At 68.3% G+C, this 224,448-nt stretch carries 213 protein-coding genes, 4 tRNA genes and 8 pseudogenes (2 of these 225 cut by a window edge); 136 read left to right on the top strand and 89 right to left on the bottom strand.

The annotated features are described in order from the left end of the window. Positions 1 to 414: the 3' portion of a FadR/GntR family transcriptional regulator gene (locus RSP45_RS07965; protein WP_415393918.1), read on the top strand. Its footprint begins 288 nt before the window's first position; only the last 414 of its 702 coding nucleotides appear in the window; the start codon falls outside the window, past its left edge; its stop codon occupies positions 412 to 414. 26 nt (positions 415 to 440) lie between these two features. Here the strand turns inward: RSP45_RS07965 and RSP45_RS07960 are convergent, their stop codons facing one another. Next, positions 441 to 800, bottom strand: coding sequence for a hypothetical protein (locus RSP45_RS07960; protein ID WP_415393917.1), 360 nt, complete (start codon positions 798 to 800; stop codon positions 441 to 443). Positions 801 to 994: 194 nt separating this feature from the next. Between RSP45_RS07960 and RSP45_RS07955 the strand changes: the two genes are divergently transcribed. Then, positions 995 to 1,864 carry a glycosyltransferase gene (locus tag RSP45_RS07955; RefSeq protein ID WP_415393916.1) on the top strand — a complete coding sequence of 290 codons (870 nt, stop codon included), beginning with the start codon at positions 995 to 997 and terminating at the stop codon, positions 1,862 to 1,864. Between the two features lie 276 nt (positions 1,865 to 2,140). On the opposite strand, the gene RSP45_RS07950 is transcribed toward RSP45_RS07955, so the two are convergent. From RSP45_RS07950 to RSP45_RS07930, 5 genes and pseudogenes are all read right to left on the bottom strand, one after another. Further along, complete coding sequence (locus tag RSP45_RS07950; RefSeq protein WP_415393915.1) at positions 2,141 to 3,940, bottom strand: glycosyltransferase family 2 protein; 1,800 nt, start codon at positions 3,938 to 3,940, stop codon at positions 2,141 to 2,143. A 65-nt stretch (positions 3,941 to 4,005) separates the two neighbouring features. Further along, positions 4,006 to 4,818: a glycosyltransferase family 2 protein gene (locus tag RSP45_RS07945; RefSeq protein ID WP_415393914.1), complete on the bottom strand. Its 813-nt coding sequence runs from the start codon at positions 4,816 to 4,818 to the stop codon at positions 4,006 to 4,008. Between the two features lie 171 nt (positions 4,819 to 4,989). Continuing rightward, complete coding sequence (locus RSP45_RS07940; protein ID WP_415393913.1) at positions 4,990 to 5,808, bottom strand: hypothetical protein; 819 nt, start codon at positions 5,806 to 5,808, stop codon at positions 4,990 to 4,992. A gap of 95 nt (positions 5,809 to 5,903) precedes the next feature. Next, complete coding sequence (locus tag RSP45_RS07935; RefSeq protein WP_415393912.1) at positions 5,904 to 6,698, bottom strand: glycosyltransferase family 2 protein; 795 nt, start codon at positions 6,696 to 6,698, stop codon at positions 5,904 to 5,906. A 106-nt stretch (positions 6,699 to 6,804) separates the two neighbouring features. After that, a pseudogene (locus RSP45_RS07930) lies at positions 6,805 to 6,936 on the bottom strand (glycosyltransferase family 2 protein); the annotation flags it as partial. 132 nt (positions 6,937 to 7,068) lie between these two features. On the opposite strand from RSP45_RS07930, the gene RSP45_RS07925 reads away from it, so the two are divergent. Next, on the top strand, positions 7,069 to 8,235 hold the full coding sequence (locus RSP45_RS07925) for a nucleotide sugar dehydrogenase (protein ID WP_415393911.1): 1,167 nt from the start codon (positions 7,069 to 7,071) through the stop codon (positions 8,233 to 8,235). Beyond that, entirely contained in the window at positions 8,235 to 9,242 is a 1,008-nt protein-coding gene (locus tag RSP45_RS07920; protein ID WP_415393910.1) for an NAD-dependent epimerase/dehydratase family protein, read from the top strand. The genes RSP45_RS07925 and RSP45_RS07920 overlap by 1 nt, the downstream gene beginning before the upstream one ends. Before the next feature lie 133 nt (positions 9,243 to 9,375). Here RSP45_RS07920 and modC read toward each other — a convergent pair whose 3' ends face one another. Genes modC through RSP45_RS07895 form a run of 5 tightly spaced genes read right to left on the bottom strand, consistent with a single transcriptional unit; the run spans position 9,376 to position 13,279 of the window. Then, the gene (gene modC, locus RSP45_RS07915; RefSeq protein ID WP_415393909.1) at positions 9,376 to 10,461 is read right to left on the bottom strand and encodes a molybdenum ABC transporter ATP-binding protein; all 1,086 of its coding nucleotides are present in this window, start codon (positions 10,459 to 10,461) and stop codon (positions 9,376 to 9,378) included. Beyond that, positions 10,458 to 11,156: a molybdate ABC transporter permease subunit gene (gene modB, locus RSP45_RS07910; protein ID WP_073061470.1), complete on the bottom strand. Its 699-nt coding sequence runs from the start codon at positions 11,154 to 11,156 to the stop codon at positions 10,458 to 10,460. The genes modC and modB overlap by 4 nt, the downstream gene beginning before the upstream one ends. Further along, a complete protein-coding gene (gene modA, locus RSP45_RS07905; RefSeq protein WP_415393908.1) occupies positions 11,156 to 11,932 on the bottom strand; it encodes a molybdate ABC transporter substrate-binding protein in 777 nt (258 codons plus the stop codon). The genes modB and modA overlap by 1 nt, the downstream gene beginning before the upstream one ends. A gap of 52 nt (positions 11,933 to 11,984) precedes the next feature. After that, positions 11,985 to 12,365 carry a winged helix-turn-helix domain-containing protein gene (locus RSP45_RS07900; RefSeq protein ID WP_073061463.1) on the bottom strand — a complete coding sequence of 127 codons (381 nt, stop codon included), beginning with the start codon at positions 12,363 to 12,365 and terminating at the stop codon, positions 11,985 to 11,987. A gap of 56 nt (positions 12,366 to 12,421) precedes the next feature. Beyond that, a complete protein-coding gene (locus RSP45_RS07895) occupies positions 12,422 to 13,279 on the bottom strand; it encodes a VOC family protein (protein ID WP_415394022.1) in 858 nt (285 codons plus the stop codon). A gap of 183 nt (positions 13,280 to 13,462) precedes the next feature. Between RSP45_RS07895 and RSP45_RS07890 the strand changes: the two genes are divergently transcribed. From RSP45_RS07890 to ptsP, 4 genes are all read left to right on the top strand, one after another. Next, a complete protein-coding gene (locus RSP45_RS07890; protein WP_415393907.1) occupies positions 13,463 to 14,785 on the top strand; it encodes a 3-deoxy-D-manno-octulosonic acid transferase in 1,323 nt (440 codons plus the stop codon). Further along, positions 14,782 to 15,234 (top strand): DUF1178 family protein, encoded by a 453-nt coding sequence (locus RSP45_RS07885; RefSeq protein ID WP_415393906.1) that lies wholly within the window; start codon positions 14,782 to 14,784, stop codon positions 15,232 to 15,234. The genes RSP45_RS07890 and RSP45_RS07885 overlap by 4 nt, the downstream gene beginning before the upstream one ends. A gap of 155 nt (positions 15,235 to 15,389) precedes the next feature. Beyond that, the gene (locus RSP45_RS07880; RefSeq protein WP_073061451.1) at positions 15,390 to 16,646 is read left to right on the top strand and encodes an aspartate kinase; all 1,257 of its coding nucleotides are present in this window, start codon (positions 15,390 to 15,392) and stop codon (positions 16,644 to 16,646) included. 55 nt (positions 16,647 to 16,701) lie between these two features. After that, positions 16,702 to 18,939: a phosphoenolpyruvate--protein phosphotransferase gene (gene ptsP, locus RSP45_RS07875; RefSeq protein WP_415393905.1), complete on the top strand. Its 2,238-nt coding sequence runs from the start codon at positions 16,702 to 16,704 to the stop codon at positions 18,937 to 18,939. On the opposite strand, the gene RSP45_RS07870 is transcribed toward ptsP, so the two are convergent. After that, positions 18,936 to 19,904, bottom strand: coding sequence for a zinc ABC transporter substrate-binding protein (locus RSP45_RS07870; protein WP_415393904.1), 969 nt, complete (start codon positions 19,902 to 19,904; stop codon positions 18,936 to 18,938). The genes ptsP and RSP45_RS07870 overlap by 4 nt on opposite strands. Positions 19,905 to 19,996: 92 nt before the next feature. Between RSP45_RS07870 and RSP45_RS07865 the strand changes: the two genes are divergently transcribed. The 5 genes from RSP45_RS07865 (at position 19,997) to adh (ending at position 24,758) form a co-directional block, all read left to right on the top strand. Then, positions 19,997 to 20,449 carry a Fur family transcriptional regulator gene (locus tag RSP45_RS07865; RefSeq protein ID WP_073061444.1) on the top strand — a complete coding sequence of 151 codons (453 nt, stop codon included), beginning with the start codon at positions 19,997 to 19,999 and terminating at the stop codon, positions 20,447 to 20,449. Next, the gene (locus RSP45_RS07860; RefSeq protein ID WP_415393903.1) at positions 20,446 to 21,210 is read left to right on the top strand and encodes a metal ABC transporter ATP-binding protein; all 765 of its coding nucleotides are present in this window, start codon (positions 20,446 to 20,448) and stop codon (positions 21,208 to 21,210) included. Before RSP45_RS07865 ends, RSP45_RS07860 begins: the two co-directional genes overlap by 4 nt. Continuing rightward, on the top strand, positions 21,210 to 22,007 hold the full coding sequence (locus RSP45_RS07855) for a metal ABC transporter permease (RefSeq protein WP_415393902.1): 798 nt from the start codon (positions 21,210 to 21,212) through the stop codon (positions 22,005 to 22,007). Before RSP45_RS07860 ends, RSP45_RS07855 begins: the two co-directional genes overlap by 1 nt. A 125-nt stretch (positions 22,008 to 22,132) precedes the next feature. Next, positions 22,133 to 23,113, top strand: a complete 981-nt coding sequence (locus tag RSP45_RS07850; RefSeq protein ID WP_415393901.1) for a GAF domain-containing protein — start codon at positions 22,133 to 22,135, stop codon at positions 23,111 to 23,113. Between the two features lie 118 nt (positions 23,114 to 23,231). Then, a complete protein-coding gene (gene adh, locus RSP45_RS07845; protein WP_415393900.1) occupies positions 23,232 to 24,758 on the top strand; it encodes an aldehyde dehydrogenase in 1,527 nt (508 codons plus the stop codon). Positions 24,759 to 24,800: 42 nt separating this feature from the next. On the opposite strand, the gene RSP45_RS07840 is transcribed toward adh, so the two are convergent. From RSP45_RS07840 to RSP45_RS07830, 3 genes are all read right to left on the bottom strand, one after another. Next, positions 24,801 to 25,571, bottom strand: coding sequence for a Crp/Fnr family transcriptional regulator (locus RSP45_RS07840; RefSeq protein WP_415393899.1), 771 nt, complete (start codon positions 25,569 to 25,571; stop codon positions 24,801 to 24,803). Positions 25,572 to 25,734: 163 nt separating this feature from the next. Next, the gene (locus RSP45_RS07835) at positions 25,735 to 26,553 is read right to left on the bottom strand and encodes a sensor histidine kinase (RefSeq protein ID WP_415393898.1); all 819 of its coding nucleotides are present in this window, start codon (positions 26,551 to 26,553) and stop codon (positions 25,735 to 25,737) included. A gap of 79 nt (positions 26,554 to 26,632) precedes the next feature. Further along, positions 26,633 to 27,070, bottom strand: a complete 438-nt coding sequence (locus RSP45_RS07830; RefSeq protein ID WP_415393897.1) for a c-type cytochrome — start codon at positions 27,068 to 27,070, stop codon at positions 26,633 to 26,635. Between the two features lie 117 nt (positions 27,071 to 27,187). On the opposite strand from RSP45_RS07830, the gene RSP45_RS07825 reads away from it, so the two are divergent. Next, the gene (locus RSP45_RS07825; protein WP_415393896.1) at positions 27,188 to 27,667 is read left to right on the top strand and encodes a DUF411 domain-containing protein; all 480 of its coding nucleotides are present in this window, start codon (positions 27,188 to 27,190) and stop codon (positions 27,665 to 27,667) included. Between the two features lie 4 nt (positions 27,668 to 27,671). Here RSP45_RS07825 and RSP45_RS07820 read toward each other — a convergent pair whose 3' ends face one another. From RSP45_RS07820 to RSP45_RS07800, 5 genes and pseudogenes are all read right to left on the bottom strand, one after another. Beyond that, complete coding sequence (locus RSP45_RS07820) at positions 27,672 to 28,319, bottom strand: aminotransferase class IV family protein (protein WP_415393895.1); 648 nt, start codon at positions 28,317 to 28,319, stop codon at positions 27,672 to 27,674. Continuing rightward, positions 28,271 to 29,401, bottom strand: a complete 1,131-nt coding sequence (locus tag RSP45_RS07815; RefSeq protein WP_415393894.1) for an aminodeoxychorismate synthase component I — start codon at positions 29,399 to 29,401, stop codon at positions 28,271 to 28,273. The genes RSP45_RS07820 and RSP45_RS07815 overlap by 49 nt, the downstream gene beginning before the upstream one ends. A gap of 97 nt (positions 29,402 to 29,498) precedes the next feature. Continuing rightward, positions 29,499 to 30,040, bottom strand: a pseudogene (locus RSP45_RS07810) (AAA family ATPase). 166 nt (positions 30,041 to 30,206) lie between these two features. Then, positions 30,207 to 30,283, bottom strand: a tRNA-Arg gene (locus tag RSP45_RS07805). A 96-nt stretch (positions 30,284 to 30,379) separates the two neighbouring features. After that, the gene (locus RSP45_RS07800) at positions 30,380 to 31,780 is read right to left on the bottom strand and encodes a sensor histidine kinase (RefSeq protein WP_415393893.1); all 1,401 of its coding nucleotides are present in this window, start codon (positions 31,778 to 31,780) and stop codon (positions 30,380 to 30,382) included. A gap of 262 nt (positions 31,781 to 32,042) precedes the next feature. Between RSP45_RS07800 and rpmH the strand changes: the two genes are divergently transcribed. From rpmH to ttcA, 4 genes are read left to right on the top strand one after another with little or no spacing between them, the layout of a single operon-like run. Then, positions 32,043 to 32,177 carry a 50S ribosomal protein L34 gene (gene rpmH, locus RSP45_RS07795; RefSeq protein ID WP_073061402.1) on the top strand — a complete coding sequence of 45 codons (135 nt, stop codon included), beginning with the start codon at positions 32,043 to 32,045 and terminating at the stop codon, positions 32,175 to 32,177. After that, the gene (gene rnpA / locus RSP45_RS07790) at positions 32,174 to 32,668 is read left to right on the top strand and encodes a ribonuclease P protein component (protein ID WP_415394021.1); all 495 of its coding nucleotides are present in this window, start codon (positions 32,174 to 32,176) and stop codon (positions 32,666 to 32,668) included. Before rpmH ends, rnpA begins: the two co-directional genes overlap by 4 nt. After that, entirely contained in the window at positions 32,665 to 32,904 is a 240-nt protein-coding gene (gene yidD, locus RSP45_RS07785) for a membrane protein insertion efficiency factor YidD (protein WP_303729170.1), read from the top strand. Before rnpA ends, yidD begins: the two co-directional genes overlap by 4 nt. A 31-nt stretch (positions 32,905 to 32,935) precedes the next feature. Beyond that, positions 32,936 to 33,832, top strand: coding sequence for a tRNA 2-thiocytidine(32) synthetase TtcA (gene ttcA, locus RSP45_RS07780; RefSeq protein ID WP_415393892.1), 897 nt, complete (start codon positions 32,936 to 32,938; stop codon positions 33,830 to 33,832). On the opposite strand, the gene RSP45_RS07775 is transcribed toward ttcA, so the two are convergent. Genes RSP45_RS07775 through RSP45_RS07765 form a run of 3 tightly spaced genes read right to left on the bottom strand, consistent with a single transcriptional unit; the run spans position 33,829 to position 35,680 of the window. Then, positions 33,829 to 34,701 (bottom strand): carbon-nitrogen hydrolase family protein, encoded by an 873-nt coding sequence (locus tag RSP45_RS07775; protein WP_415393891.1) that lies wholly within the window; start codon positions 34,699 to 34,701, stop codon positions 33,829 to 33,831. The genes ttcA and RSP45_RS07775 overlap by 4 nt on opposite strands. Beyond that, on the bottom strand, positions 34,698 to 35,279 hold the full coding sequence (locus tag RSP45_RS07770) for a GNAT family N-acetyltransferase (protein ID WP_415393890.1): 582 nt from the start codon (positions 35,277 to 35,279) through the stop codon (positions 34,698 to 34,700). The genes RSP45_RS07775 and RSP45_RS07770 overlap by 4 nt, the downstream gene beginning before the upstream one ends. Next, positions 35,276 to 35,680 carry a ketosteroid isomerase-related protein gene (locus RSP45_RS07765; RefSeq protein ID WP_415393889.1) on the bottom strand — a complete coding sequence of 135 codons (405 nt, stop codon included), beginning with the start codon at positions 35,678 to 35,680 and terminating at the stop codon, positions 35,276 to 35,278. Before RSP45_RS07765 ends, RSP45_RS07770 begins: the two co-directional genes overlap by 4 nt. 136 nt (positions 35,681 to 35,816) lie before the next feature. On the opposite strand from RSP45_RS07765, the gene RSP45_RS07760 reads away from it, so the two are divergent. Beyond that, complete coding sequence (locus RSP45_RS07760) at positions 35,817 to 37,181, top strand: phosphomannomutase (RefSeq protein WP_415394020.1); 1,365 nt, start codon at positions 35,817 to 35,819, stop codon at positions 37,179 to 37,181. 5 nt (positions 37,182 to 37,186) lie between these two features. On the opposite strand, the gene RSP45_RS07755 is transcribed toward RSP45_RS07760, so the two are convergent. Together RSP45_RS07755 and RSP45_RS07750 are read right to left on the bottom strand one after the other, a co-directional pair. Further along, positions 37,187 to 37,861: an ABC transporter ATP-binding protein gene (locus RSP45_RS07755; RefSeq protein WP_415393888.1), complete on the bottom strand. Its 675-nt coding sequence runs from the start codon at positions 37,859 to 37,861 to the stop codon at positions 37,187 to 37,189. Between the two features lie 4 nt (positions 37,862 to 37,865). Then, positions 37,866 to 39,173 (bottom strand): capsule biosynthesis protein, encoded by a 1,308-nt coding sequence (locus RSP45_RS07750; RefSeq protein WP_415393887.1) that lies wholly within the window; start codon positions 39,171 to 39,173, stop codon positions 37,866 to 37,868. A gap of 215 nt (positions 39,174 to 39,388) precedes the next feature. Here RSP45_RS07750 and RSP45_RS07745 point away from each other — a divergent pair, with 215 nt between their 5' ends. Further along, positions 39,389 to 40,147 (top strand): ABC transporter permease, encoded by a 759-nt coding sequence (locus RSP45_RS07745; protein ID WP_415393886.1) that lies wholly within the window; start codon positions 39,389 to 39,391, stop codon positions 40,145 to 40,147. Here RSP45_RS07745 and yihA read toward each other — a convergent pair. The 5 genes from yihA to RSP45_RS07720 form a co-directional block, all read right to left on the bottom strand. Further along, positions 40,144 to 40,800, bottom strand: a complete 657-nt coding sequence (gene yihA / locus RSP45_RS07740) for a ribosome biogenesis GTP-binding protein YihA/YsxC (protein WP_415393885.1) — start codon at positions 40,798 to 40,800, stop codon at positions 40,144 to 40,146. The genes RSP45_RS07745 and yihA overlap by 4 nt on opposite strands. Continuing rightward, positions 40,797 to 41,555, bottom strand: coding sequence for an MOSC domain-containing protein (locus tag RSP45_RS07735; protein ID WP_415393884.1), 759 nt, complete (start codon positions 41,553 to 41,555; stop codon positions 40,797 to 40,799). Before RSP45_RS07735 ends, yihA begins: the two co-directional genes overlap by 4 nt. A 10-nt stretch (positions 41,556 to 41,565) precedes the next feature. Then, positions 41,566 to 43,452, bottom strand: a complete 1,887-nt coding sequence (yidC, locus tag RSP45_RS07730; protein ID WP_415393883.1) for a membrane protein insertase YidC — start codon at positions 43,450 to 43,452, stop codon at positions 41,566 to 41,568. Between the two features lie 159 nt (positions 43,453 to 43,611). Further along, positions 43,612 to 44,589, bottom strand: a complete 978-nt coding sequence (locus tag RSP45_RS07725; RefSeq protein ID WP_415393882.1) for a 1-phosphofructokinase family hexose kinase — start codon at positions 44,587 to 44,589, stop codon at positions 43,612 to 43,614. A gap of 1 nt (position 44,590) precedes the next feature. Beyond that, positions 44,591 to 44,998 carry a metallopeptidase family protein gene (locus RSP45_RS07720; RefSeq protein ID WP_073061369.1) on the bottom strand — a complete coding sequence of 136 codons (408 nt, stop codon included), beginning with the start codon at positions 44,996 to 44,998 and terminating at the stop codon, positions 44,591 to 44,593. A gap of 84 nt (positions 44,999 to 45,082) precedes the next feature. Between RSP45_RS07720 and gltX the strand changes: the two genes are divergently transcribed. From gltX to bfr, 4 genes are all read left to right on the top strand, one after another. Then, a complete protein-coding gene (gene gltX / locus RSP45_RS07715; RefSeq protein WP_415393881.1) occupies positions 45,083 to 46,405 on the top strand; it encodes a glutamate--tRNA ligase in 1,323 nt (440 codons plus the stop codon). Positions 46,406 to 46,595: 190 nt separating this feature from the next. Beyond that, positions 46,596 to 46,769: a hemin uptake protein HemP gene (hemP, locus tag RSP45_RS07710; protein ID WP_415393880.1), complete on the top strand. Its 174-nt coding sequence runs from the start codon at positions 46,596 to 46,598 to the stop codon at positions 46,767 to 46,769. Between the two features lie 95 nt (positions 46,770 to 46,864). Then, a complete protein-coding gene (locus RSP45_RS07705; RefSeq protein WP_415393879.1) occupies positions 46,865 to 47,119 on the top strand; it encodes a bacterioferritin-associated ferredoxin in 255 nt (84 codons plus the stop codon). Between the two features lie 31 nt (positions 47,120 to 47,150). After that, positions 47,151 to 47,636, top strand: coding sequence for a bacterioferritin (gene bfr, locus RSP45_RS07700; protein WP_415393878.1), 486 nt, complete (start codon positions 47,151 to 47,153; stop codon positions 47,634 to 47,636). 49 nt (positions 47,637 to 47,685) lie between these two features. On the opposite strand, the gene RSP45_RS07695 is transcribed toward bfr, so the two are convergent. The 3 genes from RSP45_RS07695 to RSP45_RS07685 form a co-directional block, all read right to left on the bottom strand. Beyond that, positions 47,686 to 48,636, bottom strand: coding sequence for a glycosyltransferase family 2 protein (locus tag RSP45_RS07695; protein ID WP_415393877.1), 951 nt, complete (start codon positions 48,634 to 48,636; stop codon positions 47,686 to 47,688). Positions 48,637 to 48,741: 105 nt separating this feature from the next. Then, a complete protein-coding gene (locus RSP45_RS07690; RefSeq protein ID WP_415393876.1) occupies positions 48,742 to 49,425 on the bottom strand; it encodes an outer membrane protein in 684 nt (227 codons plus the stop codon). A 298-nt stretch (positions 49,426 to 49,723) separates the two neighbouring features. Further along, positions 49,724 to 49,800, bottom strand: a tRNA-Met gene (locus RSP45_RS07685). 208 nt (positions 49,801 to 50,008) lie between these two features. On the opposite strand from RSP45_RS07685, the gene RSP45_RS07680 reads away from it, so the two are divergent. Both RSP45_RS07680 and RSP45_RS07675 read left to right on the top strand, forming a co-directional pair. Beyond that, on the top strand, positions 50,009 to 50,950 hold the full coding sequence (locus RSP45_RS07680) for a DnaJ C-terminal domain-containing protein (RefSeq protein WP_415393875.1): 942 nt from the start codon (positions 50,009 to 50,011) through the stop codon (positions 50,948 to 50,950). After that, positions 50,947 to 51,303: a hypothetical protein gene (locus tag RSP45_RS07675; RefSeq protein WP_415393874.1), complete on the top strand. Its 357-nt coding sequence runs from the start codon at positions 50,947 to 50,949 to the stop codon at positions 51,301 to 51,303. The genes RSP45_RS07680 and RSP45_RS07675 overlap by 4 nt, the downstream gene beginning before the upstream one ends. 4 nt (positions 51,304 to 51,307) lie before the next feature. On the opposite strand, the gene rlmJ is transcribed toward RSP45_RS07675, so the two are convergent. Then, positions 51,308 to 52,084 (bottom strand): 23S rRNA (adenine(2030)-N(6))-methyltransferase RlmJ, encoded by a 777-nt coding sequence (gene rlmJ / locus RSP45_RS07670; protein WP_415393873.1) that lies wholly within the window; start codon positions 52,082 to 52,084, stop codon positions 51,308 to 51,310. A 483-nt stretch (positions 52,085 to 52,567) separates the two neighbouring features. Between rlmJ and RSP45_RS07665 the strand changes: the two genes are divergently transcribed. From RSP45_RS07665 to recN, 21 genes are all read left to right on the top strand, one after another. Continuing rightward, positions 52,568 to 53,662, top strand: a complete 1,095-nt coding sequence (locus RSP45_RS07665) for a P-loop NTPase (protein ID WP_415393872.1) — start codon at positions 52,568 to 52,570, stop codon at positions 53,660 to 53,662. 670 nt (positions 53,663 to 54,332) lie between these two features. After that, positions 54,333 to 54,839 (top strand): division/cell wall cluster transcriptional repressor MraZ, encoded by a 507-nt coding sequence (gene mraZ / locus RSP45_RS07660; RefSeq protein ID WP_073062039.1) that lies wholly within the window; start codon positions 54,333 to 54,335, stop codon positions 54,837 to 54,839. After that, on the top strand, positions 54,839 to 55,801 hold the full coding sequence (gene rsmH, locus RSP45_RS07655) for a 16S rRNA (cytosine(1402)-N(4))-methyltransferase RsmH (protein ID WP_415393871.1): 963 nt from the start codon (positions 54,839 to 54,841) through the stop codon (positions 55,799 to 55,801). Before mraZ ends, rsmH begins: the two co-directional genes overlap by 1 nt. Continuing rightward, positions 55,801 to 56,223 carry a cell division protein FtsL gene (locus RSP45_RS07650; protein ID WP_234951948.1) on the top strand — a complete coding sequence of 141 codons (423 nt, stop codon included), beginning with the start codon at positions 55,801 to 55,803 and terminating at the stop codon, positions 56,221 to 56,223. The genes rsmH and RSP45_RS07650 overlap by 1 nt, the downstream gene beginning before the upstream one ends. 5 nt (positions 56,224 to 56,228) lie before the next feature. Then, entirely contained in the window at positions 56,229 to 58,031 is a 1,803-nt protein-coding gene (locus RSP45_RS07645) for a peptidoglycan D,D-transpeptidase FtsI family protein (RefSeq protein ID WP_415393870.1), read from the top strand. Between the two features lie 13 nt (positions 58,032 to 58,044). After that, positions 58,045 to 59,532, top strand: coding sequence for a UDP-N-acetylmuramoyl-L-alanyl-D-glutamate--2,6-diaminopimelate ligase (locus tag RSP45_RS07640; protein ID WP_415393869.1), 1,488 nt, complete (start codon positions 58,045 to 58,047; stop codon positions 59,530 to 59,532). Further along, entirely contained in the window at positions 59,529 to 60,911 is a 1,383-nt protein-coding gene (locus RSP45_RS07635) for a UDP-N-acetylmuramoyl-tripeptide--D-alanyl-D-alanine ligase (RefSeq protein WP_415393868.1), read from the top strand. The genes RSP45_RS07640 and RSP45_RS07635 overlap by 4 nt, the downstream gene beginning before the upstream one ends. Before the next feature lie 5 nt (positions 60,912 to 60,916). After that, positions 60,917 to 61,996, top strand: coding sequence for a phospho-N-acetylmuramoyl-pentapeptide-transferase (gene mraY / locus RSP45_RS07630; protein ID WP_073061171.1), 1,080 nt, complete (start codon positions 60,917 to 60,919; stop codon positions 61,994 to 61,996). 132 nt (positions 61,997 to 62,128) lie between these two features. Further along, positions 62,129 to 63,550 carry a UDP-N-acetylmuramoyl-L-alanine--D-glutamate ligase gene (gene murD, locus RSP45_RS07625; RefSeq protein ID WP_415393867.1) on the top strand — a complete coding sequence of 474 codons (1,422 nt, stop codon included), beginning with the start codon at positions 62,129 to 62,131 and terminating at the stop codon, positions 63,548 to 63,550. Positions 63,551 to 63,827: 277 nt separating this feature from the next. Then, positions 63,828 to 64,994 carry a putative peptidoglycan glycosyltransferase FtsW gene (locus RSP45_RS07620; RefSeq protein ID WP_073061164.1) on the top strand — a complete coding sequence of 389 codons (1,167 nt, stop codon included), beginning with the start codon at positions 63,828 to 63,830 and terminating at the stop codon, positions 64,992 to 64,994. After that, a complete protein-coding gene (gene murG, locus RSP45_RS07615; protein ID WP_415393866.1) occupies positions 64,991 to 66,100 on the top strand; it encodes an undecaprenyldiphospho-muramoylpentapeptide beta-N-acetylglucosaminyltransferase in 1,110 nt (369 codons plus the stop codon). The genes RSP45_RS07620 and murG overlap by 4 nt, the downstream gene beginning before the upstream one ends. Next, entirely contained in the window at positions 66,097 to 67,521 is a 1,425-nt protein-coding gene (gene murC, locus RSP45_RS07610; RefSeq protein ID WP_415393865.1) for a UDP-N-acetylmuramate--L-alanine ligase, read from the top strand. Before murG ends, murC begins: the two co-directional genes overlap by 4 nt. After that, the gene (locus RSP45_RS07605) at positions 67,521 to 67,799 is read left to right on the top strand and encodes a hypothetical protein (RefSeq protein ID WP_415393864.1); all 279 of its coding nucleotides are present in this window, start codon (positions 67,521 to 67,523) and stop codon (positions 67,797 to 67,799) included. The genes murC and RSP45_RS07605 overlap by 1 nt, the downstream gene beginning before the upstream one ends. Before the next feature lie 128 nt (positions 67,800 to 67,927). Continuing rightward, a complete protein-coding gene (murB, locus tag RSP45_RS07600) occupies positions 67,928 to 68,857 on the top strand; it encodes a UDP-N-acetylmuramate dehydrogenase (RefSeq protein WP_415393863.1) in 930 nt (309 codons plus the stop codon). 159 nt (positions 68,858 to 69,016) lie between these two features. Then, positions 69,017 to 69,949, top strand: coding sequence for a D-alanine--D-alanine ligase (locus RSP45_RS07595; protein ID WP_415393862.1), 933 nt, complete (start codon positions 69,017 to 69,019; stop codon positions 69,947 to 69,949). Continuing rightward, a complete protein-coding gene (locus tag RSP45_RS07590) occupies positions 69,937 to 70,965 on the top strand; it encodes a cell division protein FtsQ/DivIB (protein ID WP_415393861.1) in 1,029 nt (342 codons plus the stop codon). Before RSP45_RS07595 ends, RSP45_RS07590 begins: the two co-directional genes overlap by 13 nt. A gap of 33 nt (positions 70,966 to 70,998) precedes the next feature. Further along, entirely contained in the window at positions 70,999 to 72,339 is a 1,341-nt protein-coding gene (ftsA, locus tag RSP45_RS07585) for a cell division protein FtsA (protein WP_415393860.1), read from the top strand. 200 nt (positions 72,340 to 72,539) lie between these two features. Further along, positions 72,540 to 74,171, top strand: coding sequence for a cell division protein FtsZ (ftsZ, locus tag RSP45_RS07580; RefSeq protein ID WP_415393859.1), 1,632 nt, complete (start codon positions 72,540 to 72,542; stop codon positions 74,169 to 74,171). A 239-nt stretch (positions 74,172 to 74,410) separates the two neighbouring features. Beyond that, positions 74,411 to 75,385 (top strand): UDP-3-O-acyl-N-acetylglucosamine deacetylase, encoded by a 975-nt coding sequence (lpxC, locus tag RSP45_RS07575; RefSeq protein ID WP_073061079.1) that lies wholly within the window; start codon positions 74,411 to 74,413, stop codon positions 75,383 to 75,385. Between the two features lie 155 nt (positions 75,386 to 75,540). Then, the gene (locus tag RSP45_RS07570; RefSeq protein ID WP_303729150.1) at positions 75,541 to 76,389 is read left to right on the top strand and encodes an outer membrane protein assembly factor BamD; all 849 of its coding nucleotides are present in this window, start codon (positions 75,541 to 75,543) and stop codon (positions 76,387 to 76,389) included. 34 nt (positions 76,390 to 76,423) lie between these two features. Continuing rightward, positions 76,424 to 78,091 (top strand): DNA repair protein RecN, encoded by a 1,668-nt coding sequence (recN, locus tag RSP45_RS07565; RefSeq protein ID WP_415393858.1) that lies wholly within the window; start codon positions 76,424 to 76,426, stop codon positions 78,089 to 78,091. 21 nt (positions 78,092 to 78,112) lie between these two features. Here the strand turns inward: recN and RSP45_RS07560 are convergent, their stop codons facing one another. The 6 genes from RSP45_RS07560 to RSP45_RS07535 form a co-directional block, all read right to left on the bottom strand. Beyond that, positions 78,113 to 78,646, bottom strand: coding sequence for a hypothetical protein (locus tag RSP45_RS07560; protein WP_415393857.1), 534 nt, complete (start codon positions 78,644 to 78,646; stop codon positions 78,113 to 78,115). Between the two features lie 53 nt (positions 78,647 to 78,699). Beyond that, the gene (mmsB, locus tag RSP45_RS07555; protein WP_415393856.1) at positions 78,700 to 79,584 is read right to left on the bottom strand and encodes a 3-hydroxyisobutyrate dehydrogenase; all 885 of its coding nucleotides are present in this window, start codon (positions 79,582 to 79,584) and stop codon (positions 78,700 to 78,702) included. Between the two features lie 2 nt (positions 79,585 to 79,586). Next, positions 79,587 to 80,588, bottom strand: coding sequence for an enoyl-CoA hydratase/isomerase family protein (locus RSP45_RS07550; RefSeq protein ID WP_415393855.1), 1,002 nt, complete (start codon positions 80,586 to 80,588; stop codon positions 79,587 to 79,589). Next, on the bottom strand, positions 80,588 to 81,733 hold the full coding sequence (locus RSP45_RS07545; RefSeq protein ID WP_415393854.1) for an acyl-CoA dehydrogenase family protein: 1,146 nt from the start codon (positions 81,731 to 81,733) through the stop codon (positions 80,588 to 80,590). The genes RSP45_RS07550 and RSP45_RS07545 overlap by 1 nt, the downstream gene beginning before the upstream one ends. Before the next feature lie 85 nt (positions 81,734 to 81,818). Beyond that, the gene (locus tag RSP45_RS07540; RefSeq protein ID WP_415393853.1) at positions 81,819 to 83,087 is read right to left on the bottom strand and encodes a SulP family inorganic anion transporter; all 1,269 of its coding nucleotides are present in this window, start codon (positions 83,085 to 83,087) and stop codon (positions 81,819 to 81,821) included. Between the two features lie 71 nt (positions 83,088 to 83,158). Beyond that, positions 83,159 to 84,658, bottom strand: coding sequence for a CoA-acylating methylmalonate-semialdehyde dehydrogenase (locus RSP45_RS07535; protein ID WP_415393852.1), 1,500 nt, complete (start codon positions 84,656 to 84,658; stop codon positions 83,159 to 83,161). A 104-nt stretch (positions 84,659 to 84,762) separates the two neighbouring features. Between RSP45_RS07535 and RSP45_RS07530 the strand changes: the two genes are divergently transcribed. The 4 genes from RSP45_RS07530 to RSP45_RS07515 all read left to right on the top strand — a co-directional run bounded on the left by RSP45_RS07530 (position 84,763) and on the right by RSP45_RS07515 (position 87,696). Then, positions 84,763 to 85,671 carry a LysR family transcriptional regulator gene (locus tag RSP45_RS07530; RefSeq protein WP_415393851.1) on the top strand — a complete coding sequence of 303 codons (909 nt, stop codon included), beginning with the start codon at positions 84,763 to 84,765 and terminating at the stop codon, positions 85,669 to 85,671. A gap of 57 nt (positions 85,672 to 85,728) precedes the next feature. Beyond that, on the top strand, positions 85,729 to 86,169 hold the full coding sequence (locus RSP45_RS07525) for a CBS domain-containing protein (protein WP_415393850.1): 441 nt from the start codon (positions 85,729 to 85,731) through the stop codon (positions 86,167 to 86,169). 85 nt (positions 86,170 to 86,254) lie between these two features. Beyond that, positions 86,255 to 86,770 (top strand): pantetheine-phosphate adenylyltransferase, encoded by a 516-nt coding sequence (coaD, locus tag RSP45_RS07520; RefSeq protein WP_415393849.1) that lies wholly within the window; start codon positions 86,255 to 86,257, stop codon positions 86,768 to 86,770. Then, positions 86,767 to 87,696 (top strand): DUF2189 domain-containing protein, encoded by a 930-nt coding sequence (locus RSP45_RS07515; RefSeq protein ID WP_415393848.1) that lies wholly within the window; start codon positions 86,767 to 86,769, stop codon positions 87,694 to 87,696. The genes coaD and RSP45_RS07515 overlap by 4 nt, the downstream gene beginning before the upstream one ends. A gap of 62 nt (positions 87,697 to 87,758) precedes the next feature. Here the strand turns inward: RSP45_RS07515 and RSP45_RS07510 are convergent, their stop codons facing one another. The 7 genes from RSP45_RS07510 to pyrC form a co-directional block, all read right to left on the bottom strand. Next, positions 87,759 to 88,256 carry a bactofilin family protein gene (locus tag RSP45_RS07510; protein ID WP_415393847.1) on the bottom strand — a complete coding sequence of 166 codons (498 nt, stop codon included), beginning with the start codon at positions 88,254 to 88,256 and terminating at the stop codon, positions 87,759 to 87,761. Then, on the bottom strand, positions 88,246 to 89,418 hold the full coding sequence (locus RSP45_RS07505) for a DUF5930 domain-containing protein (RefSeq protein WP_415393846.1): 1,173 nt from the start codon (positions 89,416 to 89,418) through the stop codon (positions 88,246 to 88,248). The genes RSP45_RS07510 and RSP45_RS07505 overlap by 11 nt, the downstream gene beginning before the upstream one ends. A 249-nt stretch (positions 89,419 to 89,667) precedes the next feature. After that, positions 89,668 to 91,065, bottom strand: coding sequence for a helix-turn-helix domain-containing protein (locus RSP45_RS07500; RefSeq protein ID WP_303728788.1), 1,398 nt, complete (start codon positions 91,063 to 91,065; stop codon positions 89,668 to 89,670). A gap of 214 nt (positions 91,066 to 91,279) precedes the next feature. Next, positions 91,280 to 91,636, bottom strand: coding sequence for a DMT family protein (locus tag RSP45_RS07495; protein WP_415393845.1), 357 nt, complete (start codon positions 91,634 to 91,636; stop codon positions 91,280 to 91,282). Then, positions 91,627 to 93,120, bottom strand: a complete 1,494-nt coding sequence (locus RSP45_RS07490) for a replicative DNA helicase (protein WP_073061031.1) — start codon at positions 93,118 to 93,120, stop codon at positions 91,627 to 91,629. Before RSP45_RS07490 ends, RSP45_RS07495 begins: the two co-directional genes overlap by 10 nt. A 262-nt stretch (positions 93,121 to 93,382) precedes the next feature. Continuing rightward, complete coding sequence (locus RSP45_RS07485) at positions 93,383 to 94,051, bottom strand: orotate phosphoribosyltransferase (RefSeq protein ID WP_303728785.1); 669 nt, start codon at positions 94,049 to 94,051, stop codon at positions 93,383 to 93,385. Then, on the bottom strand, positions 94,048 to 95,091 hold the full coding sequence (pyrC, locus tag RSP45_RS07480) for a dihydroorotase (RefSeq protein WP_415393844.1): 1,044 nt from the start codon (positions 95,089 to 95,091) through the stop codon (positions 94,048 to 94,050). Before pyrC ends, RSP45_RS07485 begins: the two co-directional genes overlap by 4 nt. Before the next feature lie 161 nt (positions 95,092 to 95,252). Between pyrC and RSP45_RS07475 the strand changes: the two genes are divergently transcribed. After that, complete coding sequence (locus RSP45_RS07475; RefSeq protein ID WP_303728783.1) at positions 95,253 to 95,561, top strand: antibiotic ABC transporter; 309 nt, start codon at positions 95,253 to 95,255, stop codon at positions 95,559 to 95,561. Between the two features lie 65 nt (positions 95,562 to 95,626). Here the strand turns inward: RSP45_RS07475 and gap are convergent, their stop codons facing one another. The 6 genes from gap to RSP45_RS07445 all read right to left on the bottom strand — a co-directional run bounded on the left by gap (position 95,627) and on the right by RSP45_RS07445 (position 102,215). Further along, entirely contained in the window at positions 95,627 to 96,628 is a 1,002-nt protein-coding gene (gene gap, locus RSP45_RS07470) for a type I glyceraldehyde-3-phosphate dehydrogenase (protein ID WP_415393843.1), read from the bottom strand. 614 nt (positions 96,629 to 97,242) lie between these two features. Continuing rightward, positions 97,243 to 97,386 carry a hypothetical protein gene (locus RSP45_RS07465; RefSeq protein WP_303728781.1) on the bottom strand — a complete coding sequence of 48 codons (144 nt, stop codon included), beginning with the start codon at positions 97,384 to 97,386 and terminating at the stop codon, positions 97,243 to 97,245. 457 nt (positions 97,387 to 97,843) lie between these two features. Next, positions 97,844 to 98,896, bottom strand: coding sequence for a FliG C-terminal domain-containing protein (locus RSP45_RS07460; protein WP_415393842.1), 1,053 nt, complete (start codon positions 98,894 to 98,896; stop codon positions 97,844 to 97,846). Between the two features lie 67 nt (positions 98,897 to 98,963). Beyond that, a complete protein-coding gene (gene purB, locus RSP45_RS07455; RefSeq protein WP_415393841.1) occupies positions 98,964 to 100,271 on the bottom strand; it encodes an adenylosuccinate lyase in 1,308 nt (435 codons plus the stop codon). Between the two features lie 150 nt (positions 100,272 to 100,421). Next, on the bottom strand, positions 100,422 to 101,831 hold the full coding sequence (glnA, locus tag RSP45_RS07450; RefSeq protein ID WP_415393840.1) for a type I glutamate--ammonia ligase: 1,410 nt from the start codon (positions 101,829 to 101,831) through the stop codon (positions 100,422 to 100,424). A 45-nt stretch (positions 101,832 to 101,876) separates the two neighbouring features. Next, complete coding sequence (locus RSP45_RS07445; protein ID WP_073061003.1) at positions 101,877 to 102,215, bottom strand: P-II family nitrogen regulator; 339 nt, start codon at positions 102,213 to 102,215, stop codon at positions 101,877 to 101,879. 120 nt (positions 102,216 to 102,335) lie between these two features. On the opposite strand from RSP45_RS07445, the gene RSP45_RS07440 reads away from it, so the two are divergent. From RSP45_RS07440 to tig, 3 genes are all read left to right on the top strand, one after another. Continuing rightward, a complete protein-coding gene (locus tag RSP45_RS07440; protein WP_415393839.1) occupies positions 102,336 to 103,928 on the top strand; it encodes an NAD(P)H-hydrate dehydratase in 1,593 nt (530 codons plus the stop codon). A 144-nt stretch (positions 103,929 to 104,072) separates the two neighbouring features. Next, positions 104,073 to 104,157, top strand: a tRNA-Leu gene (locus tag RSP45_RS07435). A 22-nt stretch (positions 104,158 to 104,179) separates the two neighbouring features. Further along, positions 104,180 to 105,514: a trigger factor gene (tig, locus tag RSP45_RS07430; protein WP_415393838.1), complete on the top strand. Its 1,335-nt coding sequence runs from the start codon at positions 104,180 to 104,182 to the stop codon at positions 105,512 to 105,514. A gap of 49 nt (positions 105,515 to 105,563) precedes the next feature. On the opposite strand, the gene RSP45_RS07425 is transcribed toward tig, so the two are convergent. The 5 genes from RSP45_RS07425 to rpsF all read right to left on the bottom strand — a co-directional run bounded on the left by RSP45_RS07425 (position 105,564) and on the right by rpsF (position 108,920). Then, entirely contained in the window at positions 105,564 to 106,622 is a 1,059-nt protein-coding gene (locus RSP45_RS07425) for a YihY/virulence factor BrkB family protein (protein ID WP_415393837.1), read from the bottom strand. 16 nt (positions 106,623 to 106,638) lie between these two features. Continuing rightward, positions 106,639 to 107,442: a hypothetical protein gene (locus RSP45_RS07420; protein WP_415393836.1), complete on the bottom strand. Its 804-nt coding sequence runs from the start codon at positions 107,440 to 107,442 to the stop codon at positions 106,639 to 106,641. A 165-nt stretch (positions 107,443 to 107,607) separates the two neighbouring features. Then, complete coding sequence (gene rplI / locus RSP45_RS07415) at positions 107,608 to 108,198, bottom strand: 50S ribosomal protein L9 (RefSeq protein WP_073060985.1); 591 nt, start codon at positions 108,196 to 108,198, stop codon at positions 107,608 to 107,610. Between the two features lie 11 nt (positions 108,199 to 108,209). Beyond that, entirely contained in the window at positions 108,210 to 108,437 is a 228-nt protein-coding gene (gene rpsR, locus RSP45_RS07410) for a 30S ribosomal protein S18 (RefSeq protein WP_073060981.1), read from the bottom strand. A 15-nt stretch (positions 108,438 to 108,452) separates the two neighbouring features. After that, entirely contained in the window at positions 108,453 to 108,920 is a 468-nt protein-coding gene (gene rpsF, locus RSP45_RS07405) for a 30S ribosomal protein S6 (protein WP_415394019.1), read from the bottom strand. A gap of 230 nt (positions 108,921 to 109,150) precedes the next feature. On the opposite strand from rpsF, the gene RSP45_RS07400 reads away from it, so the two are divergent. Then, on the top strand, positions 109,151 to 109,789 hold the full coding sequence (locus RSP45_RS07400; protein WP_415393835.1) for a YceI family protein: 639 nt from the start codon (positions 109,151 to 109,153) through the stop codon (positions 109,787 to 109,789). A 234-nt stretch (positions 109,790 to 110,023) separates the two neighbouring features. Here RSP45_RS07400 and RSP45_RS07395 read toward each other — a convergent pair whose 3' ends face one another. Beyond that, positions 110,024 to 111,157, bottom strand: coding sequence for a cytochrome-c peroxidase (locus RSP45_RS07395; RefSeq protein WP_415393834.1), 1,134 nt, complete (start codon positions 111,155 to 111,157; stop codon positions 110,024 to 110,026). A gap of 131 nt (positions 111,158 to 111,288) precedes the next feature. On the opposite strand from RSP45_RS07395, the gene prfA reads away from it, so the two are divergent. The 3 genes from prfA to RSP45_RS07380 all read left to right on the top strand — a co-directional run bounded on the left by prfA (position 111,289) and on the right by RSP45_RS07380 (position 114,282). Continuing rightward, positions 111,289 to 112,344: a peptide chain release factor 1 gene (prfA, locus tag RSP45_RS07390; protein WP_415393833.1), complete on the top strand. Its 1,056-nt coding sequence runs from the start codon at positions 111,289 to 111,291 to the stop codon at positions 112,342 to 112,344. Further along, positions 112,341 to 113,174 carry a peptide chain release factor N(5)-glutamine methyltransferase gene (gene prmC / locus RSP45_RS07385; protein ID WP_415393832.1) on the top strand — a complete coding sequence of 278 codons (834 nt, stop codon included), beginning with the start codon at positions 112,341 to 112,343 and terminating at the stop codon, positions 113,172 to 113,174. The genes prfA and prmC overlap by 4 nt, the downstream gene beginning before the upstream one ends. A 235-nt stretch (positions 113,175 to 113,409) precedes the next feature. After that, positions 113,410 to 114,282 (top strand): DUF4167 domain-containing protein, encoded by an 873-nt coding sequence (locus RSP45_RS07380; protein WP_415393831.1) that lies wholly within the window; start codon positions 113,410 to 113,412, stop codon positions 114,280 to 114,282. A gap of 209 nt (positions 114,283 to 114,491) precedes the next feature. Here RSP45_RS07380 and rsmA read toward each other — a convergent pair whose 3' ends face one another. The 6 genes from rsmA to lptF form a co-directional block, all read right to left on the bottom strand. Next, positions 114,492 to 115,364: a 16S rRNA (adenine(1518)-N(6)/adenine(1519)-N(6))-dimethyltransferase RsmA gene (rsmA, locus tag RSP45_RS07375; RefSeq protein ID WP_415393830.1), complete on the bottom strand. Its 873-nt coding sequence runs from the start codon at positions 115,362 to 115,364 to the stop codon at positions 114,492 to 114,494. Positions 115,365 to 115,428: 64 nt separating this feature from the next. Next, a complete protein-coding gene (gene pdxA, locus RSP45_RS07370) occupies positions 115,429 to 116,421 on the bottom strand; it encodes a 4-hydroxythreonine-4-phosphate dehydrogenase PdxA (protein WP_415393829.1) in 993 nt (330 codons plus the stop codon). After that, positions 116,418 to 117,767, bottom strand: coding sequence for a peptidylprolyl isomerase (locus tag RSP45_RS07365; RefSeq protein ID WP_415393828.1), 1,350 nt, complete (start codon positions 117,765 to 117,767; stop codon positions 116,418 to 116,420). Before RSP45_RS07365 ends, pdxA begins: the two co-directional genes overlap by 4 nt. A gap of 28 nt (positions 117,768 to 117,795) precedes the next feature. Beyond that, positions 117,796 to 120,198: an LPS-assembly protein LptD gene (locus RSP45_RS07360; RefSeq protein ID WP_415393827.1), complete on the bottom strand. Its 2,403-nt coding sequence runs from the start codon at positions 120,196 to 120,198 to the stop codon at positions 117,796 to 117,798. Then, a complete protein-coding gene (lptG, locus tag RSP45_RS07355; protein WP_073062016.1) occupies positions 120,195 to 121,319 on the bottom strand; it encodes an LPS export ABC transporter permease LptG in 1,125 nt (374 codons plus the stop codon). Before lptG ends, RSP45_RS07360 begins: the two co-directional genes overlap by 4 nt. After that, positions 121,316 to 122,482: an LPS export ABC transporter permease LptF gene (lptF, locus tag RSP45_RS07350; protein ID WP_415393826.1), complete on the bottom strand. Its 1,167-nt coding sequence runs from the start codon at positions 122,480 to 122,482 to the stop codon at positions 121,316 to 121,318. Before lptF ends, lptG begins: the two co-directional genes overlap by 4 nt. A 144-nt stretch (positions 122,483 to 122,626) precedes the next feature. Between lptF and RSP45_RS07345 the strand changes: the two genes are divergently transcribed. Further along, positions 122,627 to 124,234 (top strand): leucyl aminopeptidase, encoded by a 1,608-nt coding sequence (locus tag RSP45_RS07345; RefSeq protein ID WP_415394018.1) that lies wholly within the window; start codon positions 122,627 to 122,629, stop codon positions 124,232 to 124,234. 13 nt (positions 124,235 to 124,247) lie between these two features. Further along, positions 124,248 to 124,703 carry a DNA polymerase III subunit chi gene (locus tag RSP45_RS07340; RefSeq protein ID WP_415393825.1) on the top strand — a complete coding sequence of 152 codons (456 nt, stop codon included), beginning with the start codon at positions 124,248 to 124,250 and terminating at the stop codon, positions 124,701 to 124,703. Positions 124,704 to 124,932: 229 nt separating this feature from the next. Here the strand turns inward: RSP45_RS07340 and RSP45_RS07335 are convergent, their stop codons facing one another. Beyond that, positions 124,933 to 125,508, bottom strand: a complete 576-nt coding sequence (locus RSP45_RS07335; protein WP_073060943.1) for a TIGR02281 family clan AA aspartic protease — start codon at positions 125,506 to 125,508, stop codon at positions 124,933 to 124,935. A gap of 180 nt (positions 125,509 to 125,688) precedes the next feature. On the opposite strand from RSP45_RS07335, the pseudogene tatA reads away from it, so the two are divergent. The 7 genes and pseudogenes from tatA to RSP45_RS07300 form a co-directional block, all read left to right on the top strand. After that, positions 125,689 to 125,844 (top strand): annotated as a pseudogene (tatA, locus tag RSP45_RS07330) (twin-arginine translocase TatA/TatE family subunit); the annotation flags it as partial. 220 nt (positions 125,845 to 126,064) lie between these two features. Then, positions 126,065 to 126,610 (top strand): Sec-independent protein translocase protein TatB, encoded by a 546-nt coding sequence (gene tatB, locus RSP45_RS07325; RefSeq protein WP_415393824.1) that lies wholly within the window; start codon positions 126,065 to 126,067, stop codon positions 126,608 to 126,610. 3 nt (positions 126,611 to 126,613) lie between these two features. Further along, a complete protein-coding gene (gene tatC, locus RSP45_RS07320) occupies positions 126,614 to 127,462 on the top strand; it encodes a twin-arginine translocase subunit TatC (protein ID WP_415393823.1) in 849 nt (282 codons plus the stop codon). Continuing rightward, a complete protein-coding gene (locus RSP45_RS07315) occupies positions 127,455 to 128,294 on the top strand; it encodes an ATP-binding protein (RefSeq protein ID WP_415394017.1) in 840 nt (279 codons plus the stop codon). Before tatC ends, RSP45_RS07315 begins: the two co-directional genes overlap by 8 nt. Before the next feature lie 67 nt (positions 128,295 to 128,361). Beyond that, positions 128,362 to 129,474: a FliM/FliN family flagellar motor switch protein gene (locus tag RSP45_RS07310; RefSeq protein ID WP_415393822.1), complete on the top strand. Its 1,113-nt coding sequence runs from the start codon at positions 128,362 to 128,364 to the stop codon at positions 129,472 to 129,474. Between the two features lie 310 nt (positions 129,475 to 129,784). Next, a pseudogene (locus RSP45_RS07305) lies at positions 129,785 to 130,039 on the top strand (hypothetical protein); the annotation flags it as partial. Next, positions 129,966 to 130,127, top strand: a pseudogene (locus RSP45_RS07300) (hypothetical protein); the annotation flags it as partial. The pseudogenes RSP45_RS07305 and RSP45_RS07300, both read left to right, overlap by 74 nt. Positions 130,128 to 130,552: 425 nt before the next feature. Here the strand turns inward: RSP45_RS07300 and dprA are convergent. Both dprA and tldD read right to left on the bottom strand, forming a co-directional pair. Further along, on the bottom strand, positions 130,553 to 131,986 hold the full coding sequence (gene dprA, locus RSP45_RS07295; protein WP_415393821.1) for a DNA-processing protein DprA: 1,434 nt from the start codon (positions 131,984 to 131,986) through the stop codon (positions 130,553 to 130,555). Between the two features lie 138 nt (positions 131,987 to 132,124). Further along, the gene (gene tldD, locus RSP45_RS07290; RefSeq protein WP_415393820.1) at positions 132,125 to 133,543 is read right to left on the bottom strand and encodes a metalloprotease TldD; all 1,419 of its coding nucleotides are present in this window, start codon (positions 133,541 to 133,543) and stop codon (positions 132,125 to 132,127) included. A gap of 203 nt (positions 133,544 to 133,746) precedes the next feature. On the opposite strand from tldD, the gene coxB reads away from it, so the two are divergent. The 11 genes from coxB to RSP45_RS07235 all read left to right on the top strand — a co-directional run bounded on the left by coxB (position 133,747) and on the right by RSP45_RS07235 (position 143,296). Continuing rightward, positions 133,747 to 134,625, top strand: a complete 879-nt coding sequence (gene coxB / locus RSP45_RS07285; protein ID WP_415394016.1) for a cytochrome c oxidase subunit II — start codon at positions 133,747 to 133,749, stop codon at positions 134,623 to 134,625. A 6-nt stretch (positions 134,626 to 134,631) separates the two neighbouring features. Continuing rightward, entirely contained in the window at positions 134,632 to 135,567 is a 936-nt protein-coding gene (gene cyoE / locus RSP45_RS07280) for a heme o synthase (RefSeq protein ID WP_415393819.1), read from the top strand. Continuing rightward, positions 135,567 to 135,845 carry a hypothetical protein gene (locus tag RSP45_RS07275; RefSeq protein ID WP_415393818.1) on the top strand — a complete coding sequence of 93 codons (279 nt, stop codon included), beginning with the start codon at positions 135,567 to 135,569 and terminating at the stop codon, positions 135,843 to 135,845. The genes cyoE and RSP45_RS07275 overlap by 1 nt, the downstream gene beginning before the upstream one ends. Then, positions 135,842 to 136,429, top strand: a complete 588-nt coding sequence (locus RSP45_RS07270) for a cytochrome c oxidase assembly protein (RefSeq protein WP_415393817.1) — start codon at positions 135,842 to 135,844, stop codon at positions 136,427 to 136,429. The genes RSP45_RS07275 and RSP45_RS07270 overlap by 4 nt, the downstream gene beginning before the upstream one ends. A 22-nt stretch (positions 136,430 to 136,451) precedes the next feature. Then, complete coding sequence (locus RSP45_RS07265) at positions 136,452 to 137,270, top strand: cytochrome c oxidase subunit 3 (RefSeq protein WP_415393816.1); 819 nt, start codon at positions 136,452 to 136,454, stop codon at positions 137,268 to 137,270. Positions 137,271 to 137,361: 91 nt separating this feature from the next. Beyond that, a complete protein-coding gene (locus tag RSP45_RS07260) occupies positions 137,362 to 138,036 on the top strand; it encodes an SURF1 family protein (protein ID WP_415393815.1) in 675 nt (224 codons plus the stop codon). 10 nt (positions 138,037 to 138,046) lie between these two features. Then, the gene (gene thrC, locus RSP45_RS07255) at positions 138,047 to 139,435 is read left to right on the top strand and encodes a threonine synthase (RefSeq protein WP_415393814.1); all 1,389 of its coding nucleotides are present in this window, start codon (positions 138,047 to 138,049) and stop codon (positions 139,433 to 139,435) included. A 53-nt stretch (positions 139,436 to 139,488) separates the two neighbouring features. After that, the gene (locus RSP45_RS07250) at positions 139,489 to 140,697 is read left to right on the top strand and encodes a M16 family metallopeptidase (RefSeq protein WP_415394015.1); all 1,209 of its coding nucleotides are present in this window, start codon (positions 139,489 to 139,491) and stop codon (positions 140,695 to 140,697) included. Further along, a complete protein-coding gene (locus RSP45_RS07245; protein WP_073060894.1) occupies positions 140,697 to 141,278 on the top strand; it encodes a GNAT family N-acetyltransferase in 582 nt (193 codons plus the stop codon). Before RSP45_RS07250 ends, RSP45_RS07245 begins: the two co-directional genes overlap by 1 nt. 114 nt (positions 141,279 to 141,392) lie before the next feature. Further along, on the top strand, positions 141,393 to 142,790 hold the full coding sequence (locus tag RSP45_RS07240) for an FAD-binding oxidoreductase (RefSeq protein ID WP_415394014.1): 1,398 nt from the start codon (positions 141,393 to 141,395) through the stop codon (positions 142,788 to 142,790). 62 nt (positions 142,791 to 142,852) lie between these two features. Next, positions 142,853 to 143,296 (top strand): PACE efflux transporter, encoded by a 444-nt coding sequence (locus RSP45_RS07235; protein WP_415393813.1) that lies wholly within the window; start codon positions 142,853 to 142,855, stop codon positions 143,294 to 143,296. A 15-nt stretch (positions 143,297 to 143,311) separates the two neighbouring features. Here RSP45_RS07235 and RSP45_RS07230 read toward each other — a convergent pair whose 3' ends face one another. Both RSP45_RS07230 and RSP45_RS07225 read right to left on the bottom strand, forming a co-directional pair. Next, complete coding sequence (locus tag RSP45_RS07230; RefSeq protein WP_415393812.1) at positions 143,312 to 143,737, bottom strand: META domain-containing protein; 426 nt, start codon at positions 143,735 to 143,737, stop codon at positions 143,312 to 143,314. 151 nt (positions 143,738 to 143,888) lie between these two features. Continuing rightward, positions 143,889 to 145,520 carry an acyl-CoA dehydrogenase family protein gene (locus RSP45_RS07225; protein WP_415393811.1) on the bottom strand — a complete coding sequence of 544 codons (1,632 nt, stop codon included), beginning with the start codon at positions 145,518 to 145,520 and terminating at the stop codon, positions 143,889 to 143,891. Positions 145,521 to 145,791: 271 nt separating this feature from the next. On the opposite strand from RSP45_RS07225, the gene dapE reads away from it, so the two are divergent. The 3 genes from dapE to RSP45_RS07210 are packed head-to-tail and all read left to right on the top strand — an operon-like array spanning position 145,792 to position 147,844. Then, on the top strand, positions 145,792 to 146,931 hold the full coding sequence (gene dapE, locus RSP45_RS07220) for a succinyl-diaminopimelate desuccinylase (protein ID WP_415393810.1): 1,140 nt from the start codon (positions 145,792 to 145,794) through the stop codon (positions 146,929 to 146,931). After that, positions 146,928 to 147,341, top strand: a complete 414-nt coding sequence (locus RSP45_RS07215) for a GNAT family N-acetyltransferase (RefSeq protein WP_415393809.1) — start codon at positions 146,928 to 146,930, stop codon at positions 147,339 to 147,341. The genes dapE and RSP45_RS07215 overlap by 4 nt, the downstream gene beginning before the upstream one ends. Continuing rightward, complete coding sequence (locus tag RSP45_RS07210) at positions 147,338 to 147,844, top strand: hypothetical protein (RefSeq protein ID WP_415393808.1); 507 nt, start codon at positions 147,338 to 147,340, stop codon at positions 147,842 to 147,844. The genes RSP45_RS07215 and RSP45_RS07210 overlap by 4 nt, the downstream gene beginning before the upstream one ends. A 103-nt stretch (positions 147,845 to 147,947) precedes the next feature. Here the strand turns inward: RSP45_RS07210 and RSP45_RS07205 are convergent, their stop codons facing one another. Further along, positions 147,948 to 149,981: an OmpA family protein gene (locus RSP45_RS07205; RefSeq protein WP_415393807.1), complete on the bottom strand. Its 2,034-nt coding sequence runs from the start codon at positions 149,979 to 149,981 to the stop codon at positions 147,948 to 147,950. A 248-nt stretch (positions 149,982 to 150,229) separates the two neighbouring features. Here RSP45_RS07205 and infA point away from each other — a divergent pair, with 248 nt between their 5' ends. The 5 genes from infA (at position 150,230) to RSP45_RS07180 (ending at position 152,466) form a co-directional block, all read left to right on the top strand. Continuing rightward, on the top strand, positions 150,230 to 150,448 hold the full coding sequence (gene infA, locus RSP45_RS07200) for a translation initiation factor IF-1 (protein ID WP_022707441.1): 219 nt from the start codon (positions 150,230 to 150,232) through the stop codon (positions 150,446 to 150,448). Positions 150,449 to 150,455: 7 nt separating this feature from the next. Next, the gene (locus tag RSP45_RS07195; RefSeq protein ID WP_415393806.1) at positions 150,456 to 151,058 is read left to right on the top strand and encodes a Maf family protein; all 603 of its coding nucleotides are present in this window, start codon (positions 150,456 to 150,458) and stop codon (positions 151,056 to 151,058) included. Continuing rightward, positions 151,055 to 152,131, top strand: coding sequence for a ribonuclease E/G (locus RSP45_RS07190; RefSeq protein ID WP_415393805.1), 1,077 nt, complete (start codon positions 151,055 to 151,057; stop codon positions 152,129 to 152,131). Before RSP45_RS07195 ends, RSP45_RS07190 begins: the two co-directional genes overlap by 4 nt. Beyond that, entirely contained in the window at positions 152,128 to 152,313 is a 186-nt protein-coding gene (locus tag RSP45_RS07185) for a DNA gyrase inhibitor YacG (protein ID WP_415393804.1), read from the top strand. Before RSP45_RS07190 ends, RSP45_RS07185 begins: the two co-directional genes overlap by 4 nt. 77 nt (positions 152,314 to 152,390) lie before the next feature. Further along, positions 152,391 to 152,466 (top strand) — tRNA-Phe (locus RSP45_RS07180). 211 nt (positions 152,467 to 152,677) lie between these two features. On the opposite strand, the gene RSP45_RS07175 is transcribed toward RSP45_RS07180, so the two are convergent. Then, positions 152,678 to 153,739, bottom strand: coding sequence for a linear amide C-N hydrolase (locus RSP45_RS07175; protein WP_415393803.1), 1,062 nt, complete (start codon positions 153,737 to 153,739; stop codon positions 152,678 to 152,680). A gap of 162 nt (positions 153,740 to 153,901) precedes the next feature. On the opposite strand from RSP45_RS07175, the gene RSP45_RS07170 reads away from it, so the two are divergent. Continuing rightward, positions 153,902 to 154,678, top strand: a complete 777-nt coding sequence (locus RSP45_RS07170; RefSeq protein ID WP_415393802.1) for a hypothetical protein — start codon at positions 153,902 to 153,904, stop codon at positions 154,676 to 154,678. Between the two features lie 203 nt (positions 154,679 to 154,881). Here the strand turns inward: RSP45_RS07170 and ubiV are convergent, their stop codons facing one another. The 3 genes from ubiV to ubiT are packed head-to-tail and all read right to left on the bottom strand — an operon-like array spanning position 154,882 to position 157,308. Then, positions 154,882 to 155,778, bottom strand: coding sequence for a ubiquinone anaerobic biosynthesis protein UbiV (gene ubiV, locus RSP45_RS07165; RefSeq protein ID WP_415393801.1), 897 nt, complete (start codon positions 155,776 to 155,778; stop codon positions 154,882 to 154,884). Positions 155,779 to 155,782: 4 nt separating this feature from the next. Continuing rightward, positions 155,783 to 156,760: a ubiquinone anaerobic biosynthesis protein UbiU gene (gene ubiU / locus RSP45_RS07160; protein WP_415394013.1), complete on the bottom strand. Its 978-nt coding sequence runs from the start codon at positions 156,758 to 156,760 to the stop codon at positions 155,783 to 155,785. Then, positions 156,760 to 157,308: a ubiquinone anaerobic biosynthesis accessory factor UbiT gene (gene ubiT / locus RSP45_RS07155; protein ID WP_415393800.1), complete on the bottom strand. Its 549-nt coding sequence runs from the start codon at positions 157,306 to 157,308 to the stop codon at positions 156,760 to 156,762. The genes ubiU and ubiT overlap by 1 nt, the downstream gene beginning before the upstream one ends. Before the next feature lie 121 nt (positions 157,309 to 157,429). Here ubiT and RSP45_RS07150 point away from each other — a divergent pair, with 121 nt between their 5' ends. The 7 genes from RSP45_RS07150 (at position 157,430) to RSP45_RS07120 (ending at position 163,557) form a co-directional block, all read left to right on the top strand. Then, the gene (locus tag RSP45_RS07150; protein ID WP_415393799.1) at positions 157,430 to 158,998 is read left to right on the top strand and encodes a UbiD family decarboxylase; all 1,569 of its coding nucleotides are present in this window, start codon (positions 157,430 to 157,432) and stop codon (positions 158,996 to 158,998) included. Beyond that, a complete protein-coding gene (locus RSP45_RS07145; RefSeq protein WP_415393798.1) occupies positions 158,995 to 159,567 on the top strand; it encodes a UbiX family flavin prenyltransferase in 573 nt (190 codons plus the stop codon). The genes RSP45_RS07150 and RSP45_RS07145 overlap by 4 nt, the downstream gene beginning before the upstream one ends. A gap of 181 nt (positions 159,568 to 159,748) precedes the next feature. Then, complete coding sequence (locus RSP45_RS07140; RefSeq protein ID WP_415393797.1) at positions 159,749 to 160,627, top strand: MBL fold metallo-hydrolase; 879 nt, start codon at positions 159,749 to 159,751, stop codon at positions 160,625 to 160,627. 28 nt (positions 160,628 to 160,655) lie between these two features. Beyond that, entirely contained in the window at positions 160,656 to 160,862 is a 207-nt protein-coding gene (locus RSP45_RS07135) for a DUF2892 domain-containing protein (protein ID WP_415393796.1), read from the top strand. Next, positions 160,859 to 161,284, top strand: a complete 426-nt coding sequence (locus tag RSP45_RS07130) for a YeeE/YedE family protein (protein WP_415393795.1) — start codon at positions 160,859 to 160,861, stop codon at positions 161,282 to 161,284. Before RSP45_RS07135 ends, RSP45_RS07130 begins: the two co-directional genes overlap by 4 nt. 1 nt (position 161,285) lies before the next feature. Then, positions 161,286 to 161,729 (top strand): DUF6691 family protein, encoded by a 444-nt coding sequence (locus tag RSP45_RS07125; RefSeq protein ID WP_415393794.1) that lies wholly within the window; start codon positions 161,286 to 161,288, stop codon positions 161,727 to 161,729. A 91-nt stretch (positions 161,730 to 161,820) separates the two neighbouring features. After that, complete coding sequence (locus RSP45_RS07120) at positions 161,821 to 163,557, top strand: SulP family inorganic anion transporter (RefSeq protein WP_415394012.1); 1,737 nt, start codon at positions 161,821 to 161,823, stop codon at positions 163,555 to 163,557. On the opposite strand, the gene RSP45_RS07115 is transcribed toward RSP45_RS07120, so the two are convergent. After that, positions 163,530 to 163,868: an ArsR/SmtB family transcription factor gene (locus tag RSP45_RS07115; RefSeq protein ID WP_415393793.1), complete on the bottom strand. Its 339-nt coding sequence runs from the start codon at positions 163,866 to 163,868 to the stop codon at positions 163,530 to 163,532. The two genes, RSP45_RS07120 and RSP45_RS07115, sit on opposite strands and share 28 nt — an antisense overlap. A gap of 96 nt (positions 163,869 to 163,964) precedes the next feature. Next, complete coding sequence (locus tag RSP45_RS07110) at positions 163,965 to 165,797, bottom strand: PHA/PHB synthase family protein (protein ID WP_415393792.1); 1,833 nt, start codon at positions 165,795 to 165,797, stop codon at positions 163,965 to 163,967. Between the two features lie 558 nt (positions 165,798 to 166,355). Between RSP45_RS07110 and RSP45_RS07105 the strand changes: the two genes are divergently transcribed. The 8 genes from RSP45_RS07105 (at position 166,356) to pdeM (ending at position 175,548) form a co-directional block, all read left to right on the top strand. Beyond that, complete coding sequence (locus tag RSP45_RS07105; protein WP_415393791.1) at positions 166,356 to 166,547, top strand: tautomerase family protein; 192 nt, start codon at positions 166,356 to 166,358, stop codon at positions 166,545 to 166,547. A 130-nt stretch (positions 166,548 to 166,677) separates the two neighbouring features. Beyond that, positions 166,678 to 167,787, top strand: coding sequence for a helix-turn-helix transcriptional regulator (locus tag RSP45_RS07100; protein ID WP_415393790.1), 1,110 nt, complete (start codon positions 166,678 to 166,680; stop codon positions 167,785 to 167,787). A 107-nt stretch (positions 167,788 to 167,894) separates the two neighbouring features. Then, on the top strand, positions 167,895 to 168,548 hold the full coding sequence (locus RSP45_RS07095; RefSeq protein WP_415393789.1) for a transferrin-binding protein-like solute binding protein: 654 nt from the start codon (positions 167,895 to 167,897) through the stop codon (positions 168,546 to 168,548). A 7-nt stretch (positions 168,549 to 168,555) separates the two neighbouring features. Further along, positions 168,556 to 169,611 (top strand): hypothetical protein, encoded by a 1,056-nt coding sequence (locus RSP45_RS07090; RefSeq protein WP_415393788.1) that lies wholly within the window; start codon positions 168,556 to 168,558, stop codon positions 169,609 to 169,611. A gap of 178 nt (positions 169,612 to 169,789) precedes the next feature. Beyond that, positions 169,790 to 170,779: a ligase-associated DNA damage response exonuclease gene (locus tag RSP45_RS07085; protein WP_415394011.1), complete on the top strand. Its 990-nt coding sequence runs from the start codon at positions 169,790 to 169,792 to the stop codon at positions 170,777 to 170,779. Further along, on the top strand, positions 170,776 to 172,329 hold the full coding sequence (locus tag RSP45_RS07080) for a cisplatin damage response ATP-dependent DNA ligase (RefSeq protein ID WP_415393787.1): 1,554 nt from the start codon (positions 170,776 to 170,778) through the stop codon (positions 172,327 to 172,329). Before RSP45_RS07085 ends, RSP45_RS07080 begins: the two co-directional genes overlap by 4 nt. Beyond that, complete coding sequence (locus RSP45_RS07075; RefSeq protein ID WP_415393786.1) at positions 172,326 to 174,722, top strand: ligase-associated DNA damage response DEXH box helicase; 2,397 nt, start codon at positions 172,326 to 172,328, stop codon at positions 174,720 to 174,722. The genes RSP45_RS07080 and RSP45_RS07075 overlap by 4 nt, the downstream gene beginning before the upstream one ends. Before the next feature lie 145 nt (positions 174,723 to 174,867). Continuing rightward, positions 174,868 to 175,548, top strand: a complete 681-nt coding sequence (gene pdeM / locus RSP45_RS07070) for a ligase-associated DNA damage response endonuclease PdeM (protein ID WP_415393785.1) — start codon at positions 174,868 to 174,870, stop codon at positions 175,546 to 175,548. 15 nt (positions 175,549 to 175,563) lie between these two features. Here pdeM and RSP45_RS07065 read toward each other — a convergent pair whose 3' ends face one another. Further along, on the bottom strand, positions 175,564 to 176,001 hold the full coding sequence (locus RSP45_RS07065) for a MerR family transcriptional regulator (protein WP_415393784.1): 438 nt from the start codon (positions 175,999 to 176,001) through the stop codon (positions 175,564 to 175,566). Between the two features lie 85 nt (positions 176,002 to 176,086). Between RSP45_RS07065 and RSP45_RS07060 the strand changes: the two genes are divergently transcribed. Beyond that, the gene (locus RSP45_RS07060) at positions 176,087 to 178,231 is read left to right on the top strand and encodes a heavy metal translocating P-type ATPase (RefSeq protein WP_415393783.1); all 2,145 of its coding nucleotides are present in this window, start codon (positions 176,087 to 176,089) and stop codon (positions 178,229 to 178,231) included. 66 nt (positions 178,232 to 178,297) lie between these two features. On the opposite strand, the gene RSP45_RS07055 is transcribed toward RSP45_RS07060, so the two are convergent. Next, a complete protein-coding gene (locus RSP45_RS07055; protein ID WP_415393782.1) occupies positions 178,298 to 178,882 on the bottom strand; it encodes a TetR/AcrR family transcriptional regulator in 585 nt (194 codons plus the stop codon). Between the two features lie 78 nt (positions 178,883 to 178,960). Here RSP45_RS07055 and RSP45_RS07050 point away from each other — a divergent pair, with 78 nt between their 5' ends. The 5 genes from RSP45_RS07050 to gltB all read left to right on the top strand — a co-directional run bounded on the left by RSP45_RS07050 (position 178,961) and on the right by gltB (position 188,433). Further along, positions 178,961 to 180,460: an MFS transporter gene (locus RSP45_RS07050; protein WP_415393781.1), complete on the top strand. Its 1,500-nt coding sequence runs from the start codon at positions 178,961 to 178,963 to the stop codon at positions 180,458 to 180,460. Between the two features lie 84 nt (positions 180,461 to 180,544). After that, on the top strand, positions 180,545 to 181,189 hold the full coding sequence (locus RSP45_RS07045) for an AMP-binding protein (RefSeq protein WP_415393780.1): 645 nt from the start codon (positions 180,545 to 180,547) through the stop codon (positions 181,187 to 181,189). A gap of 552 nt (positions 181,190 to 181,741) precedes the next feature. Beyond that, positions 181,742 to 181,906 (top strand): hypothetical protein, encoded by a 165-nt coding sequence (locus RSP45_RS07040; RefSeq protein ID WP_415393779.1) that lies wholly within the window; start codon positions 181,742 to 181,744, stop codon positions 181,904 to 181,906. 546 nt (positions 181,907 to 182,452) lie between these two features. Beyond that, positions 182,453 to 183,883 (top strand): NAD(P)-dependent oxidoreductase, encoded by a 1,431-nt coding sequence (locus tag RSP45_RS07035; RefSeq protein ID WP_415393778.1) that lies wholly within the window; start codon positions 182,453 to 182,455, stop codon positions 183,881 to 183,883. Positions 183,884 to 183,903: 20 nt separating this feature from the next. After that, on the top strand, positions 183,904 to 188,433 hold the full coding sequence (gene gltB, locus RSP45_RS07030) for a glutamate synthase large subunit (protein ID WP_415393777.1): 4,530 nt from the start codon (positions 183,904 to 183,906) through the stop codon (positions 188,431 to 188,433). A 38-nt stretch (positions 188,434 to 188,471) separates the two neighbouring features. Here the strand turns inward: gltB and RSP45_RS07025 are convergent, their stop codons facing one another. Further along, a complete protein-coding gene (locus RSP45_RS07025; RefSeq protein ID WP_415393776.1) occupies positions 188,472 to 189,782 on the bottom strand; it encodes an ammonium transporter in 1,311 nt (436 codons plus the stop codon). Positions 189,783 to 190,151: 369 nt separating this feature from the next. Continuing rightward, a pseudogene (locus RSP45_RS07020) lies at positions 190,152 to 190,540 on the bottom strand (DDE-type integrase/transposase/recombinase); the annotation flags it as partial. Between RSP45_RS07020 and RSP45_RS07015 the strand changes: the two are divergent. Both RSP45_RS07015 and istB read left to right on the top strand, forming a co-directional pair. Further along, positions 190,530 to 190,727, top strand: a pseudogene (locus tag RSP45_RS07015) (IS21 family transposase); the annotation flags it as partial. The pseudogenes RSP45_RS07020 and RSP45_RS07015 sit on opposite strands and share 11 nt — an antisense overlap. Then, positions 190,724 to 191,479 carry an IS21-like element ISPve1 family helper ATPase IstB gene (gene istB, locus RSP45_RS07010; RefSeq protein ID WP_415393775.1) on the top strand — a complete coding sequence of 252 codons (756 nt, stop codon included), beginning with the start codon at positions 190,724 to 190,726 and terminating at the stop codon, positions 191,477 to 191,479. The pseudogene RSP45_RS07015 and the gene istB, both read left to right, overlap by 4 nt. A gap of 62 nt (positions 191,480 to 191,541) precedes the next feature. Here istB and RSP45_RS07005 read toward each other — a convergent pair whose 3' ends face one another. Beyond that, positions 191,542 to 191,763, bottom strand: a complete 222-nt coding sequence (locus RSP45_RS07005; RefSeq protein ID WP_415393774.1) for a hypothetical protein — start codon at positions 191,761 to 191,763, stop codon at positions 191,542 to 191,544. Between the two features lie 101 nt (positions 191,764 to 191,864). Here RSP45_RS07005 and dctP point away from each other — a divergent pair, with 101 nt between their 5' ends. The 3 genes from dctP (at position 191,865) to RSP45_RS06990 (ending at position 194,792) form a co-directional block, all read left to right on the top strand. Next, complete coding sequence (gene dctP, locus RSP45_RS07000) at positions 191,865 to 192,917, top strand: TRAP transporter substrate-binding protein DctP (protein ID WP_303730097.1); 1,053 nt, start codon at positions 191,865 to 191,867, stop codon at positions 192,915 to 192,917. Positions 192,918 to 193,017: 100 nt separating this feature from the next. Next, entirely contained in the window at positions 193,018 to 193,473 is a 456-nt protein-coding gene (locus tag RSP45_RS06995) for a TRAP transporter small permease subunit (RefSeq protein ID WP_415393773.1), read from the top strand. Then, positions 193,473 to 194,792 carry a TRAP transporter large permease gene (locus tag RSP45_RS06990; protein ID WP_303730099.1) on the top strand — a complete coding sequence of 440 codons (1,320 nt, stop codon included), beginning with the start codon at positions 193,473 to 193,475 and terminating at the stop codon, positions 194,790 to 194,792. The genes RSP45_RS06995 and RSP45_RS06990 overlap by 1 nt, the downstream gene beginning before the upstream one ends. A 157-nt stretch (positions 194,793 to 194,949) precedes the next feature. Here RSP45_RS06990 and tnpC read toward each other — a convergent pair whose 3' ends face one another. The 3 genes from tnpC to tnpA are packed head-to-tail and all read right to left on the bottom strand — an operon-like array spanning position 194,950 to position 197,248. Beyond that, the gene (tnpC, locus tag RSP45_RS06985) at positions 194,950 to 196,449 is read right to left on the bottom strand and encodes an IS66 family transposase (RefSeq protein WP_028711025.1); all 1,500 of its coding nucleotides are present in this window, start codon (positions 196,447 to 196,449) and stop codon (positions 194,950 to 194,952) included. Positions 196,450 to 196,508: 59 nt separating this feature from the next. Continuing rightward, on the bottom strand, positions 196,509 to 196,856 hold the full coding sequence (tnpB, locus tag RSP45_RS06980) for an IS66 family insertion sequence element accessory protein TnpB (RefSeq protein ID WP_415393772.1): 348 nt from the start codon (positions 196,854 to 196,856) through the stop codon (positions 196,509 to 196,511). Beyond that, positions 196,853 to 197,248, bottom strand: coding sequence for an IS66-like element accessory protein TnpA (tnpA, locus tag RSP45_RS06975; protein WP_028711023.1), 396 nt, complete (start codon positions 197,246 to 197,248; stop codon positions 196,853 to 196,855). Before tnpA ends, tnpB begins: the two co-directional genes overlap by 4 nt. Positions 197,249 to 197,291: 43 nt before the next feature. Between tnpA and RSP45_RS06970 the strand changes: the two are divergent. The 20 genes and pseudogenes from RSP45_RS06970 to RSP45_RS06875 form a co-directional block, all read left to right on the top strand. After that, a pseudogene (locus RSP45_RS06970) lies at positions 197,292 to 197,461 on the top strand (arsenical resistance protein ArsH); the annotation flags it as partial. Positions 197,462 to 197,625: 164 nt separating this feature from the next. Continuing rightward, on the top strand, positions 197,626 to 198,741 hold the full coding sequence (locus tag RSP45_RS06965; RefSeq protein WP_415393771.1) for an MraY family glycosyltransferase: 1,116 nt from the start codon (positions 197,626 to 197,628) through the stop codon (positions 198,739 to 198,741). Between the two features lie 21 nt (positions 198,742 to 198,762). Continuing rightward, a complete protein-coding gene (locus RSP45_RS06960) occupies positions 198,763 to 199,224 on the top strand; it encodes a low molecular weight phosphotyrosine protein phosphatase (RefSeq protein ID WP_415393770.1) in 462 nt (153 codons plus the stop codon). Next, positions 199,221 to 201,431: a polysaccharide biosynthesis tyrosine autokinase gene (locus RSP45_RS06955; protein ID WP_415393769.1), complete on the top strand. Its 2,211-nt coding sequence runs from the start codon at positions 199,221 to 199,223 to the stop codon at positions 201,429 to 201,431. Before RSP45_RS06960 ends, RSP45_RS06955 begins: the two co-directional genes overlap by 4 nt. Next, positions 201,428 to 202,585: a glycosyltransferase family 4 protein gene (locus RSP45_RS06950; protein WP_415393768.1), complete on the top strand. Its 1,158-nt coding sequence runs from the start codon at positions 201,428 to 201,430 to the stop codon at positions 202,583 to 202,585. Before RSP45_RS06955 ends, RSP45_RS06950 begins: the two co-directional genes overlap by 4 nt. Beyond that, a complete protein-coding gene (locus RSP45_RS06945; protein ID WP_415393767.1) occupies positions 202,582 to 203,592 on the top strand; it encodes a GDP-mannose 4,6-dehydratase in 1,011 nt (336 codons plus the stop codon). The genes RSP45_RS06950 and RSP45_RS06945 overlap by 4 nt, the downstream gene beginning before the upstream one ends. Positions 203,593 to 203,662: 70 nt before the next feature. After that, positions 203,663 to 204,940 carry a Vi polysaccharide biosynthesis UDP-N-acetylglucosamine C-6 dehydrogenase TviB gene (tviB, locus tag RSP45_RS06940; RefSeq protein ID WP_415393766.1) on the top strand — a complete coding sequence of 426 codons (1,278 nt, stop codon included), beginning with the start codon at positions 203,663 to 203,665 and terminating at the stop codon, positions 204,938 to 204,940. 8 nt (positions 204,941 to 204,948) lie between these two features. After that, complete coding sequence (locus RSP45_RS06935; protein WP_415393765.1) at positions 204,949 to 205,488, top strand: GNAT family N-acetyltransferase; 540 nt, start codon at positions 204,949 to 204,951, stop codon at positions 205,486 to 205,488. Continuing rightward, the gene (locus tag RSP45_RS06930; RefSeq protein ID WP_415393764.1) at positions 205,485 to 205,910 is read left to right on the top strand and encodes a sugar 3,4-ketoisomerase; all 426 of its coding nucleotides are present in this window, start codon (positions 205,485 to 205,487) and stop codon (positions 205,908 to 205,910) included. The genes RSP45_RS06935 and RSP45_RS06930 overlap by 4 nt, the downstream gene beginning before the upstream one ends. Continuing rightward, positions 205,907 to 206,992: a DegT/DnrJ/EryC1/StrS family aminotransferase gene (locus RSP45_RS06925; RefSeq protein ID WP_415393763.1), complete on the top strand. Its 1,086-nt coding sequence runs from the start codon at positions 205,907 to 205,909 to the stop codon at positions 206,990 to 206,992. The genes RSP45_RS06930 and RSP45_RS06925 overlap by 4 nt, the downstream gene beginning before the upstream one ends. Continuing rightward, positions 206,989 to 207,894, top strand: coding sequence for a hypothetical protein (locus tag RSP45_RS06920; RefSeq protein WP_415393762.1), 906 nt, complete (start codon positions 206,989 to 206,991; stop codon positions 207,892 to 207,894). Before RSP45_RS06925 ends, RSP45_RS06920 begins: the two co-directional genes overlap by 4 nt. Before the next feature lie 29 nt (positions 207,895 to 207,923). Continuing rightward, positions 207,924 to 209,393: an O-antigen translocase gene (locus RSP45_RS06915; RefSeq protein WP_415393761.1), complete on the top strand. Its 1,470-nt coding sequence runs from the start codon at positions 207,924 to 207,926 to the stop codon at positions 209,391 to 209,393. Beyond that, on the top strand, positions 209,390 to 209,776 hold the full coding sequence (locus tag RSP45_RS06910) for a hypothetical protein (protein ID WP_415393760.1): 387 nt from the start codon (positions 209,390 to 209,392) through the stop codon (positions 209,774 to 209,776). Before RSP45_RS06915 ends, RSP45_RS06910 begins: the two co-directional genes overlap by 4 nt. After that, positions 209,755 to 210,789, top strand: a complete 1,035-nt coding sequence (locus RSP45_RS06905) for a glycosyltransferase (protein WP_415393759.1) — start codon at positions 209,755 to 209,757, stop codon at positions 210,787 to 210,789. The genes RSP45_RS06910 and RSP45_RS06905 overlap by 22 nt, the downstream gene beginning before the upstream one ends. After that, the gene (locus tag RSP45_RS06900; protein ID WP_415393758.1) at positions 210,786 to 211,934 is read left to right on the top strand and encodes a glycosyltransferase; all 1,149 of its coding nucleotides are present in this window, start codon (positions 210,786 to 210,788) and stop codon (positions 211,932 to 211,934) included. The genes RSP45_RS06905 and RSP45_RS06900 overlap by 4 nt, the downstream gene beginning before the upstream one ends. Positions 211,935 to 212,019: 85 nt before the next feature. Beyond that, positions 212,020 to 213,183 (top strand): glycosyltransferase, encoded by a 1,164-nt coding sequence (locus RSP45_RS06895; protein WP_415393757.1) that lies wholly within the window; start codon positions 212,020 to 212,022, stop codon positions 213,181 to 213,183. Next, positions 213,171 to 215,156, top strand: a complete 1,986-nt coding sequence (asnB, locus tag RSP45_RS06890) for an asparagine synthase (glutamine-hydrolyzing) (protein ID WP_415393756.1) — start codon at positions 213,171 to 213,173, stop codon at positions 215,154 to 215,156. The genes RSP45_RS06895 and asnB overlap by 13 nt, the downstream gene beginning before the upstream one ends. After that, a complete protein-coding gene (locus RSP45_RS06885; RefSeq protein ID WP_415393755.1) occupies positions 215,153 to 216,214 on the top strand; it encodes a glycosyltransferase family 4 protein in 1,062 nt (353 codons plus the stop codon). The genes asnB and RSP45_RS06885 overlap by 4 nt, the downstream gene beginning before the upstream one ends. After that, a complete protein-coding gene (locus tag RSP45_RS06880; protein WP_415393754.1) occupies positions 216,211 to 217,260 on the top strand; it encodes an EpsG family protein in 1,050 nt (349 codons plus the stop codon). The genes RSP45_RS06885 and RSP45_RS06880 overlap by 4 nt, the downstream gene beginning before the upstream one ends. Before the next feature lie 224 nt (positions 217,261 to 217,484). After that, positions 217,485 to 217,700 carry a hypothetical protein gene (locus RSP45_RS06875; protein ID WP_415393753.1) on the top strand — a complete coding sequence of 72 codons (216 nt, stop codon included), beginning with the start codon at positions 217,485 to 217,487 and terminating at the stop codon, positions 217,698 to 217,700. A gap of 203 nt (positions 217,701 to 217,903) precedes the next feature. On the opposite strand, the gene RSP45_RS06870 is transcribed toward RSP45_RS06875, so the two are convergent. Beyond that, positions 217,904 to 220,060, bottom strand: a complete 2,157-nt coding sequence (locus RSP45_RS06870) for a YjbH domain-containing protein (RefSeq protein WP_415393752.1) — start codon at positions 220,058 to 220,060, stop codon at positions 217,904 to 217,906. Positions 220,061 to 220,090: 30 nt separating this feature from the next. Here RSP45_RS06870 and RSP45_RS06865 point away from each other — a divergent pair, with 30 nt between their 5' ends. Beyond that, positions 220,091 to 220,489, top strand: coding sequence for a hypothetical protein (locus tag RSP45_RS06865; protein WP_415393751.1), 399 nt, complete (start codon positions 220,091 to 220,093; stop codon positions 220,487 to 220,489). A 162-nt stretch (positions 220,490 to 220,651) separates the two neighbouring features. Here RSP45_RS06865 and RSP45_RS06860 read toward each other — a convergent pair whose 3' ends face one another. Genes RSP45_RS06860 through RSP45_RS06850 form a run of 3 tightly spaced genes read right to left on the bottom strand, consistent with a single transcriptional unit; the run spans position 220,652 to position 223,945 of the window. Beyond that, the gene (locus RSP45_RS06860) at positions 220,652 to 222,076 is read right to left on the bottom strand and encodes a DUF5681 domain-containing protein (RefSeq protein WP_415393750.1); all 1,425 of its coding nucleotides are present in this window, start codon (positions 222,074 to 222,076) and stop codon (positions 220,652 to 220,654) included. Further along, positions 222,073 to 223,437, bottom strand: a complete 1,365-nt coding sequence (locus RSP45_RS06855) for a site-specific DNA-methyltransferase (protein WP_415393749.1) — start codon at positions 223,435 to 223,437, stop codon at positions 222,073 to 222,075. Before RSP45_RS06855 ends, RSP45_RS06860 begins: the two co-directional genes overlap by 4 nt. Next, the gene (locus tag RSP45_RS06850) at positions 223,412 to 223,945 is read right to left on the bottom strand and encodes a hypothetical protein (RefSeq protein WP_415393748.1); all 534 of its coding nucleotides are present in this window, start codon (positions 223,943 to 223,945) and stop codon (positions 223,412 to 223,414) included. The genes RSP45_RS06855 and RSP45_RS06850 overlap by 26 nt, the downstream gene beginning before the upstream one ends. A gap of 305 nt (positions 223,946 to 224,250) precedes the next feature. Between RSP45_RS06850 and RSP45_RS06845 the strand changes: the two genes are divergently transcribed. Beyond that, positions 224,251 to 224,448: the start of a DUF2924 domain-containing protein gene (locus RSP45_RS06845; protein ID WP_415393747.1), read on the top strand. 390 nt of this gene lie beyond the right edge of the window; 198 of the gene's 588 nt are visible here — the first part of the coding sequence; it begins with the start codon at positions 224,251 to 224,253; the stop codon falls past the right edge of the window.

Genomic DNA, 224,448 nt, shown 5'->3' with positions numbered 1-224,448 from the left:
CTGACGATCGAGCCTGCGGCGGCCGCGCTTGCGGCCGAGCGCCACGACCTTGCGCTGCTGGACGGGATCGCCTCGGCGATGGGGATCATGCGCTATGCCGCCTCGCGCCAGGCGCATCGCGAGGATGCGGATTTCCAGTTCCACATGGCGGTCGCGGCGGCCTCGGGGAACGGCTATTTCTCGACCGCGGTCGCGGCGCTGCGCGAGCATATCGCCGCCGGGGTCCGGTTCCACAACAGCTCGCCCCGGCGCGAGGTCGAGGACACCGGCCGCGACATGGAAGAGCACGAGCAGATCTTCCAGGCGATTCGCGACCGCGAGCCCGAGCGTGCGCGCGAGGCGATGCAGGCCCATCTGCTGAGCCTGCGCGACCGCATGTTCGAGCGCCGCCGCAGCGACCTGCACACGGTATGAGGGGCCGCCCGGACCGCCGGACCGGCTCAGCCGTCCTGTTCAATCCCCTGCGCCGACAGGGCGCAATGGACTGCCGGGACGGCATCGGGCGCCGGATCGCAGCTGTCGTCGGCCGCCAGCGGCTCGATGATCGCGCCGGTTTCCGGCAGGGTCACCCGCCAGCGGTGGATGTGCGATCCGCTTTGCGCGCTGTGGCTGTAGGGGGTGAAGTTCAGCACGGTCTCGGCGCAGCGGGCCTCGATCACCTGCAGCCCGGCGCCTTCCAGCACCTGGGTGACCACATCGGCCTTGGCCAGGCATTCCTCGGCATCTTCTGCCGAGGTCAGCGCCAGGTGCGTGCCGCCCCCCTGCGCCAGGGTCAGGACCACGAGAACCGGTTTGAGCATCTGCCTCTCCTGTGCATCCGGGTTGGCGGCAAGCATAGCGCCGCCGGTCGGGAAAGCCGATGGGCGGCGCGCGCGGTTGCGCGATTCCCCGCAGCGGCGCCGGGCGACAGTTCGTCGCGGCCCATGGCGCCGGTCCGGGCGGCGGGCGCAAGGATCAGGCCCCGGGCACGGCGGCCCGGACAGCGGAGCGGCAGATGACAGAGCAAGCCCAGCCTCAACCGCCCGCCGAGGGGCTCGCCGCCGTTCCCCTGCACCGGATCCCGGTGGTGATCGTGACCCGGTTTTCGTTCTTCGGGAAATCCGGCTGGAAAAGCGATGCCTCGCGCGACCGGGCGCTGCTGTTCCAGCCAGAGCGGCTGCAACACCGCCTGCGGCTGTTTTCGCAGATCACCCTGCCGTCGCTGGCCGCGCAGACAAGGCAGGATTTCCACCACTTCATCCTGACCAGCCGCGACCTGCCCGAACCCACTGCTGCCGCGCTGGCCGAGGCCTGCGCCCGCAGCCATGGCGACGCCGGGCGCTATTCCATCGTGGCCGCGCGCCCGATGCCCGCCCGCGCGGCGCTGCGCCGCTTTCTCGACCGGCGCTACCCCGGGCAGGTCGTGGCGCAGGTGGCGCTGGATGACGACGACGGGCTGGCCGCCGATTTCGTCGAGGATCTGAGGCGGCAATTCAGGCTGATCGAGGAAGAGACCCCCGACATCAGCCAGAAACTGCCGCATTTCGTGTCCTATTCCCGCGGCTTCGGCCTGATGCTGCGCGACGCAGCCGAGGGCGCCCCGACACTGTTTCGCATCCGCTACCCCTATATCAACCTGGGCCTGACCATGATCGCCGGGGACCATGCCAAGAACATCCTGGCGATCCAGCACAAGAAGGCCCCCCGCAGATTCGGCGCGCGACTGATCGGCGACACCCCGATGTACGTGCGCGGTATCCACGACTTCAACGATTCCCGGGTCGAGCAGTCCGAGCGCTGGGTGCCACAGGAGGGCGATGACCAACTGAAGGCGCGATTCCCGTTCCTGTTTGCGGCCGATGGCGTCGCTGGTTGGGCGAGGTGAGTGTGACTGCATCGCCAATGAATCTCGGCAATGACCTGGGGATTTGCTTCTGTCTCAGCTTGGCACGCGCCAGTTTCACGTAGGTCGGGCTTTTCCACCATCGCCTGCACTCTGCATCACGGGCCTGACACCTCGCCAGCCGATCTGGCCCTCGCGTCGTTAGCGGTGCTGGCTCCGTTATAAGAAGCAGTTAAAGCCAACTGAACTTCACCAGTTTCTCCGAGGCGGTGTCTCCGCCTGCTGGCGGATGAACGCCTGGTCTGGAACCGACAAACTTCATCGTGACGATGTCTCTGCGGACCCGCGCAGAAACACCAGCGACCCGCTGTCCGCGGCCGCGGGGCTTTCGGCAAAGCCGAGTTGCGCCAGCGCGGTGGCGTAATCGATACGGAGCGCCTCGGCATCCGCTTCTGCGTCCAACGGGATGACCAGGCGGCGCAGCGTGTCCAGCGGCATGGCGGCCAGGGTGGCAGGGCCGATCGCGTGGGGGCGCGACAGGCGCAGCGTGTCGGGGCGGAAGTCGTTCAGGCAGGCGGCGAGGCCGCGGGCCTCGTCGGGGCCGTCGGCACCCAGCCGCAGCGGGCCACCGACCACCCGCAGCCGCGAGTTGTCGCCCATCCGGTTGCGGCGGTGGACCAGCTTGGCCGCATCGGCCAGACCGGGGCGGTCGTCCTGCAGCATCACCACCAGCCGCGGGTTCGCGCGCAGCGCCTTCATCGCCACCAGCCCAACGCCTCCGCCGACATCCAGCAGCCGTACCGCATCGCCCAGCGTCGCCGCGATGTTGCGGGCGTGGCGGCGGTCGAACTTGCCGGCGCGGACCGCGGCCAGCGCGGTTTCGGAAAACATCCCGGGATCCGCGGGCAGCTCGATCTCCTGATTGCGCACCCATTCGGTGTCCGCTCCCTCTGACAGGCTGACAACCGGTGGATAGGGGTCAAGCGGGGCAGGCGCCTCGGGCGCAGGGCGGCCCTCGGCCCGCTCGCCCGAGACGCGGATCATCAGCTCGGCGATGCGGGTGGGGTCGCGCAGCTTCGGCGGCTTGGCCTCGACATTGGCGATCGGCACCTGGCCGGCGGCGACCAGGCTGTCGCGCAAGCTGCGATAGGCCTCGGTTTCGCGGAAACCGGCCAGCCGCGCCTCGGCGCGGGCCAGCGCCTCTTCGTGCAGCCTTGCCAGAACCGGGTCGCGCAGCAACTCGCCCATGATCTCGGCCCGGCGGGGGGCATGGCGCAGGATGCGGGTGTCCGCGACCTCGTTGCGGTCCTGCAGCGCCCAGTAATCGGCGTTGTACTTGTCAGTCTTGTTGTTCACGTTGCCGCGGAACTTGCGCAGCGCGTAGGACTCGACCGACTTGACCGCGTAGTGGTTCATCTGCGCCCAGTCATAGCCGATCGAGCGCCGGATCGAGCGCCAGCCGTGAAAGCGGAAGTAATCCGGCATCTCCCGCCCCGAGCCGTTCAGCCAGCGCACGCTGTCGGCAAAGCCGCTTTCCAGATGCTTGTTGCGGATCGAGGGCCGGTGGATGCCCAGCTTCCAGTATTCCGGGTCGAACCTGAACAGTGTCTTGACGCCCCAGCCCTTGTTCCAGTCGGGCGGCGCCGCGCGGGTGTATTGTTCCGTCACCGGCGCGCGCGACCAGTCCACCAGCCCGTTCGAGCCGAAGATGCGCCAGGTGATGACGATACCGTTCGCGCCGCGCGCCACCGCGTCGTCCAGCATACCGTCCACGGTCCCCGAGGGGTGGTTGACCGACAGGAACTCATCGGCGTCGAACACCAGCACCCAGTCGGCACCCTGCACCAGCGGCTCTTCCTGCGCGTGGCTCAGCGCCGAGGGCTGCGGCTTGACGCCCGGGGCGATCACGTTGGGGCGATGGTGGCCCAGCCCCAGTTCCTCCAGCCGCTGCAGCATCTCGACCGTGCCGTCGCTGCAATCGTTGGTATAGACGAGGATGTCGGTGAAGCCGACGGCAAGATGATGGGCGAACCATTCCAGCAGGAACGGCGCCTCGTCCTTCATCATCGACACGGCCATGACGGTGCCGTGCGGGCTGATGGGTTTCTTGAGGTTCACGGCGTGGCTCCGTACAGGAAGCGGGAACTTTTCACTTTCGGGCTGATGGATGCCCGTATTGCTCGTTATTTCCGGGAACGAACTTCGATCTGGAGCGCGCGCCGGATATCGGGATGGTCGGGATCGACACCTAAATCCTTCAGTCGATGTACGCGCGCGCGGCGAATATCCTCCGTCGACGCAGGGTGGAGTTCATATATCTTGAGGTAGTTATTTGCGCGAGCCTTGCGCTCTCCGACATTTCTGGATGTCGGTCCAGAGGGCTGGATATGCCAGTTTGCCGATGCAATCGGTACATGTTGGAATTCTGCCCGCTTTCGCAGTTTTAGCAGAAATTCCCAATCCTCGCTCATTGTGAGGTTGTGATCGAATTGCAGGTCGCGGATAATCTTGCGAGGCGCAAAAAATGCGTGAACCGGGATGAAATTGCGCACCTCGAGTTCTGCAAGCGGTTTCCGGGCAGTGCTTTTTTCCTTGGTGCGAATGGTGGAAATCAACCCATCGGGGCCGGTTTCTTCAAAGATTTTGCGATAATCGGTGAAGTGGACCACGTGGTCGGTCAGCCTGTCCAGTAGCCCGGATATATTGGCAGCGTCGAGCGTATCGTCATCGTCGAGGAATGAAATATGGCGACCGGATGCAAATTGCAGGCCCGCGTTGCGCGTGTCTGCTGGTCCACGATGGCCCGGAAGGGACAGGAACAGATCGGTATTGCGCAGATGCTCAAGGGCGACACGACGAGTTTCATCGCTGCCTTCGTCGGCACAAAGAACGATCTGGATTCCTTCGCCCAGCGCCTTTACCGATTCCAGGGCGCGCCGCAGAAGCCTGGGCCGGTGATGAGTCGTGACGACGACTGACAGGCGGGGCGTTTCCACTTGGCATCCTCTGGATTTTTCCTGGATAACAAATCGGCGGGGAATAGCCTTGGGCGGCAAGACCGATAAGCCACATTTCATTATGGTTGCGGTCTGGCTTGGCGCCGCGCCGGATTGTCGAAGTAGGAATAATGGCTTCGCTTGAGCGTGCGCCTCGTCACCCGGCCATGCTCATCCCTCCAGCGCCGCGCCCGGCTCGATCCCCACCTGCCCGCACATCCGCGCGACGTAGGAGTTCGGCAGCGGCGGGTTCTTGCGCCACCAGGGCTTGGTGCCGTTGGTGTAGAGATGGACGGAAACGGTGCCGTCGGTGAAATGTCCCTCGACCCGGCCGTGGGGGTCGAAGAACACGTCGTTCAGCTGGAAGGGCACCGGGTAGAGCACGTCCGGGGTCATGGCGCGGTCGATGTCGCCGGTCTGCTGCGCGAACCAGGTGAACGCCTGCGGGCCAAAGGCGGTGCGCTCGGTCTTGTAGATGGCGGCGGCGTGGGACAGCCCGCCCTTTTCGGTCAGCTTGTCCATCTGCTTGCGCTGCTTCTTGCCCCACCAGGCCGGGTAGTCGGGCAGGTTGTCGTAGTAATCGAGCAGCCGGTCCATCAGCTCGCATTCGCGCGGCAGCCCGACGACGCCGCAGTTCAGCGCCCCGCGCATCCCGTGGCCGGCGAAGACGTAATCCCATTCCTCGGGGAACGGCCGGTGGCAAAAGGCGTCGCAGTCGATCCACAGCGCCCCGGTCTGCCGGATCATCTTGTAGCGGAACACGTTCGACAGGAACGAGGCCGAGGTCTCCTCGACCAGCGCCATGTCCAGATCCATGATCTCGGACGCGGGGCGGATCTCGACGCCCTCGGGGGCGTTGTCCACCGCGTCGGTGCAGTAAAGCGTGACGGGATGGCCGTGCAGCAGATGCGATTTCAGGCACAGCTGATTGAGGTAATGCAGCCGGTCGCCGATCCACAGCGAGGCAACGGGGCGGCGGTTCAGGCTCATCGGGCAACCTTCCAGGCACAGGAATGGCTGTTTCTACCGCGTGAGTTTCATATGTTCCAGCGGGTTGAGCGAAAATGATCGCACGTCGCGCCGGCTCAGCGCCCGGAGGCTGCGCCGCGGTCCGCGGCCGACTGTTCTGCCTGCACCCGGGCGCGCAGCCGCAACAGCTGCCGTTGCAGTTCCATCGGCAGCACCGGGGTCGAGGGCGCCTGCGCCAGCCGCGTGAACAGCAGCGAGCGGTGCTCGTCCAGCAGCGCCTCGGCAATGCGGGCGCGGCGCCAGGCGATGCCGGCTTCGTGCAGCCGCGCCAGCTTTGGGTCGGCCAGGAACTCCGCCACCCCCTGCCGCACCGCGCCCAGATGCCGCAGGATGCGGCGGTCCTCGGTGCAGGCGAAATTGCGCTCGATCCAATAGCCGAGGTCGATGGATTCGTCCTCGCGGTTGGGGGTGGCGCGCATGGTCTTGACCAGAAAGCTTTCGGCCGAACCCAGCGCATAGTGGTTGATCTGCGCCAGCCCGTATTTTGCCCCCTCGGAGACCATGAAGCTGCTGGAGGCGCGGAAGGGTTGGCCGTTCCCGTCCACCCACACACCGGCGGGCGGGCCGCCGCCCTGCGCGCGCGGGCGGTGGACGCCGAATCTTGCGTGGTGGGGGGCGTTGCGGAACAGGCTCTTGTACTGGCTGGCGCGCAGCGGCCACAGCAGTGCCTGGGGGCCGCAGCGGGTGAACTGCTCGATCACCAGCCCCGGCTGGAACCGCAGCTGGCCGCCGCTGCCGAACATCCGCCACGGCACCGCAAACCCGTCCGCCTGCGGCGCGGCCGCGAACAGATCGTCCAGCCGCCCGGCGCCCGGGTGAATCAGCAGGAATTCGTCCACGTCGGCCACCATGATCCAATCGGCCCGCTGCGCCAGCGGATGCGCGCGCCCGGGTCAGCGCCTGCCATTGCACGGCCTTTTGCCCCTGCCGCGGGTTGGGCAGGTGGGTGATCACCCCCAGTTCCGCCAGCCCGTCCAGCATCGCATCGGTGCCGTCGGCGCAGTCGTTGGAAAAGATCAGGAAATCGGTGAAGCCGATGGCGCGGTGATAGGCGATCCATTCCAGCAGGAACGGCGCCTCGTCGCGCATGGTGGTGATCATCAGCCGCATCAGGGGGCCCCGCCTGCCTTGCATCGGGCAGACGCGCCCGGACGATAACCCGTAGAATACAGGGCCTGTTCTGGTAAGAGAACGGCTATCGCGAGTCGTGGAGTATGCAGGATGAAGATTGCGGTTGCCGGGCTGGGCTATGTCGGGCTGTCCCTTGCCGTGCTGCTGGCGCAGGCGGATAGCGTGCTGGCGCTGGATGTCAGCCCGGCGCGGGTCGATCTGGTCAACCAGCGCCGCTCGCCCATCGAGGACCCGGATATCGCCGCGTTCCTGGCCGGGCGCAGGCTGGACCTGACCGCGACGCTGGACCCGGTGCAGGCGTTCTCGGGCGCCGAATATGTCATCGTGGCCACGCCCACCAACTACGACCCGCGCACCAACCGCTTCGACACCTCCAGCGTCGAGCTGGTGATCGCGCAGGTCCGCCGCATCGCACCGGACGCCACCATCGTGGTGAAATCCACCGTCCCGGTCGGTTTCACCCAGCGGATGCGCGACGAACACGGCTGGGACAACATCCTGTTTTCACCCGAGTTCCTGCGCGAGGGGCGGGCGCTGCACGACAACCTGCACCCCTCGCGCATCGTGGTCGGCGACACCACCCCGCAGGCGCGGCGCTTTGCCGATCTGCTGATCGCAGGCGCCCTGGACAAGGAGGTGCCGGTGCAGTTCACCGGCCCGACCGAGGCCGAGGCGATCAAGCTGTTTTCCAACACCTTCCTGGCGATGCGGGTGGCGTTCTTCAACGAGCTGGACAGTTTCGCGCTGAACAACGGGCTGGACGCCCGCCAGATCATCGAGGGCATGTGCCTCGACCCGCGGATCGGGGCGCATTACAACAACCCCAGCTTTGGCTATGGCGGCTATTGCCTGCCCAAGGACACCAAGCAGCTGCTGGCGAACTATGCCACCGTGCCGCAGAACCTGATCGCGGCGGTGGTGGAATCGAACCGCACCCGCAAGGACGTGATCGCCGAACAGATCGTCGCGCGGGCGCCCAGGACCGTCGGCGTCTACCGGCTGGTGATGAAAGCGGGGTCGGACAATTTCCGCGACAGCTCGGTGCAGGGGATCATGAAGCGGATCAAGGCCAAGGGCATCCCGGTGGTGGTGTACGAGCCGGTGCTGGACGAGCCGCATTTCTTCAACTCGCCGGTCATCTCCGACCTGGCCGAGTTCAAGACCCGCGCCGACCTGATCATCGCCAACCGCCTGACCGAGGATCTGGCCGATGTCGCCGACCGCGTGTTCACGCGTGACCTGTTCGGGAACGACTGATGCGCACCGCCCTTGTCACCGGCGCAGCCGGGTTCATCGGCTTCCACCTGTCGCGGCTGCTGCTGTCCGAGGGCTGGCGCGTGGTCGGGGTCGACAACCACAACGACTATTACGACCCCGCGCTGAAGGAAGCGCGCGAGGCGCTGCTGCTGACCGACCCCAACTATCGCGCAGTGCGCGGCGCGGTCGAGGAGCCCGGGTTGCTGATGGGGCTATTCGCCGAGGAACGCCCCGTGGCGGTGGTCCATCTGGCCGCGCAGGCCGGGGTCCGCTATTCGATCGAGAACCCCCGCGCCTATGTGCAGGCCAACCTGCTGGGCACGTTCGAGCTGCTGGAGGCCGCGCGCGCGCATCCGCCGCGGCACATGCTGCTGGCCTCGACCAGCAGCGTCTATGGCGCCAATACCGAGATGCCCTATCGCGAGACCGACAAGGCCGACAGCCAGATGTCGTTCTATGCCGCCACCAAGAAATCGAACGAGGCGATGGCGCATTCCTATGCACATCTGTTCGCGCTGCCGGTGACGATGTTCCGCTTTTTCACCGTCTACGGGCCGTGGGGGCGGCCCGACATGGCGCCCTATCTGTTCACCAGCGCGATTTTCGACGGACGCCCGATCAAGGTGTTCAACCACGGCGACATGCGGCGCGACTTCACCTTTGTCAGCGACCTGGTGCGTGCGATCCGGCTGCTGGTCGATGCGGTGCCGGGGACCGAGCGGGCAGGGGAGTTCGACAGCCTGTCCCCGGTGGCGCCCTTCCGCGTGGTCAATATCGGCAACGGCGCCCCGGTGCCGCTGCTAGATTTCATCGCCGCGATCGAGTCTGCCGCCGGCCGCAAGGCGCAGCGCCAGATGCTGCCCATGCAGCCGGGCGATGTCCCCGCCACCTGGGCCGACACCACCCTGCTGCGGGCGCTGTCGGGCTATGCGCCGCAGACTGCGGTGGACGACGGGGTCGCCGCCTATGTGGCGTGGTTCCGCGACTATTACGGGGTGGGCGCTTAGCCTGCGCGTCCGAAGCGGGGGTTTTCCACCCCTGCAGCCGCGACCTTCCTCGCTGAAAACAGTCCGCAGGACTGTTTTCCGGGCGCTCGGAAGCCCTAAGGATATTTCACAAGGAAGAACGAGACCAGGCCGGTCAGCGGTGGGCGCGGCCGACGTCGGCGGGGGCGTGCGAGACCGACTTGACCACCGCGGTCAGCGCCTCGCCCGGGGCGACGCCCAGCTGCGCGGCCGAGCGGCGGGTGATGCGCGACAGCACCGGGCCTGCGGGGGTGGACAGCCGCACCAGCACCTGGCCGCCCTGTTCGGTCAGCGATTCCACCGTGCCGGGCAGGATGTTCAGCGCCGAGATTTCCGTGGGCCGGCCGCGCGCCAGCATTACGTCGGGGGCGGCGATCCGCAGCCGCAGCCTTGCGCCCGGCGCAGCGCCGATTGTGGGCAGGAACAGCGGCAGGCCGCCCGCGGCAAGCTCGGTCACGCCGTCGTCGTGGTGGCGGATGACCTGCGCCTCGATCACCGCGCCGGCCTCGCGCCCGGGGCCGGCGGTCGCCGGGTCGGCCAGCACCTCGGCGGCGGGGCCGATGCGGGTGATGCGGCCGGCGTCCAGCATCACCACCGTGGTGGCGATGCGCGCCACCTCGGCCGGGGAATGGCTGACATAGAGCATCGGCACCCCCCATTCGTCGCGCAGCCGCTCCAGATAGGGCAGGATCTCGCCCTTGCGGTCGTCGTCCAGCGCCGACAGCGGCTCGTCGGCAAGGATCAGCCGCGGATCGGCCAGAAGCGCGCGGCCGATGGCGACGCGCTGGCGTTCGCCCCCCGACAGCGTGGCCGGGGCGCGGTCCAGCAGCGCGCCGATGCCCAGCATCTCGACCACCGCGGATTCGGGGGTGCGCCGGGCGCTGGCGGGGGAAAACCAGCGGCCATAGCGCAGGTTCTGCTGCACGCTCAGATGCGGAAACAGCCGCCCGTCCTGGAAGATCACCCCCAGCCGGCGGCGGTGGGGCGGCACGAACAGGCGCTGCGCGGTGTCGGTCAGCACCGTGTCCCCGACCGCGACCTTGCCCGCGTCGGGACGCAGCAGCCCGGCGACCGCGTTCAGCACCGTGGACTTGCCCGAGCCCGAGGGCCCGAACAGCACCGTCACCCCGCTGGGCGCGTCGAAGGCCACGTCCAGCGTGAAATCCGCCAGCCGGTGGCGCAGGGAAATCGAAACGCTCATCGTCCATGCACCCTGCGCGCGGCACGCCGGGCCAGGAATTCGGAGGCGACCAGCGCCGTCATCGCCACCGCCACCGACACCAGCGCCAGCCGCGCCGCCGCGCCTTCGCCCCCCGGCACCTGCAGGAAGCTGTAGATGGCCGAGGGCAGGGTCTGGGTTTCCCCGGGGATGTTGGACACAAAGGTGATGGTGGCGCCGAACTCTCCCATCGCCTTGGCGAAGGCGAGGATGGCGCCCGCGATCACCCCGGGCAGGATCAACGGCAGCGTGACCGTGGCCCAGACCCAGGGACGCGAGGCGCCCAGCGAGCCCGCCGCCTGTTCCAGCTTCGGGTCCACCGCCTCGACCGACAGGCGGATGGCGCGGACCATCAGCGGAAACGCCATCACCGCCGCCGCGACCACCGCCCCGGTCCAGCGAAAGGCAAAGACGATGCCGAACCACTGGTCCAGATACTGCCCGACGAACCCGCGCCGCCCCAGCGTCAGCAGTAGCACATAGCCGGTGACCACCGGCGGCAGCACCAGCGGCAGATGGACCAGCCCGTTCAGCAGCCCGTGTCCGGGAAACCGCCAGCGCGCCAGCGCATGGGCGACCAGCAGCGCCGGCGGCAGGCTGACCAGCGTCGCCCAGAACGCGACGCGCAGCGACAGGCGCAGCGCGTCCCATTCGGCGGGCGACAGCCAGTCCGGCATCAATCCAGGACCGTGAAGCCCTGGGCCGCAAAGGCCGCATCGGCCTCGGGGGTGTCCAGCGCCTGAAGGAAGGCGCGGTCGGCCTCGTCCGCGGCGTTCTTCAGCAGCGCGACGGGATAGACGATCGGCTCATGCGTGTCGGCGGGGAAGGTGCCCACGACATGGACCTGGGGTTCCGCGGCGGCGTCGGTGGCATAGACGATGCCATAGGGGGCCTCGCCCGTCGCGACCAGCGCCAGCGCCGCGCGCACGTTGTCGGCCTGCGCGACCGAGGGCGACACCGCATCCCACACCCCCAGCGCGGTCAGCGCCTCTTTGCCGTATTGCCCGGCGGGGACCGAATCGACCAGCGCCATGGCCAGCTTGCCGCCGTCCAGCAGCCCGGCCAGGTCGAAGCCCGGCGCCGGGGTCACCTGCGGCGCATCCGCGTCATGGGCGACCAGCACCAGCGTGTTGCCCAGCAGGTCGGCGCGGGTGCCCTCGGCCACCTCGCCGCCCTTTTCGACCTCGTCCATCCACTGCACCGAGGCCGAGATGAAGATGTCGGCCGGCGCCCCGTCCAGGATCTGCTTGGCCAGCGCGTTCGAGCCGGCATAGCTGATCACCACGCTGTGGCCGGTTTCGGCCTGGAACGCCTCGGCAAGCGGGTCGAGCGCGGTCTTCATCGAGGCGGCGGCGAACACCACCACCTCGTCGGCGGCCGCGGGCAGGGGCAGCGCGGCGGCCAGCAGCGGCGCGGCAAGGATGCCGGAAAGGGCAGGGGTCAGGCGAGGCATGGCTGTCTCCTAGGGTTATATTCCGGGGAACATAACCAACGCGGCGCCGGGCTCAACCGTTATTTCCGGGCGGAGCGTCCGCCAGCATCTCGCGCAGCGCCGCCAGCCGCTCGGTGTTGACCTCGGCCGCGGCGGCCTCGATTTCCCGGAACAGCGCCAGCACCTGCCGGCCGGTGTCGGTCAGCGTGGCGCCGCCGCCGCCCGCGCCGCCGCGCGCGCTTTCGACCAGCGGCGCGCGGAACATCCCGTTCAGCGTCTCGACCAGCATCCAGGCGCGCTTGTAGCTCATCCCCATTTCGCGCCCCGCGGCCGAGATCGAGCCGCTGCGCGCGATCCCTTCCAGCAGCGCGACCTTGCCGGGGCCGATCATGTCCTGTTCCGAAAAGAACAGCCGGATGAAGAACTCGGGGCGATGGCGCGGGGGTCTGGTCATGGCCACAGATTTCCGACATCGCGCGCGCGGGGGCAAGCCCGCGCGGCCCGCGCCGCTCAGGTTTCGTGCAGGCTCAGCCGCGTGCCCCATGGATCGCGCAGCGTGATCGCGCCGCCCGCGGCCTCGGGCCCGAGGCGGTCGGCAAGCGCCCGAAGCTCGGGGGCGTCGACGGTCAGGGCGATCTCGGCCAGCCCGGTGGTGCCCTCGCGCCGCGGGCCGGCGCCGCGGCTGTTCCAGATATTCGCGGCCAGATGGTGATGATACCCGTCCGCGCCGAAGAACAGCGCGCCCGGATAGCGGGTCATCACCGCCAGCCCCAGCGTGCCGGCATAGAACGCCTCGGCCTGGTCCAGATCGCCGACCCGCAGATGCACATGGCCGATGCTGCTGTCCGTGGGCAGCCCCGTGAAACGGGCGCGGCCGGCCTCGGCCGCCAGCGCGCGCAGATCCAGCGGCAGCGTCGCCATCGAGACGCTGCCGTCCGCCGCCAGCGGCCATTCGCCGCGCTCGCGGTCGCGGTAGATCTCGATGCCGTTGCCCTCGGGGTCGGTCAGATACAGCGCCTCGCTGACCAGATGGTCCGAGGCCCCGTCCAGCGCCACCCCCATCGCCAGCGCGTGCACCATCCAGTCCGCCAGTGCGGTGCGCGAGGGCAGCAGGAAGGCGGTGTGGAACAGCCCGGCCTCGGAGCGGCCCGGGGGGTCGGCCCCGGGGTCGTGGCGCAGCTCCAGCAGCACCCGGTCGCCGCAGCCCAGCAGGTGGCGCCTGCCGGTTTCGCCGTCCTCGTCGGCCAGCAGCCGCAGCCCGATCACGTCCTGATAATAGCGGCTGAGCGTGTGCAGGTCGCGCACGGTCAGCGCGACCGCACCGATCCGCAGCGATGCCGTGGCCGGCGCAGCGGCGGCGGGGTTCATCTCGGCCACGATACGCTCCTGAACTCGGACATTTTTCCTGCCCCTAAAGCTAGGTAGCCGCCCTGCGGGGTGCAAGGATTCCCCGTGCAGCGCGGCCATGCGCCCTGCCGCCGAGGAAGGGGAGTTTACTTTCCCGCCGGCAACGGCTGTTCTGCGCGGCGTTCCAATCTGCCGGGTGGGGCGATGATCTACCGACTTGCCACGGGTCTTGCCGGCCCCGCGCTGCGTGCGGTCGCGCCGCTGGCCGGCGGCGTGCTGCGCGAGCGGCTGGCGCTGGACGTGGCCGCGCAGCCGCCGGGCGCGATCTGGGTCCATGCCGCCAGCGTAGGCGAACTGAACTCGGCCCGCGCCATCATCGAGGCGCTGGCCGCGCATCATCCGGTAGTGGTGACGACGAACTCGACCACGGGGCGGGCGGTGGCGCGGGATTGGGGGCTGCAAGCGCATCTGGCGCCGCTGGACGTGCCGGGGGCGGTGCGCCGCTTTCTGGACGCGGTGCGGCCGGCGCTGATGGTGACGGTGGAAAATGAGGTCTGGCCCAACCGCGCCGCCGAGGCCCGCCGCCGCGCCATCCCGCAGGCGGTGATCGGGGCGCGGATGTCGGAACGCTCCGCCCGCGGCTGGGGGCGGGCGCGGGGGCTGATCGGGCCGGTGCTGGCCGGGCTCGACCTGCTGTCGGCGCAGGACGCGGGGACGGAATCGCGGCTGCGGGCGCTGGGGCTGCCGCAGGCGGCGCTGGCCGGGCGGCTGAACCTCAAGCTGCTGGGGCCGGCGGCGATCCGGCCGGGGCCGGAAAGCGCCTCGCGCGATCGGCTGTGGCTGGCGGCCTCGACCCACCCCGGGGAAGAAGAGGCGGTGCTGGCCGCCCATGCCGCGCTGGCGGCGCGCATCCCGGGGCTGCGGCTGATCCTCGCCCCCCGCCACCCGCGCCGCGCCGACGAGGTAGCGGCGCTGGCGATCGCCGCCGGATTTGCGCCCGAACGGCTGGGGGCGCGCGAGGTGGCGGCGGCAGGCGCCCCGCCCCTGCTGCTGATCGACCGGCTGGGGGCGCTGGGCGGCGCCTATGCCGCGGCCGGGGTCTGCCTGACCGGCGGCTCGCTGGCCGATCACGGCGGCCATACCCCGTGGGAGCCCGCGGCCTGGCGCTGCGCGCTGCTGCACGGGCCGCATGTGGCCAATTTCCGCGCCGATTACGCGCTGCTGGATGCCGAGGGCGCGGCGCGGCTGGTGGCGCCGGGCACGCTGGCCGAGCGGCTGGGCGCGATCCTCGCCGACCCCGGCCGCCGCCGCGCCATGGGGCAGGCGGCGCGCCGGGCGCTGGACGCCGCCGCCCCCGACCCGGGGCCGCTGGTCGCGCGGCTGCTGGCGCTGGCCGGGGGGGCGCGCGGGGACGCCGGTGCAGCCTCGACCCGGCCACAGCCGCCCGCAAACCCGCAGGGGCCGAACCCGCTTGCGCGGCGCGGCCGCAATTCCGATATTCATGGTCCGGCAGGAGACCACGAATGATCCGTTACGCGCTGCGCTGCGACAAGGGGCATGATTTCGACAGCTGGTTCCGCTCGGCCGCGGCTTATGACGCGCTGAGCGGTGCCGGCCAGGTCAGCTGCGCCGTCTGCGGCAGCGTATCGGTACAAAAGGCGCCGATGGCCCCCGCGGTGCCAGCCCGCGACGACCCGCGCGGCGCTGTTCCCGACAGCGGTGCAGAGGCCGCGCGCCCACTGGAGCAGCCCGGATCGGCGGCCGAGGCGGCGCTGCGCGCGCTGCGCCGCCATGTCGAGGAGAACTCGGCCTATGTCGGCAGCGACTTCGCGACCACCGCGCGCGCCATGCACGCGGGCGACATTCCCGAACGCTCGATCCACGGCGAGGCACGGCTGGACGAGGCCCGCAAGCTGATCGAAGACGGCGTCCCCGTCATGCCGCTGCCGTTCCGCACCACCCGCAAGCTGTCCTGAGGGCGCCGGACCGGGGCTCTGCCCCGGGACCCGGGGATATTTCCGGCAAGATGAAAGAGCGCCCGGCGGCTGCCGATTTGCCGCCGATGCCACTTGCCCCTGCGCCTGCGCTGCCCTATCAGCCCCCCGTTCCACCCGGCGACTGGAGGCTTTGGATGCCGCTTCTGGTGATGAAATTCGGCGGCACCTCGGTGGCCGATCTGGACCGCATCGCGAATGCGGCCAAGAAGGTCCAGCGCGAGGTCGAGCGCGGCTATGACGTGATCGTCATCGTCAGCGCCATGGCCGGCAGGACCAACGAGCTGGTCGGCTGGGTCGAGGGCACCTCGCGGCTGTATGACGCGCGCGAATACGACGCCGTGGTCGCGAGCGGAGAGAACGTCACCGCCGGGCTGATGGCGCTGCGCCTGCAGGAAATGGGCATCCCGGCGCGCAGCTGGCAGGGCTGGCAGGTGCCGATCAACACCACCGACCAGCACGGCTCTGCGCGCTTCGTGTCGATCCCGCGCCACAATATCGACCAGAAATTCGCCGAAGGGATGCGCGTGGCCGTGGTCGCCGGCTTCCAGGGGATCGCGCCGGACGGGCGCATCACCACGCTGGGCCGGGGCGGTTCGGACACCACCGCCGTTGCCTTTGCCGCCGCCTTCGGCGCCGAGCGCTGCGATACCTACACCGATGTCGACGGGGTCTATACCACCGACCCGCGGATCAGCGCCAAGGCCCGCAAGCTCGACCGCATCGCCTTTGAGGAGATGCTGGAGCTGGCCTCGCTGGGGGCCAAGGTGCTGCAGACCCGCTCGGTCGAGCTGGCGATGCGCTTCAAGGTGCCGCTGCGGGTGCTGTCGTCCTTTGACGAAACCGATGAGACCAGCGGCACGCTGGTGTGCGATGAGGATCAGATCATGGAAGCCAAGGTCGTCACGGGCATCGCCTATTCGCGGGACGAGGCCAAGATCACCCTGATTACCGTCGAGGACCGGCCCGGCATCTCGGCCGCCATCTTCGAGCCGCTGGCCGCGGCCGGGGTGAACGTGGACATGATCGTCCAGAACATCTCGGAAAAGAACTACGAGGACCATCCGGGCGCGGTGACCGACATGACCTTTTCGGTCCCGGTGGCGCAGGTGGAGCACGCCCGCCGCGCGATGGAGGCCGCCCGCGCCGAGGGCAAGATCGCCTATGACGAGCTGAGCGTGGACACCGAGGTCGCCAAGGTCTCGGTCGTCGGCATCGGGATGCGCAGCCACGCAGGCGTCGCCGCGCGCATGTTCCGGGCGCTGGCGGACGAGAACATCAACATCAAGGTCATCTCGACCAGCGAGATCAAGATTTCGGTGCTGATCGACCGCAAGTATATGGAACTGGCCGTGCAGGCGCTGCATGATGCCTTTGAACTGGAAAAGGCCTGACGCCTGCCCGTCGGGCGGTTCCGGCCCGACACCGTAAGCAGAAGGCGCGCCGCAGATGCAGGATCGCACGGAAAGCGAATCGCGAAGGCTGCTGCGGCGGCTGCGCGACACGCTGGCCGCGCCGGGCGACGGCCAGGCGCGCCTGAACTCGATCACCCACCACATCGCCGATTCGATGCGGACGCAGGTGTGCTCGATCTACCTGTTCCGCGACCCCGACACGCTGGAGCTGTGCGCGACCGAGGGGCTGCGCGCGCAGGCCGTCCACAAGACCCGGCTGCGGCTGGGCGAGGGGCTGGTGGGCCGCGTCGCCCGCACCGGCCAGCCGGTGAACACCGCCAACGCCCCGGCCCAGCCCGGTTTCCGCTACATGCCCGAGACCGGGGAAGAGGTGTTCCCGTCGTTCCTGGGCGTCCCGATCCAGCGCGTCGGTGAAAAGCTGGGCGTGCTGGTCGTCCAGTCGCGCGAGGCGCGCGAGTTTTCCGAGGACGAGGTCTACGGGCTGGAGGTCGCCGCCATGGTGCTGGCCGAGATGGCCGAGCTGGGGGCGTTCCTGGGCCATGGCGCCCGCCCCGAGCATCGGCTGGCGGCGGTGTTCCGCGGCGTCCCCGCGCAGGAGGGCGCGGCCGAGGGGCAGGTCTGGCTGCACGAACCCCGCGTCGTCATCACCAACCCGGTCGGCGACGATCCCGAAAAGGAACGCGCCCGCCTGGCCGAGGCCGTGGCGATGCTGCGCCAGACCGTGGACGAGATGGTCAGCTCGGCCGATCTGGCCAGCGACGAGGGCCGCGGGGTGCTGGAGACCTATCGCATGTTCACCCGCTCGCGCAGCTGGCTGCGCCGGATGGAGGAGGACATCGACCTGGGGCTGTCGGCTGAGGCGGCGGTGGACAAGGAACAGTCCCACGCCCGGGCGCGGCTGGAAAGCACCGCCGACCCCTATCTGCGCGAGCGGCTGCACGACCTGGACGATCTGTGGAACCGGCTGCTGCGCATCCTGACCGGGCAGGGCCGCGACACCGGCATCCCGATGCCCGACAATCCGATCCTGGTGGCGCGCAACATCGGCCCGGCCGAGCTGCTGGAATACGGCCGCCGGCTGCGCGGGGTGGTGCTCGAGGATGGCTCGGTCGGCAGCCATGCGGCGATCGTGGCGCGGACGCTGGCGATCCCGCTGGTGGTCCACGCCGGGCGCATCACCGCCGAGGCGCTCAGCGGCGACACCATCCTGGTCGACGGCGACAGCGGCGTGGTGCATCTGCGCCCCGAGGACTCGGTGGCGGCGGCGTTCCGCGAACGCATCGCCATGCAGGCCAAGGCGATGCAGCGCTATGCCGGGCTGCGCGACCTGCCGGCGACGACGAAATGCGGCACCACCCTGCGGCTGTGCATGAATGCCGGGCTGATGGCCGACCTGCCCAGCCTGGTCAGCTCGGGCGCCGAGGGGGTGGGGCTGTTCCGCACCGAGCTGCAGTTCCTGATCCGCACCCGGGTGCCGCAGCGGGCGGAACTGGCGGCCTCGTATCGGCGGGTGATGGACAATGCCCGCGGCCGGCCGGTGGTGTTCCGCACGCTCGACATCGGCTCGGACAAGATCCTGCCCTATATGAAGCGGATCGAGGAACCCAACCCCGCCATGGGCTGGCGGGCGATCCGCGTCGGGCTGGACAAACGCGGCGTGCTCAAGATGCAGTTGCAGGCGCTGATCCGGGCCGCTGCCGGGCGCGAGCTGAACGTGATGTTCCCGTTCATCGCCGACGGCGACGAGTTCGCCTGTGCCCGCGGGATGCTGGCCGAGCAGCTGGAGCGCGAAGCGGCGCTGGGCCACCAGATGCCGACCGCCGTCAAGGTTGGCGCGATGCTGGAAACGCCATCGCTGGCCTTTGCCTCGGACGGGTTCTTCCGCAGCTGCGATTTCATCTCGATCGGGGGCAACGACCTCAAGCAGTTCTTCTTTGCCGCCGACCGCGAGAACGAGCGGGTGCGGCGGCGCTATGACACGCTGTCGCTGCCCTATCTGGGGTTCATCGAGATGATCGTCCGCCGCTGCGCCGAACATGGCGTGCCGCTGAGCTTCTGCGGCGAGGATGCCGGCCGCCCGCCCGAGGCGGCGGTGCTGGCGGCGCTGGGGCTGCGCACGCTGTCGATGCGCCCGGCCTCGATCGGGCCGGTCAAGGCGCTGCTGCGCAGTATCGACCTGACCGCCCTGCGCGAGGTGATCGAAGAGGGGCGCGCCCTGGGCGTGACCTGCCTGCGCCCGGCGGTCACGCGCTTCCTGGCCGACGCCGGCTAGTCCGCCGCGCAGCCCGCCAGCGCCGCCCCGATCGAGCGGATCAGCGCCGGATACATCTGCGGCCCCGGCGGGATCTGCGCGCCGATCGGGTCCAGCACCGCGGTCGCCACGTTGCGCCCCTGGAACACCGTGGCGATCAGGTCGGGGTCGAACTGCGGCTCGGTCAGGGCGCAGGTTACCCCCATCTTGGCGGTGCGCTCGCGCAGCTCGGCGATGCGGGCGGGGCCGGGGGGGGATGCGTCGCTGATCGCGATGGCGCCGGCCGCGGGCAGGCCGAAGCGGTTTTCGAAATACTGATAGGCGTCGTGAAAGACGACATAGCGCAGCCCGTCGAGCGGCGCGACCTCGGCGCTTGTGTCGGCGGTGGCCGCGTCGATTTCCGCGGCGCCCTCGGTGGCGTTGGCGCGGTAGAGCGCGGCGTTGTCCGGGTCGGCTTCGGCCAGTGCGGCGGCGATGATGTTCAGCCAGAGCTTGCCGTTCTCGGGGTCCAGCCAGGCATGGGGGTCGGTGGCGCCCTGGTCGTGGCTGCCCCCGTCGTCATGCCCATCGTGATCATGGTCATGGTCGTCGTGATCGTCCGGCGCGGCATGGTCGTCATGCGAATGCGCCTCGAACAGGGCGCTGCTGCGGGTGGGCAGAACGGTGGTGCCGGGGCTGTGCAGCAGGTCGATGCGGGTGGCCGTGCCGGCCAGCGTCGCCAGCGGCCGGTCCAGCCAGGGCGCCAGCTCCGGTCCCACCGTCACCACGATCTGCGCCGCCTGCAGCGCCTGCGCATCCGACGGCCGCAGCGCGTGGAAATGCGGCGAGGCGCCGGGCGGGACCAGCAGCGCCGGCTCGCCCACCCCCTGCATCACCCGCGCCACCAGCGAATGCACCGGGGCGATGTCGGCGACCACGCGCGGGGCCTCGGCTGCGGCAGGGGCTGCCAAGGCGGCAAGGGCAAGGGCCAAAAGGGGACGTGACATTTCGCGGGCTCCGCATTAGATTGTCGGGATGAGTTATATTATAACAGAACACCCGTCAACGCGGCGTTCCCCGGCGACCGGAGGGCCGGACCATGCATGACCACGACAGCTGCATCCGCGCAGCCCTTTCCCATGCCGAAAGCCATTGCGCGCGCGAAGGGGTGCAGCTGACCCCGGTGCGGCGGCGCGTGCTGGAAATCCTGCTGGAAGAACACCGCGCGCTGGGTGCCTATGAGATCCTCGACCGCCTGCGCGACGAAGGTCTGGGCGGGCAGCCGCCGGTGGTCTATCGCGCGCTGGATTTCCTGATCCGCGCCGGGCTGGTGCACCGGATCGAGACGCTGAACGCATTCGCCGCCTGCGCCCATGCCGGCGAAGGCCATGTGCCGGTGTTCCTGATCTGCCGCCAGTGCCGCCATGTGATCGAGACCCCGGCCCCTGCCGGCGGCCAGCTGGAACGCGCCGCCGAGGGCGCAGGCTTCGCCATCGAGACCACCGTGCGCGAGGCCGAGGGGCTGTGCGCCGATTGCCGGACTGCGGCATGAGCGGGGGGGCGGCGCCTCTGGTCACGCTGGCCGGCGTGGCGGTCGAGCTGGGCGGGCAGGAAATCCTGCGCGACATCGACCTGAGCATCCGGCGGGGCGAGATCGTGACCGTGGTCGGGCCAAACGGCTCGGGCAAGACCACTCTGATGCGGACCATCATCGGCGCCGTCGCCCCCTCGCGCGGGCAGGTGACCCGAGCGCCGGGGCTGCGTCTGAGCTATGTGCCGCAGCGGCTGGCGGTCGATCCCACCATGCCGATGACGCTTGGCCGGTTCATGAACCTGCCGCGCCGGCGCGATGCCGCCACCATTGCCGCGGCGCTGGACCGCGCCGGGCTGGCGGGGCTGGAGCGGCGGCCGGTCACCGGACTGTCGGGCGGGCAGATGCAGCGGGCGCTGCTGGCGCGGGCGCTGCTCAACGACCCCGAGCTGCTGATCCTGGACGAGGGCACGGCTGGCCTCGACCAGCCCGGGGTCGCGGCCTTTTATGCGCGGATCGAGCAGGTGAATGCGGACACCGGCTGCGCGGTGCTGATGGTCAGCCATGATCTGCAGATCGTGATGCGGGCCTCGGACCATGTGGTCTGCCTGAACCGGCATATCTGCTGCGAGGGCACCCCGGAAACCGTGTCGCTGTCGCCCGCCTATCGCGGGCTGTTCGGGGCGGCCGGGGCCGGGTCGGTGGCGCTGTATCGCCACCACCACGACCACAGCCACGACGACGGCCTGCCCTGCGCCGGCCATGACGAGGATGCCGCCTGATGCTGGATGATTTCATGGTCCGCGCCGCGCTGGCCGCAGTCGGGCTGGCGGTGGCCTGCGCGCCGCTGGGCTGTTTCGTGGTCTGGCGGCGGATGGCCTATTTCGGCGACGCCACTGCCCACGCGGCGCTGCTGGGCGTGGCGCTGTCGTTGGCGTGGTCGCTGCCGCTGTTCGGGGCGGTGATCGTGGTGTCGCTGGCGATGGCGGCGCTGGTGGCGGGGCTGTCAGGGCGGCAGTCGGTCGATACCGCGCTGGGGGTGCTGTCGCATGGCGCGCTGGCCGCGGGGCTGGTCGCGGTCAGCTTCGTGCAGGGGGTGCGGACCGACCTCAACGCCTATCTGTTCGGCGACATCCTGTCGGTGACTCGCGCCGATCTGGCCCTGATCTGGGCGGGCGCGGCGGCGGTGGTGGCGCTGGTCGCCTGGCGATGGTCGGCGCTGCTCTTGTCCACGCTGTCGCCCGAGATGGCGGTCGCCGACGGCATCCGCCCGCGGGCCGAGCAATGGGTGCTGAAGATCGCGCTGGCGCTGGTGGTGGCGGCCGGGATCCGCATCGTCGGGGCGCTGCTGGTCAGCGCCTTCCTGATCATCCCCGCCGCCGCGGCGCGGCCGCTGTCGCGCTCGCCCGAGGCGATGGCCGTCGCCACCGCCCTGATCGGCGCGGCCGCCGGTCTGGGCGGGCTGGGGACGGCGTTCCGGCTGGACACGCCGACCGGGCCCACCATCGTCTGCGCCGCCGCCGCGATCTTTGCGCTGGCGATGCTGTTTGCCGGGGGGCGGCGCCGGGCCGGGGCCTGAGCGCCACTGCTGCGAGTAACCGGCACCGCTGGCGCGGGCTTTGCCGCCGGAGCCTCCGGCGGGGATATTTGCGGACAGAAGATTTCCCGGTTGCGGCTATACTGCGCGCAGGGAGTGGCCGAATCATGCACACACGCCATCACGCCGACCGCGTGATCGAGCGGACGCGCGCGTCCGACGACCTGACGCCCCTGACCGCGAGCTGGCGGCGTTCCGCCTTGCGGCACGGGCTGGACCCGGCGGTGGCGCTGCGCGCGCCGCGGCTGACCGAGGCCGAGCTGGCCCGCCGCCGCGAGGCGCTGGAGCGGCTGCTGCACGTCGCCGCCGCCCCCATCGACGAGCTGTTCCGGCTGGTCGGCAGTTCCGGCTGCGCCGTGGTGCTGACCGATGCGCAGGGGATCGTGCTGGACCGCCGTGCCGCGCCGGGGGATGCGCGGGATTTCGACGGCTGGGCGCTGGCCCCCGGGGCCGACTGGTCCGAGGCCGCGCAGGGTACCAACGGCATCGGCACCTGTCTGGCCGAGGGGCGCGGCGTGATCATCCACCGCGACGAGCATTTCCTGTCCTCGAACATCGCGCTCAGCTGCATCGACGCACCGATCCACGGGCCGGACGGGCAGTTGCTGGCGGCGCTGGACGTGTCGAGCGCGCGCGACGATGCCTCGCGCGAGATCACCGCGCTGATTGCCGCCACCGCCGGGCAATATGCGCGGCGGATCGAGACGGCATGGTTCCGCGCCGCCTTTCCCGGCACCCGCACCGTGGTGGCGGGCGAAGGGATCGAGGCGCTGGTGGCCGTCGATCGCGACGACCTTGCCGTGGGTGCCACCCGCGCGGCGCGCCGCGCGCTGGGGCTGCCCAAGACCGGCGCCCTGCACCCGCAGCCGCTGTCGGACCTGCTGGCCCGCGCCCAGGGGCAGGACGCCGAGCCGGGCGGGCTGGTCCGCGCCGAGCGCGCGGCGGTGGTGCGGGCCCTGGCGCGGTCGGGCGGCAATGTCACCGCCGCCGCCCGCGCGCTGGGGGTGGGGCGGGCCACGCTGTACCGGCGGATGCGGCGGCTAGGGATCGAGTCCCCGGCGCAATCCCCCCTCCAGTCCCGGGATTGAGACAGTCCCGCCGCCGAAATCCCGCGCCCCTGTTGACCGGGTGCGCCCCCATCCCGCAGCATGATGGCGCCCGGATGTGAGGAGCCGGGCCGTATTCGCTTTCAGGGGAGGAGCAGACATGCCCAACGACCAGGCGCATGAGTTCAAGGGCGTCGGGGTAATGCCGTTCGCCAGCCGCTACGACAACTATATCGGCGGCAAATGGGTGGCGCCGAACGCCGGCCGCTACTTTGAAAACACCACGCCGATCACCGGCGCGAAAATGGGCGACATCGCCCGTTCCGACGCATCCGACGTGAACGCCGCGCTGGATGCGGCCCATGCCGTCGCCGACCGCTGGGGCCGGACCAGCCCGCAGGAGCGGTCGCAGATCCTGCTGAAGATCGCCGACCGGATGGAGCAGAACCTGGAACTGCTGGCCACCGCCGAGACCTGGGACAACGGCAAGCCGATCCGCGAGACCATGGCCGCCGACGTGCCGCTGGCCATCGACCATTTCCGCTATTTCGCAGGCGTCCTGCGCGCACAGGAAGGCACGCTGTCGCAGATCGACGACAACACTGTCGCCTATCACTTCCACGAGCCGCTTGGCGTCGTCGGCCAGATCATCCCGTGGAACTTTCCGCTGCTGATGGCCTGCTGGAAACTGGCGCCGGCGCTGGCGGCGGGCAACTGCGTGGTGCTGAAGCCGGCGGAACAGACCCCGGCCTCGATCATGGTGTGGATCGAGACGGTGGGCGACCTGCTGCCGCCCGGGGTGCTGAACATCGTCAACGGATTCGGGCTCGAGGCCGGCAAGCCGCTGGCGTCCTCGAACCGCATCGCCAAGATCGCATTCACCGGCGAGACCTCGACCGGGCGGCTGATCATGCAATATGCGGCCGAGAACCTGATCCCGGTGACGCTGGAACTGGGCGGCAAGTCGCCCAATGTGTTCTTTGCCGACGTGGCGCGCGAGGAGGACGATTTCTTCGACAAGGCGCTGGAAGGTTTTGCGATGTTCGCGCTGAACCAGGGCGAGGTCTGCACCTGCCCCTCGCGCGTGCTGATCCAGGAATCGATCTATGACCGCTTCATGGAAAAGGCGGTGGCGCGGGTGCAGGCGATCAAGCAGGGCGACCCGCGGCAGGCCGACACCATGATCGGCGCGCAGGCCAGCAAGGAACAGCACGACAAGATCCTGTCCTATCTGGACATCGGCCGCGCCGAGGGCGCCGAGGTGGTGACCGGGGGCGAGGCGGCGGACCTTGGGGGCGAGTTGTCCCAAGGCTACTATGTCAAGCCGACGATCTTCCGCGGCAACAACAAGATGCGGATCTTCCAGGAGGAAATCTTCGGCCCCGTGGTGTCCGTCACCACCTTCAAGGACGAGGCCGAGGCGCTCGAGATCGCCAACGACACGCTCTATGGGCTGGGCTCGGGGGTGTGGAGCCGCGACATGAACACCTGCTATCGCATGGGTCGCGGGATCAAGGCCGGCCGGGTCTGGGTGAACAACTATCACGCCTATCCGGCGCATTCCGCCTTTGGCGGCTACAAGCAGTCGGGCATCGGGCGCGAGACCCACAAGATGATGCTGGACCACTATCAGCAGACCAAGAACATGCTGGTCAGCTATTCGCCCTCGAAGCTGGGCTTCTTCTGATGCGATTTGCGCCGCGGGGTCCGTCCCTGCGGCGCAGCCCTTTCAGCGCAGCCCGTGCAGCGCGATGCCGCGCGTCGCGGTCCGGGCCAGGCGCCGGCGCAGGTCGGTGCTGACCGCGTCGGGCAGATACAGATAGTCCCAGGAATACTGGCCCATACGGAACAGCCCGGCGAAATCGCCGACCTCGACCGCGCCATCCATGAAATTGCAGATCCCCTCGGCCCGCAGCTCGCCGATCATGCGGTTGGCGTGGACCGGGGTCATCCCGCAGGCCTCGCCCAGGTCGCTTTGCGTCAGCGGCAGTTCAAAACGGTCGGTGCCGCACAGGCCGCGGACATATTGCCGCACCAGCATCTCGCAGAAGAAATTGGCGATCCGCGCCAGCCCCGGCAGCCGCCCGATGCGGAAGATCCAGTAGCGGCTGATCGCCGAATCCAGCAGGGTCAGCTGCCACAGCCGGCACAGAAGCTCGGGCGAGGTGGCCTCGAGCGTGCCCAGCTGGTCATGGCTGATCGACTGCAGCCGCACGCTGTTGATCGAATCGATGTCGTGGTCCAGTCGCCCCAGCGCAAAGCTGCTGAGCCCGGCGAAATCGCCCGGGATCAGCACCCCGATGAACTGCCGCCGCCCCGAGCGGTCCAGCCGATAGCGCGCCGCAAAGCCGCGCTGAATGTAAAGCGCGCCGGTTCGGGCGACATTGGCCCGCAGGATCCGCTGTCGCGGGTTCAGCTGCCGCGGCGCGCCCATCACTGCGGCAAGCTGCGCCCCGGCCTCTTGGTCGAACAACCCGGGATAGGCCAGGTGAAGTTCCATGGTCAGACCGCCTTCTCGAAAAACCGGATACCATTTTGACAAGAACAGTTCATGACAGGGACGGCATGTCAAATTCGCCGGTCATGAGATTGCCAATATGCAGATCGCGCCGCGCCGGTTCAATGCGGCGGCAACGAATTCCGGCCGGTTTCGTCCAAAATCTTCAGAACCTGCCGGTGGACCAATCCCCGGCGCCGGTGCCGGAAAACCCTCCCTCCGCGGTCTCGAACCCCGGTTCGGGGCCCAGGCTGGCCATCGGCACCGCCAGCATGATGCGCAGCCCGCGCGGGGTGAAATCCCATTCGGCGCGGCCATCCAGCTGATATGCCAGCAGGTTTTCCATCACTGTCACCCCGAAGCCGCGCCGGTGCGGCGGCGGCAGCTGGCCGCGTTCGGTCCAGTCGATGCGCAGTTCGGGACCGCCGGCCGCGTCCTCGTCGATCTGCCAGCCGATATGCAGCTGCCCGCCGTCCTCGCTGCCCAGCACCCCGTGCTGGAACGAGTTGGCGACCATTTCCTGGATCACCAGCCCCAGCGTCTGCGCGGCGGTGGCGGGCAGGATGATGCGGGGGCCGCTGATCAGCCGCGCGCCGCCGCCGTGATAGGCGCCCTGCGCCTCGAGCTCGTCCTCGATCAGCCCGCGCAGGGTAAAGGTCTGGTCGGGGTCGCGCACCAGCGCTCCGATGACGCGGTGGATGCTGTCCAGCCGGGTTTCCAGATGCAGCACATAGTCCTCCAGGCTCTCGGCGGTCTCGGCCGAGCGGCGGACCACCGAGCGCACCAGCAGCATCGAGTTGGTGATCTGGTGCATCAGCCGGTGCAGCAGCGCCTGCGCGTCGCGGTCGGCCGGGATGGGGTTGCCGATATGCGGGCCCAGCCCGGGATTCCGGTCGGCAAGGGGCGGTCCGGACGACGGCTGGAACGGTTGCCTCGGGGTTCTCCTTCGGAAAGCCAGCCTTGCGCGGAAGCGGGGCGGCTTCAACCATGACCCGGTAGAATCACGGCAAAGTCAGGCGGATTTGCACTGTAATTTGTAGGATCCGACGCAAGGTCATTTCCGGTCAGCGGTTTTCGGCCCGGCTGAGCGCCCGCTGGTGGTCGCGTTCGCGCCGGGGCCAGGTGCTTTTGATATAGGACAGGATCGCGTCGATCTGGGCGTCGTCCAGCTGGTCGCTGAAACCGGGCATGTCGGTTTCATAGCCGCCGCCCACCACCGCGGCGGTGCCTTCCTTCACGATGCGGTGCAGCAGGGAATCGGGGTGGTGCCAGCTGTGGCCGCTGGCGTCGTGCGGCGGCGCCGGCAGCCGCCCCGAAGGCAGCGGCAGCTTCCAGTCCGGCTGGCCTTCCAGATCGGCGCCATGGCAGCTGGCGCAGTGCAGGGCGTAAAGCTCTTGCCCCAGCGCCAGGGTCGCGCGCGAGGGGCGGTCGCGGCCGGCGAAAACCCAGGCTGCCGCGGCCACCACCGCCGCCAGCCCAAGGGCCGCTGCGATCACACCCATCCGTCCTGCCACGCCCGCCACCGTTGCCGCCCGCGCCAGATTGTCATGTTTCCGGGTTTGGGCGATGCGGGTAAAGGGGGTATTGGTGGAACGACGTGACAACGGGATGTGGACGAGATGGCAAATGACCTTGATCGCCGCGCGGTGCTGATGGCGATGGCGGCGCTGCCGGTGCTGCTGGCGGCAACGCGAATCCACGCCGGCACCGCGCCGCTGGTTTCGGTCCACAAGGACCCCGGCTGCGGCTGCTGCGGCGGCTGGATCGAGCATCTGCGCGCCAACGGCTTTGCGGTGCGCGCCAACGACAGCGACGCCATGGAGCAGATCAAGCAGCGGCTGGGCGTCCCCGAGGCGCTGGCCAGCTGCCACACCGCCGAGGTGGACGGCTATGTGATCGAGGGCCACGTCCCCGCCGAGGCTATCCGCCGCCTATTGGCCGAACGCCCCGCGGCGACCGGGCTGGCGGTGCCGGGGATGCCGGCGGGATCGCCGGGAATGGATTATCCTGAAGTTGCGCCCGACATCTATAATGTGGTGCTGTTCGGTCCCGCGGGGCAGCAGAGCTTCGCGCGCTTCCGCGGCGGCAGGGAAATCTGAGCCCTCAACCCCCGGCGGTGCCGCGCCAGACCGCCGGCATCAGCCCGCGCAGGGCATTGCCGACCCATAGCCGCACCGTGGGCAGATCGGCCGCGGGCAGGATCTCCTCGCGGCAGGCGCCGCTTTCCAGCAATTCCGCCCGCAGCACCCCCGGCAGCAGCCCGCAGGACAGCGGCGGCGTGCGCAGCCCCGCGCCGCGGTCGAAGAACAGCGTAGTGATGGTGCCGTCGCAAAGCTCGGCGCGCTGGTTCAGGAACAGCAGCTCGTCCAGCCCCGCGGGCATCGTCGCACGGGCGGCGTCGTAGACCGCGCGGCGGGTGGTCTTGAGCCGCAGCCACGGGTCCGAGGATCGCAGCCGCGCCGCCGCCAGCCCCAGCCGCCATTCGGGCGGTGAGGGCGGCAGCGGCGCGCGCGTCACCTCGATGGTGCCCGCCCGGTCCAGCGTCAGCCGCAGCCGCGCCGCTGCGCCCGGCGGGGCCACCAGTGCGGCCGCCGCGGCCCCGGCATCGCAGGGCCAGCCCAGCGTGGCCGCCCCCGCCTGCAACCGCGCCAGATGCAGCCGCAGCCGCGGGCAGGCGGCGCCGTCCCACAGCACCGTCTCGATCAGCCGCAGCCCGGGGTCGTCGGCGCCTGCGCAAAGCGGGTTTTCCACAAAGCTTCCTCCCATTCCGCGTCGGCGGTCGAATCCTGCACCACGCCGCCGCCCACGTTCAGCGTCACCCGCCCGTCGGGCCAGACCGACAGCGTGCGGATGGTGACCGAGAAACACGCTGCCCCGTCCGGCGCCATCCACCCCAGCGCGCCGCAATAGACGCCGCGGGGAAAGGGTTCGACCTCGCGAATGATCTCCATCGCGCGGATCTTGGGGGCGCCGGTGATCGAGCCGCAGGGGAACAGCGCCCGCATCAGCCCCGGCAGATCGGGGGGCGCGGCCAGCTGTCCGGTCACGCGCGAGCTCATCTGATGCACGGTGGCAAAGCTGTCGACGGCGAACAGCTCGGGCACGCGGACGCTGCCGGGGCGGGAAATGCGGCCGATGTCGTTGCGCAGCAGATCGACGATCATCAGGTTCTCGGCCTGGTTCTTTTCGGACGCCGCCAGCGCTTGGGCCAGTGCCGCGTCGCGTTCGGGGTCGGGGTCGCGCGGGGCGGTGCCCTTCATCGGCCGCGCCTCGATTGCGCCGGCGGCGTCGAGCCGAAAGAACAGCTCGGGCGAGCGTGACAGCACCACCGGCCCGCCCAGATCGGCGAAAGCGCCGAAGCCGACCGGCTGGCGCGCCCGCAGCGCCGCGTAAAGCCCTGCGGCCGAGCCCCGCCGCAGCCGCGATTCCAGCGGAAAGGTCAGGTTGATCTGGTAACAATCGCCGGCGCCGATGCGGTCCTGCACTCGCCGGAACGCGGCCCCGTAATCCTCGCGCGAGACCAGCGGGCGGAACGGGGCCAGCTGGACGTCCTCGTCCGGCAGCGCGAAGTCACCGGCGGGGCAGGGCGCGTCGTGGATGCCAAGCGCCAGCAGCGGCCCCTGCGTCGAGGGGGCGAGCGGGTGCAGCCGCTCCTCGAACGCATAGCCGGCCTCGTAGCCGATCCAGCCCGCGACCCATTTCCCCGCCTGCCGCGCCGTCTCGGCCCGCGCCAGCGCGGGAAGAACCTCGTTAAGCCGATGGGCAACAACCACCTGCTGCGCGTCGCGAAACAGGACCGCCCGCCCGCCGGGACCGAATTCGCACAGGATCACAAGCGCCTCCGCGGACAGGCCCGAAAGGGGGCCGCTTCAGCCCGCCGGAATAAAGCGGCGGGCCCGCGGTGTATAGGCTGCGAGTCGGGCGTCGCGGTCACGGGGCTTGCAGACAGTCCGTCATGAAATCGGCGCGCTCTTCGATCCCCCGCAGCGGAAGCTCGACAATCCGATAGCCGAGCCTTCTGTAGGTTTCTGCCATGATGCTGCCGGTCGCCTCGGCCTCTGGCCGGTCCTGCTTGCGCTCGGCGTCCTGCGTGAAGATGGCGTCCCAATACGGCGCGAGGAAGACCTGCCTGTTATAGCGATGAAGCCTCGCCGCCGCCTCGACATGGGCCGGAACCGGCAGGTCGCAAAGCGTGAGATAGCCGATGACATCGGGGATCCCGCGATCCATCAGGACCGGCCCCGCGCCTGCGGCGGCCTCGTGCCAGGAACGCAGCTCCCAGCCCAGCAGAGCTCTGCAAACAGCGCCCGGTCCGCCCAGGGCAGGGCCGATCCGCCGATCCCAACCTGATCCCGGATGATCGCCCGCCCGGCCTCGGGCATCGTGCGGAAGCCGCGCCGGGCCATCGCGTCGATCAGGCTGCTTTTGCCGGAACCGGGGCCGCCGGTCACGACGAACATATGGTCCCACATGAACCACCCGCGAACTGTTTCATAAGGGGAAAAGCGCTGGCCGCCGAAGGGCCGGCAGGCCGAGGCAGCCGTTGGCCTGCCATGGCCTTCTGCGCAACCGCCGTGCGTCCATATTCGTCGCGCCGGCTGGGCCGGAAATCTGGCGCAGGCAGTATAAAGAGGGAAATGGCGGACCCGGAGCGATTCGAACGCCCGACCCCCAGATTCGTAGTCTGGTGCTCTATCCAGCTGAGCTACGGGTCCGTCGTAGGGCGGGTAGGTAGGCCGAGCGTCCGGGGGATGCAAGGGGTAAAACGCGCCCCCGGGAGATTTTGCGCGGCGGGCAGCAGAGGCCGGGGATCAGGCCAGCGAGATCTCTCGCGGCAGGGTGATGCGGAACTCGGAACCGGTGCTGTCGCTGCGGATCAGCTCCAGCCGGCCGCCGTGGCCGCGGATCAGGTCGGCGGCGATGGCCAGCCCCAGCCCGGTGCCGCCCTTGCGGATGCCGCCGGTGAAGGGCTGGAACAGGTTGTCGCGGGCCTTTTGCGGCAGGCCGGGGCCGCTGTCGCCGACGCGCAGCCACCAGGCTGATTCGTCCTCGCCGGCCGCGATCTCGATGGTGCCAGGCTTGCGGGTGGCCTCGATTGCCTGGCGGGCGTTGCGGGCCAGGTTCGCCAGCACCCGGTACAGCTGGTCGCGGTCGGCCCGGATGCGTAGCCCGGCGGGGATGTCGGTGACGAAATCGACCTCGGCGCCGGGGGCGGGCTCGGCGGCAAGCTCCTCGGCCTCGACCACCTCGGCGACCAGCGGGCGCAGGTGGAACAGCGACAGCGAGGGCTGCGGTTCCTCGGCCTTGCCGAAGGCCAGGGTGGTCTCGCACAGCGTCACCGCGCGCGAGATCGCGCCGACCAGCTTGGGCGCGGTGCGCCGCACCGCCGGGTCGGCGCTTTCCTCGAGCCGGTCGGCGAGGATCTGGCCGGTGGTCAGGATATTGCGCAGGTCGTGGCTGATCTTGGCCACCGCCTGACCCAGCTGCGCCAGCCGCTCGCGCTGCTTGAGCGAGGCGGTGACGGTGTGCTGCATCGCCGCCAGCGCCGATTCGGCGGCGCGCACCTCGCCCATGCTGGCCGAGGGGGTGATGATGGTGCGGCTGTCGTCGGGCGAGGCGGCATAGGCGGTCATGTGCCCGATCACCCGCCGGATCGGCCCCACGATCAGCCGCTGCGCCGCCAGGTTCAGAAGCAGCGCGGTCAGCACCGAAAACGCGGCCGAGACCGCCAGCAGCCGCACGGCGAACTCGATCATCGCGGTGCGCATGGGGGCGGTGTTCATGGTGATCTCGATCAGCTGCCCGGCGTCGCGCACGGGCTCGCCGATCACGCGGATGGTCTGGGGGCGCGGGCTCAGCAGCCGGTGCAGCGTGTCGCGGACGCTGGCGCCGAAATTCTGGTCGCGCAGGTCGTAGGTGGCCGAGATCGGCTCCGGCAGCGGCGAGGACAGCACCAGCTGGCGGATGTCGTCGCGCCGCAGCACCACGTTGTAGACGCCGGCGTTTTCCAGCAGCTCGCTTTCCAGGTCGGCGGCAATGGATTCGTCGGTCGCCAGCAGCGCCAGGCTGGCGATCTGCGCCCGTTCCAGCCGCGTTTCCAGATAGTCGCGGCGGAAATTGGTCACGCTGGGGACGAGAATGAGGATTTCGGCCAACAGCACGAACACGATCGTCAGCAGTGCAAAGCGGCCGGTAATACTGTTGAAGCTCATGTCGTCCTGTATCGTCGCACTGCGCATCCGCCGGCAATTGCCCGGGCGCGTGGCGAGCCTGCGCATCAAACATATGTGATCGGCGCGCGGTTCCCAAGATGGACGCCGCGGCGGAAGATCGGCGGCGGAAATATGGCGAAAGCTCGCCGATGTGGTTGACTTGGGCGCAGGCCAGCCCTATTTGGCGGGCTTCGCATTCCCGGCGTGTTTGCGTGGGCCGTTGGCCCATACCCTGCGCGCCCCAGCTGTTGGAGCTACGACGATGAAACGCACCTTCCAGCCGTCGAACCTGGTTCGCGCGCGCCGGCACGGTTTCCGCGCCCGCATGGCCACCAAGGGCGGCCGTCGGGTTCTGAACGCCCGCCGCGCCAAGGGCCGCAAGGTCCTGTCGGCCTGACACGGCCGATGGTCGAGGCGCTGACCGCGGACGCCCCCGGCGGCGATGCGGCCCGTGTTCCGGCCATGACCACCTTGACCCGCCGCGCCGATTTCCTGCGCGCGGCCTCGGCCCGCCGTCAGGGAACGGCGGGTTTTCTGCTGCAGGCCCGCCGCCGCGACCCGGCCGAGCCGGTCGCCCCGCAGGCGATCCGGGTCGGCTATACCTGTTCCAAGAAACTGGGCAATGCCGTCGCCCGCAACCGCGCCAAGCGCCGGCTGCGGGAATTGGCGCGGCAGGTGATCCCGGCGCGGGGGCAGGGGGGCTGGGACTATGTGCTGGTCGGCCGCCCCGAGGCCACCGCGACCCGCGATTTTGCCGCCATGCTGTCCGATCTGGAAACCGCACTGTCGCGGGTCCACGCGGCGCCGCCGCCGCGCAACGCCGATGCGACGCGCCCGGACCCGGCCCCCCGCCGCCGCGGCAAGGGCCCCGCGGGGGGCAAGCCGTGACCCCGCTGGCCCATCTCGTCGCGCTGCCGGTGCGTGCCTATCGGCTGCTGCTCAGCCCCTGGGTGGGGCATGGCTGCCGCTATCAGCCCACCTGCTCGGCCTATGCGCTCGAGGCGCTGGAACGTCACGGCGCCGTTCGCGGCAGCTGGCTGACGCTACGGCGAATCGGGCGCTGTCACCCGCTGGGCGGGTCGGGCTACGACCCGGTACCGCCGCCGCGCGACAAGACCCGATGACCCTTGACCCCAACCGCCCGAGGGCCGCCTGATGCTGGACGACGCCGCCGACACGCCCGATTCCGCGGACGAGACCGAGATCCACCCGCTGTTCCGCGGCGCGCCCTCGTCGACCGAGTTCCGCAAGCTGCGCAAGCGGCTGGTGCGCGAAACCCGCGCCGCGATCGAGACCTATCACATGGTCAACCCCGGCGACCGCTGGCTGGTCTGCCTGTCGGGCGGCAAGGACAGCTATACGCTGCTGGCCGTGCTGCACGAGCTGAAATGGCGCGGGCTGCTGCCGGTCGAACTGCTGGCCTGCAACCTCGACCAGGGCCAGCCGGGCTTCCCCGCCACGGTGCTGCCCGAGTTTCTGGCGGACCGGGGCGTGCCGCACCGGATCGAGTATCAGGACACCTATTCGGTGGTGAAGGCCAAGGTTCCCGAGGGGCGGACCTATTGCAGCCTGTGTTCGCGGCTGCGGCGTGGCAACCTGTACCGCATCGCGCGCGAGGAGGGCTGTTCGGCCGTGGTGCTGGGACATCACCGCGACGATATTCTGGAAACATTTTTCATGAACCTGTTTCACGGCGGCAGGCTGGCCTCGATGCCGCCGAAACTGCTGAACGAAGAGGGCGATCTGAACGTGTTGCGGCCGCTAGCCTTCGTGGCCGAGGCCGATTGCGAGCGTTTTGCCCGGGCGATGAACTATCCGGTGATTCCCTGCGATCTGTGCGGCAGTCAGGACGGGTTGCAGCGGATGCAGGTGAAAAAGCTGCTGGATGAATGGGAATCGCGCAGCCCCGGCCGGCGGCAGGTGATGTTCCGGGCGCTGACCAATGTGCGCCCCTCGCATCTGCCGGACCCGGCGCTGTTCGATTTCTCGGCGCTGGCGCCGGGGACGGCGGCGGCGCAAGACACGCCCGACGCCCCGCCGCGGCTGCGTTAATCCAGCGGCGAGGCCGCGCTTTCCGGCCAGTGCAGCCACGGCAGCACCTGCCCGCGCTGCCGGCTTTCGGCGATGCGGTCCAGGTCGATTTCCGCCTTGACCCAGCCGGGCCGGTCCATCGCGCCCTCGGCCACCACCCCGGTTTCGGGCCACATCCCGTCCGGGGGCGCATAGATCGCGGCCCGGCCGCGGTTTTCGTCGATGGCCGGGTTCCAGGCGCAGTCGCCCACCGTCGGCGCCTGCACCACCACGCACTGGTTTTCCAGCGCCCGCGCCATGCAGCCGATGCGCACCCGCATGAACCCCGCCACGCTGTCGGTGCAGCTGGGCGCCAGGAGGATCTCGGCCCCCGCCTCGGCCAGCCGGCGGGCGAGCAAGGGAAACTCGCTGTCGTAGCAGATGGTGATGCCGATGCGGCCGATGGGCGTGTCGAACACCCGCAGCCCCGGCGCGGCGATCACGTCCCAGGATTCGCGCTCGAACCGCGTCATGATCTGCTTGTCCTGATGCCCGATCCGCCCCTGCGGCCCGAACAGCACCGCCCGGTTCACCGGCCTTGTCCCAGGCCGCGGAAACGCCGGCCCCGAGGCGGCGAGGATATGGCAGCGATGTTCGGCCGCCAGCCTTGCGTGCAGCGCATCGCGGGTGGCCTCGTGCCTGGCGACCTCATGCAGGCTGGATTCGAGATCGCGCGCGACCTCGGGCCCGCCAAGGCTGGCCAGCTCCATCGCGCCGTATTCGGGAAACACCAGCAGGTCGCAGTCGGCGGCCTTGGCGACCCAGGCTGAAATCTTGGCCTCATAGGCGGCGAAATCGTCGAACCAGTCGAACGGATAAGCCGCGGCGGCGATGCGAACGGGACGGCTCATAGCGGCTTGATCCAGAATTGCAGGGGCTTGGCGGTTTCCTCGGCCTCGCCCAGGTCGCGCCAGCGGAATTGCGCGGTGACGCCCGGCAGCGGCGCATAGCCGCGCTTGCGCCAGAACCCGTCCAGCGGGCGGTAACCGGCGGGCCTGGCCGGGTGGTCGTCGGGCCGGACCACCGAGCAGAACGCCGACCAGCGCCGCCCCAGCGCGCGGCCCTGCGCCTCGCGCCCGTCGAAGAATGCATGGCCCAGCCCGTGGCCCCGATATTCCGGCAGCAGCACCGATTCGGCGCAATAGAAGATATCTTCCAGCGCCTCGGGGCGCCCGGCGAATGCGGCGGCGAAATCGCTGGCGTGGTGTTCCATCGGGGCACCGGTGGCGGCGCCGACCATGCGGTCGCCGTCCATCGCCGCCACTACCACGGCGCCGGGGGCGGCATAGGCGCGCAGATATTCGCGCTCATACGCTTCGTCGCCGTCATAGAGATAGGGCCAGTCGCGGAACACCGCGATCCGCAGCCGCGCCAGTTCCCCCAGCGCGGCGGTCAGCCCGTCCCCGGTCAGGATCCGCGTCGTGATCACGAAACCTGCCGGATCCAGTCGGCGAGGTTGTAATAGGTGGTCACCCGCGCGATCTGCCCGTCCTTGATGGCAAAAAATGCCCCAGCTGGCAGGCGGTAGCTTTGCCCGCGCGCCTCGGGCAGGCCGGGGTCGGTCTTCAGATAGGTCCCGTTCACCACGAACTCGGCCGCGCCGCGGCTGCCGTCGTCGCTGGCCATCACCACCATGTCGGTCAGGGTCTCGCGATAGGTCTCGCTCATGTGGCGGTTGAACGCGGCAAAGCCCTGCTTGCCGCGCCGCACCCCGCCTTCGTTGACGTGATGTTCGAAATCCTCGTGCAGCATCGCCTCCATCGCGTCGGTGTCGCCGCGGTTGAAGGCGTCGTAATAGGCGGCGATCAGGGCTTTGGTCTGGGCGGTCATGGCGGTTCCGGCAGTTGTTTGCCCAGCACTAGCGCGGGTACAGGCCAAGGTCAGCCCCGGCCAAAGTCGGACGGCTTGCGCCTTGCGCCGCGCTTGGGCAGTTTCGCCGCAACCGGACCCGGAGGCCGCCATGACCATGCGCAAGATCACCTGTTTCAAGGCCTATGACCTGCGCGGCAGGCTGGGCGAGGATCTGGACGAGGATGTCGCGTGGCGCGTCGGCCGCGCCTTTGCCGCCCGCCCGTCCACGCGGCGGGTGGTGGTCGGCCGCGACGGGCGCGCCAGTTCCCCCGCCTTGGCGGCGGCGCTGATCCGTGGGCTGGTCGAGGGCGGGGTCGAGGTGCTGGATATCGGGCTGGCCGGCACCGAAGAGATGTATTTCGCCACCGACCACCTGGGCGCCGATGGCGGGATCGAGGTCACCGCCTCGCACAACCCCATTGATTACAACGGGATGAAGCTGGTCGGCCGCTGGGCCGCGCCGCTGGACCCGGTGACCGAACTGGCCGAGCTGCAGGCGCTGGCCGAGAGGGGCGTGTTCCCCGAAGCCGCGCCCGGCTGGGTGACGGATGCCACCGCGGTGCGCATCGATTATGCCCGCAAGGTCTGCGATTTCGTCGACGCGGCGCGGCTGGGGCCGCTGAAGCTGCTGGTGAATGCGGGGAATGGTGTCGCGGGCCCGGCCTTCGACGCCATCGCCGCGGAGCTGGAACGCCGCGGGGCGCGGCTCGAGGTGGTCCGGCTGCACCATGCCCCCGACCCGAGCTTTCCGCACGGCATTCCCAACCCGCTGCTGCCGGAAAACCAGCCGCAGACCGGCGATGCGGTGGTGGCGCATGGCGCCGATCTGGGCGTCGCCTGGGACGGCGATTTCGACCGCTGCTTCCTGTTCGACGAAACCGGCCGCTTCGTGCCCGGCGAATATGTGGTCGGGCTGCTCGCCGCCGCGTTCCTGGAAGGCCACCCCGGCGAAAAGATCGTCCACGACCCCCGCGTGGTGCTGAATACGCTTGAGGTGATCGCGCAGGCCCGCGGGCAGGCGGTGCAGTCGCGTACCGGCCACGCCTTCGTCAAGCAGGTGATGCGCGAATCGGGCGCGATCTATGGCGGCGAGATGTCGGCGCATCATTATTTCCGCGACTTCGCCCATGCCGACAGCGGCATGATCCCCTGGCTGCTGGTCGCCGGGCTGATGAGCCGCAAACGCCAGCCGCTGTCGCAGCTGGTGGGCGAGCGGATGGCGGCCTATCCCTCGTCGGGAGAGATCAACTTCCGTCTGTCGGACCCCGATGCGGCGCTGGCGCGGGTGCTGGCGGCGATGGAGGGCGCGGCGCTGTCGCGCGACGACACCGACGGGATCAGCCTGGAATTTCCGCAGTGGCGCTTCAACCTGCGCCGCTCGAACACCGAGCCGGTGGTGCGGCTGAACGTCGAAAGCCGCGGCGATGCGGGGCTGGTGGCGGCAAAGGTGGCAGAGATCTCAGCGCTGCTGACGGGGTAAGGGCGCTAGTCCCCCACGCTGTCGGGCGTGCCCATCAGATATTCATGGCAGGCGATGGCGTCCTCGATCCGGTCGAACACCAGCAGCCGGCCCCGGTCCAGCACGGCGCCCATGGTGCACAGACGCCGGATCAGCGGCATCGAGTGGCTGACCACGACCGAGGATGCCCGCTGCATCCGCTCGGCAAAGACGCGCTGCGATGTCTCGCGGAACTCGGCGTCGCCGACGCTGGTCACCTCGTCCACCAGATAGATGTCGAAGTCGATGCCCATGCTGCATCCCATCGCCAGCCGCGACCGCATCCCCGAGGAATAGCTGCCGAAGGGCAAGTGATAGCTGTCGCCCAACTGCGAGAAATCCGCGACATAGCCGATCAGCGCGTCGGTATCGACGCCGTAGATGCGGGCGACGAAGCGGACATTCTGCGCCCCGGTCAGGTCGGGGTGGAAGCTGCCCGCGAACCCCACCGGCCACGAGATCGTGCCATCTGCAACGATTCGCCCCGCGCTGGGCCGGGCGGTGCCGGCGATCATCCGCAGCAGCGTGGATTTTCCCGCGCCGTTGCGGCCCAGCAATGCGACCGAGGCGCCGGTGGGAAACACCGCGCTCACCCGGTCGAGGATCGGCCGGTGCCGCCCCTTGCCTGCATAGGACTTGCTGAGCTCCTCCAGCCGGATCATGGCGCTATCGCCGGTCGCGGAGGCTGTAATAGGCAAGCGCCAGGATCGACCACAGCCCGAACAGGACCCCGGTTCCCAGTGCCAGCAACCATGGCCGCGACGGCAGCAGCGACCGCTCGGCCAGCGTCGGCAGGACATGGGCGGCCAGATAGCGGCTTTGCCGCTGCGCGGTCTGCAGCGCGGCCTCATGCGCGGTGCGCGCGGACTGATAGGCGCTTTCGGCGAATTCGAGGTCGACCTTCAGCTGCTCGTAATCGGCGATCAGCTGGGCGTAGCCATCGCCCTGCGTGCCGATGCCGCTGGACCTGCCGCGTTCCTGTTCGATCTGGTGGCGCAGGGAGTCGATCCGCAGTTCCGCCTGGGTGATGCGGTGGTCGCCGGCGCGGGCGTTCCGGCGCAGCGTGTCCAGCGCGACCCGGGCCTCGGCCAGCTGGGCCTGCAGCGCGGTGGTGACGGTCGCCTGCGCCTCCAGCTCGGCGGTGGGGTCCACGATGCCGGTGCGGATGCGGAAGCCGGTCATCGCCTGTCGCGCCCCGGCCAGCAGGGCGCGGGTCTTTTCCAGCTCGGCGCTGGCATGGCGGGTCGCGTCGTCGCGGGCCTGTTCGGACAGCGCGTTCACCACCCGCTCGCTTTCTGCGAAAACCGCTTCGGCGATGGCCTTGGCGTCCTGCGGGGTGAAGGCGCTGACCCGCAGGGTGATGATGCCCGCCGAATCGTTGTAATGGACCCGCACCTGCTGCCGCCAGTAGTCGGTCAGATCCTCGATCGTGCCCGAGGGGTCGAAGGCAAAGGCGAAATCCTGCGGCCAGTTGCGGGAAAACATCGCGCGGATGTCCAGCTGGCGGTCGATCCGCAGCACCAGGTCGGGCGAGCGGATGAACTCGTACAGGATATCCGTGTCGGAGGCGGTGCCCGAGAACCTGCCGCCCAGCATGCCGCCGAACACGTCCATGGTGGGCGGCGCTTCCTCACGCCGGACCGAAAAGCCGATGGTCGAGGTGAACTGGTCGCTGGCGCGGGTCCACAGATAGCCGGCCCAGAGCGCGGCGGGGAGGACCACCAGCAGCAGCAGGCTGGCCAGCAGGGCCCAGTGGCGCCGGCGTGGCCGGGCCGAGGGGGCCGGCGGCGCGACCGGCGGGGCAAGGATGTCGGCAGGAAAAGCGGCCGGCTGCGCGGCGGGAAACGCCTGCACCCGTCCCGCGCCGGCCGGAACCAGCCGGGGCGGCGAGGCGGGCCGCGCAGGAGTTTGCGCTGCATCCGGCCTTGCAAGGGCAGCAGCATCAGCCTGCGCGGGCGTCGGGTCGTGGGCCACAATGCCCCGGCCCGCCGTTGCAATTACGGCCATGGATGCGGCGGAAGAGCGATCACTGGCCATTCTTGCTTTCGTTGCTGATGAATTACAGGCAGTTGTAGGCACGGTGCTGCCCGCAACTCCAGATGACCGATAAAATGCCCGACAGTTTCCCGGATCCCCCGCGTCTTCCGCCCGTGCTCCAACGGCGCAGGCCCGCGAACGGGCTGCTGCGGATGCTGCGCACCATCGTGGCGCTGATCCTGCGCGAGATCGCAACCACTCACGGCCGGTCCTTCGGGGGGTATCTCTGGGCGCTGGCCGACCCGATTCTGGGCATCGCGCTGCTGACGCTGATCTTTCAGGGGGTGATGGGGCGAAGCTCGCCCCCGCTCGGCAGCAATTTTCCGCTGTTCTACGCAACCGGCTACATCGTGTTCCAGATGTACAACGACCTGGCCGGAAAGATCGCGGCAAGCCTGCGCTATTCCCGGCCGCTGCTGGCCTATCCGGCCGTCACCCTTGTCGATGCGCTGCTGGCGCGGTGGATCCTGAATACCATGCTGCATGTCGCGGTCTTCACGCTGGTCGTCGCGGGGATCGCTGCGGGTTTCGGGCTGGCGCTGGTCATGGATGCGGCGGTGGTCGTCCAGGCGCTGGCGCTGACCGCGCTGCTGGGGCTGGGCGTGGGCACGATGAACTGTTTCCTCACCATGCGCTTTCCGGTGTGGGAGCGGGCCTGGTCGATCCTCAGCCGGCCGCTGTTCCTGATGTCGGGGGTGTTTTTCACCTACGACATGATGCCCCGCGCCGCGCAGGAGCTGCTGTGGTGGAACCCGGTGCTGCATCTGGTCGGGCTGATGCGGCGCGGCGTCTACGGCATCTATCCGGCCGATTACGTCAGCACCGGCTATGTGGTGGCGCTGTCGCTGGGGCTGCTGCTGCTGGGGCTTTTGCTGCTGCGGGGGCGCTATCGCGACCTGCTGGAGCTCTAGTCCCGCGTCAGCGCGTCGATCACCGCGCGCAGGGTCTCGATCCCGTGGCCCTTTTCTGCCGAGGTGACGATCAGCTCGGGAAAGGCGGCGGGGTGCTTCTGCAGCTCGGCCTCGATCTGGGCGAGGGTGCGGTCCAGTGCGCCGGGGCCGATCTTGTCGGCCTTGGTCACCACCACCTGGAACGGCACCGCCGAGCGGTCCAGCAGGGTCATGGTTTCATGGTCCACCGGCTTGATGCCGTGGCGCGCGTCGATCAGCGCGAACACGCGGCGCAGATTCGGGCGCCCGGCGAGATAGCGTTTCTGCAGCGCCTGCCATTTCGCCACCACCGCCACCGGCGCCTTGGCGAACCCATAGCCCGGCAGGTCAACCAGATAGGCGCGGTCCCCCAGCGCAAAGAAGTTCAGTTCCTGCGTACGCCCCGGGGTGTTCGAGGCGCGCGCGATGCCCTTGCGCCCGGTCAGCGCGTTGATGAGACTGGATTTCCCGACGTTCGAGCGGCCGGCAAAGCAGATCTCGGGGCGGTCGGGGTCGGGCAGCCCCTCCATCGCGACCACGCCCTTGATGAAATCGACCGGGCCCGCGAACAGCAGCCGGCCGGATTCGGCGGCCTCGGGCGAAGGGGCGGGGGCAGGGGGGAAGGCGACTTTCACAGCACCGTCACCTCATCGCCCTGGCGGATGGTGCCGCCGACGGCCACGCGGGCGTAGATGCCGAAATCCCGGTGCCAGAAGCGCTTTTCCAGCGCCGCCGGCAGGTCCACGTCGAACCGCCCCGTCGCGGTGTCGATGCAGGTCGCGGCGCAGCGGCCGATGCGCCGGGTCAGCGCCAGCTCGACCGTGTCGCCAATGCGGATGCGGTGCAGCTGCATGTCATGCTCGGCAAAGGGCTCCCAGCCGCCGATCCACAGATTGGCGCGGAAGCGGTGGGTGCCGAGGGGCTGGCCGACCATCTCCTCAAGCGCGCGCAGCGAGGACAGCGACAGCACCGAGAGCCAGGGCTCGGACACGTCGGTCAGCGCCTGCGCCCCCTCGACCAGCCGCGCGGGCGGGGCCTTGCCCGAATCCGCCCACAGCGGCGCCAGCCAGTCGAGCACCGCCGCCTGATCGCGTAGCGGGTCAAAGACCAGGTCGGGCAGGTCGGGATGCGACAGCACCAGCAGCCCGTCGCGCCAGCCGCCGGTGATCGCCTGCAGAGATCCGGCTGCGGCGCCGCGCAGGAATGCCGCCTTGGGCAGCCAGCGCTGCGGCGCCTCGCCGTCCAGATGGTGCAGCGCATCCCCGTGCAACACCGCAAAACGGCGGTCGCCGGGCAGGGGCTGGTCCGGGGTCAGCGCGACCCGGTCCAGCGATTCGCCGCCGGCCGACTTGACCGGATAGCGGAAGATATGGCCCAGCCGCGCGCTCACGAACGGGGCGTCACTTGCGCCGCTTGGGCAGGCCGGCGCGGATGTTGCCGAACAGGTTCGGCGGGTGCCCGTGCATCGACATGATCGCGTATTGCTGGAAGATCGTGATCACGTTGTTGGTGATCCAGTACAGCACCAGCCCCGAGGCGAAGCCGCCCAGCATGAACATGAAGATCCACGGCATCCACGCAAAGATCATCTTCTGCGCCGGATCGGTGGGGGCGGGGTTCAGCTTCTGCTGGAACCACATGGAAATCCCCAGCACGATCGCCAGCAGCGGCAGCGACAGGCTGTGCAGCGCGGTGCCCTGCGCAGGCGCGGCATAGGGCAGCAGCCCGAACAGGTTCAGCAGCGACGACGGATCGGGCGCCGACAGGTCGCGGATCCAGCCGACCCAGGGGGCGTGGCGCAGTTCCAGCGTGACGAAGATCACCTTGTACAGCGCAAAGAAGATCGGGATCTGCAGCAGCAGCGGCAGGCAGCCCGCGGCCGGGTTCACCTTGGCATCTCGGTAAAGCGCCATCACCTCTTGCTGGTACTTGGCGCGGTCGTCGCCGGTGCGCTCCTTGATCGCCTCCATCTGCGGCTGCAGCTCGCGCATGCGGGCCATCGAGATGTAGGATTTGCGGGCCAGCGGGAACACCAGCGCCTTGAGGATGAAGGTCAGCGCGATGATCGACCAGCCCATGTTGCCGATCACCCCGTGCAGCCAGTGCAGCAGGCGGAAGATCGGCTTGGTCAGGAAATAGAACCAGCCCCAGTCGATCGAATCGACGAAGCGGTCGATATGCAGGCTGTTCTGATAGGCGTTGATGGTTTCCCATTCCTTGGCGCCCGCGAACAGGAAGCTCGAGGACGACAGCTGCGTGCCCGGCGCCACGGTCTGCATCGGCAGCCGCGCCTCGGCCTGGTAGATGTCGGCGCCTGGCGCGTATTTCACCACCGAGGTGAAGGGCTGTCCCGGCTGCGGGATCAGCGTGGTCATCCAGTATTTGTCGGTGAACCCGACCCAGCCGTTCTCGGCGACCTCGGTGACGATGGCCGGGCCTTCGTTGCCCACCGGGTCCAGCTTCACCATGTCCTTGTACTTCTGCTCCAGCAGCTTGCCGTCGCTCATGCCGACGGCGCCCTCGTGCAGGATGAAGAAGTTCTGGGTGTCGGGCTGGCCGTGCCGGGCCAGAATGCCGTAGGGGGCGGCGGCAAAGGCGGCGGGGCCGGCGTTCTCGATGCTCTGGGAGACCGTGAACATGTAGCGGTCGTCCAGCTCGAAGCTGCGGCGGAAGATCTGGCCGGCGCCGTTGTCCCAGACCAGCGTCACCGGCTGGCCGGGGGCAAGGGCGGTGCCGCTTTCCACCGACCACACCGTCGCCGGATTCGGCACCAGCGCCGGGTCCACCCCGGGGCCGGGCATCCAGCCATAGACCGCATAATAGGGTTTCTGCACCACCAGCGAGGGCATGGCGTCGGGTGCCCCGGGGGTGCTGATGGTGCCCAGCTCCACCTGCGCGGTGGGTGACAGCAGCCGCAGGAACGGCGAATTGGGGTCCAGCGTCTCGCGATAGCCGCTCAGCAGCAGGTCGTCGATCCGCCCCCCGGCCAGCGAGATCGAGCCCTGCAGCGCCGGCGATTCGATTTCGATCCGCCCGGCGGTCAGCACCGGGTCCTGCGGGGTCGAGGGCGCCAGCGACGGCGTCTCGCCCGGTACCGTCTGGGCCTGCGGGGCCAGCGCGATGCCGGTCGCCGGGTCCACCGCCTGCGCGTTGGGATCGGCGGTCTGCGCGGTCACCGCGGGATCGGCCGGTTCCGGCGTGGGCGGCGCGAAAAAGGCATACCACCCGATCATGACCAGTGCCGACAGCACCATGGCAAGGATCAGGTTGCGGTTGTTGTCGTCCATCCTCGGACCCCGGAGCTTTCAGGAAATACGCGCCCGCTTCAACCGGACCCCCTTGCAAAGGTCAAGCCGATAGCTGCCCCGCGCCCCCGGTCCCGGGCTGTCTGAGGACTTCTTTCTGGCCGAAATACCCCGGGGGTCCGGGGGCTGGCCCCCGGTTCTTCAGATCGGCGTGACCACGCGTTCCTGATACAGCCGCATCACGTCGTCGGGGCGGCAGAGCCCGGTGCCGGGCATCATGCAGGTGGCCGAGGCGCAGGCCGCGCCCAGCCCCAGCGCCTCGGCGATGCCGCGGCCGCGGGCGATGGCCAGCGCATAGCCGGCCACGAAACTGTCGCCGGCGCCGATCTTGCTGACGATGGGCACGCGGTGGGCCTCGACATGCCAGCGCCCGTCCGGCCCCGCGGCGATATTGCCGTCGGCGCCGCGGGCGATGACCACCGTCTGCGCCGCCCCGGCCGCGACCAGCGCGCTGGCGAAATCGGCGGTGTCGCGGCGCTCGGGCAGTTTGCGGCCGGCCAGCCCCTCGGCTTCGGCGTCGTCCATGCGCAGCACCGCCAGCCGCACCTTGCCCCGCGCCGCCAGGGCCAGCGCCGCGCCCGAGCTGTCCATCAGCAGCCGCACCGGTCGCCCGCGCAGCCGCGCGCACAGGCGCAGGACGAAATCATCCGGCACGCCGGGCGGGTTCGAGCCCGACAGCACCACGATGCTGCCCGGCACCGCGGCCGCGGCCACCGCATCCAGCGCGTCGGCCACATCCGCGGCCGCCCATTCCGGCCCCGGCAGCACAAAGCGGAACTGCTTTTCCGTCGTGCGGTCGGTGACCGACAGGGATTGCCGCGTGTCGCCGGGAGCGTTGATGCGCAGCACCGGCAGCCCGGCCTCGTTCAGCAGCCGCCCCAGCTGGGTGCCGGTGCCGCCCCCCAGCGCCACCAGCGCCGTCGAGCGCCCGCCGATGCGCGAGATCGCGCGGCTGACGTTGATGCCGCCGCCACCGGGATCGACCGCCGGGGCCTCGCAGCGCAGCTTGATGTCGGGCACCACCTGCTCGGCGCTGGTCGACAGGTCCAGCGCCGGGTTCAGCGTCACGGTCAGGATGGGGGCCTGGTCCGCCCCCGTGATGCCCGCCCCCGCAGCCATGTCATTCCCACCAGCGGTCGATCCGGGCGATGTCGTCGTCCGACCAGCCGAAGTGATGGGCGAACTCGTGGATCACCACGTTGCGGACCAGATCCCCCAGCGAGGCGTCGCCGCGTTCCGCCCATTCGTCCAGGATGGCGCGGCGGAACAGCCAGACGGTATCGGGGAAATGCTGCGGGTCGCTGGCGGATTTTTCCGTCCGCGGAATGCCGTCGTAAAGCCCGGTCAGCTCCAGCGGGTCGTCGATTTCCAGCTCGTCCAGCACGTCCTCGCCGGCGAAATCCTCGACCCGCAGGATCACCTCCTGCGCGTGGCCGGCGAACTCGACCGGCAGCTGGGCCAGCACGTCGCGGGCCAGCGCCTCGATCTCGGCGGCAGAGGGGGCCTTGGCCTCGCTCCAGTCGGTCATGGTGTGTTCCCCCTGCGGCTGTCAGCGCCCGATATGGACAAGAATCGCCCGTTATGAAAGAGCGGGAGGATCAAGGAGACGACGATGACCACCACCCGTTTCGCGCCCTCGCCGACCGGCCATATCCACGTCGGCAACCTGCGCACCGCGCTGATGAACTATCTGATCGCGCGCAAGGCGGGGGGAACCTTCATCCTGCGGCTGGACGACACCGACCGCGAACGCTCGAAACAGGAATACGCCGACGGCATCCAGCGCGACCTGGAATGGCTGGGCCTGCACTGGGACCGGATCGAGCGGCAGTCCGACCGGCTGGACCGCTATGCCGAGGCCGCGGACAGCCTGCGCGCCTCGGGCCGGCTTTACGAGGTGTTCGAGACCCCGACCGAGCTGGACCTCAAGCGCAAGAAGCAGCTGAACATGGGCCGGCCGCCGGTCTATGACCGCGCCGGGCTGGGGCTGAGCGACGAGCAGAAAGCCGCGCTGCGCGCCGAGGGGCGCGAGGGCTACTGGCGGTTCCGGCTGGATCACGAGCGCATCGAATGGCCGGACGGCATCATCGGCGACGTGTCGATCGACGCGGCCTCGGTCAGCGATCCGGTGCTGATCCGTGCCGACGGGCAGGTGCTGTATACCTTTGCGTCCTCGGTCGACGACGTGGACATGGGGGTCACCCATATCGTGCGCGGCGCCGACCACGTGACCAACACCGCCACGCAGATCCAGATCATCCGGGCGCTGGGCGGGCAGCCGCCGCGCTTTGCCCACCACAGCCTGCTGACCGGCCCGCAGGGCGAGGAACTGTCCAAGCGGCTGGGCACCCTGTCCCTGCGCGACCTGCGCGAACAGGGTGTCGCCCCCGAAGCGCTGCTGTCGCTGATGGCGCGGCTCGGGTCGAACCAGCCGGCGGCGCTGCGGATGAGCCTGGACGAGCTGGCCGAGGGGTTCGAGCTGTCGCAGTTCGGCGCCTCGCCCACCAAGTTCGACGCCGAGGATCTGTGGCCGCTGACCCGCGAACGCAACCAGCATCTGCCGTATGAGGCGGTGCGCGACCGCATCGCCGCGATGGGGGTGCCGGATGAGATTGCGCCGCGATTCTGGGCGGTGGCGCGTCAGAACATCACCCGGCTGGACGACCTGGCCGAGTGGTGGACGCTGATGCGCGACGGCGCCGAGCCCGCGATCGCGCCCGAGGACGCCGAGTTCGTGGCCCAGGCGCTGGCGCTGCTGCCGCCGCGGCCGTGGACCGATGCGACCTGGAGCGAATGGACCGCTGCGGTCAAGGCCGCCACCGGGCGCAAGGGCAAGGGGCTGTTCATGCCCCTGCGCAAGGCGCTGACCGGCATGGACCACGGCCCCGAGATGGCCGAGCTGATGCCGCTGCTGCAACAGGTCCGCGCTGCCTGAACGGGCTTTGTGGTGATTCCCGCCATCTTGGGGCGGCGCGTGGCACCCCATGCGCCGCCCCTTTTGCGCAGGTTTCTGCGCGTTTCCCTGCCGATCAAAGCATTTTTGTCAGAAATGAATTGACAGCCGGAGTTGTCGACATAAAAGGTTGGGTATCTGGACCAACCCTCGACCAACCCCGGAGGCTCTGATGAACGACCTCACCTTTGACGTGACCCAACGCGTCGCCGTTCCGCTGCTGCGGGTGCCGCTGCACGATGCCACCGACCTGACCGCCGGCGGCCATCTGGCGCAGATCGCCCTTGCCGACCAGGTCTACACCCTGCGGATCACCCGCGCCGGCAAGCTGATCCTGACGAAATAAGGCTGGCGCCGCACCCTGACCCGGCACGAAACCCAGACCGACAAGGCCCCTGACATCATGCACCACCCTGTGCCCCGCAACCCCGGGGAAACGCGATGATCGTCTGTCACTGCACGGGCGTCACCGACCACGAGATCCGCGCCGCTGTCGGCTGGATGCGCGCCTCGGATGCTGATACCATCATCACGCCCGGCAAGATCTATCGCGCTTTGGGTAAGCGCGCGGATTGCGGCGGGTGCATGAGGCTGTTCGTGACGACGATGCGATCCTCGGAAGGGTTCGCCGTCGATGCGGACCCGCGCCCGGTCCCCGCAGAGCTGCGCGGGCTGCGGCCGCTCGTGGCAGGCTGAACAGGGCTGAACAGGTCAGGGAGACGCTGAAATGAAGGGTGATCCGAAGGTCATCGAATATCTGAATGCCGCGCTGCGGTCGGAGCTGACCGCGGTCAGCCAGTACTGGCTGCATTACCGGCTGCAGGAAGACTGGGGCTACGGCCGGATCGCCGACAAGTCGCGCGCCGAATCGATCGAAGAGATGAATCACGCCGACAAGCTGATTCAGCGCATCATCTTTCTGGAAGGCCACCCGAACCTGCAAAAGCTCGACCCGCTGCGCATCGGGCAGAACATCCGCGAAACGCTCGAGGCCGATCTGGCCGGCGAACACGACGCCCGCAACCTGTATCTCGAGGCGCGGCAGTATTGTGCGCAGGTCAACGACCAGGTGTCCAAGGCGATCTTCGACGACCTGATCGAGGACGAGGAGGGGCATATCGACTTCCTCGAAACCCAGCTGCAGCTGATGGACGAGATCGGCGCGCAGAATTACGGCATGCTGAACGCCAAGCCCGCCGACGAAGCGGAATAAGACCCAAGGTCCAGACGACCCGACGCGCCGCCCCTTGGGGCGGCGTTGTTCATTGCGTCGCCGGCAGGGCGGGCGGCGCTACCAGATGCGGCTCGGGCGGGATAAGGCGCACGAAGCCCGCCTCCAGCGATTCGGCCAGCAGTTCGGGTGGCATCACCGCCATGCGCAGGTAAAGCCGGTCGAGCCCGTCCTCGCCCTCGCGCGCCAGCGTCTCGGCAATCAGCTGCAGCTGCCGGGTCCGGAACTTTCCCGCCTGCGGCACCAGCACCTTGCCGGTGATCCGGCGCAGGTGCTTGTCCTTCCACTGCCCGAGCGACAGCGTGTCGTAATGGCGCAGGACCAGCCGGTCGTCGTGGTGACGCATCTTCAGCCCGGCGATCTCGTCGGGTTTCTTGCCGTGCAGCGGCATCTTTCCGACCGGCGCCGCCGCGCGGATGAAGGACTTGCCCAGGATATGGCCCCAGAACCCGTATTTCGTGGCCTCCCACAGCGCGCCATAGACCCGCTGCGAGATGTCGCGATAGGTGCGGGGGCGGCCGGCGGGGCTGAAGAAGCGCTTGAAATGGGGGGTGTGAAAGATGGTGCCCTCGTCGGGCGGCGCGGCATAGACCGCCTCGACCGGGCGGACGAGGATGCCGCCCACGTCCTGGGGGACCGACGCCAGTACCTCGGCGATGGGGCTGTCCGACCAGATCAACTCGTCGATGTCGCAATGCAGGATCCAGTCGGTGCCGCACCAGCCCTTGGCGCGGGTGGCGTTATGGAGCTGCCGCTGCTCCAGCGCCTCCGGCCGGCCGCGCCGCCACCAGCCGCCGTCGCAGATCGTGCTGGTGACGCCGGGCAGCGCGATGTCGCACGCCATTTCGGGGTCGTCGTGGAACAGGAACACCCGCGAGGCGCCGCGGGCCAGCTGGTGGCGGGCGAATGTCTCGCACAGCGCCCGGCTGGCGCGGACGGTGGCGGCGACGCTCCAGCTGCCGGGTGCGGGGGTGGGTGCCATGTGAACGCCTGCGCCGATAAATGCCCGCGCAGGCAAAAGCAGCTTCCGCGCGGCAAGACAAGATGCCGCGCGGAATTGTCGTGTTGAATTGGAACATGCGGAAAATCAGAAGCGGTAAGAGGCGCTCAGCCCGAGGGTGCTGATATCGGTGTCTCCGGTAATTGTCGTGAACTCATGCGTCATCCATTCGGCGCCCAGCATGAAACGTTCCGAAGCCAGGAACTTCAATCCGGCACCGTAGCCGAATGCGGTATCATGGCCGCTGTAAGGGTCGTTGTTATTGTCAGTAAAGTCGAACTTTGCCCGCGCCACGCCGACGGCGGCATAAGGCAGGAAACGGCCCGCGTCATATCCGGCCAGCAATTTTGCCCGGATCATGTTGCCCTTGGCATCGGCGAAGGGTGGTTCACGGTCGCCTTCGCTGTGAACGGTAATGTCCTTGAGCTTCAGACGGTCGTAAGACAGTTCGACGCCGCCGACAAAGCGGCCGAAGTCGCGCAGATAGCCGACATGGCCGCCATATGCCGGCCCTTTTGCATCTGTGGTGCAGAAATAGGGAAGCCCCGTGGGATTATCGGGATTTTTCAGTGCGCAGTAATCCGGGCCTTTGTTGGCCACCCGACCGAACTGCAGGCCCGCGTAAAACCCGGTCCAATCCCGCGCAGGTTGAAGAATGGGTGCGGCCGCAACCGGCTCGACCGCGATGATGGGGGCCGCATAACCCCCAGCCGTCGCCGCCGTGGTCGCCAGGACGGCGGCCACGGCAGTTGGGACCAGAACAATGTTCATCGTTACAACTCCTACCGGTAAACACTCGACTCGTTGTGGCTACAAGTTGCGACAAAATGTTGCAGAAGGGATGTTGTATTTTTGGATAGGTCTTGTTTGCCCAGCTTTCCTGGACATTTGCGGCGCGTTACGAGAGGGCCTGAGGTTGTCAAGACAACTGCGGAAGCAACGTCACGTAACGTCGCAACGTCGGTTCCATTCCCGCGACAGGGCAGTTGACGGAAAATGCCTCGCCTGACAGTTGGACTGCCCGCAATCGGATGATGTTGAATGAGATGCCGCCGGCAATCACTGCATTTGGTAGCGGAGGAGGGACTCGAACCCCCGACACGCGGATTATGATTCCGCTGCTCTAACCAGCTGAGCTACTCCGCCCCGATGCGTCGCGAACCATGGGCCCGCGAGGGGTGCGGGGGATGTAGGGCGTGCGCGCGCCTCCGTCAAGCGGATTTCTGGCGCGGCCCCTGCCAACTGACCCGCAGGGCGCGGGGTGCTTGCCTAACCGGGCCCGGCCGGGCAGGAAATCCACAGGAAACCGGGCGCGCCCGCAGGGCGTTGCAGCAGTGAGAGCAAGGGGTTGCGAATGGCGGATGATCCGTATGCCGCGCTGGGGGTGTCCCGGACGGCCACTGACGCCGAAATCAAGAAGGCATATCGCAAGATCGCCCGGACGGATCACCCCGATCTGACCGACGATCCGGCGGCGCATGAACGCTTCAAGGCCGCCTCGGCCGCCTATGACCTGCTGCGCGACCCCGAGCAGCGCGCCCGATTCGACCGCGGAGAGATCGACGCGCAGGGGCAGGAACGCCCGCAGCGCCGCTACTATCGCGACTTTTCCGAATCGCCCGACAACCCCTATCGCGGGCAGGCGGATTTCGGCGACTTCTCGGACGTGTTCGCTGATCTGTTCGGCGAGGGCGGGCGCGGCGGCTTCCGCGCCGGCGGGCGGCCGGGCGCGGGCGGCCGCAGCTTCGACATGCGCGGGCAGGATTATCGCTATACGCTCGAGGTCGATTTCCTGACCGCGGCCCGCGGCGGCACCACCCGCATCACCCTGCCGGACGGGCAGGTCCTGGACGTGAACATTCCCGCCGGCACCCGTGACGGCCAGACCATCCGCCTGCGCGGCAAGGGCGGCCCCGGCATGGGCGAGGCGCCCCCCGGCGACGCGCTGCTGACCCTGAGCGTGCGCGAGGACCCCGGCTGGCGGGCCGAGGGCGACGACGTGACCACCGTGCTGCCGATCTCGCTGGACGAGGCGGTGCTGGGCGGCCGGGTCGAGGTGCAGACCATCGACGGCCCGGTGATGCTGACCATCCCCCGCGGCGCCTCGAGCGGGCAGAAGCTGCGGCTGCGCGGGCGCGGGCTGCAGGGTGCGGGGGGCAAGCGCGGTGACCAGCATGTCGAGCTGCGGGTGGTGATGCCGCCCAAGGTCGACGATGAGCTGGCCCGCTTCATCGAGACCTGGCGCAAGGATAACGCCTACGACCCGCGCGCCACCCGGAGGAGGGGAGGACGATGACCAGCCGCTCGATGAGCCGGGACGAGATCCTGGCGCTGATCCCCGAGCTGTCGGACGCGGCGCTGGATGCGCTGACCGATGCGGGGATCGTGCAGCCGGTGCTGGAAGAGGGCGCGCCGCGGTTCCGCGACATCGACGCGGCGCGGCTGCAGCTGGCGGTGGAGCTGGAGGATGCGTTCCAGCTGGACGCCGATGCGCTGGCGCTGGTGCTGTCGCTGATCGACCAGTTGCACGGGCTGAAAGGCGAGATGCGCGCGGTGCTGGGCGCGCTGGCCGCCGAGCCGCCAGAGACCCGCGCCCGGCTGCGCGGCGTCATCCGTCAGACCCGGGTGCTGCGCATCCGCCGCCGCTAGCGCCTTACAGCACGGCGAACAGTGCCGCCAGCCGCGCGGCCTCGTCCTCCAGCCCATAGGGCGGGTTGATGACGAGCATCCCCGACCCCACCATCCCGTGTCCCGCCCGTGCCGGCGGAAACCGCACTTCCGAGCGCAGCGCGCCGGGATGCGCCGCGGCCAGCGAGTCGGCCATCGCCCGGTGTCGCGCGTCGGACAGGATCGGATACCACAGCGCGATCACCCCCACGTTCCACTTGCGCGCCATGCGGGCGATCCAGCCGGGGATGCGGTCGTAGTCGGCTTTGATCTCATAGCTGGGGTCGATCAGCAGCATCCCGCGCCGCGGCGTGGGCGGGATCAGCGCATTCCCCATGGCGAAACCGTCCTGCGCGTAAAGCCGGGCAAATCCCGCCACCTGCGCCAGCGCCGCGTGTTCGGCCGGGTGCAGTTCCGCCAGATGCGCCGAATCGCCCGGGCGCAGGAAATGCGCGGCGATCAGCGGCGAGCCGGGGTAGCAATCGGCGCCGAAGCGGGTGCGGACCGCGGCCAGCGCCGCGTTCAGCGGGTGCTGTGGGGGAAGCCAGCCCGACGATTCGGCGCGGGCGATGCCATGGGCGGCCTCGCCGGTCTTCTGCGCCTCGGTCCCCGACAGGTCGTATAGCCCGCGCCCGGCGTGGGTCTCGATATAGCTGAGGGGCTTCGGCTTTTCGGTCAGCCGCGCCAGCGCCGTCGCCAGCAGCGCGTGCTTGTGCACGTCGGCCAGGTTCCCGGCATGATAGGCGTGCTGATAGGACAACATGCGCCGTGCCTAGCGATGGTGCGGGGGGAAGGGAAGCGGCGGGGGGTTAAAGCGGCGACCCCGGGGAGGAGGAGAGGGGCCGCCGCCGACAACGCGCCCAGGGAGGAGGAGAGGGCGGCGTTGCATCTGGATCGATCGCCGGGGAGGAGGTCGGCTGCGATCCATGGGCACAATATGGCCGAGATGCTGCGGATGCACAATGTCACTTAACGCTGACCTGCCATGCATCCTGCGCATGGGTGCGGGGCGCCTTGTTAACAAAGATTTAACCAACCGTGATTGGACTTGGCGAGAATCGCCCGCGTGCACACTCTGGTTGCATAACCTATGCGTGCGACGCAACGTCACCCGGTGGAAACCCCTTGCATTGCTGCAGTGCGGCGTCATGCCGCTGCCCATGGTGGAGGGGCGTGCGGCTGGCTGCCCGGGTCCGCTCGCCCTATATCGCCAGTGACCATCAATGCAGACAAGGGGGCGGATGTCATGGCGGGGAATCGCGACAGGGTTTTGCAGGAGCTTTCGGGCATCGCGGTTCCTGGCGGTGGCAATCTGGTCGATTCGGACCTGATCCGCGCGCTCAACGTCAGCGACGACGAGGTGAGTTTCGTCATCGAGGCCGCCGATCCCATGCTGGCCCGCGCCCTGCAAGCCGCCGAGAAAGAGGCCGAATCGCGGCTGCGCGCGCTGGGGTTCCAGCGGGTGCGCATCGTGACCACGGCCCCGGCCGGGCGCGCGCCCTCGGTCGCGGCCAGCTCGGGCGCGGCAGGGACGCCGCCGCCCACTCTCAAGCTGGGCCGCCATCCTACCCCGCAGGCCGGGCCGCAGGCGATTCCCGGGGTGCAGCGTATCGTCGCCATCGGCTCGGGCAAGGGCGGGGTCGGCAAATCGACGCTGACCACCAACCTTGCGGTGGCGCTGGCCCGGGCCGGGCGCCGCGTCGGCGTGCTGGACGCCGATATCTACGGCCCCAGCCAGCCGCGGATGCTGGGCGTCACCGAACGCCCCCGCAGCGAAAACGACCGCATCATCCCGGTCCATGCCTACGGCGTCACCATGATGTCGCTGGGGCTGATGATGAAAGAGGGCGAGGCGGTGGTCTGGCGCGGCCCGATGCTGATGGGCGCGTTGCAGCAGATGCTCAACCAGGTTGCTTGGGGCGAGCTCGACGTGCTGCTGGTGGACCTGCCGCCCGGCACCGGCGACGTGCAGCTGAGCCTGTGCCAGAAGGCGCCGGTCACCGGCGCGGTGATCGTGTCGACCCCGCAGGACGTGGCGCTGATCGACGCGCGCCGGGCGATCGACATGTTCGACAAGCTTAGGACCCCGGTGCTGGGGCTGGTCGAGAACATGTCCTCGTATGTCTGCCCCAATTGCGGGCATGAGGCGCATCTGTTCGGCCATGGCGGCGTCGCGGCCGAAGCGGCGGCGCGCGGGTTGCCGTTCCTGGGCGAGGTGCCGCTGGACCTGTCGGTGCGGCTGGCCGGCGATTCGGGGCGCCCCGTGGCCGCGGGCGAGGGGCCGGTGGCCGAGGCCTATGCGCGGCTGGCGCGCCGCCTGATCGAGGACCGGATGGCTTGACCCACCCCCTGCGCCATGGCGGCGGAACGGTCGGTTCCGGGAAATCATGGGAACCGGCCGTGGCGGCGGGAAATCCTGGGACAGCCCGCCGCTGCCGCCTTGCAAGGTCGAATCGCGGCGCCGTGAATACCCGTGATTCCCGGCGTTTTCCCCGACTTGTGCGGGGTGCTTTGCCCGCCCTGCGCGAGTTGCCTGTGGATAACTCGAATACTGAGCCTATTCTGCCACAGTCGCCGCGCCACTATATCTAGTCGTAGTCCGGGGCTGCTTTACCTATATCTGCAAATCTGCTTGCGCGGCCGCGTCGGTGTTCCCGTCGCGTTCTCGTGATGGGTTTCGGCGGAGTTCCGTCGTTCCCATCACAAGCCCATTGCTTCCCATGATTTCCCATGGCATCCCTGTCCCTACGGAAGACGGGCAGTGAAGGGGCGACAAGACCCCAGCCAGAGGCAGGCTTCATACAGGCTCCCGCCATCCGCAAAAACGACTCGGCCGCCGTGCGAGCAGCACCTTCCCCCAAAGGTGGCGCGGCGGACCGGGCGATCCCCCGAAACTTCGGGGCCCAGTGATGGGACGAGGGCGGCGGATCGGGCAGTGGCAGCAGCCCGATCCGTCCTTTCCCGTTTCCGGGGCCCGTTTTCGGGGAATGGACAGTGGGAAGGTGGCGGGCTTGGCACGCAGGTTCAGAGGCTCGGAAGAGGTCAAGGTCGACGCCAAGGGGCGCGTCTCGATCCCCGCCCGGTTTCGCCGCGTCTTCGAATCCGCCGACCCCGATTTCCAAAGCCGCAACCGCGCGCAGCTGGTGGTCGTCTACGGTTTCGCCGACTGGACGCATCTGCGGCTTTACACCATGGAAGCCATCGACGAGATCGACGAGGGCATCAGCCGGATGCCCCGCGGCTCGGCCGAGCGCAGCTATCTGGAAACCCTGATGAACGGCCTGTCGGAAGAGGCCGAGATCGACGCCGACGGCCGGCTGGTGCTGCCGCAGCGGCTGCGCGAAAAGATCGGGCTGGAAGATCGCGTGTTCTTCATGGCGCAGGGCGACTACCTGAAGGTCTCGACCCCCGAGACGCACGAGGCCGACCTGGCCGCCATCCAGGCCGACATGCCGGCGCTGGAACCCGGCGCCGACCCGCTGTCGCTGCTGCCGCCCGCGCCGGCGGCCGAAAGCTGATGGACGCGCCGCATGTTCCCGTGCTGCTGAACCCGCTGCTGGCGGCGGTTGCCCCCGTCCGCGGCATCTGGGTGGACGGCACCTTCGGCGCGGGCGGCTATGCGCGCGGGCTGCTGGCGGCGGGCGCAGATCGTGTGATCGGCATCGACCGCGACCCGGCGGTGTTCGCCATGGCGGCTGAGTGGGCCGGGGACTACGGCGACCGACTGCGGCTGGTGCAGGGCACGTTTTCGGAACTGGACGTGCTGGCCGGCGAGCCGGTGGACGGGGTGGTGCTGGACCTCGGGGTCAGCTCGATGCAGCTCGACCAGCCGGAGCGCGGGTTTTCCTTTCTGCGCGACGGGCCGCTGGACATGCGGATGGGGCAGGCGGGACCCTCGGCCGCCGACCTGCTGAATACCGCCGACGAATCGCGCATCGCCGATGTGCTGCATTACTATGGCGAGGAACGCGCCGCCCGCCGCATCGCCCGCGCCATCGTCGCCGCGCGGCCGCTGGCCACCACCGCACAGCTGGCCGAGGTGGTGCAATCCTGCCTGCCGCGTCCCAGACCGGGGCAAAGCCACCCCGCCACCCGCAGCTTTCAGGCCATCCGCATCTGGGTGAACGACGAGTTCGGCCAGCTGCTGGCGGGGCTCGCGGCAGCCGAGCGGGCGTTGAAGCCCGGCGGGCATCTGGTGGTGGTCAGCTTTCATTCGCTGGAAGACCGCGTGGTCAAGCGCTTCATGCAGGCGCGCGCCAATGCCGCCGGCGGTGGCAGCCGCCACGCGCCGGTGGCGCAGCTGGACCCGCCCGCCTTCACCCTGCCGTTCCGCCGCGCCATCGGCGCCGACGCGGCCGAGCTGGCGGCGAACCCCCGCGCGCGTTCCGCCTTTCTGCGCGTCGCCCTGCGCACCGACGCCCCCGCGGGCCGGGCCGACCCGGCGCGGCTGGGCCTGCCGCGGCTGCCCGGGGGTGTGTGATGCGGCCGCTGCTTTACCTTGCCGCGGCGCTGGTGGTGATGGCGCTGGCATTCTGGGCCTATCGCGAAAACTACCGCACCCAGGCGCAGGTCGACCAGATGCAGTCCGTCCAGCGCGAGATCGCCGGCCTGCGCGAGACGCTGGGCGTGCTGCGCGCGGAATGGGCCTATCTCAACCGCCCCGAGCGGCTGCGCCAGCTGGTCGACATGAACTTCGAGCGGCTGCGGCTGGCGCCGGTGCAGTCGAACCAGTTCGGCGGCCCGCGCAACATCGACTATCCGCCGCCAGACCTGCCCGCCCCGCCCGAGGACGACGACTGGGTGGCCCCCCTGCCGTCCAACAACCACGGTGCGCCGCCGCCGCGCCCGTTCCGCCCCGGCTTTGCCGTCCCCTCTGTCGCTGACCGTTCCCCGCAGGAGTGATTGCCATGATCCGCACCCCCTTGCGCCCGCTGGCCCGCATCCTCAGCGCCCGACAGGCCGGTCAGGACCCCGACGAGATCGAGGCCGAGCTGCGCGCCCGCCGCCACGCCGAGATCCAGGACCGCGCCCGCCGCCGGGCCGAGGGGCGGATCAAGTGGATGGTGCTGGGCTTCATGCTGGCCTTTGGCACGGTGGGGCTGCGGATGGGGACGCTGGCCTCCAGCCAGCCTAGCGAGCCGCGCACCCATGCCTCGGGCGCGCAGATCATCTCGCAGCGGGCCGACATCGTGGACCGGCGCGGGCGGGTGCTGGCGACGAACCTGTCCACCCATGCGCTTTACGCGCATCCGCAGGATCTGGTGGACCCCGCCACCGCAGCGGCAAAGCTGGCGAAGATCTTTCCCGACCTCGACGCCGAGCGGCTGAAGCGCGACCTGACCGGAGAGCGCAAGTTCGTCTGGATCAAGAAGAAGCTCAGCCCCGAACAGATGCAGGCCGTCCACGACATCGGCGAACCCGGGCTGGTGTTCGGCCCGCGCGAGATGCGGCTTTACCCCAACGGCAACCTTGCCAGCCACATCCTCGGCGGTTCGCAATTCGGGGCCGAGGGGGTGAGTTCCGCCGAGGTTCTGGGCATGGCCGGGGTCGAGAAAGCCTTTGACGGCTGGCTGCGCGACCCGGCCAATGCCGGGGCGCCGCTGCAACTGTCCATCGACCTGACCGCGCAGGCCGCGATGGAGGAGGTTCTGGCCAACGGCATGAAGGTGATGAACGCCAAGGGCGCCACCGGCATCCTGATGGAGGTCGCCAGCGGAGAGATCGTGGCCATGGCCAGCCTGCCCGATTTCGACCCCAACGACCGGCCCAAGCCCCTGCTCAAGGGCGATCCTTCGGACAGCCCGCTGTTCAACCGCGCGGTGCAGGGGCAGTATGAGCTCGGCTCGACCTTCAAGATCTTCCCGGTGGCGCAGGCCATCGACGAGGGGCTGATCAACGTCAACACGATGATCAACGCCAGTTCCCCGATGAAGATCGGGAAATACCTGATCCACGATTTCCACAACTATGGCCGCGACCTGTCGGTCAAGGACGTGATCGGCAAATCCTCGAACGTCGCCACGGTGCGGATCGCGCAGATGCTGGGGCCGGAGCGCCAGCAGCAGTTCCTCAAGGAGCTGGGGTTCTTCGAGCCGACCCCGATCGAGATGACCGAGGCGCCGACCGGCAAGCCGATCGTGCCGCGGCGCTGGCCGGCGGTGACCGCGGCCACCGTGTCCTTTGGCCACGGGCTGGCGGCGAGCCCCCTGCATCTTGCCTCGGCCTATGCCACCATCGCCAACGACGGCCGCCGGGTGCGCCCGACGTTGGTCCATCGCAAGGAACCGGTGCAGGGCGAACAGGTGCTGTCGCCGCGCGCCGCCGCCGCCGCGCGCGACCTGCTGCGCTATGTGGTGACCAAGGGCACCGCGCGGCAGGCCGAGGTTCCCGGCTATCGGGTCGGCGGCAAGACCGGCACCGCCGACAAGCCCCGCCCCGGCGGCGGCTATTACAAGAACCGCAACGTCTCGACCTTTGCGGCGATCTATCCCGCGGACCGGCCGGTCTACGTGCTGGTGGTGACGCTGGACGAACCCAAGGTCTCGGTCGCGGGCGGGGGCGAGCTGCGCACCGCCGGCGCCACCGCCGCCCCGGTCGCCGCCGCGCTGGTCGAGCGACTGTCGCCGATGCTGGGGCTACGTCCCGATGACGTGAAACTGCCCGTCATTGAACCTCGTCCGGCCGATGCCGTAAGGATTTCGGCAAGATAAGGACAAGAGGTTGATGGCGGATAAAACCGGAAAGAAACTGTCCCTGCTGGGGCTGAGGGCAGCGGACGGGCGCGACCCGCAGATCACCGGCCTTGCCGTCGATTCGCGGCAGGTGCGCGACGGATATCTGTTCGCGGCGCTGCCCGGCTCGGCCGTCCACGGGGCCGAGTTCATCCGCTATGCGCTGCGCCAGGGCGCGGCGGCGGTGCTGAGCGACCGGCAGGGCGCGGCAATGGCGGCGGACGTGCTTGCGGACAGCCCGGCGGCGCTGGTGGTGGCCGAAGACCCGCGCGCTGCGCTGGCCGGGGCCGCGGCGCTGTGGTTCGAGGCGCAGCCCGAGACCGTGGTGGCGGTGACGGGCACCTCGGGCAAGACCTCGGTCACCAACTTCACCCGCCAGATCTGGCAGGCGCTGGGGCTGCGCGCGATCAGCCTGGGCACCATGGGGGTCGAGGGCGATTATTCCGCGCGCCTTGCCCATACCACGCCCGAGCCGATCACCCTGCACCGGGTGCTGTCCGAGGCCGCTTCCGCCGGCGTCACCCATGCCGCGATGGAGGCGTCGAGCCACGGGCTCGACCAGCGGCGGCTGGACGGGGTGCGGGTGGCGGCGGGCGCGTTCACCAACTTCAGCCAGGACCATCTGGATTATCACCAGGATTTCGACAGTTATTTCGCCGCCAAGGCGCTGCTGTTCGACCATATCCTCGAACCCGGCGCCGCGGCGGTGATCTGCACCGACGACGAGCGCGGCCGGCAGGCGGCGGGGATCGCGCGCGCCCGCGGGCTGGCGGTGACCACCTATGGCCGCGGTGAGGGCTGCGACCTGCGCATCCTCGGCCAGCGCTACGACGCCACCGGGCAAGAGCTGCGGTTCTCCGCCCATGGCCGCACGCATCTGGTCCGGCTGGAGCTGATCGGCGGCTTCCAGGCGGAAAACGTGCTGAGTGCCGCCGGGCTGTGCATGGCGACCGGCGCCGACCCGGATCGCGTCTTTGCGGCGCTGCCGGGGCTGGAAACCGTGCGCGGCCGGATGCAGTTGGCCGCCCGCCGCGCCAACGGCGCCGCGGTGTTTGTCGACTACGCCCACAAGCCCGGCGCGGTGATCGCGGCGCTGCAATCGCTGCGCCCGCATGTGATGGGCCGCATCGTGGCGGTGATCGGCGCCGGCGGCGACCGCGACCGCGCCAAGCGCCCGCTGATGGGCGCCGCCGCGCGCGAATACGCCGATGTGGTCTATGTCACCGACGACAACCCAAGGACCGAGGATCCCGCCGCCATCCGTGCCGCGGTGCTGGAAGGCGCCGGCCCCGAGGCGACCGAGGTCGGCGACCGGGCCGAGGCGATCCTGCGCGCCGTCGATGTGCTGGAACCCGGCGACGCGCTGCTGATCGCCGGCAAGGGCCATGAGACCGGGCAGATCATCGGCTCGGACGTGTTTCCCTTTGACGATGCGGAACAGGCCTCGGTGGCCGTGGCCGCGCTGGATGGCATGATATGACGCTGTGGACCGCACAGGACGCCGCCACGGCCACCGGCGGGCGCGCGACCGCCGACTGGGCGGCCGAGGGCATCTCCATCGACACCCGCACCCTGCGGCCGGGCGATCTGTTCGTGGCGCTGAAGGATGCGCGCGACGGCCATGATTTCGTGGCGCAGGCGCTGGAAAACGGTGCCGCCGCCGCGCTGGTCAGCCGCATCCCCGACGGCATTTCCCCCGACGCGCCGCTGCTGCTGGTCCCTGACGTGGTGCCCGCGCTGGAAGCGCTGGGCCGCGCCGCCCGCGCCCGGACCCGCGCGCGGGTGCTGGCGATCACCGGCTCGGTCGGCAAGACCTCGACCAAGGACATGGCCGCCGCGGCGCTGGCGCCGCTGGGCCGGGTCCACGCCGCCGAGGCGAGCCTCAACAACCACTGGGGCGTGCCGCTGACCCTGGCGCGGATGCCGGCGGATACGGATTTCGCCATCCTTGAACTGGGCATGAACCACCCGGGCGAGATCGCGCCCCTGTCGCGCATGGCCCGCCCGCATGTCGCGATGATCACCACCGTCGCCCCCGCGCATATGGAGGCCTTCGGCTCGCTTGACGGCATCGCCGCGGAAAAAGCCTCGATCTTTCAGGGGCTGGAGCCCGGCGGCCACGCCATCATCCCGCAGGGGCTGGATGTCACCCCGATCTTGCTCGCCGCCGCGCAGGCGGCCGGTGCCGCCATCACCAGCTTCGGCGCTGATGCCGAGGCGCGAACCCTGTCGGCGCAGGTCGAGGACGGAAGGACCAGCGTCCGCGCGCAGATCGGGGGCAGGGCGGTCGATTTCACCCTCGCCACCACCGGCGCGCATTTCACCGGCAACGCGGTCGGCGTGCTGGCCGCCGTCGCCGCGCTGGGCGCCGACCCTGCCGCTGCGGCGCGCGGCCTGTCCGATTGGCGCCCCTACAAGGGCCGCGGTGGGGTCGAACAGATCGGCGGGATCACGCTGATCGACGACAGCTATAACGCGAACCCGACCAGCCTTGCCGCCGGGCTGGCGACGCTGGCCGCAATGCCCGCGGGCCGGCGGGTCGCGATCCTTGGCGACATGCTGGAACTGGGCGAGGACGAGTTCGCCCTGCACCGCGCCGTCGCGGATTTCCCGCAGATGCAACAGGTTGCGCTGGTCCATGCCTGCGGCCCAAGAATGCGTCATCTGTTCAAGGCGCTGCCGGAAACCCGCCGCGGGCTCTGGGCCGAGGATGCCGCCGAGCTTTGCGCCCGCGCGGCCGAGCTGGTGCAGGACGGCGATGTCGTGTTCGTGAAAGGCTCCAAGGGCTCGCGCGTCGCCAGCGTGGTTGACGCGATCCGCAAGGCGCGCCAGACGCCGCCAACAAGTAACGAGGGCTGAAAATCATGCTGTATTGGCTGGCGGACCTGTCCGACGATGGCGGCCTGTTCAACCTGTTTCGCTATATCACCTTCCGATCCGGAGCGGCGTTCTTTACCGCGCTGCTGTTCGGCTTCGTCTTCGGGCGGCCGATCATCGACTGGCTGCGGGTCAAGCAGAAAAAGGGCCAGCCGTTGCGCGAGATCGGCCCCGACCATTTCGCCAAGGCGGGCACGCCGACCATGGGCGGCATCCTGATCCTGTCGGCGCTGTTCATCTCGACCCTGCTCTGGGCGCGGCTGGACAATGCCTATGTCTGGATCGTGCTGCTGGTGACGGCCGCATTCGCCGCCATCGGCTTTGCCGACGATTTCGCCAAGGTGACCAAGCACCACCACGACGGCGTGTCGGGGCGCATCCGCATGGGGCTGGGGCTCTTGGTCGGCGCGCTGGCGGGGCTGGCGGTGATGTGGCTGCAGACGCCGGCGCTGTCGGGGCAGCTGGCGCTGCCGTTCCTCAAGAACGTGCTGATCAACCTCGGAATCTTCTATGTCCCCTTCGCAATGATCGTCATCGTCGGCGCCGCCAATGCGGTGAACCTGACCGACGGGCTGGACGGGCTGGCCATCGGCCCGGTGATGGTTGCCGCTGCAACCTTCGGCATCATTGCCTATCTGGTCGGCCACGCCAATTTCGCCAACTACCTGGGCGTGCATTTCGTCCCCGGCACGGGCGAGATCGCGGTCTTCGTCGCCGCGCTGATCGGGGGCGGGCTGGGGTTCCTGTGGTACAACGCCCCCCCGGCGGCGGTGTTCATGGGCGACACCGGCAGCCTTGCCCTTGGCGGCGCGCTGGGCGCCATCGCGGTCTGCATCAAGCATGAAATCGTGCTGGCCATCGTCGGCGGGCTGTTCGTGGTCGAGGCGCTGTCGGTGATCATCCAGGTCGCCTATTTCAAGCGCACCGGCCGGCGCGTGTTCCTGATGGCCCCGATCCACCACCATTTCGAGAAAAAGGGCTGGGCCGAACCGCAGATCGTCATCCGCTTCTGGATCATCGCGGTGATCCTGGCGCTGATCGGGCTTTCCACGCTGAAGCTGCGCTGATCTTCTGTCCTCAAATATCCCGGGCTTGCGAGCGCCTGGAAAACAATCCAGCTGATTGTCTTCAGCGAACAAGGCCACGGTAGTGGCCCGGGGGCTGGCCCCGGTCCATCCCAACCCGCAAGGACCCAACCGATGATCCCCGTCCAGGGCGTTGCCAACCAGACCATCGCCGTTCTCGGCCTCGGCCGCTCGGGTCGCGCCACCGCCGCGGCGCTGCGCGAAGGGGGCGCCCGCGTCATCGCCTGGGACGACAGCGCCGAGACCCGCGCCCAGGCCGAGGCCCAGGGGCTGGCGCTGGCCGACCTGACCCGCGACGCGGGCTGGCGCGATCCGGTGGATGCGCTGATCACCTCGCCCGGGATCCCGCATCTTTATCCGCAGCCGCACCCGGCCATCGCGCAGGCGCTGCGCCGCGGGGTGCCGGTCGACAACGACATCGGCCTGTTCTTCCGCAGCTTCGGCGCGGCCGACTGGGCGGCGTTCGACACGCCCCCGCGGGTGATCTGCGTCACCGGCTCGAACGGGAAATCCACCACCACGGCGCTGATCCACCATATCCTGCAATCGGCGGGCCGTCCGACCCAGATGGGCGGCAATATCGGCACCGGGGTGCTGGCGCTGGACCCGCCCGTCGATGCCGAGGTGCTGGTGCTGGAACTGTCCTCGTACCAGACCGATCTTGCCCGGGCGCTGACCCCGGACGTGGCCGTGTTCACCAACCTGTCGCCCGACCACATGGACCGCCATTCCGGCATGGGCGGCTATTTCGCCGCCAAGCGCCGGCTGTTCGCCGAGGGCGGCCCCGACCGCTGCATCATCGGCGTGGACGAGGACGAGGGCCGCTATCTGGCCAACCAGATGGGGCAGTCGCCGCAGGACGACCGGGTGATCCGTATCTCGGTCGAGCAGAAGCTGGATGGGTTCGGCTGGTCGGTCTCTTCCCGCAAGGGGTTCCTGGCGGAATGGCGCAAGGGGCGGCAGATCGCCTCGGTCGACCTGCGCGGCATCACTGGCCTGCCGGGGGCGCATAACCACCAGAACGCCTGCGCCGCCTGGGCCGCCTGCCGCAGCGTCGGGCTGGCCCCGCGCGACATCGAGGCCGCGTTCCACAGTTTCGCCGGGTTGCCGCATCGCAGCCAGACCGTGGCCGAGATCGGCGGCGTGCGCTGGGTCAACGATTCCAAGGCGACCAACCTCGATTCGGCGCAAAAGGCGCTGGGGGCGTTCGAGAATATCCGCTGGATCGCCGGCGGCATGGGGAAAGAGGGCGGCATCGCTGCGCTTGCCCCGCTGTTCCCGCGCATCCGCAAGGCCTATCTGATCGGCCACTCGGCCCGCGACTTTGCCCTGCAGCTGTCCGACACCCCGCACGAGGTCGTCGGCACGATGGAGGAAGCCGTCGCCCGCGCCAGCGCCGAGGCCGAGCCGGGCGACACCGTGCTGCTGGCTCCCGCCTCGGCCAGCTTCGACCAATACCCGAACTTCGAGAAGCGCGGCGAGCATTTCACCGCGCTGGTGCAGGCGTTGGCAAAGGGCGAAGACACGCCGGGCTGATCCGCGATGGGGGCGCTGCCCCCGGCACTTCGTGCCTCCCCCGGGATATTTGGGACCGCCCGAAGAGCAAGCGGCGGTCAGCCTCGTCTTTGGTGTGAAAATATCCCGGGGGTGCGGGGGCTGGCCCCCGCTGCGACAGCGACGTTGCGAGACCGCGGCGTGGGACGGCAGCGCCTCACGCAATCATTCCTAGCGCCATCCGCCCATCCGCGCTATCCTGCCGCCCAGACCCGGGCCAAACCGGGCGCAGAGCAGAGGCAGTGACAGCGGTGAACCCATGACCGAGATGGTCTTTGGCGCCACGCCCGTGCGGGTGGGCGATCCGATTCTTCCGCGCTGGTGGCGCACGGTGGACAAATGGTCGCTGGGCTGCGTGGTGGCGCTGTTCGCGCTGGGGCTGCTTCTGGGGCTCGCCGCCTCGGTGCCGCTGGCGGAACGCAACAACCTGCCTTCGTTCTATTATGTCACCCGGCAGGCGGTGTTCGGCGGCGTGGCGCTGGCGGTGATGCTGGTGATTTCCATGCTGTCGCCGCAGATGGTGCGCCGGCTGGGGGTGTTGCTGTTCGCCGGCGCGTTCCTGGCGGTGCTGGCGCTGCCGGTCATCGGCACCGATTTCGGCAAGGGGGCGACGCGCTGGCTCAGCCTTGGCTTCGCCTCGGTGCAGCCGTCCGAGTTCCTCAAGCCCGGGTTCATCGCGCTGTGTGCCTGGTTCATGGCCTCGTCGCAGGCGGTGGGTGGGCCGCCGGGGCGGCTCTATTCCTTTTTCGTCGCTGCGGTAGTGATCGGGCTCCTGGCGATGCAGCCCGACTTTGGCCAGGCCTCGCTGGTGCTGTTCGCCTGGCTGGTGATGTTCTTTGTCGCCGGCGCGCCGGTGGTGCTGATTTCCGGCACCATCGGGCTGGCGGGCCTCGGCGGCATGTTCGCCTATGCCAACAGTGAGCACTTTGCCCGCCGCATCAACGGCTTCCTGTCGGCCGAGGTCGATCCCCGCACCCAGATCGGCTATGCCACCAACGCCATTCAAGAAGGCGGTTTCTTCGGCGTTGGCGTGGGTGAGGGCACGGTGAAATGGTCGCTGCCCGACGCCCATACCGATTTCATCATCGCCGTCGCCGCCGAAGAGTTCGGCTTTGTCATGGTGATGGCGATCATCGCGCTTTACGGGGCGATCGTGGTGCGCTCGCTGTTGCGGCTGGTCGGCGAACGCGATCCCTTTGCCCGCATTGCCGGGGTGGGGCTGGCCTGCGCCTTTGGCGTGCAGGCGCTGATCAACATGGGCGTGGCGGTGCGGCTGCTGCCGGCCAAGGGGATGACGCTGCCCTTCGTCAGCTATGGCGGCTCGTCGGTGATCGCCTCGGGGATCACGCTGGGGGTGCTGCTGGCGCTGACCCGCTCGCGCCCGCAAAGCGTGCTGTCCGACGTGCTGGGACGGGCCGGACGATGAGCGCTGCACACGACCCGGCGCAGCGGGAGCGGCTGGCGCTGATCGCGGCCGGCGGCACCGGCGGCCATATGTTCCCCGCGCAGGCGCTGGCCGAGCGGCTGCTGGCCGAGGGCTGGCGCGTCAAGCTGTCCACCGACGACCGCGGCGCCCGCTATGCATCCGGTTTCCCGCCGCAGGTGGTGCGCGAGATCGTGCGTTCGGCCACGCCGGCGCGGGGCGGTGCGCTTGGCAAGCTTGCGGCACCCTTCCGCATCGGGCAGGGGCTGGCGTCGGCCGTCCGGGCCATGCGCCGCGACCGCCCCGCGGTGGTGGTGGGGTTCGGCGGCTATCCCTCGATCCCGGCGCTGGGCGCGGCCTCGCTGCTGGGGGTGCCGCGGATGATCCACGAACAGAACGGCATCATGGGGCGGGTGAACCGGATCTTTGCCCGCCGCGTGAACCGGGTGGCCTGCGGCATCTGGCCCACCGAACTGCCCGAGGGGATCAGCGGCACCCATGTCGGCAACCCCGTACGCCAGGCGGTGCTGGACCATGCCGCCGCGCCCTATGAGCCGCCGGGCGACGGCCCGCTGCATCTGCTGGTGATCGGCGGCAGCCAGGGCGCGCGCCGCCTGTCCGATGTCGTCCCCGCCGCCGTCGCTGCCCTGCCGCAGGAATTGCGCGCGCGGCTGCAGGTCAGCCATCAGGCCCGGGCCGAGGATGCGGATCGCGTCACCCGCGCCTATGCCGATGCCGGCATCACGGCCGAGGTGCAGCCGTTCTTTGCCGACGTCCCCGAACGCATGGCGCGCGCGCAGCTGGTGGTCAGCCGCGCCGGCGCCTCGTCGCTGGCCGACCTGACGGTGATCGGGCGGCCCGCGATCCTCATCCCCTATCCCTCGGCTGCGGGGGATCATCAGTCGGCCAACGCCCGCGCATTGGCGGAATCCGGCGCAGCGGTGCTTTTGCCGGAATCGGTGCTGGACACCGAAAGCCTGGCGCGCGATCTGCGGGCGATCCTGACGGACGGCCAGCGCGCCCGCACCATGGCCCAAGCCGCGCTTTCGCTGGGCCGCCCCGATGCGGCGGCCCGCCTGCATGACCTTGTGACGGAACTGAGCCCATGAACGCAGCCACCAAACTTCCGGGCGAACTCGGCCCGATCCATTTCGTCGGCATCGGCGGCATCGGCATGTCCGGCATCGCCGAGGTGCTGCTGACCCTGGGCTACAGTGTGCAGGGCTCGGACGCGAAACGTTCCAAGATCACCGACCGGCTGGCGCGGCTGGGCGCCACCGTGTTCGAGGGCCAGCGCCCCGAGAATCTGGGCGAGGCCGAGGTGGTGGTGATCTCGACCGCCATCAAGAAGGGCAACCCCGAGCTGGAAGAGGCCCGCCGCCGCGGCCTGCCGGTGGTGCGCCGGGCCGAGATGCTGGCCGAACTGATGCGGCTGAAATCGAACATCGCCATCGCCGGCACCCACGGCAAGACCACCACCACCACCATGGTGGCGACGCTGCTGGATGCAGGCGGGCTGGACCCGACGGTCATCAACGGCGGCGTGATCCACGCTTACGGCTCGAACGCGCGCGCGGGCGCCGGCGAATGGATGGTGGTCGAGGCCGACGAATCCGACGGCAGCTTCAACCGCCTGCCCGCCGATATCGCCATCGTGACCAACATCGACCCCGAGCATATGGAGCATTGGGGCAATTTCGACGCGCTGCGCAGGGGCTTCACCGATTTCGTGTCGAACATCCCCTTCTATGGGCTGGCAGTGTGCTGCACCGACCACCCCGAGGTGCAGGGGCTGGTCGGCCGCGTCACCGACCGCCGCGTCGTCACCTTCGGCTTCAACGCGCAGGCCGACGTGCGCGCGATCAACCTGCGGTATGAGGACGGCATTGCGCATTTCGACGTGGCGCTGCAGGGCGAGCGGGCCGAGGACGGCGAGTTTCCGGTGATCGAGGGGTGCACCCTGCCGATGCCGGGCGACCACAACGTCTCGAACGCGCTGGCCGCCATCGCCGTGGCCCGGCACCTAGGGATGAAACAGGCCCAGATCCGCGAGGCGCTGGCAGGTTTCGCCGGGGTCGGGCGCCGCTTCACCAAGGTGGGCGAGGTGAACGGGATCACCATCATTGATGATTACGGCCACCACCCGGTGGAAATCGCCGCCGTGCTGAAAGCTGCGCGGCAGGCGACCAAGGGCCGGGTGATCGCCGTTCACCAGCCGCACCGCTATTCGCGGCTCGCCTCGCTCTTCGACGATTTCTGCACCTGCTTCAACGAGGCCGACGTGGTCGCCATCGCCGAGGTCTACGGCGCGGGCGAGGACCCGATCCCCGGCGCCGAACGCGACGATCTGGTGGCCGGGCTGATCGCGCACGGCCACCGCCACGCCCGCGCGGTGATGGATGAGGGCGATCTGGAGCGGCTGGTGCGCGAACAGGCGCGGCCGGGCGACATGGTGGTCTGTCTTGGCGCGGGCACGATCTCGGTCTGGGCCAATGCGCTGCCCGAGCGGCTGACCGCGAGGGCTGCCTGATGCCGGGGGAATACGCACTCATCGCGGCGCTGGCCGCCACCCTTCCCGGGCTGGCCGCATGGCTTGCCGGCCGCCGCTTCGGGCTGTCGGGGCTGCTGGCGGCACTGGCGGTGGTCGCGGTGATCGCCGTTTCCGGCTGGATCGTCACCCGCGAGGTGCTGACCGGCGATTCGCAGATCCGCCGCGCCGGGATGATCTTTTTCGTGATCGTGCCCGGGCTGGTCTCGCTGATCCTCGGGGCCGTCTTCGGCTTCTGGGAGGCGAACCGCCGCCGCTGACAGCCGCCATGCGAGCGGGTCGGGCTTCGGGCGGTCGGAAATATCCTCCGGGGGTCCGGGGGTGGAAAACCCCCGGCGACGGCGGTGCCATCTGGCCCGCACCCGCCGATACGTGCAAAAGACAGGCCATGAACACGATTTCCGACCTGCGCGGCACCCTGACGCAATCCCGGCCGCTGGCCGACCTGACCTGGCTGCGGGTGGGCGGCCCGGCGGACTGGTTGTATCAGCCCGCCGATCCCGACGATCTGGCGCTGTTCCTGCGCGAACTCGATCCGGCCGTGCCGGTGTTCCCGATGGGCGTGGGCTCGAACCTGATCGTGCGCGACGGCGGCATCCGCGGGGTGGTGATCCGGCTGGGCCGGGGCTTCAACAGCATCGAATGCGACGGCGACCGGGTGATCGCCGGGGCCGCGGCGCTGGACGCCCATGTCGCGCGCCGCGCGGCCGAGGCCGGGCTGGACCTGACCTTCCTGCGCACCATCCCCGGCAGCATCGGCGGCGCCGTCCGCATGAACGCGGGCTGCTATGGCACCTATGTCGCCGACCATCTGATCGAGGTTCAGGCCATCACCCGCGACGGCCGCGCCGTCACCCTGCCTGCGGCCGATCTGCAGCTGGGCTATCGCTCGTCCACCCTGCCGCCGGGCTGGGTGCTGACCCGCGCCGTCTTCCGCGCCGGCTCGGGCGACCCGCAGGCGCTGGCCGCGCGGATGGAAGAGCAGCTTGCTCGCCGCGACGCCACACAGCCCACCCGCGACCGCAGCGCCGGATCGACCTTCCGCAACCCGGCCGGGTTCAGCTCGACCGGGCGCGAGGACGACAGCCACGAGCTCAAGGCCTGGAAGCTGATCGAGGAGGCCGGGCTGCGCGGCCACCGCATGGGCGGCGCGCAGATGAGCGAGAAACACCCCAATTTCCTGATCAACACCGGCAGCGCCACCGCCGCCGATCTGGAATCGCTGGGCGAACTGGTGCGCGCCCGGGTGCGCGAGACCTCGGGCCATGAGCTGTTGTGGGAGGTCGTGCGTATCGGCGACCCGCTGCCGGACCCGTAACCAGCTTCGCCGCAGGGTTGCGGGTGACGTCGCAGAAACCCCCTTCACGCCCCGCCGCTTTGCCCGTATGATTCCCGGCAAGGCGCCGCAAAGGTGCCGCAACTAGGGCGTGAACACACGCCCACGAACACAGCCCGGCCAACCGGGCGAAAGGCAGATGTGGCGGGCAGGTCGAGCAGGACAGCCCACACCGTAGCGGTCCTGATGGGCGGCCCCTCGGCAGAGCACGAGGTGTCGTTGTCGTCGGGGCGCGGATGCGCGGATGCGCTGCGGGTGGCGGGGTATCAGGTGGTCGAGATCGCTCTTGGCCGGGACGAATCGGCGTCGCTGCCGGCGCGGCTGGCCGAGGCGCGCCCCGATGTCGTGTTCAACGCCCTGCACGGACGGATGGGGGAAGACGGGCGCGTCCAGGGGCTGCTGGAATGGCTGGGCTACCGCTATACCCATTCGGGGGTGCTGTCCTCGGCGCTGGCCATGGACAAGACCCGTGCCAAGCAGGTCTATCGCGAATGCGGGCTGCCGGTGGTCGACAGCGTGATTGCGCCCCGTGACGAGGTGCGCGCGCGCCACGTGCTGCCGCCGCCCTATGTGGTCAAGCCCAATGACGAGGGCTCGTCGGTCGGCGTCTATATCGTGCATCAAGGCGATGCGCCGCCGGCGCTTTCGGACGACATGCCCGCGCAGGTGATGGTGGAATCCTACGCCCCGGGGCGCGAGCTGACCGTTTCGGTCATGGGCGACAGGGCGCTGGCGGTGACCGAGATCGTCACCGACGGCTGGTATGATTATGCCGCGAAATACAGCGCCGGCGGCTCGCGCCACGTGGTCCCCGCCCAGATCCCGGCCGAGATCACCGCCGCCTGCCTCGATCATGCGCTGCGCGCGCATCGGGCGTTGGGCTGCGCCGGGCTGTCGCGCACCGATTTCCGCTGGGACGAAGCGCGCGGGCCGGCCGGGCTGGTGCTGCTGGAAACCAATACCCAGCCCGGGATGACGCCGACCTCGCTGTCGCCGGAACAGGCGGCGCATGTGGGCATCAGCTTCCCCGAGCTCTGCCGCTGGATCGTGGAGGACGCGCTGTGTCGGGACTGAAGCATCTGACCGCCGCCTTCAGCGCCTCGGCCCCGCCGGCGCCTGCGCGCCGTGTGGGCGCGCGCCCGCAGCCCGCCGCCCGTGCGGCGCGGCGCGAGCCGGGGCCGTCGCGGCTGGCCTATCGGCTGAACCGCCTGTGGCTGACGCCGCTTTACCGGCGCTTGGTCGGAGTGGGGCTGCCGCTGCTGCTGGTTGCGGCCATCGCCGGACTGTGGCTGTCGGACGAAACCCGCCGCGCCAACCTGACCGGGGGCGTGGCGGCGCTGGTGGACAACATCCAGTCGCGCGAGGCCTTCATGGTCCGCACCATGGAGATCGAGGGCGCGTCGCCTGCGGTGGACAAGGCGCTGCGCGCCATGCTGCCGGTGACGCTGCCGGCCTCGAGCTTCGACATCGAGCTGCGGGACCTGCGCGAGGCGGTCGAGCGGCTGGACGCGATCGAGAAGGTCGAGTTCCGCATCCGCCCCGGCGGCATCCTGTCGGCGGTGGTGGTCGAGCGTAAGCCCGCGATCCTGTGGCGCCACGCCCGTGGGCTGGACCTGCTGGACGCGCAGGGCCACCGCGTCGCCTCGGTCACCTCGCGCGATGTGCGCCGCGACCTGCCGCTGATCGCGGGCGAGGGCGCGGCCCCCCACACCGCCGAGGCGCTGGCCCTGATCGACGCGGCCGGGCCGATCCTGCCGCGGCTGCGCGGGCTGGTGCGGGTGGGTGAGCGGCGCTGGGACCTGGTGCTGGACCGCGGCCAGCGGATCATGCTGCCGACGGAACGCCCACTGCCGGCGCTGCGGCAGGCGCTGGCGATGGATGCCCGCGACGGGCTGCTGGCGCGCGACGTGACGGTGGTCGATCTGCGCGACCCCTCGCGGCCGGTGCTGCGCATGGGGCTGACCGCGCAGAACACCCTGCGCCGCGCCGCCGGGCTGCCGGAAATCGACGCCGAGGGAAATCTGATCGACCCGGAGGAAGGCGGCGCCAAGCCCGGCGTCACCGCCAGCGCAGGGCGCCGGGACGGCTGAGGGGACAGGAACGGGCAGGCGAGGGGACAGGCGATGCGTGATCTTTACGAAGCTCAGCGGGCGATGCGGCAGGCGCGCCGCGCCGCGATGGCGCGGGGGGTGCTGGCGGTGCTGGACATCGGCACCTCCAAGGTGACCTGCATCATCCTGCAATTCGACGGCCCCGGGCAGTTCCGCGAATCCGACGGGGTGGGGCCGATGGCCGGGCAATCCTCGTTCCGGGTGATCGGCCAGTTCACCACCCAGTCCCGCGGCGTCCGCTACGGCGAGATCGAGATCATGGCCGAGACCGAGCGCTGCGTGCGCCACGCGGTGCAGGGCGCGCAGAAGCAGGCCGGGGTCCGCGTCGATCATGTCATCGCCACGATTTCAGGGGCGCGCCCGGCCTCTTACGGGCTGGCGGGGGAAATCGCGCTGCGCTCCGGCAAGGTCACGGAAGAGGACGTGGCCGCGGTGCTGGCCGCCTGCGAGGTGCCCGATTTCGGGCGCAACCGCGACGTGCTGCACGCGCAGCCGGTCAATTTCGCGGTCGATGCCCGATCCGGCCTGTCGGACCCGCGCGACATCGTCGGCGACCGGCTGGCGGTGGACATGCATGTGCTGACCATCGACGGGTTCGCGGCCTCGAATCTGGTGCAATGCGTGCAGCGCTGCGACCTTGAACTGGCAGGCGTCGGCTCGGCCGCCTATGCGGCGGGGCGGGCGGCGCTGGTCGAGGACGAACAGGAACTGGGCGCGGCCTGTATCGACATGGGCGGCGGCGTCACCGGGGTGTCGCTGTTCCTGAAAAAACACATGCTGTTCGCCGACGCGGTGCGGATGGGCGGCGATCTGGTGACCCGCGACATCAGTGCCGGGCTGAGGGTGCCGCTGGCGACCGCCGAATGGCTCAAGACCCGGCACGGCGGGCTGGAGGCGACCAGTCGCGACGACCGCGAGATGATCGACGTCACCCCCGAGCAGCGCGACGAGCACTGGGACGGCGAGCGCCGCACCGTCAGCCGCGCCGACCTGATCGGGATCATGCGCCCGCGGGTCGAGGAGATCCTCGACGGGGTGCGCGAGGTGCTCGAGGTGGCGGGCTTCGACCAGATGCCCTCGCGGCAGGTGGTGCTGACCGGCGGCGCCAGCCAGATCCCCGGGCTGGACGTGCTGGCCGCGCGGATCCTGGGGCAGAACGTGCGCATCGGCCGGCCGCTGCGCATCCACGGGCTGGCGCAGCAGCACACCGCCCCCTGCCACGCGGCGACGGTCGGGCTGGCGCTGCACGCGGCCAACCCGCAGGACGAATGGTGGGACTTCGAGATGCCGGTCGAGCGGGCGGGGGTGGTGGGCCTGCGCCGCGCGTATCGGTGGTTCCGCAACAACTGGTGAACATGTTCGCGCAGCTGCCCACCACTGCTTGCGCGATCGGCGACATACCGCCAGAAGGCGCGTTCGATGGCCCATATCTTGTGGATATGTGCTGATTCGGAAGTGACGACCGGGCGGAATCTGTTACCCTGCGCAGGCAGCACAGGGGAATCGACCGGGCGCCCACGACCCGGCAGGCAACACGAAAAGGGCAGGCGGCGATGAATCTCAACCTGATGATGAACGACGACGAGGAACTGCGCCCGCGGATCACCGTCTTTGGCGTCGGCGGCGCGGGCGGCAACGCCGTCAACAACATGATCGAAAAGCAGCTGGACGGCGTGACCTTTGTCGTCGCCAACACCGACGCGCAGGCGCTGGCGCAGAGCCGCGCCGAAAGCCGCGTCCAGCTGGGCCCGAAAGTGACCGAGGGGCTGGGGGCCGGTGCCAAGCCCGCCATCGGCGCGCAGGCGGCCGAGGAAACCATCGAGGATATCGTCGACCACCTGATGGGCGCGCATATGTGCTTCATCACCGCCGGCATGGGCGGCGGCACCGGCACCGGCGCCGCTCCGATCATCGCGCAGGCTGCGCGCGAGATGGGGATCCTGACCGTCGGCGTGGTGACCAAGCCCTTCCAGTTCGAAGGCACCAAGCGGATGCGGCAGGCCGAATCCGGCGTCGAAGAGCTGCAGAAGGTCGTCGACACGCTGATCATCATCCCGAACCAGAACCTGTTCCGCATCGCCAACGAAAAGACCACCTTCACCGAAGCCTTCGCCATGGCCGACGACGTTCTGTATCAGGGCGTCAAGGGCGTGACCGACCTGATGGTGCGCCCGGGGCTGATCAACCTCGACTTTGCCGACGTGCGCGCGGTGATGGACGAGATGGGCAAGGCGATGATGGGCACGGGCGAGGCCACCGGCGACAACCGCGCCGTCGAGGCCGCCGAAAAGGCCATCGCCAACCCGCTGCTGGACGAAATCAGCCTGCACGGCGCCAAGGGCGTGCTGATCAACATCACCGGCGGCGACGACCTGACCCTGTTCGAGATGGACGAGGCGGCCGAGAAAATCCGCGAGAAGGTCGACCCTGACGCCAACATCATCGTCGGCTCGACGCTGGATCCCAAGATGGAAGGCGCGGTGCGCGTCTCGGTCGTGGCCACCGGCATCGATTCGGCGGTGGCGGCCGAAGCCCCGGCCCCGCGCCGCGGCATGAAAGAGCCGCTGACCCAGAACCCGACCATGGGCCGCGCCCCCGCGCCCGAGGCCACGCCGGCCGAGGACCTGCCGGTGCCGCCGCGCCGCACCCCGGTCATGGAAAGCCCGGCCGCGCGCCCGGCGCCGGTGGCCGAAGAGCTGCCCGCCCCGGCCTATCGCCCTGCGGCCGAGCGCGCGCCCGAGCCGGTGGCCGAGCGTCAGCCCGCCCGCCCGGCGCTGGACACGCGCAGCATCGACCAGCGGCTGAGCGACCCGGCCAGCGAGTTCACCGCCCCGACCCGCCCGCAGGCCCCGCGCGGCGAGCCCACCCAAGCGGTGCGCGAACGGCTGGAGCGCGCGATCAACCGCGAGCCCGCGCGCGAGGGGCTGTCTGCCCCGCGTCGCCCGGCGGCCCCCGCCGAGGCCCCGCCCGCGCACGGCCGCATGTCGGGTCTGGGCCGGATGCTGAACCGCGTCGCCGGCGCCTCGGCCGAGGCCGAGCGGCCGCGCCCGGAAACCATTGCCGAGCGCGTCAGCGATCGCATGGCCCGCCGCCAGGCCGAGACCGATTTCGACGATCTCGCCTCGCCCGACGCGGCGCAGGACAACGTGGAAATCCCCGCCTTCCTGCGCCGGCAGGCGAACTGAGGGCTGCCATCTGCCGTCACGTCCGCGTGACGGCGATCACGACGCAAAGGGGCCGCAACCGCGGCCTCTTTTCTTTTCAGGCCAACACCTTATGGCTAAAAACTTCCACATCCTCGCCAGCCCCCCGGCGGATGTTTCAATGAGTCACAAATCGTTAATTGAGGGTCCGGGGGCGGGTGCCTAACTGAGGGTCATCGGGATGCAGACCGCTGTTCCCGTTGAAGGAATGGACGAATACCATGCAGGCCACTCTTGCCACCTCGGCCCGGTTCACGGGCGTCGGACTCCACTCGGGGAAACCCGCGCGGCTGGTGATCCACCCGGCCCCGGCCGGGCATGGCATCGTGTTCCGCCGCACCGACCTGGGCGAGGGTGAAGGCGTGCGCATTCCGGCGCTGTGGGATCACGTCGAGCCGTCGGCGCTGTGCACCCTGCTGCGCGGCAAGGACGGCGCCAGCGTCTCGACCGTCGAACACGTCATGGCCGCGCTGGCCGGCACTGGCGTGCATAATGCGCTGATCGACATCGACGGTCCCGAGGTTCCGATCCTCGACGGCTCCTCCGCGCCTTTCGTGCAGGGGATCCTGCAGGCCGGGCTGCGCTGCACGCCCGAGCCGCTGCGCGCGATCCGCGTGCTGCGCCCGGTCGAGGTGCATCAGGGTGCCGGCTTCGCGCGGCTGTCGCCCGCCGACCGCCTGCAGATGGAGTTCGTGATCGACTTTGCCGACGCCGCCATCGGCCATCAGGAAAAGCGGCTGGAGCTGGCGAACGGCGCCTTTGTCCGCGAGCTGATGGATTCGCGCACCTTCTGCCGGCAGGCCGATGTCGATTCGATGCAGGCCAGCGGGCTGGCGCTGGGCGGCACCTATTTCAACGCCGTGGTGGTGGATGGCGAGCGGGTGCTGTCGCCCGGCGGGCTGCGCCATCGCGACGAGCCCGTGCGCCACAAGATGCTGGATGCGGTGGGCGATCTGGCGCTGGCGGGCGCGCCGCTGCTGGCGCGCTATACCGGCAACCGCGCCGGCCACGCGATGACCAACCGCCTGCTGCGCACGCTGTTCGCGACCGAGGGCGCCTGGGAATGGACCGAGCTGTCGCCCGAGGCGCAGCAGCGGATGCTGGGCGCCGGCGTGCTCGGGCTGTGCCCGCCGGCCGCTGACACCGCGCCCGCCACCGCCGCCAAATCCGCCGCGCGCGCCCGCGCGGTCGCCTGAAACCGCGGCTCCGGCCGCGCGCCGGACCGCTGCCGGCGCGCGCCATTCTCTGCGACTTGCCCTTTTGCGCGCCCCCATGTTGTGTGATACGAGGGCCTGTCCCCGGTTTCGCGCCGGCGACAGGGCCGCATCTCGACGGGACGGACAGAACGAACATGGCATTCAGCAAGACGCGCCTCGTGCTCATGGCAGTCGCGGTGTCCCTTTCGCTTGCGGCCTGCGGCGGGGGCAACACCCCGGCCAGCAAGGGCGAGGCGCTGGACAATTTCACCGCCGAAGAGATCTACAAGCGCGGCGAATACGCGCTGGAAAACGAGCGCAAGCCCAAGGACGCGGTGCATTATTTCAGCGAGGTCGAGCGGCTTTACCCCTATTCCGAATGGGCCAAGCGCGCGCTGATCATGCAGGCCTATTCCCACCACCGCGCCCGCCAGTACGAAGAGGCGCGGGGCGCCGCGCAGCGTTTCATCGACAACTATCCCGGCGACGAGGATGCGGCCTATGCCAAATACCTGCTCGCCCTGTCCTATTACGACCAGATCGACGACATCGGCCGCGACCAAGGGCTGACCTTTCAGGCGCTGCAGGGGCTGCGCGAGGTGATCGAGCAATACCCGGACACCGAATACGCCCGCTCGTCGGTGCTCAAGTTCGACCTCGCCTTCGACCACCTGGCGGCGAAGGAGATGGAGATCGGGCGCTACTACCTCAAGCGCGGCCATTACACCGCCGCGATCAACCGTTTCCGCGTCGTGGTGGAGGAGTTCCAGACCACCACCCACACCCCCGAGGCGCTGATGCGGCTGACCGAGGCCTATCTGGCGCTGGGGCTGACCGACGAGGCGCAGACCGCCGGGGCGATCCTGGGCCACAACTTCCGGTCCTCGCCGTTCTACCAGGACGCCTATGCGCAACTGCGCGGGCGCGGGCTGGAGGCGGCGCCCAAGGGCGACAGCTGGCTGACGCAGGTCTATCGGCAGGTCATCCAGGGCAAGTGGCTGTAGCCGCGGGCCGGGCCTGACGGGCGCGAGGGGGCGGATGCTTCGCACGCTGGACATACGCGACATGCTGCTGATCGAGCGGCTGTCGCTGGATTTCGCGCCGGGGCTGAACGTGCTGACCGGGGAAACCGGCGCCGGCAAGTCGATTCTGCTGGACTGCCTGGGTTTCGTGCTGGGCTGGCGCGGCCGGGCCGAGCTGGTCCGCGCCGGCGCCGCGCAGGGCGAGGTCACGGCGGTGTTCGACCTGCCCGCCGACCATCCCGCCCGCGCCGTTCTGGCTGACGCCGGGATCGAGGCCGGGGATGAGCTGATCCTGCGCCGCGTGAACGCCGCCGATGGCCGCAAGACCGGCTGGGTCAATGACCGCCGCGTCTCGGGCGAGGTGCTGCGGGCGCTGTCGGATGCGCTGGTGGAACTGCACGGCCAGCACGACGACCGCGGGCTGCTGAACCCGCGCGGGCACCGGCAGTTGCTGGACGCTTTCGGCGGGCTGGACCTTGCCCCGGTGCGCGCCGCCTGGAACCAGCGCCGGCAGGCCGCGGCGGCACTGGCCGAGGCCGAGGCCGCGCTCGAGGCCGCCCGCAAGGAGGAAGATTTCCTGCGCCACGCCGTGGCCGAGCTGGAAAAGCTGGACCCGCAGCCCGGCGAGGAAGAAACCCTCGACATCGCGCGGCGCGGGATGCAGGCGGCCGAGCGGGTGCGCGGCGACGTCGCCCGCGCCCTGCAGATGCTGGCCGGAGAGCCCGCGCAGCCCGGCGCCGAGGGGCTGATCGTCGAGGCCGCGCGCTGGTTGGAAGGTGCCGCGGACAAGTCCGCTGAGGGACTGGACGAGCCGCTGGCGGCGCTGTCGCGCGCCTCGATCGAGCTGGGCGAGGCCACGCGTGCCATCGAGGATGCGCTGGCCGGCATGGAGTTCGATCCCGCCACGCTGGAGGCGACCGAGGAGCGGCTGTTCGCCCTGCGCGCGCTGGCCCGCAAGCACGACGTGCTGCCCGACGATCTGGCCACGCTGGCCGGCGAGCTGTCGGCGCGGCTGTCGGCGCTGGACGCGGGCGAGGCGCGGCTGGGCGACCTGCAGCGCGCCGTGGCCGACGCTGACGCCGCCTATGCCGCCGCGGCGGACGCGCGGGGCGCAGCCCGGCGCGCGGCGGCCAAGCGGCTCGATGCCGCGATGGCGGCCGAGCTGGCGCCGCTGAAGATGGAGCGTGCCGTGTTCCAGACCCGCATCAGCGACGGCGAGCCCGGCCCCGAGGGGCGCGATATGGTCAGTTTCACCGTCGCGACCAACCCCGGCGCGCCAGCCGGGCCGCTCGACCGCATCGCCTCAGGCGGCGAGCTGTCGCGGTTCCTGCTGGCGCTCAAGGTCTGCTTGGCGCGCGGGGGCGAGCCGCTGGTGATGATCTTCGACGAAATCGACCGCGGCGTCGGTGGCGCCACCGCGGATGCGGTGGGCCGGCGGCTCGCGCGGCTGGCCGAGGGCGCGCAGGTGCTGGTCGTCACCCATTCGCCGCAGGTCGCGGCGCTGGGCCAGCAGCATTTCCGCGTCGCCAAATCGGTGGCGGACGGGATGACCACCTCGCGCGTGACCGCGCTGGATGCGGATGAGCGGATCGAGGAGCTCGCCCGGATGCTGGCGGGGGAAGAGATCACCCCGGCCGCGCGGGCGGCGGCCGAGGCGCTGCTGGCGGCCGGGCGGCCGGGCTAGCGCCAGCCTGCCCGCAGCGGGTCAGTCGAGGATCGCCTCGACCGCGCGGATCACCGCCAGCACCTTGGCGGTGCCGGCATCCACCCGCACCAGCTGCCCGTCCACGATCGCATAGCGCTGCCCGTCGGGCGCGCCGGCCAGCCCGTAAAGCCCCGGCCGCCGCACCAGATGGGCGCGGTTCCAGTCCAGCACGCTGCCGACCCGCAGCCGCTTTGCCTGCCCGGGCGGGATGCAGGAAGGGGATTTCTTCGCCAGCCCCGGCGGGCAATGCGCCACCGCCGCCGGGGTGCGCCGCCAGTCGTCGTCACGCTTGTCGTGGCGGTGGTCGTGCCGCCGGTCGTCGCGGTCGTCGCGGTCGTCGCGGTCGTCGTGGCGGCGGTGAGGGCGGCGGTCCTCGTCGCGGTCCCGGCGGTCGTGGCGCACCACGCGCTCGCCCCCGTCGCGCATCACATAGGCCGGCGTGCGCTTGCCGGCGTGATCGGGACGGTCGGCCGCGGCGATGCCCGGCAGGCTCAGCGCCACCGAGGCGGCGGCAAGGAATGCGGCCAGTTTCATCCTGAACCCTTTCTGCTGTGCCGGGTCAACGCCGCCGCCGCGCTGCGGTTGCGTCAGGCGCTGCCGGGGCCGCGGCCACGGGCGGAAAGCCGCGGCAGCATGGCCGAGAAGTCGCGGCCGCGCCCGTCCTCGTCCTCGACAAAGGCGGTGTAAAGCGCGGTGGCGAGCTGCCCCATCGGGGTGTCGGCATCGGCGCTTTCGGCGGCCTGCTGCGACAGCCGCAGGTCCTTCAGCATCAGCTCGGCCGCGAAACCGGGCTTGTAGTCGTTGTCGGCCGGCGATTTCGGCCCCACGCCCGGCGCCGGGCAATAGGCGTTCAGCGACCAGCTGTAGCCCGACGAGGTGGACACCACGTCGAACATCTTTTGCCGGTCCAGCCCCAGCTTGTCGGCCAGCGCAAACGCCTCGCAGGTGGCGATCATGGTCACGCCCAGGATCATGTTGTTGCAGATCTTCGCTGCCTGTCCGGCGCCGGATTCGCCGCAATGGACCGCCTTCTGCCCCATGATGTCGAACAGCGGGCTGACCGTGGTAAAGGCTGCGTCCGAGCCGCCGACCATGAAGGTCAGCGTGCCCGCCGCCGCGCCGCCGACCCCGCCCGAGACCGGCGCATCCAGCGCCCCCAGCCCGGCCGCGACCGCCTGTTCGGCGACGGCGCGGGCGCTGTCCACGTCGACGGTCGAGCAGTCGCACAGCACCGCGCCGGGTGCCATCGCCGGGATCACCTCGGCCGCGACGGCGCGCAGGATCTGCCCGTTGGGCAGCATGGTGATGACGACCTCGGCGCCCGCGGCGGCCTCGGCGGCGGTGGCGGCCGGGGTCACGCCCTCGATCTGCGGGGCGGCCAGGTCGAAGCCTGCGACCTGATGCCCGGCGGCGGCCAGGTTGCGGGCCATCGGGCCGCCCATGTTGCCCAGGCCGATAAATCCGATCTTCATGTTCAGTTCTCCCACGTCAGGTCTTGGGGGCCGAGATCGGCCAGCATGGCGGCGACCGCTTCCGGGTCCGCGGGGGCGGACCAGTTCGGGTTGCGGTCCTTGTCGATGATCTGGGCGCGCACGCCCTCAAGGAAATCGCTCGATTCGGTGGCGCGATGGGTAAAGCGGTATTCGCGGCTGAGCGAGTCCTGGATGCGGCCATCCTTGCGGGCGGCGCGGACCATCGCCAGCGTGGCGGCCATCGACAGCGGCGAGTTGCGGCGGATGGGCTTCAGCGAATCCTCGTCGCCCGCGGCCTCCAGCGCGGCGGTGATCTCGGCCACCGTCTCGGCCTCATAGGCCGACAGGTCGCGGGTGGCGAGCGGCGCGAGCGGAGGGGTCTGCCCTTGCAGCACCGCCACGTCGCCGGTGTCGGCTAGGCGGTCCTTGGCGGCTTCCCATTCGGCCTCGGGCAGGTAGAGATCGGCGAAACGTGCATGGATCGCGTCGCCCGCGCCCATGCGGGCGCCGGTCAGCCCCAGATATTCACCAATCCGCCCCGGGGCGCGCGCCAGCAGCCAGGTGCCGCCCACGTCGGGGATCAGCCCGATGCCGGATTCCGGCATCGCCACCTGGGTGCTGTCGCCGACCACCCGGTGGCTGGCATGGCCGCCCAAGCCCACGCCGCCGCCCATGACGAAGCCCTGCATGAAGGCGACGATGGGTTTCGGGTAATCGGCGATGGCGGCGTTCATCCGGTATTCGTCGGAAAAGAACCGCTGCCCGACACCGTGGTCGCCGGCGCGGCCGCCATGGTAGACCGCGGCGATGTCGCCGCCGGCGCAGAAGGCGCGCTCGCCCTCGCCGTCGAGGATGACCAGCTTGACCGCGGGGTCGTCGCGCCATTCGTCCAGCGCCGCGTGGACCGCGTTCGCCATGTCGTGGGTCAGCGCGTTCAGCGCCTTCGGGCGGGTCAGGGTGATGCGGCCGGCGTTGCGGTCGCGACGGATATGCAGGTCGTTCATCAGCCCCTCTCGGCCAGCATGGCGCGGCTGACGATCAGCCGCATGATTTCGTTGGTGCCTTCCAGGATCTGGTGGACCCGCAGGTCGCGGACGATCTTTTCCACCCCGTAGTCGGCCAGATAGCCATAACCGCCATGCAGCTGCAGGCACTGGTTCGCCACCTCGAAGGCGCGGTCGGTGACATAGAGCTTGGCCATGGCGCAGAACTTGGTGGCGTCGGGCGCGCCCTGGTCCAGCTTCCACGCCGCCTGCCGCAGGAAGGTCCGCGAGGATTGCAGCGCGACCTCCATCTCGGCCAGGCGGAACTGCAGCGCCTGGAACTGGTCGAGGGTTTTGCCGAAGGCCTTGCGCTCGCCCATATAGGTCAGGGTGCGATCCAGCGCGGCCTGCGCGCCGCCCAGGGCGCCGGCGGCGATGTTCAGCCGCCCGCCGTCCAGCCCGGCCATGGCGTAGGAAAAGCCGCGACCCTCGTCGCCCAGCAGGTTGTCGGCCGGGATCACGCAGTCGTCGAACTGCACCAGGCTGGTCGGCTGCGCCTGCCAGCCCATCTTGCGTTCCAGCGCGCCGAAGGACAGGCCCGGGGTGCCGTCCTCGATCACCACGGCAGAGATGCCCTTGGGCCCGTCCTCGCCGGTGCGGACCATGGTGACATAGACGTCGGAATAGGTGCCGCCGGAAATGAACGCCTTGGCCCCGTTCAGGCGCCAGCCCTCGTTCGTGCGCTCGGCCCGCGTGCGCAGCGCCGCGGCGTCCGAGCCGCTGCCGGGTTCGGTCAGGCAGTAGGAGAACACCTTTTCCATGCTGCACAGCGCCGGCAGCCAGCGTTCCTTGTCCTCGGGCTTGCCGAACTTGTCGATCATGCCGCCGCACATGTTGTGGATCGACAGGAACGAACCCACCGCGGGGTCGGCCATGGCCAGCGCCTCGAACACCAGCGTCGCGTCCAGCCGCGACAGGCCCGAGCCGCCGTATTCCTCGGACACATACAGCCCGCCGAAGCCCAGTTCGGCGATCCGGGGCCAGAGGTCTTTCGGGATCGTGCCGGCGGCTTCCCATTCGGACGAATGGGGCGCAATATGTTCGGCCCCGAAATCGCGTGCCATGTCGAAGATGGCCTGCTGTTCCTCGGTCAGTGCGAAATCCATACGAGCTCCCCTTTCGCGTGTCGTCTTGTGTGATGCGGCTGGGTTATTGCCGCAGTGTTGCAGAATGATTGCAGGGCGTTGGCGGCTATCTGCGGGGCGGGGTCCAGCCCGCCGGCGGCAGGCCGCGGCGGTTCATGCGGACCAGCAGCCCGGCGATGACGCCCGCGGCGATGGCGATGGTCAGGTCGGTGAACACGGTCAGCGCCAGCGTCAGCAGCAGCACCGCGCGGTCGCCGCGGCGGGCGTGCAGATGTTCGCCCCAGCGGCCCGGCTCGGCCATGTTCCAGGCGGTCAGCACCAGCACCGCGGCCAGTGCCGGCATCGCCAGATAGCCGGCCAGCGGCGCGGCCAGCAGCATCACCAGCAGGATGGTCAGCGCATGGACCACCCCCGCGACCGGGGTGCGCCCGCCCGCGCGCACGTTGGTGGCAGTGCGGGCGATGGCGCCGGTCGCCGGCAGGCCGCCAAAGAAGACCGATCCGATATTGGCGATGCCTTGCGCCATGATCTCGGCATTCGGGCGGTGCTGGCCGCCGACTAGCCGGTCCGCGACCATGGCCGACAGCAGCGATTCGATGCCGGCGAGGAAGGCGATGGTCAACGCCGAGGGCAGCAGCTCGCCCATCCGCGCCAAGGTGATGCCCGAGGGCAGGGCGGGGACGGGCAGGGTGCGCGGCAGTTCGCCAAAGCGCGAGCCCAGCGTCTCCACCGGCAGGCCGAAGATGGCGACAAGCAGCGAGCCCGCGGCGATGGCCACGATCAGCCCCGGCAGTCGCGGCGCGACGCGGCGCAGCACCACGATCAGCGCCAGCGTGAACAGGCCGACGCCGACATCCGCCCAGCCGGCCGAGCCGCGCGCCTGCCACAGCACCGGGATCTTTTCCAGCATGGCTGCGGGCACGGCGCCGGTTTCCAGCCCGAAGAAATCGGCGATCTGGCTGGCGCCGATGATCACCGCTATGCCGATGGTAAAGCCGCTGATGACGGGTTCGGGGATCAGGCGGATCAGTCCGCCGACCCGCAGCAGCGCCGCCAGCACCAGCAGCGCCCCGGCCATCAGCGTGGCGATCAGCAGCCCGTCCAGCCCGTGGTTCTGGATGACGCTGTAGACGACGACGATGAAGGCGCCGGTCGGCCCGCCGATCTGCACCCGGCTGCCGCCGAAGATGGAAATCAGCAGCCCCGCCACGATCGCGGTCACTGGCCCCGTCGCCGGCGGCGCCCCCGAGGCGATGGCGATCGCCAGGCTCAGCGGCAGCGCCACCATCGCCACGGTGATCCCGGCAAGGACATCGGCGCGCAGCGTCGGCGCGTCGTAATCCTTGAGCATGGTGACGATCTTGGGGGTCAGCATGGCAAAAAGCCCGGGATTGGAAAACGCCCCGCAACATGAAAGCTGCGGGGCGCGGGGTCAATCGGCGCGGATCAGTCCATCGCCTTGAAGTTGAAGGCGGCGCCTTCCTTGATGCCGCTGGGCCAGCGGCTGGTGACCGTCTTGGTGCGGGTGTAGAAGCGGAAGGCATCCGGCCCGTGCTGGTTCAGGTCGCCGAAGCCCGACTTTTTCCAGCCGCCAAAGGTGAAATAGGCCAGCGGCACCGGGATCGGCACGTTGATCCCGACCATGCCGATGTTGCAGCGGCTGGCGAAGTCGCGGGCGGTGTCGCCGTCGCGGGTAAAGATCGCGGTGCCGTTGCCGTATTCGTGGTCCATCGCCAGCTTCAGCGCCTCGTCATAGGTCTTGGCGCGGACGGTGGTCAGCACGGGGCCGAAGATCTCGGTCTTGTAGATGTCCATGTCGGGGGTGGCGTGGTCGAACAGCGACGGACCGACAAAGAAACCGTCCTCATAGCCCTGCAGGCTGAAGTTGCGGCCGTCCACCACCAGCTTGGCGCCCTGCTCGACGCCGGTTTCCACCAGCCGCAGGATGTTCTTCTTGGCGGCGGCGGTCACCACCGGGCCAAAGTCCACGTCGTCACCGGCGGTATGGGGGCCGACCTTCAGCTTTTCGATGCGCGGCACCAGCTTTTCGATCAGCCGGTCGGCGGTTTCCTCGCCCACCGGCACCGCGACCGACAGCGCCATGCAGCGTTCGCCGGCCGCGCCATAGGCCGCGCCGACCAGCGCGTCGGCGGCCTGGTCCAGATCGGCGTCGGGCATGATGATGGCGTGGTTCTTGGCCCCGCCGAAGCACTGGGCGCGCTTGCCGGTCGCCGCGGCGCGTTCATAGATATATTGCGCGATCGGGGTCGAGCCGACAAAGCCCACCGCCTGGATCACTTCGGAATCGAGGATCGCATCCACCGCTTCCTTGTCGCCGTGGACGACCTGCAGCACGCCGTCGGGCAGCCCGGCTTCCTTGAACAGCGCCGCGATCATGTTCGGCACGGTGGGGTCACGCTCGGACGGCTTCAGGATCACCGCGTTGCCCGAGGCCAGCGCCGGCCCCAGTTTCCACAGCGGGATCATGGCGGGGAAGTTGAACGGGGTGATCGCCGCGACCACGCCCAGCGGCTGGCGCATCGAATACATGTCGATGCCGGGGCCGGCGCCGTCGATGAACTCGCCCTTGAGCAGCTGCGGCGCGCCGATCGAATACTCGATCACCTCGAGCCCGCGCTGGATGTCGCCCTTGGCGTCGGGGAAGGTCTTGCCGTGCTCGGACGACAGCACCTCGGCCATCTTGTCCATGTCGCGGTTCAGCAGGTCGACCATCTTCATCATCACCCGCGCGCGGCGCTGCGGGTTGGTGGCGCCCCAGCCGACCTGCGCCTCGGCGGCGCGGGCGATGGCGGCGTCCATTTCGGCCTTGCTGGCCAGGTCGACCTTGGCCTGAACCTCGCCGGTGGCCGGGTTGTAGACATCGGCGGTGCGGCCGGATTTGCCGGGCGCTTCCTTGCCGTCGATCCAGTGGTGAACGGAACGCATGACGGATCTCCCCTGATTGCGGGCGCAGATTACCCTTGCGCAAACGCAGGCGTAAAGCGACGATCCGGCCAAACGGTTTTGCATTTTTGCAAGAGGTGGCGCGGATGGACTGGGACGATTTGCGCATCTTCCTGGCCGTCGCGCGCGAGGAATCTTTGTCGCGGGCCGGGCGGCGGCTGGGGATGGATGCCTCGACCATGGGGCGGCGGGTGGCGCGGCTGGAAACCGCGCTGGGCCGGGCGCTGTTCGCCAAGACCCCCCAGGGCTATGCGCTGACCCCCGAGGGCACCGCCCTGATCCCCCACGCCGAGGCCGCCGAGGCTGCCGCCCATGCCGCCGGCGAGGCGCTGACCCGCGCCGGGCTGACCGGGCAGCTGCGCATCGGTGCCCCCGACGGCTGCGCCAATTATCTGCTGCCGCAGCTGGCCGCGCGGATGATGCGCGACCACCCGGGGCTGGAAATCCAGATCGTGGCACTGCCGCGCGTCTTCAACCTGTCCCGGCGCGAGGCCGACATGGCCATCGCCGTCAGCCGCCCCCGCACCGGCCGCGCCACCGTGCAGAAGATCGCCGATTATCACCTGCACCTGGCCGGGCATCAGGACTATCTGTGCCGCCACCCGCCGATTCGCAGCCGCGCCGACCTGCGCGGGCACAGCATGATCGGCTATATCCCCGACATGATCTTTGACCGCGAGCTCGACTATCTGGCCGAGACCGGCGCCGACCATGCGGCGCTGACCTCGAACTCGGTCAGCGTGCAGCTGCAGGCGATCCGGGCGGGGGCGGGGCTGGGTATCGTCCATGATTTCGCCATCCCCTTTGCGCCGGGGGTGCGGAGGGTGCTGGCGGACGACATTTCGCTGCGCCGGTCGTTCTGGCTGCTGCGGCCGGGGGACGACCTGCGCTCGGGCCGGCTGGCGCGGCTGGCCGAAGAGGTTGCCGCCGGGCTGCGGCGCGAGGTTGCGCGGCTGGAAGCGCAGGTGCAGGCGCAAGATGATGCGCACCCTTGACGAAACGACGCGCCGCAGCAACGCTGGATGGTGAAACGACCGCAAAAGGGGTGCGCCATGATCGTGAAGCAGATCCTTGCCATGAAAGCCGGGCCGGACGAGATCGTGATGATCGCGCCCGACACCCCCGTGGCCGAGGCGACCCGGCTGCTGTCCGAGCGCCGGATCGGGGCGGTGCTGGTCTCGTCGGACGGCAAGACCCCCGACGGGATCCTGTCGGAACGCGACATCGTGCGCGAACTGGGCCGCGACGGCGGCGTGGTGCTGAACCGCAAGGCCAGCGAGTTGATGACCCGCAATGTCAGCACCTGCGTCTGCGGCGACGATGCGCTGACCGTGCTGGAACGGATGACCAAGGGCCGGTTCCGGCACGTGCCGGTGGTCGACGACCACGGCAAGATGCTGGGGGTGATCTCGATCGGCGACGTGGTGTTCGCGCGGCTCAAGGAGCTGGCGGCGGAACAAGAGGCGCTGACCGGGATGATCATGGGTAACTGATTGCAGATTGCTGCGCCGCGGCGCTTGCAAAATGCGGTTGCTTACGATTTTGCAGGATGACGCAACCGTGAAACGGAGCAATCCCATGCGCATCGGCCTTTATCCCGGCACCTTCGACCCGATCACGCTTGGCCATGTCGATATCATCCAGCGGGCGACGACGCTGGTGGACCGGCTGGTGATCGGGGTGGCGATCAACCGCGACAAGGGGCCGCTGTTCACGCTGGAACAGCGCGTCGCCATGGTCGAGGCCGAATGCGCCGAGATCACCCGCGCCTGCGAGGTCGAGATCGTCGTCCATCCGTTCGAGAACCTGCTGATCGACTGCGCCCGCGACGTGGGCGCAAGGGTGATCGTGCGCGGCCTGCGGGCGGTGACGGATTTCGAGTACGAGTTCCAGATGGTCGGCATGAACCGGGCCCTGGATGCCAGCGTGGAAACCGTGTTCCTGATGGCCGACGCGCGGCGGCAGGCGATCGCCTCCAAGCTGGTCAAGGAAATCGCCCGGCTGGGCGGCGACGTGTCCAAGTTCGTGACCCCCCCGGTCCGCGCCGCGCTTGAGGGCAAGTTCCTCAACGGCAATGGAGTGAAACCCGGATGAGCGATCTCCCGGACCCGCGGCCGATTCCCGACCCCACGCGCCCGCCGCTGCCCGACCCGGCACCGGACCCCGCGCCGGGCATCCCCGACCGGCCCTATCGCCCCGCCGCGGTCCGGCAGGACATCACCCCCGACCCGATCCCCGACCCGGCGCTGATCGGGCTTGACGCCATCACCGATTCGCTGCGGGCCGGCTGGCGGGATTTCCGCACCGCCCCGGCCTTTGGGCTGTTCTTTTCCCTGTTTTATGTGCTGGGCGGGCTGGTGCTGGCCGCGGTGGCGCTGGCCATGGGGCAGGAATGGTGGCTGATCCCCTTTGTCGTCGGCTTTCCGCTGATCGCCCCCTTTGCCGCCGTCGGTCTTTACGAGGTCAGCCGCCGCATCGAATCGGGGCTGCCGCTGGACTGGCCCGGGGTGCTGGGCGTGGTCTTTGCGCAGAAGGACCGGCAGGTGCCCTCGATGGCGATGGTGATCCTGCTGATGTTCATGTTCTGGGTCTTCGTCGCCCACACCATCTTTGCCATGTTCATGGGGGTGCAGTCGCTGACCAACATCACCAGCTCGCCCGAGCTGCTGTTGCAGGGGCGGGGGCTGGTGATGCTGGCGGTCGGCACCGCCATCGGCGCCGGTTTCGCGGCGGCGCTGTTTGCGATGACCGCTGCCGGCCTGCCGCTGCTGCTCGACCGCGAGGTGGATTTCATCTCGGCGATCATCGCCAGCATCGGGGCGGTGACCGCCAACCCGCTGGTGGCCGCCCTGTGGGCGCTGGTGATCGCGGCGATCCTGTTCGCGGGAATCCTGCCGCTGTTCCTGGGGCTGTTCGTGGCGCTGCCGGTGCTGGGCCATGCCAGCTGGCACATGTACCGCCACCTGCTGCCCGACGAGGACGAGGCCGAGGCCACCGCCGACCCCGGCTGGCTGAACTGACTGGCTGAACTGAAAACGGGCGCCACCAAGGCGCCCGTCCGTAACTGCCGCGGTCGCCCGGATCAGGCGTCCACGTCGACCTTGGATGCGGCCGGGGGGGCCAGCTTCGGGGTCACGCCATTGCCCAGCGGATCTTCCTGGCGCTGGACCGAGCCCTCGAAATGCGCACCCGATTCGATGGCGATGGTCTTGTGGACGATGTCGCCCTCGACCCGCGCGGTGGCCGACAGGCGCACCTTGAGCCCGCGGACCCGGCCGACCACGCGGCCGTTGACGATGATCTCGTCGGCGACGATCTCGCCGCGGATGGTGGCGCTGTCGCCCACGGTCAGCTGATGGGCGCGGATGTCGCCCTCGACCGTGCCCTCGATCTGCACATCGCCCTGGGTGGTGATGTTGCCGGTGACGGTCAGGTCGCTGGACAGGACCGACGGGCCCGAGCGGGTGCGCGCCGGCTGCGGCGCGTAATCTGCGGGCGTGTCGATGACGGGGCGGCCCAGCTCTGCCTCGGGGGTCTGGGCGCGGGGTCCGGGTTCAGTGACGCGAGTCTTAGAAAACATTCTGTGCGGCCTTGATAAAGCTCATGGGGTTCACGGCCTTCCCGTCCACACGCACTTCGTAGTGCAGATGCGGACCGGTCGATCGGCCGGTATTGCCAATATCACCGATAAGCGTGTTGCGCGAGACTCTCTGGCCCTGTTTCACGCGGATTTTCGAAAGATGCGCGTAACGGGTCTCGGTGCCCAGCTCGTGCTTGATCTTGATGAGGTTGCCGTAGCCGCGCTGCCAGCCGGCGAACACCACCACCCCGTCGCCGGTGGCAAAGACCGGGGTGCCGACCGGCGCGGCCATGTCGATGCCCTGATGCTGCCGCCCCCAGCGGGCGCCGTAATGCGAGCTGAAGCGGAAGGCCGATTTCACCGGCATCGCCAGCGGCAGCTTGCTGACTGCGATGCGGTAGTTGTCGAACTTGCCCAGCGAGACCATGACCTCTTGCGCGCGGGCCTCGTTCTCGGTGATCGCGGCGTTGCCGCGGGTCGAATAGCCCATGGGGGTCAGCGGCCCGCCGGTGCCGCCGTAGCCCTTGCGGACCGTGGCCAGCAGCCGGTCGCTGTCGACGCCGACCTTCTTGATCATGTCGTCCAGCGGCTTGACCGACTGTTCGACCGCGGCCTCGAGCTGGGCAAAGATTTCCTCGTTGCGGCGCAGGATCTCGTCACGCTCCAGCTCCAGCGCCTCGGCAGTGCGGACGGCTTCGGTCGCGCGCTGGTCGGCCTCGGCGCTACGGGCGGCGATGGTTTCCAGCTCGCCCGACAGGATGTCCAGCGCCACCGACAGATCCTCGTCCGAACCGGGGGCTTGGGTGTCTGCCGCGGCCAGCCGGCGGTCGGCGTCCGCGTTGCGGGCCAGCGCATCATGCAGCGAGGCCTGGATCGCGCCGATGCCGCTTTCCAGTTCGCGGCGCTTTTCCTCTGAGGTAAGCAGCTGCGTCTGCATCGCGGAAAGCTGGTCCAGCGCGGCGGTAAACCGGCTTTGCGCCGAGGCGGCCTCGGCCGCCCGGGCGTCGCGCTGGGCGATCAGCTCGGCCAGCTGCTGCTGGGTGGCGGTGGTCGCCGCGGCCTGCGGCCCGGCGCCCGAAACCCCCAGCGCATCCAGCGCCAGGATCGAGGTCGCGACCATCGCCCAGCCCGTCACCACCACCATGCCGAACCGGCGCAACAAGGGGCGGAAGCCTGCCTGACCTGCGGTTGCGGCGGTGCTTGGCTGATCTGGTCCGGTCATGCAGGGCGATCCAATCTCGTTATCCAAGGGCAGCGCCCCGCAGCTGGCGTTTTCGTAGAGGAAACCGTGACAACGATGCAACGGTCGAAATTTTCGTGAAGGGGCATAGGCGGAAATGCGCCAAAACCGCTCGCCGGATGGAACCGAATCGCGCGGAAACCCGCCGCTGCGGAAAAACCGTCTTGCGGCTCAGGCGATGGCGTAGGGCAGGGGGCCCGCGCGGTCGGCGGGAATCGTCACCTCGCGGTCGATCGGCGGCACCGAGCGCTGGTGGCAATCCTGCCGCGGACAGATGCGGCAGCTGACCCCGATCTGCTCGTATCCGGCGGGGTTCGACACATCCATGTCGTCGGCATAGGTCAGCGCGCGGGCGTGGGTGATCTCGCAGCCCAGGCAGATGGCAAAGCGGCGCACCGGCGCGCGGAACGAGCCGCCGGGCTTGGCCACCTCGCGCGACAGGCACAGATAGCGCACCCCGTCCGGGGTCTGCGCCAACTGCCGCAGGAACTGGCCCGGGGTTTCAAAGGCGCGATGCACGTTCCACAGCGGGCAGGCGCCGCCGAAGCGGGCGAATTGCAGCCTTGTGGCGGAGTGGCGCTTGGTGATGGTGCCGGCCTGGTCGACGCGCACGAAAAAGAACGGGATGCCGCGGTCGCCCGAGCGTTGCAGCGTCGACAGCCGATGCGCCACCTGTTCCAGCGAGGCGCCGAACAGATGCGCCAGCCGTTCCAGGTCGTGGCGCTCGGCCCGGGCGGCGGCCAGAAAGGCGCGATAGGGCAGCAGCGCGGCGCCGGCGAAGTAATTGGCCAGCCCCAGCCGTGCGATGTCGCGGGCGGCCTCGCTGCGGAACCGCGCCAGGTCCAGCGTCGCCTCCAGCAGGTCAGCGCGGGTCTCGCGCGCCACCAGGTTGAACAGCTGGAACACCTGCGTCGAGCGGTCGGTCAGCGTGTTCAGCGTCACCACATTGCCGTCGCGCAGGAATACCGAGCCCGGCGGCAGCTCGGCCGACTGCACGGTGATGCCGCGGGTGGCCAGCGCCGCCAGCGCCCGCGCCATCGGCTCGGCGCGCTTGCCCTCGGGGCAGGCGAAACGCTCGGCCGCGCGGTCCACGGCGTCGATGTAGTTGTCGCAGTAGTGGAAGAAATCGCGCACCTCTTCCCAGGGCGAGCAGGCGGCGTTCTGGCCGGTGGCGCCGAAGGCCTCGTCCAGCGCCGCCAGTCGGTCCTGCCCGGCACGATGGGCGCGGTAAAGATCCAGGAACGAGCGTACCAGCCCCGGCGTGTTCGAGGCCGCCAGCCGCAGATCGGCCAGCGAGGGCGTGCCGTCGAACAGCGGATCGGCCAGCGCCTCGGCCAGGTCCACCACCATGCGGTCGGCGTCCCCCGCCGCCATCGCGCCCACGTCCACCGCGAACTCGGACGCCAGCTTCAGCAGCACCCCGGCCGAAACCGGGCGGTGGTTGTTCTCCATCTGGCTGAGATAGGGCAGCGACACCCCCAGCCGGTCGGCGAACACCCGCTGGGTCAGCCCGTGGCGGTTGCGGGTCTCGCGCAGCGAGGCGCCGGCGTAGATCTTGTGGCTGGCCATCGGTTCCTCCTCCGGTTCGCTTGCAAACCCTGCATAGGCTTTGCAAACCCGGGTTTGGCAAGCCCAGCAGGCGCAGGGCAGCCATGCGCTTGCTGCATTGCAGCAATGCGGGCGGGGGGAAGCGATTGCCGGGAAAGCCCGGCGCAATGGTCCGTGGGAACCACGCACCCAACCGGGCGCGGGCGAGGTAGGGTGCGTGCTCCGCACGCACCGTTCACCCCCAGTCGTGGAACACGAACCAAGCGCCGGCGCAGATCAGGACAAAGCCGACGCCATGCTGCCAGCCCAGTTTCTCGCCCAGATACAGCCACGAGAATCCGGCAAAGACGGTCAGGCTGATGACCTCCTGAATGGTCTTCAGTTGTGCGGCGGAAAAATGCCCATGGCCGATGCGGTTTGCAGGAACCTGCAAAACATACTCGAAGAACGCGATGCCCCAGCTGATCAGAATGACGCTCAGCAAGGGCGCGGTCTTGAACTTCAGATGCCCGTACCAGGCCAGGGTCATGAACAGGTTCGACGCCAGCAGCAGCCCGATGGTCACCGCAGGGACGGGAAGGTTCAGCCCCATTGCTGGACGTGGTGCCGTTCAAGGTTGCCAAAGCGGGTGAAGCGGCCCTCGAAGCTCAGCTCGACGGTGCCGATGGGGCCGTGGCGCTGCTTGCCGATGATGACCTCGGCCTTGCCGTGCACCTGCTCCATCAGCTGCTGCCAAGTGGCCATCTTGTCCAGGTCGTGGTCCGAGGGCTTTTCGCGCTCGCGGTAATATTCCTCGCGGAACACGAACATCACGATATCGGCGTCCTGTTCGATACTGCCCGATTCGCGCAGGTCGGACAGCTGCGGGCGCTTGTCCTCGCGGCTTTCCACCTGCCGCGACAGCTGGCTGAGCGCGATGACGGGGATGTTCAGCTCCTTGGCGACGGCCTTGAGCCCCTGGGTGATCTCGCTGACCTCGTTGACGCGGCTGTCCTTGGCGGTAGCGGCGCGCAGCAGCTGCAGATAGTCGACGATCAGCAGGTCCAGCCCCACGGTGCGCTTGAGCTTGCGGGCCCGCGCGGCCAGCTGGTTGATCGGCAGCGCCGGGGTGTCGTCGATGTAAAGCGGGCAGTTCTGCAGCGCGTTCGCGGCCTCGACAAAGCGGCGGAACTCGTCCTCGGTCAGCTCGCCGCGGCGGATCATCTCGCTGGGGACCTCGGCGGCCTCGGACAGGATCCGTGCGGCCAGCTGGTCGGCGGACATTTCCAGCGAAAAGAACCCGACGATGCCGCCCTCGACCGTGCCGCGGCTGCCGTCGGGCAGCTCGCCCATCTTGTGCGCCTTGGCGACGTTGAAGGCGATGTTGGTCGCCAGCGAGGTCTTGCCCATCGAGGGGCGTCCGGCCAGAATCAGCAGGTCCGACTTGTTCAGCCCGCCCAGCTTGTGGTCCAGGTCCGACAGGCCGGTGGAAATCCCCGACAGCTTGCCGCCGCGCTGATAGGCGGCGTTGGCGTTGTCGACCGCCCCGGTCACCGCCTGCAGGAAGGACTGGAAGCCGCGCTCGGCCACGCCCTGCTCGGCCAGCTTGTACAGCGTCTGCTCGGCGGTCTTGATCTGCTCTTCGGCGTCGTCCTCCACGGTCATCGTGGCGGCGCGGGCGGCGATCTCGTGGCCCAGCCCGATCAGCTCGCGCCGCAGGGCGAACTCGCGGATCATCCTTGCGTAATCGCGCGCCGCAAAGGCCGACACCGCCGCCCCCGCCAGCCGCGCCAGATAGGCGGGCCCGCCCAGATCGCGCAGCCCGGCGTCATGTTCCATGAACGCCTTGATCGTCACCGGGCTGGCCAGCGCGTTGCGCACGATGCGCTCGGCGCACAGCTCGAAGATGCGGCGGTGCACCGGGTCGTAGAAATGGTCCGGCTTGATCAGCCGCGAGATCGAATCATAGACGTCGTTGTTGGTCAGCAGCGCGCCCAGCAGCTGCTGCTCGGCCTCGATGGAAAACGGCACGGCGGGCGTATCGGAATCCTCGGCCGACGCCATGCGGCGTGGTTCGAGCGCGCGAAGCTCGGTCATCTCATGTCCCCGATTCGAATGAGCCCATCTTATCCCACGACTGCGCGCGGCGGTCTACGGCTGCACAACCCTGTGGATAAGCTGTGGGCAGGCTGTGGAGGGCCCGCGCCCCTTCGGGCGGTTTCAAGTATCCTCGGGGCTGGCGAACGCCCGGAAAACGGTCCGGTGGACCGTTTTCAGTGAGCCAGGGGCAGAGCCCGCGGCCAAGGGCCGCGCGGGGGCAGACAGCCCCCGTCCGACCGCGCCCTCGCAGCGGCCGGTCCTACGGATGCGCCGCCTGCCAGCCGCGGGGATCGTGCAGGAACGCCTCGACCTCGGCGATGGTGGCTGCGTCGAACGAGCCCTGCGCCTTGGCCTCGGCCAGCACGTCCCACCAGGTGCACAGGTGATGCAGCGCGACGCCGTGATCGGCCAGCCGCTGCGTGGTTTCCGGGAAGATTCCGTAGTAGAAGATCACCGCCGTGTGGGCGCAGCTTGCTCCGGTCTCGCGGATCGCATCGACGAAGGACAGTTTCGAGCCGCCGTCGGTGGTCAGGTCCTCGACCAGCAGCACCCGCTGCCCCTCGCGCATCTCGCCCTCGATCCGGGCGTTGCGGCCGTAGCCCTTGGGTTTCTTGCGCACATAACTCATCGGCAGGCCCAGCCGCTCAGCCACCATGGCGGCAAAGGGGATGCCCGCGGTCTCGCCCCCGGCGATGTTGTCGAACGCCTCGAACCCGGCATTGCGGCAGACGGTCGCGGCCATGAAATCCATCAGCGTGCCGCGGATGCGCGGGTGCGAGATCAGCTTGCGGCAGTCGATATAGGTCGGCCCCTTCAGCCCCGAGGCATAGGTGAAGGGTTCGGCCGAGAAATGCACCGCCTTGATTTCCAGCAGCATCCGCGCGGACAGCCGCGCCATCTCCTCGGCGGTGGGAAAGCTCAGGCTCATGCGTCGTCCTCGATATGCCAGTGGACCGGAAAGCCGGGGTCGAAGACGGTGACGGTCTCGCCGCCGGCGGTGATGCGCTCGGGCCAGCGCGCCGGTTGGTCGCGGCGGACCAGGCTGATGTGGTCCGGGTTCGGGTCCAGCCCGTAGAACGCGGCGCCGTGCAGGCTGGTGAACCCCTCCAGCCGGTCCAGCGCGCCCGCCTGCTCGAACACATGCGCGCAGATCTGCAGCCAGTTCGGGGCGGTGAAGCAGCCGGCGCAGCCGCAGGCGCTTTCCTTGGCGCGGTCGGGGTGCGGCGCGCTGTCGGTGCCGGTGAAGAAGCGCGGATCGCCCGAGGTCGCGGCCTCGACCAGCGCCAGCCGGTGGTTTTCGCGCTTGGCGACCGGCAGGCAGTAGTAATGCGGGCGGATGCCGCCGACGAGGATATGGTTGCGGTTGATCACCAGATGATGGGTGGTGATCGTGGCGCCGATGTCGTCGCCCGCGCGCACATAGGCCACGCCGTCGGCGGTGGTGACGTGTTCCATCACCACCCGCAGCCCGGGGGTGGTGCGGCGGACCGGGTCCAGCACGCGGTCGATGAACACGGCCTCGCGGTCGAAGATGTCGACCTCTGGGTCGGTCACCTCGCCATGCACGCACAGCGGAATCCCGGCCCCGGCCATCGCCTCGAGCACCGGGCGCACGCGGTCGAAATCGCGCACCCCGCTGGCCGAGTTGGTGGTGGCGCCGGCCGGATACAGCTTGACCGCGGCGATGATTCCCTGCGCGTGGGCGGCCAGCACGTCGGCCGGATCGGTGGCCTCGGTTAGATACAGCGTCATCAAGGGACGCAACGTCACATTTTCCGGCAGCGCCGCCAGGATGCGGTCGCGATAGGCTGCGGCCTCGGCCCCGGTCACCACCGGTGGCACCAGGTTCGGCATGATGATCGCGCGGCCCAGCCCGGCGGACCACGGTGCCACCGCGGCCAGCATTTCCCGGTCGCGAAGATGCAGATGCCAGTCGTCGGGGCGGCGGATGCGCAGCTTTGTGTTCATGGCCCCGGGTCTATACCGAAGCGCGCGGCGTTATCCAGTGGGGACGCGATGCCGGAACCGCCCTCAGCAGCGGGGTGGCCGGAAATATATCTGGCATTTTTCCGCCGCCGGGCGCAGCAATACCGGCAGTGATCGCAGAGTCTGCGAAAAGGAATGAGAAGATGAACGGCTTTCAGTTTCCACCTGCCCTGCCGCTGCGGCTGATGGGCGATCTGTGTCGCATGGGAATCGAGGCGCAGTTCGTGATCACCATGCGCACCGCGGGGCTGCTGGGAATGGTGCCGCATCGGCCCAGCGAGAATCTGCGGATGGTGACGGAAAAAAGCGACGCCTATCGCGAATCCCTGTCGGCGGCGTTCCGCTCGGCGGCCAAGGGGCGGCGGGCGGACCAGATCCTCAGCGCGGCGCTGCGGCCCTATGGGCAGCGCACCAGGGCCAACGCGCGCCGGCTGTCCTCGTCGGGCAAGTGAAACCCTGCGCGTGAAACGAAAAGGCCCGGCAAAAGCCGGGCCTTTCGTCATTCCGGGGGTGCCGCTCAGATCAGCTTGCCCATCGCCACCGCGGTGTCCGACATGCGGTTCGAGAAGCCCCATTCGTTGTCGTACCAGGTCAGGATGCGGACCAGCCGGCCTTCCATCACCTTGGTCTGGTCCATGTGGAAGACCGAGGAATGCGGGTCGTGGTTGAAGTCGATCGAGACCAGCGGCTGGTCGGTATAGCCGAGGATGCCCTTGAGCGGGCCGTCGGCCGCGGCGCGGATCGCGTTGTTGATTTCCTCGACCGAGGTGTCGCGCGCGGCCTCAAACGTCAGGTCCACGACCGAGACGTTCGGCGTCGGCACCCGGATCGCCACCCCGTCCAGCTTGCCCTTGAGTTCGGGCAGCACCAGCCCCACCGCCTTGGCGGCGCCGGTCGAGGTCGGGATCATCGACAGCGCCGCGGCGCGGGCGCGGTACAGGTCCTTGTGCATCGTGTCCAGCGTCGGCTGGTCGCCGGTATAGCTGTGGATGGTGGTCATGAAGCCGCGGGTGATCCCCACGGTGTCGTTCAGCACCTTGGCGACCGGCGACAGGCAGTTCGTGGTGCAGGACGCGTTCGAGACGATGACATCCTCGGCGGTCAGCGTGTCGTGGTTGACGCCATAGACGATGGTCTTGTCGGAATTGTCGCCGGGGGCCGAGATCAGCACCCGCTTGGCGCCGTTCTGCAGATGCGCCTGCGCCTTGTCGCGGCTGGTGAAGATGCCGGTGCATTCCATCACCACGTCGACATGGCCCCAGGGCAGGTCGGCCGGGTTGCGTTCGGCCGAGACCTTGATCGGGCCGCGGCCCACGTCGATGGTGTCGCCCGCAACCTTGACCTCGGCCGGGAAGCGCCCATGCACCGAATCGTAGCGCAGCAGATGCGCGTTGGTTTCCACCGGGCCAAGATCGTTGATCGCCACGACCTCGATGTCGGTCCGGCCTGATTCGATGATCGCCCGGAGAACGTTGCGCCCGATCCGGCCAAAGCCGTTGATAGCTACCTTGACAGCCATGTTAGTCCTCTCCAACCGCAGGTCTCCGCGCGCAAGGCAATGCCCAATATGGCGGGGGATTGCAATCAGCCGCGCGAAATGCCGCCGAAAGGGGGCCTCTCTGCGCGCCGACACGGCCCGGTTGGCGGGTCCGGTGGACTGACGGGTCCTTCTGCTGGGGGCGGTGGGGCCGGGTGGAGAGTCGGTCGCATGGTTGCCGCAGCAGGGGCGCAGCGGGCAGCTGTGTCGGGTGGCGGGACGTCGGTCCATGCGCCGGGGCGGTGCGGGACCGGGTGAGGATTCGGTTGCGTGGTTGCCGCAGCAGGGCGCAGCAGCGGGCAGCTGTGTTGGGTGGCGGGTCGTTGGTCCATGGGCCGGGGGCTTGATCGGCACCGGCTCGTCGATGATCGCGGCGACGCGGGGGGGGGGCGAACTTGGCTTTGAACAGCTTGTCCAGCGCGGCCAGCGCGTCGTCCCGGCTGACGCCGTGCAGTTCGTGGGAGAACGGCGCGATCCGGTCGGGAGAGCTGTGAGCTTCCAGAAAAGCCGGTGGTCGCCCCGGTCGGCGGTGCGATCTCCGGCGCAAGCTGGGCAGAGCGGTTGCGGCAGCGCGGCAAGGCCCGCGATGCTGCGGCTCAGCGCCAGAAGCTGACCCATTCGATGAAGACCAGCATCTGCCGGCCCAGGAACAGCGGCAGGTTCCAGTGCAGCACCAGCGCGTCCAGCGCGAACAGCCCCAGGATCATCAGCGCCAGCACGGCCGCGATCATGTTGGTCATTAGGGACGGCCCCGGTTCCTGAAAACATGCCTGAAATGCGGTCCGGAATAGTCGCCCGCCGCCGCGGCTGGCAAGTGGTCCGCCGCCGTGGCTGGCAAGTGATCCCACCGCTGCGGTGGAGGTGCCGCCCGCCGCTGCGGCTGGCAAGTGATCCCACCGCCGTGGCTGGCCAATACCGCCTGCCGCTGAGGCTGCCCCGCATGGCCGCGCCCTTCTCGGGCAGGGGGGGAGGCCGCCAGATGATCCCACCCTTTGTGCTGACCCCTTGTCAGCAAAACCCGGGCCTGCCAGCTCGGACTCGGGCGGCCGAGGGGTCCCGTGCCCGGCACTGCGAGACACAGCAGCCATCTTCACGCCAACGACGGCCCTCCACACCCCAACCGGCGGCCATCTTCAGGCCAACGGCGACCATTCTCAGCCCGAACCCCAGCCCTTCACACGCCAAACGGCGCCATCCTCACCCTTCGGACCCGGCACCCGGCGGCGTGGTCGCATCTTCCTCCTCCTCGGCCTCGGTCAGCAGCACCAGCTCGCCCGCCTGCTCCATCTCACGGATCGCGGCGACCACGGTGGTCATGGCCGCCTCGGCATCGCGGGCCGAGACCTTGCCCACCGCCTCGATCTCCTCGCGCATCGAATCGGCTAGGCGAGAGCCGAGCCCGCCCAGCAGGAACTCGACCGTGGGCGCATCGTCGCCGGTGGCCCCGGCCATGGCCTTGGCGATGGTGGCGGCGTCGACCTCGCGCATGACGCGGGGAATGTCGCGGGGGTCGAGCCGGCGCGGGATATTCGCCCAGGTAAAGATGGTCCGGCGCACCTGCACCGCAAAGGCGGCGTCGTCCTGGTCGAGCCCGGCCAGCACCGTGTCGCGGGTCTGCGCGGGCGCCAGGTTCAGCAGTGCGCCCAGCTTTTCCACCGGCTGCGCGTCGATCGCCGGCTTCGGCAGCGATTCCACCGCGCGCATCAGCGCCAGCCCGATTCGCCGCAGCGCCGGCGCCTCGATCCCCGCGGTCAGCGACATCGCATAGGCAATCCGCCGCGCCAGCCCGGCGTCGAGCAGTCCGAACACCTGCGTCGCCCTTGCCACCGGCAGGCGCGAGAACATCACCGCCGCGACCTCGACCGCCTCGGTCCGGGCCAGCTCGGCCAGTTGCGCGGGGGGCAGGGCGGCGATCCGGTCCCAAGGGTCGGCGGCGCCGTTCAGCGCCGCCAGCTTCTGCAGCCGCAGGGTGGTGTCGGGCGACAGATGCGCGCCCAGGAAATCCAGCGTCCCATCGATCGAGCCGGGAAAGGTCACCCCCACCGCCTCGATCATGTCGCAGAACTCGGTCAGGATCTGGTCGCAGGTCTCGCGGTCCACCAGCTCCATCACCGACATTTCCTGCGCCAGCAGCGCCTGCAACTCGGCCGGCAGCTGCGAGAGGTCCAGCCCCTCGCCGTCGGCCAGCACCACCCGGACCACCACCGCCGCCTTTTGCCGGGGCGTCAGCCCCGGCGTCGCCCTGATCATGCCCGCCCCCGTCGAATCACCGTCAGGGCAATCTGGCACGCGGACCCTTAAGCTTCGGTGAACGGGCTCAGGCCTCGCCGAACACCCGGCGGAAGATCGTGTCGACGTGCTTGGTGTGATAGCCGAGGTCGAACTTCTCCTCGATCTCGGAGGGCGACAGCGCCGCGGTCACTTCCGGGTCGGCCAGCAGTTCCTCGCGGAAATCGGCGCCCTGTTCCCAGACCTTCATGGCGTTGCGCTGCACCAGCCGATAGGCGTCCTCACGCGACACCCCGGCCTGGGTCAGCGCCAGCAGCACCCGCTGGCTCATCACCAGCCCGCGGAACTTGTTCATGTTGGCCAGCATGTTGTCGGGATAGATCACCAGCTTCTCGATCACCCCGGCCAGCCGGTTCAGGGCAAAGTCCAGCGTGATCGTCGCATCCGGCCCGATGGCGCGCTCGACCGAGGAATGGCTGATGTCGCGTTCGTGCCACAGCGCCACGTTTTCCATCGCCGGCACCACCGCCATGCGCACCAGCCGCGCCAGCCCGGTCAGGTTCTCGGTCAGCACCGGGTTGCGCTTGTGCGGCATGGCCGAGCTGCCCTTCTGGCCGGGGCTGAAATATTCCTCGGCCTCGAGCACCTCGGTGCGCTGCATGTGGCGGATCTCGATGGCGATGTTTTCCATGCTCGAGGCGATCACCCCCAGCGTGGCAAAGAACATCGCGTGGCGGTCGCGCGGGATCACCTGCGTGCTGATCGGTTCCGGGCGCAGCCCCATCATCTTGCAGACATGGTCCTCGACCGCCGGGTCGATGTTGGCAAACGTGCCGACCGCGCCGGAAATCGCGCCGGTCGCGACTTCCTCGCGGGCGCGCTCCAGCCGCTCGCGGCCCCGGGCCATCTCGGCGTAGAAGCGGGCGAAGGTCAGGCCCATGGTGGTGGGTTCGGCGTGGATGCCGTGGCTGCGGCCGATGCGCACCGTATCCTTGTGCTCGAATGCACGGGTCTTCAGCGCCGCCAGCACCCGGTCCATGTCGGCCAGCAGGATGTCGGCGGCGCGCACCAGCTGCACGTTCAGCGTGGTGTCCAGCACGTCCGAGCTGGTCATCCCCTGGTGGACGAAGCGCGCCTGCTCACTGCCCACATGCTCGGCCAGATGGGTCAGAAAGGCGATCACGTCGTGCTTGGTCACCGCCTCGATCTCGTCGATGCGGGCGACGTCGAAGGTGACATCCTTCGCTTTCCACACCGCCTCTGCGTTCTCGCGCGGGATCACGCCCAGATCGGCCTGCGCGTCGCAGGCATGGGCCTCGATCTCGTACCAGATGCGGAACTTGGTGTCCGGCGACCAAATGGCCACCATCTCGGGGCGGGAATAGCGCGGGATCATGGCCTTCACCTTCTCGAAAACTGTCGCCGCCCGCTTACCCCCTTGGCGGCCTCAGAGGCAACCGGGGGCAGGGGCTTCGGGCGGTCTCAAATATCCTCCCGGGGTCCGAGGGTGGAAAACTCCCGGTCCGGCGCTGCCGCCGAAACAGCGTCAGCAGCTGTAATACATCGCGTATTCGATCGGATGCGGGGTCTGCTCGAAGGCCTCGACCTCGCCGCGCTTCAGCCGGATATAGGCGCCCAGCTGGTCGCGGGTGAACACGTCGCCGGCCAGCAGGAAATCCATGTCCTTTTCCAGCTCGTCCAGCGCCTCGCGCAGGCTGCCGCAGACCGTGGGGATGCCGGCCAGCTCTTCCGGCGGCAGGTCGTACAGGTCCTTGTCCGAGGCCGGGCCCGGGTCGATCTTGTTGCGGATCCCGTCCAGCCCCGCCATCAGCAGCGCCGCAAAGGCCAGATAGGGGTTGGCCGAGGGATCGGGGAACCGCGCCTCGACCCGCTTGGCCTTGGGGCTTTCGGTCCACGGAATCCGCACCGCGCCCGAGCGGTTGCGCGCCGAATAGGCCCGCAGCACCGGCGCCTCGAACCCCGGGATCAGCCGCTTGTAGCTGTTGGTCGAGGGGTTGGTCAGCGCGTTCAGCGCCTTGGCGTGGCGCAGGATGCCGCCGATGAACCACAGCGCCTCTTGCGACAGGTCCGCATATTTGTCGCCGGAAAACAGCGGCTTGCCATCCCTCCAGATCGACATGTTCACATGCATCCCCGAGCCGTTGTCGCCCTTCATCGGCTTGGGCATGAAGGTCGCGGTCTTGCCATAGGCATGGGCGACGTTGTGGATGACGTATTTCTGCTTTTGCAGGTTGTCCGCCTGTTCCACCAGCCCGCCGAAGACGGTGCCCAGCTCGTGCTGGCAGGTGGCGACCTCGTGGTGGTGCTTGTCCACCTTGATGCCGATGCGCTTGAGCGTGGACAGCATCTCGCTGCGGATATCCTGGCCGTCGTCGATCGGGTTCACCGGCACATAGCCGCCCTTGAGCGGCGCGCGATGCGCCTGGTTGCCCATCTCGTATTCCGTGTCGGTGTTCCAGGCGGCCGACACCGCGTCGATCTGGTAGCCGACCTTCTGCGGGGTGACCGAAAACCGCACGTCGTCAAAGATGAAGAACTCGGCCTCGGGGCCGAACCAGGCCACGTCGCCGATGCCGCTGGCCTTCAGATAGGCCTCGGCCTTGACGGCGGTGCCGCGGGGGTCGCGGGAATAGGGCTCTCCGGTGTCGGGCTCGGCCACGGTGCAATGCAGGCACAGGGTCTTTTCGGCGTAGAACGGGTCCAGATAGGCGGTGGCCGGGTCGGGCATCAGCTTCATGTCGGACTGGTCGACCGATTTCCATCCGGCGACCGAGCTGCCGTCGAACATCAGCCCGTCCTCAAAGAAATCCTCGTTGACCACATCCACGTCCAGCGTGACGTGATGCAGCCGGCCGCGGGGGTCGGTGAAGCGGACATCGACATAGGCCACTTCTTCGGAAGCCAGAAGTTCCAGCACTTCGGCGACGGTTTTCATGTGTGTCGTCTCCTTTGCCGCGGGTTCGCGGCGGGTTCGGTTGGCTTACAGCGCGTCGTCGCCGGTCTCGCCGGTGCGGATGCGGATCGCCTGTTCGACGGGCGAGACGAAGATCTTGCCGTCGCCGATCTTGTCGGTGCGGGCGGCGCCGATGATCGCCTCGACCGCCGCATCCACCATGTCGTCGGGCAGCACCATCTCCAGCTTCACCTTGGGCAGGAAGTCCACGACATATTCGGCGCCGCGATACAGTTCGGTGTGGCCCTTCTGGCGGCCGAACCCCTTGACCTCGATCACCGACAACCCCTGGACCCCGGCGTCCTGCAGCGCCTCCTTCACGTCGTCCAGCTTGAAGGGCTTGATGATCGCCTCGATCTTTTTCATCCGGCGGCTCCATGGTTGCGGTTGCATCAGGGCCGTGGTGGCTGGTTTGATGGCCGGGGTAAATGCGGAGGTGCCCGAATGGTCCCCCTGCGGCGCAATCCGGCGGAAAGGTGCCCGTAGATGCGGCAATCTGCACAGAAAACAGGCAGCCTGCGTATGGGCTGGGCCGAGGTGCTGACCACCGCCCGGATGCGCGCGATCGAGGCCGCCGCCATGGCCAGTGGCGCCGTCAGCGGCGCCGAGCTGATGGAGCGTGCGGGCGCTGCCGTTGCCGGGGCGATCCGGCTGCGCTGGCCGCGCCCGGGGCGGGCGCTGGTGCTGTGCGGTCCGGGCAACAACGGCGGCGACGGCTATGTGGTGGCGCGGCATCTGGCGCAGGCGGGCTGGCGGCTGCGGGTGCTGGGGATGGACAATACCCCCGGCCCGGATGCGGCGCTGATGAAGCAGCGCTGGGCCGCGACCGGCGCCATCGCCCCCCTGACGCTGGATCAGCTGCGCGCCGAGCCCTCCGATCTCTGCGTGGATGCGATCTTCGGCACCGGCCTGACCCGCGCGCCCGAGGGCGAGATCGCCGCCATCCTTGCCCATCTGGGGCAGGACGGGGCGGCCGAGCTGGTGGCGGTGGACTGCCCCAGCGGGCTCTGCCTCGACAGCGGCGTATTCCTGGGCCGGCCGCGGGAAGCGGCCACGGATGAGCTGCGTGCCCGGCTGACCGTCGCCTTCGACAGCCCCAAGCCCGGGCATCTGCTGGAGCGCGGCCCCGACTGCTGCGGTAAGCTGGTCATCGCCGACATCGGGCTGCGCCGCTGGCGCGAGGCTGCCGCCGCCCCGATGATCGCCGTCGCCCCCGGCTTCGATATCCCCGACAGCCGCCGCGCGCCGGACGACACCGCCGCGCTGGACAAGGCGCGCGCCGGCGGGGGCCACAAGTTCACCCATGGCCACGCGCTGGTGCTGGCGGGCGGCTTCGGCCACGGCGGCGCTGCCCGGCTGGCGGCGCGGGCGGCGCTGCGGGCGGGGGCGGGGCTGGTGACGCTGGGCCCGCCCCGCGCGGCGCTGATCGAGCACTCCGGCCCGCCCGACGCGCTGATGCGGCGCGGGGTGGACGATGCCGATGCGCTGGCGGCGCTGCTGGCGGATGCGCGCATCTCCGCCGTCGTGCTGGGACCGGGCTGCGGTGTCGAGCGCGCGGCCATGCTGCTCGACCCGCTGCTGGCGGCGGAACGCCCCTGCGTGCTCGATGCCGACGCGGTGACCGCGCTGGCGGCGCGCGGCCCGGGTGGGCTGCATCCGGCCTGCGTCCTGACCCCGCATCAGGGTGAGTTCGCGCGGGTCTTCCCCGACCTCGCCGCGAAACTCGCCGAAACCTCGCCCCACGGCCCGCTCTATTCCCGCATCGACGCCGCGCGCGAGGCTGCCGCCCGCTCGGGCGCCACCCTGCTGCTGAAAGGCCCCGACACGGTGATCGCCGCCCCCGACGGGCAGCTGCGCATCCATTCGGCCTTCGACGTGCCCTGGCTGGCTACGGCGGGGGCGGGCGACGTGCTGTCGGGGATCATTGCCGGGCTGCTCGCCCGCGGCCTTGCGCCGCTCGACGCCGCAGCGACCGGCGCCTTCCTCCACGCCGCCGCCGCCCGCCGCTTCGGCCCCGGGCTGATCGCCGACGACCTGCCCGATATGCTGCCCGCGGTCCTGCGCGATCTGGGCGCCTGACTTCTTCTGTCCGCAAATATCCCGGGGTCCGGGGCAGCGCCCCGGTCCGGCGCCCGACGCAAGAATCTCCTCGCGTGCGGCGGCGGGCTTTGCTAAGACGCCCCGGATTTCCGGCGGACCCCTCGGCCCGTCCGGGCAGGAATTGCGGGTGTGGCGGAACTGGCAGACGCACCAGATTTAGGTTCTGGCGCCGCAAGGCGTGGGGGTTCAAGTCCCTCCACCCGCACCAGGATGGAAACGAAGGAACGGATATGCAGGTCACGGAAACCCTGAACCAAGGTCTCAAGCGCGGCTACCGCTTCACCCTGCCGGCGGCCGAGCTTGCCGCCGAGGTGGACCGCCAGCTGGCCGAGGCCCAGCCCCAGATCGAGATGAAGGGGTTCCGCAAGGGCAAGGTGCCGATGGCGCTGCTGAAAAAGACCTATGGCCAGCGGGTCATGGGCGACGCGATGCAGAAATCCATCGACGACGCGATCAATGCCCATATGGCCGAGGGCAACGTCCGCCCCGCCACCCAGCCCAAGGTCGAGATGGAAAACGGCCAGGACTGGAAAGAGGGTGACGACGTGGTCGTCAACGTCTCCTACGAGCTGCTGCCCGAGATCCCCGAGACCGACCTGTCCGGCGTCGAGCTGGAGCGCCTGACCGTCGAGCCCGAGGAATCCGCCGTCACCGAGGCGCTGGAGAACCTGGCCAAGAACGCGCAGGACTTCGAGGACCGCGCCGAGGGCGAGGCCGCGCAGTCGGGCGACCAGGTCACCATCGACTTCAAGGGCATGGTCGACGGCGAGGCGTTCGAGGGCGGCACCGCCGAGGGCTATCCGCTGGTGCTGGGCTCGGGCTCGTTCATCCCCGGCTTCGAAGAGCAGCTGATCGGCGCCAAGGCCGGCGACGAGATCAACGTCAACGTCACCTTCCCCGAGGATTACGGCGCGCCCCATCTCAAGGGCAAGGACGCGGTGTTTGAAACCAAGGTCCACGCCGTCAAGTCGCCGAAAGCCGCTGAAATCGACGACGAGCTGGCCAAGCGCTTCGGCGCCGAAAGCCTCGAGGCGCTGAAGACCCAGATCTCGGACCGCCTCGGCGCCGAATACAAGGGCGCCGCGCGGGCGCTGGTCAAGCGCGCGCTGCTCGACCGCCTGGACGAGCTGGTCAGCTTCGAACTGCCGGAATCGCTGGTCGAGGCCGAGGCCGCGCAGATCGCCCACCAGCTGTGGCACGAGGAACACCCCGAAGAGCACGGCCACAACCACGGCGCCATCGAGCCGACCGAGGAACACAAGAAACTGGCCGAGCGCCGGGTGCGTCTGGGCCTGCTGCTGGCCGATGTCGGACAAAAGGCCGAGATCACCGTCAGCGACCAGGAAATGACCCAGGCGGTGCTGAACCAGGCCCGCAACTTCCCCGGCCAGGAACGCGCCTTCTTCGAGTTCATCCAGCAGAACGAGGCCGCTCGCCAGCAGTTGCGCGCCCCGATCTTCGAGGATAAGGTGGTGGACCACATCGTCGCCGGCGCCAAGGTGACCGAACGCGCCGTCACCAAGGAAGAGCTGGAAAAGGCCCTGGAATCGCTGGACGAGATCTGAGTCTCGCCCACGCCGGATCGGAAAGGGCCGCCCCCGGGGGGCGGCCCTTTCACGTCTTGCGCAGGTCCTCGTCGCCCTTGGGCGGCACTCCGTTCTCGATCTTGATCTGGCGCTCGACCTCGGAGTTCAGCTCTGCCCCGACCAGCACCACGATCGCCGCGATCCACAGCCACATCATGGTGACCACCGCCGCCCCCAGCGAGCCGTAAGTCTCGTTGTAATTGGCAAAGTTCGACACGTAGAAGGAAAACAGCGCCGAGGCTACCAGCAGCCCGGCGGTGGCCAGCAGCGCCCCGGGCGAGATCCACTGCCAGACCGCATCCTCCTTGCTGGGGCCGAAACGGTACAGCACCGCCAGTCCAAAGATCAGCAGCCCCACCAGCAGCGGCCAGCGCAGCAGCCCCATGACGGTTTCGCCCCAGCCGCCGGCCAACACCGTGTTCAGCAGGATCGGCAGCACCGCCACCATCGCCAGCATGACGACGATGCTGAGGATCGCGCCCAGGGTCATCGCCATCGACACCAGGTTCAGCCGGATGAAGCCGCGCTTTTCGGTTTCGAACCAGGCGATGTTCATTGCCTCGATCAGCGCCTTCATCCCGCCGTTCGCGGTCCACAGCGCCACCAGGATCGCCACGGTCCCCGCGATCGACAGCGAAGTGCTCGAGGCCGAGGCGATGGCGGTGACCTGTCCCTCGATCAGCTCGATGGCGCTTTCCGGCAGCACCCGGTCCAGCATCTCGAGGTTGCCGGCGATGGTCGAGGGGTCGGCCAGCAGCCCGTAGATCGAGACCAGCGCCGTGATCGCCGGGAACAGCGCCAGCAACCCGAAGAACGTGACCCCGCCCGCGACCGAGGTCACCCGGTCGCTGCCGAACTCGTGGATCAGCCGCTTGCCGATGGCCAGCCAGCTTTCGCGGCTCAGCTCCCAGGGGGTTTGCGGGGCGCCCGGGATGCGGGGCGGCGGCGCGCGGTTCGCTGCGGCGGTCTTGGCGGCGGTTTCTGGGGCGGTGTCCGCGTCTGGCAGCGGCGGCAGCCCTTTCCGGCTGCGCCAGTCCGCCGGCAGCGGTCCCATGAAGGCGCCGATGATGTCGTCGCGGGCACTCATTACGGCCGGGCCCTTGTCACAGACGGTGAACGCGGGGATCGTCCTGCGCGTCGTCGTCCCCGCGGTCCGGGGTGCGGCGAAAGGGCGCGCCCGGAGCGGGCTTCCGGGCATCGCCGCCGGCGTGGCCGCGGTCGAAAAAGCTGCGCAGCTGGTCGGCTGCGCCTCCGAACTCGCGCATCAGGCCGTCGGCCTGCCCGGCGACCGAACGGAACCCCGCCACCGCTGCCCCCACGGCGCCGACCACATCGTCGATGGTGCGGGTCACCCGGCGGGCATTGCTTTCGATCTCGTCCAGCAGCCCCTGACGCGGCGGTGCCGGGCGGCGGGGCCGGGCCTTGCCGGGCGCCTCCGAGGCGGCCCGGGCCTGTTCGCGCAGGCGATTGCGGGCCGCGGCATCCTCGCGCATCCGGGTGCGGGCGCGAGTGCGCATCTCCTCGCGCTCGGGGTCGGGCATGATGGCAAAGCGGGGGGCGTGGCCAGAGCTGCCGCCGCGGGCGGCGCTGTAGACCTGCTGGCGGGCCCGCTCGGCTGCGCGTTCGGCGGCGCGGTCGGCCTCGCGGTCCAGCGCCTCGTTGCCCGACACCAGATCCGCCACCTTGCGCACTGCCAGCACCCCGGCCGCGGTCGCCGCCGCCGCTGCCAGCGCCGTGCCGCCATAGACCAGCACCTTGGCGGTCATCGAGGGGCGCGGCCAGATTCGGTCGCCCTTGGGCGAGACATCGCCATGCGGCGGGATCCGGCGCGAGTCCATCCGCGCGGCGCCGGGGCCGGGATCGGCGGGAATATGGGTGTTCTGCGGCAGATGATCGTTGTCGGCCATGGGGAAATCCTTGCTGGGGCCACGGTTGCGGCCGGTCCTTGCCCCTTCAACCCGCGGCTGCCCGGGATCGTTCCCACCCGCAAGCCGCCCCGCGCATGGCCCGCGCGACAAAAGAAAACCGCGCCGGAATCCGGCGCGGTCGCATTGGTGGGGCATGGGCGGCGCTTACTCTCCGCGCGGGCCTTCGTCGTCCTCGCGGCCGGCCGAACCGATGTCGTCGAACAGCTCGGCGATCTCGAACTCGGCGGCGGCGTCTTCCTCGGCCGCCAGCTCCTGGATCGATTTGCCCGAGGCCTGCAGCTCGGCCTCTTCGGGCGAGCGGGCGACGTTCAGCGTCACCTTGACCTCGACCTCGGGGTGCAGGTGGATGGTCACCTCGTGCAGCCCCAGATCCTTGATCGGCGCGGCCAGCACCACGGCGCGGCGCTCGACGGCAAAGCCCTCGGCCCCGGCGGCATCGGCCACGTCGCGCGGCGTCACCGAGCCATACAGCGCCCCGGCGTCCGAGGCCGAGCGGATGATGACGAAGCTCTTGCCGTCCAGCGTCTCGGCGATCTTCTGCGCCTCGGCGCGGGATTCGTCGTTGCGGCTGGCCAGTTCGGCCTTGCGGGCCTCAAAGGCGGCGATGTTGGCGTCCGAGGCACGCAGCGCCTTGCCCTGCGGCAGCAGGTAGTTGCGAGCGAAACCCTCCTTGACCTTCACCACCTCGCCCATCTGGCCCAGCTTGGCCACGCGTTCCAGCAGAATGACTTGCATGGGTCAGGTCCTCACTTCACGGCGTAAGGCAGCAGCGCAAGGAAGCGCGCGCGCTTGATCGCCTGCGCCAGCTTGCGCTGGTTCTTGGCCGAGACCGCAGTGATGCGCGACGGCACGATCTTGCCGCGTTCGCTGATGTAGCGCTGCAGCAGGCGGGTGTCCTTGTAGTCGATCGCCGGGGCGTTGTCGCCCCCGAACGGATCGACCTTCCGGCGGCGGAAAAACGGTTTGGTCGCCATGGTGTCGTTCCTTTCTTAGCGGTCGCTGCGGGGGGCGCGGTCACGGTCGCCGCGATCACCGCGGTCGCCACGGTCACCACGATCCTCGCCGCGCGATTCCCGACGGTCGCCGCGATCACCACGGTCGCCACGGTCACCGCGATCGCCGCGGTCGCGGTCGTCGCGGCGCTGCATCTGCACCGAGGGGCCGTCCTTGTGCTCGTCCACGCGGATGGTCAGCACGCGCATCACGTCGTCATGCAGACGGGCCAGGCGCTCCATCTCCTGCACGGCGGCCGAGGGCGCGTCCGAGCGCAGGAAGGCGTAATGCCCCTTGCGGTTCTTGTTGATCTTGTAGGCGAGCGTGCGCACGCCCCAGTATTCGCTGTCCTTGACGGTGCCGCCGTTGTCGGCCAGCACGGTCGAGAAATGTTCGATCAGCCCTTCGGCCTGCGCATTCGACAGGTCCTGGCGGGCGATCAGCACATGCTCGTAAAGCGGCATGGCATCCCTTTCGTCTCGGGCGGGCTTCATAGGCGGGTCAGCCTTTCCGCGCCCCGCCACGAGAGGCTTCGCCGGTTTCGCAAAAACTGCGGAAAGGAATGGGGCCTTATAAGGTCTGGGCCGCGTGGCGCAAGGTGATTCGGGCGCAGGCGCGGGAACGCCGGGGCCGCGCGCAGTGTTGTCGCCCTGCCGGCCCCTTTTACCCGCAGGGCCATGAGAGGGAGATGGATATGAGACCACGGCTTTTCGTCCTGGCCCTGGCCGCGCTGCTGGCAGGACCGGGGCTTGCCCAGGATACCGCCGCGCCCGCGGATGGTGCGGCGGCCCCCGATGCCGCGGCCCAGCCGGGCGATATCGGCGGCACCTATCAGTTCGACCCCGAGCACAGCCAGATCGTGTTTTCCTATGAACACATGGGGTTCTCGACCAGCCACGGCTTCGTCAACGGGCTTGAGGGCAGCATCACCCTGGACGCCGAAACTCCCGCGAACTCGACCGTCGAGGCGCGTTTCCCGATGAGCGCGATACGCACCATCGCCCCGGCGCTGGACAAGGATATCTACGGCGAGGGGCTGGTCACTGCCGCTACCCCCGACAGCGTCGTGACCTTCCGCTCGACCCGCGTCGAGGTCCGGGACGAGGACGAGGCCGATGTCTTCGGCGAGCTGACGCTGAACGGAGTGACGCGCGAGGTGAAGCTGGAGGTCGAGCTGAACAAGGCCGGCGTGAACCCGATGAGCAACCTGCCCGCGGTCGGCTTCGACATCGAGGGCAGCATCCTGCGCAGCGACTTCAACATGGGCGGCTTTGCCCCGGCGGTCTCTGACGAACTGAAGATCAATATTGCGGTCGAGGCGCGGAAGGGCTGAGCTTGCCGACCGGCGGTTGTGCCCGGTTGTGTGGCGGCGATGATTTTTGATGCTGATGCGGATGCTGCCGGTCACCCAAATCAGCCGGTCTTCTGATCCTCGCCGCCATGCGTTCCGCAACGGCCATCGGGGCCGCCTGACGGCAGCCCCCGGGGTGCGTTCTCGCACCACCTCCCTGCAAGGGTGTGCGGCGTGGGAGGCGGGGCCGGTTGCCCGGCCCGGGGCCTTGCTGCCTTATTCAGCCGGGGCGTTGGCCGGCAGGCTGATCGGCTGCGGGCGCGGGGTGGTCTCGCCCCGGACCGGCAGGATCGGGTGCACGATCTGCGGCTGTTCGCCGGTCAGCGTGCCCAGGAACGCCGTGATGTCCGTGGCCTGCTCGTCCGTCAGCTCGGTCCCCAGCTGCGCCGAGGACATGATGCGCACCGCATCCTCCAGCTCCCAGATCACGCCCGAGTGGAAATAGGGCGGGGTCATCGCCACGTTGCGCAGCGGCGCGGCGCGGAACACATACTGGTCGTCCTCGGTCTGGGTGACCTGATAGCGGCCGACGTCGCCTTCCGGGCGGACGGACGCGTCGGGCGCCTCGATCAGGCCGAAGGGATAGTATTCCTGCCCGCCGAAGTTCACGCCCGCGTGGCAGCTTTGGCAACCGGCGTCCATATAGGCGCGCAGCCCGCGCTTTTCCTGCTCGTTCATGGCGCCGTCGATGCCCATCAGCCATTGGTCGAAGGCCGAGTTGGGGGTGATCAGCGTCGCCTCGAACGCCTCGATCGCCAGGGCGAAGTTGTCGAAGGTGATCGGCTGCTCTTCACCCGGGAAGGCGGCCTGGAACAGCTCGACATAGCCCGGCATGGACTGCAGCGTCTCGATCAGGTTGTCGGGGGTGTTGTTCATCTCCACCCCGGCCTGGACCGGACCCTTGGCCTGTTCGGCCATGTCCTCGGCACGGCCGTCCCAGAACTGGGCGGCGTTGAACACCGCGTTCAGCATGGTGGGCGAGTTGCGCGGCCCCTGCTGCCAGCCGTGGCCGACCGAGGTTTCCAGCATGTCGGTGCCGCCCAGGCCGACGTTGTGGCAGGACTGGCACGAGAACACGCCCGACAGCGACATGCGCGGGTCGAAGAACAGGGTCTTGCCCAGTTCGATGCGCGGCTGCGTCATCGGGCGCCCGCTGGGCAGCTCGGCGGCGCGGGGGATCGGCTGGAACCACTCTGCGGCCTCGGCGCGCAGCTCCGCATCGGGAGAGCCGGGGGCTTCGGCCACCGCCGCCTCGGGGGTGGCCGTGGGATCCGCCGCTTCCTGCGCGAATGCGGCCGGCGCTGCAAATGCGAGGACCGTGGAGAGTAAGAAGACGGAACGAGGACTCATGTTGCTTCCCTTTGCTTTGGGTCGGTACCGCTTATCAGGCAACAGTATCCAAACACTTAACGCGGCTGTCACTGATGTGGATCAAATTGGTCGGGCTTGCCGCGGCGCCGCGTGGCGATTATTTGCCGCTCATGTTTCCCGCCGACCGCCTGGCCCAGATCGTGAACCGCTTCGAGTATCTCGAGGCGCGGCTGAATGCCGGCCCGGCCGCCGACGAGATCGCGCGCATCAGCCGCGAATATGCCGAGCTGGGCCCGGTCGTCGCCCAGATCAACGAATTTCACGCCGCAACCGGGGGGCTGGCCGAGGCGCAGGCGATGCTGTCCGACCCCGACATGCGCGAGCTGGCCGAGGACGAAATTGCCCGGCTGCGCGCCCGCCTGCCCGAGCTGGAACAGGCGCTGCGACTGGCGCTGCTGCCCCGCGATGCCGCCGACGCCCGCCCCGCGATCCTGGAAATCCGCCCCGGCACCGGCGGCGAAGAGGCGGCGCTGTTCGCCGGCGACCTGCTGCGCATGTATCAGCGCCACGCCGAGCAGCAGGGCTGGGATTTCCGGCTGCTGGAACTGGCGCCCTCGGAACTGGGCGGGGTCAAGGAAGCCGTCGCCCATATCGCGGGCGAGGGCGTGTTCGCGCGGCTGAAATACGAATCGGGCGTGCATCGGGTGCAGCGGGTGCCCGACACCGAATCCGGCGGCCGCATCCACACCAGCGCCGCCACCGTCGCGGTGCTGCCCGAGGCGGCCGAGGTCGACATCGACATCCCCGCCAGCGACATCCGCATCGACACCATGCGATCCTCGGGCGCGGGCGGGCAGCACGTCAACACCACCGATTCTGCGGTGCGGATCACCCATTTGCCCACCGGCATCGTGGTGACCAGCAGCGAGAAATCGCAGCACCAGAACCGCGCCAATGCCATGGCGGTGCTGCGCGCGCGGCTTTACGACGCGGAGCGCAACCGAGCCGATGCCGAACGCGCCGCCGACCGCAAGTCGCAGGTCGGCAGCGGCGACCGCAGCGAGCGCATCCGCACCTATAATTTCCCGCAGGGCAGGGTGACGGACCACCGCATCAACCTGACGCTCTACGCGCTGGACCGGGTGATCGAGGGCGACCTGTCCGAGATCATCGACGCGCTGGTCGCCCATGACCAGGCCACGCGGCTGGCCGAGGCCGAGGGGTGAGCCAGACCGGCCACCAGGCGCTGGCCGAGGCGGTGCGGCGTCTGGCCGCGGCCGGGGTGCCGGATGCGGCGGGCGATGCGCTGGCGCTGCTGGGTTTTGCGCTGGGAGTGCCGCGCCATTCGGTGCGCGGTGAATTGTCGCATCCGATGCCGGCGCCCGCGCAGACTGCCTTTGCCGCCGCGATCGAGGCGCGCGCCGCGCGGCAGCCGGTCAGCCAGATCCTCGGCTGGCGCGAGTTCTGGAAACACCGCTTCCGCGTCACCCAAGACACGCTGGACCCGCGCCCGGAAACCGAAACCCTGGTGGCGGCGGCGCTGGAGCTGCCGTGGGATTCGGTGCTGGACCTGGGCACCGGCACCGGCGCGATCCTGCTGTCGCTGCTGGCCGAACGGCCGGGCACCCGCGGCCTGGGCGTGGACCTGTCCGAGGCCGCGCTGGCGGTCGCGCGGGGGAACGCGCAGGCGCTTGGAATTGCGGCGGATTTCTGGCGCTCGGACTGGTTTTCAGGGGTCGAGGGGCGCTTCGGCCTGATCGTCTCGAACCCGCCCTATATCGCGCTGGACGAGATGGCGGCACTGTCGCCCGAGGTGCGCGAGTGGGAGCCGCGGGCGGCCCTGACCGACGAGGGCGACGGGCTGGGTGCCTATCGCGCCATCGCCGCGGGGGCGGGGGTGCATCTGCTGCCGGGGGGCTGGCTGGCGGTCGAGATCGGGCCGACGCAGGGCGCGGCGGTCGCGGCGCTGATGGCGGCGGCGGGTTTCGGCAAAATCGCGCTGCGGCAGGATCTGGATGGCCGCGATCGGGTGGTGATGGGGCAATTCTTGCCCTGACGGCGGCTTTTCATGCGGATCATGTCGAAAATCTGCGCGATTTTGCTTGCCTTGGCCCGGCTGGCATGATTAGCAGGCCGCGTGATGTGGGCATGACGCCCCTCACGGGTCATCCGCACAGCTTGCTGCAGGAACGTTCCGCGAAATCCCGGGCCGGTTTTCAGGCCCTTCCCTTTGCAGGATGGTGACCCCAACCGCATCCAGGCGCGTGGCGCCGGACCAGAACATTGGCACGATGAGATCTTCCAAATCCCGTTCGCGCAACAAGTCCCGCAACCCGCGGTCGCTGGGCAATATCATCAACCGGGTCTTCGACAGCTCGGGCCCCGAGGGCAAGGTGCGCGGCACCCCGCAGCAGATCATCGAGAAATACCTGGCGCTTGCGCGCGATGCGCAGCTGTCGAACGACCGCGTGGCCGAGCAGAGCTTCCTGCAGCACGCCGAGCATTACACCCGCCTGCTGGGCGAGGCGCAGCGCGAGCAGGCCGAGCGGCAGGCGCAGTTCGGCGGTCCGCAGGGCGGCCAGGGTGGCGACACCCGCGAGGATCGCGGCGACGGGCGTGGTGAATCGCGCAGCGAGGGCCGCGGCGAGGGCCGCAATGACGGCCGCCGCGACGACCGCGGCGACCGGCAGGAGCGCCGCGACGACCGTGGCGAGGGGCGCAGCGAAAGCCGCGGTGAGCGGCGCGACGAGCGTCCGCGCGGCGGTGCAGATGACGCAGCCCAGCCCGGCCATGGGCAGGTGAACGGCGCCGAGCCCTCGGAACTCGAGGAGCTGCCGCGCTTCGTGCGCCCGGCTGCCCCGGCCTCAACCGCGCTGCCCGAGGCACGCCCCCCGGCCGGCGAATCCGACCGGATCGCGACGCCCGAAACCGAAGCTCAGGCAGAAGACGCGGCGCCCCCGGCCGCGGCGCCGGACAGCGCCGAGGCCGCCCCGGCGGAAAAACCCGCCGCCGCGCCGCCCCGCCCCCGCAAGCCGCGCGCGTCCAGCACCGCCGCGACCGCGCCCAAGCGCGCCGCCCCGCGCCGCCGCCGCAGTGCCGAGGAGGCCGAGGGCAGCGACGAGGCGGTCGGGCAGACCACCCCCGCCGTCAAGGCCGAGGACTGAGATCGGGGGCGCGGGCAGCCGCGCCCCTTCGATCTTGCGGAACCGCTGGCAGGTAGGTTGCCGCCGCGCCGGCCGCCGGTGCCGCCGCGTCAACGAGGCCGAGGACCAAGACCGGGGGTGCGGGCAGCCGCGCCCCTTTTGTCTTGTGGAACCTTCAACAGGTGGATTGCAGCCGCGCCGGCCGCGCCGGTGCCGCAGCTTCGCCCCATTCAGCCCGGCGGTATTCCGGCCGGTGCTCGTCGTGCCGCCGCCAGCGCGCGTGCCAGCGCGCAATAGCGTTCCAGGTCGATTTCCTCGGCGCGCGCGGTCGGCGCAATCCCCGATGCCTCCAGCAGCGATTCGACCGCCGGGTGCAGCCCGCGCAGCGAGGCGCGCAGCATCTTGCGGCGCTGGTTGAAGGCGGCGCGGGTGATTTCTTCCAGCACGCGCGCGTCGGCGGGAAACCGCGGCGCGGGCAGGGCGGTCAGATGCACCACCGCCGATTCGACCTTGGGCGCGGGCACGAAGGCCTGCGGCGGCAGGGTCAGCACGATCCTTGCCTCGCAGCGCCACTGCGCGAGCAGCGCCAGCCGCCCGTAATCCTTGCCCCCCGGCTTCGCCACGATCCGCTGGGCGACCTCTTTCTGAAACATCAGCGTCAGCGACTGCCAGAAGGGCGGCCATTCCGGCGGCGTCAGCCAACCGACCAGCAGTTCGGTCCCGATGTTGTAGGGCAGGTTCGCGGCGATGCGGATCGGCGGCGTCACATGCGCCAGCGGGTCGATCTGCAGCGCGTCGCCCTGGATCACGGTCAGCCGGCCGGGGTAATGCGCGGCGATTTCCTGCAATGCCGGGATGGCGCGGGCATCCTTTTCGATGGCGAGCACATGACGCGCGCCCTCGGCCAGCAGCCCGCGGGTCAGCCCGCCGGGGCCGGGGCCGACCTCGATCACGTCGCATTGCGTCAGATCGCCGGCGGCGCGCGCAATGCGGGCGGTCAGGTTCAGGTCCAGCAGGAAGTTCTGGCCCAGCTGCTTTTTCGCGCGCAGGTCGTGGCGGGCGATCACCTCGCGCAGGGGCGGCAGCCCGTCGATCGCACTCATCCTGTCGCAACCGGGGGCTTCGCGCCCCCGGACCCCCGCGGGATATTTGTGTGATGAAGAAAGCTCATGCGCCGGCCCTTTTGCACGCCATGTCCCAGGCCATGCGCAGCGCGGCGATGGTGCTGGACGGGTCTGCCATGCCGGTGCCGGCGATGTCGAAGGCGGTGCCATGGTCGGGCGAGGTCCGCACGAAGGGCAGGCCCAGCGTGACGTTGACCCCGCCCGCGAAATCAAGCGTCTTGATCGGGATCAGTGCCTGATCGTGGTAGCAGGCAATGGCCGCATCCCAGCGGGCGCGGGCGGGGGCGTGGAACATGGTGTCGGCGGGATGGGGGCCGGCGACGTCAAGCCCCTCGGCCCGCAGGCGGGTGCAGAGGGGGGCGATCCAGTCGGTTTCCTGCCGGCCCATGGTGCCGCCCTCGCCCGCGTGGGGGTTCAGTCCCGCCACCGCGATCCGTGGCGCGGCGATGCCGAAGTCGCGGATCAGCCCGGCGTGGGTGATGCGGATGGCGCGTTCCAGCAGATCGGGCGTCAGCGTGCGGGGCACGTCCTCCAGCGGGATGTGGATGGTGGCCGGGACCACCCGGCAGGGCGGGGAGACGCTGGTCGAGGCCAGCATCATCACCACATCCGCCCCGCCGGCCAGATCGGCGAGATATTCGGTATGGCCGGGAAAAGCGAAGCCCGCACCCTGTTTCAGCGCCTGCTTGTTGATCGGCAGGGTGCAGATGCCGCCCGCCTGGCCCGCCATCGCCATGGCGGCGGCGCGCGCGATCACATCGGCCACCGCCTGCGCACTGGCGGGGTCGGGGCGGCCCGGGGTGGTGGGGGCGGGAAAGTCGTGGCGCAGCACCGGCAGTGCGCCCGGGGGAGCGGGGTCGGCCGGGGTGCTGACCTCGGCCCAGTTCGTGCCTGCGGGCAGGTGGCGCGGGTCGCCCATCCAGACGAAGGGCACCCCGGCGGCCAGTGCCCTTGGGGCGAGTTCCGGGCCGATGCCGGCGGGCTCGCCGCAGGTCAGGATCAGCGGCGGCGGAGAGGGCCGGGCAGAGGCGCTCACGGGCGGCGCATCAGCGCGTCGGCCCGCAGCTCGGCCAGATAGGCATCGGCGGCGGCGTTCACCTTGCGGTTGAAGATCGCGGCCCGCACCTCGTCGCGGGACCGCAGCGGCGGCTCTCCCGTCGACAGCCCGGCCGCGGCGGCCGCATCGCTGGCGGCGTTTTCCGCGCTGGGGGCGTCGGCGGCCGAGGGCGGCGGCTGCACAGCCTCGCGCCGCGCGGGCGCGGGCAGGCCGGGCAGGGTGGTGGCCATGTCCGGTTCGTCGATCAGCGTCGGCGTGCGCTTGCACAGCATCACCAGCCGCGCACCGCGACCATAGTCGATCACCGTGCCCTCATCGGGGTCGAGCGAGGCGAGGCGCTGCGCCACATCCAGCGGCACCGCGGACAGCGGCAGGCTGTGGCGCTGGATCACGTCGCCGGCAAAGCGGTTCGCCTGTACATAGACCTGATCGCAGCTGTCGGCGACCGACAGGATCTGCGCGCCCTCGGCGGCCGAGGGCAGCGCCAGCTCCACATAGTCCACTGTCTGATCGCTTGCGCCCGCCCGCAGCCGCCCGCGGGTGTCGCGCAGATAGAACAGCACCACCGCCCCCTGCACGCTCAGCGGTGCGCTGACCGAATCCTCGGGGATGCGCAGCAGGATCTCGCGCAGCCCGGGGGCGAGGTTGTCGATCGAGGTCCAGGGCAGACGCCCGCCCTCGGGCGCGGTGGGCACGGCGGAATACTGGCGGGCGGCGGCGGCGAATTGCGCTTCGCTGCGCACGGTTTCCGACAGGCGCTGCGCGATGGCCTGGGCCTGCGCCTCTTGCCCCGGGGGGGCGGGGATCACCAGTTCCGACAGCAGCACCTGGGTGACGATCGGAGTCTGGATTTCCTGCTTCAGCTCCTGCTCGATCTCGCGGTCGCTGACGCTGATGCCGGGGACGACGCGCTGGCGGATCACCTCGCGCCAAGCCACGCTCACGCGGACGAAATCGCGCCAAGCCTGGCGTTCCACCCCTTCCGAGGCCAGCGCGGCGGCAAAGCCGGCGGTATCCAGCCCGGCGCGGCCGGCGAACTCGGCCAGCCCGGCCTCGAGCCCCTCGTCGGTGACGCGGATGCCCATCAGCTCGGCCGCCTGCATCTTCAGCCGGTCGTCGATCAGCGCCTGCAGGGCTGCGTCGGGGTTGGCGTCGGGGGCGCGCAGGATCTGCATGAAGCGGACGCGTTGCGCCACCTCATAGCGGGTGACGGCCGAGTTGTTGACATAGGCAACCGGGGCCAGCGGCCCTTGCTGGGCCAGCGCCGGCAGCGCCGCCGTGCCCAGAAACACCGCCATCATCGTCGCGTGAGCTATCCGCCGCATCGTTGCCTCATTCCTCGTTGGCGCCAATCTAGCGCAGACAGCTGCGCCGCGCCACAGTTGCCGCGCCGCCGTCCCGCTGGCGCCCGAAACCGCCCAGCCGTACCGACAGCCCCACGTCGGTATCGGCGCGCACCGTGTCCGACGAGGTGAAGCGGCGCGACACCGACAGGTCCACGGTCACGCATTCGTTGCGGTATTCCAGCCCCAGTTCGGCCTTTTGCGCGCGGTCGATGGCAAAGTCGTAGCGGCCCTCCGCGGTCATCCGCCAGCCGGGCGCCAGCTGCACGCCGGTGGTGGCGGTCAGTTCCGACACGTCGTCCAGCCGGTCGGGCTCGGTATCGGCGTCGATCCACAGATAGCCGGCGGAAAGCTGCAGTCCCGGCCGCAGCCAGCCCACCCGCAATTCGTTGCGATGCAGGGTCAGGTCGTCGTCGAACAGCGCCCGGTTGGCCATCGCCAGCCCGTTCGGCCCCGAATAGGTGGCCGCCAGCAGCCAGTCCGAGCGTCGGCCCGACAGCATGTCCCCGTCCTGGTCAAAGGCCGGGTCGGGGCGCGAGCGCAGCACCCGTCCCGCCGTCAGCCCCAGCGACCAGCCCGCCGGGTCGATGCGGGTCCAGCCCAGCCCCAGATTGGCGCGGAAACCGCCCTCGACCACATCGCGCCCGGGCAGGCGGTCGATGGAGAACAGATTGCCCTCGTCGAACTCGACCAGGGTGGAATCCTCGTTGGGGATCGGGTCGTCCTCGGATGCGCGGGGCGACCAGACGAACTGCGCCACCGGCTCGAGCACATGGGTGACGCCGCCGCCTTGCGAGATCAGCGGCCAGCGGAACTCGACTGCCGCGATCGGGGTGAGACGCGCCTGCGAGGAATCAAAGCTGGCGTCGTCGCGGATGCGGTAGAGATCGGCGTCGATGCGGGTCTGCACGCTGCCCACCACGCCCCCGGGCAGGATCTCGACCCGCTGCCAGTCCAGCCGGGCCGAGCCGCGCATCATGTCGCGCCCGTCGCCATCCGCGTCCGAGCTGCGCCGGTGCCCGTGGACGGAAAACTGCAGCCCGGCCTCGCCGCCCAGAAGCCCGGGGCGGAAGCGGCGTTCCCACAGCGCATCGGCGACCAGCCCGGGCGAGGTGGCGCTGTCCTCGCCGTCGCGGAAGGTTTCGTAGCGGCCGATGCGGGCCGTGACCAACCGGTCGCTGGCCACGCGGTCCAGGGTGACCCCGCTCCACAGCCGGTCGGCGTCGGTGACGTCATAGTCCAGCAGATAGGGGCGGTCGCTGACCGATTGCAGCTGCAGCCCCAGCCAGTAGTCGTGCGGCAGGCGAAAGCGGGCGGCGCCGAACAGATAGCCGCGGCTGCCGTCCTCGAGGTCGTCGTGGCTTATCGCGCCCTCCAGCTGCAGGGCGCCGTCGGTGAAGGCCTGGCGATAGCGCAGTTCCAGCGTGGTGGTGCGGCTGGCGGACAGATAGGGGGTCAGCGTCAGGTCGGCGCTGTCGCCCAGGGTGATGAAATAGGGCAGCTTGACCCCCACCCCCAGCCCCGAGGTGGTCCGCATCTCGGGCGTCAGGAAGCCGGTCATCCGGTCCACCGTCGGGTCGGGGGCGGAAAACCACGGCAGCATGGCGACGGGCAGGCCAAAGGCGCGGAACTGCGCGCGCTCGAAATGCAGGCGGCGGGTCTCGGCGTCGTGGGTGATGCGGCGGGCGCGGATTTCCCACAGGGGCATCGGGTCCTCGGCGCAGACCTGGCAGGACGACGCCACCACATGCGACAGGGTGGTCATCCGCCCCTCGCCGCTGCGCCGCACCTCGGTCGCGGCCAGCTGCAATTCGCGCGCCAGCACCAGCCGCGCCCCGGTCAGCAGCCCGTCGCGCATTCCTTCGTCCAGCTGGGCGGCATCGGCGATCAGCACGGTTTCGTCGTCGCTGCCGGCCTTGCCGGGCTCGGACAGGTGGATCGGCCCCTCGATCCGCATGGTGCCGGCAGCACCGTCATAGACCACCCGCTCGGCGATCAGCCTGGTGCCGCGATACCATGCCACCACCCCGCCCGAGGCGGTCAGCACCCGGTCGCCCGACAGCTCGATCCGGTCGGCAAGCAGCGTGGCGGGGCTGTCGGCACCGGCATCGTCTGTCGCGGCTTGGGCGGGGCGAGACGGCGCCACCACCACCGGCAGGCGCAGCAGGCTGGTGCCGTCGGCCAGCATCCCCGACAGCCCGGTGGACTCGGTCGGGGCCAGCGCCGCGCCCTGCCGGCCGCTGGCATCGGGGACAAACGTTTGCGCCAGTGCGGGCGCGCCCGCCAGCGCCAGCAGCGCGGCGCCGCAGACCAACGCGCGGCGGGTCCGGTCGGGGCGGGAGGCCGCGGGCGCCGCGATCCCGGGGCCGGGGCGGTAGGAGGTGGAACAGAAGGGCAAGAGTGCAGCGGTCATCCGTCCTCCAGCCCCAGCAGGGCGGCCAGTGCCAGCATCGCCGCCACCAGCGGCGGCACGAAAGCGGCAAGCAGCGGCGGAATCTCGCCGGTCTCGCCCAGCACCTGCGTCAGATTGCGCAGGAAGAACAGCCCCACCCCGGCGATGAAGGCGCTGAGCACCAGCACACCGGCCTTGCGCCCGCGCATCGGCCGCATGGTGAACACGGCCGCGACCATGACCATGGCGCCCATCAGCAGCGGGCGCGCCAGCTCCATCATCAGCCAGACCCGGTGGCGCAACGCGGTAAATCCGGCGCTTTCGAGCCCCGAGATGAACTCGGGCAGCTGCCAGATCGCCACCGCCTCGGGGGCGCCGAAGCCGTCGCGGATGCGGGCGGCGGTCAGCTCGGTCGGCAGGGTAAGGCCGGGCAGCGTCACGGCGGAAAGTTCGGGGTTCGGCTTGCGTAGCGGCCATTCCTTGACCCCCGCCAGCGCCCAGGAACCCGATGCCAGCCGCGCCGACTGCGCCACGATCCGCCGCACCGGCCCGTCCACCGCGTCAAGCACGATGAAGGTGGCGTCGTACAGCGTGGTGGCGTCGGGGCTGGCGCGGCCCGCACGGATCACGATCTGCCCGCCCCGGTCGCCGGTGCCGGCGGCGCCCGGCGCCACCGCCTGCCGCAGCCAGACCGCGCCGCGGCCCAGCGAGATGGTCTGCACCGCATTGCCCTTGGCCGCCGCCGCCGCTTGGTCGTAGCGCTTGCTGGTGGCCGCAACCATCGGGTTCATCACGCTGACCAGCACCGCCCCCAGCAGGATCGCGGTGACCGTGGGCGCGGCCAGGATGCGCAGCCCCGACCGCCCCGCCGCCCGCATCGCCACCAGCTCGGACGAGCGCGACAGCCCCAGGAACAGCGCGATCCCCGCCAGCAGGGTGATCAGCGGCAGGATGGTATAGACGCTGGCGGTGATGTTCAGCGCCGCCAGTCCCGCCAGCCCGGCCAGCCCGATCTCGGCATTGCTGCCGAAGCGGCGGATCTGTTCGATGATGTCGATCAGGAACAGGATCGCGACGAAGACCGCCGTGACCAGCAGGAACTGGCGCAGGAAGCGCCGGGCGACATAGCGTTGCAGGATCACGGCGCGGCCCCGCGGGCGGGGGCGGGCGCGGCGGCAGGCGCGGCGGCGGGGGCGCGGACCCGCCGCGGGCGGGCAGCCAGCCACAGCGCCGCGGCCACCATCGCCGCCCCCACCACAGCGGGCAGGTAGAGCAGCGGCCAGCGCCCGGGCGCCTGCGCCGCCTGCGCGGCGGCGGTGGTGGACAGCATGTGCACGAACAGCAGCGCGACGATGGCCCAGATCACCTGCCGCCAGACCCCGAAGCGCGAATACCCGCCCAGCAGCAGCATCGCGAACCCCAGCAGCGCCCCCACCGGCGCCAGCAGCGGCTGGGCCAGCCGCTCATGCGCCTCGGCCCGGGCGCGGGGTGGGGTGGCGCCGGTCGCTTCCAGCAGCGCGGGGTCGGGGTTCAGCAGCCGCCAGGTGGAATAGTCGCGCAGGTCGCGCCCCGGGGTGCTGCGCACCGACAGCATCGAGCCGATATCATAGGTCAGGTCCGCGAACCGGGTGGTGGACAGGCGCGGCACCTCTCCGGCCACGGTTTCCAGCGTCTGCACCATGCCGCGCAGCATCACCAGCCGCGGCCCGCTGTCGGTGCGCAGCAGCATCGATTCCTCGGCGGTATAGGTAATCTGGCGCGCGGTGCTGCGCGCATCCTCAAGAAACAGGTCCAGCAGCCGCCCGTCCGGCGCGATACTGCCGATGAACAGGGTGACGCCCTCGCCCGGATACTGGAACGATCCCGCGCGCAGGAAGCTGGCAGTGACGTTTTCGGCGATGTCGGCCTGGCGGTCGGCCAGCCGCGCCCGTGCCGCCGGCACCAGCCCATGCGCCAGCGCCGCCACCATCAGCGCCACGATCAGCCCGAACACCAGCGGCGCCCGCGCCAGCCGCCAGGGCGACAGCCCCACCGCCTGCATCACCGTCAGCTCGGATTCCGAGGCGAATCGGTTGGTGCCATAGACCGTCGCCGCAAACGCCGCGACCGGCAGCACCAGCGAGATCACCAGCGGCAGGGTCAGGGCCGTGAACTCCAGCACCACCAGCGCGGTCTGGCCGTCCTGGATCAGTTGCTCGAACAGGCGCACGGCGCGGTTGATCCAGTAGACCGACACCAGCACCAGCGCAAAGAACCCGAACTGCGTCAGGAACTGCAACAGCATGTATCGGTCGATGCGGGTCATGGGCGTCCTGTCCGGCTCTGCCCCTGATTAGCCGCTGCGCCCTGCGGGCGGAAGCCCGCGGGTCGCCGGTCGGCGGTGCTCTGGTCAAGCGCGGGGGGCGCCGCTACGGTCGGGCTGTTTTCCACCGACGAAGGCCAGCCCGCGATGAACCACCCCGTCGAAATCCGTTTCATGCCCGAGGCCGATGCCGATCTGGCCGCCTGCGAGGGCCGCCTGGTCCTGCTGATCGGCGAGCGTGACCAGCTGCCCAAGGGCCTGCCGCCCGCGGCCCGCAAGAGCCTGGCCCGCGCGCTCGGCTCGAAGCAGTGGGGCGAGGTCAAGCCCGGTGGCGCGCTCGAGATCGCCTTTCCGGCGGGGCTGGCGGCGGATGCGGTGCAGCTGCTGCGCCTGCCGCGCCGTGCCGATGTGGCGACGGCGCGCAAGGCCGGGGCCGCGGTCGGTGCCCGCATGGGCAAGGCCGAGGTGACGGTGCTGTGCAGCGGACATCCGCGCATCGCCGAGCTGACGCTGGGCATCGCGCTGCGCGGCTATGATTTCTCGACCTACAAGACCTCGCCCGCGAGCGAAGGCGAGGCGGAAGCCGGCGGCGATGTCCCCGCCGAGCCGCCGCAGGCGGTGACCCATGGGGCAGCCCCCGATGCGCGGCTGAACGACGCCTCGGGCCAGCCCGCAGAGCCTGCGGCGGTTGGGAAGGCCGAGGTGACTCCTCAGCCCGGCAAGGCCCGCGTCACCGTGCTGTGCAGCGACCCCGAATCGGCCGCCCGCGCCGCCCAGGACGGCGCCGCGCTGGCCGAGGGCGTGTTCTTCACCCGCGACCTGATCAATGAACCCGCCAACGTGCTGACCACCAGCGATTTTGCCGACCGGCTGCTGGCGATGCGCGAGCTGGGGCTCGAGGTCGAGGTGCTGGACGAGGACGAGCTTTCCCGGCTGGGGATGCGGGCGCTGCTGGCGGTGGGGCAGGGCTCGGAAAGCCCCTCCAAGGTGGTGGTGATGCGCTGGCAGGGCGGGGGTGACGCCGCGCCGCTGGCGCTGGTCGGCAAGGGCGTGGTCTTCGACACGGGCGGCATCTCCATCAAGCCCGCGCAGGGCATGGAAGAGATGACCATGGACATGGGCGGCGCGGGCGTCGTCGCCGGCGTCATGCGCACGCTGGCGCTGCGCCGGGCGCGGGCTAATGTCGTCGGCGTGGTCGGGCTGGTCGAGAACATGCCCGACGCCCGCGCGCAGCGGCCGGGCGACATCGTGCGCTCGATGAAGGGCGACATGATCGAGGTGGTGAACACCGACGCCGAGGGGCGGATGGTGCTGGCCGACATCCTCTGGTACGCGCAAGAGCGTTTCCAGCCCGCGGCGGTGGTCAACCTCGCCACGCTGACCGGCGCCATCATCGTGGCGCTGGGCCACGAAAAGGCCGGGCTGTTCTGCAACGACGATGCGCTGGCGGGCGAGCTGGCCAAGGCCGCCGAGGCCGAGGGCGAGGGGATCTGGCGGATGCCGCTCGCCCCCGCCTATGACGAGCTGATCAAGTCGCGGCTGGCCGATATCAAGAACTCGGGCGGCCGCCCGGCGGGCTCGATCACCGCGGCGCAGTTCCTGCAGCGCTTCATCCGCAAGGGCACGCCCTGGGCGCATATCGACATCGCCGGCGTGGCGCTGCCGCCCAAGGAAACCACGCTGGCCCCCAAGGGCGCGACCGGCTGGGGGGTGCTGACGCTGGACCGGCTGGTGCGCGACCGCTTCGAAGCCTGAGGACAACCGCGCCATGGGCAACGCGCTGTTCTATCACCTGACCCGCTCGCCCGCGGCGCGGCTGGTGCCCTTGCTGCTGGGCAAGTCGCTGCAGGCCGGCTGGCGGGTGGAACTGCGCGGCAGCGACCGCGCCCGCATGGCGCGGCTGGACGACGAGCTGTGGCTGGCCGAGGGGTTCCTGCCCCACGGCATGGCGGGCGGGCCGCATGACGCGGCGCAGCCGGTGCTGCTGACCGTGGTGGGTGAGGGCCACGGCGGCGCGGCGGCGGCCGAGTGCCTGATCGCGCTGGACGGCGCGGCAGTAGCGCCCGAGGAATGCGCGGCCGCGCAGCGCGTCTGCATCGTCTTCGACGGCAACGACCCGCCCGCGCTGGAACGCGCCCGCGACCAGTGGCGGGCGCTGACCGGCGCTGGCGTCGGCGCCGAATACTGGTCCGAAGCCGGGGGGCGCTGGGAACGCAAGCGCTGAACCGGCCGCGTTGCGATTGCGTCGCCGGCGGTCCGGAGGCCAGCCCCCGGGCCACTACCGTGCCCTTGTTCGCGGAATACAATCCACTGGATTGTATTCCGGGCGCTCGCAAGCCGGGGGATATTCGGGGCCAGATGAAAGCTTCACGCCGCCGGGCGGCCAGTCTCTTCTTTCTGGTGAAAATACCCCGGGGTCCGGGGCAGCGCCCCGGTCCTGCGGCGCGGCGCGCTCAGCGTTCCAGGATCATCGAATCGCCCTCGAAGCTGACCCGGGCAAAGCGGCGCAGATAGTCCATGCCCATCAGCGAGCGGTCGATGTCGGCCTGGATCACCATGGCAGGCACGTTTTCGTCAAGGATGTCGCCGATCGCCACGCGGTCCAGCCGCACCGTTGCGGTGGGCACGATGCCGTTGGCGGTGCGGGCCTGCCCGGCATAGACCAATCGTTCCAGGTCGATCCCGGCGCGGCGGGCATCGCGCGGCGACAGCGCCAGCGCCGAGGCGCCGGTGTCCACGATGAACCGCACCGGCGCCCCGTTCAGCTCGGCCGTCAGATGGAAATGCCCGTCGGGGCCCAGCGGCACCTCGATTCGCGTCGGGTCCAGCATCGCCTGCCGGGGCATGACGTCGCGGCTGATGTCCTGCCACAGCCCCGCCGCGCCGATCGCCGCCAGGAAGATCAGCCCCCAGGCCAGCACCGCCCGCAGGGTCGAGCCGGCGTCGCGGCGGAACTCGACCACCACGAACGCCCCCAGTGCCAGCAGCAGCAGGGTCAGATAGGCCAGTCTTGCAGGGTCGATGCTCATGCGCGCTCCTTGCGGTTTCCCTGCATTTGGGGATTGCCGCGTCCTGCTGCCAGTCGCTGCACCCGCCTGCTGCGGGTGTCGTGATCGTGAAAGGACTTTCGGACCCGCGCGCATATCCTTATATGCGAGAGGCGGCCGTTCGCCGCGCGGGTCAAAAACGCCCGACTACGGAGAAAGACGATGCACGCACCTTCACCCATGGCGCTTCTGTTGATCGCCATCGTCGTCCTGGTTCTGTTCGGCCGGGGCAAGGTCTCGTCCCTGATGGGCGAGGTCGGCAAGGGGATCACCGCCTTCAAGAAAGGCGTGCGCGAGGGCGCCGACGAGGTCGAGCGCACCGCCGATGCCGCCACCGACCGCGCCGCCATCGCGGCCGAGCGCACTGCCGACGACCTGGACGCCGCCGCCGCCCGTGCCCGGGCCGAGGCCGACCGCATTCAGGCCGAGGCCGAGGCGGCGAAGGCTGCCCGGACCCAGGCGATGCGCGACGTGACTCCGACCGACAGCAACCGCCCGTAATGCGGGCGCGCGCACGGCGCGCGGAAGGGGTTGAAATATGCTGGATGTCGGCTGGACCGAGCTTCTGCTGATCGGGGTGGTCGCGCTGATCGTCATCGGCCCCAAGGATCTGCCGGTGATGTTCCATTCGCTGGGCCGGATCATGGCCCGCGCCCGCGGCATGGCGCGCGAGTTCACCTCGGCGATGGAGGATGCCGCCAAGGCCTCGGGGCTGGATGAGGCCACCAAGGACCTGCGCGACATCAAGAACCTGACCAGCCCACGCTCGATGGGCGTCGATGCCCTTGGCCGCGCGGCCGAGAAGTTCGAGAAATGGGATCCGATGCAACCGGTGCGCAACGGCGGCAAGGCGCAGCCCGACCCTGCCGCGCCACGGCCCCCGGCAGGCGCGACCCCCGCTGCCCCCGCCGCAAGCGCTGCCGCCAGTGCGGCGCCGGCCAGCCCGGCCCCTGCATCCACATCCGCGCCGGCAGAGACCGCCGCCGCCCCGTCGCTTGCGCCCGCCGCGCCTGCACCTGTTCACGATACCCCCGAACCGGGGACCCGCCGGCTGCACGCCGTGCGCCGCAGCGACCGGAGCTGAGGCTTGTCCAAACGCCCTGACGACATCGACGAATCCTCGGCCCCGCTGATCGAGCATCTGGCCGAACTGCGCTCGCGGCTGATCTGGTCGGTGCTGGCCTTCGTTGCCGCTGCGATCCTGTGCTATTTCGTCTGGCAGCCGGTCTTCAACGTGCTGACCCATCCGATCTGCGGCGCGCTGGCGCGGCGTGGGCAGGAATGCGGGCTGATCATGCTCAAGGTGCAGGAAGGCTTCTTCCTGGCCATGCATATCGCCATGTTCGGCGGCTTCATCCTCGCCTTTCCGGTGATCGCCTACCAGCTGTGGAGCTTCATCGCGCCGGGGCTCTATCGGTCGGAAAAACAGGCGTTCCTGCCGTTCCTGATCGCCTCGCCCGTCATGTTCCTGCTGGGCGCCAGCTTTGCCTATTTCATCATCCTGCCCTGGGCCTTCGACTTCTTCCTGGGCTTCCAGAGCGGGCCGCTGGTCCTGCCCGACGACCCGGCCACCCCGGTGGTGACCGAGCCGAAGATGGCGGGCATCGTGTTCCAGGGCTCGATCGCGGAATATCTGTCGCTGACTACCAAGTTCATCCTCGCCTTCGGGATGTCGTTCCAGCTGCCGGTGGCGCTGACCCTGATGGGCAAGGCCGGGCTGGTGTCCGCGGCCGGGCTGGCCTCCATGCGGCGCTATGCGGTCGTGCTGATCCTGGTGCTGGCCGCGATGGTCACCCCCCCCGACGTGATCAGCCAGATCGTGCTGTTCACGGTGATCTATTCGCTTTACGAGATCGCCATCCAGCTGGTGAAACGGATCGAGACGAAGCGCGAAGCCGAGCTGCGCGCCGAGGGACTTTGGGTTGACGATGACTGATGCCGCGCTGACGCGCATCGCGGACGCGCTGGACCGGCTGTCGCCGCCCCCCGCGCCCGCGCCGAGCTTTGCCGAGGCCGAGGCCTATGTCTGGCACACCGCCCCCGACCGGCTGGAGCCTGTCCGCCGCGTCGCCCGGGTGCCGCTGGACCAGCTGGTCGGCATCGACCGCGCCCGCGACACCTTGCTGGCCAACACGCTGCAGTTCGCGCGCGGCCATGCCGCCAACAATGCGCTGCTGTGGGGTGCGCGGGGGATGGGAAAATCCAGCCTTGTCAAGGCCGTGCATGCCGAGGCGGTGGCCCGTGGCCTGCCGCTGGTTCTGGTCGAGATCTCTCGCGACGACCTCGATTCCGTCGGTCGGCTGCTGGCGATCCTGGGCGACAGCGACCGCCGCTTCGTGCTGTTCGCCGACGACCTGTCGTTTTCCAGCGACGACGCGCAGTACAAATCGCTCAAGGCCGTGCTGGACGGCGGGCTGGCGGGGCGGCCGCCGAATGTCGTGCTGTATGCGACCTCGAACCGCCGTCACCTGATGCCCCGCGACATGATCGACAACGAGCGCGCCACCGCCATCCACCCGGGCGAGGCGATCGAGGAAAAGGTCTCGCTCTCCGACCGATTCGGGCTGTGGCTGGGGTTCCACGCCTGCGGGCAGGACGAATATCTGGCGATGATCGACGGCTATTGCGCCGCCTATGGGCTCGAGATCGACCCCGACCGCCTGCGGGCCGAGGCGATCGAGTGGCAGGCCACCCGCGGCGCCCGCTCGGGCCGCGTCGCCTGGCAGTTCTTTACCGATCTTGCCGGCCGCGAAGGGCTGGCGGTCTGAGCCGGTAACCGGGGCTTAAGGGTTTTCTGCAATTCTCGCCGGACGTAACCAGTGATTCGGACAGGGAATGCAGGGCGCAACACAGACTGAAGACGGGGTGCCAGCCGGCGGCTCGGTGCTGTGGCGCCATGTCGTGGCGGCCACGGCGCGGCGCCGGGGCGGGCTTGCGGCCCCGCCGGGCGCATCGCCGGCGCGGGGCGCGCAGGCGCGCTCGCCGGAACGGGCTGTTGCCGGCGCCATCGGCCGGGCCGCCGACCGGGTCCACCGGCTGCCGCTGTTCTTCGACCGTATCGAGTGGAGCCAGGCGGCACTGGCCGAGCTGGGCGAGCTTCTGCCCGAAGGCGGGCTGGTCTCGCTGATCGAGGGGCCGGGCGATTCGCTGGGGGTGGTGGCGCTCTGCCCCGAGCTGCTGGCCGCGGTCACCGAGATGCAGACGGCCGGACGCGTCTCCTCGCGCCCGGCGCCGCCGCGCCGCCCGACCCGCACCGACGGCAGCATCTGCACCGATTTCATCAATGCGACCCTGGCCGAGCTTGGCGTCGAGCCCGGATTTCCCCCCGGCCGCGACCGTCTGCGGGGCTATCGCTACGCCAGCCATCTGGACGATCTGCGGACGCTGGATCTGCTGCTCGAGGACGGGGCGTTCCATCTGCTGTCGGTCGCGCTGCGCGCCGGCGAAGCGGGACAAAGAAGCGGCCGGCTGGTGATTGCCTGGCCCGCGGACCCTGCCCAGGCGGGCTGCGACGGCGGTGATCCCCCGGCGCAAGGCAACTGCACCGACGCGCCGTCGCTGGCCGAGGCGATCCACAGCGCCCCGATCGAGCTGCTGGGGGTGCTCTGCCGCCGCCGGATCTCGCTGCGGGAGCTGGCGGCGCTGTCGCCCGGCGACGTGATCACACTGCCCCCCGACGTCCTCGGCGCAGCCACGCTGGAGACCGCCGTCGGCCAAGTGCTGTTTCGCGGAAAACTGGGCGAGATGGCCGGCCGGCACGCGCTGCGCCTGCTGCCGACCCCCGATGCGCCCCCCGAATCCTCGCGCGCCACCGTCGGACCGTCCGCTGGCCCGCCGCCAGACGGCCTGCCCCTGAGCGACCTCGACACCCCGGACCCGTTCCGGCCGGTGTCGCTGGACATCGCTGCCACGCTGGGTAGCACCCAGCCCCCGGCGGAATCCGCGTGATGGGGGTGAGAGGTAGAGGGAGGGGGCGGCGATCTGTGGCCGAGGCGGAAAGCGGAGCCGGGAAAAAAAGAGGTCTGCATGGCCATATAGGCCGGCCTCGATCCGTCGCGACGGCCCGCGGATATTTCACCAGGGGCTGCTGGGGCTGTGGCCCGCGGATTTGTGTCCCAAGTCGTGCGGATGGGCGGTTGAAAAAAGAGGTCTGGATGGCCGCATAGGCCTGTCTCTATCCGTGGCGGCGGCCCTACGGACATTTTTGCCAGAGATCGCCGAGCTGCGGCCGGTCAGATTTGAGCCTGAAGTTGCGCGGATGGGCATGCGTCGTGAGCAATTAACTGCGGCCGGCGCGGGCGTTTGTCGTCCGTGCAGCTTCCCGCTGCTCCCGCAAATATCCCTCCGGCGATCACTTGACGCTTCCCCCGAGTGCAGAGACGGTCAGCGGTCAGCGGTCAGCGGTCAGCGGTCAGCGGTCAGCGGTCAGCGGTCAGCGGTCAGCGGTCAGCGGTCAGCGGTCAGCGGTCAGCGGTCAGCGGTCAGCGGTCAGCGGTCAGCGGTCAGCGGTCAGCGGTCAGCGGTCAGCGGTCAGCGGTCAGCGGTCAGCGGTCAGCGGTCAGCGGTCAGCGGTCAGCGGTCAGCCAAGAACCGTGAACTGACAGGAGCCGCGAGTTGATAGGTGCCTTCGAGTGGCGGAGGAATGGCTTTCTCGTATCCAGCCTCATGCGGTCTTCGTCGCGGTGGGGTGCGCGCTTCCGGCTGCATGTCCGCGATAGATAGGGTGTTGGCTGGGCGGTACGCTTCTGCGAACCAATCCCCGCCCAGACCGCTGCATGGTGCGGGTTGATACGCGCCTTCTCAAAGATCATGGCGCGACAGGTCGTTCTGCTGGCGCTGTCTCTCCCGCTGTCAGCCACTGTGAAACGCTCCCTTGCCGATCTCTCCGGCACCTCCCGGACGCAACCAGCCAGACTCGTCGCTCCGCCATACCGCGATACTGTACCGGGTGCAGCTCATGCTGTCGGTGCCGCAGCACAGCGGGGAATCCCGTGGCGGCGGTGCCCTTTCCCGGCCGGACCGTCGATCAGGCCAGGGCGATCCGGCCGCCGGGCAGGCGGGTGATGGTGCCGTCGAGTTCCAGATCGAGCAGCGTCGGCGCCAGCCGGGCCGGGGCGATGCCGAGGTCGCGGATCAGGCTGTCCTCGTCGGTGGGCGAGGGGCCGAGCAGGTGCAGCAGCCGCCTGCGCAGTTCCGTGGGGGGCGGGGTGGAATCCCGGCTGGCCCCGAACGCCGGTGAGGACACCGGCGATGCGGCGGGCCGCACGTGCGGGTGCGGATATGGCGGGTGCCCGTCGCCGTAGAGCGCAGTTTCAGCGGCGGCGGACCGCGCGTGTGGGTGCGGATCTCGCCCGCTGGAAAGCTGGCCGGAGCCTGCGGGGGCAATTGCCTCCGGTCCACATCCCGACGGTACCGCTTGAGCATTCTGCACGGCGGCAGGGGCATCGTATTGCCCCCCGCGGTGCGGGTATGTGACGTCTACGCGGCGGGAAGAGGGTTGTTGATCGCCCGCAGCGGCGGGCTCTTCGCCTGCCGCGCTGGCGGCGGATCGCGACGCGGCTGTCCTGGAAGCCTGCGCGGGCTTGGCGCTCTCGGCCCCTGAATCCGCCGCGCACCCGTCAAGCCCCGGCAGCGACAGTGGCCGAATCAGCGCCAGCACGTCCTCGACATTGCGCACCAGCACCGCGCCGTCGCGGATCAGGGTGTTGCAGCCTGAGGCGCGGGCGTCCAGCGGGTGGCCGGGCACCGCCATCACCTCGCGCCCTTGCTCGCCCGCCAGCCGCGCGGTGATCAGGCTGCCCGAGCGGCAGGCGGCCTCGATCACCACCACCGCCGCGGAAATCCCCGACACGATGCGGTTGCGGGCGGGGAAATGCCGCGCCACCGGCTCGACCCCCGGTGGCTGCTCGGTCAGCAGGCAGCCCGAGTCGCAGATGCGGTCGGCCAGCGCCCGGTTTTCCGCCGGGTAGATCACGTCGATACCGCCGGCCATCACCGCGATGGTGCCCCGGGCGCAGCTCGACTGATGCGCGGCGGTGTCGATGCCGCGCGCCAGCCCGGCCGCGACCACCAGCCCGGCTTCGGCCAGCCCCGCCGCCAGAAGCCGCGCCATCCGCAGCCCCAGGGAGGAGGCGTTGCGCGCCCCCACCACCGCGACCGCGGGGCGATGCAGCGCCTCGACCCGGCCGCGCAGCCACAGCACCGGCGGGGCGTCGGAGATCGTCGCCAGCAGCGGCGGGTAATCGGCGTCGCCGATCCGAATCAGCCGTGCGCCCACGCGTGCGCCTGCCGCCAGCTCGGCGCGGGCCACCCCGGGCGGACAGGGCTCGTATCCCTTGATCCCGGCCGCGGCGGCGATGCCCGGCAGCGCGTCCAGCGCCGCCGCGGCGCTGCCATGTTCCGCGATCAGCCGGTGGAAGGTCGCCGGCCCCACGCGGCGAGAGCGGATGAGGCGAAGCACCGTCAGGTCGTCTTCCCTCGGGGTAGGGTGGGGGGTGTCGAAAGAAAACGTGCCTGGGTTCACTGCCGGTCCCTGCCTCATCCGCAGGGACTTCATGCCACGGTAATGGTTAATTAGTGGTTACCGCGGCCCGAAAAGTCAGGCGGCCGAACCGCCCACGGTCAGCCCGCCGATCAGCAGCGTCGGCTGGCCCACGCCCACCGGCACCCACTGGCCCTGCTTGCCGCAGTTGCCGACGCCGGGGTCCAGCGCCAGGTCGTTGCCGACCGCGCGGATCTGGCGCAGCGCGGTGGCGCCGTCGCCGATCAGCGTGGCGCCGCGAATCGGCTCGCCCACCTCGCCGTTCTTCACGCGATAGGCTTCGGTGCAGGAAAACACGAACTTGCCGTTGGTGATGTCCACCTGCCCGCCGCCGAAGCCGACCGCATAGATGCCGTCCTTGAGCCCCGAAAGGATCGCGGCCGGATCGTCCTGCCCCGGGTCCATCATGGTGTTGGTCATCCGCGGCATCGGCGCATGGGCAAAGCTTTGCCGGCGGCCGTTGCCGGTGGGGGCCACGCCCATCAGCCGGGCGTTCTGGCGGTCCTGCAGATAACCGACCAGAATCCCGTCCTCGATCAGCACGTTGCGGGCGGGCGGCGTGCCCTCGTCATCGACCGAGATCGAGCCGCGGCGGTCTTGCAGGGTGCCGTCGTCCACCACCGTCAGCCCGGGCGCGGCGATGCGCTGTCCCATCAGCCCGGAAAAGGCCGAGGCCTTCTTGCGGTTGAAATCCCCCTCGAGGCCGTGGCCCACCGCCTCGTGCAGCAGGATGCCGGGCCAGCCCGGACCCAGCACCACGTCCATCACCCCGGCGGGGGCCGGGACCGAGCGCAGGTTGACATGGGCGATGCGCAGCGCCTCGCGCACCAGCCCCTGCCAGTGGTCGGGCTGCATCAGCGCCGACAGGCCGAAGCGGCCGCCGCCGCCGGCGGTGCCGGTCTCGCGCCTTGCGTTCGATTCCACGATCACCGACACGTTCAGCCGCACCATCGGGCGGATGTCGGTGAAGATGCCGCCTTCGGGGCGCAGGATCGCCACCTCTTGCAGGGACGAGGCCATCGAGGCGGTGACCTGCACCACCCGCGGGTCCAGGTCGCGCGCAAAGCTGTCAATGTCGCGCAAGGTCGCGATGCGGGCGCCAAAGCCGATTCCCTCGACCGGATCCTCGCCGCGATAAAGCTGCGCCCCCGGCCCGGCGGGCGCTGCGGCCATGACGCCGCCGCCATTGCCCACCGCCAGCCGCGCCATCGCCGCGGCCTCGCGCAGGCTGGTTTCGCTGATGTCGGTGGAATGGCCGTAGCCGGTGACCTCGCCGCGCACGGCGCGCAGGCCAAAGCCCTGCGCGGCCTCGAACCCCGCGTTTCTCAGCCTGCCGTCGTCGAAAACCAGGCTTTCGCCACGGACCCGTTCCAGGAAGATCTCGCCGTCCTCGGCGCCGGCGGTGGCCTCGCGCAGGATGGAAAGGGCGCGATCGGGGTCGATCAGCTGTTCGAAGGGCGCGAAACGGTCAGTCATGGATCCAGCGAAGTAAGCCCATTTCGCCCCCGAGTCGATACCGAGGGAGGTGCTGTTACGGTAGAGGCTTGTCCTGTTGCGGTATATGTGGTTGTGACAATATGTCTCGACAGACAATGGCGTGCGTCAGCTTTTTCATGAGTCGGGGCACGAGGGGCGACAGGAACGGGATTCGACGAATGGCGAACGGGGCAAGGGGCCGCATGGCGGCGGGGCTGGCAGCAGCGGGGTTGGTCGGCATGACTCTGGCCACCGCCGGGTCTGCCATGGCGCAGGACGTGCTGGGCGATCTGCCGGTGATCGGCAAGCCCGAACCGGGCGGCATCGGGTTCCAGCCGGCGTCGAGCCCGCTGGCCGTCGACCAGCAGTGGCTGGACCAGTTCGTGCTGTACATCATCACCTTCGTGACGGTGCTGGTCTGCCTGCTGCTGCTGTTCTGCATCGTCCGCTTCAATCGCCGCGCGAACCCGGTTCCGGCCCGCTTCACCCACAACACCCCGGTCGAGGTGGTGTGGACGGTGGTTCCGGTGCTGATCCTGCTGACCGTCGGGATCTTTTCGCTGCCGGCGCTGTTCCGGTCGCAGGAAATGCCCTCGGACCCGGATCTGGTCATCAAGGCGATCGGCCGGCAGTGGTACTGGTCCTATGAATATCCCAACGACGGCATCGCCTTTGACGCGCTGATGCTGGCGCGCGAGGAACTGGCCGACAACGGCTATGCCGACGACGAATATCTGCTGGCCACCGACAACGCCGTGGTGGTGCCGGTGGGCGCGACCGTGCTGGTGCAGGTCACCGCCTCGGACGTGATCCACAGCTGGACGGTTCCGGCCTTTGCCGTGAAACAGGACGCCGTGCCGGGCCGCATCGCGCAGCTGTGGTTCTCGGTCGACAAAGAGGGCGTGTATTTCGGCCAGTGCTCGGAACTGTGCGGCATCAACCACGCTTACATGCCCATCGTGGTCAAGGCGGTCAGCCAGGAGAAATACGACGCCTGGATGGCAGGCGCCAAGACCGAGTTCGCGGCCGATGCCTCGGACTACCTGCCCGCCGCCCCGGTGCGGCTGGCGCAGGCGGAATAAGCCGGCGTGGCGGACATCCACTCATATGACCGGGCCGCCCAGGGTCTGGGCGGAGAGGCCGGGTTCGGCGACTATGTGGCGCTGCTCAAGCCGCGGGTCATGTCGCTGGTCGTCTTTACCGCCTTTGTCGGGCTGTATGTGGCGCCGGTGCCGGTCAACCCCTTCATCGGGTTCTGCTGCATCCTGTTCATCGCGCTGGGGGGCGGTGCCTCGGGCGCGCTGAACATGTGGTACGACGCCGACATCGACCGGGTCATGACCCGGACAGCCAAGCGCCCGATCCCCGCCGGCCGGCTGACCGAGGGCGACGCGCTGGGGCTGGGGCTGTTCCTGTCGGGGCTTGCGGTGCTGATGCTGGGGCTGGCGGCAAACTGGTTTGCCGCGGCGTTCCTGGCCTTTACCATCTTTTTCTATGCCGTCGTCTATACGATGTGGCTCAAGCGCTCGACGCCGCAGAACATCGTGATCGGCGGCGCGGCCGGAGCGTTCCCGCCGATGATCGGCTGGGCCTGCGCCACCGGCGGCATCTCGGTTGAATCGCTGCTGATGTTCTCGCTGACCTTCTTCTGGACGCCGCCGCATTTCTGGGCGCTGGCGCTGTTCATGAAGGAAGATTACCACAAGGCCGGCGTGCCGATGCTGACCGTGACCCACGGGCGGCCCGCGACGCGCAAGCACATCTTTGCCTATACGCTGGTGCTGGCGCCCTTTGCGGTGGCGCTGGGGCTGACCTCGATCGGCGGGCCGCTGTATCTGGCGGTGGCGCTGGTGTTCAACGCCCTGTTCATCCTGGGCGGCTGGCGGATCCTGCGCCGGACTGAGGAACAGGCACATGAAGATTCCTACGCGGTCGAGAAATCCTTCTTCCGCCTGTCGCTGTACTATCTGGCCGCGCATTTCGGCGCGCTGGCGGTGCAGGCCACGATCGGAGGCTGGGCGTGATGGCACTGCACCCGGAACATGAGCTGCACCGCCGCCGCAGCGGCCGCAACATCGGGCTGGCGCTGGTGCTGGCCCTGTTCGTGGCGCTGGTGTTCGGCCTGTCGGTGGTCAAGATCAAGCAGGGCGACCTGATGCAGGGCTTCGACCACCGCCCGCCCTCGCTGCCGCCGGCCGCCGCGGTCGCGCCCTCGGCCAACCCGGTGGCGGCACCCGGCACCCCGGCCTCGGCGCTGCCGCAGGCGCGCTCGACCCCGGCCGTAGAGGGGGGGCAGCCATGAGCAATAGGCGCGACAACGCCAATGCCCGCGTCGTCTGGCGGCTGATCGCGGTGGTGGTGTTCATGGGCGCCGCCGCCTGGGCCGCGGTGCCGTTCTACCGCTGGTTCTGCCAGGTCACCGGCTTTGCCGGCACCACCCAGATCGCCACCCAGGAATCCGACCGGGTGCTGGACCAGACCATCCGCGTGCGCTTCGACGCCAACGTGATGCCGGACCTGGACTGGAGCTTCCGCCCCATGCAGACCGAGATGACGGTGCGGCTGGGCGAAACCGCCATGGCCTATTACGAGGCGGTCAACAACTCGGACCAGACGCTGGTCGGGCGCTCGACCTATAACGTCTCGCCCTCGGACGCCGGGTATTTCTTCGAAAAGATCGACTGCTTCTGCTTTACCGAGCAGGAGCTGGCCCCCGGCGAGCGGATCGAGATGCCGCTGACCTTCTTCGTCAACCCCGACATGCTGGACGACCGCGACGCCGGCCGTATCCGCGACATCACGCTGAGCTACACCTTCTTCCATATGGACACGCAGAAATCGGCGCGGGCCGACACCGGCGCGTCCGCAGCCACCGCCCTGAACTGATCCAGTCGACGCGAGAGAGACCATGGCCCACGCCAAGAACCACGATTATCACATTCTTCCGCCGTCCATCTGGCCGTTCATCGGGGCCATCGGCGCGTTCGTCATGTTCGTCGGCGGCGTCTTCTGGATGCACGGAATGACGGTGCTGGGCCTGCCGGACTGGGCGCTGTTCGCGCTGGGCGTGCTGACCGTGTTCTACACCATGTTCGGCTGGTGGAACGACGTTGCCAACGAGGGCAACACCGGCGACCACACCCCGGTGGTGCAGATCGGCCTGCGCTACGGTATCATCCTGTTCATCATCTCCGAGGTGATGTTCTTCGTCGCGTGGTTCTGGGCGTTCTTCAAGAACGCGCTCTATCCCATGGGGGAGATGAGCCCGATCGTCGACGGCGTCTGGCCGCCCGAGGGGATCGTGACCTTCGACCCCTGGCACCTGCCGCTGATCAACACCCTGATCCTGCTGCTGTCGGGCGTCGCCGTCACCTGGGCGCACCACGCGATCGCGCATGACAACGACCGCAAGACCGCGATTCGCGGGCTGGCCGTCGCGGTGTTCCTGGGCGTCGCCTTTACCGCCCTGCAGGCCTATGAATACAGCCATGCGGCCTTTGGCCTGGACGATACCGTCTATGGCGGCGTGTTCTTCATGGCGACCGGCTTTCACGGGTTCCACGTCATCATCGGGACGATCTTCCTGTTCGTCTGCATGGTGCGGATGATCCGCGGCCATATGACCCAGACCCAGCATGTCGGGTTCGAGGCCGCCGCCTGGTACTGGCACTTCGTCGATGTGGTCTGGCTGTTCCTGTTCGCCGCGATCTACGTCTGGGGCCGCTGATCGCCCCTCCATCCGATGAAACGCGCGGGCAGGTCCCGCGCGTTTTTCCTGTTTCAGGGGCCTCTGCCCCGCTGGTCGAAAGGACGCGCTGATGCTGCGTCGGCTGCTGCCGCTACTGGTTGCCGGGCTGGTCGTGACCGCGATCCTCGCCTCGCTGGGGTTCTGGCAGCTGCGGCGGATGGAGTGGAAGGCGGGCGAGCTTGCCGCCATCCAGCGCGGAATCGAGCAGCCTCCGGTGGCGCTGCCCGCAGCCATCGACCCGTCGATGAAATACCTGCCAGTGGTGGTGTCGGGCCGGACCACCGGCGACGAAATCCTGGTGCTGTCGGGCAGCCATGATCTGGGCGGCGGCTACAACGTGATCTCGGGTTTTCAGACCGAGGACGGGCGCCGGATCATGGTCGACCGCGGCTTCATCACCCAGGACGACCGCCGGACGCCGCGCCCGCCGGTGGCGCTGACCGTGGCCGGCAACCTGCACTGGCCCGAGGAAAAGGGCAGCAAGACGCCCGAGCCCGACCTGTCCGCCGGCATCTGGTTCGCGCGCGAGGTGCCGCGCATGGCCGCGCATCTGGGAACCGGACCCGTGCTGGTCGTGGCCGCTGCCGTTCAGGGCGACGCACAGGGGGTGATGGCGATGCCGCTGGACATCTCGCATATCCCCAACAACCACCTGTCCTATGCGATCCAGTGGTTTTCCTTTGCGATCATCTGCCTGGTGATGACAATCGCGCTGGCCTGGCGTATCCGGCAGCAGACGAACTGAGGGGAAGGCGATGCGCTATATCTCGACCCGCGGGCAGGCGCCCGTTCTGCCCTTTGCCGAGGCGATGATGACCGGGCTCGCCCGCGACGGCGGGCTGTATGTCCCGGAAACCGTCCCGCAGCTGTCCCATGCCGAGATCGCCGCGCTGGAAGGGATCAGCTTCGAGGAAGCCGCCTTCCGCATCACCCAGCCCTTCGTTGCGGAAAGCTTTTCCGAAGCCGAGCTGCGCGAGGCGATCCGCCGCGCCTATCAGGGTTTCGGCCACGCCGCCCGCGCGCCCCTGGTGCAGCTGGCGCCGGGGCATTTCCTGCTGGAGCTGTTCCACGGCCCGACGCTGGCGTTCAAGGATTTCGCGATGCAGCTGATCGGGCAGCTGTTCCAGATCGCGCTGTCGCGCGAGGGGCGGCGCATCACCATCCTGGGCGCGACCTCGGGCGATACCGGCTCGGCCGCGATCGAGGCGTTCCGCGGCCTGCCCAACGTCGACGTGTTCATCCTCTATCCCCACGGCCGGGTCAGCGAGGTTCAGCGCCGGCAGATGACCACCCCCGACGACGCCAATGTGCACGCGCTGGCCATCGACGGCACCTTCGACGACGCGCAGGCGCGGCTGAAGGATCTGTTCAACGACCACGCCTTCCGCGATCAGGTGGGGCTGGCGGGCGTGAACTCGATCAACTGGGCGCGGGTGCTGGCGCAGGTGGTGTATTACTTCACCAGCGCCGTGTCGCTGGGCGCGCCGCATCGCCCGGTCAGCTTCACCGTGCCGACCGGCAATTTCGGCGACATATTCGCAGGCTCTGTCGCGCGGGCGATGGGGCTGCCGGTCGAGCGGCTGGTGATCGCGACCAATCAGAACGACATTCTGGACCGCGCGCTGCGGACTGGCGAGTACCGGGTCGGCCGGGTCGAGCCCTCGATCTCGCCCAGCATGGATATCCAGGTCAGCTCGAACTTTGAACGCGCGCTGTTTTTTGCCTATGGCGGCGACGGGGCGGCGGTCTCGGCGCTCATGGAAGAGCTGAAATCCGGCGGTTTCGCCATCAGCCAGGGCGCGTTGCAGCACCTGCGCGAGATCTACGATTCCGGCCGCGTGTCGGAAACGGAAACGCTGGCCACCATTGCCCGCGTCCGCGCCGAAACCGGGCAGGTCGTCTGCCCGCACAGCGCCGTCGGCATCAAGGTCGCGGACGAACAACGCCGCCCCGGCGTGCCGATGATCACGCTGGCGACCGCCCATCCCGCCAAGTTCCCCGATGCGGTGGAGCAGGCCGTCGGCCTGCGCCCGGACCTGCCGCCGCATATGGCGCGGCTGTTCGACCTGCCCGAGCGGCTGTCCCGGGTTGAAAACGACAACGCGGCGCTTAAGTCCCTGATCCTTGAACGGAGAACGGCTTGAGCGATATCCAGATCACCACCTTCCCCAACGGGCTGCGCGTCGCCTCGCGCCACATGCCGGGGCTGCATTCGGCATCGGTCGGCGTCTGGGTGAACGCCGGCGGCCGGGACGAGCGCCCCGAACAGAACGGCATTGCGCATTTCCTGGAACACATGGCCTTCAAGGGCACCGCGCGCCGCAGCGCCCTGCAGATCGCCGAGGCAATCGAGGATGTGGGCGGCTATATCAACGCCTATACCTCGCGCGACGTGACCGCCTATTACGCGCGGGTGCTGTCGGGGGACGTGGCGCTGGCGCTGGACGTGATCGGCGACATCGTGCTGAACCCGGTCTTCGACCAGCGCGAGATCGAGGTCGAGCGCGGGGTGATCCTGCAGGAAATCGGGCAGGCGCTGGACACGCCCGACGACGTGATCTTCGACTGGCTGCAAGAGGCCGCCTATCCCGACCAGCCCCTGGGCCGCACCATCCTGGGCCCGGCCGAGCGGGTTTCCGGGTTCTCGCGCGATGACCTGTCGCGCTTTGTCGCGGAACATTACGGCCCCGGGCAGATGATCGTGGCCGCCGCCGGCGCAGTCGATCACGACGCGCTGGTGCGCCAGGCCGAACAGATCTTCGGCCGTCTGCCGGCGCTGGCGGGCGTGGCCCGGCAGGGTGCGGTCTGGCAAGGGGCCGAGGCGCGCCGCGTCAAGCGGCTGGAACAGGCGCATTTCGCGCTGGCCTTCGAGGGGCCGGGCTATCTGGACCCGGATTTCTACGCCGCGCAGATCTGGACCGCGGCGCTGGGGGGCGGCATGTCCTCGCGCCTGTTCCAGAAGATCCGCGAGGAACGCGGGCTGTGCTATTCGATCTTTGCGCAATCGGGGTTCCACGACGACACCGGCATGGTGACGATCTACGCCGGCACCTCGGGCGAGCAGCTGGCCGAGCTGTCGCATCTGACCATCGACGAGATCCGCCGCTCGGCCGAGGATCTGGCGGAATCCGAGGTCGCGCGCGCCAAGGCGCAGCTCAAGGCCGGGCTGCTGATGGGGCTGGAAAGCCCCTCGGGGCAGGCCGAGCGCATGGCCCGGGCGCTGACCATCTGGGGCCGCGTGCCCGATGCCGCCGAGGTCGCGGCCCGCATCGACGCGGTGACCGCCGCCGATGTGCGCGACCACGCGCAGCGCATCATCGCGCGCGCCCGCCCGGCGCTGGCGCTTTACGGCCCCGTCAAGGCCGCGCCCGCGCGCGAGGATCTGGCAAGGCGGCTGGCGGCGTGATGTTCTGGCGCCGCCATGCGCCCCGGCTGGAAACCGAACGCATGGTGCTGCGCCTGCCCGCGCACGCGGATTTCACCGCTTGGACCAGCCTGCGCGCCGAAAGCCGCGCATTCCTGACCCCGTGGGAACCGATCTGGCACGCCGACCACCTGACCCGGCGCTCGTTCAGCAACCGGGTCTATTGGGCGGCGCGGTCCAGCCGCAACGGCACCTCGCTGCCGCTGTTCCTGATCCGCCGCGACGGGGTGCTGCTGGGGGCGATCACGCTGGACGGCATCCGCCGCGGCCCGGCGCAGGTCGGCACGCTGGGCTACTGGATCGGCGCCCCCTTTGCCCGCCAGGGCTATATGCGCGAGGCGATCGGCGCGGTCGTCGCCCATGCCTTCGGCCCCATGGACCTGTCGCGGATTGAGGCCGCCTGCCTGCCCGAAAACGCCGCCAGCCGCGGGGTGCTGGAAAAATCCGGCTTCAAGTACGAGGGCGTGGCGCAGGCGTATCTGCAGATCAATGGCCGCTGGCGCAATCATGTGCTGTATTCCAACCTGCGCCACGACCGGCGCGGGCGGACCGGGGCGGGCTAGGGCGGGCGCGTGGCGCGGTCGGACCGGGGCGCTGCCCCGGACCCCGGGATATTTGGGTGATGAAGAAAGGCATGTAGCTTGGCGTTGAACCCTGCGGATGCGCGTCTGGCCGCGATGCTGCCCGAAGGGGTGCTGCGCCCGCTCGAGCCTCGGCATCTGGACGAGCCGCGCGGCTATCATGCGGGGCAGGGCGGGCTGCTGGCCGCGCCGCGTTCCGTCGAGGAGGTGGCGGCGGTGGTGCGTGCCTGCGCGGCGGCGCGGGTGGGGATCGTGCCGCGCGGGGGCGGCACCGGGCTGGTGTCGGGCTCGGTCATGCCGGCGGGGCCGCTGCCGCTGGTGCTGTCGCTGGAACGCATGGCAGGTATCCGCGGCGTCTGGCCCGAAGAGGATGTGCTGATCGCCGATTCCGGCGCCACGCTGTCGCAGGTGCAGGATGCCGCGCGCACGGTCGGCCGCCAGTTCCCGCTGACGCTGGCCAGCCAGGGCACCGCGCAGCTGGGCGGGATCCTGTCCACAAACGCCGGCGGCACCGCGGTGCTGCGCTGGGGCAATGCGCGGGCGCTGTGCCTGGGGGTCGAGGCGGTGCTGCCCGACGGCTCGGTGCTGCGCGACCTGCGGCGGCTGCGCAAGGACAACACCGGCTATGCGATCAGCGAGCTGCTGGTCGGGGCCGAGGGCACGCTGGGCATCATCACCGCGGCCAGCCTGCGGCTGGCACCGGCGCCGCACGCGGTGGCGACGGCGATGCTGGCCGTGCCCGACCCGGCGGCGGCGCTGCGGCTGCTGGCGCTGGTGCAGGGGGACATGGCCGGTTGCGTCACTGCGTTCGAGCTGATCTCGGGGCAGGGGCTTTCCTTCCTGTCGGAAACCTTACCCGAAATCCGCCAGCCCCTGCCCGGCGCGCCGTGGTCGGTGCTGCTGGAGCTGTCGCTGCCCCGCGGCTGCGACCCCGCCGCCATGGCCGAGGCGCTGCTGGTCCGCGCGCTGGAGCGGGGGCTGGCCAGCGACGCGATCCTGGCGCAGTCGGGGGCGCAGGCGGCAGAGTTCTGGTCGCTGCGCGAGCATCTGCCGGTGGCGAACCGCCGGATCGGAGCGATTTCCTCACACGACATCAGCCTGCCGCTGTCGGAAATCCCCCGCTTCGTCGCCGATGCCGGGGCGATGCTGGCGGCAATGGGGGACATGCGGGTGAACTGCTTCGGCCATCTGGGCGACGGCAACCTGCACTACAACGTCTTTCCCGCCCCGGGCCGCAACCGCGCCGAATACGCCGCCCTGCGCCCGCGCGTGCAAGAGGCGGTGCATGAAATGGTCGTCGCCCGCGGCGGCTCGTTTTCCGCCGAGCACGGGGTCGGGCGGCTCAAGGCCGCGGATCTGGCGCGCTGGGGCGATCCGGCGCGGCTGGCGGCGATGCGGGCGATCAAGGCGGCGCTGGATCCGCTGGGGATCATGAACCCCGGTGCGGTGCTGGCCTTGCCCGAACCGGGCGGCGGGCCTATATCCGGGGGCTGAAGGACGACCTTCACCCAGATCGGGGCAGCATCCGGGACGGCCCGCAGACAACGGAGCCCCTGATGCGCAACACCCTTGACCGTATCCGCCACGCCATCCTGTTCGAACTGGTCGGGCTGATCTTCCTGATCGGCGGCGGCGCCATCCTGACCGGCTTCGACCCCGCGGCGCTGGGGGTGGTGGGGGTGGTGTCCTCGCTGATCGCGACCGGCTGGAACTTCGTCTTCAACCTGATCTTTGACCGCGCCATGCTGCGGTGGCGCGGCAGCATCATCAAGACCCACCGCATCCGCGCCCTGCACGCGCTGCTGTTCGAGGCCGGGCTGCTGGTGATCCTGCTGCCCTTCGTCGCCTGGGTGCTGGGGCTGACGCTGTGGCAGGCGTTCCTGTTCGATGCCGCGATCGCGGTGTTCTATGTGGTCTACGGCTATGCCTATAACTGGGCTTATGACCGCATCTTCCCGCCGCCCGAGGCGCGGGCGCGGGCCGTCCAGACGGCCCGCTGAGGTCACCGCGGGGGATCAGTTCCCCGAACGCTCCAGCGTCATCCAGCCCAGCGGGCTCTTGAGCTTGAGCACGCCGCCGGTCCATTCGGCCTCGGACGCCTGGGTCAGCGCCTCGAAGAACCGCGCCTCGAAGCCCTTGTGGCCGCAAGGGTTGTCGGTCCAGTTCATCTGCGAGATGTGGATCTGCGGCAGCGGCAGGGTGTTGATCGCGGTGAAGCTGTTGCACGGGCCCTGGCCGGTGATCTGGCCCGGCGTCAGCCGCACATGCCCGTCGCGGGTCGGCACGGCCTCCTGGCCAAAGCCGACGATGGTATAGGTGCCAAAGGGCACGCCGCCTTCAAAGCCGGTGCCGTCGTGGGGCAACCCCGGTTGAGTGGGCGCGCAGGCGGCCAGTCCGGCAAGGGCGGCAGCAGCGGCGGCGGCGCGGAAAGCGGACGTCATGAAGGGATGCCTCCCTGAAAAATATTCGGTTGCGATCATCGGCATCGACTGCCACCGCTGCCGCTCAAAGTCCATGCACCGACGTGTGAGCACGGGCGGCGGTGCAGCGCCCGTGCCTTTCGCGCAACGCCCCCGGGCAGGGGCGCGCGCCTCAGCCCAGCAGCCGACGCGCGATCACCTGCGCCTGGATTTCGGCCGCGCCCTCGAAGATGTTGAGGATGCGCGCGTCGCACAGCACCCGGCTGATCGCGTATTCCAGCGCAAAGCCGTTGCCGCCGTGGATCTGCAGCGCGTTGTCGGCCGCGGCCCAAGCCACCCGCGCGCCCAGCAGCTTGGCCATCCCGGCTTCCAGATCGCAGCGCTTGTCGTGGTCCTTCTGCCAGGCCGAGTGATAGGTCAGCTGCCGCGCGATCATGATCTCGACCGCGGTCAGCGCCAGCTTGTCGGCGACGCGGGGAAAGGCGATCAGGGCCTTGCCGAACTGCTTGCGGTCCAGCGCATATTGCAGCCCCAGCTCCAGCGCCGCCTGCGCCACGCCGATCGCCCGCGCCGCGGTCTGGATGCGGGCGGATTCGAAGGTCTGCATCAGCTGCTTGAAGCCCTGCCCGGGCTGGCCGCCCAGCAGGTTCTCGGCCCGGACCTTGAAGCCGTCGAAGCCGAGTTCGTATTCCTTCATCCCGCGATAGCCCAGCACCTCGATCTCGCCGCCGGTCATGCCTTGGGTGGGGAAGGGGTCTTCGTCGGTGCCCGGGGTCTTTTCGGCCAGGAACATCGACAGCCCGCGCCAGTCGCTGCTGTCGGGGTCGGTGCGCGCCAGCAGCGTCATCACATGGGTGCGTGCGGCGTGGGTGATCCAGGTCTTGTTGCCGGTGATCTCCCAGCCTTCATCCGTACGCACGGCGCGGGTGCGCAGCGAGCCCAGGTCGGACCCGGTGTTGGGTTCGGTGAACACGGCGGTGGGCAGGATCTCGCCGCTGGCGATCTTGGGCAGCCACTGCGCCTTCTGCTGGGGGGTGCCGCCGACCAGGATCAGCTCGGCCGCGATCTCGCTGCGGGTGCCAAGGGACCCCACGCCGATATAGCCGCGCGACAGCTCTTCGCTGACCACCACCATCGAGGCTTTCGACAGCCCCAGCCCCCCGAACTCTTCGGGGATGGTCAGGCCGAACACGCCCAGCTCGGCCAGCTCGGAAATGATCTCCATGGGAATCAGCTCGTCGCGCAGGTGCCAGCCATGCGCCTCGGGGATCACCCGCTCGTCGGCATAGCGGCGGAACTGGTCGCGGATCATCTCCAGATCCTCGTCCAGCCCGGTGGCGCCCAGGGTGGCGCGGCCGTGGTTGTCCTGCATCAGCGCGGCCAGCCGGCGGCGGGCGGCGGGGGTGTTGCCGGCCATCGCGGCGCGGGCGGCATCCGAAGGCTGCCATTCCACGCCCAGATCGGACAGCCGGGCGAACTCGGTTTGGCTCATCGGGATGCCGCCGGCGATCTGGGTCAGGTATTCGCCGAAACCGATCTGCAGGATCAGCGCCTCGACCTCGCCGAAGGCAGGGCCCAGCCGCTCGGCCCAGGCCGACAGCTGCCGCAGCGATTCGACATAGGTCGCCAGCCAGGACAGCGCGTGCGCCGCGTGCTGGTCGTCCTCCAGCGCGGCCGAATCGATCTTGCCGCCGCCGACCCGCGCCCGTAGCGCCTCGGTCGCGCGGGCAAGCAGCGCGTCAAGCTCGGGCAGGATGGCGCCTGCGGCTTCGGCGGTCAGGGCTGGGTCGCGAGTGTCAAGCATGATGGGATTCCCGGGGATCGAGGCACTGCCCCGGGCTTAGACCTTTCGCAATTGCAGCGCAACTATGCTGCGCGACCATGCGCCACGACGCAGTTTCATTGCGCGCCCTCCTTCGGCTCTTTCATCGTGACTCAAATATCCCGGGGGTGCGGGGGCAGGCCCCCGCTTCGACCGCGCCACCGCGCCTGCCTTCGGCTTGCAGCGCCCTCCCGTTCTGGCACAGTCCACGCCTCTGCCCGCCCCTCTGCCCACCCGTGGATTTAAGACCGCCATGACCGACCCTGCCGAACTGACCGCCCGCCTGATCCGCTGCCCCTCGGTGACCCCCGACGATGCCGGCACGCTGGAGCTGCTGACCGCGCTGCTGGAACCGGCGGGCTTCACCTGCACCCGCGTGGACCGCAACGGCACCCCCAACCTGTTTGCGCGCTGGGGGGCCAAGGGCGCGGCCCGCAGCTTCGGCTTCAACGGCCATGTCGACGTGGTGCCGCCGGGCGATCCCGACGCGTGGACGCAGCCGCCGTTTTCCGGCGCGCTGCTGGGCGGGGTGCTGTGGGGCCGCGGCGCCACCGACATGAAATCCGGCGTCGCGGCCTTTGTCGCTGCCGCCATCGACTTCGTGACCGAAACCCCGCCCGAGGGCGCGGTGATCCTGACCATCACCGGCGACGAGGAAGGCCCGGCCCGCGACGGCACCACCGCCATCCTCGATTGGATGCGCGAGACGGGTGAGCGGATGCAGGTCTGCATCGTCGGCGAGCCCTCGAACCTCGAGCATATGGGCGAGATGATCAAGATCGGCCGCCGCGGCAGCCTGACCGCACGGATCACCGCCCACGGCAAGCAGGGCCATGTCGCCTATCCGCATCGGGCGCTGAACCCGCTGCACGCGCTGATCGGGCTGCTCGACGGGCTGGCGGCGCAGCCGCTGGATCAGGGCAGCGCGCATTTCGACCCCTCGGGCCTGCAGGTGACCACCATCGACTGCGGCAACCCGGCCACGAACGTGATCCCTTCACGGGCCAGCGCGACGCTGAACATCCGCTTCAACGACCTGCACACGGGCAAAAGCCTGTCCGCCATGCTGCGCGAGCGCGCGGCGGCGGCGCAGGCGGACAGCGGCGTGCGCTTCGATCTCGACATCGACATCAGCGGCGAATCGTTCCTCACCCAGCCCGGCCCCTTCGTCGATCTGGTCGCGGGAGTGGTGGCGGAACAGACCGGGCGCACCCCGGTGCTGTCCACCTCGGGCGGCACGTCGGATGCGCGCTTCATCAAGGACCACTGCCCGGTGGTGGAATTCGGGCTGGTCGGCGCCTTCATGCATCAGGTGGATGAACGGGTGCCGGTGGCGCAGATCCACCAACTGAAATCCATCTACCAGACCATCCTGACCCGGTATTTCGCATGAAAATTGTCGTCACCACCGATTTTGCCGCCTGCCTGGCGATCCGCCGCAAGGTGTTCGTCGAAGAGCAATCCGTCCCCGAGGATCTGGAATGCGACGCCGCCGACGCCACCGCGGTGCATCTGCTGGCAACGCTCGACGGCCGCCCGGTCGGCACCGCGCGGCTGCTGATCGACGGGGCCGAGGGCAAGATCGGCCGCGTCGCGATCCTGCCCGACTGCCGCGGCACCGGCGCGGGCGCCGCCCTGATGCGCGCGGCGCTGGATGAGCTGCGCGCCCGCGGCGTCACCACCGCCCGGCTGGGCGCCCAGACCCATGCGCTGGGGTTCTACGAAAAGCTCGGCTTCACCGCCTATGGCCCGATCTACGACGACGCCGGCATCCCCCACCGCGACATGAGCCGGCCTCTGTGACCCGTCCCTTCATCCGCCCCGAGCTTGCCGCCCGGCTGCGCCCGTGGCGCGAGCTGGCGGCGGCGGCGCTGACCTTTGCGGCGGGCGGCTGGCTGTTCTCGCTGGGCGGGCTGCTGTTTCGGCCGCTGGGGGCCGGGGTGATGCTGGCCGCGGCGCTGTGGGCCCTGGGCGCCTGGCGCCGGCGCCGCTTTGCGGCAGAGATCGCCGCCCCGGGGCTGGTCGAGATCGAAGAGGGCGCGATCCGCTATTTCGGCGCCCGCGCGCTGGGCGGTGAAATCGCCCTGCGCGACCTCGACCAGATCCGGCTGCTGCGGCTGGACGGGCAGGCGCATTGGCGGCTGCGCAGCCGCACGGGCGAGGCGCTGCTGATCCCGGTGCAGGCCGCCGGTGCCGCCAATCTCGCCGACGCCTTCGCCGCGCTGCCCGGCTTCGACCTCGGCCGCGCCGCCGGGGCGCTAGCGGCCGAACACCCGTTCCAGACCGTCTGGGAACGCCGCCCCTGACCGCCCAAGAAAAGAGGCCGAGAAACCCCGGCCCCTCGCTGCTTCTTTCTGGTGGAAATACCCCGGGGGTGCGGGGGCAGAGCCCCCGCTTGCCCAAGGACGCTCAGTTCCGCGCCAGCAGGTCCGTGATCCGACGCACCGAGGCGCGGCGGTTTTCGCGGATGTCGCCCTCGCGCGGCACCTTCAGGAACTGCTCGCCATAGCCCTGCACCACCATGTTTTCCGGCGGCACGCCGAAGAACTGGGTCAGCGCCAGCGCCACCGACTCCGCGCGGCGGTCCGACAGCGCCAGATTCATCGCGTCGGCGCCCACCGTGTCGGTGTGGCCCTCGATCAGATAGATCTCGCGCGGGTTCTGCCGGATCGATTCCGCGATCACTCGCCCCAGCGCCGACAGCGCCTGCGCCTGGTCCGACTTGATCGCGGCCGAGCCGGTGTCGAAGGTGATCGCCTGGATGTCCACCGGCGCGACCAGCGCCCGCACCTCGGGGATGTTGCGGATCTGACCCAGGGTGAAGCTGCGGTTGACCTGGGTTTCACGCCGTAGCGCCTCGCGCAGCGCCTCTTCCGACATCTGCTGGCCGGGGGCAAGGGTGATCGGCCGCGCCGGCGGCGGCAGCGCCGCCACGTCCACCGGCTGCACCGCCACGGTGTCGTCCAGCAGATCGACCGTGGTGCCGTCCGCCCGCACCAGCGAGCGGCGCAGCACCCGCAGGTTGGCGTCGCGGATCGTCACCACCTGGCTGCCGTCGTCGCGGGTGACGATGGTGCGGGTCGAGCCGTCGGCATATTCCTGCGTCTGCACGGTCGAGCCGGGGCGCAGCAGCAGCGCATTGTCGTCCTTGATGATCTCCTGGCTGCCATCGGGCCGCGTCACCACCACCCGGTCGCCGGTGTTCAGGGAGACCTGGCGGTTGTTCGACAGCATCTGCCCGACCACCAGCCCGGCCAGCGCCGGCAGCACCGCCTGGCGCAGGGTCTTTTCAAGGTTGCTGCGGTCGTCGTCGTCGTCGGCCTCTTGCGTGGCGGCGGTGGTCGCTGCGGCGCCGGTGGTGGTCGCCACGCCGCTGTCGCGGACGATGCCGCTGAGGTCGGTCAGGAAATCCTCGGTCGCGCTGCGCGAGGTTTCCTCGGTCACCGTCTGCGTGTCGGTGGTGGCGACGGGGGGCGCATCGGCCAGCGCCGCCGCATCGGGGGCGGTGTCGGCGGCAGCCGCCTCGCGCGCGGCGTCGGTGGTGGGGGCCTCGACCTCGGGCACTTCGACCACCTCGGCCAGCGCGGCCTCCACGTCCTCGGTGGTGGGAAGGCCATCCCCCGGCGCCGCGGTGGTTGCGCCGGCGTCCGTGGTGCTGGTGGTGTCCGCGGTCGCGTCGGTTGTGGCGTCCGTTTCGGTCCCGGCATCCGTGGTCGTCGCGGCGGTGGCGTCCGTGCCCGTCGCCGTATCCGCGGTCGATTCCTCCGCATCGCCGGTGTCGGTTGCGGTCGTAGCCGCGTCATCCGAGGGCGCCGCGGTGGTGTCCGTGGCCTCGGTGTCCTGCGGTTCCGCCGGGGCGGCGACCGGCGGCTGCGGCGGGGTTTCCCCGGCGCCGGCCGCGGCGGCTTCAGTCGCGCTATCCGCATCGGCAGCCGCGGCCGCTTCCTCTTGCTCGTCAAGGGCGCTGGCCAGCGCCTCTGCATCCGGGTCGGCCTCGGCCGCAGGCGCCTCGGCCGCGGCAGACTCGGCTGTTGCCTCGGGCTCGGCGGCGGGCTCGGCAGCGGTTTCCGGGGCAGGTTCCGCCGCAGGCTCGGCGGCAGTCTCGGTCGTGGCCTCGGCCGCGGGCGCTTCGGCCGCGGGTTCCGCCGCCGGCGCAGCCTCAGCCGCCGGCGCAGCCTCCGGTTCCGGCGCAGCCGCCGGTTCCGCCTCGGCCGCAGGCTCGGCCTGCTCGGCTTCCGGCGCTGTCTCGTCCTCGGCCTGCGCCTCGGTCTGTTCCTCGGGCGGCGGGACCAGGATCACCTCGGCCCCGGCCTGCGCCACCTCGTCGGCGGCGGCAAGGATGATCCTGCCGTCATCCATCGGCTGCGCGGCCGCGATCTGCGGCAGCGCCACGCCGATGCACAATGCGACAGAGGTGGTGTTGCGAAGAAATTTTCGAGTCATTCCGGCTCCGATACAATCCTGGACCATGGCCTGGACCATGGGACGCGGCGGATGCGGCCGCGCACGCTTTGCCCCCGCAACGGAGGCTTGCCGGAAGTGAACCACCGAACCGCCCATGCGTTCCATCCCAAGATGCCCGGGCCACCCGCTTGTGTCCGGCCGTGAGCGTGGCGTGCCCCCTTGAAAACCGCGGCATTTGGCGGCATATGGCAGCGGTCCGCGCCGGGCGGACTTTGACAGGAGAGAACATGGCCAAGGAAGAGATGCTCGAGTTCCCAGGCGTTGTTAAGGAGCTGCTGCCCAACGCGACGTTCCGGGTCGAGCTCGAAAACGGCCATGAGATCATCGCGCATATGGCAGGCAAGATGCGCAAGAACCGCATCCGGGTGCTGGCCGGTGACCGCGTGCAGGTCGAGATGAACACCTATGACCTGACGAAGGGGCGGATCAATTACCGCTTCAAGTGAGGGCGCCTTGACTGACGGGCCGCGGCTGGTGCTGGCCTCGGCCAGCCCGCGCCGCCTGGAGCTTCTGGCGCAGATCGGCATCGCCCCCGATGCGATCAGCCCCGCCGATATCGACGAGACCCCCCGCAAGGATGAAACGCCGCGCGCCTATGTGGCGCGGATGGCGGCCGAAAAGGCCGCCTGCGTGGCATTGGTGGAACCGGGCGTGGTGCTGGCCGCCGACACCACGGTGGTCGCGGGCCGCCGCATCCTTGGCAAACCCGAAGACGGGGCCGAGGCCGCGGCATTCCTGCGCCTGCTGTCGGGGCGGCGCCACCGCGTGCTGACCGCCGTCACCGTGCAGTCGGGCGCGCGCGCCCGCCACCGGCTGGTGGAAACCACGCTGCGTTTCCGCCCGCTGTCGGCCGCCGAGATCGACGCCTATGTCGCCAGCGGCGAATGGCGCGGCAAGGCGGGCGGCTATGGGATCCAGGGACGCGCCGCGGCTTTTGCGCCGTGGATGCAGGGCTCGTTCACCGCGGTGGTCGGGCTGCCGCTGGCGGAAACCGCGGTGCTGCTGGAATCGTTCGGGATTCGCGCGCCGCATGGAACAGGGGAAAGCGGCACATGAAGGGACGCCAGATCGTTCTGGGCCGGTATTGGGGCCGCGAGGCTGCGGCGCTGATGGTCGACGGCCGGGTCGAGGACCTGCTGTTCGACCTGTCGGCGCTGACCACGTTGCCGCCGGGCGCGATCTGCCGCGCGGTGGTGGACCGGCTGGTCAAGGGGCAGGGCGGGGTCTTCGTGCGCCTGCCCGAGGGCGAGCGCGGCTTCCTGCGCGGCGCTCACGGCCTGTCCGAGGGGCAGTCGATGATCGTGCAGGTCACCGGCGCGGCCGAGGACGGCAAGGCAATTCCGGTCAGCCAGCGGGTGCTGTTCCGCGGCCAGACGGTGATCGCCACGCCCGGCGCCCCCGGCGTCAATGTGTCGCGCCGCATCCGCGACGAGGACACCCGCGCCCGGCTGGTGGCGCTGGGACAGGCCGCGCTTGAGGACGCGCCCGAGGATCTGGGGCTGGTCATGCGCAGCGCCGCCGCCCTGGCCGAGGATGATGTGATCGCCGACGAGGCAGAGGGGCTGGTGTCGCTGGCCATCGCCGTGATGGGCGACGCGCAGGGCCGCCCCGAACTGCTGGTCGATGCCGAGCTGCCCTGGCGCGCCGCCTGGATCGACTGGGCCGACCCGCCCCCCGACGACGTGGACCAGGGCGAGGGCGCCTTTGACGCCCATGGCGTCGGCGCGGTGATCGACCGGCTGCTCGACCCGGAACTGGACCTGCCCGGCGGCGGTTTCGCGGTGATCGAGTCCACCCGCGCGCTGGTCGCGGTGGACGTCAACACCGGCCGCGACACCTCGCCCGCCGCGGCGCTCAAGGCCAATATCGCGCTGGCCCGCGACCTGCCGCGGCAGCTGCGGCTGCGCGGCTTTGGCGGGCAGGTGGTGATCGACTTCGCCCCCATGCCCAAGCGCGACCGTGGCACGCTGGAACAGGTGCTGCGCGCCGCCTTCAAGGCCGACGGGGCCGAGGCAACGCTGGTCGGCTGGACCGCGATGGGGCTTTACGAGCTGAACCGCAAGCGCGACCGGGTGCCGCTGGCCGCCGTCGCGCTGGCCGAGGCCGCGATGGTGGAGGACGAGCCGTGAGCTGCCCGATCTGCGGCAAGCCGCCGGCCGAGGAGTACCGTCCGTTCTGCTCGCGCCGCTGCGCCGATCTGGACCTGGCGCGCTGGCTGCGCGGCGACTATCGCATCCCCGGCGAACCCGCCGGGGGCACCCACGACACCGCCTTCCCCGAGCCCCGCGACACGGACGAGGACGACAGGTGATTTTGGCTCTGGACAGCCGCGCCCGGCTTGTCTAGGAACGCCCCACCCACGGGTTGCCACACAAGGCGCCCCCTTGGGCCCGGATAGCTCAGTTGGTAGAGCAGCGGATTGAAAATCCGCGTGTCGGTGGTTCGAATCCGCCTCCGGGCACCATTTCTCTGTTGAAGTTGAAATTGCCTTCACCCGGGTAACACGGCAGCGGGCTAGACGTCGTTTTCCGATTCTACGGCGTGGCCTCGGTTCGGCTTGCCGAAGCAGAGCGCCGATCCGCCCGGCAGCCGCCCCGAGCTCTCAGCCGCTAGGCTGGATGATCGCCGGGTCCGCGCGGCTGCGGTGCGGACCCGGGCTTGGTGTTTCCCTGCGCCTACAGGCCAAGGAACTGGAACGGTTCGGCCTCCTTGAACGCGTCATTCGCCATGCCCGCAAAGCTGTTGCTCTGGTTCGGACCCAGGTCCAGCTTCATGACCTTGGCGCCTTGCGAGAAATCCAGCCCGTTCAGGTCGACCCAGAAGACGTTCGGCGCCAGCGCGGATTCAAAGAAATACAGCTTGCGCTTGTGGTCCGCGACCGTGCGCCAGCGGGTCGACGAGATATTGGGCTGGTCCGGGGTGGTGATCCCGTACGGCACCGAGGTGTTGCGGATCACCCCGAAGACGCTGGCGAGCGTTTCGGCCGCGTTGTCGGTCTTGGGGATCGCGTTGACGTAGAACGAGGCGCGGGCAAAGCGGTCCGCGGCGCGGTTCGTGCCCGGAAGCATCACCGTGCCGCCGATCTGCTTCCAGTATTCGTTCAGGGCCAGCTGCTCTTCGAAGGTCGGAGAGTTGGTCATCACCTGGTAATCGCGGCTGTGGTGGATCACCTGCTTGCCGCCGATGTATTCGACGATGGCGCTGTCGCCGGTGGCGTCGGAAATCGACAGATGCAGCGTCGCCAGCCGCTCTTCGCCCGGGACGCTGTCGGTCACCAGGGTAAAGGGCTCGGCCGCAAGCGCGGTCACCGCCTCTTCCACCGTTGCGAAGTTGTCCAGCACGTATTGCGCCCAGAGCGAGATCGACAGGCCCGGGGTGGTGCCGTCGTATTCGGGGTATTCCGACTCGACCAGCCACAGGACGTTGGCGACCAGGCCGGCCTCGTTCATGCCGTCGGTGGTGGCGACGTCATAGCCGGTGGCGACCACGCTGCCGTATTTCGCCGTCCACTCGGCCGAGTTCGGCCCCGCCTCGCCGTTACGGGCGATGCCGCGGGGCAATACCCAGAGGTTGGTGCCCACGTCCAGCTTCCAGTCCATCGAGCGGGCGGTGACGACCTGTCCGTTCTCGCCCAGATAAACCAGCCTTGTGCAGGCGTCGGCGACACTGGCGGCAACAAGACTGCCGCACAACAGCGTCATTGCGAACAGGGCGGGCAGGGGGCGCTGTGACAACATTCGGGGCTCTTTCACAAGTGAATTGTAGGAGGAGTCCATGGGTTCTGCAGGCGATGCTGGCAGGCGGTCTGAGCTTGCAGCCGAACAATCCGATTGAACAAGGTCACTATGCCGGTAGGATGCCGCTGGAGCAAGCGCTTGATTTGACTGCAAGAGGACGTCATGAAAACTGCGAGTCTGTCCATTCTGGCGCTGATCGTCGCGCAGGCCGCCCTTGCCGGGCAAGCCGCTGCCCAAACCGACGGCCCCGACCAGGTGGTTCAGGTTTCGCCCTATCTCTGGGCCACGGGGATCAAGGGGCAGGTGTCGCCGTTCCGGCGCGGCCCGACCATCGGGATCGAGAAAGGCTTTTCGGACGTGATGGAGGAGCTGGAGCTTGGCGGCTTCCTGAATATCTGGGCGCGCAAGGACAGGTTCGTGTTCTCGGGCGACCTGATGTTCGTGAATACGACCGATGTCAGGACGGGTGTCCTGCCCGTGCTGCCGCCGCTGGAGGTGCCGGTCCGCGGCGAGGTGGACAGCAAGCAGCTCATGCTGACCCTGCAGGCGGGCTATCGCCTGTACGATGCGCCCGGGCTGACGCTGGATGGGCTGGGGGGCGTGCGCTACTGGCATATCTCGAACGAGCTGACGGCAAGCGCGGCCGTCGGGACCCTGACCGCCAAGGAAAGTTTTGACTGGTTCGACCCGCTGGTGGGCCTGCGCGGCTTTGCCCGGATCAACAAGGACTGGTCGCTTCAGGCGCAGGCGGATATCGGCGGCTTCGGCGCGGGATCCGACCTGACCTGGTCGGTGCTGGCGACGGCGAATTACATCGTCACCGACAGCGCCTCGATCTCGTTCGGCTATCGGGTGCTGGACGTGGATTACGACCACGACGGCCATGTTTTCGACACGCGGATGCAGGGCCCGGTGATCGGGGCGACCTGGCGGTTCTGATCGGCGCCAAGGGCAGGGCGTCGCCAGCAGCGCGGAGGTTTCGCGTGCGGATGCCTGCTTCGCCGTTCCAGTGGGCGGGGGTCAATCGCCGGGGGCGCGGCCTTCCCACCCGCCGGCTGACCGGCGGGTGGTGTGCGATAGTCCTTTTCGCCGTGCGGTAGCCGTCCCTATGCCTTCTTCGGCATGTCCCGACGCCTTTCGCCTCAGGCGGTCTCGCTGAAATCCGCGCCGCAAGGGCCGGTCAGAAAGCCGTTCGACAGCCGCCCCAGGGGGGCGGAGTGGCGCAGGGTCTCGGTCAGCGCGTCGGGGGTGGTCTGGCCGGCGATCAGCGCGGCGTAGCCGGCGACCACTTGGGGGAAATCGCGGCTTTGCGGGGACAGGCGCAGCGTTGACACCCCGGCCTCGCGCAGCGCCTCGATGTGCCAGGCGGCGGTGGCGGTGGACTGGCTGAGCGTCTGGATTCCGTTCACCGTCAGGAACGGCTCTCCGTCCAGGGTTTCCACGTCGCGGCCGTCGGGATCCTCGCCGCAGACGAACTGGCAGCTGTCCTTGGCGCGGTCGTGCAGTCGCGCGTGATAGCAGCGCCCCGACACCGCCAGCGGCAGGCGGCCGTGGCCCCAGACCTCGACCGCGACGCCGCAGTCGCGGCCCGCCTGCGCCAGCACCGCCACCGATTCCAGCGGCAGCTCGGGCGGCAGACAAATGCGGGTGGCGCCGCGGCGGGCCAGGAACTGCACCGTGCCGGTGTTGTAGACATTGACCAGCGGCCCGGCCCAGAACTCGCGCCCCTCGGGCAGCAGCTGCAGGGCCGAGAGGTCGTTGATCTCGACCGGCAGGCCAAGCTCGATCAGCTCGGCGGTCAGCTTGCGCTCGCGTTTCAGGGTGATCAGCGCCAGCGTGGTCAGGGCGACCTGCTTGCCGGCGGCCTGCAGGGCCTCGATGGCGACGGGGATCTCGTTTTCCCAGAACGGCAGGCGCTTGGAGCAGACCAGTTCGCCCAGCACCACGCGGGCGGCCGAGGCCTGCGCCATGCGGGCGTAGAAGTCGCGCACGGTTTCGGCGGGCCAGAAGAACTGGTTGGGTCCGATCGTCAGGTCCATCGCCTTACCTCCAGGTCTTGGCATAGGCGCCGGTGGTGCCGGCCTGGCCCTCGGCCAGCCGCGCCAGCGCACCCTGCGGCAGGGGCAGGCCCGCCGCCTGCGCCTCGACCGCGGCGCGGAAGCTGCGCACCACCTCGGCCACATAGGCGCGCGACCGCTGGCGGCCCTCGATCTTCAGCGCGGTGACGCCGGCCTTGGCCAGCGCCGGGATCAGCTGGGTGGCGTCCAGGCTGACCGGATCCTCGAACACATGGCCGGTCTGCTCGCCCGAGGTGAAGCAGCCCTTGCACAGCGTCGGATAGGGGGCGGGCTGGCCCTTGGGCGTGCGGTGGATGGTGAAATCGCCCAGCCGTGCGCGCAGCCCGTCGGTTTCTTCCGAATAGACCACGTGGCTGGCGGGCGAGCACACCCCGTTCATGTTGGGCGAGCGCCCGGTAGCATAGGACGACAGCGAGCAGCGCCCCTCGGCCATGACGCAGAGGCCGCCGAACACGAAAACCTCGGTTTCCACGTCGATCTCGCGGTTGATGGCGCGGATCTCGTCCACGGTCAGCACCCGCGGCAGCACCACCCGGCGCACGCCGAAGGTCGCGGCGTAGAAATTGATCGCGTCGGGGTTGGCGGCGGCGGCCTGCACCGACAGGTGCCGGCGCAGGTCGGGGTGATGGGTGGCGGCGTAGTCGAGCAAGCCCAGATCGGCCAGGATCACCGCATCGGCGCCGGCGCTTTCCGCATTGGCCAGCGCCCGGTGCCACAGCACCTCGCCCCCCGCGCGGGGGAAGGTGTTCAGCGCCACCAGCACCTTGGCGCCGCGGGCATGGGCATAGGCGATGCCCTCGGCCAGTTCCTCGGGAGAAAAGTTCAGCCCCGGAAAGTTGCGGGCGTTGGTTTCGTCGTTGAAGCCGCAATAGACCGCATGGGCGCCGGCATCGACCGCGGCGCGCAGCGAGGCGGGAGTGCCCGCGGGGCAGACGAGTTCCATCATGCGAAGCCTCCGTTCCGGTCGTCGCGATGCAGGGGCAGGCCGCTGACCCGCTCGACCCCGGCCAACAGCCGCCGCAGCAGCGCGCCCGCCGGGCCGGACAGGCGGATCAGTTCCTCGGACAGGTCCAGTTCCGCGTCGTCCAGCGCATTGCGCAGCGCCAGCACGGCCTCGGTATCGCCCTCGATGGTCAGGTCGCGCGAAAAGAACAGCGCGTCGCCGTCGAAACGCCCGTGCAGCATCCCGATCAGCGCCGCGACCGGCCCGGCGATGCGGGCGTCGGCCGCAGGCGCGCGGTGTCGGCGGTGGGCGCTGATGCGGGGCCCGGCCTCGGGGTCCAGCCAGAAGGCAAAGGGCAGGTCGGTCGGGTCGATCAGCACCGTGCGCTGGGCATAGGGGCCCAGCCGGCGCAGCAGCCCGGGGTGGCTGTCGGTCACCCGGCGCGTGAATTGCGTCAGCGCCACGCCCAGCACCGGCAGCGGCAGCGGACGCATGGCCAGCGCAATGGCGCGCGGACAGCGCGGCAGCTCGGTTCCATCAAGGGTCATGTCGGTCCTTTCCAGTCCGGTGCAGGCTATAACGTCGCGGGCAGGGGGTGCTTGATCTAAGCCAAGCCGCCAAAGGCGGAACGGTGCTAGCCGAGGGCGAGCCACGACCGGATGCAAAGCTGTGAGAACCCTGCCCCCCTTTGCCGATCTGCGCGCGTTTCTTGACTGGAATCGCCAGCAGGGACAGCTTCTGCCGATTTCCGAGCCGGTATCCGTGCGCCATGAAATGACCGCCGTGCAGCTGGCGGCGCTGCGCGCAGGCGGGCCGGTGCTTCGATTTGACGCAGCCACGCTGGGCGATGGGCGGCCCGCCGGAATGCCGGTTGTCAGCAATTTGTTCGCGACTCCTGCGCGGGTGGCCGCCGGCATGGGGCTGACGCTGGATCAGGTGCCCGACTTCGGCGCTTTCCTGGCCGAATTGCGCAACCCGACCCCGCCCGAGGGGATGCGCGACGGGCTGTCGCGCTGGCCCATGCTCAAGGCGGCGCTGTCCACCCGGGCACGGGTCCTGCGCGCCGGGCCGGTGCAGGCGCGGGTGGACGAGCGCCCCGACCTGACGGCGCTGCCGGTGCAGGTGCCTTGGCCCGAGGATGGCGGGCCGCTGATCACCTGGCCGGTGGTGGTGACGCGGCCCCACGACAGCGCCGCGCAGGATGTGGGGCGTTACAACCTGGGCGTCTATCGCGCGCAGGTGCTGGGGCCGGACCGGCTGATCATGCGCTGGCTGGCCCATCGCGGCGGCGCGGCCCATGCCCGCAGCTGGGAACGCGCAGGCCAGCCGATGCCGGTGGCGATCGTGCTGGGCGCCGATCCGGCGACGCTGCTGGCCGCGGCGCTGCCCTTGCCGGAAACCGTGTCCGAAATGACGTTTTCGGGCGTGCTGCGCGGCGCGCGGACGGAACTTGTGCCCGCGCGCACCGTGCCGCTGCTGGTCCCCGCCCGCGCCGAAATGGTGATCGAGGGCTGGATCCATCCCGGCGAGACCGCGCCCGAGGGGCCGTTCGGCGACCACACCGGCTATTACAACGCCGTAGAGCCGTTCCCGGTGATGCGGGTCTCGGCCGTGACCGGGCGCGAGGATCCGCTGTATCTGTCCACCGTCACCGGCCGTCCGCCGGACGAGCCCTCGGTCATCGGCGAGGTGTTCAACGACCTTGCCCTGCCGGTGATCCGCCAGCAGATCCCGGAAATCCGCGACCTGTGGCTGCCCCCCGCGGCCTGTTCCTATCGCATCGGGGTGATCGCCATCGACAAGCGCTATCCGGGGCAGGCGCGGCGGGTGATGATGGCGGTCTGGGGGATGCTGGCGCAGTTCAGCTATACCAAGCTGCTGATCGTGGTCGATTCCGACATCGACGCGCGTAACTGGGACGACATCGCCTGGGCGCTATCCACCCGCATGGACCCCGGCCGCGACCTGGTGGTGCTGGACCGCACGCCGATGGATTACCTGGACTTCGCCTCGCCGCTGGAGGGGCTGGCGGGCAAGCTGGGGATCGACGCCACCACCAAGATCGGGCCGGAGACCTCGCGCGAATGGGGGCAGGTGATGCGGCTCGACCCCGCGCATGAGGCGGCTGCCGACGGCATCCTCGCCCGGGCCGGAATGGCCGCGCAGGACGTCGCGGGGCAAGGGGGTGCGCCGCGCCGCACCCGCCCGACCTTGCCCCGGCCGGGGATGATCCGGTGACGGTGGTCCTGGGGCTGTCGGGGGCCTCCGGCGCCGCACTGGCGCTGGCCTGCGCGCGGCATCTGCGGGCTGTGGGCGCGGCGGTCGAGCTGGTGGTGTCCCCGATGGGCAAGCGCACCCTGCGCGAGGAAATCGGGCCGGGCGCGCTTGATGAGCTGGCGGCGCTGGTCGATCACGTGCACCCGGCGGGGGATGTGGGGGCTACGCTCGCCTCGGGGTCGTTTCCGACGCGGGGGATGATCGTTGCCCCCTGTTCGATGCGCAGCCTTGCCGCCATCGCCCACGGGCTGGACGACAATCTGCTGATCCGCGCCGCCAGCGTGCATCTGAAGGAACGCCGGCCTCTGGTGCTGCTGGCGCGCGAGGCGCCGCTGACGCTGGCGCATCTTCGCAACATGACGGCGGTGACGGAAATGGGGGCGGTGGTGATGCCGCCGGTCCCGGCCTTCTACCTGCGCCCGCAGAGCGTGGCCGAGATCACCGACCAGATCGCCGCGCGGGCGGTCGACCTGCTGCACCTGTCGCCGCCCCGCGCCGCGGCGTGGAACGGGCAGGCCCCGCCGGGCTGAACGCCGCGGCGGCCTTGGTCCAGGGCAAGCCCGCCCGCATCGCGCGGGGCGGGGCGGATCTGCTGTCGACTGCGCCATTGCCCTTGAAGGATGCAAATATTCGCATTATTGAATGAACGCGGCGCGCGCCCGGCAGCGGCGTCGGACAGACACGGACAGGAACCGCAGGAGCAGACCCCCGATGACCCAAGCCCCTGAAGTGACCGGATTTTACGAAAAACGCACCGGCTCGGTGCAATATGTCGTGGCCGACCCGGCGACCGGAAAATGCGCCATCATCGACCCGGTGCTGGACTATGACGAGAAATCCGGCGCGACCGCGACGATTCAAGCCGACCGCATCCTGAAGTTCATCGCCGACAAGGGCTATGAGGTGCAGTGGATCCTCGACACCCACCCCCATGCCGACCATTTCACCGCCGCCGATTACCTCAAGCGCAAGACGGGCGCGCCGACCGCCATCGGCGACAAGGTGGTCGAGGTGCAGAAGCTGTGGAAGGGCTTCTACAACTGGCCCGACTTCCCGGCCGACGGCTCGCAATGGGACAGGCTGTTCGCCGAGGGCGAAAGCTTCAGCGTCGGCAACATCCCCGCGCGGGTGATGCTGTCGCCCGGCCATACGCTCGCCTCGATCACCTATGTGATCGGCGATGCGGCCTTCGTGCATGACACGCTGTTCATGCCCGACAGCGGCACCGCCCGCGCCGATTTCCCCGGCGGCGATGCGCATGTGCTGTGGCGGTCGATCCAGGACATCCTCGCCCTGCCGGACGAGACCCGCATCTTCACCGGCCACGACTATTGCCAGGGCGGGCGCGCGCCGAAGTGGGAATCCACCGTGGCCGAGCAGAAGGCCAGCAACTGCCATATGTCGAAATATCTGACCGAGGCCGATTTCGTCGCCGCCCGCGAGGCGCGCGACAAGACCCTGCCGATGCCCAAGCTGATCCTGCACGCGCTGCAGATCAACACCAATGCCGGGCGTCTGCCCGAACCCGAATCCAACGGGCGGCGTTATCTGAAAATCCCGCTCGACCTGCTCGAAGCGGCTTGGGACTAGGAAAGCGACCGGGGAAAGGAGACTGGAAATGCAGGCGAATATTGGAAATGCCGAACGGATCGCCCGGCTGATCGTCGGGGTGGTGCTGGTGCTGCTGCCGTTCCTGTTCAGCTTCACCACCGCATGGACCTGGGTATCGGTGATCGTCGGGCTGGTGCTGATCGGCACCGCCGCGATCCGCTTTTGCCCGGTGTGGAAGCTGCTGGGCATCTGCACCATCGAGGGGCGGAAATGACCGACTTCACCCCGCTGCTGTCCTTGCTGGGTGGTGCGCTGATCGGCGTTGCGGCGGTGGCGCTGATGGCGCTGCACGGCCGCATCGCCGGCATGACCGGGATCCTCGGCGGGCTGCTGCCGGTGGCCGGGGACTGGGGCTGGCGCGCGGCGTTCCTGCTGGGCGCCATCGCCGCGCCGGCGCTGATGATCCGGGCGGGCGGCGTCGCGATCCCGTTCGAATCGCCCGTGCCGATGGTGTGGACGGTGGTCAGCGGGCTGCTGGTCGGGGTCGGAGTCGTCTATGGCGCCGGCTGCACCTCGGGGCACGGGATCTGCGGCAATGCCCGGCTGTCGCCGCACTCGCTGGTGGCCACCGTGACCTTCATGCTGGCGTCCTTCGCGACGGTGTTCGTCATCCGCCACCTGATCGGAGGGTTCTGAATTGGTGGTGATCTCGGCTCTGCTGATCGGGCTGGTGTTCGGCGCCGGCATCGCGCTGTCGGGTATGGCGAACCCGGCCAAGGTGCTGAACTTTTTCGACCTTGCCGGGAACTGGGACCCGTCGCTGATCTTCGTGATGGGCGGCGCGCTGGCGGTGACCTTTGTCGGCTACCGGCTGGTGCTGAAACGGCCCGGCCCGCTGCTGGGCGGGCGCTTCCACCTGCCCGCAAGGCGCGACATCGACCCAGGGCTGGTGCTGGGCTCGGCCGTCTTCGGTATCGGGTGGGGCATCTCGGGGTTCTGCCCGGGCGGTGTCATCCCCGCGCTGGGGCTGATGCGGTTCGAGCCGGTGGTGTTCGTCGCCGCCATGGTCACGGGCATCCTGCTGGCCCGCATCCTCAAGCGGCAGGACCTGTCCGCCGCCCCCGGCCGCCAGGGCGTCTGAGCGGCCCCTGCCGGCCATCTGCCCCCGCGCCGCCTAGGGCCCCGCGCGGGGTTTTCCAAGGAGCGGACCCGTGAAACGACTCGAGCGCTGGATGCCCATCCTCGGCTGGGGGCGGGGTTACGATGCCGGCACCCTGTCGGCCGATCTGCTGGCGGCGGTCATCGTCACGATCATGCTGATCCCGCAAAGCCTGGCCTATGCGATGCTGGCGGGGCTGCCGCCCGAGACGGGGCTTTACGCGTCGGTGCTACCGCTGGTGGCGTTCGCGCTGTTCGGGTCGTCGAGGACGCTGGCGGTCGGGCCGGTGGCGGTAGTGTCGCTGATGACCGCCTCGGCCGTAGCGCCGGTGGTGGCCGCAGGGATCGCCGATGCGGTGACCGCAGCGGTGACGCTGGCGGCGCTGTCGGGGGCGATGCTGGTGGCGATGGGGTTGCTGCGGCTGGGGTTTCTGGCCAATTTCCTCAGCCATCCGGTGATTTCGGGGTTCATCACCGCCTCGGGGCTGCTGATCGCGGCTGGGCAGCTGCGCCATATCCTGGGCGTGCCGGGCGGCGGCGCGACCCTGCCCGCGATCCTTGCCGGGCTGGCGCGGCAGCTGGGGCAGGTGAACCCGTGGACGCTGGCGGTGGGGGCGGGGGCGCTGGGGTTCCTGTATCTGGCGCGCCGCAGCGCCAAGCGCTGGCTGATTGCCGCCGGGCTGGGGGCGCGGCCGGCCGACATGATCGCGCGCGCCGCCCCGATCCTGGCCATTGCCGCCACCATCCTGATCGCCCGGGCGCTGGACCTTGGCGCCCGCGGCGTTGCGCTGGTGGGCGAGATCCCCAGCGGCCTCCCGGTGCCGCGGCTGCCGGATCTGTCGCCCGAGCTGGTCGTGGTGCTGGCGCCGGCGGCGTTCCTGATCTCGATCGTCGGTTTCGTCGAATCGGTGTCGGTGGCGCAGACGCTGGCCGCGCGGCGGCGCGAACGGATCGTCCCGGATCAGGAACTGATCGGGCTGGGCGCCGCCAATCTCGCCGCTGCGGTGTCGTCGGGCTATCCGGTGACCGGGGGCTTCGCGCGCTCGGTGGTGAACTTCGACGCGGGCGCGCGGACACAGGCGGCGGGGATGTTCACCGCGCTGGGCATCGCGCTGGCGGCGCTGTTCCTGACGCCGCTGCTGTCGCATCTGCCGCAGGCGACGCTGGCCGCCACCATCATCCTGGCCGTGCTGTCGCTGGTCGATTTCCCCGCCATCGCGCGGACCTGGCGCTATTCGCGCCCTGATTTCGCGGCGATGCTGGGCACGATCCTGGTGACGCTGGCGGTCGGGGTCGAGCAGGGGGTGACTACCGGCGTGGCGCTGTCGCTGGGGCTGCATCTGTGGCGCAGCAGCCGTCCTCATTCCGCCATTGTTGGGCAGGTGCCGGGGACCGAGCATTACCGCAACATCGACCGGCACGAGGTCATCACCCACCCGGAAATCCTGTCCCTGCGCGTCGATGAAAGCCTGTATTTCGCCAATGCCCGCTTCCTCGAGGACCGCATCGCCGAGCTGGTGGCCGAGCGTCCGGGCCTGCGCCATGTGGTGCTGATGTGCCCCGCCATCAACGACATCGACGCCAGCGCCCTGGAAAGCCTGCAGGAGATCAACCGCCGCCTGGCCGACGCCGGCATCCGCTTTCACCTGTCCGAGGTGAAGGGGCCGGTGATGGACCGCCTGCAGCGCAGCGATTTCCTGGACCACCTGACCGGGCGGGTGTTCCTGTCCCAGCACGCGGCGGATTGCGCGCTGCGCGCCGCGGTGGAGCCATGCGCCGGGGATCAGCCTGCGGCGCAGAAATTGCCGTAAAGCACGTCCATCATCTGCCGGGCGGCGTCGCTTTCGATCCGGTACCAGATTGTCTGCCCGTCGCGGCGCCCCGCCACGATGCGTTCGCGCCGCAGCAGCGACAGGTGCTGCGACACCGTCGAATCGCGCACCTGCAGGAACTCGGCCAGCTGCCCCACCGATTTTTCCCCCTGCACCAGCTGGCACAGGATCAGCAGCCGATGGCGGTTGCCCAATGACTTGAGAAACTCGCTCGCCTCGTCGGCGGCGGCGCGCATGGCCTCGGGGTCGATGGCGACCGGGGCCGCGTGGTCAGAAGCGTGGCTGTCCATGCCTCCAACCTACAGGGTTTCGAATATACGGTCCAGATGGAACAGGATCGCCCGGCAAGGCTTTGCCGCCCCGGCGATGCGGGGCGGCGGGGCGGCCTAGCGCTGGAACACGTATTCCCCCGGCGCGTCGCCCAGAACCGGATAGCCGCGGTCCGGCGCCCCCATCGGCGGCGGCGCCACGGGGGCGCCGGAATGCTGCGCCAGCCAGCCGGTCAGCGCCGGCCACCACGACCCCAGATGCGGCGCGGCCGCCTCGGTCCAGCTGTCGGGGTCGAGGCAAAGCCCGTTTTCCTCGCGCAGCGCGATGCGGTAGCGGCGGCGCGGGCGGCCCGGCTCGCTGACGATGCCGGCATTGTGGCCGCCGCTGGTCAGCACGAAGGTCACCGCGCTGCTGCTGAGGTAGTGGATCTTGTAGACCGACCGCCACGGCGCCACGTGGTCGCGTTCGGTGCCGACCACGAACATCGGCACCCGGATGTTCTGGATCGCCGCCGGCCGGCCTTCGACCATGAAGCGCCCGGCCGCCAGCTCGTTGTCCAGATACAGCCGCTGCAGATATTCCGAATGCATCCGCCACGGCATCCGGGTGGAATCGGCGTTCCACGCCATCAGGTCGATCATCGGCCGCCGCTCGCCCATCAGATAGTCGTGGACCATCCGCGACCAGATCAGGTCGTTGCTGCGCAAAAGCTGGAACGCCCCCGCCATCTGGTCCGAGGACAGGTAGCCCCGGCTCCACATCATGCTTTCAAGGACGTGCAGCTGGCTGGGGTCGATGAACAGCGCCAGTTCCCCCGGTTCGCTGAAATCGGTCTGCGCGGCCAGCAGCGTCATGCTGGCCAGCCGCCGGTCGCCGCGGTGCGCCATTTCGGCGGCGGCGATGGTCAGCAGCGTGCCGCCCAGGCAATAGCCGATCGCATGGGTGCGCCGTTCGGGCAGGATCGCCCCGATCGCGTCCAGCGCATCCATCACCCCCAGCCGGCGATAGTCGTCCAGGCTCAGCTCGCGGTCCTCGGCGGTCGGGTTGCGCCACGAGATGCAGAACACCGTATGCCCCTGCGCCACCAGATAGCGGATCAGCGAGTTCTGCGGCGACAGGTCGAGGATGTAGTATTTCATGATCCAGGCCGGCACGATCAGCACCGGCTCGGGGTGGACGGTCTCGGTCGTGGGCGTATACTGGATCAGCTCGATCAGGTGGTTGCGCCAGACCACCTTGCCCGGCGTCACCGCGACATCGCGGCCGACCACGAAATCCTCGGCCCCTGCGGGCGGCTGGCCTGCCGCCTGCCGCGCCATGTCCTGCCACCAGTTCAGCGTCCCCTGCATCAGGTTCATCCCCCCGGTCTGCACGGTGCGGGCGATCACCTCGGGGTTGGTGAGCGGCGAGTTCGAGGGTGAGAACACGTCCAGCACCTGCCGCGCCATGAAGGACACCAGCCGCTGGTGATGGGGGTGGACGCCGGGCACCTCGTTGGTGGCGTTGTGCCACCATTGCTGCTGCAACAGGAACGCCTGCGCCCAGATGCTGAAGGGCGGCTTGCGCCAGCGGTCGTCGGCAAAGCGGTAATCGCCGGACAGCGGCTCGATACAGGCGGGGGCGTCGCTTTGCGCCGCCACCTCGGCCAGGTGGCACAGCAGCCGCGCCGCCTTGCGGTTGGCCTTGTCGGCCAACTCCATCCGCTTGCCGGGGGCGGCGGCCAGATGCATGGCCCAGTCGTGCATGGCCAGGCTGGCGGCCGCAGGCGACAGCCCGCCCGTCAGCTGCGCCGACCAGGCCGCGCGCATCCGGTCGAAGATGCGATAGCCCTCGCGCCCCAGGGTTTCCTCGCGCGCGACCGGAGGCAGCTGGGGGCGTGCCGCAGCGGGTGGTTCCGGCGAGGGCAGGGGAGCGGTGAGGGCCGGCCCGGCGGTAGCCGGTGCAGCCACGGAAGGCGGGGGTGCGGAAGCGGCGGGTGCAGCCACGGCGAGAGGGGGCGCAGCGGTGGCAGCCCTTTGTGCAGCAGATGCCGGTGCGGACGCGATATCCGGCGGTGCGGCGGATGCAGCTTTCGCGGATGCGGAAGCGGTGGAGCCGGGGGCGAGAGAGGGCGCAACCCCGGGGGCACTCGGTGCAGCGGGCGCCGGAGCGGGCGCGATATCCGGCGGTGCTGCGGATGCTGCTTCTGCGGCTGCTGCGGCGTCCGCCGGCGCGGCGTCGGGGTGCGCCGTGGCGTCTTTGCGCGCTGCGGGGCGGGGCGTGCTGCGGCGGGGTCGGCGGGGGCTGCGCTGGCCGGGCGGGGTCGGCGGGGTCATCATCCTCTCTCCTGCGGTGCGGGATGGTCGGGGGCATTCTACGCCGCAATCCGGGCGCGGATCAAAGCGGCAGATCGTACCGCCCCCGCGTCACCATCCCGCCGCGCGGGCACTGGACGGCGCGCCCCCGAATCGGGATAGCTGGTCCCGCGGCCCCCGGCCCGCTACCCCGTTTTGCAAAAGGAGCCCCCCATGCCGCTGGTCCGCATCGAGCTGTTCCCCGGCCGCAGCCACGCCCAGAAGATGGAGATCGCCGAGGCCATCACCCGCGTGCTCGAGGAAAAGGCGGGGATCTCTCCCACCGCGACGACGGTGATGTTCTCCGAGGTGGCGCCCAGCGACTGGGTGGTCGCGGGCAAGCCGCTGGGTGTATCGAAGGACTGACCCGCTCTCGGGCGGGGAATGGCACACAGGGCTTGACAGGAATCGGTACCCCGCCTTTCCTCAAGCCATGGACCTGACTGCATTCCCCTGAACGCTTCCGGCCCGCCCGGAGGAGAGCGGAGCCCGTCCCATGAGCCGCCGGATCGCTGCCCCCGCCGAAGATGTGGATGCGCTGGTCGACGGATTCCGGGCCGCCGCGCTGTCGGCGCTGCTGGGCGAGACCGGCTGGGCCGACTGCCTGTCGCTGCTGGCGCAGGGCCTGCCCGGCGGCAATGTCTCGATGTTCGTGCAGACGGATCGCAACCAGCCGCTGCCCTGCTATTTCGTCACCGAGGGCTTTGACGAGATCATGCAGCTTTACCTGCGCGACTTCAGCGCCATCAACCCGCTGTGGCCCGGCGACCCCTACGCCGAGGAAGGCCGCGCCACCGCCGATATCGAGACGCTGCCCCGCGACCAGCTTGAGCGGACCCCGTATTATCAGGAGTTCGCGCGCCATTATCCGCTGCGGGCCACCGCCGGCATGGTGATCGCACCCCGCCCCGAGGAATCGGCCGCGATCACCCTGAACATGGCCAGCACCGACGCCGGCGACGTGCTGCGCGCCCGCGAGCGGCTGGCCCGGGCGTGGCCGGTGCTGCGGCAGGTGGTGCGCCATTATCGGCTGCTGGGCGAGCGTGCCTGGACCGCGCTGGGGCTGGCCGCGCAGCTCGAGGCGGCGGGGTGCGAGCTGCTGGTGGTCGGGCAGGGGCGCGCGCTGCGCTTTCGCGCCGGCCCCGACCACGGCGCGGCGCTGCACCGCTGCGACCCGGTGTCGGGGGCGCTGCGGCTGGCCGATCCCCGCGCGGATGCCGCGCTGGGCGAGCTGCTGCGCAGCGACCATGCCGGCCGCGACACGGTGCAGCTTGAGGATGCGCGTGCGCAGCTGACGCTGGTGCGCCACCAAGGCGATGCCGAGACGCGGCTGTTCTGCGGTCCGACCGTTTCGGTGCTGATCGACCCGCGCCGGGGGCTGTCGGGGCGGCAGCGCATGAACATGATGGTGCGCCGCTTCGGCCTGACCCATGCCGAGCGCCGCGCGCTCGAAGGCATCGTCGCCGGGCACGGCATCGACGAGATGGCGCGGCTGCACGGGCTGTCCCCCGAAACCATCCGCAGCCAGGTGAAAAGCCTGCTGGCGCGGACCGAGACGGGATCGCAGCTGGAGTTGCTGCGGCTTTACGACCGCTCGACGCGCTGAAACCCGCCGATTTTCACCCGCGCGGGTGAAGACAGAATGTCGCGCCGTGGACTGTAATCGGACCCGGGCCGTTGCCCGTAGCGATTACGATCCATGGAGAGAATATCATGTTGTTAACCAGAGCCGACGGCCCCGCCCTTACCGTCGTCGCCGCCATCCTGCTGTCGGGCTGCATGGGCAGCAGCGGCGGGTCCAGCAGCAGCCCGCCACCCGGCGGCGGTGGTGGCGGCGGTGGAGGGCTGCCCGGAGAGACATTTGCCACGCATGACCCGGCCGCGGTTGCGATGGAGTCTCGCATCGGTGCGATGTCCGAAACCCAGGCCCGGCCTACCTCCGGCCATGCGGATTACGACGGCTATGCCTTCATCGAGATGAACATGACCGGCCAGGACGTCCGGCCGGGCGACCCGGGATACGAGGCCGTGTTGGGCCAGATGGCCCTGACCGCCGATTTCGCCGGCGGGGGTGTGACGGGCCGCATCCACAATGTCGGCGTGGAGGAGGGGCCCACGCTGGGCGGCCAATTGGACATCACCGGGGGCCGGCTGACCGGCAACGGGTTGACCGGCAAGGTCTCGGGGACGCTGACCGGCAGCGACATGGGCGACGTGACCGCCGATCTCGACATGGACGGGAGGTTCCGGGGCAATGATGCCGATGCCGTGGTGGGCAGCTTCACCGGCGACGTGATGTTCGGGAACGGCCAGAACCGCGTCGTCGGCGGCGACAGCGGCTTCGTCGCCGAGCAGATCGCCCCCTGACCCCGGAATGCGCCGCATTCGCGCCATCGGCTGGCGGGGGATCGCCCTCGCCGGCCTGCTGCTGCTGCCGGGCCTGCCGGCCGCGGCCGAGCCGCCCGACCGGGTGCAGGCGGCGCTGCTGTCGGGCTCGTCCCGGCTGGCGGGTTTCGCGCTGATGCGCGACCGCCCGGCGGGCGGAGCGCCGCTGCTCGCCCGGCTCATGCACGCCGAGGGGATGCTGAGCGACGGGCGCGACGGGCCGGTGCTGCTGTGGCGCGGCGGCTCGGTGCGGCCGGTGCTGCGCTGGGACGACAACATCAACGGCGGGATTCCGGGCGACACGATCTCGGTCGGCGGACTCGACCTGACGGTCGCCGCGGCCAGCCGCGCCCGCAGCGGGCTGGTCCTGGGCGCCGCCGCCTCGGCCGGGGCGCGGTACCGCCTGGCCCCCGGGCGGGTGCTGCGGCTGTCGGCGCAGGCGATGGCGGTGCATTCCCCGCGCCACGACCTTTCGCGCGGCGAGGCGGCGGCCGAGGCCTGCATCGCGCAGGCGCTGCCGGGCTGGCGCTTTCTGGACGCCTGCGCCGGGCATTCGCTGGCCCGCAGCGATCTTTCCGATGCAAACCTGTCTTGGGCGGCGCTGCGCGGCACCGGGCATTTCGAGGGGGCGGGCGGGCTGCACGCGCTGTCGCTGGGCCTGCGCCAGACCTGGCGCGGCGACTATGCCCAGGGGTTTCTGGACCTGTCGCTGGACAGCGCCCTGCCGCGGATCGGTGCGCTGGGGCTGCAGCTGTCGGTCGGCGAATCCGTCGCCGGGCACAACGCCATCCGCTATCGCGCCGGGGCGTCCCTGACCCGGCGGCTTGCCGGGCGGCGTGTGTCGCTGGGCCTCGACTGGCAGCGGGAAGAGGGCTCGGCCGTCTTCGGGTCCCCGCGCCGGGATGCGCTGCACACGCTGGGGGTCGAGGTCGAGCTGTCGCCCCGGCTGACGCTGCGGCTGGCCGGTCAGCGCCGGTCCTCGACGATCTCCATGTACGACGAGAACCGGCTGATCATGGACGTCGGCTGGCGCCCGCGACGATAGGCGGCGATGATCGCGTGCGCCGCCCCCGGGAACTGCCGCCCCATCGGCCCGTTTCCGTCAGGTGACCGCAATGGAGGATCGCGATGACCGATGCCGGCGCCCCGGGCCCCGTCATGCAGGGCAGGCTGCCCGCCGACCGCCCCGCCGGGGGCGATGGGACGCGTTCTCGGCCGTGAGCATCCGCCCCGAGGATATCCTCTGCCCGACCGAGGCCGGGCTTTACTGCCCGCCGGGCGGGTTTCATATCGACCCGCTGCGCCCGGTTTCCCATGCGCTGATCACTCACGGCCATTCCGACCATGCCCGCCCCGGCCATGGGGCGGTGCTGGCGACGCGGCAGACGCTGGATATCATGGCGATCCGCTATGGCGAGGATTTCGCCGCCAGCCGGCAGGCGGCGGATGGCCCGCTGCGTATCGGCAATGTCACCGTCAGCTTTCACCCGGCCGGGCATGTGCTGGGCTCGGCGCAGATCCTCATCACCCCCGACACGGGCCCGCGCATCCTTGTCTCCGGCGATTATTGCCGCACCCCCAACCCCGTCTGCCTGCCGTGGGAGCCGGTCCCCTGCGACATCTTCATCACCGAGGCGACCTTTGGCCTGCCGATCTTCCGCCATCCCGACCCGCTGGCCGAGGCCGGGCGGCTGCTGGCCAGCATGGCCGAGTTTCCCGACCGCCCGCATCTGGTCGGCGTCTATGCGCTGGGCAAGGCGCAGCGGATGATCGCGCTGGCCCGCTTGGCCGGCCATGACGCCCCCATCGCCATCCACGGCGCCCTGCAGCGGCTGTGCGATTACCATGTCGCACAGGGGATCGACCTCGGCCCGCTGGTCCCGGCGAGCGAGCCGGGCGAGGCGCGGCTGGTCCTCGCCCCGCCCTCGGCCTTTGCCACCCCCTGGGTGCAGCGGTTCCGCGACCCGGTGCTGGCCTATGCCTCGGGGTGGATGACGGTGCGCGCCCGCGCCCGCCAGCGCGGGATCGAGCTGCCGCTGGTCATCAGCGATCACGTCGACTGGCCGCAGCTGACCGCCACCATCCGCGAACTCGCCCCGCAGGAGGTCTGGATCACCCACGGCGCCGAGGACGGGCTGCTGCGCTGGTGCGAGCTGAACGCCATCCCCGCCCGGCCGCTGCGGCTGGTCGGCTACGAGGACGAGCCGGAATGAAAGCCTTTGCCCGCCTGCTGGAACGGCTGGCCTTCACGCCCGGAAGGAATGCCAAGCTGACCCTGATGTCGCATTACTTTCGCGACACGCCCGACCCGGACCGGGGCTGGGCGCTGGCGGCGTTGACGGGCACGCTGCAATTGCGGCAGGCCTCGCCCAGCCTGCTGCGACGGCTGGCGGGTGAGCGGGTGGACGAGCAGCTGTTCGCGCTGTCCTATGATTTCGTCGGCGATCTGGCTGAAACCATCGCGCTGATCTGGCCCGAGCCTGCCGGTGAGGGCGCCGAGATCCCGCTGGCGCAGGCGGTGACCACGCTACGCGAAACCGGCAAGCTGGCGCTGCCCGCTGCCATCGCCGCCATGCTCGACCGCCTCTCCGCGCCCGAGCGGCTGGCGCTGCTGAAACTGGCCACCGGCAATCTGCGGGTGGGGGTCTCGGCGCGGCTGGCGCATGTGGCGCTGGCGCAGGCGGGGCCGCGCAGCGCCGACGAGATCGCCGAGGTCCTGCACGGCCTGACCCCGCCCTATCTGGCGCTGTTCGCTTGGCTTGCCGGCGGGCCGCGCCCCGAGCTCGCCTCGGCGGCGCCGTTCCGGCCGGTGATGCTGTCCACCCCGGTCACGCCCGAGGATCTGGCGGCGCTGGACCCGGCCGAGCATGTGGCGGAATGGAAATGGGACGGCATCCGCGTGCAGGCGGTGTCCGAAGGCGGGCTGCGGCGGCTTTATTCCCGCACCGGCGAGGAGATCGGCGGCGCCTTTCCCGACCTGCTCGAGGCGATGGAGTTCCAGGGCGCGGTGGACGGCGAGCTGCTGATCCGCCGCGGCGAGGATGTGGCGCCCTTTGCTGATCTGCAGAAGCGCCTGAACCGCAAGACCGTCAGCCGCGCCATGCTGCACAGCCACCCGGCGGTGCTGCGGCTTTACGACATCCTCAGCTGGGAGGGCGAGGACCTGCGTCCGCTGCCGCTGGCGGAACGCCGCGCCGCGCTGGAAGCCGCGCAGTTCCCCAGCCCGCGCATCGACCTGTCGCCGCTGCTGCCATTTGCGAGTTGGGACGACCTTGCCGCGCTGCGCGCCGCGCCGCATGCGCCGGTGATCGAGGGGGTGATGATCAAGCGCCTCGACGCGCCCTATCTGGCCGGGCGCCCGCGCGGCCCGTGGTTCAAGTGGAAGCGCGACCCGATGGTGGTGGACGCCGTGCTGATCTATGCGCAAAGCGGGCATGGCAAGCGCTCGGGCTTCTACAGCGACTTCACCTTCGGCCTGTGGGATGGGGGCGAGCTGGTGCCGGTGGGCAAGGCGTATTTCGGGTTCACTGATGAGGAACTGCGCGAACTCGACCGCTTCGTGCGCCGCCATACCGTGCAGCGTTTCGGCCCCGTGCGGCAGCTGGAGCCGCGCCTGGTGGTCGAGGTGGCGTTCGAGGGGCTGAATGTCTCGACCCGCCACCGCTCGGGCCTTGCCATGCGGTTCCCGCGCATCTCGCGCATCCGCTGGGACAAGCCCGCCGCCGAGGCCGACCGGCTGGACACGCTGCGGGCGATGCTGTGAGCAGCCTGCCGCCGCTTTTCGCCGACTGGTTCGCCCGCAACGGCTGGCAGCCGCATCCGCACCAGCTGGCGCTGCTGGCGGCGCGGGGGGATGTGCTGCTGATCGCGCCGACCGGCGGCGGCAAGACGCTGGCAGGGTTCCTGCCCTCGCTGGTCGACCTCTACCTGACCGGCGCGCAGGGGCTGCACACGCTCTATGTCTCGCCGCTGAAGGCGCTGACCGCGGATGTGGCGCGCAACCTCGCGCGCCCGATTGCGGGCATGGGGCTGGCGATCAGCGTGGGCGACCGCACCGGCGACACCCCCGAAAGCCAGCGCCGCCGCCAGCGGGCCGAGCCGCCGCAGATCCTGCTGACCACGCCGGAATCGCTGGCGCTGATGCTGTCCTGGCCCGAGGCGCCGCGGCTGTTTGCCGGGCTGCGCCGGGTGGTGCTGGACGAATTGCACGCGCTGGCGGAATCCAAGCGCGGCGACCAGCTGATGCTGGGGCTGGCGCGGCTGCGCAGCCTGGCGCCGGGGCTGTCCGTGACCGGCCTGTCGGCCACGGTCGAGGACCCGCAGGCGCTGGCCCGTTTCATGGGCGGCGCGCGGGTGATCGAGGCTGATCCCGGCCCCGTCCCCGACATCGCGATGCTGCCGACACGCCGGCCGCCGCCCTGGGCCGGGGGCGGCGGGCGCTATGCGGTGCGCGACGTGCTGGAGGCGGTGGCGCAGGCGCGCACCACCATCATCTTTCTGAATACACGCGCGCAGGCAGAGCTGTTCCTGCAGGCGATCTGGGCCGCCAATGACGACAACCTGCCCATCGGCCTGCACCACGGCGCGCTGGCGCGCGAGGCACGGCAGCGGGTGGAGGCCGCCATGGCCAGCGGGCAGTTGCGGGCGGTGGTGGCGACGGCGAGCCTCGATCTCGGCATCGACTGGGGCGATGTGGATCTGGTGATCCAGGTCGGGGCACCGCGCAACATCAAGCGGCTGGTGCAGCGCATCGGGCGCGCGAACCACCGCTACAACGCGCCGTCCCGCGCCCGCATCGTCGCCGCCAACCGCTTCGAGGTGATCGAATGCGTGGCCGCGCTGGAGGCGGTGCGCGAGGGCGATCTGGACGGCGAGCCGCGCGGGCCCGGTCCGCTGGACGTGCTGATCCAGCATATCCTGCTGACCGCCTGCGCCGGCCCCTTCGACGCCGGGGCGCTTTATGCCGAGGTGCGGAGCGCCGGCCCCTATGCCGGGCTCTCCCGCGCCGATTTCGACGCGTCCTTGGATTTCGCGGCCACCGGCGGCTATGCGCTGCGCGCCTATGACCGCTGGCAGCGGCTGCTGCTGCGGGACGGGCTGTGGCAGCTGCGCGACCCCCGCGCCGCCCGCGCGCTGCGCATGAACATCGGCACCATCGTCGAGGCCGAAAAGCTCAAGGTCCGCCGCAGCGGCCGCGGCGGCGCTATACTGGGCGAGGTCGAGGAAAGCTTTGCCGCCACGCTGGCCCCCGGCGACACCTTCCTGCTGGGCGGGCAGGTGCTGCGCTATGACCGGCTGCGCGAACTGGTGGTCGAAGTCACCCCCCAGCCGCGGCGGGAACCGCGCATCGTGGTCTATTCCGGGCTGAAATTCGCCACCTCGACCGAACTCTCGGCGCGGATGCTGGCGATCATCGCCGACCCCGACCGCCACCGCGAGCTGCCCCCCGACATCCGCGCCTGGCTGGAGCTGCAGGCCGAGGTCAGCGGCATCCCCCGTCCCGGCACGCTGCTGTGCGAGAGCTTTCCGCGCGCCGACCGCTGGCATCTGGTGATCTACGGCTTTGCCGGGCGCAACGCGCATCAGACGCTGGGGCTGCTGGTCACCAGGCAGATGGAGGATGCCGGGCTGGCGCCGCTGGGGTTCCTCGCCATGGACCACGCGCTGCTGATCACCTCGCTGCTGCCGGTCGAGGATGTGGCGCCGCTGCTGCGCCGCCCGACGCTGGAACAGGGGCTCGAGGACTGGCTGGCCGACAGCTCGGTGATGAAACGCAGCTTCCGGGCGGTGGCGACCATCGCCGGGCTGATCCAGCGCAACCTGCCCGGCACCCGCCAGACCGGGCGGCAGGCGACGTTTTCCAGCGACATCATCTATGCCACGCTGCGCCGCCACGACCCCGACCATATCCTGCTGCGCGCCACGCGGGACGAGGCGCGGCGCGGCTTTGTCGATTTTGACCGCATCGGTGACATGCTGTCGCGCAATGCCCATATCGAGCTGCGCCGGCTGGATCGGGTCTCGCCGCTGGCTGCGCCCTTGCTGCTGGAAATGGGGCGGGTCCGGCTGGGCGGCACCGGGCACGAGCGGCTGGCGGAAAAGATGGCGCAGGAGCTGATGGAAAGCGCCGGGCTGGACCGGCTGGAACCAGGCTGACGATCCGTGCGGGAATGCGGGTGGCAGGTGTCGCGGGCTGGCGTTATTCCCGTCCCGCCAAATAGGGATCATCGTGTCGCCGTCGGCTCGCGAGGAAAGGAAAAGGCAGAACGGATGACGGGCAGGAAACCGGACCGGCGGGCGCATGGCTGAGCTGCGCTTTGGCGGCGCGACGCTGATCCCCCGTCGCTCGGGGGCGCTGTGGTGGCCCGAGCGGCGGATGCTGGTGGTCGCCGACCTGCATCTGGGCCGGGCCGAGCGTTATGCCCGCCGCGGCGGCCCGCTGCTGCCGCCCTGGGACGTCACCGACACGCTGGACCGGCTGGCGGCGGAAATCGCGGCGTTGGACCCGGCGCAGTTGGTCTCGCTGGGCGACGGTTTCGACGACGATCTGGCGGCCGAGGCGCTGGACTCAAAGGCGCGGCAGCTTCTGTGGCAGCTGGCGCAGGGGCGCGACTGGCTGTGGCTGGCCGGCAACCACGACCGCCGCCCGCTGTCGGGCGACCTGCCCGGCCGCTGGGCGCCCGAGCTGCCCGGCCCCATCGCCTTCCGGCACGAGGCCGGGCCGGGGCCGGACGTCTCGGGGCACATGCATCCGGTGGTGTCGCTGGCCGGGCAGCGCTGGCGCTGTTTCGTGCTGGGGGCGGATCACCTGATCCTGCCGGCGTTCGGCAGCTATACCGGCGGGCTGGACATCCGCGACCCGGCATTCCGCCGGCTGGTCCCGCAGGGCCGGGCGATCTGCTGTTCGCAGGCGATGTTCACCGTGCCGCTGCCTGCTGCCACGCCCGCGAGGGCCGGGATGCGGCCGCCGGTCCCCGGCTGAGCGGACGCCGCGCCCTCAGACCGCCTCGACGTGATGGGTGTCGACGTGATGGGTGCACAGCGCATGATTGCCCAGCGACTCGATCACCCGGCAATCCGAAACCGTCCCCGAGGCGCATTGCGCCAGCATCCGCTCCAGCTCGGCTTCCAGCGCGCGCAGCCGGGCGATGCGGGCGCGCGTCGCTTCCAGCTGGGCGCGGGCGATGTCGTCCACCGCCTCGCAGGGGTGGTCGGGGCAGTCCGACAGGCTCAGCAGATCGCGGATCGCCTCGAGCGGGAAGCCCAGCTCGCGGGCGTGGCGGATGAAGGACAACCGCTCGAGCGCCGCCCGCGGGTAAAGCCGCTGGTTGCCGGCGCTGCGCTCGGGCGGGGGCAACAGGCCGATCTGTTCGTAATAGCGGATGGTCGGCACCTTGACCCCGGCCGCCTGTCCCAGCTTTCCGATCGACAGCATGTTTTCCCTCTTGAAGCTCTAGTTGCTATAGAGATTAAGTTCCCGAATCGAAGGCGGCAAGGGCCGCGCGATGAAGGGCCGGACAATGGCGGATACGGATACTCTGTGCGAATGGTCGATCTCGGGCATGGACTGCGGGTCCTGCGCGGGAAAGATCCGGGATGCGGTCGGCGGGCTGCCCGGTGTCTCTGAGGTCAGCGTGACCACGATGAACGAACGCCTGCGGCTGCGACTGGATGAGACGCAGACCGGGCGCGAGCGGGTCGAGGCGGTGGTCCGCGCACTGGGCTTCGGCATCACCGAGCGGGACAAAGCGCCGGGCGCCGCTGCGGGGGTGCGGCCCGCCGCGCCGGCCCTGGCACCGCGCTGGTTCCAGACCGCCAAGGGGCGGCTGGTGATCCTGACCGGGCTGCTGCTGGCCGCCGCCTGGGTGCTGAAGCTGCTGGTGCCGGGGCCGCTGGGCGGCTGGGGCTTCGTCGTCGCCTGCGTGCTGGGGGTGGCGCCGGTCGCGCAGCGGGCCTGGGCGGCGCTGCGGCTGGGCCAGCCCTTCACCATCGAAAGCCTGATGACGCTGGCCGCCGCCGGCGCGCTGCTGATCGGCGCGGCGGAAGAGGCCGCGCTGGTGGTGTTCCTGTTCGCGGTGGGCGAGCTGCTGGAAGGCGTCGCCGCCGACCGCGCCCGCAACGGCATCCGCGCGCTGAGCGATCTGGTCCCCCGCACCGCGCTGCTGGAAACCCCCGCCGGCACCCGCGAGGTTGCGGCCGAGACGCTGGCGATCGGCCAGGTGGTGCTGGTCCGCCCCGGCGACCGCATCCCCGCGGATGGCGAGATTGCCGAGGGCACCGGCGGCATCGACGAAAGCCCGGTGACCGGGGAAAGCCTGCCGGTGACCCGCGGCCCGGGTGACAGCGTGTTCGCCGGCGCGATCAACGCCGAATCCGTGCTGCGCATCCGCGTCACCCGCGAGGCGGGCGACAACACCATCGCCCGCATCATCCGGCTGGTGGAAGAGGCCGAAGAGGCGCGCGCCCCGACCGAGCGCTTCATCGACCGCTTCAGCCGCTGGTACATGCCGCTGGTGGTGGCGCTGGCGGTGCTGGTGATGGTGGTGCCGCCGCTGGCCACGGGCGCGCCCTGGGACGAATGGATCTATCGCGGGCTCGCACTGCTGCTGATCGGCTGCCCCTGCGCGCTGGTGATCTCGGTCCCGGCGGCGGTGGCCTCGGCGCTGGCGGCGGGGACGCGGCGCGGGCTGCTGATCAAGGGCGGCGCGGTGATCGAGGCGGCGGCCGGGCTGCGCAGCGTCGCCTTTGACAAGACCGGCACCCTGACCCGCGGCCGCCCCGAGGTCACCGACGTGGTGGCGCTGGCCGCGCTGGACGAGCCCGGGGTGCTGCGGCTGGCCGCGGCGGTCGAGGCGGGGTCCAGCCACCCGCTGGCGCAGGCGGTGCTGCACCGGGCCGAGGGGATGGCGCTGCCCGAGGTTGCCGAGGCCCGCAGCATCCCCGGCAAGGGCGTGTCCGCCACTGTCGAGGGCCGGCGGCTGACGGTGGCGAACCCGCGCCACGCCGCCGCGGCGGGCGCGCTGCCCCCGGACGCCGCCGAGGCCGCGGCGACGCTCGAGGCCGCGGGCAAGACCGTCGCCGTGCTGTTCGATACCGACGCGGCCCTGGGGCTGATCGCCTTTCGCGACGAGCCCCGCGCCGACGCTGCCGCGGCCATTGCCCAGGTCCGCGCGCTGGGGCTGGCGCCGGTGATCCTGACCGGTGACAACCAGCGCACCGCTGCCGCCATCGCCGGGGCGCTGGGTGCCGATGACCGCGCCGAGCTGCTGCCCGAGGACAAGCTGGCCGCGATCCGCGAGCTGGCGGCGGGTGGGGGCGTGATGATGGTCGGCGACGGCATCAACGACGCCCCGGCGCTGAAACAGGCCGACGTGGGGGTGGCGATGGGCTCGGGCACGGACGTGGCGCTGGAAACCGCCGACGCCGCGATCCTGCGCGACCGCGCCGCGGATGTGGCGGCGCTGATCCGCCTGTCCCGCGCCGCCATGCGCAACATCCGTCAGAACGTCGCCATTGCGCTGGGGCTCAAGGCGGTGTTCCTGGTGACCACGGTGCTGGGCATCACCGGCCTGTGGATCGCCATCCTCGCCGACACCGGCGCCACGGTGCTGGTGACGCTGAACGCGCTGCGCCTGCTGGGGTTCGGGGGAGGGCGCGAGGCATAGGCAAGACGGGCGGGGCCGCTGCGGCCCCGTCCCGGCCCTGCGCCAAAGGTGCCGGGGCAGATCGCGCTAGTCTGCGCCCGAAGCGTCGGGCGCCTCGCCGGGCCCGCCGCTGCTTTTGACCCGGGCCAGCAGGTCCGCGAACAGCGCGTTCCATTGTTCGTCGGTCAGGTCTACCAACCCGAAGGCCCGCAGCATGAACGCGCCTTCGCCGGCCAGCAGCGCCAGCGCGGCCGCGCGGTCGGCAGGGTCGGCCAGATCCAGCGGCGACAGCCGGGCGTTGTACCACTCGCGCACCTCTGCGACCTGATCGGGGCTTTGCAGCTGCGCCAGCATCATCACCGCGGATCGCGAATATTCCGCCTCGTCGCTGTCGCGCGTCGCCTCGAGATGGGCGCGGATGATGGCGCGGGGCGAACTGTCGCCGCCGCTGCGGCTCAGCACCTCGTGCTCGAAGCTGTCGCTCCAGCGCTCGATCATCGCGCGGATCAGCTTGTCGCGGGTGCCGAAGCAATATTGCACGCCGCCCTTGGTGATCCCCGCCGCCTTCGCCACCGCCTCAAAGCTGAGCGCGGCGACGCCCGAGCGGATGATGATCGCCTCGGCTGCGTCAAGAACCTTGTCCCTGTCGATAATGCGTGGACGTCCCGCCATGGTCTCCTTTCATTTCCATACGATCGTATTTATGTCGCACCGACGATTCGGCAATATGCGATACGAAGGAATGCCCCGATGAGCGACCGGAACCGCTGGCTGGTGCTGGCCATCGTCTCCAGCGCCCTGCTGCTGATCGTCATCGACATGACGGTGCTTTACACGGCGCTGCCGACGCTGACCCTGGCGCTGCAGGCAACCGCCAACGAAAAACTGTGGATCGTCAACGCCTATCCGCTGGTGGTGGCGGGGCTGCTGCCGGGGCTGGGCACGCTGGGCGACCGGCTGGGCCACAAGCGGATGTTCCTGGCCGGGCTGGCGGTGTTCGGCGCGGCGTCGCTGGGCGCGGCCTTTGCGCCGTCGCCCGCGGGGCTGATCGCCTGGCGGGTGGTGCTTGCGGCGGGGGCGGCGATGATGATGCCGGCCACGCTGTCCATCATCCGCCTGACCTTCACCGACGAAAAAGAGCGCGGCTTTGCCATCGGCGTCTGGGCGGCGGTCGCCTCGGGCGGGGCGGCGCTGGGGCCGGTGGTGGGCGGGCTGCTGCTGGAATATTTCTGGTGGGGGTCGGTGTTCCTGATCAACCTTCCGGTGGTGCTGGTCGCGCTGGTGGCTGGGACGCTGCTGCTGCCGGCGCGGCCCGGAGATGCCGGCCGGCCCTGGGACCTGCTTGGCTCGGTGCAGGTGATGATCGGGTTGGTCGGCGTGGTCTATGCGGTGAAAGAGGCCCGCCGCCTGCACCCCTCCTGGGGGATCGCCGCCGTCGCGCTGCTGGTCGGCGGGGCCGCGCTGGTTGTTTTTGTGCGCCGCCAGCGTCGCAGCAGCGCGCCGCTGATCGACTTTTCGCTGTTCGCGAATCCGCGGTTTTCCTCTGGGGTAGCGACGGCGATGGTCGCCTCGGGGGTGATTCTCGGGGTCGAGCTGGTGTTCAGCCAGCGCCTGCAGCTGGTGATGGGCTATTCGCCGCTGCAGGCGGGGCTGCTGATCCTGCCGATCCCGCTGGCCGCTTTTGCCGCCGGGCCGCTGACCGGGTTGGTGCTGCCCCATGTCGCGCCGCATCGCGTGCTGGGGGGGACGCTGGCGCTGACCGCGCTGGGACTGGCGGCGTTCCTGGCCGTCAGTGACGGCACCCCGGCGCTATGGATCGCGCCGCTAGCCGTCATGGGGTTTGCGATCGGCGCCGCGATGACCGCCGCATCCGCCGCGATCATGCTGTCCGCCCCCGAAGAGCGCGCCGGGATGGCCGCCTCGGTCGAGGAGGTATCTTATGAGCTCGGCGGCGCGCTGGGGATCGCACTTCTGGGCAGCCTGCTTTCGGCGCTTTACACCCGCGCGCTGGTGCTGCCCGACGGGATCGGCATCGCCGCGCAGGCCCGCGACAGCCTGGACGAGGCGCTGATGCTGGCCAGCCAGCTGCCGCCCGAGCCTGCCCGGCAGGTCGCGACACTGGCCCGCGCGGCCTTTGACCATGCCTTTGCCGGCGTGATCATTGCCGCCATCGCCGGCCTGTGCATCGTTGCCGCGCATGTGTGGCGCAGCGGCCCGGCAGCGGCGGGGCGGGCGGGGTCGCGAGGATGAACCGGCGACGGCCGTAACCGGCGCTTGCGCCACATCCGGCTTGGGCGGCAGGTGTGGCGCGACCTGGACCGGTTGCGGGAGATCATGCCCGAGTTGCGGCATATCCTGCTGGTCGGAGAGGCCGACCCCGCGCCTGGATTTGACGACGCGCTGGCGGGTGTCGGACCGGAGGCCCCGCTGACCGGGCCCGAGGATGTCGTGGTGATGATGCCCACCGGCGGCACCACCGGAATGCCCAAGCTGGTCCGCATGTCGCAGCGCCGGCTGCTGATCGTGTCCTGGAATACCGGCACCCTGCTGGGCCCCGAGCCCGGGACGGTGGTTGCCCACGGGATGCCGAACTTTCACTGCGGCGGGCTGATCCCGCTGGGAACCCGCAGCCTGCTGTTCGGCCAGACCCTGCTGACGCTGACCTCGCGCGGGTTCCGCGACCGCGAGGTGGTCGCGAATTTCTGGCCGTTGATGGAGGAGTTCGGCGTCACCTCGGTTCTTTCCACGCCGACGACGGCGGCGGCAATCCTGCAAGCCAGCCCGGAAGGCCGGGTCCGCCATGGGATCACCGATTTCCATTGCGGCGGCGCGACGATCCCCGTCGATCTGATGGAGCGGTTCCACCAGCGCTTCGGGATCTGGCTGCGCGAGAATTGGGGCCTGACCGAGACGCATGGCACCATCACCGGCCATCCCGATCCCTCCACCCGCCCACGGGTCGGGTCCGTCGACCTGTAATTTGCGAATGCCAGATTCCCTACCTCGATAACGGAGCTTCCAGATGTCGGATGACGCACCGGTAAGGATCGCCTCGACCATGATGCTGGTGCGCGAAGCGCCGGCGGTCGAGGTGTTGATGGTCAAGCGTAACCAGGCCATCGACCATTTCTCGGGCGCGATGCTGTTTCCCGGCGGCAAGGCCGAGCCCTCGGATCTCGATCCGGCCTGGAGGGCGCAGGTCGAGGGCTGGGGACGACATCCCCGAAAGCGAACGCGGCCCCCGCATCAGCGCCATCCGGGAAACCTTCGAGGAATGCGGTATCCTGCCCGCGGTTCAGGGCTATCGGGCGAGCCCTGGCGATACCATGGCCCTGCGCGCCGCCATGGATCGGGGCGAGGCCAGCTTTCTGGCCTATCTTCAGCAGCAGGGGCTGCGGCCCGACCTGCGCTCGCTGTCGCTGTTTGCGCGCTGGCGCACCCCTCCGGTGGTGGCCAAGCGCTTCGATACGTATCTATCTCGTCCAGGCCCCGGCCGAGCAGGTGGCGCAGGCCGATGGGCGAGAAACGATCATGGTCGAATGGATCACCGCCCCCGCCGCGCTGGACATGGCGGCGAGAGGCGAGCGGACCATCGTCTTTCCCACCCGGATGAATCTGTCGCTGCTGGCCCGGGCTGGCAGCATCGCCGATGCGGCCGGCGCGGGTCGTGGAACCGGTGGTCGAGCTGCATGGTGACAAGCGGTTCCTGCGCCTGCAGCCGAGGACGGATATGGTCCCGCGCTGGAGCCGCTGCTTTTCTGAGCGAAGGGCAGGGCGCCCCCTCAATTCACCGTTGTGACAATGATGGTAACCAGCTCGGCGGAACCGTGGGGCGCAGAGCTGTCAGCGGGCTTGCCAGGGCTACTGGATCGCCGCACAACCCCCAGCCCATGGCGGTTGACGACGATTATTCTACTCAGCATGCGCAGGTCGCCGGCGTGGAGCTTGCCACGGCGCCGGTGACTGGGTTGCAGCCGCTCGATCTGCTTCTCAGGCCCTCCATCAGGTTGCCGGCTGGGACAGCGCTGCCAAGGTAATCAACGGGTTCTGCCCCTCACTCTCCACCAAAGACCCGCCGCCCCCGCACCTACCGCCGCCTCGACAGCCGGAGAATTTGCTGCGGGTGCAAAGGCAGCCATGCAGAATCTTCGCCGCTCTCGCGGTTTTTTGTTGCGATGCAGCATTGCGCGCCCGCATGCTGATTTCCCGCGTTCGCGCGATTCGCTAGATCGAGGCAAGGCCATGGCCCAGCAAGGGATGCTCCAGTTCGTCACCCGTCCGCGCGAGATGCCGGAAAAACGAACTCCTGAGCACCGAAGCACCGACTTTGCCGAGATCTATCGCGAATACGCCGCTGACAAGGCGCGCGAGCAGGCGTCGCGGTGCAGCCAGTGCGGCGTGCCCTATTGTCAGGTGCATTGCCCGCTGCAGAACAACATTCCCGACTGGCTGATGCTGACCGCGCAGGGCCGGCTGCGGGACGCCTATGAACTCAGCCAGTCCACCAATACTTTCCCGGAAATCTGCGGCCGCATCTGCCCGCAGGACCGGCTGTGCGAGGGCAGCTGCGTCATCGAACAGGCCGGCCACGGCACTGTCACCATCGGCGCGATCGAGAAGTTCCTGACCGACACCGCCTGGGACGAGGGCTGGGTGCAGCCGATCCACCCCGCGGCCGAGCGGCCTGAGTCGGTGGGCATCATCGGTGCCGGTCCGGGCGGGCTGGCAGCGGCCGAGGCGCTGCGCCGGGCGGGCGTGCAGGTCACCGTTTACGACCGCTACGACCGCGCCGGGGGGCTGCTGACCTATGGCATCCCCGGCTTCAAGCTGGAAAAGCCGGTGGTCATGCGCCGCATCGCGCATCTTGAGGACGGCGGCGTGCAGTTCGTGCTGAATTGCACCGTGGGCGTGGATATCAGCTTTCAGGCCATCCGCGGCCGGCACGACGCGGTGCTGATCGCCACCGGCGTCTATCGGGCGCGGGAACTGGAGGGCGGCGACGAGCTGCCGGGCATCGTGGCGGCGCTGGACTATCTGACCGCCTCGAACCGCAAGGGGTTCGACGACGCGGTGCCGGAGTTCGACTCCGGGGTGCTGGATGCCCAGGGCAAGCGGGTGGTGGTGATCGGCGGCGGCGACACGGCGATGGACTGCGTGCGCACCGCGATCCGGCAGGGCGCGCAATCGGTCAAGCTGCTCTACCGCCGCGACCGCGAGAACATGCCCGGCAGCCAGCGCGAGGTGCAGAATGCCGAGGAAGAGGGCGTCGAGTTCGTCTGGCTGGCCGCGCCGGCGGGCTTTGGCGGCGCGGAGCGGGTGACCACGGTGCGGGTGCAGCGGATGCGGCTGGGGGCCCCGGACGCCAGCGGCCGGCGCAGCCCGGAACTGATCGAGGGCGCCGATTACGACGAACCCGCCGATCTGGTCATCAAGGCGCTGGGTTTCGAGCCCGAGGAGCTGCCGATGCTGTGGGACGAGCCGGCGCTGACCGTGACCCGCTGGGGCACGATCCGCACCGATGCGACCCACGCCACCAGCCTGCCCGGCACCTATGCGGTGGGCGATATCGTGCGCGGGGCCTCGCTGGTGGTCTGGGCGATCCGCGATGGACGCGAGGCGGCGGATGCCATTCTCGCCGAACTGGCCCAACCCGCCATGGTGGCAGCGCAATGACCCGAGCCGAGGACAGAGACATGAACCACGATCAGGCCTGGGTCGCAGCCGAAACGGCCCGCCGCGAATACATGAACGAAAACAGCCTGTACCGGGCCGAGGATGAACATTCCTCCTGTGGCGTCGGGCTGGTGGTGGCCATCGACGGCAAGCCCTCGCGGCAGGTCGTCGTCAACGGCATCGACGCGCTGAAGGCGGTCTGGCACCGCGGCGCGGTCGACGCCGATGGCAAGACCGGCGACGGCGCCGGCATCCATGTGCAGATTCCGGTGCCGTTCTTTCACGACCAGATCCGCCGCACCGGGCATGAGCCCGACCCGGACGCGCTGATCGCCGTCGGCCAGGTGTTCCTGCCGCGCACCGATTTCGGCGCGCAGGAACGCTGCCGGACCATCATCGAGACCGAGGTGCTGCGCATGGGCCATGCCATCTATGGCTGGCGGCATGTGCCGGTGGATATTTCCGTTCTGGGCGAAAAGGCCAATGCCACACGGCCAGAGATCGAGCAGATCCTGATCCGTAACGCCAGGGGCAGCGATTTCGAGACCTTCGAGCGCGAGCTTTACGTCATCCGCCGCCGCATCGAAAAGGCCGCCATCGCCGTGCAGGTGACCGGGCTTTACCTGTGCAGCCTGTCCTGCCGCTCAATCATCTACAAGGGGATGATGCTGGCCGAGCAGGTGGCGACCTTCTACCCCGACCTGATGGACGAGCGCTTCGTTTCCGCCTTCGCCATCTATCACCAGCGTTACTCCACCAACACCTTCCCGCAATGGTGGCTGGCGCAGCCCTTCCGCATGCTGGCCCATAACGGCGAGATCAACACGCTGAAGGGCAACAGCAACTGGATGCGCAGCCACGAGATCCGCATGGCCTCGTCGGCCTTCGGCGACATGGCCGACGAGATCAAGCCGATCATCCCGGCCGGCGCGTCGGATTCCGGCGCGCTGGATGCGGTGTTCGAGGTGCTGGTGCGCGGCGGGCGTTCGGCGCCGATGGCCAAGACCATGCTGGTGCCCGAGGCCTGGTCGAAATCCACCATCGAACTGCCGCAGGCGTGGCAGGACATGTATGCCTATTGCAACTCGGTGATGGAGCCCTGGGACGGGCCGGCGGCGCTGGCGATGACCGACGGCCGCTGGGTGTGCGGCGGGCTGGACCGCAACGGTCTGCGGCCGATGCGCTATGTCGTCACCGGCGACGGGCTGCTGATTGCGGGATCGGAGGCCGGGATGGTGCCGGTCGACGAGGCCACAGTGCGCGAAAAAGGCGCGCTTGGCCCCGGCCAGATGATCGCCGTGGACATGGCCGAAGGGCGGCTTTACCGCGACGCCGCGCTCAAGGACAGGCTGGCCGCCGCACAACCCTATGGCGACTGGATCGAGAAGGTGGTCGAGCTGACCCCGACGCTGGAGCGCCTGCCCGAGTTCCCGCTGTTCACCGGCGAGGACTTGCGCCGCCGCCAGCTGGCCGCCGGCTATACGCTGGAAGAGATCGAGCAGGTTCTGGCCCCGATGGCCGAGGACGGCAAGGAGATGATCGCCTCGATGGGCGACGACACCCCGCCCGCGGTGCTGTCCAAGATCTATCGTCCGCTGAGCCATTATTTCCGCCAGAATTTCAGTCAGGTGACGAACCCGCCCATCGACTCCTTGCGCGAAAGCCGGGTGATGTCGCTGAAGACCCGCTTCGGCAACCTGACCAACGTGCTGGACGAAAGCTCGGCCCAGACGGAAATTCTGGTGCTGGAAACCCCCTTCCTCGCCAACGAGGAATTCCGGGTGATGACCGAGGAGCTGGGCGCCTCGGTGACCTTCATCGACTGCACCTTTGCGCCCGGAGAGGACGCGCTGCGGCTGGGCCTCGAACGCATCCGCGCCGAGGCCGAGGCGGCGGTGAAGAATGGTGCCGGTCATCTGGTGCTGACCGACCAGCATCAGGGCGAGGGGCGGCTGGCGATGCCGATGATCCTGGCGACCTCGGCCGTGCATGGCTGGCTGACCCGCAAGGGGCTGCGCACCTTCACCAGCCTGAACGTGCGCTGCGCCGAATGCATCGACCCGCATTATTTCGCGGTGCTGATCGGCTGCGGCGCCACCACGGTGAACCCCTGGCTGGCGCAGGATACCGTCGCCGACCGCATCGCGCGCGGGCTTTTGGACCTCGACCTGGCCGAGGCCATGCGGCGCTATCGCGATGCGGTGGATGCCGGCCTGCTGAAGATCATGTCCAAGATGGGGATTTCCGTCATCTCCTCCTATCGCGGCGGGCTGAACTTCGAGGCCGTGGGCCTGTCCCGCGCCATGGTGGCCGAATATTTCCCCGGCATGCAGAGCCGGATTTCCGGCATCGGCCTGTCCGGCATCCAGATGAAGCTGGAGGAGGTGCATGCGCGCGGCTTCGGCCCGGCGCCGGCGCCGCTGCCGGTGGGCGGCTTCTTCAAGGCGCGGGCCTCGGGCGAAAAGCACGCCTGGGAAGCCACCACCATGCACCTGCTGCAAACCGCCTGCGACCGCGCCAGCTATGACCTGTGGAAGAAATATTCCGCGGCGATGCGGGCGAACCCGCCCATCCACATCCGCGACCTGCTGGATTTCAAGCCGATGGGCCGCCCGGTGCCGCTGGAGGAGGTCGAGTCGATCACCGCCATCCGCAAGCGCTTCGTGACGCCGGGCATGAGCCTCGGCGCGCTGTCGCCCGAGGCCCACAAGGCCCTGAACGTCGCCATGAACCGCATCGGCGCGAAATCCGACAGCGGCGAGGGCGGCGAGGATCCGGCGCATTTCCTGCCCGAGCCGAACGGCGACAACCCCTCGGCCAAGATCAAGCAGGTGGCCTCGGGCCGCTTCGGCGTCACGGCAGAGTATCTGAACGCCTGCGAGGAGCTGGAAATCAAGGTGGCCCAGGGCGCCAAGCCCGGCGAGGGCGGGCAGCTGCCGGGGATGAAGGTCACCGGCCTGATCGCCCGGCTGCGCCATGCCACGCCGGGGGTGACGCTGATCTCGCCGCCGCCGCATCACGACATCTATTCCATCGAGGATCTGGCGCAGCTGATCTATGACCTCAAGCAGATCAACCCGCGCGCCAAGGTGACGGTGAAGCTGGTGGCCTCGTCGGGCGTCGGCACCATCGCGGCGGGCGTGGCCAAGGCCAAGGCGGATGTGATCCTCGTTTCCGGCCACAACGGCGGCACCGGCGCCAGCCCGGGCACCAGCATCAAATATGCCGGCCTGCCGTGGGAGATGGGCCTGACCGAGGCGCATCAGGTGCTGGCGATGAACAAGCTGCGCGAGCGGGTGACGCTGCGCACCGACGGCGGTCTGCGCACCGGGCGCGATATCGTCATCGCCGCCATGCTGGGGGCCGAGGAATACGGCATCGGCACCGCCGCGCTGATCGCCATGGGCTGCATCATGGTGCGGCAATGCCAGTCGAACACCTGCCCGGTGGGCGTCTGCACCCAGGACGAGGCCCTGCGCGCCCGCTTTACCGGCAGCGCCGACAAGGTGGTGAACCTGATCACCTTCTACGCGCAGGAGGTGCGCGAGATCCTCGCCAGCCTCGGCGCCCGCTCGATCAACGAGGTGATCGGCCGCGCCGACCTGCTGACCCAAGTCAGCCGGGGCGCGAAAGAGCTGGACGACCTCGACCTCAACCCGCTGCTGATCACCGTCGATGACGCCCACGCCATCCGCTACGACCGCGAAAAGCCCCGCAACCCGGTGCCCGACACGCTGGATCAGGAGATCATCCGCGACGCCGCCCGCTTCTTCGACGAGGGCGAAAAGATGCAGCTGTCCTATGCGGTCAGGAACACTCACCGCACCGTGGGCACCCGCGCCTCGCATCATATCGTGCGCCGGTTCGGCATGAACAACAGCCTGCAACCCGACCACCTGACCATCAAGCTGACCGGATCGGCCGGGCAATCGCTGGGCGCTTTCGCGGTGCGCGGCCTCAAGATTGAGGTGCAGGGCGATGCCAACGACTATGTGGGCAAGGGGCTGTCGGGCGGGCTGATCGTGGTGCGGCCCCGGATGGAGTCGCCGCTGGTCGCGCACGAAAACACCATCATCGGCAATACCGTGCTTTACGGCGCCACGGGCGGCCAGCTGTTCGCCGCCGGTCGCGCCGGCGAGCGGTTCGCCGTGCGCAATTCCGGCGCCGAGGTGGTGGTCGAGGGCTGCGGCACCAATGGCTGCGAATACATGACCGGGGGCGTGGCGGTGATCCTCGGCTCCATCGGCGCCAATTTCGGCGCGGGGATGTCGGGCGGCATGGCCTATCTCTATGACCCCGAGGGGCTGGCGGCGCAGCTGCTGAATATGGACAGCCTGGTTACCTGCCCGGTGACCGTCCCGCATTGGGAGACGCAGCTGCGCGGGCTGATCGAGCGCCATGCCGCGGAAACCGGCAGCCAGCGCGCCACCGATATCCTGCGCCGCTGGGAAGTCGAGCGCGGGGCCTTCCTGCAGGTCTGCCCGCGCGAGATGCTGCGCCACCTGCCGCAGCCGCTGGTCGAGGAAGCCACGGCGCTGCCCGCGGAATGATGCCGCGGCCCGGCTTCGCCCCGGGCCGCGACTGCCGCTTACATGTGATAGGCGGCCTCGCCCTGCGAGGTGAGGTCGAGCCCCCGGCGCTCGGCCTCGGCGGTGACGCGCAGCCCGACCAGCGCGTCCACCAGCCGGTAGAGCGCAAGGGACACCACGCCGCACCAGACGATGGTGACCAGCACCGCCTTGACCTGCACCCAAAGCTGGGCGGCCATGCTCACCCCCTCGGCATAGCCCGTGCCGCCCAGCGATGGCGCGGCGAGGATGCCGGTGCCAAGCGCGCCGACGATGCCCGCGACACCGTGGATGCCGAAGACGTCGAGGCTGTCATCATAGCCCAGCCGGTGCTTGACCACGGTCACAAACACATAGGCCGCCGCTGACCCGGCCGCCCCCAGCCCGATCGCAGCGACCGGCCCCACGAACCCCGCCGCCGGGGTGACGGCGACCAGGCCGGAAATCATCCCCGAGATCACCCCGAGGGCCGAGGCCTTGCCGCGCAGCAGCGCCTCGATCGCCACCCAGGCCAGCGCGGCGCCCGCCGTCGCGGTAAAGGTGTTCAGCATCGCCAGCGCCGCGCCGCCGCCCGCCGACAGTGCCGAGCCGGCATTGAAGCCGAACCAGCCCACGAACAGGATGGCGGCGCCGATGAAGGTCAGCGGCAGCGAATGCGGCGCCATCAGGTCGCGCCCCAGCCCGATGCGGGGGCCGATCACCCAGGCGCCGACCAGCGCCGCGATGCCGGCATTGATATGCACCACCGTGCCGCCGGCGAAATCCATCGCCCCCCAGCCGGCGAACAGGCCGGCGGGGGCCCAGGCCATGTGGGCGACGGGGAAATAGACCAGCGTTACCCAAAGCGCGGCAAACACCACCGCACCCGACAGCCGCACCCGCTCGGCAAAGCCGCCGATGATCAGCACCGGCGTCAGCGCCGCGAAGGTCATCTGGAAGGCGACGAAGACATATTCGGGAATGCTGCCCGACAGCGTGTCCGGCCCGATCCCGGCCAGGAACAGCCGGTCGAACCCGCCCCACCACCGGCTTTCGGCGCCACCGAAGGCCATCGAATAGCCGTAGACCACCCAGATCACCATCACCACCGCTGCGATGATGGCGGTCTGGGTCAGGATGGAAAGCGCGTTCTTGGCCCGCACCAGCCCGCCATAGAACAGCGCGATGCCCGGCAGGATCATGAAGGCGACCAGCGCGGTGGCAACCAGCATCCAGGCGGTGTCGCCGCTGTCCGGCCCGGCCGCCACGGTTTCGGCCGCGCCCTGGGCCAGGGCGGTCGCCGGTATCGGCACCATGGCTGCCACGGCCGGGAGGAACTTGGTGATCTTCATGCCAGTCTACCTTTCTGCGCGAGGGGCGAGGGCGTCGGCGCCCCCGGTCGGCGGGCGCTGCGGCCCCCGGCATCCAGCAACGCGCCTGATCCCCAGCCGCGCAAGAAATGCAGCCCCGATCCGCAGCAGGTGCGGCCGGGCGCAGGCCCGTTCTGTGCACAACTTGGCAAGCCTGCCTAAAAATCAGGCAGTTTGAGAGGCCGAATCATAGGAATATGGGTCGTCGGTGGCCGGCTGGCGCCGCTATGCAGCGGCTGCCCATGGAGGCCAGCCCTAGTCCGGGCATCCGGCAAAACCATCAAATCTGGAAACTGGCTGTGCTGTCAGTTTAATGCGAACCAGTCTCAGAGTTGGCGGCGGGCGCCGGCCTCAGGCTGCGCCGAGCTGACGCCACTCGGCGAGAGCGGCGGTCCGGTTCTGCTTGAAATGCTGCGGCGGGAGAGGGATCGGTCGAGGTTGAAATGGTTGGTGACAGAAGCGTGGACGGATACGAATTTCTGCAGGCTTCGCATTCGGCGGAAGCGCAGCATCGCTCGCTCTCGTCGCCGGAACGGCAGATGTGAATTCTCCGCCCTATTGTTCAGATGTTTGCCGGTGATGTGTTTTTCGACGACGCCAACCTCGCGCATGGCCGCGCTGTAGGAGCGCAGCAAGTCAGTGACGAACTCTTCCGGCGAGCCGTATCGTTTCATCAATTTCCTGAGGAATTTCAGGGCCGCCTTCTTGTCCCGGGTCTTGGTGACGAAGGCTGCCGTGACGCAGGCCCTCCGGATGGGAGCGATCAGCTTTGATGCAGTGAAGCATCTTCTGCTTTGCCGGGTGGAGCGCCGACCACCGCGCCTGGACCTCGACTGCTATCCCTACCTGCCGAAGGCCACAGTCGAGAAGACCAGGGCCGTATCTTACATGCGGCTACTCTCGGTCGGTGCGGAGGGCGCGGCATGAATGATGCGCCGGAAATCCTGCTCGCCCATCACCTCAAGGCGCTGAAGCTGCCCACCTTCCTGCGCGAGCATCAGAAACTGGCCCGCCAATGCGCGACGGAAGGGCTGGACCATGTTAGATACCTAGCCCGGCTGGTCGAACTTGAACTGATCGATCGAGAACGGCGGATGGTGGACCGTCGCATCAAGGCCGCGAAGTTCCCGGCCGTCAAAAGCCTCGACAGCTTCGACTTTGCGGCTATCCCGAAGCTGAACAAGATGCAAGTGCTGGAACTGGCCCGGTGCGAATGGATCGAACGGCGCGAGAATGTCATTGCCCTCGGCCCGTCCGGCACCGGCAAGACCCATGTCGCCCTCGGCATCGGGCTGGCCGCCTGTCAGAAGGGCCTGTCCGTTGGCTTTACCACCGCTGCGGCGCTGGTCAGCGAGATGATGGAGGCCCGCGATGAACGCCGCCTGCTGCGCTTCCAGAAGCAGATGGCCGGATACAAGCTGCTCATCATCGACGAACTTGGCTTCGTGCCGTTGTCGAAGACCGGCGCCGAATTGCTGTTCGAGCTGATCTCGCAGCGCTATGAGCGCGGATCGACCCTGATCACCAGCAATCTGCCCTTCGATGAATGGACGGAAACCTTCGGTTCCGAGCGTCTCACCGGCGCGCTGCTCGACCGACTGACCCACCACGTCAACATCCTCGAGATGAACGGCGAAAGCTATCGCCTCGCCAACAGCACAGCCCGTAAACAGCGCTGATCACCATAAAATCTCTGCCCAAGATTGGCCCTAAGGGGCCAGTGCGCCATGGCTCGCGCCAGCTATGTGGCCAGCGCGCGCGCCATGGCGCCCCCCCCCAACTGGCCGGACTTTACGCCGCCGCCCTGGCCGACTTTTGCTCCGCCGTTGACAGAGATGGACTTCGGTCCAATTTCTGCAGCACCACTGTCGGGAGTGCGCTTGATGTGCGCGGACGGGCGGAGGCGTGGCCGGCCCCAGTACCACAGGTCGGTGTCATTGTCGGCAAAGATTTTATTGGTCATAATATTTAAGTATTATATTGCGGGTATATTTGCCTGAGGCTAGCCTATTTTCCTAGCAGGCACTGCGGAGGAGACGCGGGCCGGTCCAAAAGGGGGGTACCATGAAAACGCTTTTCCGCGGCATGGCAGTTGCCGCGTTCACGCTGTGTGCGGCGGCCGCGATGGCAGCCGATGTAACTTGGCGCGTGCCGACATCGGTGCCGGAAGGGTCGCCTTTCTACCAGAATTTTCTGGAACGGTTCGCCAATAACGTCGACATGCTGACATCAGGTCGCGTCGAAATTCAGCCCTTTGGCGCCGGGGTGATCGTTCCTGCCCTGAAAGTCTTTGATGCGGTCAACGAAGGCGTGGTCGAGGCCGGCCATTCCTCGTCCAGCTACCTGATCAATCAGGATCCGGAGAACGCCATTTTCTCGGGGTTTCCGGGCGGCATGGGGCCGGATGCCTACAAGGCCTGGCTGTATGAAGGCGGTGGTAAGGAAAAGCTTGAGCAGCTGCGTGCGCGTCAGGGCCTGAAGACCATGATCGTCGGCATCGGTTCTTCCGAGATCATGGCCCACGCCAACAAGCCTATCCGCAGCGCAGAGGATCTGAAAGGTCTAAAATACCGCACCTCCGGCCCCTGGGGCGAAGTGATGAAAGACTACTTCGGCGCGGTTCCGACCGTCGTGCCGCCGGGCGAAACCTATACGCTGTTGCAGCGCAAGGGTGTGGATGCCGTGGAATGGGCGCCGCCTTCGGCCAACATGCCCGAGGGTTTCCATCAGGCCGCGAAATATATCGTCGTGCCGGGCGTGCACCAGCCCACCTTCATGTGGGAAGTGGTTCTCAAGCAAGACACCTGGGACAAGGTTCCCGATGACCTGAAGCCACTGATCGAAGCCGCCGCCCAGCTGACGACCGAGCAGGGGCTGAACCATTTCTATGACGCTGACATGCAGGCGATGGAGCAGTACCGTAACGGCCGGAACGAGATCATCACGCTCAGCCCGGAGTTCGTGTCGGAGCTGTCCGACGCGGGCTACGACTGGATGCACAAGACGGCCGAGGCCCAGAAAGCCGCCGGCAAGCCCGAGATGGCCGAAAACCTGGCCGATTACGAGGCTTACCATCAGCGCTGGAAGGCCGAGAGCGGCTATCTGATGCGCGACTGATCGGTAATTTGCACCCATAACCCCAGTCGAGGCCGAGATGCTCAATTCCTTCATCCGATTTGCGAATGGCGTCTCGTGGTGCACTTTCCAACTGGCGAGCATGGCGACGGTCATCCTGACCGCCGCCATGGTCTATGAGGTTCTCGCGCGTTACGTGTTCGGAGCGCCTACGGTCTGGGCCTTCGACATTGCCTATATGGCCAACGGGGCAGTGTTCCTGTTGGGCATCGCCTATGTCCTGCGCGAGGATTCCCATATCCGCATCGACGTGCTGCGAAACCGTCTGCCCGCCCGCTTCAATCACGCAGTACAAGGCGGTCTGTATCTGCTGATCCTAGCGCCGTTCTTCGGCATGCTGTCATGGATCGCTGTCTCACACACGCTGCGCGCATGGCGATCGGGAGAGGTCGAAACGGTCAGCCCGTGGGCGCCGCTGGTTTGGCCTTTTTACCTGTGTATCGCGATCGGTCTGCTCGCGATGACCCTGCAACTCGTCGCAGAAGGGCTGCGCGCAGTTTGTGATCTGGGCTCTGCCGCTGCCAAGGACCGTCCCTGATGAATCCGACAATCGCCGCCCTGATGTTCCCGGGGATGTTTCTGCTGATCTTCCTGGGGGTTCCGGTTTCCTTGTCCCTGATCGTCCCGGCGCTGATCGCCGGCTGGTTCGCCTTTGGCGATCAGGTGTTCAACCAGCTTTACGGCAGCCTGTATTCGGCGACCACCAACTACATCCTGTCGGCCATTCCGATGTTCGTGCTGATGGGGGCGATCCTCGAGCGCTCGGGCATTGCCGCGCGGCTGTTTCGCACCATGCAGCTTTGGCTGGGGCGTCTGCCCGGTGGCCTTGCGGTGGCGACCATTGCCATGGGCGCCACATTTGCCGCCGCCGCCGGCGTGGTGGGCGCGGTCGAGGTCATGGTGGGGCTGATGGCGATTCCGGCCATGCAGCGGTTCCGCTATGACAATTCGCTGATCGCCGGCACGATCTGCGCCGGGGGTTCGCTGGGCACCATGATCCCGCCATCGGTGGTGGCGGTGGTTTATGCCTCTCTTGCTCAGATTTCGGTGGGCGAGCTGTTTGCCGCCATGCTGTTCCCGGGCATCGTGATGGTGGGCCTGTTCATCCTGTATATCGTGACAATCTGCACCCTGAACCCGACCAAGGGTCCGCGTGCCGACGACCCCGACATGCATCTGCCGCTGGCGGAAAAGCTCAAGATCACCCTGGGCGGGCTGGTGCCCACCATGCTGCTGATCGTCGCGGTGCTGGGGTCGCTGATGGCGGGCATCGCCTCGCCGACCGAGGCCGCCGCGGTGGGCGCTGTCGGCGCACTAGTCTTGTGCATCAGCTATGGCAGGTTCAGTGTGTCGGTGATGCGCGAGTCGCTGGCAATCACCGTCAGGATCTCGTCGATGATCCTGCTGATCGTGGCCGGCGGGATCATGTTCACCGGCATCTTCGCCGCCAATGGCGGATCGCGGCTGATCCAGGGGCTGATCTCGGATATGGGTCTGGGAGTGTCGGGCACGCTGGTGCTGTTCCTGTGCATCGTGTTCCTGTTGGGGTTCGTGCTGGACTGGACCGCCAACGTGCTGATCTGCGTGCCGCTGTTCCTACCGGTGCTTAACGCGTCGGGCGTGGACCCGATCTGGTTCGGCACCCTGGTCATCATCGTCATTCAGACCAGCTATCTGTCCCCGCCCATGGCGTCTTCGATCTTTTACCTGCTGTCGATCGCGCCGCCGGACATGAAATATGGACAGGTGTGCAGGGGGGTGGTGCCCTTCATTGTCATCCAGCTGATTACCCTTGCCCTGGTGGTGCTGATTCCGTCGCTGGCGACCTGGTTGCCGAAGCAAATCGTAGGGTTCTAGAAGGCGGGTCGCGCGGGTCGTTGATCTAAGCACTGTTCCGACCCCACCTTTATGTCCTCATCCTGATCGGATCATTGGCCGTCGGGAACCGGTAGTGGCCGGACGAGGTGAAGGCTCATCGCGGAGACGTTTATGTCGTAAGCGTCCGGTCTGACCGCTATCTGTTCCAGCGCCAAGGCAGCAGGTCATCGACCTTTGTGATCTTGTAATCAGGGATACGGGCCAGGGTGTCGGCGAGCCAGGCGTGGGGATCGATGGCGTTGAGCTTGGCCGTTTCGATCAGGGTGTAGGCGATGGCGGCGGCTTTGCCGCCTGCCTCGGAGCCGACGAAGAGATAGTTCTTGCGGCCGAGGGCGATGGTTCGCATGCAGCGTTCGGCGGCGTTGTTGTCCAACTCTATGATGCCGTGGTCGAGATAGGGGCGCAGGCGCTCCATGCGGGTCAGGGCATAGCGGATGGCGGCCGCGAGCGGGGACTTGCCAGAGATCGTGGTGAGTTGCAGGGCCAGCCAGACCTCCAGGTTGTCGAAGACCGGGGCCGCATGTGCTTTGCGAAGTTCGACCCGGACATCCGGTGGCAAACCTCTGGCCTCTTTCTCGACGGCGTAGAGTTGCGCGATCCTGCCGATGGCTTCTTCGGCGATCGGGGAACCCTGCGAGCGGTGAATGTCGACGAACTTGCGCCTGACATGGGCCATGCAGGCGACCTCGCGGATGGCGCCGGTTCGGTAGAGGTCTTCAAACCCGGCATAGCCGTCGGCATGCATCCAGCCGCGGTATCGGGCGAGGTGATCCTTCGGGTGCTGGCCCTTGCGGTCGCCGGAGAACCTATACCAAGCAGCGGGCGGGGCCGCGCCGCCCCAGGGTCGTTCATCGCGGGCATAGGTCCAGAGCCGTGCCGTCTGGGTCTTGCCGGTGCCGGGGGCCAGCATGCTGACCGGCGTGTCGTCTGCGAAGATCGCCTCAGCCGACAGAACATGGCGGCCGATGGCGTCGGCCAGGGGTTCCAGCAGGGCGGTGGTCTTGCCGACCCAGTCGGCCAGCGTCGAGCGATCAAGATCAAGGCCTTCGCGGTCGAAGATCTGGCTCTGGCGATACAGGGGAAGATGGTCGGCGTATTTGCTGACCAGCACATGGGCCAGCAGACCCGGACCGGGGCGGCCCCGCTCGATGGGGCGAGACGGCAGTGGGGACTGCACGAAGCGTTCGCAGCAGGCGCAGGTCAGGCGCGGGCGAACAATGCGGTTCACGATGAAGCGGCCGGGGACGTATTCCAGTTCCTCGGTCACATCCTCGCCGATCCTGCGCAGGCGCCCACCGCAATCGGCGCAGGCATCGGTGCCCGGGGTCAACTCGACCTCCATCCGGGGGATATGGTCCGGGATCGCACGGCGCTTCGGTTTGTCCTTCTCCTCGATGTCCGGCAGCTTCATCCGGGCGGTCATGGCAGCGGCGGCGATCTCGCTGGTCTCAAGGGCCAATTGCAACTGCTCGGCGGTCTCCGACGACGCGCCAAACCGGTGCGCCCGGTGTCCTGCCAACTGATGGCGCAGCTTCTCGATCAGGATCGCTTGCGCCTTCACCTCGGCCAGAAGCCGCGCGGTGAAGCTGCGCAGCTCCTCGGGGTCTTCCGGCAAGGTCAGGGTGTGATCGAGCATACGGGAAGTTTATCCCACTGTATTCCTTGTGGGAATCCTTCACTTGCGAGCCCCGCAAATTATCCCGCTGCCAGAGGCCGCCAGGTCCGCTGCGGTGCCCGCCAGTCGATCCCCTCCAAGAGCATCGACAACTGCGCAGGCGTCAGCGCCACCTTCCCCTCATTGGCCGAGGGCCAGACGAAGCGGCCCTTCTCCAGCCGCTTCATGAACATGCAGGCCCCTTGGCCATCCCACCAGATGATCTTGACCAGATCGCCACGGCGGCCCCGGAACACGAACAGATGTCCGGCGAAGGGATCTTGCTTCAGCACCGCCTCGGCCTGTGCCGCGAGCGCCGCAAAGCCCTTGCGCATGTCAGTGACGCCAGCCGCCAGCCAGACCCGCGTAGTGGCCGGAACCGGGATCACACCGTTAGCCCCCGGATCAGCCGCGCCAGCGCCTCAGGATCATAGCTGCCGCTGATCCGCATCCGGTGACCGCCCGCCAACTCGATCTCGATGTGGTTCTCGGCGGCAAGTGCCGCCGGGGCAGACCTAGGCTCCGCGACGATCTCTACGGGCAGAAACCGCGCCTCCTCTGCTGGGGGCGCAACCGAGGCAGGGTCCGGCGCATAACGGGGATCGCGCAGCCACTTGAAGATCAGGTTCGCGTTCACCGCGTAGCGCCGCGCCACCTGAGCCACGGAAACACCCGGCGCCGCCGTCTGGAAACAGATCGAACGCTTCTCCTCATCCGTCCAAAGTCGCTTCGTCCGACGCGCCACGCCATCACCATAGTGTCCACTATCGCTGGTGGACACTATCCGCCTCTCTCACCACGCGGCAGGGCGGTCAGGCCGGACGCTCACGAAGCTCTCGCTTTGGGCGGAAGGTCAGGTTTGGACCAGCGCCGACGGCACGGCGTAATGAGCGAGGTGATGAAGGCGCAGATCGTCTGGATTACGCCCTCGGTCGGCGCGGTTCGGCCGACGCTTGGCCGCACGCTCGCCGTCATGCAAGTGTTCGGCGGCTCGCTGAAACGGCTTTTCTTCATGTCATCTGCTCCGTCTCACGTTGCGCAGACTGTCCGTAACAGCGAGGGAACTTCCGGCGGGCAGGTCATTACCACTGGACATCAATTGTTGGTGATGATACAGCGCATACAAAATAGTATTTATCTAGCTTATAAGCGATTGCCATGGCGGAGAATTTTGCACTCGCAGCACTCATCTCCGCTGTCCTGTCCCTAGGAATCAATCGCGTCGTAGTACGGGCAACGGATCGCACGCCACTCTCGGATCAACGCAATGACCTTGGTGCGGTTCAGGCCGCACATAGCAGACCGACATCGCGACTGGGCGGTCTGGGTGTGTTTACGGGGTTTGGCGCTGCATCACTGCTCCTGAGCCATGTCACGGGAAGCATGTTGCCGATTTTGCTGCTGATCTCGGCGCTGCCGATTTTTCTGGCCGGGCTCCTCGAGGACTTGGGCAACGGGCAAAGCCCCAGGCGGCGATTACTGGCAGCAGCCATCTCTGCCGTCCTCGCGATTGGTCTCAGCCAGACCTGGGTCAGGGAGACCGGGCTGTATGGGCTCGACCACTTGCTGGCGATCATCCCCATTGGCTTGGGCCTGACGGTTCTCTGGTCCGCGGGAGTGTGCAATGCATTCAACCTGATCGATGGGGTCAATGGCCTGGCCGGTTTTCTGGCATCAGTGATCTCCATGGCGCTTGGCTATGTTGCCTGGACGGCAGACGATATCCTGATGACCCAGATCGCCATTGTCCTAGCGGTCGCAGTTGCTGGATTTCTCATCTTCAACTGGCCTTGGGGGAAGGTTTTTCTGGGCGATGGTGGGGCCTATACCACCGGGCATTTGCTGGTCTGGATCTCGGTGTTGATTTGCTGGCGAAATCCGGACACTTCCTATGCCGCTCTAAGCCTGCTGTTCTTCTGGCCGGTGGCAGACACCTTCTTGGCGATGTGGAGGCGCTCCCGGCGCAGCCGGAAGATGATGCATCCCGATTATCTCCATGTGCATCAATTTGTCATGCGGGCGATCCAGCTGCGCTGGAAACTGCCGCTAGCGCAGGCCAATCCGGCAACCACCCTTGTTCTTGCGCCCTTTTTCATGACCCCGGTACTCAGCGCCGTCTGTCTTGTGAGCCAGGCGACACTAGCATTCATGGCCTGGTTGCTGTTTGCTATCCTGTTCACCGCGTCTTATCAGGTCGGCATCAAACAGGTGCGGCGGCAGGGCTGGCGCAGGTCGAGGAAGCAAGCGGATGACTTCGTCCAGCCAACCGAGTGAGCCGGAGTCGAGAGCAATCGGATGATCAAGACCATCCTAGTGGTATGTGTTGGCAATATTTGCCGATCCGCAGTCGGCGAACGGCTTCTCGCGGCCGCACTCAGCGGCAATCAGCCCCCTATCGGCGTTGCCTCGGCCGGGCTGGCGGCCGTCACAGGCAACCCCGCTGATCCCACAGCCACTGAGGTTGCTGCGGCCCATGGGGTTTCGCTCGAGGGGCACGTTGCGCGGCAATTCAATTCCGTATTGGGTCGCAACAGTGATCTGATCCTGGTCATGGAGCCTGCTCACAAGGCACGGATCGTGTCCATGTCCCCCGAATTGACAGGAAAGCTGATGCTTTTTGACCAGTGGAGCGGTGCTACCGGGATTCAGGATCCATACCGACGCTCCAGAGAATTTCACGAACAGACCTATCTGAAGCTGGAGGCTGCGGCAGCGTCTTGGGCAGAAAAACTGGTGCCGGGAGTTTCCAGAACGTGACCGCAAGCCATCAGGAAAATCCGCGCGGCAATGCGGATGACATCGACCTCCTCATGCTGCTGTCGTTGTTCTGGCGCAGGAAGGGGGTCATTACCTCCTGCGTCATTCTGTTTGCGGCGCTCGGAACGTATAAGCTCGCCAGCACATACCCGGTCTACCAGGCAGATACGCTGATCCAGCTCGAGCAGCGCAAATCCGTTCCGATCATATTCCAGACTGCCAGCGGCTTCGGTGGAGAGGAGACGACAGCCTCGACAGAAGTCGAGATCATTTCCTCCCGCATGGTGCTTGGTCAAGCCGTGGCCCAGAAAGACCTGGACTGGCGAGTGGTTGCGCGCAAGGCGCCGATGATCGGGAATATCCTCGCCCGCTACAACCTGCCGATCCCCGAATGGGACTTCCTTCTTCCCTATGCCCGCCACGGTGAGCGGCTGGTTCTAAGTAACCTGCAGGTGCTCCCGGAGTGGGTGGGGCGGGACATCGCCGTGACCACCACCAAGGAAGGCTACCGTCTCTTGCTGCCTGACGGCAGCATTCACGATGGGCAGGCCGGCATTGAATTGACGCTTGAAGGCCTCGGGTTCTCGATCAACGTCGCCGAGCATCCAGCGACAGCTGGACGCGAGTTCGCCGTGACTCAACTTTCTGAACAGCAGGCCATCCGATCGCTTCACAACCGCCTCTCGATTGCGGAACAGGGTCGGGGATCGGGGATCCTCGAGCTTCTCCTCAACGGCACTGATCCACAAGAGGTGGAACAGAGCCTTGCTGCGATCGCAGATGCCTATGTCCAGCAGAATATCAAGAGAAGCGTGGCTGAAGCCGAAGGGGGGCTGGAGTTCATCCAGCAGCAACTCCCCGATGCCGAGCGCAAGCTGAGGGCGGCGCAGGCTGCACTCAACAACTTCCGGGAGCTGGCCAGCGACCGGGCCCGGGCAGGGGATTGGGCCGAAAGCGATGACGAGCAGAGCTTTGAAGCCCAAGCATTGCTCAACCAGATCACCCGGGTCGAGAGTGATCTTAGGCGCAAGGAACTTGAGGTCGCGCAAAACCGCCAGACCTACGATGAAAATCACCCGGTGGTGCGCAAGAGCCTGAGCGATCATGGAGAGCTCGAGGTGGCACTGGCGGCGCTCCTGTCCCAGGTGGATGCACTCCCAGAAGTGCAGCGGGAGGTCGTCAATCTCACCCGAGAGGTCGAGCTGGCTCAACAGATCTATTTCGACCTGCAAACCCGCTTCCAGGAGATGCAGGTGCTTCAGGCAAGCGCCGTAGGCAGCGTCAGGATTGTTGATCCGGCCGTCACGGCACACGTTCCCATTGCTCCCCGCAAGCCCCTGATCATGGCAGCCTATGTTCTTGCGGGGCTGGTGGTCGGGGTCCTCTTAGCGCTGCTCTTGCACTGGGCCAGGCGCGGCGTTCGGGGCTCGCAGGAGCTGGAGCAGATCGGTTTGCCGGTTTTTGCGACCATCCCACAGTCTTCGCTGATCAATGCCGGCTCGCGCACGAGCGCGATCCTGGCGCTCGAGCAGCCAGATGATCTGGCGGTCGAATCCCTGCGGTCGCTTCGGACTAGCCTGCATTTCGGGATGCTGGGGTCTGACACCAAGGCCGTGACCCTGACCTCTGCAGCCCCCCGCGCGGGCAAGACCACCACCGCCGTGAACCTGAGTGTGATTGCCGCCCAAGCCGGTCAGAAAGTGGCCCTCATCGATGCCGATCTCCGGCGTGGCCAGGTCCGCAAGTTCTTTAAGTTGCCGCGTCAGGCGTCCGGATTGTCCGAGGTGCTGGCAAGGCAGGTCCCTATCGAGACGGCGCTCGTCGAGACAGAGGTTGCCGGGCTCTTTGTCCTGCCGGCCGGGCGCTATCCGCCCAATCCCTCGGAGCTGCTGATGCGGGAGGAAATGTCGGATCTCCTCGCGCTGCTGGACAAGCGCTTCGACCTGATCATCGTCGATACCCCTCCGACCCTCGCGGTCACCGATCCGGTGGTGGTGGCCCGCCTGACCGGGACCACCATCCTGGTCGTGCGGCACGGGATCACTCCGCTGAGAGAAGTCGAGGCCGTCAAGAAGGTGTTCCAGTCCTCGGGCCTGAGACTCGCAGGGGCTGTCCTGAACGGGTTTGACCCCCGCAAGGCGGATCGGGCAGAGGCGTGGTCGGGCTATGATTATCAGTACAGCTACAAGTCGAAGGGTGATTCATGATGCACATCATGCTCACCGCGAATGCAGCCTGGAACATCTTCAATTTTCGTAAACCCCTAGTTCAGGGGCTGCTCGCTGACGGGCATCAACTGACAGTGCTGGCTCCACCGGATCACTCCGTCGACGCGCTAGAACGGTTTGGCTGTAGATTTCTGCCTCTCTCCATGGATGCCAAGGGCCTCAACCCCTTCAGAAATCTTGCCCTTGCGCGGCAGATGCGCGCGGTCTTCCGGCAGGAACGCCCTGAGGTCATTCTTGGGTTCACCATCAAGAACAACATCTTCGGCTCATGGGCCGCGGGGGATATCCCCTTTATCCCCAATGTCACCGGATTGGGGACCGCCTTTCTCTCGGGAGGCATTCTGCGGTTCGTGGCGGAAAATCTCTACCGGCGGGCCTTTGCAAGGCATGAGGTGGTCTTCTTTCAGAACGAGGAGGACCGGGGGCTATTCCTGTCCCACCACCTTGTGCGCAGCGATCAGGCCCGGCTGCTCCCCGGATCCGGCATCGATCTTAAGTATTTCGCGCCCATGCCTCCGGCAGAGAATGGCGATGCCCCGGTCTTTCTGATGATCGCCCGTCTCCTGCGCGACAAGGGGGTTCTGGAGTTCGTGGACGCCGCCCGCGCGGTTCACACCCGCTTCCCTAGGGCCCGCTTTCAGCTTCTGGGAGAACTGGGAGCCAGCAACCGAAGTGCCATTCATACCACCACCCTAGCGGAGTGGCAGCAGGAAGGCGTCATTGAATATCTTGGGGTTGCTCCTGATGTGCGCCCCGTCATCGCAGCGGCTGACTGCGTGGTGCTCCCCTCCTATCGCGAGGGTGCCCCCCGGACCTTGATCGAAGCCGGTGCGATGGCCCGGCCGGTGATCGCGACCGATGTTCCGGGCTGTCGCTCGGTGGTGGCGGCAGAGATCACCGGGTTGCTTTGCCCTCCGCGCGATGCGCAGGGGCTCGAAGCGGCCTTACTCCGCTTCCTAGCCATGCCTCCTGAACGCAGGGTGGCGATGGGCAGGGCTGGTCGTGCCCGCATGGAAGACCTCTATGATCAGTCCATCGTGGTCGAGGCCTATCGTGCAGCGATTGCAAAGGTGCAAATGCTGCCGGCCGCCCATCGAAATACTTCACAGAACCGAGAGGCGAATTTTTCTTGAAACGCGTTCTCATCACCGGCACCGCCGGGTTCATCGGCTTCCACTTGGCCAAGTTGCTCCTTGCCGAGAGTTTCCGCGTGCAGGGTTATGACGGAATGACTGACTACTACGACGTCACCCTGAAACAGCGTCGCCACGCGATGCTGCTCCAGAACCCCAATTTCAGTGCGGTGGAGGGGATGCTCGAGGATCAGGTGCGGTTCGATGCGCTGGCCGACGATTTTCGTCCTGATGTTATTGTCCACCTGGCGGCGCAGGCGGGAGTCCGTTACAGCCTGGAAAACCCGCGCGCCTATCTTGATTCCAATGTAATCGGGACCTTCAACGTCATGGAGGCCGCCCGGCGGCTTGAGGTGAAGCATCTGCTGATGGCCTCGACCTCTTCGGTTTACGGCGCAAACGAGGAAATGCCGTTTCAGGAAACCGAAAAGGCGGACACTCAGCTTACTATTTACGCGGCGACGAAAAAGGCTACCGAAAGCATGGGGCACGCCTATGCGCATCTGTGGAACCTGCCCATCACGATGTTCCGGTTTTTCACGGTTTATGGCCCTTGGGGGCGGCCGGATATGGCGCTGTTCAAGTTTGTTGAGGGGATCCTTAATGGCCGCCCGATCGACATCTACAACCACGGCGAAATGTACCGCGATTTCACCTATGTGGAGGATCTGGTGCGGGGCATCCGGCTGTTGATCGATGCCGTACCGGAACGGCCTGTTGACGGGGTCGTCTCCCAAGGGGATAGTCTCTCTCCGGTGGCGCCTTTCCGCATCGTCAATATCGGAAACTCGGACAAGGTTCGGCTTCTGGATTTCATCGAAGCGATCGAGGACTGTCTCGGCCGAAAAGCTGTGCGCAATTACATGGAGATGCAGAAGGGAGATGTTCCAGCAACCTGGGCGGATGCATCTCTGCTCCAAACGCTTACCGGCTATCGACCGAAGACGGATTTCCACGAAGGCGTTGCACGATTTGTGAGCTGGTTCAGGGAGTATTACGGTAAGTGACGGGAACCGGACTATTGCCGATGCATTATCCGGGGTCGGGATCCCACATAATAGTCGAGATATTTTCGGAATGGAAATGAGCAACAAGGTACTTGCCGTCATCGGCCTTGGTTATGTCGGCCTACCCCTGGCCGTCGAGTTCGGCAAGCGCCGGAAGGTCATCGGGTTCGACATCAAGGAAGATCGGATCGAGGAGCTTCGCACCGGAACTGATCGCACCCTTGAGGTCCCGGCCGAGGAACTTGCCGAAGGCAAGCATCTCCGCTTCACCTCGGATCCAGAGGCGCTGCGCGAGGCCCGGATCTTTATCGTCACCGTCCCCACGCCCATTGACGTGCATAAGCGCCCCGATCTGACGCCGCTGCTGCGCGCCTCGGAGACCGTGGGACAGGCGCTGAAGCCGGGCGACATCGTGATCTACGAATCCACCGTCTATCCGGGCGCGACCGAGGAGGACTGCGTTCCGGTGCTGGAACGGGTGTCGGGTCTGCGTTTCAACGTCGATTTCTTCTGCGGCTACAGCCCCGAACGCATCAACCCCGGCGATCGTACCCATCGGCTGACCACCATACGCAAGGTGACGGCTGGTTCCACGCCCGAGGCCGCCGCCGAGATCGACGCCCTTTACGCCTCGATCATTACCGCTGGCACCTATCAGGCAGAGTCGATCCGGGTGGCCGAGGCCGCGAAAGTGATCGAGAACACCCAGCGGGACCTCAATATCGCGCTGGTCAACGAACTTGCGATCATCTTCAACCGCATGGGGATCGATACCGAAGCGGTGCTCAAGGCGGCCGGAACCAAGTGGAACTTCCTGCCTTTCCGCCCGGGGCTGGTCGGCGGGCACTGCATCGGGGTGGATCCCTATTACCTGACCCACAAGGCCGAGGCGCTTGGCTATCACCCGCAGGTGATTCTGGCCGGTCGGCGCATCAATGACGGGATGGGCGCCTATGTCGCGGGGCAGATGGTCAAGGCGATGCTCAAGCGCCGGATGCATGTGGATGGCGCCAGGGTGCTGGTCCTGGGGCTCACCTTCAAGGAAAACTGCCCGGACCTGCGCAACACTCGCGTCATAGACCTCGTGCGTGAGCTGAAGGACTACGGCGTGACTGTCGATGTGCACGACCCATGGGCCGATGCCACCGAAGCCAAGCGGGAATATGGGCTCGACCTTGTCGCTACTACGCCCGATGCAGCTACCTATGACGGCATCATTCTTGCCGTGGCTCACGATGAATACCGGACAACTGGTACCGAGGCGCTTCGAGCCTTTGGCGCAGAGCACCATGTCTTCTGCGATCTCAAGAGCGTCTTTCCGCCTGCCGAGAGTGACTTGCGGCTATGATATCCAGGATGGAACGTATCGAGGGGCCGAACCTTGTCCTGCGCCTGATCCAGCCGGAGGACGCAGAATACGCGCACGGGCTGAGGACCGATCCAATCTATAACGCGTATCTCTCCTTTGTAACCGGCACTATTGCGGATCAGCGCCGCTGGATCGAGGAGTACAAGAGCCGAGAGGCACAGGGCCTGGAATATTACTATGTGATCGAACGGCGTGTGGACGGCACGCGCTGCGGCCTTGTTCGCCTCTATGATTTTGATGAGGACCACTTCACCTGGGGGAGTTGGATTCTCGATGCGAACAAGCCTGCCAAGGCCGCACTGGAAAGCGCGGTTTTATCCTTTGGTACGGGCTTTGACATCCTTGGTATGACCCATGCTTTGATCGATGTGCGTCATGCCAACACACATGCTGCAGCCTTCTATCGCCGCTTCGGAATGAAGGAAATTACCGAAGACGCTCAGAATATTTTCTTCATCTATCCGCGCGAGACTTTTTTGCGAGATCGGGCAACACATCTCGCAGTGCTGAATGGAGCCGCCGCATGAGTGATACCATCAAGGGCTCTGTGCGCTGGTTCGACTTGCCACAAATTCACGATCCTCGCGGCGACCTCACCTTTATCGAGGGGCGTAACCATGTTCCTTTCGATATTGCCCGGGTTTATTACCTTTATAACGTCCCGGTCGATGCCGAGCGTGGCGGTCATGCGCATCGGGAACTTGACCAGATCGTCTTCGCTCTGTCCGGCAGCTTCCGCATGAAGATCGACGATGGCACCACAAAGTCCGAATACTGGCTACGTGACCCGCGCAAAGGCCTTTATATCAGTCGCATGGTCTGGCGAGAGATGGACAGCTTCAGTCAGGGTGCGGTCTGCATGGTGCTGGCGTCGCATCGTTATGACGAAGCGGATTATTATCGTGACTATACGGAGTTCCTTGCCGCAGTAAGGGGGGATCAAGCATGATCCCCTTTCTCGAACTGCGTCCCGCCTATCTGGAACTGAAGCCAGAAATTGATGCAGCCGTCGCACGGGTGCTGGATAGTGGCTGGTACATCCTAGGCCCCGAAGTCGAAGCGTTTGAGGCTGAATGGGCGGCCTTCTGCGGTGCGGATCATGCAGTAGGGGTCGCCAATGGCCTCGATGCGTTGACCCTCGCCTTGCGGGCACTCGATGTCGGACCGGGGGATGAGGTCATCGTTCCCTCGAACACCTATATTGCCACATGGCTGGCCGTCTCGGCAGTGGGGGCGAGGATCGTCCCGGTCGAGCCCGATCCTGCAACCCACAATCTCGACCCAGGCCGGATTGCCGAGGCCATCACACCGGCGACCAAGGTCATTCTGCCTGTCCATCTTTATGGGCAGCCGGTCGATCTGGACCCGATCCTGACCTTGGCGCGCGCCCACGACATCTTCGTGGTCGAGGACGCGGCTCAGGCCCATGGCGCTGTCTACAAGGGCAAGCGCATCGGCTCACATGGCGATCTGGTCTGCTGGAGCTTCTACCCGGGAAAGAACCTCGGGGCGGTGGGTGATGCCGGCGCAGTGACAACGAACCGCACGGACTTGGCAGAGCGGCTGCAGGCCCTTCGCAACTACGGCAGCACACAGAAATACGTCAACGACGAGCAGGGGGTGAACTCCCGTCTCGATCCGATTCAGGCGGCAGTGCTGCGGGTCAAACTGACCCGCCTTGAGGAGTGGACGGCACGGCGCCACGCCATCGCTGCGATCTATACCGAGGGGCTGGCCGACACCGGGCTGATCCTGCCCCATGTGCCGGAATGGGCAGACCCGGCCTGGCATCTTTACGTTGTGCGTAGCCCTGACCGCGACGAATTGCAGGCGCGCCTGACCGCCGCGGGTATTGGGTCCCTGATCCATTATCCGATCCCGCCGCATATGCAGACGGCTTATGCGGGACTCGGGATGGACCCGGATACCATGCCTCTGGCCCGGCAGCTTGCCTCAGAGGTGCTGAGCCTGCCGATGGGGCCGCATCTGTCCTCTGATGACGCACGAAGAGTGGTAGAGCCCTTGAAATGACTGGGCTGGTTTATCTGCATGTTGGTCCGCCCAAGACCGGGACAACCTCGCTGCAACTAGCCTTGCAGGAGGCTGAACTTCCCGGTTTCACCTATATAGGCACGCATCAGCCTCGTTCAGATTATCCGGAAGATAGAATTAAGCTACTGTCACAACTGGCCAGAGGCGATGAGCTGACTCCCGCTGAAAGCGTCGAACTGCAGGAGACCTTCACTACTGCTCTTGGTGCCGGGAAGGCTCTAATTGTTTCTGAAGAAATGCTGGTGGTGGACAAGAGCGAGGCTGCAATACGGGCAAGGTTGAGGCGTGCGATCAACTATTTTCGACAGGAACTGGGGCTTTCGGTACGCCTCATCCTGACCTTGCGCGACCCCGTCGACGCAATTCCGTCCTACTATCAGGAAATCTTCCGATCCCTACCAGGGGATATGACGTCAGAGTTTTCCGCCTTCGCGCGAGATGGTCGGGCTTTCTGTTACGACTACGCTGCGTTGATGGACCACGCCCACGCATGTGGCGCGGAAACCCATGTTGTCGAGTTCACCCAGCTTGCCTCGGGCAAGGTTCCGATGACAGCTCTTCTGGGAGCAGATTGCGGTACTGATGCCGTGCTGGACTTGGGTAAAGCTAATACGGGTAACAAGACCGGAAGCGGTCGTGTTCTTCCCGCAATCACCTTGGCGCAGCGCTTGAGGTATTCCCGCCTGCATCAGCTCCTTCATCGGGCAGGCATGAACCGTCTGCCTGGTTGGCATATTTTGACATCCGGGGTCAGAAAAATATCCGTTAAGCCTGAGAGGATCCAAGAACTTATCCTGCCGTCAGATGTCCTGAGCCACTATACGAGGTCCCTCGTGCAGGCGCGGGAAAAAAGCGGCGACAGCAAGAAGCGCGGCCTCTAATGGCGTCCTCTCGCGGCATGGTTCGATCGATGCTGCTGATCGGCAGTGCGCAGGCCGTAAATATCCTGATCTCACTGCTGCGAATGAAGCTGCTGGCGGTAATGGTTGGCCCAGTCGGCTTAGGCCTGCTCGCAAACTACAGCAACCTACAAAGCACTGTCGGCACGCTGGCTGGCCTTGGCCTTGGCAACAGTGGCGTGCGCGAGATTGCTGCCGCAAAGCATGATCCCACGGTCCTCTCTCGTGTTCGCCTCGTGTTGCTCGCAGCCAATCTGGTTCAGGGTACGCTGGCCATGGTGGCGATATGGTTTTTGCGCGTTCCGATCTCGCGCTGGCTGACCGGCAGTGCCGAATATGCCACTGAAATCGGTCTTGTCGGGGTCGCGGTTCTGCTTGGGCTCGTCTCTGCCTCGCAAACAGCTCTGTTGCAGGGGCTGCGTCGGATAGGGGATCTGGGCCGGGTCACGATCCTTTCTGCGCTGGCTGGAACAGTTGCTGGGCTGTTGACGGTCTGGCTCCAGGGCGACGATGGGCTGATATGGTTCTTGATCGCCCAGCCGACGACCTCGGTGCTCGTAGCTCTGTGGTTCACCCGCCGCCTTCCCTCTCCAGAGGTCCAGTCATGGACTATCGGCGCTGTCTGGTCCGTGTGGAAGCCGATGGCGGCGCTTGGTGTTGTCTTCATGCTAGCCGCTCTGGCGTCCTCAGCGACGCTCTTGGTGGTGCGCGGTCTGATTAGCCGCGAACTGGGGCTGGAGGCCGCAGGCTTGTTTGCCGCGTCCTGGGCGATCGCCATGACCTACATCGGTTTCTTGCTTGGTGCGATGGGTGCAGATTACTACCCGCGCCTGGTCGAGGTAATCAATGATCCGGCCAAGGCTAATCAGTTGATGAACGACCAAATGCAAATCGGTCTTGCCTTGGGTGGGCCCATCCTGTTGGCGCTGACCGGGCTTGCCCCCTGGTTCTTGGGTCTGCTGTATTCTCCTGATTTCATTCCAGCCGCCGGGATGCTGCAATGGCAGTCGTTCGGCAACGTTTTGAAGCTTTCAAGCTGGCCACTCGGTTTTGCCTTGGTAGCCGCCGCACGCTCCCGCATCTATCTGTTCACACAGCTTAGCTGGAATATAGTGTTCTTGGGCACAATCTGGATCGGCTTGCCTTTAGTCGGCTTGGAGGTTGCGGGAGTTGGATTTGCGTTAGCTTATCTGGTTCTCTTCTTGCTTGCATGGACCATCGCCCACCATCTAAGCAGCTTCCGGTTTGCACGGCTGTCAGCTACGTTGCTTGGCTTCCACTTGACGGCATCTGTGGCGATGCTCTCCTTGGCCTATTATGCTCCGGTTACGGCCGCACTGACCGGGGTCCTGCTCGCGCTGGTCGGTGGGATTGTCGGGTTGCGTGTCGTTTTGATCAAGATCGGCCCACAGGGCCCCCTCGCCGCACGGCTTTCGGCATTCTTTACCGCGATTGGCTGGCCCATCAGAAGTAAACCATGATTAACATTAACGCGATAGAACGGCCGCTCGGTACGGTCATCGAGCCGAAGTTGATCGGCGTTACTGCAACGGGCGTGGCATTTCTGGCGCTGTATGTTGTCTATCTGCCGCTGGTGCGCCGGCTCGGTGGCAGGAGTATCGGTTTTCACTGGAGCCGCGCGGTCAAGGCGCAAGCGCTGGCGGTGATCGTCGCGGCGCTGGTCGTGGACATTGCCGCGCGGGCGAGCCAGTGGCTGGGTGCTGGCCTTGGAGTTGGTCTTGCGCTGGCTGCGGGGCTATGGGCACTGGTGAGACTGTCTACACAAGCGGGGGCGGGCGGACGACTGGGCCGCATTGCCGGTTATGGGGAAAGGGTCCAGGGATGGCTGATCAGGCGCAAGTGAAAATTTATGGCAACCCTGACCTGCCGGAAGGCCCGGACGAGCGACCGCTCGTTACCTTCGCGCTGTTCGCCTATAATCAGGAAAAATACATCCGCGAGGCGGTTGAGGGTGCATTTTCTCAAACCTACGAGCCGCTGGAGATCGTCCTGTCAGACGACTGTTCATCGGACCGGACATTCGAAATCATGCAGGAGATGGCGGCGGCTTACGAAGGTCCGCATCAGGTGGTGGTACAACAAAATGCTAGTAATCTTGGATTAATCCACCACATTCTCTTGGCTGCTCGTATGGCATCCGGTTCGCTAATCATAGTTGCAGCGGGCGATGACGTTTCCTTGCCATCCCGAGCGACAAAATTAATCTCCCACTGGATTGCCAGTGGAGGTGTTGCAGGTGTTGTGCATAGTGATGCCCTGGCAATGGACGAAAGCGGCAAAACTACAAAATATCTGAACGGCGGCATTCAGGGAAAAAAGCCCACACTGAAGTCCTTTGTCAAAAACAATCTGCGGACGCCAATTATTGGGGCAACAGCTGCATACACGCGGAATCTAATAATAGACGGACCGGACATCGACGAAAGAGTTTTCGAAGATAAGGTTTTATCGCACAGGGCGTTGCTTGTGGGCGAAATCGTGTATGTGCCTGAAGGGTTAGTAAAATATCGACAAGTGCCATCGTCAATTTCGCAGCAACTATATAACTCTAGAGAGCATCAGGTAAAGTACTTTATCGGGCAGCGCAGCTCTGCGCTGCAAATATTAAGCGAGTACATAGAGCAGGTGAAGAATCATAATATCCCTATGGACACTTCCCTTGCCGCAAACATTATTAGGATCCTTCATTCCTGGGACAAGCAGATATCTGGGTACAACGGAGGCGTCGTTAATAAGTTATTTTTAGCAATTTTGAGGCCAGCTTCATCTATCAATGAACGAGTGCGCGCAGTCCTTGACAGCCTGGGACTGGGGCCTGCACTTAATTTTATTCGCAGGAAGGGTAGGCGGCTATGACCAGTAAAGCATCCTTTGTGATAATTTCCATCCAAGGATGGACAGATATGTGGGTCAGCAAGCACTGGATTGCCAATTTGTTGACAAACTACGGTGACGTATATTTTGTTGAGCCGTTTCGTGGTGCTTTGCTCAGGGGACGAGGAGGCAAGCTTCAGGATTTTCTCTTCGGCCCTCGTATCCGACAGGAAAAACAGGTAAATGTTGTGACGATGTCTAGCCTTCCCGGACATTACCGTGGTTTCGGCTGGTATCGGTCGCTATCGCGTCTTGTCATGAGGCGCCAGATGGAAAAATTGGACAACATGCTTATAGGGACGGATGTATATGTTTTGACGTTCGACTACAGGAGCGAGCCGCTAATCCGCAGGATGAAGAAATTAAAAAAAACACTGTACTATGCGATTGATGTCATTCCACCCAAGAAAAACGATCCGTGGTGGCCAGAGAAGAGTTTGGTGCATTTTGTAGACGGAATATTGACGACAAGCGAAAGGCATCGCCGCCGGCTCATTGATGCCTTCGGCAGGGATGATATAACGTTAGTGCCCCACGGAGTAGATTTTTCCGCTGTGTGCGCGATAAACAAAGATGCAAGACCTGACGACCTGCCGCAGGGCGAACATGTTATAGGCTATACGGGCACTATCCATGACAGGTATGTTGACTTTGATGTTGTTCGAGAAGTCGCTCTTGCGCGCCCTAATTGGGATTTTGTATTTATTGGCCCCGTAAAGAGAAATGCTCTTTCGATAGGGGCGTCCGAAAGAGTAGAAATTCTAAGGGCCCTTCCGAATACTCACTTCTTGGGGCAAAAATCTTACCAGGAATTGCCGGGATACATTGCCCACTTTGATGCATGCATCATGCCCTACAACCCCAGTGTAGACAACGAACCATTTAAGACCTTGAACTATTTAGCGCAGGGCAAACCTATCGTTGCTACCGACGTTCCTGGAATATCGGAATACCGATCACTTCTTTATACTTTTGTTGGTGCCGCTGAAATGATCGCGAGCTTGGAGAATGCTTTGGCAGAATCCAAATCGGATGAAATCAGGATGGCAAGAGTAAAATACGCACAGGAGCGCGATTTTCGAAAAATTGCGGAGCTGATACTCGCAGAATTTGGGATGAAAAGTTGAACTCATGTGCGAGGATCGACTTCTGCCACCTGCCCTCTACCTTACCCGAAATGGCCTGCTCGAACCGCTTGGACAGAGCCAAGTCATGGCCTATCTCCGCGGCTTGTCCCAAGACTACGCGATCACGCTGATCACCTATGAAAAGGACGAGGATCGCGCCGACAGTGCCCGGATGGCGGCTGCGCGGGCGGAATGTGAGGCATTGGGCATCCGCTGGCTACCCCAACGCTTTCGACCACATCCGAAGGTGATTGCCCCTGCCCTCTCGATGTCGCGGATGATCTGGCTGGTGCGCCGCGAGGTGCAGGCACAGAACATACAGCTGATCCATGCACGGTCCTACATTCCTGCAGCGGTGGCCATGGCTGTATCCCGTATGACCGGAGCGCCCTTCATCTTCGACATGCGGGCGCTTTGGCCGGAAGAGCTGATCACAGCCGGCAGGCTGCGGCGCGGATCGGTCCTGCACCGCCGTATCGTTGCGGCCGAGCGGATCTGTCTTCGCCGGGCGGCCGGGGTGGTGTCGCTGACCCATGCAGCGGCAGAGCATTTGCGGCGGATCTATCCAGAAGAGCTGAAGGATCAGCGGCTGGTCGTCATCCCGACCTGCGCCGATCTGGATCGCTTCGTTCCCGCGGCCTCGCCCCCTGCGCGCCGGGTGATCGGTTGTCTCGGCACCATGCTCAGCGGTTGGTTCCGGGTCGACTGGCTGCGGGCGTTTCTTGAAGCCGGGCTTCGCCGCGATCCCACCTTGGAGATCGAGCTGACCACGCGGGACGACCCCGGGCGATTACGTGAGGTCCTTGGACCGGTACTGGCCGAGCGGCTGGTCATCGCGCCGGCGCGACCTGACGAAGTGCCCGCAGTTCTGCAAGGCCAGTTTGCATCGGTGATGTTCTTTACCGACGGCCTCGGTAAACTCGGAAGCTCACCCACCCGCATGGGTGAAACCCTGGGCTGTGGCCTGCCCGTCGTTGCCAATGAGGGCGTGGGTGATGTCGCCCGCATCATCCGCGAACACCGCGTGGGGATATTGGTTCGCAGCGCCGCCCCGCAGGACATGGAATCGGCCTGGGTTGATCTCGAGGCTCTGCTGACCGATCCCGGTCTTGCTGCACGCTGCCGCAGCGCGGCCGAGGCGGTGTTTTCGCTGTCGGCCGGAACTGACAGCTATCAGCGGCTCTACGCGGATATCTTGGGTGGTAGGCCCCCCGATGTTGCAAAGGATTACCAAGAATGTGCGGGCTGACGGGCTTTCTCGACGCCGAGGGAAGCGCATTTGGCGATATCCGGGGCCGGATCGCGGCGATGACCGGCCCGCTTTCCCATCGCGGCCCGGATGCAGAGGGCGTCTGGATTGGCGAAGGGGTCGCCTTGGGCCACCGCCGCCTGGCCATCCTCGAGCTTTCTGCGGCGGGCGCCCAGCCCATGACCTCGGCCTGCGGGCGCTGGATCATCGTCATCAACGGCGAAATCTACAATCACCTCGACCTGCGCCGGGAACTCGAGGCAGCTGGCGCGGTGCTGACATGGCGGGGGCATTCCGATACGGAAACGCTTCTCGCGGGGATCGCGCACTGGGGCCTTGACGAAACTCTGCGCCGTGCAAGTGGAATGTTCGCGCTGGCTCTCTGGGATCGCCGTGAACGGCGGCTTTCGCTCGCGCGTGATCGGATGGGAGAAAAGCCGCTTTATTGGGGCTGGGCTGGCAGGAGCATTGTTTTCGGCTCCGAGCTGAAGGCGTTGCGTGCCCATCCAGGCTTTCCCGGCGGGATCTGTCGAGCGGCGCTCGCCCAGTATCTGCGATTTACCTATGTCCCGGCACCTCGCAGCATTCATCCCGGGATCTTCAAGCTTGAACCCGGTACGATTCTGGAAATTTCTGGCCATGCTCCTGCTGCAATCCCGTCGGAACCCCTGCGCCCGGGGGAGCAACACGGCAGCTTGTCGATCCGGCGCTACTGGTCGCTGAATGATGTGATGGAAACGGGGTTCTGCACGCTTCTTACTGATGAGGAAGAGGCGATTGATGCTCTGGAACATACCCTCAAAACCGCGATTAGACGACAGATGGTGGCGGATGTTCCGCTGGGGGCGTTCCTGTCCGGAGGAATCGACAGCTCTCTCATCACGGCGCTGATGCAGGAGCAATCGCCGGGACCGGTCAAGACCTTCACCATTGGGTTCGAGGATCCGGCCTTTAACGAAGCTCCTCATGCCGCCGCCGTGGCTCGCCATCTCGGCACGGATCACAGCGAGATGACCGTTACAGAGCAGGACGCCCGGGAGGTCATTCCCCATTTACCTGACCTATATGATGAACCATTTGGGGATTCTTCTCAGATACCCACCTTTCTTCTTTGCCGTGCGGCGCGCGCGAATGTCACTGTAGCGCTGTCGGGCGACGCCGGGGACGAGTTGTTCGGGGGCTACAAGCGTTATTTCTGGGGACCACGAATCTGGCAGCGCTTGAGTTGGATGCCCCAGGCGCTGCGCCGCGGGGTGGGGGCGGGCATGCGCGCGACTCCGATTGCGGCTTGGGACGGGATTGGGAGCGTGCTTGGCCGCATGGGCGGGCCGCGTATCTCGCGGCCGGGCGACAAGGCCCATCGGCTCGCCAGACGCCTGCAGGAAGTTAATAACCTCGACGATCTTTATCGCAGCCTCGTTTCAGAGTGGGATGGCGCTGCGCTGGTGCGCGGGTTCCAAAAAGAGCCGCGGTCTCTTCTTGACGATTCCTTGCCCGCTTGCCTTGACGGTGATCCGGTTGCGCGAATGATGGCGCAGGATATGCGAAGCTATCTTCCCGATGATATCCTGTGCAAGGTCGATCGCGCGGCAATGGGGGTCAGCCTTGAAACGCGGGTACCATTCCTTGACCCTGCGGTGATCGCGCTTTCAATGCGCTTGCCAGCGCACATGAAAATTCGCGATAATCAAGGGAAATGGGCGCTGCGCCAGATTCTTTATCGTCGTGTCCCGCGCGAACTGATAGAACGACCCAAGGCAGGATTCGGCATCCCTGTAGGGGAATGGCTGCGCGGGCCTCTGCGTCCTTGGGCCGAGGATCTGCTCACCCTCGCCCGGCTGGAGCAGGATGGTATTCTTGACCCCGACCCAATCAGGAAAGCCTGGGCTGAACATCAGTCGGGCCGTTGCGACTGGACGCCTCGCCTGTGGACCATGCTGATGTTGCAGGCCTGGCGGGACAGATGGGCATGAAGCTCCTCATCCTGTCGCGGTATGACCGTCTTGGCGCTTCGAGCCGCCTGCGGACGATGCAGTATCTCCCTTGGCTCGACGCTGCGGGTATCGAGGTGACAACGGCCGCCTTCTTCGACGATGCCTATCTGGAGCGCCTCTACCGGGGAGAAAGACTGGGAGTCAGTGCTGCCAGCTACTACCTGAAACGCTTCCGGCAGCTGCGCCTGTCCCCGCCGCCGGATCTCATCTGGCTGGAAAAGGAAGCATTGCCGTGGCTTCCAGCGGGAGTAGAGCAATGGCTGCTGCCAAGGGATGTTCCCGTGGTCAGCGACTACGATGACGCAGTGTTCCATCGTTATGACCTGCACCGGAAACCTATCATCCGTCGCCTTCTCGGGCACAAGATTGACCACGTCATGGCCAGCTCGGCGCTGATACTGGCAGGCAATCCCTATCTTGCAGCGAGGGCGAAGGCAGCGGGATCATCTCGGGTCGAAATCGTCCCGACCGTGGTTGATATCCATGCGTATGATACCACCCCCCTGCCCGCGGACGACGGGATGGCTCGTATTGGCTGGATTGGCAGCCCCAGTACATGGCGGGAATATCTGGAGCCGATGATGCCGATGCTTTCGCATCTGGCACGCGAGAACCGAGCGAAGCTGCGGGTAGTGGGAGCGGATGCAGCACCCAAGCCAGAGCTCGAGTTCATGCCTTGGACAGAGGCAGAAGAGAGCAAGATGATCCAAGGCATGGACATCGGCTTGATGCCGCTAGACGACTCGCCGTGGGCACAGGGCAAATGCGGCTACAAGATCATTCAGTACATGGCCTGCGGCGTGCCGGTGGTGGCCTCTCCGGTCGGGGTCAACAGCGAGATAGTCGAGGACGGGGTGACTGGCTTTCTCGCCAGTACGCCCGACGAGTGGCGTCAGGGGATCGCGCGTCTGCTCCGCGATCCCGAGCTGCGGCGCCGGATGGGCCGTGCCGGTCGCCGCCGCGTTGAAGAGCGTTATTCGCTGCAGGTGTGGGGGCCGCGGGTCGCCGACCTGCTGCATTCGGCCGTCCGCCCATGACCTATGTTGCGATGGCTTTCGGCCTGTTCCTGCTGCGCTACGCCGTTCTGGGGCAGCCACGGCTGAACCGGCAGCTGTATCCGATAGTCCTTGCGATTCTGTTCCTGTTTTCGGGGTTCAGATTCGAGGTCGGCTGCGACTGGGGCGGCTATCTGAACCAGTACGAACTCGCTCGCAGCATGACCCGGGACCAGGCCCTGCAGAATGTAGAGCCGGTCTGGTGGTCGCTGCTGCGGCTGCAGTATATGATCGGTCTGCCCTATCCTTGGATCAACGTCCTGTCGTCGCTGGTCTGCTTTGCGGGCATTCATGTCCTGGCGCGCCGACAGCCGGATCCTCTGGGTTTCCTGGTCCTCCTGTTTCCCGTTCTGCTGATCAACATGCCGATGTCCGGCATCCGGCAAGGCGCGGCCATCGGGTTGATCTGTGTTGCGATGACGCGCTTCATGAACGGGCGGCTGCTTGGCTTCCTGCTCTGGGTGGTTCTGGCGGCCAGCTTCCACAGCAGCGCCGCGATATTCCTTCTGCTCGCCCCTCTGGTCTCGCGCAAGATCACCGGCGTTCGCATCCTGGGTGCTGCGCTGCTCGCGCTGCCCGGGGTCGTCTTGCTGATGGCAGGAGAGGCGGGGCAAGTAGCAACCCAACGATACATCGACACCGGAAGGGATGCTTTCGGCGGCCCGCTGAGGATCGCGCTTCTGTCGTTGAGCAGCATGTTCTTCTTCCTGTTCCTGCGGAAAGCGTGGAGGCGAGAGTTCCCCGAGGACTACCAGTTCGTCACCCTGGGCGCGGTCGGCATGATGCTGATCGCCGCCCTGCTGCCGGTATCGACCATCATCGCGGATCGCCTCGGCTATTACTTCATCCCGTTGCAGGCCCTGATCTTCGCCCGCATTCCCTGGATGCAGTCGCTGCCCTCCCGCCCCATTCTCGCGGCGGCACCGTATCTTGGCCTTCTGGTGTTCTTCGTGGTCTGGACCATGAGCTCGGGGCATTTCCAGTCATGTTACATCCCTTACCAAAGCTGGATCCTGGGTGCTCCCTGACCCAAGCCCGTGTCCGTTGCTCGGTCCCTGCGGCGTGTCCAGCCGCGCCGTAAAACCTGGACGCGAGCGGGTGGCAGGTGCAGAAATGTAACAGGTGGGGTTGCGCAGGCGCCCGCCGTGGAACTGATTCACCTGACAGGCGTAGGGAAACATGCCATAAGTCCAACCAAGCCTTTTGAAAGAATATGCTAGCTGATCGAAGGGCTGAAAATCGGAGCATGCTCATGACCAAGTTCAATACCTTTGCCCTTGCCCTCGGCTTTTCGGCTTCGTCCGCACTGGCCGGCGGCTATGTCGCCCCGGTTGTCGAAGTTGAGCCGGTGATCGTCGACACCCGTCCGGCCTCGACCAATGCTGGTCTGGTGATTCCGGCCCTGCTGCTGCTGGGTGTTATCGCAGCCGTTGCCTCGGATGACGACGACGACGCCTCGGACACCTGATTTCACGTCCTGAAAAATTGGAAAGGGCCCGTCTTCAGACTGGTCCTCTCTTTTTTGACGCACTCGAAACTTCCTGCACCCGGCCGCCCGTGAGCCGGCGCTCTGGTCAGCTTGGGGCTCCGCCAGCGCGGTGATTCGCTGAACATTAGCGCTGGCGCCGCCGGGCCTCGACGGCTCAGGCCGCCGCTGGTCGAATTGACCGCTCAGCGCCAGAACCTTCCCCAGCCACTGTAGAGATTGGTGGAGTGGCTGTCGCGGACGACATCATACAGCCGCCCGTCGACCCGGAGCTTGCGGCCGCCATCGCGGTTGAGCGACTGGACGGTGCCTCCGACCGTGCGCTTGGAGGGCGTGCCCAGGGCCCAGGCCATCGGGATGCGGACCGAGATTCCCTTGTCGAAGGATCCCTCGCCGTATTCCTCGGAACTCAAGTCGGTCTTGGTGGCCCATGCTCCGACTTTCCAGCCATTGGCGAATTCGCGGGTCAGGGTGACCGTGGCGCCATCGTCCCCGGCGAGATAACGGCCGATGTCGAGCTGGCCGACGAAACCTCCTCCGAACTCGTAATAGGCGGAAACATGGCCGGTGGTGACCTCATAGTCGAGGAACTCGAAGGCGTTTTCGTAGTCGCGCTTGCGGACCCGGTTGATCTCGGCCCCCAGTGCCAGGCGCGAGTTCACCGGCTTCCACAGGATCTCGGTCGAAATCCCGCCATACATGTTTTCCAGAAGCCCGACCGTGACGCGGCTATAGAGGGTTTCGGTCGGCTTGGCGTTCCAGTTGATGGTGAGCTGGGGAATGCGCGGCTTGTCGTTGCCCGAATACATCCGGCCGTCCGAACGGACGCGATAGACCCCGTTGTTGCCTGCCGCGATCTCGTCGTCGGACAACTCCAGATAATCTGCCACGGACAGACCGCCGGGCGCCTCCTGCTCTGCATTGCCGAAGGCTCTCTGCCTGACGGTGCCATTCAATGTCAGGCCGGGCAGCAGCTCATAGCTGGCGCTGAGCTCGGCCCCGACCTCGTAGCGGATGGGCTCCTCGGGGTCCCAAAGCCCGGTGGACAGATATGGCCCCAGCGTCCACCGGAAGCGTGGCGTGACACCGGGGCTTTGCACCAGCCCGGCGGCCCGCGGATCGGCGTCGCTCAGCACCGCGACATTGGCGATATGGCTGACCTCGGTATTCTCCAGCCGCTCGACATCGGAACGTCGGAAGGTCAACGAAGACGTCGGCATTCCTTCCTCGACCGAAGTCACGACCAGTGTCTCGACCGAGGGGGGCATGGCGCGGGTCATCAGCCGCACGGTGCGGCCGATTGCTTCTGCCTGCTGCATGTAGCGGTGGTTGCGGATGCGGACCTCTGCCCGGTTCGCGGTCAACGCCATGGATTCCAGCCTCTGGCCTTCCTTGGCAAGTGCATCGCCAAGCGCCTTCTGGATCGCCGGTTGCGCCGTCGGATCGGCGGCCCAGGTGCCGGCCCAGCCGTCGGGGTCGGCGGAAACCGCCGGGCGGGGACGGACTGGCGCCGGGCCCTTTTCGAATCCGGAAGGGTAGGGACCCCGCCGCGGGTTCAGCGACATGCTGGCTTGAACGCCGACCTGCTTGCCGCCCAACAGATGAGCCCCGATCTGGTAATTCGGACCGGCCTGATAGCTGAAGCCCAGGTTGATGTTGCTGGACAGCTCCTTATTGTCGCTGCGCCAGGAAGGGCGGGGGCATTTCTCTGCATTTCCGGTTTCGCAGGCATAGTCATCGCCCGAATATTCCGCCAACAGCGTCAGCTTGTCGGTTGCCAGCCACTGGATGTTGACGAATGGCGCCGTTTCCCCTCGGAACCACTGGTCGGGATGCAACGTCCCGCCCTGGTCTCCCGCTTCACGTCCGTCCCGGTCGCCGAATGGCGATCCGATGCCGCCGTCGTTGGCCATGCGGCCCCAGCCCAGACCTCCCGAGACACGCAGGCGGGGGGTAATGATCTTGGTTGCGACGATATATTCCGCCGCGTAGAATCCGGTTCCAATGGCATCCTGAAGTCCCAGCGCAACGGCGGGGCGCCAGCCAGTCGGATCCTCTTCCATCAGCTGCAGCCGGAAGTCGAACGAGCGGTCGCGAATATATCCCAGACCTCCGTCGGTATCGAACTTGCCGTAGCGCAGAATGGCGGTGACCCGGGGCAGGACCTGAAAGCTGAGCCCCACGGCGTTGCCCAGATCGGAATAGCTCAGCGATGCGCCCAAGACGCCATCCGGCATCATCTCGGCCGAGGGCGTATCGATCGCACCCGGCAACCCGTAGCGGTTGATGACAGAGCCGGTCGTGGGATCAGCCAGACCGGGACTGGCCGGAAGCAGTGCCATTGCTACAGGCAGTGCAACAGCCAGGAATCGATGCATCATGAGTTCGCACTCGACACTGTGGGCGCGGTTTGGGGCTACATGTATCGGTGCGAGAACATTTCTCACTATTCGCTCCTTGGCAGCTGGAGCCATGCGGGCGAAACCTCTCGTCATGACAGCTACTTCAGTTTTCAAAGCCGGATCCTTCCTCGCATGGTCAAACTGGCCTTCACAAGGCTGGTGTGGCCCCCTGAAGACTGCTTCAAGTGGATTTCCCTAGAGCGCCGCCAGACAGAGGTCCCGGCATTGGGGAGCAAGTATCAGAAATACCTCCTTTCTCCGAAAGATGCGGCCGCGGCCGAACTGGTAACCAGCAGGCCGGCCTCTCTGCAGGCGGAATATTGCTACTTCACGAGTGTGCTTAAAATGCCACATTTTTTGACGCCCTGAAGGCATTCTGCACCAAATTCCGCAGCGGTACAGATCGGCCAAAGACGGGTGCACCGCCGAAACTCCCAAAGCTCGTCAGGATGCAGGCTGGCAGCAGCATGTCCTATTCAAGCCGCCAACAGGCAAAAATCGTTTGTAACGCTCTGGGGTACCTTGCGCTGCTTACCGCTCATACACGAACATTCTGAACGAGGGCGATCTGTGGAACATGTCGACGAAGGTTTCGGTGGAGATAGCGACGGAGGTAACGTCGGATTCGGCGATCCCGTCGGCATTGTATTCTTCCACCTCGAGGGTGCTGCCTACGGCAAGGACGCTGGGCGCGCCGGACCCAAGGAGGAAGGCCTGGATCGTTCTGCCATCCTCCGGCGGACGCTGAACCCGGATCTGGCCGGACAGGATGAAAAAAATCCGATGGACCGCATCGCCAGGCGCAAACACGCGTTCTCCGGCCGGGGTGGTGACGATTGTGCTCGCAGCCTCGAGACAGGCCCGGTCGTCCGGCGGCAAACCACGCAGCAGCGAGAAATGGTCGATCCATGATGGTTCGATCGCCGACACAGCCTCGCCGTGGTCCGAAGGCCTGGTGGCTTGATGCGCCGAAGACACCTCCACCCCGGCGCCACTCAGCCGAGTTTGCTGCCGTTCGAAGGCCTCCTGCGCGGCCGGTTTGCCCGGGCGCCGTAACGGCGGCATACCCGACTTGCGCCAGCGCTCCTGTGTGGCGATGGCATCGTGGTAGTTTTCTCCGCGACGCAGCGCTTGCAGTTGCTTCCCGCTCAGCCTCCGCCTGATGTCCGCGGGTGGCTCCGGCCACCGACCTTCCTGAAGGCGCTGTTCCAGCTCCTGTTGCTCGAAGCCGTCATCGGTCACCTGCCAGGCCTCGATCGAGAACACGGACATCAGCTTCATAGCGTAGAACATCACGAAGTATTCGTGTTCTCGGATGGCGTTAATCAGGTAGGCGCGCTCGTCCGTGTGCCGTAGACGAAGCCGGGCAAGCTTCTTCCGCGCCTGCTCCAGCTCCCACCTGAAACACCCGAATGCTCCCCACATCCGTTCCCACTCGACCTTCTGCTGAAGATCTGCGGGGCCGCGGATGACCATTCGCGCGGTGGCGCGGTCCATGACGATGTGATCCGGATCCGGAACCAGGTCTTCGTCGATCCCGCGTTCAATGTTGCGCCGGCGACGTGCGAGCTGATGTTCTTTAAGTGCCCTCAGCGCGCGATCACGAGCGTCTAGTTCCGCTGCATCCCTCGCGTCGATCTCACGCTGCAGTTTGATCAGCTGCTCCTGTGCCCGAACATTGCCCTTCATCGCCTGTACGCTCAGAGAGCGGGCAGCGGCTTCAAGGATCGACAAGGTTTCGGGCCCATCCACCCCTCGGATCTCGACGGTGCGCGCGAGCTCCCGTTTCAGGACGTCGTCGATCTTGCCGCCGGTGATCTTCAGCTTGTTCTTCGCCCCCTTGGGGCGCCCGGCGGGGTTGCCGGACTTTCCCTTGCGGAACTGGCCCCACTTCGGGGGCCGCCCATAGCCGACCGCGTAGGCGTTTCCGTCTGACTGAGAGGGTGATCCGGTCATCCCAGCATCCTTCGGATCGCGACTTCGTCCAGGGGCGGCGTTTCGGCGCCAGGCGGATCGTCGTTAATGGGCGCCACATCGGTGGCTTGTACCGCCATCCCGGCTTTGCTTGGGCGCTCGACCAGCACCGCCTCGTCCTTTGCCCAAACCTCGTAGCGGGCGAGGATGATATCGCAGTAGAGCGGGTCGATCTCGCAGAGCCGGGCTCGGCGACCGGTCTTTTCGGCGGCGATCAGTGTCGAGCCAGATCCGCCGAACAGATCGAGGACGATCTCGCCGCGCGCGGATACATCTCGGATCGCGTCGGCGATCATCTGCACCGGCTTGACGGTCGGATGTAGCTTCAGTTCTTCGAAGCTGGCACCGCGGTATTCCCAGACATTCGTCCGGTAGCGTCCATGCTGGCCAAGCTCGAAGCTGTTGGTGTGGGGCGCTGTCCCCAGCTTCCAGGCAAAGATCAACTCGTGGCGGGAACGGTAGAAAGTCCCCATGCCGCCCCTGTCCTTGACCCAAGCGATCAGGTTCTTGAGTTCGCTGTAGATGCCCTCGGCCGCCGCCATCACCTCGGCGATGTGGCGCCAGTCCATGCAAACGAAGTGGATCGAGCCATTGAGCGCATGGGCTGATAAGTTCTCGAACGCACTGCGGAGGAATGCGGTGAACTCGCCCACCGACATCTCACCGGACGCCATCGCGAACTCGCGGTGCTTCAGGTTACCCGAACCGCCGACGTGTCCGTCGACCGGGACGTTATACGGCGGGTCGGTGAAGACCATCCGGGCAGTCTCGCCCGCCATCAACCGGTCGACCGTGGCGCGGTCGAGGCTGTCCCCGCAGATCAGCCGGTGGGAGCCGAGCTGCCAGATATCCCCAAGCTGCCCTCGGGCAGGCGCATTGGCGGGAATGACATCGTCCCGCGGGTCTCGGTCATCCTCTGGCTTGTCGATCGAAAGCAGGCTGTCGACCTCGGCGATGTCAAAGCCGGTGATGCCCAGATCGAAGCCGGCGTCGATGCTGGCCAGCGCCGCCAGCTCTTCGGCCAGCAGTCCCTCGTCCCAAGTGGCGTTGAGGGCAAGCTTGTTGTCGGCGAGGACATAGGCGCGCTTTTGCGCCTCGGTCATGTGCTCGATCCGCACGCAAGGCACAGTGTTCATCCCGATCAGCTTCGCCGCCTCGACGCGGCCGTGGCCGGCGAGGATGGTGTGGGCCTCGTCGATCAGCACCGGGTTGGTAAAGCCGAACTCGCGGATGCTGTCGGCGATCTGGCGCAGCTGCTTCTTCGAGTGCTTGCGGGCATTCTTGGCCCAGGGCCTCAGGTCCGCTGGCGCAATCTGGTCAATTTGGGGCAGTTTCGTGGTCATCGACCAGCCCTCCTTCACAGTTCCAAGCCTCGACGGCGCGCTGGTCGAGGAGCCGCGCGCACAAAAACAGCAGGTCTCCCGTCGATTGCCCCGTCACTCGGACCGGTCCCTCCGACCGCGATCCCCGTGTCTGATCGCCCCTCGCGCCCGCCGACGGCCCCCTGTGTTCGACGCAGTCTTGCGTGAGGCGGGCAAGCGAATCGGACAGACGGTAGGTTGCCCCCGCCACCAGGTCCGCACGAAGCTCGTTTAGAATGTTATCCCAGGAGTGCCGGACCTCCGCCTGTTTTGTGATCCGGTCGACATCGGCGATCACGAGGTTGACGCATTGCCGAACCCGGGCAGTGGCAGAACCTGCCGCCTTTGCAAGCAGGGAATTCCCGATCTCGCGCCATCTGGCCCTGAGGCGCGCGAGATCCTTGTCGAGGGTCACGTCGTGATCGCGCAGAAAGGCGGTGAGGTTGGCCGCATCCTGGCAGACCAGAGCATCGGCCGCTTGCCTGAGCAACGCTTCGTCAGCGGCCCGGAACGGAGCGGTGCCCCGCGGACGGCCGGGACGCCGCTTCAACAACGTGTGGGTTGTGCCTCGCGTAACCATAGATGCTGTGTAGCGCGGATAGGTGGCTCGGGCTACGAATTAATGTTCGTGTTCAAAGATTATCCTGGGCCTGCCGGTGCGTCTTGGTCCGGCATAGGAAGACTTCCAGCTGGACTTCGCGCGCCGGTGGAGCGTGAGTGTTGCCGAGCCCGACCGCGCGTCGGGCTTGCGGGAGTAGCAGGCGGCAAGGAAGCCAGCGCAATCTGGGGCAGTCTATGGCAACGATATCCAGAACCCGTTCAGCAGCACATCGTGGTCGACTTGCAGCGGCCGCGCCCCCAGCATCCGCCGCCCTTTCCATTCCGGACGTCCTCGTTCTTGACCGTGCGGACCTCGTTGCTATCTGGGCCCAGCTGCATGGGGCACCGCCGCCGCGATCGATCAGCCAGCCCCTGCTGCGCCGGATCCTTGCT

This window comes from Paracoccus sp. SJTW-4 (assembly GCF_047716885.1).
GTDB lineage: Bacteria > Pseudomonadota > Alphaproteobacteria > Rhodobacterales > Rhodobacteraceae > Paracoccus > Paracoccus solventivorans.
The sequence above is the reverse complement of the archived record's forward strand: the minus strand, read 5'-3'. Positions and strand labels throughout refer to the sequence as shown.

Coding starts and splice junctions, on each gene's coding strand:
- RSP45_RS06900 (WP_415393758.1), top strand. CDS start 210,786: ATGACCAGTAAAGCATCCTTTGTGATAATTTCCATCCAAGGATGGACA.
- RSP45_RS07040 (WP_415393779.1), top strand. CDS start 181,742: ATGGTCGAATGGATCACCGCCCCCGCCGCGCTGGACATGGCGGCGAGA.
- pdeM (WP_415393785.1), top strand. CDS start 174,868: ATGGCTGAGCTGCGCTTTGGCGGCGCGACGCTGATCCCCCGTCGCTCG.
- rsmA (WP_415393830.1), bottom strand. CDS start 115,364: ATGAGTGCGATCGACGGGCTGCCGCCCCTGCGCGAGGTGATCGCCCGC.
- RSP45_RS07475 (WP_303728783.1), top strand. CDS start 95,253: ATGAACGGCTTTCAGTTTCCACCTGCCCTGCCGCTGCGGCTGATGGGC.
- RSP45_RS07400 (WP_415393835.1), top strand. CDS start 109,151: ATGAGACCACGGCTTTTCGTCCTGGCCCTGGCCGCGCTGCTGGCAGGA.
- RSP45_RS07920 (WP_415393910.1), top strand. CDS start 8,235: ATGCGCACCGCCCTTGTCACCGGCGCAGCCGGGTTCATCGGCTTCCAC.
- coxB (WP_415394016.1), top strand. CDS start 133,747: ATGGCGGCGGGGCTGGCAGCAGCGGGGTTGGTCGGCATGACTCTGGCC.
- RSP45_RS07665 (WP_415393872.1), top strand. CDS start 52,568: ATGGCGGGGAATCGCGACAGGGTTTTGCAGGAGCTTTCGGGCATCGCG.
- RSP45_RS07225 (WP_415393811.1), bottom strand. CDS start 145,520: ATGCTTGACACTCGCGACCCAGCCCTGACCGCCGAAGCCGCAGGCGCC.
- RSP45_RS06965 (WP_415393771.1), top strand. CDS start 197,626: ATGGCGGAGAATTTTGCACTCGCAGCACTCATCTCCGCTGTCCTGTCC.
- RSP45_RS07100 (WP_415393790.1), top strand. CDS start 166,678: ATGAGCCGCCGGATCGCTGCCCCCGCCGAAGATGTGGATGCGCTGGTC.
- modB (WP_073061470.1), bottom strand. CDS start 11,156: ATGCCGGACTGGCTGTCGCCCGCCGAATGGGACGCGCTGCGCCTGTCG.
- murB (WP_415393863.1), top strand. CDS start 67,928: ATGAACACGATTTCCGACCTGCGCGGCACCCTGACGCAATCCCGGCCG.
- RSP45_RS07840 (WP_415393899.1), bottom strand. CDS start 25,571: ATGGAACTTCACCTGGCCTATCCCGGGTTGTTCGACCAAGAGGCCGGG.
- RSP45_RS07275 (WP_415393818.1), top strand. CDS start 135,567: ATGGCACTGCACCCGGAACATGAGCTGCACCGCCGCCGCAGCGGCCGC.
- RSP45_RS07310 (WP_415393822.1), top strand. CDS start 128,362: ATGCAGGGCGCAACACAGACTGAAGACGGGGTGCCAGCCGGCGGCTCG.
- tnpC (WP_028711025.1), bottom strand. CDS start 196,449: ATGCTCGATCACACCCTGACCTTGCCGGAAGACCCCGAGGAGCTGCGC.
- RSP45_RS07830 (WP_415393897.1), bottom strand. CDS start 27,070: ATGGGTGTGATCGCAGCGGCCCTTGGGCTGGCGGCGGTGGTGGCCGCG.
- RSP45_RS06935 (WP_415393765.1), top strand. CDS start 204,949: ATGGAACGTATCGAGGGGCCGAACCTTGTCCTGCGCCTGATCCAGCCG.
- dctP (WP_303730097.1), top strand. CDS start 191,865: ATGAAAACGCTTTTCCGCGGCATGGCAGTTGCCGCGTTCACGCTGTGT.
- RSP45_RS07935 (WP_415393912.1), bottom strand. CDS start 6,698: ATGGTGGCCGACGTGGACGAATTCCTGCTGATTCACCCGGGCGCCGGG.
- RSP45_RS07895 (WP_415394022.1), bottom strand. CDS start 13,279: ATGAACCCCGCCGCCGCTGCGCCGGCCACGGCATCGCTGCGGATCGGT.
- RSP45_RS07090 (WP_415393788.1), top strand. CDS start 168,556: ATGCGCCGCATTCGCGCCATCGGCTGGCGGGGGATCGCCCTCGCCGGC.
- RSP45_RS07380 (WP_415393831.1), top strand. CDS start 113,410: ATGAGATCTTCCAAATCCCGTTCGCGCAACAAGTCCCGCAACCCGCGG.
- RSP45_RS07365 (WP_415393828.1), bottom strand. CDS start 117,767: ATGCGGCGGATAGCTCACGCGACGATGATGGCGGTGTTTCTGGGCACG.
- RSP45_RS07745 (WP_415393886.1), top strand. CDS start 39,389: ATGCTGCGCACCATCGTGGCGCTGATCCTGCGCGAGATCGCAACCACT.
- RSP45_RS07485 (WP_303728785.1), bottom strand. CDS start 94,051: ATGAGCCTGAGCTTTCCCACCGCCGAGGAGATGGCGCGGCTGTCCGCG.
- ubiT (WP_415393800.1), bottom strand. CDS start 157,308: ATGACCCTTGATGGAACCGAGCTGCCGCGCTGTCCGCGCGCCATTGCG.
- RSP45_RS06930 (WP_415393764.1), top strand. CDS start 205,485: ATGAGTGATACCATCAAGGGCTCTGTGCGCTGGTTCGACTTGCCACAA.
- RSP45_RS06895 (WP_415393757.1), top strand. CDS start 212,020: ATGGCCTATCTCCGCGGCTTGTCCCAAGACTACGCGATCACGCTGATC.
- RSP45_RS07760 (WP_415394020.1), top strand. CDS start 35,817: ATGCGCAAGATCACCTGTTTCAAGGCCTATGACCTGCGCGGCAGGCTG.
- RSP45_RS07545 (WP_415393854.1), bottom strand. CDS start 81,733: ATGGATTTCGCACTGACCGAGGAACAGCAGGCCATCTTCGACATGGCA.
- asnB (WP_415393756.1), top strand. CDS start 213,171: ATGTGCGGGCTGACGGGCTTTCTCGACGCCGAGGGAAGCGCATTTGGC.
- hemP (WP_415393880.1), top strand. CDS start 46,596: ATGAACGACCTCACCTTTGACGTGACCCAACGCGTCGCCGTTCCGCTG.
- RSP45_RS07850 (WP_415393901.1), top strand. CDS start 22,133: ATGCACACACGCCATCACGCCGACCGCGTGATCGAGCGGACGCGCGCG.
- RSP45_RS06855 (WP_415393749.1), bottom strand. CDS start 223,437: ATGACCACGAAACTGCCCCAAATTGACCAGATTGCGCCAGCGGACCTG.
- RSP45_RS07560 (WP_415393857.1), bottom strand. CDS start 78,646: ATGAAACTGGCCGCATTCCTTGCCGCCGCCTCGGTGGCGCTGAGCCTG.
- modC (WP_415393909.1), bottom strand. CDS start 10,461: ATGAGCGTTTCGATTTCCCTGCGCCACCGGCTGGCGGATTTCACGCTG.
- RSP45_RS07765 (WP_415393889.1), bottom strand. CDS start 35,680: ATGACCGCCCAGACCAAAGCCCTGATCGCCGCCTATTACGACGCCTTC.
- RSP45_RS07460 (WP_415393842.1), bottom strand. CDS start 98,896: ATGATCAGGGCGACGCCGGGGCTGACGCCCCGGCAAAAGGCGGCGGTG.
- RSP45_RS07645 (WP_415393870.1), top strand. CDS start 56,229: ATGATCCGCACCCCCTTGCGCCCGCTGGCCCGCATCCTCAGCGCCCGA.
- RSP45_RS07395 (WP_415393834.1), bottom strand. CDS start 111,157: ATGAGTCCTCGTTCCGTCTTCTTACTCTCCACGGTCCTCGCATTTGCA.
- murG (WP_415393866.1), top strand. CDS start 64,991: ATGAGCGCTGCACACGACCCGGCGCAGCGGGAGCGGCTGGCGCTGATC.
- RSP45_RS07230 (WP_415393812.1), bottom strand. CDS start 143,737: ATGACGTCCGCTTTCCGCGCCGCCGCCGCTGCTGCCGCCCTTGCCGGA.
- RSP45_RS06920 (WP_415393762.1), top strand. CDS start 206,989: ATGACTGGGCTGGTTTATCTGCATGTTGGTCCGCCCAAGACCGGGACA.
- tviB (WP_415393766.1), top strand. CDS start 203,663: ATGGAAATGAGCAACAAGGTACTTGCCGTCATCGGCCTTGGTTATGTC.
- RSP45_RS07050 (WP_415393781.1), top strand. CDS start 178,961: ATGAGCGACCGGAACCGCTGGCTGGTGCTGGCCATCGTCTCCAGCGCC.
- RSP45_RS07530 (WP_415393851.1), top strand. CDS start 84,763: ATGGACTGGGACGATTTGCGCATCTTCCTGGCCGTCGCGCGCGAGGAA.
- RSP45_RS07190 (WP_415393805.1), top strand. CDS start 151,055: ATGAAGGGACGCCAGATCGTTCTGGGCCGGTATTGGGGCCGCGAGGCT.
- RSP45_RS07045 (WP_415393780.1), top strand. CDS start 180,545: ATGCCCGAGTTGCGGCATATCCTGCTGGTCGGAGAGGCCGACCCCGCG.
- RSP45_RS06880 (WP_415393754.1), top strand. CDS start 216,211: ATGACCTATGTTGCGATGGCTTTCGGCCTGTTCCTGCTGCGCTACGCC.
- rplI (WP_073060985.1), bottom strand. CDS start 108,198: ATGCAAGTCATTCTGCTGGAACGCGTGGCCAAGCTGGGCCAGATGGGC.
- murC (WP_415393865.1), top strand. CDS start 66,097: ATGAACGCAGCCACCAAACTTCCGGGCGAACTCGGCCCGATCCATTTC.
- RSP45_RS07130 (WP_415393795.1), top strand. CDS start 160,859: ATGACCGACTTCACCCCGCTGCTGTCCTTGCTGGGTGGTGCGCTGATC.
- RSP45_RS07440 (WP_415393839.1), top strand. CDS start 102,336: ATGCGGCAATCTGCACAGAAAACAGGCAGCCTGCGTATGGGCTGGGCC.
- RSP45_RS07445 (WP_073061003.1), bottom strand. CDS start 102,215: ATGAAAAAGATCGAGGCGATCATCAAGCCCTTCAAGCTGGACGACGTG.
- yidC (WP_415393883.1), bottom strand. CDS start 43,452: ATGGACGACAACAACCGCAACCTGATCCTTGCCATGGTGCTGTCGGCA.
- pyrC (WP_415393844.1), bottom strand. CDS start 95,091: ATGAACACAAAGCTGCGCATCCGCCGCCCCGACGACTGGCATCTGCAT.
- RSP45_RS07775 (WP_415393891.1), bottom strand. CDS start 34,701: ATGAGCCGTCCCGTTCGCATCGCCGCCGCGGCTTATCCGTTCGACTGG.
- bfr (WP_415393878.1), top strand. CDS start 47,151: ATGAAGGGTGATCCGAAGGTCATCGAATATCTGAATGCCGCGCTGCGG.
- RSP45_RS07270 (WP_415393817.1), top strand. CDS start 135,842: ATGAGCAATAGGCGCGACAACGCCAATGCCCGCGTCGTCTGGCGGCTG.
- lpxC (WP_073061079.1), top strand. CDS start 74,411: ATGCAGGCCACTCTTGCCACCTCGGCCCGGTTCACGGGCGTCGGACTC.
- RSP45_RS07105 (WP_415393791.1), top strand. CDS start 166,356: ATGCCGCTGGTCCGCATCGAGCTGTTCCCCGGCCGCAGCCACGCCCAG.
- RSP45_RS06990 (WP_303730099.1), top strand. CDS start 193,473: ATGAATCCGACAATCGCCGCCCTGATGTTCCCGGGGATGTTTCTGCTG.
- RSP45_RS07940 (WP_415393913.1), bottom strand. CDS start 5,808: ATGAGCCTGAACCGCCGCCCCGTTGCCTCGCTGTGGATCGGCGACCGG.
- RSP45_RS07500 (WP_303728788.1), bottom strand. CDS start 91,065: ATGGCCAGCCACAAGATCTACGCCGGCGCCTCGCTGCGCGAGACCCGC.
- ubiU (WP_415394013.1), bottom strand. CDS start 156,760: ATGGAACTCGTCTGCCCCGCGGGCACTCCCGCCTCGCTGCGCGCCGCG.
- thrC (WP_415393814.1), top strand. CDS start 138,047: ATGCGCTATATCTCGACCCGCGGGCAGGCGCCCGTTCTGCCCTTTGCC.
- RSP45_RS06870 (WP_415393752.1), bottom strand. CDS start 220,060: ATGGCACTGCTTCCGGCCAGTCCCGGTCTGGCTGATCCCACGACCGGC.
- ttcA (WP_415393892.1), top strand. CDS start 32,936: ATGCTGGACGACGCCGCCGACACGCCCGATTCCGCGGACGAGACCGAG.
- RSP45_RS07115 (WP_415393793.1), bottom strand. CDS start 163,868: ATGGACAGCCACGCTTCTGACCACGCGGCCCCGGTCGCCATCGACCCC.
- RSP45_RS07725 (WP_415393882.1), bottom strand. CDS start 44,589: ATGGCTGCGGGGGCGGGCATCACGGGGGCGGACCAGGCCCCCATCCTG.
- lptF (WP_415393826.1), bottom strand. CDS start 122,482: ATGACCCGCATCGACCGATACATGCTGTTGCAGTTCCTGACGCAGTTC.
- RSP45_RS07855 (WP_415393902.1), top strand. CDS start 21,210: ATGCTGGATGATTTCATGGTCCGCGCCGCGCTGGCCGCAGTCGGGCTG.
- RSP45_RS07035 (WP_415393778.1), top strand. CDS start 182,453: ATGGCCCAGCAAGGGATGCTCCAGTTCGTCACCCGTCCGCGCGAGATG.
- prfA (WP_415393833.1), top strand. CDS start 111,289: ATGTTTCCCGCCGACCGCCTGGCCCAGATCGTGAACCGCTTCGAGTAT.
- RSP45_RS07335 (WP_073060943.1), bottom strand. CDS start 125,508: ATGAGCATCGACCCTGCAAGACTGGCCTATCTGACCCTGCTGCTGCTG.
- RSP45_RS07695 (WP_415393877.1), bottom strand. CDS start 48,636: ATGGCACCCACCCCCGCACCCGGCAGCTGGAGCGTCGCCGCCACCGTC.
- RSP45_RS07245 (WP_073060894.1), top strand. CDS start 140,697: ATGTTCTGGCGCCGCCATGCGCCCCGGCTGGAAACCGAACGCATGGTG.
- RSP45_RS07865 (WP_073061444.1), top strand. CDS start 19,997: ATGCATGACCACGACAGCTGCATCCGCGCAGCCCTTTCCCATGCCGAA.
- RSP45_RS07550 (WP_415393855.1), bottom strand. CDS start 80,588: ATGAACGACCTGCATATCCGTCGCGACCGCAACGCCGGCCGCATCACC.
- RSP45_RS07345 (WP_415394018.1), top strand. CDS start 122,627: ATGAACCACCCCGTCGAAATCCGTTTCATGCCCGAGGCCGATGCCGAT.
- modA (WP_415393908.1), bottom strand. CDS start 11,932: ATGCCTCGCCTGACCCCTGCCCTTTCCGGCATCCTTGCCGCGCCGCTG.
- tatB (WP_415393824.1), top strand. CDS start 126,065: ATGCTGGATGTCGGCTGGACCGAGCTTCTGCTGATCGGGGTGGTCGCG.
- RSP45_RS07650 (WP_234951948.1), top strand. CDS start 55,801: ATGCGGCCGCTGCTTTACCTTGCCGCGGCGCTGGTGGTGATGGCGCTG.
- rpsF (WP_415394019.1), bottom strand. CDS start 108,920: ATGCCGCTTTACGAGCATGTGCTGATCGCCCGCCAGGACCTGTCGAAT.
- ubiV (WP_415393801.1), bottom strand. CDS start 155,778: ATGGACCTGACGATCGGACCCAACCAGTTCTTCTGGCCCGCCGAAACC.
- RSP45_RS06925 (WP_415393763.1), top strand. CDS start 205,907: ATGATCCCCTTTCTCGAACTGCGTCCCGCCTATCTGGAACTGAAGCCA.
- RSP45_RS07170 (WP_415393802.1), top strand. CDS start 153,902: ATGAAAACTGCGAGTCTGTCCATTCTGGCGCTGATCGTCGCGCAGGCC.
- RSP45_RS07495 (WP_415393845.1), bottom strand. CDS start 91,636: ATGGGGCTGAACCTTCCCGTCCCTGCGGTGACCATCGGGCTGCTGCTG.
- RSP45_RS07315 (WP_415394017.1), top strand. CDS start 127,455: ATGACTGATGCCGCGCTGACGCGCATCGCGGACGCGCTGGACCGGCTG.
- RSP45_RS07955 (WP_415393916.1), top strand. CDS start 995: ATGACAGAGCAAGCCCAGCCTCAACCGCCCGCCGAGGGGCTCGCCGCC.
- RSP45_RS07680 (WP_415393875.1), top strand. CDS start 50,009: ATGGCGGATGATCCGTATGCCGCGCTGGGGGTGTCCCGGACGGCCACT.
- tig (WP_415393838.1), top strand. CDS start 104,180: ATGCAGGTCACGGAAACCCTGAACCAAGGTCTCAAGCGCGGCTACCGC.
- RSP45_RS07890 (WP_415393907.1), top strand. CDS start 13,463: ATGATCTACCGACTTGCCACGGGTCTTGCCGGCCCCGCGCTGCGTGCG.
- RSP45_RS06950 (WP_415393768.1), top strand. CDS start 201,428: ATGATGCACATCATGCTCACCGCGAATGCAGCCTGGAACATCTTCAAT.
- RSP45_RS07870 (WP_415393904.1), bottom strand. CDS start 19,904: ATGTCACGTCCCCTTTTGGCCCTTGCCCTTGCCGCCTTGGCAGCCCCT.
- RSP45_RS07005 (WP_415393774.1), bottom strand. CDS start 191,763: ATGACCAATAAAATCTTTGCCGACAATGACACCGACCTGTGGTACTGG.
- RSP45_RS06915 (WP_415393761.1), top strand. CDS start 207,924: ATGCTGCTGATCGGCAGTGCGCAGGCCGTAAATATCCTGATCTCACTG.
- istB (WP_415393775.1), top strand. CDS start 190,724: ATGAATGATGCGCCGGAAATCCTGCTCGCCCATCACCTCAAGGCGCTG.
- RSP45_RS07465 (WP_303728781.1), bottom strand. CDS start 97,386: ATGACCAACATGATCGCGGCCGTGCTGGCGCTGATGATCCTGGGGCTG.
- RSP45_RS07720 (WP_073061369.1), bottom strand. CDS start 44,998: ATGACCGACTGGAGCGAGGCCAAGGCCCCCTCTGCCGCCGAGATCGAG.
- RSP45_RS07925 (WP_415393911.1), top strand. CDS start 7,069: ATGAAGATTGCGGTTGCCGGGCTGGGCTATGTCGGGCTGTCCCTTGCC.
- rlmJ (WP_415393873.1), bottom strand. CDS start 52,084: ATGTTGTCCTATCAGCACGCCTATCATGCCGGGAACCTGGCCGACGTG.
- RSP45_RS07620 (WP_073061164.1), top strand. CDS start 63,828: ATGACCGAGATGGTCTTTGGCGCCACGCCCGTGCGGGTGGGCGATCCG.
- RSP45_RS07490 (WP_073061031.1), bottom strand. CDS start 93,120: ATGACCGAGCTTCGCGCGCTCGAACCACGCCGCATGGCGTCGGCCGAG.
- RSP45_RS07080 (WP_415393787.1), top strand. CDS start 170,776: ATGAAAGCCTTTGCCCGCCTGCTGGAACGGCTGGCCTTCACGCCCGGA.
- RSP45_RS06960 (WP_415393770.1), top strand. CDS start 198,763: ATGATCAAGACCATCCTAGTGGTATGTGTTGGCAATATTTGCCGATCC.
- RSP45_RS07360 (WP_415393827.1), bottom strand. CDS start 120,198: ATGACCGCTGCACTCTTGCCCTTCTGTTCCACCTCCTACCGCCCCGGC.
- RSP45_RS07860 (WP_415393903.1), top strand. CDS start 20,446: ATGAGCGGGGGGGCGGCGCCTCTGGTCACGCTGGCCGGCGTGGCGGTC.
- RSP45_RS07140 (WP_415393797.1), top strand. CDS start 159,749: ATGACCCAAGCCCCTGAAGTGACCGGATTTTACGAAAAACGCACCGGC.
- ftsA (WP_415393860.1), top strand. CDS start 70,999: ATGCGTGATCTTTACGAAGCTCAGCGGGCGATGCGGCAGGCGCGCCGC.
- RSP45_RS06875 (WP_415393753.1), top strand. CDS start 217,485: ATGACCAAGTTCAATACCTTTGCCCTTGCCCTCGGCTTTTCGGCTTCG.
- RSP45_RS07420 (WP_415393836.1), bottom strand. CDS start 107,442: ATGGCCGACAACGATCATCTGCCGCAGAACACCCATATTCCCGCCGAT.
- gltB (WP_415393777.1), top strand. CDS start 183,904: ATGAACCACGATCAGGCCTGGGTCGCAGCCGAAACGGCCCGCCGCGAA.
- RSP45_RS07675 (WP_415393874.1), top strand. CDS start 50,947: ATGACCAGCCGCTCGATGAGCCGGGACGAGATCCTGGCGCTGATCCCC.
- mmsB (WP_415393856.1), bottom strand. CDS start 79,584: ATGAAGATCGGATTTATCGGCCTGGGCAACATGGGCGGCCCGATGGCC.
- RSP45_RS07060 (WP_415393783.1), top strand. CDS start 176,087: ATGGCGGATACGGATACTCTGTGCGAATGGTCGATCTCGGGCATGGAC.
- coaD (WP_415393849.1), top strand. CDS start 86,255: ATGCGCATCGGCCTTTATCCCGGCACCTTCGACCCGATCACGCTTGGC.
- adh (WP_415393900.1), top strand. CDS start 23,232: ATGCCCAACGACCAGGCGCATGAGTTCAAGGGCGTCGGGGTAATGCCG.
- RSP45_RS07570 (WP_303729150.1), top strand. CDS start 75,541: ATGGCATTCAGCAAGACGCGCCTCGTGCTCATGGCAGTCGCGGTGTCC.
- RSP45_RS07055 (WP_415393782.1), bottom strand. CDS start 178,882: ATGGCGGGACGTCCACGCATTATCGACAGGGACAAGGTTCTTGACGCA.
- RSP45_RS07960 (WP_415393917.1), bottom strand. CDS start 800: ATGCTCAAACCGGTTCTCGTGGTCCTGACCCTGGCGCAGGGGGGCGGC.
- recN (WP_415393858.1), top strand. CDS start 76,424: ATGCTTCGCACGCTGGACATACGCGACATGCTGCTGATCGAGCGGCTG.
- RSP45_RS07635 (WP_415393868.1), top strand. CDS start 59,529: ATGACGCTGTGGACCGCACAGGACGCCGCCACGGCCACCGGCGGGCGC.
- RSP45_RS06885 (WP_415393755.1), top strand. CDS start 215,153: ATGAAGCTCCTCATCCTGTCGCGGTATGACCGTCTTGGCGCTTCGAGC.
- RSP45_RS07605 (WP_415393864.1), top strand. CDS start 67,521: ATGCCGGGGGAATACGCACTCATCGCGGCGCTGGCCGCCACCCTTCCC.
- infA (WP_022707441.1), top strand. CDS start 150,230: ATGGCCAAGGAAGAGATGCTCGAGTTCCCAGGCGTTGTTAAGGAGCTG.
- ptsP (WP_415393905.1), top strand. CDS start 16,702: ATGCAGGATCGCACGGAAAGCGAATCGCGAAGGCTGCTGCGGCGGCTG.
- RSP45_RS07095 (WP_415393789.1), top strand. CDS start 167,895: ATGTTGTTAACCAGAGCCGACGGCCCCGCCCTTACCGTCGTCGCCGCC.
- gltX (WP_415393881.1), top strand. CDS start 45,083: ATGACCACCACCCGTTTCGCGCCCTCGCCGACCGGCCATATCCACGTC.
- dapE (WP_415393810.1), top strand. CDS start 145,792: ATGACCGACCCTGCCGAACTGACCGCCCGCCTGATCCGCTGCCCCTCG.
- RSP45_RS07205 (WP_415393807.1), bottom strand. CDS start 149,981: ATGACTCGAAAATTTCTTCGCAACACCACCTCTGTCGCATTGTGCATC.
- RSP45_RS07340 (WP_415393825.1), top strand. CDS start 124,248: ATGGGCAACGCGCTGTTCTATCACCTGACCCGCTCGCCCGCGGCGCGG.
- murD (WP_415393867.1), top strand. CDS start 62,129: ATGATCCCCGTCCAGGGCGTTGCCAACCAGACCATCGCCGTTCTCGGC.
- RSP45_RS07425 (WP_415393837.1), bottom strand. CDS start 106,622: ATGAGTGCCCGCGACGACATCATCGGCGCCTTCATGGGACCGCTGCCG.
- RSP45_RS07525 (WP_415393850.1), top strand. CDS start 85,729: ATGATCGTGAAGCAGATCCTTGCCATGAAAGCCGGGCCGGACGAGATC.
- RSP45_RS07215 (WP_415393809.1), top strand. CDS start 146,928: ATGAAAATTGTCGTCACCACCGATTTTGCCGCCTGCCTGGCGATCCGC.
- RSP45_RS06910 (WP_415393760.1), top strand. CDS start 209,390: ATGATTAACATTAACGCGATAGAACGGCCGCTCGGTACGGTCATCGAG.
- RSP45_RS07240 (WP_415394014.1), top strand. CDS start 141,393: ATGCTGCCCGAAGGGGTGCTGCGCCCGCTCGAGCCTCGGCATCTGGAC.
- RSP45_RS07885 (WP_415393906.1), top strand. CDS start 14,782: ATGATCCGTTACGCGCTGCGCTGCGACAAGGGGCATGATTTCGACAGC.
- gap (WP_415393843.1), bottom strand. CDS start 96,628: ATGGCTGTCAAGGTAGCTATCAACGGCTTTGGCCGGATCGGGCGCAAC.
- rsmH (WP_415393871.1), top strand. CDS start 54,839: ATGGACGCGCCGCATGTTCCCGTGCTGCTGAACCCGCTGCTGGCGGCG.
- rpmH (WP_073061402.1), top strand. CDS start 32,043: ATGAAACGCACCTTCCAGCCGTCGAACCTGGTTCGCGCGCGCCGGCAC.
- RSP45_RS06865 (WP_415393751.1), top strand. CDS start 220,091: ATGCATCATGAGTTCGCACTCGACACTGTGGGCGCGGTTTGGGGCTAC.
- mraY (WP_073061171.1), top strand. CDS start 60,917: ATGCTGTATTGGCTGGCGGACCTGTCCGACGATGGCGGCCTGTTCAAC.
- RSP45_RS06860 (WP_415393750.1), bottom strand. CDS start 222,076: ATGACCGGATCACCCTCTCAGTCAGACGGAAACGCCTACGCGGTCGGC.
- ftsZ (WP_415393859.1), top strand. CDS start 72,540: ATGAATCTCAACCTGATGATGAACGACGACGAGGAACTGCGCCCGCGG.
- RSP45_RS07755 (WP_415393888.1), bottom strand. CDS start 37,861: ATGATCCGGCTGGAGGAGCTCAGCAAGTCCTATGCAGGCAAGGGGCGG.
- RSP45_RS07690 (WP_415393876.1), bottom strand. CDS start 49,425: ATGAACATTGTTCTGGTCCCAACTGCCGTGGCCGCCGTCCTGGCGACC.
- purB (WP_415393841.1), bottom strand. CDS start 100,271: ATGATCCCGCGCTATTCCCGCCCCGAGATGGTGGCCATTTGGTCGCCG.
- RSP45_RS07540 (WP_415393853.1), bottom strand. CDS start 83,087: ATGCTGACCCCCAAGATCGTCACCATGCTCAAGGATTACGACGCGCCG.
- RSP45_RS07265 (WP_415393816.1), top strand. CDS start 136,452: ATGGCCCACGCCAAGAACCACGATTATCACATTCTTCCGCCGTCCATC.
- RSP45_RS07120 (WP_415394012.1), top strand. CDS start 161,821: ATGCCCATCCTCGGCTGGGGGCGGGGTTACGATGCCGGCACCCTGTCG.
- RSP45_RS06995 (WP_415393773.1), top strand. CDS start 193,018: ATGGCGACGGTCATCCTGACCGCCGCCATGGTCTATGAGGTTCTCGCG.
- RSP45_RS07025 (WP_415393776.1), bottom strand. CDS start 189,782: ATGAAGATCACCAAGTTCCTCCCGGCCGTGGCAGCCATGGTGCCGATA.
- RSP45_RS06905 (WP_415393759.1), top strand. CDS start 209,755: ATGGCTGATCAGGCGCAAGTGAAAATTTATGGCAACCCTGACCTGCCG.
- RSP45_RS07510 (WP_415393847.1), bottom strand. CDS start 88,256: ATGTTTTCTAAGACTCGCGTCACTGAACCCGGACCCCGCGCCCAGACC.
- RSP45_RS07705 (WP_415393879.1), top strand. CDS start 46,865: ATGATCGTCTGTCACTGCACGGGCGTCACCGACCACGAGATCCGCGCC.
- RSP45_RS07250 (WP_415394015.1), top strand. CDS start 139,489: ATGCCGGGGCTGCATTCGGCATCGGTCGGCGTCTGGGTGAACGCCGGC.
- RSP45_RS07825 (WP_415393896.1), top strand. CDS start 27,188: ATGGCAAATGACCTTGATCGCCGCGCGGTGCTGATGGCGATGGCGGCG.
- RSP45_RS07800 (WP_415393893.1), bottom strand. CDS start 31,780: ATGAGCTTCAACAGTATTACCGGCCGCTTTGCACTGCTGACGATCGTG.
- tldD (WP_415393820.1), bottom strand. CDS start 133,543: ATGACTGACCGTTTCGCGCCCTTCGAACAGCTGATCGACCCCGATCGC.
- rpsR (WP_073060981.1), bottom strand. CDS start 108,437: ATGGCGACCAAACCGTTTTTCCGCCGCCGGAAGGTCGATCCGTTCGGG.
- RSP45_RS07235 (WP_415393813.1), top strand. CDS start 142,853: ATGCGCAACACCCTTGACCGTATCCGCCACGCCATCCTGTTCGAACTG.
- RSP45_RS07260 (WP_415393815.1), top strand. CDS start 137,362: ATGCTGCGTCGGCTGCTGCCGCTACTGGTTGCCGGGCTGGTCGTGACC.
- RSP45_RS07535 (WP_415393852.1), bottom strand. CDS start 84,658: ATGCGTTCCGTTCACCACTGGATCGACGGCAAGGAAGCGCCCGGCAAA.
- RSP45_RS07515 (WP_415393848.1), top strand. CDS start 86,767: ATGAGCGATCTCCCGGACCCGCGGCCGATTCCCGACCCCACGCGCCCG.
- RSP45_RS07900 (WP_073061463.1), bottom strand. CDS start 12,365: ATGACCAGACCCCCGCGCCATCGCCCCGAGTTCTTCATCCGGCTGTTC.
- RSP45_RS07880 (WP_073061451.1), top strand. CDS start 15,390: ATGCCGCTTCTGGTGATGAAATTCGGCGGCACCTCGGTGGCCGATCTG.
- RSP45_RS07175 (WP_415393803.1), bottom strand. CDS start 153,739: ATGTTGTCACAGCGCCCCCTGCCCGCCCTGTTCGCAATGACGCTGTTG.
- RSP45_RS07065 (WP_415393784.1), bottom strand. CDS start 176,001: ATGCTGTCGATCGGAAAGCTGGGACAGGCGGCCGGGGTCAAGGTGCCG.
- RSP45_RS07640 (WP_415393869.1), top strand. CDS start 58,045: ATGGCGGATAAAACCGGAAAGAAACTGTCCCTGCTGGGGCTGAGGGCA.
- RSP45_RS07135 (WP_415393796.1), top strand. CDS start 160,656: ATGCAGGCGAATATTGGAAATGCCGAACGGATCGCCCGGCTGATCGTC.
- glnA (WP_415393840.1), bottom strand. CDS start 101,831: ATGAAAACCGTCGCCGAAGTGCTGGAACTTCTGGCTTCCGAAGAAGTG.